Origin of the sequence: Bacillus sp. LNXM12-1, from assembly GCF_003004375.1 — a bacterium.
GTDB lineage: Bacteria > Bacillota > Bacilli > Bacillales > Bacillaceae > Bacillus.
Map to the genome: position 1 here is coordinate 1208658 of NZ_PVWX01000001.1, position 211323 is coordinate 1419980.

Annotated in this window: 211 protein-coding genes, 14 tRNA genes, 1 riboswitch and 4 other annotated features (1 of these 230 cut by a window edge); of the genes, 62 read left to right on the forward strand and 163 right to left on the reverse strand. The window is 42.1% G+C overall.

Going from position 1 to position 211323, the window contains the following annotated elements; translation table 11 throughout:
• The 7 genes from C6Y07_RS06375 to zapA form a co-directional block, all read right to left on the reverse strand.
• On the reverse strand, window positions 1-409 hold the 5' portion of the coding sequence (locus tag C6Y07_RS06375) for an AMP-binding protein (protein WP_060596963.1). It extends 1313 nt beyond the left edge of the window; 409 of the gene's 1722 nt are visible here — the first part of the coding sequence; it begins with the start codon at window positions 407-409; its stop codon lies off the left edge, out of view.
• A 101-nt stretch (window positions 410-510) separates the two neighbouring features.
• A complete protein-coding gene (locus tag C6Y07_RS06380) occupies window positions 511-966 on the reverse strand; it encodes an immunity 63 family protein (protein WP_106156434.1) in 456 nt (151 codons plus the stop codon).
• 162 nt (window positions 967-1128) lie between these two features.
• Complete coding sequence (locus C6Y07_RS06385) at window positions 1129-1533, reverse strand: DUF350 domain-containing protein (RefSeq protein ID WP_007501637.1); 405 nt, start codon at window positions 1531-1533, stop codon at window positions 1129-1131.
• Window positions 1534-1547: 14 nt separating this feature from the next.
• Window positions 1548-3905, reverse strand: coding sequence for an endonuclease MutS2 (locus C6Y07_RS06390; protein ID WP_106156491.1), 2358 nt, complete (start codon window positions 3903-3905; stop codon window positions 1548-1550).
• Window positions 3906-3926: 21 nt separating this feature from the next.
• A complete protein-coding gene (polX, locus tag C6Y07_RS06395) occupies window positions 3927-5639 on the reverse strand; it encodes a DNA polymerase/3'-5' exonuclease PolX (protein WP_066030574.1) in 1713 nt (570 codons plus the stop codon).
• A 114-nt stretch (window positions 5640-5753) separates the two neighbouring features.
• Entirely contained in the window at window positions 5754-6287 is a 534-nt protein-coding gene (locus C6Y07_RS06400; protein ID WP_034661786.1) for a CvpA family protein, read from the reverse strand.
• A gap of 7 nt (window positions 6288-6294) precedes the next feature.
• Window positions 6295-6552, reverse strand: coding sequence for a cell division protein ZapA (gene zapA / locus C6Y07_RS06405; protein WP_012010831.1), 258 nt, complete (start codon window positions 6550-6552; stop codon window positions 6295-6297).
• Window positions 6553-6731: 179 nt separating this feature from the next.
• On the opposite strand from zapA, the gene rnhC reads away from it, so the two are divergent.
• Window positions 6732-7610: a ribonuclease HIII gene (gene rnhC, locus C6Y07_RS06410; RefSeq protein WP_045210067.1), complete on the forward strand. Its 879-nt coding sequence runs from the start codon at window positions 6732-6734 to the stop codon at window positions 7608-7610.
• 40 nt (window positions 7611-7650) lie between these two features.
• On the opposite strand, the gene pheT is transcribed toward rnhC, so the two are convergent.
• The 3 genes from pheT to C6Y07_RS06425 form a co-directional block, all read right to left on the reverse strand.
• The gene (pheT, locus tag C6Y07_RS06415) at window positions 7651-10065 is read right to left on the reverse strand and encodes a phenylalanine--tRNA ligase subunit beta (RefSeq protein ID WP_066030573.1); all 2415 of its coding nucleotides are present in this window, start codon (window positions 10063-10065) and stop codon (window positions 7651-7653) included.
• Between the two features lie 15 nt (window positions 10066-10080).
• Window positions 10081-11115, reverse strand: a complete 1035-nt coding sequence (gene pheS, locus C6Y07_RS06420; protein WP_106031202.1) for a phenylalanine--tRNA ligase subunit alpha — start codon at window positions 11113-11115, stop codon at window positions 10081-10083.
• A gap of 375 nt (window positions 11116-11490) precedes the next feature.
• A complete protein-coding gene (locus C6Y07_RS06425) occupies window positions 11491-12234 on the reverse strand; it encodes a TrmH family RNA methyltransferase (protein ID WP_106156435.1) in 744 nt (247 codons plus the stop codon).
• Between the two features lie 113 nt (window positions 12235-12347).
• Here C6Y07_RS06425 and sspI point away from each other — a divergent pair, with 113 nt between their 5' ends.
• Window positions 12348-12569: a small acid-soluble spore protein SspI gene (gene sspI, locus C6Y07_RS06430; RefSeq protein WP_003216243.1), complete on the forward strand. Its 222-nt coding sequence runs from the start codon at window positions 12348-12350 to the stop codon at window positions 12567-12569.
• A 41-nt stretch (window positions 12570-12610) separates the two neighbouring features.
• On the opposite strand, the gene cstA is transcribed toward sspI, so the two are convergent.
• Both cstA and C6Y07_RS06440 read right to left on the reverse strand, forming a co-directional pair.
• The gene (cstA, locus tag C6Y07_RS06435) at window positions 12611-14407 is read right to left on the reverse strand and encodes a carbon starvation protein CstA (protein ID WP_060596967.1); all 1797 of its coding nucleotides are present in this window, start codon (window positions 14405-14407) and stop codon (window positions 12611-12613) included.
• Between the two features lie 350 nt (window positions 14408-14757).
• Window positions 14758-15846 (reverse strand): M42 family metallopeptidase, encoded by a 1089-nt coding sequence (locus C6Y07_RS06440; protein WP_060596968.1) that lies wholly within the window; start codon window positions 15844-15846, stop codon window positions 14758-14760.
• 179 nt (window positions 15847-16025) lie between these two features.
• Here C6Y07_RS06440 and C6Y07_RS06445 point away from each other — a divergent pair, with 179 nt between their 5' ends.
• Complete coding sequence (locus C6Y07_RS06445) at window positions 16026-16430, forward strand: hypothetical protein (protein WP_003216690.1); 405 nt, start codon at window positions 16026-16028, stop codon at window positions 16428-16430.
• A gap of 17 nt (window positions 16431-16447) precedes the next feature.
• On the opposite strand, the gene C6Y07_RS06450 is transcribed toward C6Y07_RS06445, so the two are convergent.
• The 8 genes from C6Y07_RS06450 to C6Y07_RS06485 form a co-directional block, all read right to left on the reverse strand.
• The gene (locus C6Y07_RS06450; RefSeq protein WP_106156437.1) at window positions 16448-16714 is read right to left on the reverse strand and encodes a DUF1294 domain-containing protein; all 267 of its coding nucleotides are present in this window, start codon (window positions 16712-16714) and stop codon (window positions 16448-16450) included.
• 63 nt (window positions 16715-16777) lie between these two features.
• Complete coding sequence (rplT, locus tag C6Y07_RS06455) at window positions 16778-17137, reverse strand: 50S ribosomal protein L20 (RefSeq protein WP_003216409.1); 360 nt, start codon at window positions 17135-17137, stop codon at window positions 16778-16780.
• A gap of 31 nt (window positions 17138-17168) precedes the next feature.
• A complete protein-coding gene (rpmI, locus tag C6Y07_RS06460) occupies window positions 17169-17369 on the reverse strand; it encodes a 50S ribosomal protein L35 (RefSeq protein ID WP_003216324.1) in 201 nt (66 codons plus the stop codon).
• A 24-nt stretch (window positions 17370-17393) separates the two neighbouring features.
• Window positions 17394-17909, reverse strand: a complete 516-nt coding sequence (infC, locus tag C6Y07_RS06465) for a translation initiation factor IF-3 (protein WP_024718649.1) — start codon at window positions 17907-17909, stop codon at window positions 17394-17396.
• Window positions 17910-17980: 71 nt separating this feature from the next.
• Window positions 17981-18112 (reverse strand) — a sequence feature (ribosomal protein L20 leader region).
• Window positions 18113-18241: 129 nt separating this feature from the next.
• Window positions 18242-18937, reverse strand: a complete 696-nt coding sequence (lrgB, locus tag C6Y07_RS06470) for an antiholin-like protein LrgB (RefSeq protein ID WP_170966027.1) — start codon at window positions 18935-18937, stop codon at window positions 18242-18244.
• Between the two features lie 14 nt (window positions 18938-18951).
• Entirely contained in the window at window positions 18952-19395 is a 444-nt protein-coding gene (gene lrgA, locus C6Y07_RS06475) for an antiholin-like murein hydrolase modulator LrgA (protein WP_106156439.1), read from the reverse strand.
• A 137-nt stretch (window positions 19396-19532) separates the two neighbouring features.
• On the reverse strand, window positions 19533-20270 hold the full coding sequence (locus C6Y07_RS06480; RefSeq protein ID WP_034661809.1) for a LytR/AlgR family response regulator transcription factor: 738 nt from the start codon (window positions 20268-20270) through the stop codon (window positions 19533-19535).
• Complete coding sequence (locus tag C6Y07_RS06485) at window positions 20267-22024, reverse strand: sensor histidine kinase (protein ID WP_060596970.1); 1758 nt, start codon at window positions 22022-22024, stop codon at window positions 20267-20269. The genes C6Y07_RS06480 and C6Y07_RS06485 overlap by 4 nt, the downstream gene beginning before the upstream one ends.
• A 175-nt stretch (window positions 22025-22199) precedes the next feature.
• On the opposite strand from C6Y07_RS06485, the gene C6Y07_RS06490 reads away from it, so the two are divergent.
• Complete coding sequence (locus tag C6Y07_RS06490; protein ID WP_060596971.1) at window positions 22200-22979, forward strand: HAD family hydrolase; 780 nt, start codon at window positions 22200-22202, stop codon at window positions 22977-22979.
• A gap of 54 nt (window positions 22980-23033) precedes the next feature.
• Here the strand turns inward: C6Y07_RS06490 and C6Y07_RS06495 are convergent, their stop codons facing one another.
• The 20 genes from C6Y07_RS06495 to C6Y07_RS06600 form a co-directional block, all read right to left on the reverse strand.
• Window positions 23034-23954, reverse strand: coding sequence for a methyl-accepting chemotaxis protein (locus C6Y07_RS06495; protein WP_060596972.1), 921 nt, complete (start codon window positions 23952-23954; stop codon window positions 23034-23036).
• Window positions 23955-24122: 168 nt separating this feature from the next.
• Entirely contained in the window at window positions 24123-26063 is a 1941-nt protein-coding gene (gene thrS / locus C6Y07_RS06500) for a threonine--tRNA ligase (RefSeq protein ID WP_034661816.1), read from the reverse strand.
• A gap of 45 nt (window positions 26064-26108) precedes the next feature.
• Window positions 26109-26356: a binding site (T-box leader), on the reverse strand.
• A gap of 43 nt (window positions 26357-26399) precedes the next feature.
• Window positions 26400-27269 carry a putative sporulation protein YtxC gene (gene ytxC, locus C6Y07_RS06510; RefSeq protein ID WP_034661819.1) on the reverse strand — a complete coding sequence of 290 codons (870 nt, stop codon included), beginning with the start codon at window positions 27267-27269 and terminating at the stop codon, window positions 26400-26402.
• 60 nt (window positions 27270-27329) lie between these two features.
• The gene (locus tag C6Y07_RS06515; RefSeq protein WP_060596974.1) at window positions 27330-27968 is read right to left on the reverse strand and encodes a TVP38/TMEM64 family protein; all 639 of its coding nucleotides are present in this window, start codon (window positions 27966-27968) and stop codon (window positions 27330-27332) included.
• Between the two features lie 33 nt (window positions 27969-28001).
• Entirely contained in the window at window positions 28002-28931 is a 930-nt protein-coding gene (gene dnaI, locus C6Y07_RS06520) for a primosomal protein DnaI (protein WP_034662053.1), read from the reverse strand.
• A gap of 17 nt (window positions 28932-28948) precedes the next feature.
• Window positions 28949-30370, reverse strand: a complete 1422-nt coding sequence (dnaB, locus tag C6Y07_RS06525) for a replicative helicase loading/DNA remodeling protein DnaB (RefSeq protein ID WP_106031196.1) — start codon at window positions 30368-30370, stop codon at window positions 28949-28951.
• Window positions 30371-30472: 102 nt separating this feature from the next.
• The gene (gene nrdR, locus C6Y07_RS06530) at window positions 30473-30931 is read right to left on the reverse strand and encodes a transcriptional regulator NrdR (RefSeq protein WP_003216720.1); all 459 of its coding nucleotides are present in this window, start codon (window positions 30929-30931) and stop codon (window positions 30473-30475) included.
• Window positions 30932-30935: 4 nt separating this feature from the next.
• Window positions 30936-31322, reverse strand: a complete 387-nt coding sequence (locus C6Y07_RS06535; protein WP_060596976.1) for a hypothetical protein — start codon at window positions 31320-31322, stop codon at window positions 30936-30938.
• A 185-nt stretch (window positions 31323-31507) separates the two neighbouring features.
• Window positions 31508-31888, reverse strand: coding sequence for an adenosylmethionine decarboxylase (gene speD / locus C6Y07_RS06540; RefSeq protein WP_003216492.1), 381 nt, complete (start codon window positions 31886-31888; stop codon window positions 31508-31510).
• Between the two features lie 234 nt (window positions 31889-32122).
• Window positions 32123-33145 (reverse strand): glyceraldehyde-3-phosphate dehydrogenase, encoded by a 1023-nt coding sequence (locus tag C6Y07_RS06545; RefSeq protein ID WP_060596977.1) that lies wholly within the window; start codon window positions 33143-33145, stop codon window positions 32123-32125.
• A gap of 172 nt (window positions 33146-33317) precedes the next feature.
• On the reverse strand, window positions 33318-33923 hold the full coding sequence (gene coaE / locus C6Y07_RS06550) for a dephospho-CoA kinase (RefSeq protein ID WP_106156440.1): 606 nt from the start codon (window positions 33921-33923) through the stop codon (window positions 33318-33320).
• Between the two features lie 14 nt (window positions 33924-33937).
• Window positions 33938-34570, reverse strand: a complete 633-nt coding sequence (ytaF, locus tag C6Y07_RS06555; protein ID WP_066030566.1) for a sporulation membrane protein YtaF — start codon at window positions 34568-34570, stop codon at window positions 33938-33940.
• A gap of 174 nt (window positions 34571-34744) precedes the next feature.
• Window positions 34745-35578, reverse strand: a complete 834-nt coding sequence (gene mutM, locus C6Y07_RS06560; protein WP_106031193.1) for a DNA-formamidopyrimidine glycosylase — start codon at window positions 35576-35578, stop codon at window positions 34745-34747.
• A gap of 28 nt (window positions 35579-35606) precedes the next feature.
• Window positions 35607-38246, reverse strand: a complete 2640-nt coding sequence (gene polA / locus C6Y07_RS06565; protein WP_106036953.1) for a DNA polymerase I — start codon at window positions 38244-38246, stop codon at window positions 35607-35609.
• Between the two features lie 255 nt (window positions 38247-38501).
• On the reverse strand, window positions 38502-40244 hold the full coding sequence (gene pnpS / locus C6Y07_RS06575) for a two-component system histidine kinase PnpS (RefSeq protein ID WP_106031192.1): 1743 nt from the start codon (window positions 40242-40244) through the stop codon (window positions 38502-38504).
• The gene (locus C6Y07_RS06580) at window positions 40237-40965 is read right to left on the reverse strand and encodes a response regulator transcription factor (RefSeq protein ID WP_066030564.1); all 729 of its coding nucleotides are present in this window, start codon (window positions 40963-40965) and stop codon (window positions 40237-40239) included. The genes pnpS and C6Y07_RS06580 overlap by 8 nt, the downstream gene beginning before the upstream one ends.
• A 186-nt stretch (window positions 40966-41151) precedes the next feature.
• Window positions 41152-42090 carry a malate dehydrogenase gene (mdh, locus tag C6Y07_RS06585; protein ID WP_034661844.1) on the reverse strand — a complete coding sequence of 313 codons (939 nt, stop codon included), beginning with the start codon at window positions 42088-42090 and terminating at the stop codon, window positions 41152-41154.
• Between the two features lie 34 nt (window positions 42091-42124).
• A complete protein-coding gene (gene icd, locus C6Y07_RS06590) occupies window positions 42125-43396 on the reverse strand; it encodes an NADP-dependent isocitrate dehydrogenase (protein ID WP_008346060.1) in 1272 nt (423 codons plus the stop codon).
• Between the two features lie 148 nt (window positions 43397-43544).
• Window positions 43545-44663: a citrate synthase gene (gene citZ / locus C6Y07_RS06595; protein ID WP_034661848.1), complete on the reverse strand. Its 1119-nt coding sequence runs from the start codon at window positions 44661-44663 to the stop codon at window positions 43545-43547.
• A 375-nt stretch (window positions 44664-45038) separates the two neighbouring features.
• Entirely contained in the window at window positions 45039-45503 is a 465-nt protein-coding gene (locus C6Y07_RS06600; RefSeq protein WP_007501699.1) for a DUF441 domain-containing protein, read from the reverse strand.
• Between the two features lie 100 nt (window positions 45504-45603).
• On the opposite strand from C6Y07_RS06600, the gene ytvI reads away from it, so the two are divergent.
• On the forward strand, window positions 45604-46722 hold the full coding sequence (ytvI, locus tag C6Y07_RS06605; RefSeq protein WP_060596982.1) for a sporulation integral membrane protein YtvI: 1119 nt from the start codon (window positions 45604-45606) through the stop codon (window positions 46720-46722).
• Window positions 46723-46747: 25 nt separating this feature from the next.
• Here ytvI and C6Y07_RS06610 read toward each other — a convergent pair whose 3' ends face one another.
• From C6Y07_RS06610 to dnaE, 7 genes are all read right to left on the reverse strand, one after another.
• On the reverse strand, window positions 46748-47137 hold the full coding sequence (locus C6Y07_RS06610; protein ID WP_060596983.1) for an FxsA family protein: 390 nt from the start codon (window positions 47135-47137) through the stop codon (window positions 46748-46750).
• A gap of 102 nt (window positions 47138-47239) precedes the next feature.
• Window positions 47240-49000, reverse strand: a complete 1761-nt coding sequence (gene pyk, locus C6Y07_RS06615) for a pyruvate kinase (RefSeq protein WP_066030563.1) — start codon at window positions 48998-49000, stop codon at window positions 47240-47242.
• Between the two features lie 27 nt (window positions 49001-49027).
• Complete coding sequence (gene pfkA / locus C6Y07_RS06620) at window positions 49028-49987, reverse strand: 6-phosphofructokinase (RefSeq protein ID WP_012010865.1); 960 nt, start codon at window positions 49985-49987, stop codon at window positions 49028-49030.
• A gap of 341 nt (window positions 49988-50328) precedes the next feature.
• Window positions 50329-51306, reverse strand: coding sequence for an acetyl-CoA carboxylase carboxyl transferase subunit alpha (gene accA, locus C6Y07_RS06625; protein ID WP_106036955.1), 978 nt, complete (start codon window positions 51304-51306; stop codon window positions 50329-50331).
• Window positions 51291-52166: an acetyl-CoA carboxylase, carboxyltransferase subunit beta gene (accD, locus tag C6Y07_RS06630; protein ID WP_060596984.1), complete on the reverse strand. Its 876-nt coding sequence runs from the start codon at window positions 52164-52166 to the stop codon at window positions 51291-51293. The genes accA and accD overlap by 16 nt, the downstream gene beginning before the upstream one ends.
• Window positions 52167-52470: 304 nt before the next feature.
• Window positions 52471-53703, reverse strand: a complete 1233-nt coding sequence (gene ystJ / locus C6Y07_RS06635; protein ID WP_106036956.1) for an NADP-dependent malic enzyme — start codon at window positions 53701-53703, stop codon at window positions 52471-52473.
• 141 nt (window positions 53704-53844) lie between these two features.
• The gene (dnaE, locus tag C6Y07_RS06640) at window positions 53845-57180 is read right to left on the reverse strand and encodes a DNA polymerase III subunit alpha (protein ID WP_106156442.1); all 3336 of its coding nucleotides are present in this window, start codon (window positions 57178-57180) and stop codon (window positions 53845-53847) included.
• 137 nt (window positions 57181-57317) lie between these two features.
• Between dnaE and ytrH the strand changes: the two genes are divergently transcribed.
• From ytrH to C6Y07_RS06655, 3 genes are all read left to right on the forward strand, one after another.
• Window positions 57318-57659: a sporulation membrane protein YtrH gene (ytrH, locus tag C6Y07_RS06645; RefSeq protein ID WP_034661856.1), complete on the forward strand. Its 342-nt coding sequence runs from the start codon at window positions 57318-57320 to the stop codon at window positions 57657-57659.
• The gene (gene ytrI / locus C6Y07_RS06650; RefSeq protein WP_060596986.1) at window positions 57656-58159 is read left to right on the forward strand and encodes a sporulation membrane protein YtrI; all 504 of its coding nucleotides are present in this window, start codon (window positions 57656-57658) and stop codon (window positions 58157-58159) included. The genes ytrH and ytrI overlap by 4 nt, the downstream gene beginning before the upstream one ends.
• Window positions 58160-58268: 109 nt before the next feature.
• Window positions 58269-58454 carry a YtzJ family protein gene (locus C6Y07_RS06655; RefSeq protein ID WP_003216400.1) on the forward strand — a complete coding sequence of 62 codons (186 nt, stop codon included), beginning with the start codon at window positions 58269-58271 and terminating at the stop codon, window positions 58452-58454.
• A 50-nt stretch (window positions 58455-58504) separates the two neighbouring features.
• Here the strand turns inward: C6Y07_RS06655 and C6Y07_RS06660 are convergent, their stop codons facing one another.
• The gene (locus C6Y07_RS06660) at window positions 58505-59446 is read right to left on the reverse strand and encodes a DHH family phosphoesterase (protein WP_003216520.1); all 942 of its coding nucleotides are present in this window, start codon (window positions 59444-59446) and stop codon (window positions 58505-58507) included.
• A gap of 147 nt (window positions 59447-59593) precedes the next feature.
• Between C6Y07_RS06660 and C6Y07_RS06665 the strand changes: the two genes are divergently transcribed.
• The gene (locus C6Y07_RS06665) at window positions 59594-59896 is read left to right on the forward strand and encodes a YtpI family protein (protein WP_003216665.1); all 303 of its coding nucleotides are present in this window, start codon (window positions 59594-59596) and stop codon (window positions 59894-59896) included.
• A gap of 67 nt (window positions 59897-59963) precedes the next feature.
• On the opposite strand, the gene C6Y07_RS06670 is transcribed toward C6Y07_RS06665, so the two are convergent.
• From C6Y07_RS06670 to sppA, 13 genes are all read right to left on the reverse strand, one after another.
• Window positions 59964-61286: a CBS domain-containing protein gene (locus C6Y07_RS06670; protein WP_106031188.1), complete on the reverse strand. Its 1323-nt coding sequence runs from the start codon at window positions 61284-61286 to the stop codon at window positions 59964-59966.
• Window positions 61287-61431: 145 nt separating this feature from the next.
• Window positions 61432-62115: a metal-dependent hydrolase gene (locus tag C6Y07_RS06675; RefSeq protein ID WP_060596988.1), complete on the reverse strand. Its 684-nt coding sequence runs from the start codon at window positions 62113-62115 to the stop codon at window positions 61432-61434.
• A 66-nt stretch (window positions 62116-62181) separates the two neighbouring features.
• Window positions 62182-62937 (reverse strand): SDR family oxidoreductase, encoded by a 756-nt coding sequence (locus tag C6Y07_RS06680; RefSeq protein ID WP_066030562.1) that lies wholly within the window; start codon window positions 62935-62937, stop codon window positions 62182-62184.
• Between the two features lie 177 nt (window positions 62938-63114).
• The gene (gene argH, locus C6Y07_RS06685) at window positions 63115-64488 is read right to left on the reverse strand and encodes an argininosuccinate lyase (RefSeq protein ID WP_106071764.1); all 1374 of its coding nucleotides are present in this window, start codon (window positions 64486-64488) and stop codon (window positions 63115-63117) included.
• Window positions 64485-65696, reverse strand: a complete 1212-nt coding sequence (locus C6Y07_RS06690; protein WP_106036958.1) for an argininosuccinate synthase — start codon at window positions 65694-65696, stop codon at window positions 64485-64487. Before C6Y07_RS06690 ends, argH begins: the two co-directional genes overlap by 4 nt.
• A 174-nt stretch (window positions 65697-65870) precedes the next feature.
• The gene (locus tag C6Y07_RS06695) at window positions 65871-66386 is read right to left on the reverse strand and encodes a MogA/MoaB family molybdenum cofactor biosynthesis protein (protein ID WP_060597087.1); all 516 of its coding nucleotides are present in this window, start codon (window positions 66384-66386) and stop codon (window positions 65871-65873) included.
• A 105-nt stretch (window positions 66387-66491) separates the two neighbouring features.
• The gene (locus tag C6Y07_RS06700) at window positions 66492-67676 is read right to left on the reverse strand and encodes an acetate kinase (protein ID WP_034661872.1); all 1185 of its coding nucleotides are present in this window, start codon (window positions 67674-67676) and stop codon (window positions 66492-66494) included.
• A 229-nt stretch (window positions 67677-67905) separates the two neighbouring features.
• Complete coding sequence (locus C6Y07_RS06705) at window positions 67906-68880, reverse strand: class I SAM-dependent methyltransferase (RefSeq protein WP_106156444.1); 975 nt, start codon at window positions 68878-68880, stop codon at window positions 67906-67908.
• Between the two features lie 88 nt (window positions 68881-68968).
• A complete protein-coding gene (gene tpx / locus C6Y07_RS06710) occupies window positions 68969-69469 on the reverse strand; it encodes a thiol peroxidase (protein ID WP_034321005.1) in 501 nt (166 codons plus the stop codon).
• Between the two features lie 112 nt (window positions 69470-69581).
• Window positions 69582-70034 carry a GerW family sporulation protein gene (gene ytfJ / locus C6Y07_RS06715; protein WP_003216488.1) on the reverse strand — a complete coding sequence of 151 codons (453 nt, stop codon included), beginning with the start codon at window positions 70032-70034 and terminating at the stop codon, window positions 69582-69584.
• Between the two features lie 14 nt (window positions 70035-70048).
• Window positions 70049-70738, reverse strand: a complete 690-nt coding sequence (locus C6Y07_RS06720; RefSeq protein WP_223249898.1) for a DUF2953 domain-containing protein — start codon at window positions 70736-70738, stop codon at window positions 70049-70051.
• Between the two features lie 115 nt (window positions 70739-70853).
• Window positions 70854-71375 carry an RDD family protein gene (locus C6Y07_RS06725; RefSeq protein WP_034661878.1) on the reverse strand — a complete coding sequence of 174 codons (522 nt, stop codon included), beginning with the start codon at window positions 71373-71375 and terminating at the stop codon, window positions 70854-70856.
• 14 nt (window positions 71376-71389) lie between these two features.
• Window positions 71390-72391 (reverse strand): signal peptide peptidase SppA, encoded by a 1002-nt coding sequence (sppA, locus tag C6Y07_RS06730; RefSeq protein WP_060596993.1) that lies wholly within the window; start codon window positions 72389-72391, stop codon window positions 71390-71392.
• Window positions 72392-72836: 445 nt separating this feature from the next.
• On the opposite strand from sppA, the gene C6Y07_RS06735 reads away from it, so the two are divergent.
• The 8 genes from C6Y07_RS06735 to C6Y07_RS06770 all read left to right on the forward strand — a co-directional run bounded on the left by C6Y07_RS06735 (window position 72837) and on the right by C6Y07_RS06770 (window position 81199).
• Complete coding sequence (locus tag C6Y07_RS06735; protein ID WP_003216672.1) at window positions 72837-73640, forward strand: NAD kinase; 804 nt, start codon at window positions 72837-72839, stop codon at window positions 73638-73640.
• Window positions 73641-73739: 99 nt separating this feature from the next.
• A complete protein-coding gene (locus C6Y07_RS06740) occupies window positions 73740-75182 on the forward strand; it encodes a DEAD/DEAH box helicase (RefSeq protein ID WP_060596994.1) in 1443 nt (480 codons plus the stop codon).
• A gap of 189 nt (window positions 75183-75371) precedes the next feature.
• Window positions 75372-76427: a Delta(5) desaturase DesA gene (gene desA, locus C6Y07_RS06745; RefSeq protein ID WP_060596995.1), complete on the forward strand. Its 1056-nt coding sequence runs from the start codon at window positions 75372-75374 to the stop codon at window positions 76425-76427.
• Between the two features lie 116 nt (window positions 76428-76543).
• Window positions 76544-77680, forward strand: a complete 1137-nt coding sequence (locus tag C6Y07_RS06750; RefSeq protein ID WP_060596996.1) for a sensor histidine kinase — start codon at window positions 76544-76546, stop codon at window positions 77678-77680.
• On the forward strand, window positions 77677-78276 hold the full coding sequence (locus tag C6Y07_RS06755; RefSeq protein WP_060596997.1) for a response regulator transcription factor: 600 nt from the start codon (window positions 77677-77679) through the stop codon (window positions 78274-78276). The genes C6Y07_RS06750 and C6Y07_RS06755 overlap by 4 nt, the downstream gene beginning before the upstream one ends.
• A 198-nt stretch (window positions 78277-78474) precedes the next feature.
• Window positions 78475-79395 carry an iron-hydroxamate ABC transporter substrate-binding protein gene (locus tag C6Y07_RS06760; RefSeq protein WP_066030557.1) on the forward strand — a complete coding sequence of 307 codons (921 nt, stop codon included), beginning with the start codon at window positions 78475-78477 and terminating at the stop codon, window positions 79393-79395.
• Window positions 79396-79505: 110 nt separating this feature from the next.
• Window positions 79506-80195 carry a response regulator transcription factor gene (locus C6Y07_RS06765; RefSeq protein WP_148660152.1) on the forward strand — a complete coding sequence of 230 codons (690 nt, stop codon included), beginning with the start codon at window positions 79506-79508 and terminating at the stop codon, window positions 80193-80195.
• On the forward strand, window positions 80195-81199 hold the full coding sequence (locus C6Y07_RS06770; RefSeq protein WP_060596999.1) for a sensor histidine kinase: 1005 nt from the start codon (window positions 80195-80197) through the stop codon (window positions 81197-81199). Before C6Y07_RS06765 ends, C6Y07_RS06770 begins: the two co-directional genes overlap by 1 nt.
• A 70-nt stretch (window positions 81200-81269) precedes the next feature.
• Here the strand turns inward: C6Y07_RS06770 and C6Y07_RS06775 are convergent, their stop codons facing one another.
• The gene (locus C6Y07_RS06775) at window positions 81270-82523 is read right to left on the reverse strand and encodes an FtsW/RodA/SpoVE family cell cycle protein (protein WP_106036961.1); all 1254 of its coding nucleotides are present in this window, start codon (window positions 82521-82523) and stop codon (window positions 81270-81272) included.
• Complete coding sequence (locus C6Y07_RS06780) at window positions 82514-82858, reverse strand: PadR family transcriptional regulator (protein ID WP_060597001.1); 345 nt, start codon at window positions 82856-82858, stop codon at window positions 82514-82516. The genes C6Y07_RS06775 and C6Y07_RS06780 overlap by 10 nt, the downstream gene beginning before the upstream one ends.
• 323 nt (window positions 82859-83181) lie before the next feature.
• Between C6Y07_RS06780 and C6Y07_RS06785 the strand changes: the two genes are divergently transcribed.
• Window positions 83182-83943 carry an ABC transporter ATP-binding protein gene (locus tag C6Y07_RS06785; protein ID WP_012010889.1) on the forward strand — a complete coding sequence of 254 codons (762 nt, stop codon included), beginning with the start codon at window positions 83182-83184 and terminating at the stop codon, window positions 83941-83943.
• Window positions 83933-85870 carry an ABC transporter permease gene (locus tag C6Y07_RS06790; protein WP_060597002.1) on the forward strand — a complete coding sequence of 646 codons (1938 nt, stop codon included), beginning with the start codon at window positions 83933-83935 and terminating at the stop codon, window positions 85868-85870. Before C6Y07_RS06785 ends, C6Y07_RS06790 begins: the two co-directional genes overlap by 11 nt.
• Before the next feature lie 40 nt (window positions 85871-85910).
• Here the strand turns inward: C6Y07_RS06790 and C6Y07_RS06795 are convergent, their stop codons facing one another.
• Window positions 85911-87263: an amidohydrolase family protein gene (locus tag C6Y07_RS06795; RefSeq protein WP_106072603.1), complete on the reverse strand. Its 1353-nt coding sequence runs from the start codon at window positions 87261-87263 to the stop codon at window positions 85911-85913.
• Between the two features lie 104 nt (window positions 87264-87367).
• On the reverse strand, window positions 87368-87955 hold the full coding sequence (locus tag C6Y07_RS06800) for an NAD(P)H-dependent oxidoreductase (RefSeq protein ID WP_060597004.1): 588 nt from the start codon (window positions 87953-87955) through the stop codon (window positions 87368-87370).
• Between the two features lie 117 nt (window positions 87956-88072).
• Between C6Y07_RS06800 and C6Y07_RS06805 the strand changes: the two genes are divergently transcribed.
• Window positions 88073-88519 carry a MarR family winged helix-turn-helix transcriptional regulator gene (locus C6Y07_RS06805; RefSeq protein ID WP_106036962.1) on the forward strand — a complete coding sequence of 149 codons (447 nt, stop codon included), beginning with the start codon at window positions 88073-88075 and terminating at the stop codon, window positions 88517-88519.
• 33 nt (window positions 88520-88552) lie between these two features.
• On the opposite strand, the gene C6Y07_RS18900 is transcribed toward C6Y07_RS06805, so the two are convergent.
• The 7 genes from C6Y07_RS18900 to C6Y07_RS06835 all read right to left on the reverse strand — a co-directional run bounded on the left by C6Y07_RS18900 (window position 88553) and on the right by C6Y07_RS06835 (window position 94956).
• On the reverse strand, window positions 88553-88729 hold the full coding sequence (locus C6Y07_RS18900; RefSeq protein WP_162839365.1) for a hypothetical protein: 177 nt from the start codon (window positions 88727-88729) through the stop codon (window positions 88553-88555).
• Between the two features lie 15 nt (window positions 88730-88744).
• Window positions 88745-89497: a hypothetical protein gene (locus tag C6Y07_RS06810; RefSeq protein WP_095285575.1), complete on the reverse strand. Its 753-nt coding sequence runs from the start codon at window positions 89495-89497 to the stop codon at window positions 88745-88747.
• 252 nt (window positions 89498-89749) lie between these two features.
• Window positions 89750-90364 (reverse strand): LysE/ArgO family amino acid transporter, encoded by a 615-nt coding sequence (locus C6Y07_RS06815; RefSeq protein ID WP_106036963.1) that lies wholly within the window; start codon window positions 90362-90364, stop codon window positions 89750-89752.
• Between the two features lie 131 nt (window positions 90365-90495).
• Window positions 90496-92076 carry an acyl-CoA synthetase MbcS gene (gene mbcS, locus C6Y07_RS06820; RefSeq protein ID WP_106039678.1) on the reverse strand — a complete coding sequence of 527 codons (1581 nt, stop codon included), beginning with the start codon at window positions 92074-92076 and terminating at the stop codon, window positions 90496-90498.
• 225 nt (window positions 92077-92301) lie between these two features.
• Complete coding sequence (locus C6Y07_RS06825) at window positions 92302-92514, reverse strand: alpha/beta-type small acid-soluble spore protein (protein WP_024424829.1); 213 nt, start codon at window positions 92512-92514, stop codon at window positions 92302-92304.
• A gap of 89 nt (window positions 92515-92603) precedes the next feature.
• A complete protein-coding gene (gene thiI / locus C6Y07_RS06830) occupies window positions 92604-93809 on the reverse strand; it encodes a tRNA uracil 4-sulfurtransferase ThiI (RefSeq protein WP_106039677.1) in 1206 nt (401 codons plus the stop codon).
• A 4-nt stretch (window positions 93810-93813) separates the two neighbouring features.
• Window positions 93814-94956, reverse strand: a complete 1143-nt coding sequence (locus C6Y07_RS06835; protein WP_106072602.1) for a cysteine desulfurase family protein — start codon at window positions 94954-94956, stop codon at window positions 93814-93816.
• A gap of 200 nt (window positions 94957-95156) precedes the next feature.
• Between C6Y07_RS06835 and brnQ (C6Y07_RS06840) the strand changes: the two genes are divergently transcribed.
• Both brnQ (C6Y07_RS06840) and brnQ (C6Y07_RS06845) read left to right on the forward strand, forming a co-directional pair.
• Window positions 95157-96500: a branched-chain amino acid transport system II carrier protein gene (gene brnQ, locus C6Y07_RS06840; protein WP_106072601.1), complete on the forward strand. Its 1344-nt coding sequence runs from the start codon at window positions 95157-95159 to the stop codon at window positions 96498-96500.
• Between the two features lie 210 nt (window positions 96501-96710).
• On the forward strand, window positions 96711-98054 hold the full coding sequence (gene brnQ, locus C6Y07_RS06845; protein WP_060597011.1) for a branched-chain amino acid transport system II carrier protein: 1344 nt from the start codon (window positions 96711-96713) through the stop codon (window positions 98052-98054).
• Between the two features lie 42 nt (window positions 98055-98096).
• Here the strand turns inward: brnQ (C6Y07_RS06845) and ezrA are convergent, their stop codons facing one another.
• On the reverse strand, window positions 98097-99800 hold the full coding sequence (gene ezrA, locus C6Y07_RS06850; protein ID WP_066030549.1) for a septation ring formation regulator EzrA: 1704 nt from the start codon (window positions 99798-99800) through the stop codon (window positions 98097-98099).
• Between the two features lie 340 nt (window positions 99801-100140).
• Here ezrA and hisJ point away from each other — a divergent pair, with 340 nt between their 5' ends.
• Window positions 100141-100956: a histidinol-phosphatase HisJ gene (gene hisJ, locus C6Y07_RS06855; RefSeq protein ID WP_106156446.1), complete on the forward strand. Its 816-nt coding sequence runs from the start codon at window positions 100141-100143 to the stop codon at window positions 100954-100956.
• Here the strand turns inward: hisJ and refZ are convergent.
• The gene (gene refZ / locus C6Y07_RS06860; RefSeq protein WP_060597014.1) at window positions 100926-101591 is read right to left on the reverse strand and encodes a forespore capture DNA-binding protein RefZ; all 666 of its coding nucleotides are present in this window, start codon (window positions 101589-101591) and stop codon (window positions 100926-100928) included. The two genes, hisJ and refZ, sit on opposite strands and share 31 nt — an antisense overlap.
• Window positions 101592-101717: 126 nt before the next feature.
• Between refZ and C6Y07_RS06865 the strand changes: the two genes are divergently transcribed.
• The gene (locus C6Y07_RS06865) at window positions 101718-102215 is read left to right on the forward strand and encodes a GAF domain-containing protein (RefSeq protein ID WP_095285580.1); all 498 of its coding nucleotides are present in this window, start codon (window positions 101718-101720) and stop codon (window positions 102213-102215) included.
• A 300-nt stretch (window positions 102216-102515) separates the two neighbouring features.
• Window positions 102516-103118, forward strand: coding sequence for a 30S ribosomal protein S4 (gene rpsD, locus C6Y07_RS06870; protein ID WP_034661940.1), 603 nt, complete (start codon window positions 102516-102518; stop codon window positions 103116-103118).
• Window positions 103119-103353: 235 nt separating this feature from the next.
• On the opposite strand, the gene C6Y07_RS06875 is transcribed toward rpsD, so the two are convergent.
• The 6 genes from C6Y07_RS06875 to acsA all read right to left on the reverse strand — a co-directional run bounded on the left by C6Y07_RS06875 (window position 103354) and on the right by acsA (window position 110526).
• Complete coding sequence (locus C6Y07_RS06875) at window positions 103354-105054, reverse strand: BclA C-terminal domain-containing protein (RefSeq protein ID WP_106156448.1); 1701 nt, start codon at window positions 105052-105054, stop codon at window positions 103354-103356.
• A 283-nt stretch (window positions 105055-105337) separates the two neighbouring features.
• Window positions 105338-105901, reverse strand: a complete 564-nt coding sequence (locus tag C6Y07_RS06885; RefSeq protein ID WP_106036971.1) for a cysteine hydrolase family protein — start codon at window positions 105899-105901, stop codon at window positions 105338-105340.
• A gap of 86 nt (window positions 105902-105987) precedes the next feature.
• Entirely contained in the window at window positions 105988-106182 is a 195-nt protein-coding gene (locus tag C6Y07_RS06890; RefSeq protein WP_066030545.1) for a hypothetical protein, read from the reverse strand.
• Window positions 106183-106282: 100 nt separating this feature from the next.
• On the reverse strand, window positions 106283-106861 hold the full coding sequence (locus C6Y07_RS06895; RefSeq protein ID WP_374955746.1) for an esterase/lipase family protein: 579 nt from the start codon (window positions 106859-106861) through the stop codon (window positions 106283-106285).
• 320 nt (window positions 106862-107181) lie between these two features.
• Window positions 107182-108450, reverse strand: a complete 1269-nt coding sequence (gene tyrS, locus C6Y07_RS06900) for a tyrosine--tRNA ligase (RefSeq protein ID WP_060597019.1) — start codon at window positions 108448-108450, stop codon at window positions 107182-107184.
• A 53-nt stretch (window positions 108451-108503) separates the two neighbouring features.
• Window positions 108504-108742, reverse strand: a binding site (T-box leader).
• Between the two features lie 59 nt (window positions 108743-108801).
• The gene (gene acsA, locus C6Y07_RS06905) at window positions 108802-110526 is read right to left on the reverse strand and encodes an acetate--CoA ligase (RefSeq protein WP_066030543.1); all 1725 of its coding nucleotides are present in this window, start codon (window positions 110524-110526) and stop codon (window positions 108802-108804) included.
• A gap of 155 nt (window positions 110527-110681) precedes the next feature.
• Here acsA and C6Y07_RS06910 point away from each other — a divergent pair, with 155 nt between their 5' ends.
• From C6Y07_RS06910 to C6Y07_RS06920, 3 genes are read left to right on the forward strand one after another with little or no spacing between them, the layout of a single operon-like run.
• Complete coding sequence (locus C6Y07_RS06910) at window positions 110682-111314, forward strand: GNAT family N-acetyltransferase (RefSeq protein WP_066030542.1); 633 nt, start codon at window positions 110682-110684, stop codon at window positions 111312-111314.
• A 39-nt stretch (window positions 111315-111353) separates the two neighbouring features.
• Window positions 111354-111995 carry a CBS and ACT domain-containing protein gene (locus C6Y07_RS06915; RefSeq protein ID WP_034665520.1) on the forward strand — a complete coding sequence of 214 codons (642 nt, stop codon included), beginning with the start codon at window positions 111354-111356 and terminating at the stop codon, window positions 111993-111995.
• A complete protein-coding gene (locus tag C6Y07_RS06920; protein WP_106156450.1) occupies window positions 111992-113152 on the forward strand; it encodes an acetoin utilization protein AcuC in 1161 nt (386 codons plus the stop codon). The genes C6Y07_RS06915 and C6Y07_RS06920 overlap by 4 nt, the downstream gene beginning before the upstream one ends.
• Before the next feature lie 42 nt (window positions 113153-113194).
• On the opposite strand, the gene ccpA is transcribed toward C6Y07_RS06920, so the two are convergent.
• The 11 genes from ccpA to C6Y07_RS06975 form a co-directional block, all read right to left on the reverse strand.
• Entirely contained in the window at window positions 113195-114196 is a 1002-nt protein-coding gene (gene ccpA / locus C6Y07_RS06925) for a catabolite control protein A (protein WP_034665514.1), read from the reverse strand.
• A 451-nt stretch (window positions 114197-114647) separates the two neighbouring features.
• Complete coding sequence (locus tag C6Y07_RS06930) at window positions 114648-115724, reverse strand: bifunctional 3-deoxy-7-phosphoheptulonate synthase/chorismate mutase (protein ID WP_106156452.1); 1077 nt, start codon at window positions 115722-115724, stop codon at window positions 114648-114650.
• Between the two features lie 217 nt (window positions 115725-115941).
• Window positions 115942-116265 (reverse strand): bacillithiol system redox-active protein YtxJ, encoded by a 324-nt coding sequence (ytxJ, locus tag C6Y07_RS06935; RefSeq protein ID WP_034665511.1) that lies wholly within the window; start codon window positions 116263-116265, stop codon window positions 115942-115944.
• A 33-nt stretch (window positions 116266-116298) separates the two neighbouring features.
• Window positions 116299-116769: a YtxH domain-containing protein gene (locus C6Y07_RS06940; protein ID WP_034665507.1), complete on the reverse strand. Its 471-nt coding sequence runs from the start codon at window positions 116767-116769 to the stop codon at window positions 116299-116301.
• 26 nt (window positions 116770-116795) lie between these two features.
• Window positions 116796-117215 (reverse strand): DUF948 domain-containing protein, encoded by a 420-nt coding sequence (locus tag C6Y07_RS06945; RefSeq protein ID WP_003217556.1) that lies wholly within the window; start codon window positions 117213-117215, stop codon window positions 116796-116798.
• Between the two features lie 225 nt (window positions 117216-117440).
• Complete coding sequence (gene murC, locus C6Y07_RS06950; protein WP_034665503.1) at window positions 117441-118739, reverse strand: UDP-N-acetylmuramate--L-alanine ligase; 1299 nt, start codon at window positions 118737-118739, stop codon at window positions 117441-117443.
• 303 nt (window positions 118740-119042) lie between these two features.
• A complete protein-coding gene (locus C6Y07_RS06955; RefSeq protein ID WP_106156454.1) occupies window positions 119043-121793 on the reverse strand; it encodes a DNA translocase FtsK in 2751 nt (916 codons plus the stop codon).
• Between the two features lie 196 nt (window positions 121794-121989).
• A complete protein-coding gene (gene ytpR, locus C6Y07_RS06960; RefSeq protein WP_060597024.1) occupies window positions 121990-122595 on the reverse strand; it encodes a YtpR family tRNA-binding protein in 606 nt (201 codons plus the stop codon).
• Window positions 122596-122611: 16 nt separating this feature from the next.
• Window positions 122612-123424, reverse strand: coding sequence for a DUF1444 domain-containing protein (locus C6Y07_RS06965; protein ID WP_106072597.1), 813 nt, complete (start codon window positions 123422-123424; stop codon window positions 122612-122614).
• 19 nt (window positions 123425-123443) lie between these two features.
• Window positions 123444-123764 (reverse strand): thioredoxin family protein, encoded by a 321-nt coding sequence (locus C6Y07_RS06970; protein ID WP_003217665.1) that lies wholly within the window; start codon window positions 123762-123764, stop codon window positions 123444-123446.
• Entirely contained in the window at window positions 123751-124779 is a 1029-nt protein-coding gene (locus tag C6Y07_RS06975; protein WP_060597026.1) for a PTS sugar transporter subunit IIC, read from the reverse strand. The genes C6Y07_RS06970 and C6Y07_RS06975 overlap by 14 nt, the downstream gene beginning before the upstream one ends.
• 199 nt (window positions 124780-124978) lie before the next feature.
• Here C6Y07_RS06975 and C6Y07_RS06980 point away from each other — a divergent pair, with 199 nt between their 5' ends.
• Window positions 124979-125425, forward strand: a complete 447-nt coding sequence (locus C6Y07_RS06980) for a YtoQ family protein (RefSeq protein WP_060597027.1) — start codon at window positions 124979-124981, stop codon at window positions 125423-125425.
• A gap of 129 nt (window positions 125426-125554) precedes the next feature.
• Here the strand turns inward: C6Y07_RS06980 and C6Y07_RS06985 are convergent, their stop codons facing one another.
• Window positions 125555-126628: a M42 family metallopeptidase gene (locus C6Y07_RS06985; RefSeq protein WP_060597028.1), complete on the reverse strand. Its 1074-nt coding sequence runs from the start codon at window positions 126626-126628 to the stop codon at window positions 125555-125557.
• Window positions 126629-126827: 199 nt separating this feature from the next.
• Here C6Y07_RS06985 and C6Y07_RS06990 point away from each other — a divergent pair, with 199 nt between their 5' ends.
• Window positions 126828-127142, forward strand: a complete 315-nt coding sequence (locus tag C6Y07_RS06990; protein WP_003217759.1) for a PepSY domain-containing protein — start codon at window positions 126828-126830, stop codon at window positions 127140-127142.
• Window positions 127143-127185: 43 nt separating this feature from the next.
• On the opposite strand, the gene C6Y07_RS06995 is transcribed toward C6Y07_RS06990, so the two are convergent.
• The 3 genes from C6Y07_RS06995 to trmB all read right to left on the reverse strand — a co-directional run bounded on the left by C6Y07_RS06995 (window position 127186) and on the right by trmB (window position 130563).
• Window positions 127186-128883 carry an NAD-dependent malic enzyme gene (locus tag C6Y07_RS06995; protein WP_106156456.1) on the reverse strand — a complete coding sequence of 566 codons (1698 nt, stop codon included), beginning with the start codon at window positions 128881-128883 and terminating at the stop codon, window positions 127186-127188.
• A gap of 73 nt (window positions 128884-128956) precedes the next feature.
• Window positions 128957-129805, reverse strand: a complete 849-nt coding sequence (locus C6Y07_RS07000; RefSeq protein ID WP_106031163.1) for a YtnP family quorum-quenching lactonase — start codon at window positions 129803-129805, stop codon at window positions 128957-128959.
• A 116-nt stretch (window positions 129806-129921) separates the two neighbouring features.
• A complete protein-coding gene (trmB, locus tag C6Y07_RS07005) occupies window positions 129922-130563 on the reverse strand; it encodes a tRNA (guanosine(46)-N7)-methyltransferase TrmB (protein ID WP_106071938.1) in 642 nt (213 codons plus the stop codon).
• Between the two features lie 189 nt (window positions 130564-130752).
• Here trmB and C6Y07_RS07010 point away from each other — a divergent pair, with 189 nt between their 5' ends.
• Window positions 130753-131028, forward strand: coding sequence for a YtzH-like family protein (locus tag C6Y07_RS07010; RefSeq protein WP_060597030.1), 276 nt, complete (start codon window positions 130753-130755; stop codon window positions 131026-131028).
• Here the strand turns inward: C6Y07_RS07010 and C6Y07_RS07015 are convergent.
• The 4 genes from C6Y07_RS07015 to thpR all read right to left on the reverse strand — a co-directional run bounded on the left by C6Y07_RS07015 (window position 131025) and on the right by thpR (window position 134602).
• The gene (locus C6Y07_RS07015) at window positions 131025-131825 is read right to left on the reverse strand and encodes a phosphotransferase family protein (protein ID WP_170938436.1); all 801 of its coding nucleotides are present in this window, start codon (window positions 131823-131825) and stop codon (window positions 131025-131027) included. The two genes, C6Y07_RS07010 and C6Y07_RS07015, sit on opposite strands and share 4 nt — an antisense overlap.
• Window positions 131826-132108: 283 nt before the next feature.
• Complete coding sequence (locus tag C6Y07_RS07020; RefSeq protein WP_106156458.1) at window positions 132109-133038, reverse strand: YegS/Rv2252/BmrU family lipid kinase; 930 nt, start codon at window positions 133036-133038, stop codon at window positions 132109-132111.
• A 48-nt stretch (window positions 133039-133086) separates the two neighbouring features.
• On the reverse strand, window positions 133087-134025 hold the full coding sequence (locus C6Y07_RS07025) for a hypothetical protein (RefSeq protein ID WP_106156460.1): 939 nt from the start codon (window positions 134023-134025) through the stop codon (window positions 133087-133089).
• Window positions 134026-134050: 25 nt separating this feature from the next.
• Window positions 134051-134602, reverse strand: coding sequence for an RNA 2',3'-cyclic phosphodiesterase (gene thpR / locus C6Y07_RS07030; RefSeq protein WP_060597034.1), 552 nt, complete (start codon window positions 134600-134602; stop codon window positions 134051-134053).
• A 94-nt stretch (window positions 134603-134696) separates the two neighbouring features.
• Here thpR and cysK point away from each other — a divergent pair, with 94 nt between their 5' ends.
• The gene (gene cysK / locus C6Y07_RS07035; RefSeq protein ID WP_060597035.1) at window positions 134697-135626 is read left to right on the forward strand and encodes a cysteine synthase A; all 930 of its coding nucleotides are present in this window, start codon (window positions 134697-134699) and stop codon (window positions 135624-135626) included.
• A 48-nt stretch (window positions 135627-135674) separates the two neighbouring features.
• Here the strand turns inward: cysK and C6Y07_RS07040 are convergent, their stop codons facing one another.
• A complete protein-coding gene (locus C6Y07_RS07040; protein ID WP_106156462.1) occupies window positions 135675-136301 on the reverse strand; it encodes a Type 1 glutamine amidotransferase-like domain-containing protein in 627 nt (208 codons plus the stop codon).
• A gap of 23 nt (window positions 136302-136324) precedes the next feature.
• Window positions 136325-137725 (reverse strand): dipeptidase PepV, encoded by a 1401-nt coding sequence (pepV, locus tag C6Y07_RS07045; RefSeq protein WP_106156464.1) that lies wholly within the window; start codon window positions 137723-137725, stop codon window positions 136325-136327.
• A 94-nt stretch (window positions 137726-137819) separates the two neighbouring features.
• Between pepV and C6Y07_RS07050 the strand changes: the two genes are divergently transcribed.
• Both C6Y07_RS07050 and C6Y07_RS07055 read left to right on the forward strand, forming a co-directional pair.
• Window positions 137820-139118, forward strand: a complete 1299-nt coding sequence (locus C6Y07_RS07050) for an NCS2 family permease (RefSeq protein WP_060597038.1) — start codon at window positions 137820-137822, stop codon at window positions 139116-139118.
• A gap of 371 nt (window positions 139119-139489) precedes the next feature.
• Window positions 139490-139711 carry a DeoR family transcriptional regulator gene (locus tag C6Y07_RS07055; RefSeq protein WP_008356419.1) on the forward strand — a complete coding sequence of 74 codons (222 nt, stop codon included), beginning with the start codon at window positions 139490-139492 and terminating at the stop codon, window positions 139709-139711.
• Between the two features lie 68 nt (window positions 139712-139779).
• Here the strand turns inward: C6Y07_RS07055 and C6Y07_RS07060 are convergent, their stop codons facing one another.
• Window positions 139780-140496 carry a pseudouridine synthase gene (locus C6Y07_RS07060; protein WP_034665452.1) on the reverse strand — a complete coding sequence of 239 codons (717 nt, stop codon included), beginning with the start codon at window positions 140494-140496 and terminating at the stop codon, window positions 139780-139782.
• 16 nt (window positions 140497-140512) lie between these two features.
• The gene (locus tag C6Y07_RS07065; RefSeq protein ID WP_034665449.1) at window positions 140513-142135 is read right to left on the reverse strand and encodes a putative polysaccharide biosynthesis protein; all 1623 of its coding nucleotides are present in this window, start codon (window positions 142133-142135) and stop codon (window positions 140513-140515) included.
• A gap of 175 nt (window positions 142136-142310) precedes the next feature.
• Between C6Y07_RS07065 and C6Y07_RS07070 the strand changes: the two genes are divergently transcribed.
• The 4 genes from C6Y07_RS07070 to C6Y07_RS07085 all read left to right on the forward strand — a co-directional run bounded on the left by C6Y07_RS07070 (window position 142311) and on the right by C6Y07_RS07085 (window position 146100).
• Window positions 142311-143582: a BaiN/RdsA family NAD(P)/FAD-dependent oxidoreductase gene (locus C6Y07_RS07070; protein ID WP_060597039.1), complete on the forward strand. Its 1272-nt coding sequence runs from the start codon at window positions 142311-142313 to the stop codon at window positions 143580-143582.
• Window positions 143579-143776, forward strand: a complete 198-nt coding sequence (locus tag C6Y07_RS07075) for a hypothetical protein (RefSeq protein ID WP_050943538.1) — start codon at window positions 143579-143581, stop codon at window positions 143774-143776. The genes C6Y07_RS07070 and C6Y07_RS07075 overlap by 4 nt, the downstream gene beginning before the upstream one ends.
• 140 nt (window positions 143777-143916) lie before the next feature.
• Entirely contained in the window at window positions 143917-145449 is a 1533-nt protein-coding gene (gene opuD, locus C6Y07_RS07080) for a glycine betaine transporter OpuD (RefSeq protein WP_060597040.1), read from the forward strand.
• A 126-nt stretch (window positions 145450-145575) separates the two neighbouring features.
• Window positions 145576-146100 (forward strand): CbrC family protein, encoded by a 525-nt coding sequence (locus C6Y07_RS07085; protein WP_106156466.1) that lies wholly within the window; start codon window positions 145576-145578, stop codon window positions 146098-146100.
• A 44-nt stretch (window positions 146101-146144) separates the two neighbouring features.
• On the opposite strand, the gene C6Y07_RS07090 is transcribed toward C6Y07_RS07085, so the two are convergent.
• The 7 genes from C6Y07_RS07090 to C6Y07_RS07120 all read right to left on the reverse strand — a co-directional run bounded on the left by C6Y07_RS07090 (window position 146145) and on the right by C6Y07_RS07120 (window position 151429).
• Window positions 146145-146327, reverse strand: coding sequence for a sporulation protein Cse60 (locus tag C6Y07_RS07090; RefSeq protein WP_034665546.1), 183 nt, complete (start codon window positions 146325-146327; stop codon window positions 146145-146147).
• A 103-nt stretch (window positions 146328-146430) separates the two neighbouring features.
• Window positions 146431-146742: a rhodanese-like domain-containing protein gene (locus C6Y07_RS07095; RefSeq protein WP_066030532.1), complete on the reverse strand. Its 312-nt coding sequence runs from the start codon at window positions 146740-146742 to the stop codon at window positions 146431-146433.
• Window positions 146743-146796: 54 nt separating this feature from the next.
• Window positions 146797-147480, reverse strand: a complete 684-nt coding sequence (locus C6Y07_RS07100; RefSeq protein WP_106036983.1) for a YesL family protein — start codon at window positions 147478-147480, stop codon at window positions 146797-146799.
• Window positions 147481-147504: 24 nt separating this feature from the next.
• Window positions 147505-148794: a Gfo/Idh/MocA family protein gene (locus C6Y07_RS07105; protein ID WP_060597044.1), complete on the reverse strand. Its 1290-nt coding sequence runs from the start codon at window positions 148792-148794 to the stop codon at window positions 147505-147507.
• Window positions 148795-148811: 17 nt separating this feature from the next.
• Window positions 148812-149336, reverse strand: coding sequence for a hypothetical protein (locus C6Y07_RS07110; protein WP_060597045.1), 525 nt, complete (start codon window positions 149334-149336; stop codon window positions 148812-148814).
• On the reverse strand, window positions 149333-150445 hold the full coding sequence (locus tag C6Y07_RS07115) for a glycoside hydrolase family 88/105 protein (protein WP_106048484.1): 1113 nt from the start codon (window positions 150443-150445) through the stop codon (window positions 149333-149335). The genes C6Y07_RS07110 and C6Y07_RS07115 overlap by 4 nt, the downstream gene beginning before the upstream one ends.
• Before the next feature lie 18 nt (window positions 150446-150463).
• Window positions 150464-151429, reverse strand: a complete 966-nt coding sequence (locus tag C6Y07_RS07120) for an ABC transporter permease (RefSeq protein ID WP_034665423.1) — start codon at window positions 151427-151429, stop codon at window positions 150464-150466.
• Window positions 151430-151660: 231 nt separating this feature from the next.
• Between C6Y07_RS07120 and C6Y07_RS07125 the strand changes: the two genes are divergently transcribed.
• On the forward strand, window positions 151661-153961 hold the full coding sequence (locus C6Y07_RS07125; RefSeq protein WP_106071944.1) for a helix-turn-helix domain-containing protein: 2301 nt from the start codon (window positions 151661-151663) through the stop codon (window positions 153959-153961).
• 37 nt (window positions 153962-153998) lie between these two features.
• Here the strand turns inward: C6Y07_RS07125 and C6Y07_RS07130 are convergent, their stop codons facing one another.
• Window positions 153999-154370 (reverse strand): winged helix-turn-helix transcriptional regulator, encoded by a 372-nt coding sequence (locus tag C6Y07_RS07130; protein ID WP_106061163.1) that lies wholly within the window; start codon window positions 154368-154370, stop codon window positions 153999-154001.
• Window positions 154371-154527: 157 nt separating this feature from the next.
• On the opposite strand from C6Y07_RS07130, the gene C6Y07_RS07135 reads away from it, so the two are divergent.
• Window positions 154528-155715, forward strand: a complete 1188-nt coding sequence (locus C6Y07_RS07135; protein WP_106061290.1) for an MFS transporter — start codon at window positions 154528-154530, stop codon at window positions 155713-155715.
• Between the two features lie 13 nt (window positions 155716-155728).
• Complete coding sequence (locus tag C6Y07_RS07140) at window positions 155729-156568, forward strand: aldo/keto reductase (protein WP_106156468.1); 840 nt, start codon at window positions 155729-155731, stop codon at window positions 156566-156568.
• Between the two features lie 45 nt (window positions 156569-156613).
• Here C6Y07_RS07140 and C6Y07_RS07145 read toward each other — a convergent pair whose 3' ends face one another.
• The 6 genes from C6Y07_RS07145 to C6Y07_RS07170 all read right to left on the reverse strand — a co-directional run bounded on the left by C6Y07_RS07145 (window position 156614) and on the right by C6Y07_RS07170 (window position 164217).
• Entirely contained in the window at window positions 156614-158113 is a 1500-nt protein-coding gene (locus C6Y07_RS07145; protein WP_106071946.1) for an extracellular solute-binding protein, read from the reverse strand.
• Between the two features lie 25 nt (window positions 158114-158138).
• Window positions 158139-158999, reverse strand: coding sequence for a carbohydrate ABC transporter permease (locus C6Y07_RS07150; RefSeq protein ID WP_087976618.1), 861 nt, complete (start codon window positions 158997-158999; stop codon window positions 158139-158141).
• Between the two features lie 219 nt (window positions 159000-159218).
• Entirely contained in the window at window positions 159219-159971 is a 753-nt protein-coding gene (locus C6Y07_RS07155) for an NAD-dependent epimerase/dehydratase family protein (RefSeq protein ID WP_060597049.1), read from the reverse strand.
• Between the two features lie 46 nt (window positions 159972-160017).
• A complete protein-coding gene (locus tag C6Y07_RS07160) occupies window positions 160018-160920 on the reverse strand; it encodes a dienelactone hydrolase family protein (protein WP_106048481.1) in 903 nt (300 codons plus the stop codon).
• 130 nt (window positions 160921-161050) lie between these two features.
• Window positions 161051-163465 (reverse strand): leucine--tRNA ligase, encoded by a 2415-nt coding sequence (gene leuS, locus C6Y07_RS07165; protein WP_034665405.1) that lies wholly within the window; start codon window positions 163463-163465, stop codon window positions 161051-161053.
• A 97-nt stretch (window positions 163466-163562) separates the two neighbouring features.
• Window positions 163563-163784: a binding site (T-box leader), on the reverse strand.
• 103 nt (window positions 163785-163887) lie between these two features.
• Complete coding sequence (locus C6Y07_RS07170) at window positions 163888-164217, reverse strand: DUF4257 domain-containing protein (protein WP_223249904.1); 330 nt, start codon at window positions 164215-164217, stop codon at window positions 163888-163890.
• 426 nt (window positions 164218-164643) lie between these two features.
• Between C6Y07_RS07170 and ytvA the strand changes: the two genes are divergently transcribed.
• The gene (ytvA, locus tag C6Y07_RS07175) at window positions 164644-165447 is read left to right on the forward strand and encodes a YtvA family blue-light photoreceptor (protein ID WP_060597051.1); all 804 of its coding nucleotides are present in this window, start codon (window positions 164644-164646) and stop codon (window positions 165445-165447) included.
• 84 nt (window positions 165448-165531) lie between these two features.
• The gene (locus tag C6Y07_RS07180) at window positions 165532-166233 is read left to right on the forward strand and encodes a coiled-coil domain-containing protein (RefSeq protein ID WP_106156470.1); all 702 of its coding nucleotides are present in this window, start codon (window positions 165532-165534) and stop codon (window positions 166231-166233) included.
• 62 nt (window positions 166234-166295) lie between these two features.
• Here C6Y07_RS07180 and C6Y07_RS07185 read toward each other — a convergent pair whose 3' ends face one another.
• From C6Y07_RS07185 to C6Y07_RS07215, 7 genes are all read right to left on the reverse strand, one after another.
• Complete coding sequence (locus C6Y07_RS07185) at window positions 166296-167606, reverse strand: ABC transporter permease (protein WP_060597052.1); 1311 nt, start codon at window positions 167604-167606, stop codon at window positions 166296-166298.
• Window positions 167596-168294 (reverse strand): ABC transporter ATP-binding protein, encoded by a 699-nt coding sequence (locus C6Y07_RS07190; RefSeq protein ID WP_106071948.1) that lies wholly within the window; start codon window positions 168292-168294, stop codon window positions 167596-167598. The genes C6Y07_RS07185 and C6Y07_RS07190 overlap by 11 nt, the downstream gene beginning before the upstream one ends.
• Before the next feature lie 20 nt (window positions 168295-168314).
• Window positions 168315-169301: an ABC transporter permease subunit gene (locus tag C6Y07_RS07195; protein ID WP_106036990.1), complete on the reverse strand. Its 987-nt coding sequence runs from the start codon at window positions 169299-169301 to the stop codon at window positions 168315-168317.
• Window positions 169295-170173: an ATP-binding cassette domain-containing protein gene (locus tag C6Y07_RS07200; RefSeq protein ID WP_060597055.1), complete on the reverse strand. Its 879-nt coding sequence runs from the start codon at window positions 170171-170173 to the stop codon at window positions 169295-169297. The genes C6Y07_RS07195 and C6Y07_RS07200 overlap by 7 nt, the downstream gene beginning before the upstream one ends.
• Complete coding sequence (locus C6Y07_RS07205; RefSeq protein ID WP_034665384.1) at window positions 170166-170558, reverse strand: GntR family transcriptional regulator; 393 nt, start codon at window positions 170556-170558, stop codon at window positions 170166-170168. Before C6Y07_RS07205 ends, C6Y07_RS07200 begins: the two co-directional genes overlap by 8 nt.
• Window positions 170559-170575: 17 nt before the next feature.
• The gene (locus C6Y07_RS07210) at window positions 170576-170755 is read right to left on the reverse strand and encodes a hypothetical protein (protein ID WP_034665379.1); all 180 of its coding nucleotides are present in this window, start codon (window positions 170753-170755) and stop codon (window positions 170576-170578) included.
• A 142-nt stretch (window positions 170756-170897) separates the two neighbouring features.
• A complete protein-coding gene (locus tag C6Y07_RS07215; protein WP_034665376.1) occupies window positions 170898-171173 on the reverse strand; it encodes a YtzC family protein in 276 nt (91 codons plus the stop codon).
• 152 nt (window positions 171174-171325) lie between these two features.
• Here C6Y07_RS07215 and mnmL point away from each other — a divergent pair, with 152 nt between their 5' ends.
• Together mnmL and mnmM are read left to right on the forward strand one after the other, a co-directional pair.
• Window positions 171326-172291: a tRNA modification radical SAM protein MnmL/YtqA gene (gene mnmL / locus C6Y07_RS07220; protein ID WP_003217704.1), complete on the forward strand. Its 966-nt coding sequence runs from the start codon at window positions 171326-171328 to the stop codon at window positions 172289-172291.
• Complete coding sequence (mnmM, locus tag C6Y07_RS07225; RefSeq protein WP_060597056.1) at window positions 172288-172863, forward strand: tRNA 5-(aminomethyl)-2-thiouridylate-methyltransferase MnmM; 576 nt, start codon at window positions 172288-172290, stop codon at window positions 172861-172863. Before mnmL ends, mnmM begins: the two co-directional genes overlap by 4 nt.
• Before the next feature lie 215 nt (window positions 172864-173078).
• Here the strand turns inward: mnmM and C6Y07_RS07230 are convergent, their stop codons facing one another.
• Both C6Y07_RS07230 and C6Y07_RS07235 read right to left on the reverse strand, forming a co-directional pair.
• The gene (locus C6Y07_RS07230) at window positions 173079-174158 is read right to left on the reverse strand and encodes a tetraprenyl-beta-curcumene synthase family protein (RefSeq protein ID WP_106048477.1); all 1080 of its coding nucleotides are present in this window, start codon (window positions 174156-174158) and stop codon (window positions 173079-173081) included.
• Between the two features lie 30 nt (window positions 174159-174188).
• Complete coding sequence (locus tag C6Y07_RS07235; protein ID WP_034665364.1) at window positions 174189-174968, reverse strand: alpha/beta hydrolase; 780 nt, start codon at window positions 174966-174968, stop codon at window positions 174189-174191.
• 45 nt (window positions 174969-175013) lie between these two features.
• Here C6Y07_RS07235 and C6Y07_RS07240 point away from each other — a divergent pair, with 45 nt between their 5' ends.
• Entirely contained in the window at window positions 175014-175529 is a 516-nt protein-coding gene (locus tag C6Y07_RS07240; RefSeq protein ID WP_106031925.1) for a gamma carbonic anhydrase, read from the forward strand.
• 142 nt (window positions 175530-175671) lie between these two features.
• Here the strand turns inward: C6Y07_RS07240 and asnB are convergent, their stop codons facing one another.
• Both asnB and metK read right to left on the reverse strand, forming a co-directional pair.
• Window positions 175672-177570: an asparagine synthase (glutamine-hydrolyzing) gene (gene asnB / locus C6Y07_RS07245; RefSeq protein ID WP_060597058.1), complete on the reverse strand. Its 1899-nt coding sequence runs from the start codon at window positions 177568-177570 to the stop codon at window positions 175672-175674.
• Window positions 177571-177718: 148 nt separating this feature from the next.
• Window positions 177719-178921 carry a methionine adenosyltransferase gene (gene metK / locus C6Y07_RS07250; protein ID WP_106156472.1) on the reverse strand — a complete coding sequence of 401 codons (1203 nt, stop codon included), beginning with the start codon at window positions 178919-178921 and terminating at the stop codon, window positions 177719-177721.
• Between the two features lie 195 nt (window positions 178922-179116).
• A riboswitch (SAM riboswitch) is annotated at window positions 179117-179251 on the reverse strand.
• A 227-nt stretch (window positions 179252-179478) separates the two neighbouring features.
• Between metK and pckA the strand changes: the two genes are divergently transcribed.
• Complete coding sequence (gene pckA, locus C6Y07_RS07255; protein ID WP_060597059.1) at window positions 179479-181065, forward strand: phosphoenolpyruvate carboxykinase (ATP); 1587 nt, start codon at window positions 179479-179481, stop codon at window positions 181063-181065.
• A gap of 45 nt (window positions 181066-181110) precedes the next feature.
• Here pckA and C6Y07_RS07260 read toward each other — a convergent pair whose 3' ends face one another.
• The 6 genes from C6Y07_RS07260 to C6Y07_RS07285 are packed head-to-tail and all read right to left on the reverse strand — an operon-like array spanning window position 181111 to window position 186249.
• A complete protein-coding gene (locus C6Y07_RS07260; RefSeq protein ID WP_003217584.1) occupies window positions 181111-181353 on the reverse strand; it encodes a DUF2584 domain-containing protein in 243 nt (80 codons plus the stop codon).
• Window positions 181354-181392: 39 nt separating this feature from the next.
• A complete protein-coding gene (locus C6Y07_RS07265) occupies window positions 181393-182187 on the reverse strand; it encodes an alpha/beta hydrolase family protein (protein ID WP_106156474.1) in 795 nt (264 codons plus the stop codon).
• 31 nt (window positions 182188-182218) lie between these two features.
• Entirely contained in the window at window positions 182219-183697 is a 1479-nt protein-coding gene (locus C6Y07_RS07270) for a phytoene desaturase family protein (RefSeq protein WP_106156476.1), read from the reverse strand.
• A complete protein-coding gene (locus C6Y07_RS07275; protein WP_106156478.1) occupies window positions 183694-184821 on the reverse strand; it encodes a glycosyltransferase family 2 protein in 1128 nt (375 codons plus the stop codon). The genes C6Y07_RS07270 and C6Y07_RS07275 overlap by 4 nt, the downstream gene beginning before the upstream one ends.
• Entirely contained in the window at window positions 184806-185552 is a 747-nt protein-coding gene (locus tag C6Y07_RS07280; protein ID WP_106156480.1) for a lysophospholipid acyltransferase family protein, read from the reverse strand. Before C6Y07_RS07280 ends, C6Y07_RS07275 begins: the two co-directional genes overlap by 16 nt.
• Complete coding sequence (locus C6Y07_RS07285) at window positions 185521-186249, reverse strand: carotenoid biosynthesis protein (protein WP_106031922.1); 729 nt, start codon at window positions 186247-186249, stop codon at window positions 185521-185523. The genes C6Y07_RS07280 and C6Y07_RS07285 overlap by 32 nt, the downstream gene beginning before the upstream one ends.
• Window positions 186250-186422: 173 nt before the next feature.
• Here C6Y07_RS07285 and C6Y07_RS07290 point away from each other — a divergent pair, with 173 nt between their 5' ends.
• Genes C6Y07_RS07290 through C6Y07_RS07300 form a run of 3 tightly spaced genes read left to right on the forward strand, consistent with a single transcriptional unit; the run spans window position 186423 to window position 188991 of the window.
• A complete protein-coding gene (locus C6Y07_RS07290) occupies window positions 186423-187424 on the forward strand; it encodes an ABC transporter substrate-binding protein (protein ID WP_060597065.1) in 1002 nt (333 codons plus the stop codon).
• Window positions 187425-187439: 15 nt separating this feature from the next.
• Complete coding sequence (locus tag C6Y07_RS07295) at window positions 187440-188210, forward strand: ABC transporter ATP-binding protein (protein WP_034665342.1); 771 nt, start codon at window positions 187440-187442, stop codon at window positions 188208-188210.
• Between the two features lie 34 nt (window positions 188211-188244).
• Entirely contained in the window at window positions 188245-188991 is a 747-nt protein-coding gene (locus tag C6Y07_RS07300) for an ABC transporter permease (RefSeq protein WP_370876318.1), read from the forward strand.
• Between the two features lie 33 nt (window positions 188992-189024).
• Here the strand turns inward: C6Y07_RS07300 and ytkD are convergent, their stop codons facing one another.
• Complete coding sequence (gene ytkD, locus C6Y07_RS07305) at window positions 189025-189501, reverse strand: RNA deprotection pyrophosphohydrolase (protein ID WP_034665337.1); 477 nt, start codon at window positions 189499-189501, stop codon at window positions 189025-189027.
• 249 nt (window positions 189502-189750) lie between these two features.
• Here ytkD and C6Y07_RS07310 point away from each other — a divergent pair, with 249 nt between their 5' ends.
• The gene (locus tag C6Y07_RS07310) at window positions 189751-190404 is read left to right on the forward strand and encodes a TerD family protein (RefSeq protein WP_106031920.1); all 654 of its coding nucleotides are present in this window, start codon (window positions 189751-189753) and stop codon (window positions 190402-190404) included.
• A gap of 22 nt (window positions 190405-190426) precedes the next feature.
• A complete protein-coding gene (locus C6Y07_RS07315) occupies window positions 190427-191218 on the forward strand; it encodes an AIM24 family protein (RefSeq protein ID WP_034665541.1) in 792 nt (263 codons plus the stop codon).
• Window positions 191219-191246: 28 nt separating this feature from the next.
• On the opposite strand, the gene C6Y07_RS07320 is transcribed toward C6Y07_RS07315, so the two are convergent.
• The 4 genes from C6Y07_RS07320 to C6Y07_RS07335 form a co-directional block, all read right to left on the reverse strand.
• On the reverse strand, window positions 191247-191555 hold the full coding sequence (locus tag C6Y07_RS07320) for a hypothetical protein (protein WP_034665329.1): 309 nt from the start codon (window positions 191553-191555) through the stop codon (window positions 191247-191249).
• A gap of 43 nt (window positions 191556-191598) precedes the next feature.
• Entirely contained in the window at window positions 191599-192003 is a 405-nt protein-coding gene (locus tag C6Y07_RS07325; protein ID WP_060597096.1) for a phage holin family protein, read from the reverse strand.
• A gap of 156 nt (window positions 192004-192159) precedes the next feature.
• Window positions 192160-192351 (reverse strand): hypothetical protein, encoded by a 192-nt coding sequence (locus tag C6Y07_RS07330; RefSeq protein WP_034665322.1) that lies wholly within the window; start codon window positions 192349-192351, stop codon window positions 192160-192162.
• A gap of 121 nt (window positions 192352-192472) precedes the next feature.
• The gene (locus C6Y07_RS07335; protein WP_003217576.1) at window positions 192473-192910 is read right to left on the reverse strand and encodes a Dps family protein; all 438 of its coding nucleotides are present in this window, start codon (window positions 192908-192910) and stop codon (window positions 192473-192475) included.
• A gap of 133 nt (window positions 192911-193043) precedes the next feature.
• On the opposite strand from C6Y07_RS07335, the gene ytzI reads away from it, so the two are divergent.
• Window positions 193044-193190: a YtzI protein gene (ytzI, locus tag C6Y07_RS07340; RefSeq protein ID WP_034665318.1), complete on the forward strand. Its 147-nt coding sequence runs from the start codon at window positions 193044-193046 to the stop codon at window positions 193188-193190.
• Between the two features lie 7 nt (window positions 193191-193197).
• Here ytzI and C6Y07_RS07345 read toward each other — a convergent pair whose 3' ends face one another.
• The gene (locus tag C6Y07_RS07345; RefSeq protein ID WP_060597098.1) at window positions 193198-193632 is read right to left on the reverse strand and encodes a FixH family protein; all 435 of its coding nucleotides are present in this window, start codon (window positions 193630-193632) and stop codon (window positions 193198-193200) included.
• Window positions 193633-193746: 114 nt separating this feature from the next.
• On the reverse strand, window positions 193747-194220 hold the full coding sequence (locus C6Y07_RS07350) for an S-ribosylhomocysteine lyase (protein WP_003217624.1): 474 nt from the start codon (window positions 194218-194220) through the stop codon (window positions 193747-193749).
• A 126-nt stretch (window positions 194221-194346) separates the two neighbouring features.
• On the opposite strand from C6Y07_RS07350, the gene yidD reads away from it, so the two are divergent.
• A complete protein-coding gene (gene yidD / locus C6Y07_RS07355; RefSeq protein ID WP_003217666.1) occupies window positions 194347-194571 on the forward strand; it encodes a membrane protein insertion efficiency factor YidD in 225 nt (74 codons plus the stop codon).
• 1 nt (window position 194572) lies between these two features.
• Here the strand turns inward: yidD and C6Y07_RS07360 are convergent, their stop codons facing one another.
• On the reverse strand, window positions 194573-195139 hold the full coding sequence (locus tag C6Y07_RS07360; protein ID WP_034665310.1) for a beta-class carbonic anhydrase: 567 nt from the start codon (window positions 195137-195139) through the stop codon (window positions 194573-194575).
• Between the two features lie 212 nt (window positions 195140-195351).
• Between C6Y07_RS07360 and C6Y07_RS07365 the strand changes: the two genes are divergently transcribed.
• Window positions 195352-196341 (forward strand): metal ABC transporter substrate-binding protein, encoded by a 990-nt coding sequence (locus tag C6Y07_RS07365; protein WP_106031916.1) that lies wholly within the window; start codon window positions 195352-195354, stop codon window positions 196339-196341.
• 72 nt (window positions 196342-196413) lie between these two features.
• Here the strand turns inward: C6Y07_RS07365 and C6Y07_RS07370 are convergent, their stop codons facing one another.
• The gene (locus C6Y07_RS07370; RefSeq protein WP_034665302.1) at window positions 196414-196656 is read right to left on the reverse strand and encodes a type B 50S ribosomal protein L31; all 243 of its coding nucleotides are present in this window, start codon (window positions 196654-196656) and stop codon (window positions 196414-196416) included.
• A gap of 175 nt (window positions 196657-196831) precedes the next feature.
• Between C6Y07_RS07370 and C6Y07_RS07380 the strand changes: the two genes are divergently transcribed.
• The 4 genes from C6Y07_RS07380 (at window position 196832) to C6Y07_RS07395 (ending at window position 199675) form a co-directional block, all read left to right on the forward strand.
• Complete coding sequence (locus tag C6Y07_RS07380) at window positions 196832-198163, forward strand: cytochrome ubiquinol oxidase subunit I (RefSeq protein ID WP_066030510.1); 1332 nt, start codon at window positions 196832-196834, stop codon at window positions 198161-198163.
• 21 nt (window positions 198164-198184) lie between these two features.
• A complete protein-coding gene (locus C6Y07_RS07385) occupies window positions 198185-199231 on the forward strand; it encodes a cytochrome d ubiquinol oxidase subunit II (protein WP_181185487.1) in 1047 nt (348 codons plus the stop codon).
• 68 nt (window positions 199232-199299) lie between these two features.
• A complete protein-coding gene (locus C6Y07_RS07390; RefSeq protein WP_008360682.1) occupies window positions 199300-199458 on the forward strand; it encodes a DUF1540 domain-containing protein in 159 nt (52 codons plus the stop codon).
• Window positions 199459-199483: 25 nt separating this feature from the next.
• The gene (locus C6Y07_RS07395) at window positions 199484-199675 is read left to right on the forward strand and encodes a hypothetical protein (RefSeq protein ID WP_034665287.1); all 192 of its coding nucleotides are present in this window, start codon (window positions 199484-199486) and stop codon (window positions 199673-199675) included.
• A 106-nt stretch (window positions 199676-199781) separates the two neighbouring features.
• On the opposite strand, the gene menC is transcribed toward C6Y07_RS07395, so the two are convergent.
• The 6 genes from menC to C6Y07_RS07425 all read right to left on the reverse strand — a co-directional run bounded on the left by menC (window position 199782) and on the right by C6Y07_RS07425 (window position 207221).
• On the reverse strand, window positions 199782-200906 hold the full coding sequence (gene menC, locus C6Y07_RS07400) for an o-succinylbenzoate synthase (protein WP_106036999.1): 1125 nt from the start codon (window positions 200904-200906) through the stop codon (window positions 199782-199784).
• Window positions 200903-202354 carry an o-succinylbenzoate--CoA ligase gene (locus C6Y07_RS07405; protein ID WP_223250512.1) on the reverse strand — a complete coding sequence of 484 codons (1452 nt, stop codon included), beginning with the start codon at window positions 202352-202354 and terminating at the stop codon, window positions 200903-200905. Before C6Y07_RS07405 ends, menC begins: the two co-directional genes overlap by 4 nt.
• Window positions 202355-202425: 71 nt before the next feature.
• On the reverse strand, window positions 202426-203244 hold the full coding sequence (gene menB, locus C6Y07_RS07410) for a 1,4-dihydroxy-2-naphthoyl-CoA synthase (RefSeq protein WP_034665273.1): 819 nt from the start codon (window positions 203242-203244) through the stop codon (window positions 202426-202428).
• A gap of 14 nt (window positions 203245-203258) precedes the next feature.
• Window positions 203259-204083 carry a 2-succinyl-6-hydroxy-2,4-cyclohexadiene-1-carboxylate synthase gene (gene menH / locus C6Y07_RS07415; protein ID WP_106156482.1) on the reverse strand — a complete coding sequence of 275 codons (825 nt, stop codon included), beginning with the start codon at window positions 204081-204083 and terminating at the stop codon, window positions 203259-203261.
• Window positions 204068-205810: a 2-succinyl-5-enolpyruvyl-6-hydroxy-3-cyclohexene-1-carboxylic-acid synthase gene (menD, locus tag C6Y07_RS07420; protein WP_060597111.1), complete on the reverse strand. Its 1743-nt coding sequence runs from the start codon at window positions 205808-205810 to the stop codon at window positions 204068-204070. Before menD ends, menH begins: the two co-directional genes overlap by 16 nt.
• On the reverse strand, window positions 205803-207221 hold the full coding sequence (locus C6Y07_RS07425; RefSeq protein WP_106031912.1) for an isochorismate synthase: 1419 nt from the start codon (window positions 207219-207221) through the stop codon (window positions 205803-205805). Before C6Y07_RS07425 ends, menD begins: the two co-directional genes overlap by 8 nt.
• Before the next feature lie 382 nt (window positions 207222-207603).
• Between C6Y07_RS07425 and C6Y07_RS07430 the strand changes: the two genes are divergently transcribed.
• The 3 genes from C6Y07_RS07430 to C6Y07_RS07440 all read left to right on the forward strand — a co-directional run bounded on the left by C6Y07_RS07430 (window position 207604) and on the right by C6Y07_RS07440 (window position 209957).
• Window positions 207604-208542, forward strand: a complete 939-nt coding sequence (locus tag C6Y07_RS07430) for a 1,4-dihydroxy-2-naphthoate polyprenyltransferase (protein WP_034665260.1) — start codon at window positions 207604-207606, stop codon at window positions 208540-208542.
• Window positions 208543-208659: 117 nt separating this feature from the next.
• On the forward strand, window positions 208660-209394 hold the full coding sequence (locus tag C6Y07_RS07435; RefSeq protein WP_034665257.1) for a TraR/DksA C4-type zinc finger protein: 735 nt from the start codon (window positions 208660-208662) through the stop codon (window positions 209392-209394).
• Between the two features lie 86 nt (window positions 209395-209480).
• Complete coding sequence (locus tag C6Y07_RS07440) at window positions 209481-209957, forward strand: TspO/MBR family protein (protein ID WP_034620862.1); 477 nt, start codon at window positions 209481-209483, stop codon at window positions 209955-209957.
• A 77-nt stretch (window positions 209958-210034) separates the two neighbouring features.
• Here C6Y07_RS07440 and C6Y07_RS07445 read toward each other — a convergent pair.
• The 14 genes from C6Y07_RS07445 to C6Y07_RS07510 all read right to left on the reverse strand — a co-directional run bounded on the left by C6Y07_RS07445 (window position 210035) and on the right by C6Y07_RS07510 (window position 211278).
• A tRNA-Glu gene (locus C6Y07_RS07445) sits at window positions 210035-210106 on the reverse strand.
• A 7-nt stretch (window positions 210107-210113) separates the two neighbouring features.
• A tRNA-Ser gene (locus C6Y07_RS07450) sits at window positions 210114-210204 on the reverse strand.
• A 3-nt stretch (window positions 210205-210207) separates the two neighbouring features.
• A tRNA-Asn gene (locus C6Y07_RS07455) sits at window positions 210208-210282 on the reverse strand.
• A 6-nt stretch (window positions 210283-210288) separates the two neighbouring features.
• Window positions 210289-210365: transfer RNA gene (locus C6Y07_RS07460), tRNA-Ile, on the reverse strand.
• Window positions 210366-210382: 17 nt separating this feature from the next.
• Window positions 210383-210456, reverse strand: a tRNA-Gly gene (locus C6Y07_RS07465).
• An 11-nt stretch (window positions 210457-210467) separates the two neighbouring features.
• Window positions 210468-210543 (reverse strand) — tRNA-His (locus tag C6Y07_RS07470).
• 27 nt (window positions 210544-210570) lie between these two features.
• Window positions 210571-210643, reverse strand: a tRNA-Phe gene (locus tag C6Y07_RS07475).
• Window positions 210644-210661: 18 nt separating this feature from the next.
• Window positions 210662-210738, reverse strand: a tRNA-Asp gene (locus tag C6Y07_RS07480).
• Window positions 210739-210742: 4 nt separating this feature from the next.
• Window positions 210743-210819, reverse strand: a tRNA-Met gene (locus tag C6Y07_RS07485).
• Window positions 210820-210841: 22 nt separating this feature from the next.
• Window positions 210842-210934: transfer RNA gene (locus C6Y07_RS07490), tRNA-Ser, on the reverse strand.
• A 7-nt stretch (window positions 210935-210941) separates the two neighbouring features.
• Window positions 210942-211018, reverse strand: a tRNA-Ile gene (locus C6Y07_RS07495).
• A gap of 4 nt (window positions 211019-211022) precedes the next feature.
• Window positions 211023-211096: transfer RNA gene (locus C6Y07_RS07500), tRNA-Met, on the reverse strand.
• Window positions 211097-211121: 25 nt separating this feature from the next.
• Window positions 211122-211194, reverse strand: a tRNA-Ala gene (locus tag C6Y07_RS07505).
• A 7-nt stretch (window positions 211195-211201) separates the two neighbouring features.
• Window positions 211202-211278, reverse strand: a tRNA-Pro gene (locus tag C6Y07_RS07510).
• Between the last annotated feature and the right edge of the window lie 45 nt (window positions 211279-211323).

Genomic DNA, 211323 nt, shown 5'->3' on the forward strand with positions numbered 1-211323 from the left:
TATAAGCCTTTGGATACAACAGATCTAGCGTGATCAGCACTTTGGCGCCGCTGTCCTCCATTTGATATTCCAGTTCTTTCTCCGTATAAAGCGGGTTTGTTTGAACAACGATGCCGCCTGCTATTAAAACAGCATAATAAGAAATGACCGATTGAGGGCAGTTCGGCAGCATGATCGCTACTCTGTCGCCTTTTTTTACGCCAATTTTCATCAGATGACTGGCTAGTTTCAATACGTCTTTTTGCAGCTGTTCATAGGTGATGTTCTTTCCTAGAAAATGAATGGCTGTATGCTCAGGTGCAGCCTCTGCGGAGCTGAATAAGTAAGATTGTAATGTTTCATTTGGGATGGTGAGTTCGTGGGGAATTTGATTCGGGTAATGCAGAAGCCAACGTTTATCTGACTGCATAAAAACCCTCCTTCCTGAACTTTCGTACTATTTTATTATAGCAAACTTTTCCTTAGGACAGTTTGCTTTTTTCTAATAGAGCTTGGTTCAATTGCACACTTTTACTTTTTCGCCGGTGTTTCTATAGAGGCTCTTTTTCCTTCATGATGCCACTGTTCATATAAACCGCCGATTGCACGAAATGACTCGTTGACTCTTTCCACGATCTGTTGATGGATACTAGGGTCATTCGGTAAATGCGTCTGGATGTTGTCGACTTGATGCTTCCTCATCATGTCAATGTAAACCGTGAGAAAAATGGTGTCTTCTAAAATCCAGTAAATAACTTCATCCGCCACTTTTGTTCTTTTATGCAGCATTTTCATCCCTCGTTCATATTGAATGAGGATATAACCACTCGAATCGATCTGAATATAGGGACTCAAATCATCAAAAAATCCTGACGTTTGAAATGGACGTGCAATATACGGTTCGTATATGTCTCTTGGAAGGGATGTCATTTGAAGACAAGTATCAATGCGCTTGATTAGTTCGCCTTTTTGCAGAATGTGCTTCATGTCATTCGCCGCCTTTGATGAGGTAAAAGCTGCCAAGGGGTTCCCTGACAGCTCTCTAACGTTGTTTTCTTCATTTCACAGGAACAGATAAACGGCACCAATGACCGCAAAAGTGCAGGCAACTACGATTAATACTTTTGCTAGCTTTTCCATGTCGTCTCCTTAAATGCCGGCTGCTACTACGTAAGACAGCCCAACTGAAATGATGAGTGAAATAAACCCGACCGCTCTATTATCATTTTCAATCTCTTTGTCTACTTTAAATCGCGGTGTTAAAAATTCAAAAATGAAATAGCTGACAAGCAGCATCACAAAGCCGTATACGCCCCATCCAACCATTTGAAGAAGGGAATTGTGCTGTGCGATGGAATGCTGAAACACATTCGCAATCCCAAAGATCTTCCCGCCTGTTGCCATAGCAACAGCTAAGTTCCCCCGCTGGATCTCTTCCCAGTTTTTATAGGAGGTGACGAGTTCAAAAATGGTTAGAAATAAGACGAGACATAGGACGGCCACGCTGTAATAGGCGGCAATTTCCACAAGTTCATTTTCCCAAAAGGCTTTCATGCGTTTTCTCCTTTTTACTTTAATTCGACGATGGTGACGCCTGATCCTCCCTCACCTTGTTCGCCAAAACGAGCATTTTTCACACTTCGGTGCTGTTTCAGTAATTCCTGAACCCCTTTTCTGAGGGCGCCAGTTCCTTTTCCGTGAATAATCGACACGCGCGGATAACCAGCTAATACAGCATCATCTAAATATTTTTCGACTCTGCTTAAGGCATTTTCATAACGCTCTCCTCTTAAATCGAGCTCAAGCGAGACATGATAGTCTTTCCCTTTGACTGCCGTGATGGCTTTTTCTTGCTTAAATTCAGGTGCTGATTTGATAAATTCCATGTCTTTTTCTTTTACTTTCATTTTCAGAATGCCCATTTGGACACTCCATTCTTTGTCACCTGTTTGTTCAAGCAGCGTTCCTTTTTGCCCGAAGGTGAGCACTTTGACTTCGTCGCCTGACTTCAGCTGTCTTACTGCTTTTTTCGCTGGCTCTGGCTTTTTCTTCCGGTCAAACTCAGGGACCGCTTCTTCAAGACGCTTTCTCGCATCGATGAGTTCATGCTCTTTGAAAGAGCGGTGCTCACTTTTTATCGAACGCAGCTCTTGAATGATATCTTCTGCTTCTTTTGATGCTTGTTCAATTTTCTCTTTCGCTTTTTGTTCAGCTTCTTCGAGCAGTTTGTCCTTTTGCTCATTCCATTCAAGAATTTGTCTTTGCAATTCTTTATGAAGCTTTTCTGCTTCTTTTCTATAGACTTCTGTCTCATGCAGTTCTTCTTCTGCTTGTTTCTTACTATCTTCTAATGACGCAATCATTTGGTCTACTTCATTATGCTCTGCATGCATATCTGCTTTTGCCCGGTCTATGAGGTGGTAAGGCAAACCAAGACGTTTGGAAATTTCAAATGCGTTACTTCGTCCAGGCACACCGATGAGCAGGCGGTACGTTGGTGATAAAGTTTCAATGTCAAACTCCACGCTTGCATTCGTGACGCCTTCCCGGTTATACCCATATGCCTTCAGCTCGGGATAATGAGTCGTTGCGATGACGCGTGCATTAGTTTGATGCACTTCATCTAAGATGCTCATCGCAAGTGCCGCACCTTCAGCTGGGTCTGTTCCTGCCCCTAATTCATCAAATAACACGAGTGAGTTAGATGTCAAATGCTTTAAGATATCTACAATATTGACCATATGAGATGAGAACGTACTCAAGCTTTGTTCAATGGACTGTTCGTCTCCAATATCAGCAAAGACTTGGTCGAACACAGCCACTTCAGAGCCTTCTTCAACTGGAATATGGAGGCCCGCCTGTGTCATCAGCGTCAGAAGACCCAGCGTTTTTAAAGTAACTGTCTTCCCCCCTGTATTTGGTCCAGTGATCACGATCGTTGAAAAATCTTTGCCGAGCTCAATATCATTTGCGACAACTTGATCCCGAGGCAATAGAGGATGTCTTGCTCGTTTTAAATAGATCTCTCCTTGATCATTCACAGCAGGCTTTGTGGCTTTTTCTGCCTTTGCATATTTAGCTTTAGCAAAAATAAAATCTAGCGTCTGCAGCTCCTTTACATTGTGAAGCAGTTCCCCAATGTGCTCTGACACGCTCTCTGTCAGCATTTGGAGGATCTTTTCAACCTCTTGCTTCTCTTTTAAACGGGTTTGCTGCAAGGTGTTATTTACATCCACGACCACTTGCGGCTCAATAAAAAGTGTTGCCCCAGATGATGATTGGTCATGAACAATTCCGCCGTAATTCGAGCGGTACTCTTGTTTCACCGGAATAACAAACCGATCATTACGAATGGTGACAATTGTGTCTGACAGCATTTTCGAAGCCGATTGTGAACGAATCATCGATTCTAATTTATCACGAACCTTTGATTCTAGTGAGCGTAATTGAATGCGCAATGAACGAAGTGCAGGGGTTGCATGATCAAGCACTTCTCCATTATCACCAATACAGCTTTCGATTTCTTTTCTGATTTCAGGCAGTAATATCAGCGTCTCAGCATATGTATGAAGGCGCGGTATGTCTACTCCATCTTCATACATGGACGTGAGAAAGTGCTTCATATTTTTCACCGCATATAATAGTCCTGCGATTTCCATCAGCTCAGATGGGCTTAATGTACTGCCGATTTCTGCCCGTTTCACTGCGCGTCTAATATCCGTTAACCCGCCAAATGGCGCAGACCCCTTTAAGCGAATCACATCTTGTGCTTCTGCTACCTCTTCCAGCAAATGCTGAATGGTTTCTATATCCGTCAGAGGTGTTAAATCCTGCGCTCTTTCTTTTCCTAATGTGGATGCGGTATAGGACATCACTTTTTCTTTTACTTTATGAAATTCTAATGATGCTAACACTTTTTGTTGCAGCATGGTCCAGCCTCCTAACGACTACCTGTCACGCGTTAAAAACTTTTTGATCTCGTTTAGAGTAAAAGTATTCACGACATTTGCTTTTGGTGTCCAGCCTTTTCTTGCAGCTGTTACACCGACTTCCATATGTTCCAGCATGGCGATGTTGTGCGCATCTGTATTGATCATGATGTTCACACCCGCTTCATTTGCTTTCATTAAATGCTCTGTTTTCAAATCAAGTCTTGACGGATTACTGTTGAGCTCAAGTGCAGTGCCCGTTTTCTTCGCAAGCTCTATGAGCTGATCTATATTTAGGGCATAGCCATCCCGTCTGCCGATCAAACGGCCTGTTGGATGTGCAATTAAATCGACATGCTGATTTCGCAAGGCATTTTCAAGGCGTTCCATAATGACTTCCTCCGGCTGAGAGAAGCTAGAATGAATAGACGCAATGACAAAATCCATGTCTTTTAAAAAGTCATCATCATAATCTAACGATCCATCCGGCAGGATATCCATTTCGACCCCTTTGAAAATGTGAAAATGCTCGAATTCCTGATTAAGCTTGTCAATTTCTTTAGCTTGCAGACGCAAACGTTCTTTTGTTAAACCGTTGGCTACTTTTAAATATTGCGAGTGGTCTGTAATGGCCATGTATTCATAGCCTTTTGCGATACATGCTTCCGCCATTTCACGAATAGAGAATGCTCCGTCACTCCATGTCGAGTGCATATGAAGGTCGCCTTTGATATCTTTCAGTTCTACAAACTGCATACTTTCTTTATACGTATCAATCTCCGCTCCGGTTTCACGAATTTCTGGCGGAATGAGCGGAAGTTGAAAATGCGCATAAAAAGCGCTCTCGTCTTCAAACGTTTTCACTTCTCCAGTTTCAATCGTTTCCACACCATATTCGCTAATGCGCTCTCCGCGTTCCTTCGCAAGCTGACGCATTCGAATATTGTGATCTTTTGATCCAGTGAAATGGTGCAGCGTAGTCGCGAATTGGTCTGATGTCACAAGCCGGAAGTCCACACTGATCTCAAAATCAAGGGCAAGAATGACAGATACCTTCGTATCACCGCTTGCGATGACATCTTTCACATCATCAAGTGCAACGAGCTGCTCTCTGACTTGCTCAGGATCATCTGTCGCAATGATATAATCTAAATCTTTCACGGTTTCACGTGCACGTCTTAAACTGCCAGCTCTTGAAAAACGGATGATACCTTTCGTCTCTTCAAGCGCATGATCAATCCGCTCTGCCACATCTAATGCAAAGCCAATTGGCAGTCGTTCCGGCTGCTTTCCCGCTTCCTCAAGAGCCGCGAGAATCTTTTCTTCTGTTTTTTTGCCAAAGCCAGCAAGTGCTTGTACCTTTTCCGCTTCGCATGCTTCTCTTAGCGACTGTGCATCGTGGACGCCAAGCTCTTGGTAAAGCTTAGCGATCTTCTTCCCGCCAAGTCCTGGTAATTTTAAGAGCGGGACAAGTCCTTCAGGCACTTCCTTTTTTAATTGTTCGAGTGTTTCTGATTGTCCTTTTTCAATATACTCAGTGATCACAGCGAAGGTTCCTTTTCCAATGCCGGGTAATGCTAATAGATCATCTATTTGAGAAAGGCTGCGGTCATCTTGTTCCAGTGCCGCTGCTGCTTTACGAAAGGCAGAAATCTTAAAAGGATTATCTCCTTTCAGCTCCATATATACTGCAATTGTTTCAAGAAGTTTGATAATATCTTTTTTATTCATCTCTCATCCTCCAGCCGCTTTGGCATCTTCCTTTATAAATATACAAACTTTTCCTTCATCCTACAACTTTCTGTCATGGAATGAGAAAAAACTTCTCCAAGAAAGGAGAAGTTTTTAAACTCCATACGTCGTCCATAAGTCTTTGACAAGACTGGACAGATAAGGGGTGTTGCCTACGATCACATCTGCTAATATGGATTTGCTCATCATTGTTTGCAGTGCATCGACTGGAAGTAATGCAGCGACAAACAAGAGAATAAACACAAATAGATAGGTTTCAAGAAATCCTAAAACACCGCCAAGCAGTTTGTTGACCTGCTTAATCACAGGTATACTTGCAATGGTTGTGAGCAATCCGCCAATGATGGCGAGCAGGATTTTGGTCAAGATAAACAGAATGATAAACGCAATGGTATTATAATAAGCTGTTTCTAGATTCCCACTAAAGAAAGCGAGCTGCGCTTGACCGCCGCTAAAATTAGGCGCTGGAATCCACGTAAGCTGTGGTGCAAGTGACTGATAAAACATGGAAGCCACTAAGATAGAAACAACAAAGCTGATCAATTTAATCAATTGAAGAATAAACCCACGTTTTAGACCGACAAGCGTTCCCATAAGAAGCAAAAACAAAATGATGATATCGATCACGGTAATTTCATTCCTTTTCTTTAAGCTGAATCTCTAGTTTTTCGTATTGCTCTTTTAATTTCAAGTAGTCGTGGACGACATTGACTGCTGTCAGTACAGCTAATTTGTTTATATCAAGGTATGGATTTTTTTCATTTATTTCTCTCATTTTATCATCAACAATTGAAGCAACGTGTCGCATATGCATCTTCGTTTCTTGACCGATGATCGTATAGGACTGTCCGTAAATCTCAACTGTTGTTTTCGTTTTACCGCCGTCAGACAACGTTTCTCCTCCATTCCACGAGAATCCTAGTCTCTATCATAACATGTTTAGACATTGAATGGAAAGACGAGCCCTTCCCTGTTATGGTACACTTTAGAAATCAATGATATCAAGGTAAAAAGGAGTTATCCACTGTGCCCCAATCCGTCTTAAAAGCAACATCAGAAGACCTTAAAAAGATGAAGAGCGCGTATGCGCACCACTTAACTGATACTTTACCACCAGGCGCCCTTTTTCAAGCAAAGGTTCCTGGCTGTACGATTACAGCCTATCGATCTGGAAAAGTGCTGTTTCAAGGACAAAAGGCAGAAGCTGAAGCCAGTCAATTCAGCCATTTAAAAGCAGCTGATACGAAAAGTCAAAAAGCACCTGCTGTCACAAAATACAGTCCGCCGTCAGGAATTGCTTCTATGTCCGTCATCGGTTCAGATGAAGTAGGAACAGGTGATTATTTTGGACCAATGACGGTCTGTGCCGCCTATGTTGATGCCAGCCAGCTTGCTCTCATGAAAGAGCTTGGCGTAAAAGACTCAAAAGGTCTAAAGGACCCGCAGATTATCAATATTGCCAAAGATCTCATCAAAACCATTCCGTTCAGCCTTCTCGTGCTCCGAAATGAAAAGTACAATGCGATGCAGGAAAAGGGCATGAGTCAAGGAAAAATGAAGGCGCTGCTTCATAACCAAGTCATTACCTCTGTGCTAGAAAAACTAGACGGGAAGCAGCCCGAAGCTATTTTGATTGACCAATTTGCAGAACCGGGCATTTATTTCAAGCATCTTGCAGGGAAAAAAATCATTCGGGAGCGGACGTACTTTAGCACAAAAGCAGAAGGCATTCATTTGTCAGTTGCTGCGGCTTCCATTATTGCAAGGTACGCCTTTTTAATTGAAATGGATAAGTTGTCAAAAGCAGCAGGCTTTGACATTCCAAAAGGAGCCGGTCCTCATGTGGACAAGGCGGCAGCGAAGCTCATCAAGCTGCACGGCGAAGATGCTTTACGTCAATTTACAAAGCTGCATTTTGCCAACACACAAAAAGCGAAAAAATGGTTATAAAAAAGAGCTAAGGCCCATAAGGCCATAGCTCTTTTTTTCTTTAACCGCGCAAGACGGCTTGATACGTATCTTCTAATGCTTTCAATACTTTTGTATGAACAGCCGTCACTTCTTCCTCTGTCAATGTTTGCTCCGGATTTAAATATTGGAGAGAGAATGCAACGGATTTTTTGCCTTCTTCCATATGTTCACCCTCATACACATCAAAGACGGATAGGTCTGTCAATAAATCCCCGCCTGCCTCATAGATGACCCGCTCCAGCTGTCCGCTTGAGATATGCTGATCTACAACGAGTGCAATATCTCTTGTCACAGCAGGGAATCTCGGAATCGCTGTATATTTCATATCCTTCGATTCAGACGTCATCACATCTGTTAAATCAAACTCGAAGACATATGTTTCTTTTAAATCTAATTCCTTTTCAATGACTGGATGGAGAGCAGCAACAAACCCAATGACTTTTCCATTTAAATGAACATCTGCTGTACGACCTGGATGAAGACCCTCACGCTCTGCTTGAACATATGTGATTTGGTCTGATACACCAAGCTTTTCAAATAGACCTTCTGCAATTCCTTTCGCTACATAAAAATCAACGGCTTTTTTCTCGCCCTGCCAAAGATTTTTGTGCCATAAGCCTGTCAGCGCTCCAGCGACATGCTCTTTTTCCACTGGTTTTTCTCCTTCAGCTTCTGCTAAGAACACAGAACCCGTTTCATAAAAGCCAAATGAATCAGCTTGTCTTGCCAAGTTATATGCAACAGAATCAAGTAAGTTTGGCAGAAGACTTTGTCTGAGCACACTTCGTTCTTCACTCATTGGCAGGGAAAGCCTCGTTTTATAAGCTGGATTCAGTGCAAAAGCTGTAGACTTATGCTGATTTGTCAATGAATACGTGATCGCTTGAGAAAGACCTGCGCCTTCTAAGAAACGTCTAACCTTCCTGCGCTTCACTTGATACGGCGTGAGACCGCCAACTGTACCAGCTGTCGCAGGCAGTGTAGACGGAATATTATCATAGCCGTATAATCTGGCAACTTCTTCAATGAGGTCTTCTTCAATCGTGATATCCATTCTACGAGAAGGAACCGTTACGACAAGAACGTCATTTGATTCGCCCACTGTAAAACCAAGTTTGTTGAAAATTTGCATCATATCTTTTTTTGAAATGCTCATGCCAAGCACCTTATTCACACGCTCAGTTGATACGTGGATGACATTCATACTTGCTTCAAGGTGGTTTTCCTCCACAGTCCCGCTTAGCACTTCACCACCTGCATAGAGACTGATCAATTGCGCTGCTCTTTCGGCTGCAGGTTTTGTACGCTGCGGGTCAAGTCCTTTTTCAAATCGTGTGCTTGATTCACTGCGAAGCCCTAAGTCTCTAGATGCTTGACGGACCGTTTGACCGTTGAAATATGCCGCTTCTAAAAGAATCGTTGTCGTCTCATCACGCACCTCAGATTCAAGACCGCCCATGACGCCTGCTACAGCGTGCGCTTTCGTCCCATTAGTGATCACTAGATGCTTTGATGACAATGTACGTTCTTGTTCATCCAGTGTTTGAATGATTTCGCTATCAGACGCTTTACGTACGACCACCTGCTTTGAACCAAAGCGGTCATAATCAAATGCATGAAGCGGCTGACCGTATTCAAGCAGTACAAAGTTTGTAATATCGACGACGTTGTTAATTGGTCGAATGCCTGCATTCATCAATCTTGTTTGAATCCAAAGCGGTGCTGGGCCAACCTTTACATTTTTAATGATCTTCGCTGCATAAAGTGGATTTGCTTCTTGATCCTCAATTTTCACAGAGATATAGTCTGCTGCTTTTTCTGAAGAGGTGTCATGTGCTGTATCAGGAAGTTTGATGTCTCTCCCTAAAATGGCTGCAACCTCATAAGCCACACCGAGCATATTCAGGGCATCCGCACGGTTTGGTGTTAAACCAAGCTCAAGTACCGCATCGTCTAATTGAAGTGCCTGAAGGGCATCATCTCCGGGTTTGACGTCATTTGGGAAAACAAAAATGCCTTCTGCATATTCCTTTGGTACGAGTTTGCTTTCTACGCCTAATTCTTGCAGAGAACAAATCATGCCATGAGACTCTTCGCCACGCAGCTTTGCTTTTTTAATTTTAAAGTTCCCTGGAAGGACTGCGCCAACCGTTGCGACGGCCACATATTGTCCTTTATCCACATTCGGAGCCCCGCAAATAATTTGCACTGGAGCGTCTTCGCCGATATCAACAAGACATTTGTTTAATTTATCCGCATTTGGGTGCTGTTCACGCTCAATGACATGTCCAACGACAACCCCTTTGATGCCTTCTCCTTTATATTCAACGGCTTCCACTTCAATTCCGCTTCTTGTGATCTTTTCTGCTAATTCATCCGGCTGAATGCCTTCTAAATCGACATAGTCTTCTAACCATTTATATGAAACAAACATGTTGATTTCCTCCTCTTAGTCCTGCTTGAATTGCTTTGTGAATCTAATATCATTTGTGTAGAAATGGCGAATATCATCAATGCCGTATTTTAGCATCGCAATACGTTCAACACCCATTCCAAAAGCAAAGCCTTGGTAAGTTTCTGGATCAAATCCGCTCATTTTCAGGACATTTGGATGAACCATCCCTGCTCCTAAAATCTCTATCCAGCCTGTTCCTTTACATACTGAACAGCCCTTTCCGCCGCATTTAAAGCAAGACACATCGACTTCGACAGATGGTTCTGTGAATGGGAAAAAGCTTGGACGGAGTCTAATTTCACGATCTTCACCAAACATTTTTCTTGCGACTGTCTCAAGCGTTCCTTTTAGATCACTCATGCTAATATTGTGATCGACAACAAGGCCTTCAATCTGCATGAATTGATGTGAATGAGTCGCGTCATCACTGTCTCGTCTATATACTTTCCCAGGGCAGATGATCTTCACAGGACCTTGTCCTTTATATTTTTCGAGTGTACGTGCTTGAACTGGTGACGTTTGTGTTCTCATCAGTGTATCCTCGGTAATATAGAAGCTGTCCTGCATATCACGTGCTGGATGCTCCTTTGGAAGATTCAGCGCTTCAAAGTTATAATAATCCGTTTCCACCTCAGGACCTTCCTCAACGGTATAGCCCATACCAATAAATAAATCTTCAATATCTTCGACAACTATTGTTAATGGATGTCTTGCCCCTATTTTGATTGGGCTTGCTGGCAATGTAACATCAATCGTTTGAGACGCAAGTTTCTTCTTCACTTCTTCTTTTTCCAGCTGTTCATTTTTTTCAGCAATGGCATTTGCAATCTGCTCTCTTACTTCGTTTGCGAGTGCGCCCATTTTCGGTCTTTCTTCTGCGGAGAGCTTGCCCATTCCGCGAAGCACCTCTGTGATTGGCCCTTTTTTCCCTAAATATTGAACACGAATGTCATTGACTTCTTTGAGCGAGCTAGCTGCTTCAACCTTCGCTATCGCCTCTGTTTCAAGCTGTTTTAACGTTTCTTGCATGAGTGTAATCCTCCTTTTGATATACAAAACCGTCTGGATAAACGGCTGTTTGATCGTTTGAAGACAATAAAAAACCCGTCCCTCTAAAAAAGAAGGGACGAGTTGTGGTCGCGGTACCACCCTTGTTAAGCACAAATGCATGTGCGAATAAGCTTCATTGACATAACGGAATCAAACGAATCCGGTTCACCTTTACGCAAAGCTTGCGGTCCCGGTGACAACTCCAGAGGTGAATTCCTGTTTCAGCATTCCTTAAATGCACTTTCAGTCTACGATGCATTCTCCCTATAAGGACGCTCCTTGAAACAATCTTCCTCTATCATGGTTTTTAAAATATTAGTTTCATTATAGTGAAAATAAGCGCATGTTGCAACACTATCCACGCAAATGATAGACGAGAACAGCTGCTGCAACAGCCACATTTAATGATTCTGCCTGACCATACATCGGCACATATAAATTCTGGTCTGTCATTTGCAGAATCTCTTGGTCAATCCCTGCTCCTTCATTGCCAACAATTAATGCAAAAGGACCTTCTGCCGTTACGCTTCTATACGCTTTCGCATTTTTCAAGGCGCTTCCGTATACAGGTATGCCTTGCTCCTTACATGCTTGTATTGCCTGCTGAAGGGTTTGCTTTAAAATTGGCAGGTGGAAATGCGATCCTTGTGCTGAACGGAGCGTTTTTCCGTTAAACGCATCGACTGTTCCATCACCTAAGATTACAGCATCAAGACCAGCGGCATCTGCTGTCCGAATGAGTGTGCCTAGATTTCCTGGGTCCTGCACTGCATCTAACAGAAGAAGTCGTTCATACTTCTTTTCTTCAAATACAGGAACTGTACAAACCGCCGCGATGTGCTGAGGCGTTTCCGTTTCGGTCATGGCAGAAAAGGCTTCTTCGCTCAGTTCATAAAGTTCAATGTCAGGATCGATATGAGAAGGAAGCTTATCAGGCGATGTGGCCATTAATTCTTTCACAGCTCCGCTCTTCAATGCTTCTTCGACTAAGTGTATTCCCTCAACGAGAAACAGCCCCGTTTTCGTACGTTCTTTTTTCGTATGGAGCTTTTTCCACTGTTTGATGTTTGTGTTTTTAGCTGATTCTATATATTTCAAGCGATTTTAACTCCTTTAAATATCATGAATTTATTATATCTCATGCACACTACATAATAAACCTGTCTTTGAGACAGAATAGGGCTATTACCATCAAAAAAGGAGTGTGGGCAATGGATTTTAATTTAAGAGGCGCAGTCATTCAAAATATCACTGGCCATAATCAAGAGCAGCTTGAACATACGATTTTAGATGCCATTCAAAGCGGCGAGGAAAAAATGCTGCCAGGCCTTGGCGTGTTGTTCGAGGTGCTATGGCAAGAAGCATCAGAAAACGAGAAGAACGAGATCCTCGAGACACTAGAGCAAGGCTTAAAGCCTCATCAGCAGCAATAAAAGAAGCCGGTTTGCTTATCACAGCAAACCGGCTTTTTCATTTAGCCAGTGATCGGTGTTTCCATCCGAAGTGCTGGATCACGCCAAATTTCGACCCATTTTTTAATTGCAAACACAATGATCACAAACCCTAAGATCAGCATGATAATTGACAGCACCGCATTCAGCACGCTGTAACCTGATGCCTCAGGATTAAGGTATACATTTGCTACCATCCAATAGCCCGCATAATTCACTGTCACATATAAGTAGGCAAGTGGAATTAAACAAGTCAGCATATATCGCCTTTTATCTGCAATTTTTAATACAACGGTTGCCCCGATGATTAATCCGACTGATGCCATTAACTGATTCGAAACCCCAAACAGCGCCCAAATGGACCCGATGTCTCCAGAGTAAAGCAAGTATCCCCACATAAAACACGCAAGCGCACTTGCAAATACCGACCCAGGTACCCAGTCATTTCGTTTAAGCGGTTTATATGCTTCGCCAAAGAAATCTTGAATCAAATAACGCGCCACACGCGTTCCAGCATCAATAGCGGTTAAAATAAAGACAGCTTCAAACATAATGACGAATTGGAAAAAATAAGACGCCAAATGACTAAAGAACGGAATTCCCGTAAAGATATACGCCATCCCTACAGCTAATGTCACAGCTCCACCCGTTCTTCCTTCTAAATCAAGGCCAATTTCCTTACTCAGCTGCGGAAGATTCTCAACACTCATCCCGAGCGTTCGGAACACTTCTGGCGTACTGTTAATCGCAAAATAATCTCCTGGATGAAGAGCCGTAGCGGCAATTAACGCCATAATGCCAACTAGGCATTCTACTAGCATTGCGCCAAACGCGACAGGCTTCATATCGCTCCAGCGGTCAAGCATCTTAGGCGTTGTCCCTGACCCAACAAATGCGTGGAAACCAGAAATGGCCCCGCAAGCAATGGTAATAGAAATAAAAGGCCAGACAGGACCAGCTAAAACCGGGCCTCCTCCATTCACAAACTCCGTAAAGGCTGGGAATTGAATCGTTGGATTGACGACAAAGATTCCGGCAATCAGTGCGATAAAAACACCTATTTTCATAAAGCTGCTTAAATAGTCCCTCGGTGCGAGCAGCAGCCAAACCGGCAATGCCGCAGCAAAAAAAGCATAGATCGGCAGGGCAAGAGCAAGCGTTTTTGTATCAAGTGTTAAAAGATCACCAAGTGCCGTTCCTTGAATATTCGGACCAAGGAATACACCAACCATCAGCAAAATAAATCCCGCAGTTGTGGCCAGTTTTAAATTGCCTGTCTTTTTATAATAAAGACCAACCCCCATCGCAATTGGAATCGTGATTCCGACTGCAAATGTCCCCCAAGGGTTACGTTCTAATGCATGAAGCACAACCATAGACAGTCCTGCCATTGTGATCGTAATGATAAACAGCATCGCAAGCCCTGTACAAAATCCTGCTACAGGTCCTAGCTCTTCCTTTGCTACCTCTGATAATGATTTCCCCTTTTTTCGCATCGACGCAAATAAGACGACAAGATCATGTACAGCTCCGCCAATCACTGCGCCAATTAACAGCCAAAGGAGACCCGGTAAATACCCAAATTGTGCGGCTAAAATCGGACCCACTAACGGACCGGCAGCTGCAATCGCAGCAAAGTGATGCCCAAATGTGACCCATTTATTGGTTGGCACATAATCTTTCCCGTCCTCTAATGTGTGAGCCGGTGTAGGATGATCGTCTGTCACCTTTAATACCTTGACCATCATAAATGTGCCATAAAGACGATAGGCAATCGCTAAAATACACATAGATCCTATGACAATTGTAACCGCATTCATTTAACCATCCCCTTCGCACAAACAATTTGTTACAAATATAACATAAATTGATTGATTTTTCTTTCTTTTAAAACCAAGTTGACTAATAAGAATAATATGTTTATTCTTAAGATAGCTTCACCTACTTCCATAAACTCTCTTTTGACAGGGCGTTCTTTAGGCTCTGTCCTTTTTATTGCTTTCATCTTACAAAAATAAAGGCCAGATCACATGTGCCTTATTCACTAGAATATTTTTTCTTCTTCTGTTAAAAACAGTTCTTTTGACGTAATCAAAAAACAACGTTCATTTCCTGGGAAATTCAATGGAATAAAAAAGCCTTTCCCCTATACTGAGGAAAGGCTTACCTATTAAGAACCGTACGTAATCTGCTCAACCGTTTTTTGATCAAGTCTTTTGATCACTTCTGTTAAAAGCTTCACTGCATTTTCATAATCATCCCGGTGAATCATCGCTGCATGGGTATGAATATATCTGCTTGGTATTCCGATAGATAGTGATGGCACGCCATGACCTGTTAAATGGATACCGCCAGCATCTGTCCCACCGCCAGGCATTGAGTCATATTGGTAAGGAATGTTCAATTCATCCGCTGTTTGGACAACAAAATCCCGAAGCCCTTTATGGGATACCATCGAAGCATCAAATACAACAATCGTTGGTCCTTTGCCAAGTTTGCTTGTTGCTTCTTTTTCAGTGATGCCTGGCGTGTCTCCTGCTACACCAACATCAATGGCAAATCCAATATCAGGCTGGATCGTAGCCGCTGCTGTTTTGGCACCACGCAGGCCAACCTCCTCTTGTACAGTTGCAACACTGTAAGCAATATTCTCATGCTGAGCATTGTGTAAGTTCTTCATGACATCAATCGCTACTGCACAGCCGATACGGTTGTCCCATGCCTTTGCAAGGAGCATTTTTTCATCATTCATCACTGTAAATTCAAAATAAGGAACGATTTGATCTCCAGGCAGAACGCCCCACTCCATTACCTGTTCTTTGCTTGATGCACCAATATCAATAAACATATCTGTAATCTCAATCGATTTTTTTCGAGCTTCAGGTGACAAGACGTGCGGCGGCTTTGAGCCAATCACACCTGTAATGTCTCCCTTTTTCGTCACAATGGTGACACGCTGCGCGAGCATGACCTGTGACCACCAGCCGCCGACTGTTTGGAAGCGAATGTAGCCTTTGTCATCAATTTTTGTCACCATGAATCCTACTTCATCTAAGTGACCAGCGAGCATAATTTTAGGTCCGTTTGCGTTTCCTTCCTTCTTAGCGATTAAGCTGCCAAGGCGGTCACTAGAGACTTCATCTGCATATGATTCTATGTATGTCTGCATGACTTTTTTGACATCACGTTCATTTCCTGGAATCCCTTTTGCATCCGTTAGGTCTTTCAGCATAGTTAATGTTTGATCTAGCTTTGTCATTCCATATATCCTCCTTTATCTTCATGGTGCATTCTTATTATACAAAACCTCTTTCGTTCAATACGATCTTTTTATGAATATTTTTTCGTTTTCCGAAATATTTTTTTAAAAAAAGTTGAAACCTTTTGGCCTTTTCATTCGTAGTACATCAGATAACGGTATTGGAGGTGCATCCTGTCATGTTTGTAATCCTCATTAGACTAGCTCTTGTTGCACTGCTTGTCTACATCTTCTACATGGCGGTAAAATTCTTCTCAAATCCGAGAAGAAAGCTGAAACAAGCACAATTAAAAGAAGGCTTTTATTTTATGGACGAACAGCAAAATGCACGTAAAAATTTTAATTTCGTCTATAAAGGAGTCTTGTTTGAAGGGGAGAAGCATGTTCCTTCTAAGGATCATCCTCTGTTTGTCCACTCCATTTACGTTTGGACGGAGTCACCCGAGAAGCTAAGTGAATTTACATTAGAAGACTTTGAAAAATTGGAGGAAAACATTATCGAACGTTATCCTCAAACAAAAATTGATTGGGATCAGCCCATTAAAAAAATCAAACAAAAAAAAGGAGCAGACACGCCGTCTTGATGGCGTCTGCTCCTTTTTCAGATGAACTGGATATATCCTAATATGATCAACTGCACCATGATTAACACAGGCATGCCCATTTGAAAGGCAGGATGCTTTGTTTTATGACGGAAATACTGCATCCCTAGATACGATCCAGCAGCCCCAAAAATTACGGCAGTACTCCATAAGTGCGCCTCTGAAATTCTCCATTTATGCGCTTTTGCCCGGCGCTTGTCCTCTCCCATGAGAAAAAAACCATAGCCATTTACCAAGATCAGCAGTAGAATCATCGCGATATTCATTCATTTCACCTCACATGATGAGCAAAAAAGATCACCCCTCGACGGAATGATCTTTTATATGACTTACTTGTCTAGTTGTGCTTTTGCAGCATCAGCAAGCTGATTGAATGCACTTAGGTCATTCACAGCAAGGTCAGCAAGCATTTTGCGGTTTACTTCGATACCAGAAAGCTTTAGGCCATGCATTAAACGGCTGTAAGAAAGACCGTTCATACGAGCTGCAGCATTGATACGAGTGATCCATAGTTTACGGAAGTCACGTTTTTTCTGACGACGGTCACGGAAAGCGTAGTTTCCAGATTTCATCACCTGTTGGTTTGCTACTTTGTATAATCTATGTTTTGAACCGAAATAACCTTTTGCTAATTTAAGAACCTTTTTACGACGCTGACGCGACACAGTTCCGCCTTTTACTCTTGGCATTGTAATTCCCTCCTATGATTCCTATTCCAAATTACTTGATGTTTGCAAGTTGTTGTTTGATACGTTTGAAATCTCCAGCACTTACGATTGCGCTCTTACGCAATTTACGTTTTTGCTTTGTAGATTTGTTAGCGAACAAGTGACTTGTGTACGCATGAGAACGTTTAAGTTTACCAGAACCTGTTTTTTTGAAACGTTTAGCAGATCCGCGGTGAGTTTTCATTTTTGGCATTGGATGTTTCCTCCCTCTGTTACTTTACTTTTCGACTTTTGGTGCAAGCATGAGGAACATGCTGCGTCCGTCCATCTTAGGTTTTGTTTCTACTGTTGCTACTTCAGCGCAAGCTTCAGAGAAACGGTCTAACACGCGCTGTCCGATTTCTTTATGCGTAATCGCACGGCCTTTAAAGCGGATAGAAGCTTTTACTTTATCGCCCTTTTCAAGGAATTTGATTGCATTACGGAGCTTCGTGTTAAAATCATGTTCATCGATTGTCGGGCTCAACCGAACTTCTTTTAAGCTAATGATTTTTTGATTCTTACGTGCCTCTTTTTCCTTCTTCTGCTGTTCGAATCGGAACTTACCGTAGTCCATGATTCGGCAAACAGGTGGTTTTGCATTTGCAGCAACTAACACAAGGTCAAGATTGGCTTTCGTAGCAATTTCCAGAGCTTCCTGGCGGGTTTTAATCCCCAGCTGATCGCCATTTTGTCCGATCAAACGAACTTCACGCGCACGAATACCTTCATTAACTAATTGATCTTTGCTAATAGTGAGCCACCTCCATGAGATTTTGAATTGAGTTCACAATTCATTTTGACCATTTCGTTGTATGTTTTACAGGCAAACAAAAAGTGTGGGCATATAAAACACCCACACTGCGAACATTTGCATGAAAAAATAAATGTACGGTCAACCTGTCAACTACAAACACGTGTCAATCAGGTGAGAAGCGGGTGCTTCTGCTTGTGATATCTATTCAATTCGTTAATTATTCTACACAATTTTCATTTGTCCGTCAAGTAACCGAACTCTTGAAACAACTTTTTCATTTTAGCATGATTAAACGAATTGGGCAAGGCTTTTTCAAAACAATGACACCATCAAAGAATGAATTGCATAAAGATTGGGATGACAATGACGGTCACAACTCCTACGACCACAACGGCGATACTTGCCATGGCTGCTTCCACTTCACCCATCTCAATCCCAACAGAGACGCCAAGTGCATGTCCTGATGTACCGAGTGCAAGCCCTTTTGCCACTGGATTTTTAATTCGAAACCATTTTAAGAAGAAAGCACCTAGTGCATACACGATGACTGCATTAAATATGACCGCAAAGGCTGTGATATCTGCAATTCCGCCAATATCCTTTGCAATCGGAAGAGCAATTGCTGTCGTCGCTGCCTGTGGGAGCATACTTTTCATTACAGCCGCATCAAGATGAATTCCTTTTGCTACGACATACACAATTGTAATGGAACAAAGTGATCCTACAAAAATAGCGGATAAAATCTGCCACCAATATTTTTTAAGTAATGCACGCTGTTTATAAAGCGGAATAGCGAAAGCAATGGTCGCAGGCTCTAAGAAAAACTTGATAATCTTGCCGCCCTCATTATAATCTGCATAGGAAAAACCGCCAATTTTTAAAAATAAAATGCCTAACACCATGGCCACAAAAAGTGGTGTGAATAAGAAGAAGCCTTTTGATTTTTTAAATAAGAATGTACCGATTCCAAAGGCGACTAATGAGACGACTATACCAAAATAAGGACTCATCGTACTTGTACCCATCTTGCTTTCCTCCTTTAATGCGTACTTGAAGCTGGTTTATTAGAATGAGAAGGAGTCGATTTGCTCTCCTTTGTCTCTTTATGTTTCTGTGGTTTTTCTGATAATTGCATGAGAAGCTGCGAGAATAGCCCTGTCGCTGCTAGTAACATAATCGTTGCAATGATAATGACACCGATGACTTGCACACCTACTTCTTGCATGACACCTAGTGATTGAATAACCGAGATACCAGAGGGAACAAATAGAAAGCTAATGAGCCCTGTCAATGATGTACCTAATTGCTCCACCTGCTCCAGTTTGACGATTTTCGTTGTCAGCAAAACAAATAATAGAACCAGACCAATCACAGATGCAGGCATCGGAATTGGTAAATACATTGAAATGAGATTAGAAACGAACATTACGGTTGCAAAGATAAATGCTTGAGATAGAAATCCATATACTTTAGTGGCACTCATGCCCCTTCACCTCTTTCTTCGACTGCCCTCAGTATACGGCATGAAATAAATGAATGAAGCGTTTACAACCAAACTCGCCGGATTCAATGAATGAAATGCAGAAAACGAGTATTGAAATACAAACAAAAAAAGCCGTCCTACTCTAGCAGGAGCGACTTCTTTAGTTCTTTGGCGTAAGTGCGGCTGACAGGAATGATCGACCCGTCTGTCATATGCAGATTATACGTCGAATTAAACCACGGCTGTACTTCTTTCATATGAGAGGTGTTCACGATATAGCTTCGATGAACCCTCATAAAGTAAGCCTCAGGCAGTTTCTTTTCAATGACCACAAGCGGTTCTGTGACCTCATACATGTGATCCTTTGTTTTCACGACCTTTTTCCCCTCACTGAGCCCTACATACATGATCTCTTCAACTTGCAGGATGACAATTGAGTCATCGACTGAGATGGCTAATTTTTGCTGATGGGGTATTTTCTCATCTGACAGCTGGTGCTCTTGCGTCTCAACAGATTTCCACTTTTTAAACTTTTGGATCGTTTGCAAAAGCCGCTCTTCATCAAATGGTTTCGTTAAGTAATCAAGCGCACTTACCTCAAACGCCTTCAGCGCGTATTGATCAAAGGCTGTCGCAAATACAATCGCTGGCGGATCAGACATCCGGTTGAGCCTTTTGGCAATATCAAATCCATTCTCACCAGATAAATCAATGTCTAAAAAGAGCAGGTCCGGCTTATGATCCACCATCCGGTCAAAAGCTGATTCTATATTTTCTGCTTCCTCTATTTGAACATCCTCTTTCGTTCTGCGTAATAAGTATTTTAATTCGTCTCTTGCTAACACTTCATCATCTACGATTAATACGTTTATCAACGAAAATCATCCTTTTTTACATAGTCCATTGGAATGCGAAATGAGATGTCAGTGCCTTGGCCGCTATGAATGGATAAAGCGGCTTGTCTGCCAAAAATCCCTCTTAACCGCTGATCTAAATTAAAAAGAGCCGTACCTGTTCCTTCTTTGGATTCAACAGGCGCTTTTAATAACTGAGCCATCTTGTCATTCTCGATTCCCTGTCCATTATCAGTCACTTTCATATAAACATGCCCATCTTTCATCAAAGCAGAAACGACGACTTCACAACTCGTTTGATGTTTAGGAAAAGCGTGTCTCACTGCGTTTTCAACAAGCACCTGAAGCACAAATGGAGGAATCATCACCTGCTCCAGCTCCTTTTCAATTTGAAAGGCCACATGGTATTTATTTGGAAACCTCGCTTGTTCAAGCGACAAATATGCCTCTACATGCTGAATTTCTTTATGCAGCGGAATCAGCAGCTGGCGGGCGCCTTGCAAATTAGACCGGAAATAAATACTCAGCTGCAGCAGCAGCTTCCTTGCCATCTCTACATTCGTTCTGCACAAAACAGAGATGGTATTAATGGCGTTAAATAAAAAGTGCGGATTCACTTGCGCTTGAAGCGCTTTGATCTCTGCATCTTTCAACAGGCGGCTTTGGGTTTCTGCCTCTCCAAGTTCAAGCTGTGTGGAGAACAGCATCGCCAAGCCTTCTGCAAGCTCCTCTTCCACCCTGCTTAATCCGACCGGAGAATTGAAATACATTTTTAATGTTCCGATCGTTTGACCATTGGAGGTGAGGGGCAGCACAATCGCTGCTTGAAGCGGGCAATGAGTGACTGAACAATTGATTTCGTCTTTCGAATGCGCCTTCATAATTTTGCCGCTCATCAATACTTGTTTCGACAGCCCTGTAATTAGGCTTTTCGATGGAATATGATGATCCGTCCCATCACCGACATGCGCTAAAATCTTTTCTGTATCGGTTAAGGAGACCGCATCTGTTTCTGTTAATCGATGAATGATCTCCGCCACACTTTTACATGACTGTTCATTTAACCCTTGGCGGAAAAAAGGCAGCGTTTGATCGGCGATCGAAAATACGCGGTGTGTCTGCATCGCCTTTGCCTGCTCTTCTTGCCGAATGACTGACTGTAAAATCGATAAAAAGATAAAGCTGCCAATTCCATTCACAAAAATCATCGGCAGGGCAATAATACTCACAAGCCCCCAAGCATCAGCAAATGGCTTTGCAAATAGAAGGATAATGATCATCTGCAAGGATTCCATTGCCACACCAAAAAGTGCGGCTTGGCGAGGTGTCACCATTCGATTCTTCCGTTTAAACCTGCTGCCGACATAGCCTGCAATCACACCGGCTAAAATCGAAGAAATCGCACAGCTGAGTGCCGTGCTCCCTCCTAATGAATAGCGATGAAGCCCAGCTAGAAGCCCTGCACCAATGCCAACAAACGGCCCTCCTATCAATCCGCCCATTTCGATCCCCATGATTCTCGTATTGGCGATCGAGCTTGATGAGCCAAGATGATAGGAAAACTCATGATTCATGACCATCTGCTGCTGGATTTCAATTCCTGTGTAATTGCTGATAATACTAAAAGAAGCAAAAATAAAGACAAGGACTGCCTTTTTTCGAAACCCTTCATTATGAAGCAATAGATTGCGAAAGCCCTTCACATGGGCAAGCACAAACCCTAAAATAACGATGATCCCCACACGCTCGATCATCATAATAATTAAATGAAGCAAACCGGCCACCTCAATTGATGTATGTTATATCTACTGTCTTTCTATTCTATCATGTGCGGTCAATGATCCAAGATCTCTCAAATCTTTTCTTTATTGCCCTCATCTTCTATTGTAAAATGAACATGAGCCGTCACTTGCAATTGAAGGTAACACATACATAACAAGGGAGAAGATCATGAAAGCCGTATTTTTCGATTTAGATGATACTTTGCTTTGGGATGAAAAAAGCATTCACACAACTTTTCAGGAAACATGCCGCGAAGCGGAAAAGAAATATGGACTGAATCCAGCAACATTTGAACAGATTGTACGTGAAGAAGCAAGAAAGCTGTACTCTTCCTATGAAACATATGATTATACTGTCATGATCGGAATTAATCCTTTCGAAGGACTGTGGTCAAATTTTAGTGAACCGATTAGCGAAGGCTTTCAAAAGCTGAATGCCCTTGCACCAGAATATCGCAAGAACGCTTGGACAAATGGCTTAAAAGAAGCAGGAATTGACGATGAGGCATTTGGACAATATTTGGCTGATTTCTTTGCAGCAGAGCGGAGAAAACGTCCATTTGTCTATGAAGAAACGTATCCTGTTTTAGACCGCCTGAAAGGCAGCTATGAATTGCTCCTTTTAACAAACGGAGATCCTAGTCTTCAAAAGGAAAAACTGGCAGGTGTTCCTGAGCTTGCACCTTATTTTAATGAAATTGTGATTTCAGGAGATTACGGGAAAGGCAAACCTGACCCTGGCATCTTTGAGCACTGCCTTCAGCTGTTAAATCTAACAAAAGACGATGTGATCATGGTTGGAGACAATCCAAAAACAGATATTCTTGGGGCATCTCGCGCTGGGATTCAAACCGTTTGGATCAATCGACATGGCAAGAAAAATGAAACAGATGTAACGCCAGATTATGAAATCAAAGACTTACATGAATTGTTTGATATATTAAAATAGAACACAAAAACCACCCTTCTCCTGACGAGATTGGGTGTTTTTTGTGTTCTCAAACTACACAATTGCCGCTAGACTTTGTGCTTGCCGGTCTAAGCCGCGGGCTGCTTCTCCTACATTCACAAATTCCTCGCTTGCCTGCTTCACAAGGTCATGGTTTGTAAACACGGTTGTCTTGGCCCGGCTCGTTCCGCTGCTGACCTTCTCTACTTCTGCATGAATCGCCTTTACATATTGATCTACTTTGACGATCGCTTCTTTTGAATCAGTTGCAAGCTTTCGAATTTCTGCCGCCACCACACTAAAGCCATTTCCATAGGAACCCGCATGGGCAGCTTCTATCGCCGCATTTAATGCAAGCAGCTGAGTTTGTGAGGAAATGCTGTTAATCGTTGCAGCAATGGAGCTGATGGACTCTACCTGCTCTGTTAATCCTTCTAGTAAGCTCATATTTTGATCTGTTTCGTTTGCTATATGATCAAAGGAGACTTTGACTCTTTGACTATGCTGGATGCCCACTTCTGCACGCTCCATTAATTTCGCAGACATCTCCTTTAAGTCGTCTACGACCTGTTTCATCGTGTTTTCTCTCTCTGTTATGTCTGTTGCGACTTTCACAACACCCACTACGTGCCCCTCTTCATTGCGGACAGGTGTATATGTCGCTTCAAGCCATAAGCTATCACCATTCTTCGTCGTCCGCTGCACCTTTTCCTGAAAGATTTGACCCTCTTTCAAACGCTTCCAGAACATGTGATAGCTTGCGTGTTCTGCAATATGCGGAGGACAGAACTGTCTATGTTTTAAACCGATCAACTCTTGCTTCGAATATCCCATGGCTTTTGCAAAAATATCATTGACCCATAGAACTTCACCTGTCACATCAAATTCAATCATCGCCAGTGAGTGTTCCAACGCACGAAGAACTGCTGACCGCTCCAATAGTTGTGATGATAAAGTGTTTGTTGTTTGCATCATCGCTTTCATTCCTCCAATTTGTCTCGAACCAACAGTACATATTTACCCATACTTTCGTACTATCTAAACGTATCATTCAAGGAACTGGATCACCAGTGGAGAATTTTTTTCAAAAAGAAAAAGCCAGTGATCTCAAGAGAAAGATCACTGACTGCTTCATTGGAAGTATTATTTTTTTGCTTCTGCTACTGCATGTTTCACAAAGGCTTCAAGATCCATTGTTTCTGAATCTTGCTCTCCGTATTTTCTTACATTGACAGCGCCATTTTCTGCTTCTTGATCTCCGACGACTAGCATGTACGGGATCTTTTGCATTTGCGCTTCTCTAATTTTGTATCCAATCTTTTCATCACGGCTGTCAAGCTCTACACGAAGGCCTTCAAGCTGCAAACGTTCTTGTACTTTTTTCGCATAGTCTAAATGGACAGACGGTGAAACCGGGATGACTTGGAATTGTACAGGTGCCAGCCATGTTGGAAGGGCTCCTTTGTATTCTTCAATTAAGAAGGCAACAAAGCGCTCCATTGTAGAGACAACACCTCTATGAATCACGACCGGACGATGATGCTTGCCATCTTCTCCGATATAGGTGAGATCGAAACGCTCTGGTAGTAAGAAGTCAAGCTGTACAGTAGACAATGTCTCTTCTTTTCCAAGAGCTGTCTTGACCTGTACATCAAGCTTCGGACCATAAAATGCCGCTTCTCCTTCTGCTTCATAATAATCATGACCAAGCTCGTCCATTGCATCCTTTAGCATCGATTGCGCTTTATTCCACATCGCATCATCGTCGAAATACTTCTCAGTATCTTCTGGATCACGGTAAGATAAGCGGAATGTGTAATCATTCAAGCCAAAGTCTTGATACACTTCTTCAATTAAGCGAACTGTACGAATGAACTCTTCTTTGATTTGATCTGGACGAACAAAGATATGTGCATCGTTTAATGTCATCCCGCGAACACGCTGAAGGCCGGATAAAGCACCTGACATTTCATAGCGGTGCATTGTACCAAGCTCTGCAATACGAATTGGCAATTCACGATAGCTATGCGGCTCGTTTTTGTAAATCATCATATGGTGCGGACAGTTCATAGGACGAAGAACAAGATCTTCGTTATCCATTTCCATCACTGGGAACATGTCTTCTTGATAATGCGCCCAGTGCCCTGAAGTTTTATACAATTCGACATTCGCAAGAACTGGTGTATACACATGCTCATAACCAAGACGTACTTCTTTATCGACAATGTAACGCTCAATAACACGGCGGATCGTTGCGCCTTTTGGCAGCCAAAGCGGTAGACCTTGACCTACCTTTTGAGAGTTCGCAAACAGTTTCAGCTCTTTTCCTAGTTTACGGTGATCGCGTTCTTTCGCTTCTTCAAGCAGGCGTAAGTGCTCATTTAAATCTTCTTTGCTGAAGAAAGCTGTACCGTAAATACGCTGAAGCATTTGATTGTTGCTGTCACCTCTCCAGTATGCACCCGCAAGGCTTAACAGCTTAAACTCTTTGATTTTCCCTGTTGATGGCAAGTGAATGCCGCGGCAGAGGTCAAAGAATTCACCCTGCTCATAAATCGTCACGGCTTCACCTTCTGGAATCGCCTCTAACAGCTCAAGCTTCAATTGATCACCAATCGCTTCAAAGCGTTTTTTCGCTTCTTCTCTTGTTACTTCAATTCGCTCAATTGGCAAATTGCTGTTAATGATTTTTTTCATTTCTTTTTCAATCTTAGGTAAGTCTTCAGGTGTGATGGCAACATCGATGTCGACATCATAGTAGAAACCATTTTCGATCACAGGACCTACGCCAAACTGGACATGATGCTCTTTTCCATAAAGACGTTTGATCGCCTGTGCTAGCAAATGTGCTGTGCTGTGGCGCATAATGTCGAGTGCTTCTTCACTTTTATCTGTGATGATCTCGATTGTTCCACTTTCTAATAGCGGCGTACGCAGATCTATTTCTTTGCCGTTCAATTTACCGGCAAGCGCTTTTTTCTTTAGGCCCGGGCTAATTGATGCCGCGATGTCTTCTGTTGTAGCTGTTTTGTCAAACTCCTTGACTGCTCCATCTGGAAATGTAAGTTGAATTTGTTCTGACATCTCTGGTCACTCCTTTTTTTGGCAATATAAAAACCCCGCCCCCTGGAAAGGGACGAGGTTGAATAAACGGAATCGTGGTTCCACCCTTTTTCCCGTATTTGCAGCTTACGTTTTCATAAGCAAACACGGCTTGTGGTTCGATAACGGGAATTCCCGTCAGCCATTACTAAAAAGTTCACAGCTGATGTTCAAAGGTGGTAAAGCAAATGGTCCTCTGCTAGGAAGCTTTCAGCCGCGGCTTCCCTCTCTTTAAGCGGGTGTTCATTTGTTCATGTCCTTATCAATACGGTCTCTATATGAAGTTACACCGTATTATAAAACGTTTTTTCGTGAAAATCAAGAAAGCTTTTCACTTTTCTGTTCCAAATGGTCATGTACAAATTGAACATTCTGTTCTTGAAATGAATGAGCCGGGAATACCTCGACCCTTTCTTGAAAAATATTTTGAATGGTCTGCACCATCGAGTGACCCGTATCATTTGTAAATAGGTCAATCTTTTGCGGCGCTATGGATACGAGTGGTGCAATCAGCTGCGAATCAATATACATTGGATGCTCTCTTACAAACTGTCTGTCTATGTATTGTTTTTGATCACGCTCAGAAGCGTACCGAAATTCCCAAATCATCAGGCGGTCCTGATGCACAACATGTACTTTTTCGAGCTTCGGTTCTCTTGCCATCACATAGTCTCGAAGGGATTGAATGAAGTTTTGATATTCTTGTTCCATTTTGTATTCTTCAATGGAGACTTCAACATAGTTCTTCAGCCTCCTGTCATACTCTGACAGTCTAAATGTCATAAATGAACCAATTGAAAAAATACCTTGCTGTAAAGAAATGGTCTCAAGCTCCTTTGTTAACAGGGCTTCTCTTGACGGTTCTTGATGAATGCCGGGAATATCATCTAAATCCCCGTTCATAATACTGTGGGCGATTGAAAGAATTTGGTGCTGCTCTTCAGGATCTTTAAATAAATAGGTGTTTTCAAGGATGCTGCGCATGCGCTCATTTTCTTTGCATTCCAAAAAAAAGTGAACCAGTAATGGCCGCACAATGGGCTCAAGTCCTTCTTCTGATTCCTTCGCCTCTATGAGAAGCCGGTCTTTCCCTTGTTGAATTGACATGTGATGCCGACTGTCCAAGTGTTCAGCAAGATGTAAAAAAGCGGCGGTATCATATTCATCTTCAAAGATTATTTCAAGCATGTTTGTCCCCCCTAACGACATCTGTTACATATATATGGGGGAAACATAAAAAATAGACGCCTAAAATAAATCAGGCATCTTTCTTTTTAAAATGAGCGGAACGGAGATAAAGATCAGATAAATCAAACAAACGATCACTAAGGCGGCATAATTGCCGCTGACAAAGCTAGAGCCAAGGACATTTAATGCAACTGTACCCGGTATTAAGCCTAAAAAAGTAGCTGCCGTGAATGCACGATAATTCGCACGTGAAACTGCTGCCGCATAGCTGACAAAGTCAAAATGGATCGGGGCAATACGCAATAACAAAATATAAAGAAACCCATGCTCCTGAATGCGGGATGTCACCGCTCTCAGCTTCCGGCTGCTTGATTCTCTGCCTTCCTTTTTTGCACGAAAGGTTGTGGCAAGCAGGAAGGAGCCTGTTGCTCCGGCGGTAGCACCAACGAGGGCATAAATCGTCCCAAGAACACTGCCGAATGCTAAACCTGCTGCCAGCGAAAAGACCGTAAGTGGGACGAGAACAAACGGGCGAAAAAGAGATAAGAACAGAAAAACAAAGGGAGCCAGCAGCCCAAATTGAAGCACCCAATTCTTCACATCTTTCGGCGCCAGCTGAAGGTGCTGTTTGTTCAGCCACCAAAGTAAAGCAGCGAGACCTGCAATCACGAGAAAAAGCAGCCATTTTCTTTTGTTCATTTCATTTGCTCCTCCTTCAGGTGATAGACGCTTTTATAAATGACGGCGGTTTTCTCCTTCGAGCAAGACTGCCTCTGCTAAATAAAGAATCCGTTCCATTAAACGAGCGGCTTTGACCTCTTCTTTTTCCCCGCGCTGTGAGTACGTAAAGTGATGTTTCAGTTCACTTGGTGAGAAATTAGAAGAGAAGAAAGTCGGCAGCTGCTCTGCCATACGGTATTGTAAGATCGTTCCGAGCAGTTCATCTCGAACCCAGCTTGTCATCGACTCTGCCCCAATATCATCAAGCATTAAAATAGGGGTGGATTTGACCATGTTCAGCTTTGCTTCCAGTGTATGATCGGCTAACGAATTTTTTAACTCTCTCACAAATTCAGGCACGTACACTAGGAGAGATGGGTATTCCTTCTCCGCTAGCTGCTGCGCAATGGCTGCCAGAATATACGTTTTTCCTACTCCAAACTTTCCGTGTAAATATAAGCCCTTCCCTTTGCCCGTCTCATCATAGCTTTGCAGGAATTGACCTACTTTTTGAATGACTTCCTGTCTTCCCACAACGTTCAGATCAGTGAACGTCGCTTGAAGAACATTTTGCGGAATGTACATGCTTTTCATAAGCTCTTGCTGTTTTTTCTGTCTATCGAGCCGCAGCTTGACTGGGCAGGGGGAATATTCAATATCAATACTCTGACCTTTGATCACAAGCTTCGGGTGATACCCGTCTAAAATCGCATTGACGTTCTCTTCATCTAAGCAATATGAACAACCCTTCGACTGCTGCACATATTCAAAAAGCCGGTTCAAGCTACGATTGATCATGTCTTCGTGTATTTCTTCTTGATGCTCCTGTAAAAAGGCCCTTACATCTTCATCAGATAACACACTCTCTTTAATCTGGTTGTATCTCACACGAAAATCTACTCGTCCTTTTAACTGTTCAAATGAACGACCGATCGGTTTCATCCTCATCTCACCTCACCTTAATGTGCATTGTACTTTTTCATATTTTTAAACTGATCTAACAGTTTTTCTTTTTCTCGTTCGAGGTCTTCTGTCGACAGACTGTCTGTTTGTTCTTTTGCCGGCTGTTCTTTCGTTTCAGTTTCTTTCATCCAGTCAGGAAGCTTCTCTTCTCGGACAACTTTCCCTGATCCATATGTGCTGCGCTGTTTTTTCTGCTGCGCCCACTCTGTCATTTGCTTGTTCTCTTCTTTGGCAATTTTCATGGCTGCCGCTACGGTTTTAATTTTCTTTCTCACCCAATGAGCGGCGATTTTTTGCATATATGTTTTCGACAGCTTCATATCTGTTTTCAGTAATGTATAGTAGATCAAAACGTTCATGACACCTGGCTCTAGCTGCTGCTCGAGCATAATATCTTCGACAATTCTTAAGTCGGCATACGTTGGCTCAATGCCGTCTGCCATATCTTTTAGCAGCTCCCGAGGCGAAATATGATCGAGCTTTTCAATCAATTTCGCATCTGGCGTATCTGCTAGCGCTTTTGAAGCATCTTGACGCAGGTGTCTAGGCTGTTTTTGATCAATGAGTTTTGGCTGCTCGCCTCTGTATTCGATTTGGTACCAGTCTCTTGCGGCTTTTCTCAGCTCTTCTGTTGAGATCATTTGATCCGAACCGCAGGCGCCTGCTACAATATTTTGCATTTGAAGCGGAGTGATGCCGTATACAACGGCTAACTTCTTAATGGTTTCTTTCACCTGCTTTGTCAAAGCCTTTCTTGGAATCATCATATCAGACATGCCCGCTAACAATAGATCGAAATCAAAGGATTCGTCTGAAAGCGGAGCCGGCTGACTCGATCCAACGGTCACATATTCATAGCCCTGATCAAGTGATGACGCCCGATTGATTTCTTCTGTCATCCTGCGTTCACCTGGCTGCAATACGTGAAAGACTTCTTCAAACGACCGCGAGATGTTCTTTGCCTCTGCAGGAACACCTGGATAAGAAAAATAATCACGAAGCTGCATATATTTTGCTTTCTCTACACGATGGTACAGCAGGACATTCAGCATACCATCCTGGAAAAACTCATCTGGTCTTAGCGGCGGCACAAGCTCATATGTAAACAGTCTGCCTTCTTCCGTTTCCTGTTCATATGTGCGAAGTAAACCGATCGCTTCAAGCTTTAAACGTTCCTCAAAAATATCATTTAAATTCGTTTGCAGCATGACCATGAGCTGCCGATGAGGTGCGGGTTTCCCCCACATACGATTTTGTTCCAGCTCTCCCCACAGCGTCATGTATAAGCTGAAAGCGGACATGCCAATAAGCGGCTGATATAAAAGAGTGATGAGCTGTCTATCGATGTCACCGAGCAATGAAGCGCTTTTGACGACATACGGATCGACGGCTAGCACTTCCTTCCAATGCTCTGTCATATGCTGATCCTCCCCATGAATTGCAATTGTTTCTATTGTACACCCTTTTTGCGTTTTACGCTTTACGCAGGAAAAAGAGCGTGAAGAATCTTCAGCTCTTTTTTAGCGTTCTTTCTTTAATAAATCTTTTAATTCATCAATAAAGACGTTGATATCTTTAAACTGCCGGTAAACTGAGGCAAACCTGACGTAAGACACTTCATCAATTTTTGCCAGCTCGTCCATCACCATTTCACCTACAAGCTCACTTTTCACTTCTGACATGCCTTGATTACGCAGTTCTTTTTCGATGTTAAAGCAGACATCCTCCAGCTGCTTTAAAGCAACAGGACGCTTTTCACACGCTTTAATGAGTCCTCTCAGCATCTTTTCGCGGCTGAATTCTTCTCGAATCCCTTCTTTTTTCACCACAATCAGCGGTAATTCTTCTAATTTCTCAAACGTCGTAAAGCGATACTGGCAGCTTTCGCACTCTCTTCTACGACGGATGGATTTCCCTTCATCTACTGGTCTTGAATCAAGCACCCTTGTGCCAAGGTGCTGACATGTGGGACATTTCATTTCATCAGCTCCGATCTATTCTTGGAAGTTGTTTGTCTAGTTCATCATAAAGGGACAAAACGGCCTTCTGACTATAACCAAAATCTGTTGGCAGGACCGTTTCTGTTGTCACATTAAAATCGACAGCTGTTTCAAAAGGACGAATTGAAATGACAGTCGCTACGAGAAAGGCTTTTTTCGGCATTCTGATGTTTGCGCTGATTTCACCTCGTTCTGCTGAAACAGATGTCACTTGATAGGAATCGTTTCGGGAAAGCATGGCTTCCACCGCTTGAAAAACTTGTGCATTCGTCATTTTGTAGTAATGGCTTTTCAGTTCTGACACTGGATGCTCGTCAGATGTTTCTGTATGGTTTGACATGAACCGTTTGAACTTTTGTCCTAAAGTCATATACGTATCCCCTTTGCCATAATGCCTCTTCTTTATTTTATAAAAAAAACCTTTGTTTTCCTAGAACAAAAGTATAGACAAGTTGGGGAATGTTGGATTTTGTATATCAAAGAAATATAAAAAGGAGCATAACACAAAGGCATTTCAATGCTTTTGGCCAGCTCCCATTGCAATCTTTTTTATGTTTACAGTGCTTTGGCTTGTGCCTGTTTCACTTGTACAGGTCCCATGCCTCGAGGAATTTCGATGTTTTCTCTTGTTTCGGCACCTAATTCATCTCCGATATGATCTGCTGCGATATTCGGATCTAGGTCGCCGCAAGTATAAACATCTATGCTCGCATAACCATGTTCAGGAAAGCTGTGAATTGTCAGATGAGATTCAGAAATAATGACAACTCCACTTACTCCTTGAGGTGCAAATTTGTGAAAAGCAACCTCTCTTACTTCAGCTCCTGATTTCAAAGCTGCATTTACAAACGTTTTTTCAATAAAATCCATGTCGTTCAGTTTATCACAGTCGCATCCCCATAGCTCGGAGATAACGTGACGTCCGATTGTTTCCATCATGGACCCCCCTTAAACAAGAATGAAAGAGTGAAGTTCTAAGCAGCCGGACCGGACATATACCACGGGGGAAAGTTAGTCCAAAGAGGTCCTAACCCTTTAAGTATACCCGAATGAGTCTGCGAACAAGAAGTTCACGAAAAATAGTATACTTTGTTTAGACCCATTTTGCAAGCTGTGTTTTCAATGGGATTTTCTCTCATTTCTTGAAAAGGGACGTTCGTCTTCTTCATTTCAAACAGCAGAAAGCTCTTTCATCTGCGAACCGACAAACTTCACAAGATCCACCACTCTGCATGAATAACCCCATTCATTGTCATACCATGCAAGAACTTTTACTTTTCTATCCTCCATCACCATCGTTGTCAGTCCATCCACGACAGCTGAATAAGGATTCGTGTTAAAGTCTGTAGAAACAAGCGGCTCATCCGTGTAGTCTAAAATACCGGATAGAGAAGTTTTTGATGCATTTGAGAAGGCTGCATTTACTTCTTCTGCTGTGACATCTTTTTTCAAGTCGACGACAAGATCAACCATCGATACATTGGAAACTGGCACGCGCAGTGCAAGTCCATGCAATTTCCCTTTCATGTGCGGCAGCACTAAAGAAAGCGCTTTAGCGGCACCCGTCGTAGTTGGAATGATGGACTGGGCACACGCTCTAGCCCGGCGCAAATCCTTATGCGGGTTGTCGATATTTTTTTGATCATTTGTATACGCATGAACCGTTGTCATTAAGCCGTTGTCGATGCCGAATTCATCATCTAACAATTTAACAACTGGTGCTAAACAGTTTGTTGTACAAGATGCGTTTGAAATAATGACGTGCTTTTCAGGATCAAGATCATCTTCATTGACACCCATCACAATTGTAATGTCTTCATTTTTACCTGGAGCTGTGAGTACGACCTTTTTCGCTCCGGCATCTATATGGCCCATCGCTTGTTCTTTTGAATTAAATTTCCCTGTTGCTTCTATGACGATATCAATCCCAAGCTCTCCCCATGGAAGCTGCTTTGGGTCTCTGTCATTGAGCAAAAGCACTCTTTTCCCATTTACAATCAGTGCGTCATCTTCTGCTGTCACATCGCATTCGTAACGTCCATGATTTGTGTCATATTTAATTAAATGTGCTAGCGTTTCGGCAGGATAGCTTGCGTTCACCGCTACAATTTGAATTTGATCATCAAGCATTGCTTTTCTGAAGACCATGCGTCCAATTCTGCCAAACCCATTGATCGCTGCTTTTACCTTCATGAACAGGTCACTCCTCTATTATGTGTTATACTCAATAAATTTATTTATGAAATTAGTATATCACATTAGAATGTAATTGCCAGTATATAAACGTATATTTTCTAAAAAGGGCTGTTCTTTTCAAAGGAAATAAGAATAAAGCATAAAAAAAGAAGAGTACGTGTATGTACTCTTACTTATCTGTATGTTCCCATTCATTTAATATGTTCTGCAATTGCTTTCTGATAAAAGCGAGATCTTGTGTGTTTTCTATCACGCGGTCTGCTTTTTTACATTTCTCTTCAAGGGGCTGCTGAGAGTGAATCCGATTCAGCGCTTCTTCCTCACTGAGGTCGTTTCGATTCATGAGTCGTGATAGCTGTAATTCTGGTGTTGTATACACCACAATGATCCGGTCGACAAGACTTTCCAGCTGACTTTCAAATAAAAGCGGGATATCAAGGACAACGAATGTTTCTTGGCTGTTGATCCCTTCATCTCGCTGCCTGAGCATTTCCTTTCGCACTTCTGGATGAACGATCGCATTCAGCTGCTTTCGTTTCTCTTCATTAGAAAAAATAATGGCTCCCAGCTCCTGCCGGTTCAGCTCTCCATTTGGCAGGAGGACACCCTCACCATAGGTTTGAACGATATGATGAAGGGCGGATGTTCCTTTGGAGACCGCTTCTTTTGCAATCACATCTGCGTCCACAACCCGAATGCCCTGCTCTTTTATCATCTGCGAGACTGTGCTTTTTCCGCTAGCAATCCCGCCTGTTAATCCAATGACAAGCGTCAATTGATTTCCTCCTTTTACAGCTTCCAAACCCCAATTAATATGAGCAGAAGCCCTGGTAAGCATGCGAGTTTATTGATCCAGCGCCAATTTGCCAAGTAATGACCGGCACGCAGCCCGATACACACAAAAAGTGAGCTCATCACTGCCACCGTGATACTCATAACAATTGGAGAAAAGCCAAGAATCGCTGCGCCAATCCCTGCGCCAAATGCATCAATGGATAAAGCAATTCCAAGAAGTACCGCTTCCATTCCATTAATCGTCCCAGATCGGTCAATATCTGCACTTGTCGGCTTTCTTAAAATGTGAATGACAAGCCCAAGCGATTGTACTTCCACATTGAGCAATGTCTTTTCATGAAGAAGCAAATCACGCTCTTTCGCTGGTTTGTAAAATTGATACAGGACCCAAAGGCCAATGGCAATTAAAATGCCTCCCCCCAGTTTATCGGTCACTGAGACAGGGAGAAATGCCGTCAGCAGGCTGCCAATCAGCATAGAAATGAGCAGCACAATCCCTGAGCAGCATGCAATAATGACGATGGCTTTAAATGGGATCCTCATTTTGCGAAGCCCATACGTAAAGCCTACAGAAAAGCTGTCGATGCTGACTGCAATAGCTAAAAACAGGAGCGAAATCGAAATCATACCTGAACTCTTCCTTTCTGTTCATGCAACGATGATCAAGAGTCTCTAGGCGTCCTTAGACTCTTCTTCACTATATGAAGAGCAGGTGGGCTGTGTGTCAGTCTACACCTTGCTGAAAAATGAATGTTTTTTATCGTATGCATAGCAAAAAGGAAGCATGCTCATGGCTAAACTTTATTGAGGACGTTTTTGGCAGGTCACACAAAAGTGCGTGCCGCGCCCTCCGACCACTGTTTTCTCGATGATACTTCCGCATGTTTGGCAAGGCTCTCCCCGCCGGTCATATACAAGAAGCTGCAGCTGAAATGTTCCAATATCTCCTTGTGAGTTGATATAAGAACGAATCGTGCTTCCTCCCGCATCTACCGCTACTTGAAGCGTATCGATGATCTGTTTGTGAAGCACTTTGCAGGATTCCTGGCTGAGCTGATTCGCTTTCGTTTCTGGATGAATACCTGATTTAAACAAGACCTCATCTACGTAAATGTTACCAAGTCCTACGACAATCTTTTGATCAAGCAGTGCTGTTTTAACCACGCGGGTTGTTTTTTTCAATTGCTCCCATAAATACTCAGGAGTGAACTGTTCATCAAATGGTTCATATCCCAGCTGAGAAAGCGGGAGTTCCTTTTCCTCTTCACCCGGCTGAAATAAATGCATCGTGCCAAATTTACGCACATCATGGTACCGAAGCTCAGTACCATCTGTAAACGTAAAGACGACGTGTACGTGTTTATCATAAGGCTCATGCGCTTCATGTACACGGTATTTCCCTTCCATCCTTAAATGGGAGACCATCACATAATGGTCTAAATGAAAGAGGAGGAACTTCCCTCTTCTTTCAATGGTTTGTATGGTTTCTCCTACCATTCTTCTTGCGAACTCTTCCGGCTCCCCAGGACGTTTGATGATGTTTGGCCATTTGATATCGACCGTTTCAATCGTCTTTCCTTCGACTAACCGCTTGAGAGTGCGCCGGACGGTTTCAACTTCTGGTAATTCCGGCATGCTCCTCGCTCCTTTTTCTCTCTATTATTTATTTCGCATCGTACCAAGATGGACCTGAAGCAAAATCAACTTTTAGCGGCACATCAAGCTGAAGTGCGTTTTCCATGACTTCAGGAACAATCTTTTCAAGGATGGCGATTTCTTCTTTCGGCGCTTCGAAGATCAATTCATCGTGCACCTGTAATAAAAGATTTGCCTGCAGGTTTTCTTCTTTGAGCCTTCGCGCCATATCAATCATCGCTTTTTTAATAATATCGGCTGCACTGCCTTGGATCGGTGTGTTCATGGCTGTTCGTTCTGCAAAGCTTTTGATATTAAAATTACGGCTTGTGATATCCGGGATATACCGTCTGCGTTTGAGAAGCGTCGTGACGTAGCCTTTTTGTTTCGCTTCCTGGACGATTTCTTCCATATAGGTTTTCACGCCTTTAAAGCTTGTTAAATAGCGCTCGATAAATGCGGCTGCTTCTTTTCTTGTGATCCCAAGGTTTTGAGAAAGTCCATAATCGCTGATTCCATATACAATACCGAAGTTTACAGCCTTGGCTTGTCTTCTCATAGCGGAAGTCACTTCTTCTTCTGAGACATGGAACACGTCCATCGCTGTTTTCGTGTGAATGTCCATGTCTTGCGTAAATGCTTCGATCAAATTCTCATCTTGTGAAATATGAGCGAGTACACGCAGCTCGATTTGTGAATAGTCAGCTGCAAACATGAGCCAGCCTTCTTTTGAAGGAACGAATGCTTGACGAATCTTCCGTCCTTCTTCTAAACGAATCGGGATGTTTTGAAGATTCGGATCTGTTGAGCTTAATCTTCCTGTTTGGGTGAGTGCTTGATTAAATCTTGTATGCACTTTATGAGTATCCTTACGCGTTACTTTCATTAAGCCTTCCACATAGGTCGATTGCAGCTTTCCAATTTGCCTGTAATGCAGAATGGATCGAATGATTTCATGCTTATCTTCAAGCTTTTCAAGCACATCCGCAGACGTCGAGTAGCCTGTTTTTGTCTTCTTAATAATCGGCAGACCTAATTTTTCAAAAAGGATGACGCCAAGCTGTTTAGGAGAATTGATGTTAAACGTTTCTCCTGCTAAGCGGTGAATGGTTTCTTCATATTCTTTGAGCTTTTTCGTTAATTCTTCACCCATTTTCTCTAGGCGTTTTATATCTACCTTTACTCCAAGAGATTCCATTTCACCTAAGATGAGAGCAAGTGGCAGCTCTAAATCTTCATACAGTTCGTGCTGATCATTTTTTTCTAATGCTTCAAGTGTTAAATCATGCAAGGCTGAGATCGCCGCTGCTTTTCGTCCAAGATGTTCTTTCAGTTCATCTTCAGGTGGAATCGCCTGCTTTGCTCCTTTTCCGTATACTTTTTCATCAGAAAGAGCGATATTCAGACCATATTCCTTCGCTACACTCGCGACGTCCTCATATGATTTCTGCGGGTTGACGACATAGGAAGCGAGCAGAACATCATTATCGACACCTTTTAGATCGACATCATGCCATCTGAGGGCGACAACTGCTCTTTTTGAATCAAAGACCCATTTTTTCTTCGTTTCATCCTGTACCCATTCTTTAAATGCTTCTGATTGAAGCGCATCTTCTTTCGTGATAAAAAACGCACCATTTTCATTATGGATCGCAAAACCGATCAAATCCGCTTCGTGATAATTATCTCCAAGCTGTTCTACCACAAGGGCTGCATGATCTGTCAGCATGTCGTCCGTTACAGCTGTCATTTTTTTCACTTCTAATGCATCTACTTCGACCTGTTCATCTGTTTCTGGTGCTTCTCCTAGACGCTCTAGCAGCGTTTGAAAGCCCAGTTCTTTATAAAGAGAGATCACTTGATCCATGTGAGGGCCTTCGTATGCGAGATCTTTGCTTGACACATCAATAGGTGCTTCTACAAGAATCGTCGCCAGCTCTTTACTCATGACTGCTTGTTCTTTATATTCTTCAAGTTTTTCTTTTAGCTTTTTCCCGCTCACTTCATCAATATGTTCAAGCAGGTTCTCAACTGTTTCAAACTGCTTTAACAATTTAATCGCTGTTTTTTCGCCTACACCTGGGACGCCTGGGATATTATCTGAGGAATCTCCCATCAGCCCTTTCATATCAATGATTTGATCTGGTCGCAGGCCATATTTTTCTTCAATATGAGCAGGTGTGTAATATTCTACTTCTGTGATGCCTTTTTTCGTAATAGCCACTGTCGTATGATCTGTTGAGAGCTGTGTTAAGTCCTTATCTCCTGAGAAGATTTTGACTTCAAAGCCGTCTTTTTCTGCCTCGACAGCCAATGTACCGATAATATCATCTGCTTCATATTGAGGAAGCTCGTACCTTTTCACCTGATAGGCATCTAATAGTTCACGGATGAACGGCATTTGTTCTGATAGCTCTGGCGGAGTTTTTTGTCTTCCACCTTTATATTCTTTAAATGTCTCGTGGCGGAATGTTGTTTTTCCCGCATCAAATGCGACGAGCATATGGGTAGGCTTCTCGTCCTCCAGCATCTTCATTAAGATCATCGCAAAGCCATAAATAGCATTTGTATGTACGCCTTTATCATTTGATAATAGCGGCAAAGCAAAGAAGGCTCGATATGCGAGGCTGTTTCCATCCACTAACACTAATTTCTTTTTGTCTGTCATGTTTTAATCCTCCATCGGCTGAGCCATCTCAGCCGTCTCTTTCACACATTGTATCTTCATTTTATCAAAGTTTATTTTGAAAAGAAAATAGTCGAGCCTGCACAAAAAAGGGACGAAAACAACAAGTGTTTTCGTCCTTCCAAAATTGGCTCCTTGGATGAAGGGGTTCCTATTCATCCTATCAATGAATGTTTAACAAAACATGAATTCATTGTAAAGATCATGTAAATTTTAACGTGACTTTCCTTTTTTTCTCTAAGTCGATTTCAGGCTCACTGTAAAAGTCGTTCCTTTGCCTTGTTTGCTGTGGACAGAAATCGTTCCTTCATGCGCTTCCACAAGGTGTTTGACAATGGCAAGACCAAGACCTGTACCGCCTGAATTCCTGCTTCTATCTTTATCAATTCGATAAAATCTCTCAAATATTCTTGGAATCTCGCTTTTCTTCATGCCGATTCCTGTATCTGCTACATCAAATTCATAGGCACCTTTCCGCGGTCTTGCTGAGATGGTAACACTTCCTCCCTCTGGTGTATAGGTCAGGGCATTATTGACGAGATTGAGGAAGATTTGCTTTAACCTTAGCGGGTCTGCCATAACATAGACCGGTTCTTTCGGGACACGCACTTGTAATTGAATACCTTTTTCTGCTGCCTTTTGTTTTAACAGCACTTCAATCTCTTGAATGATTTCTGTCGCATTGGCTTCTTGAATATTCAGCTTGAAGTGCTGCTGTTCAATTTTAGAAAGATCAAGTAAGTCTTGAATCAGCGTTTCTAGACGGACACTCTCTTTTAAAATGATAGAAAGGAATTCTGTCAGTGCTTCTTTGTCATCAATCGCACCATCAAGAAGGGTTTCAGAAAATCCTTTAATCGACGTAATCGGTGTTTTTAATTCGTGAGACACATTGGCGACAAAGTCTTTTCGCATCTGCTCCAGCTGCTTTGTTTCTGTCACGTCATGAAACACAAGGACAATACCTTTCCATTCATCGTCTGTACTTAAAATTGGTACACCATCCACTTGGAAGTAGCGGCGTTCAATGTCAACGGCTAAACGCAAAAACTTCCGCACCTTCGTTTCTGTCATGAAAATTTCGTCAATTAATTCGATAATCTCTTCATGTGTAAACGCTTCGTGATACAGCTTGTGCATGTAAATATGCTTTTGGACTTTAAACTGCTTGCGGAAGGTTCGATTGACTAGGTGGATATAACCCATCTTATCAATCAAAATAATCCCCGCTCCAATATTTTCAATGACCGTTTGCAGCCGGTCTCTCTGCATTTCACCGGCACTTGTCATTTCTTGAAGACTTCCTGCCAAACGCTTCATGGAAGTATTCAGTTCACTTGTTTCAATCATCAACTCTTCATAGTTATTCGTATCATAGTTCCCGCGTTCCAGCTGTTTGGCTACCTTTGTAGCATAATCAATTGGTTTCACATATTTCATCGACATGCGGTACCCAAAGAAAACGATGATGATAATCGCCGAGCCAAGACAAAAGGCTAATGCAAGCCAGAGCTGGCCGTCAATTTCATTTAAAGGCTCGTATGACGCATGGAGAAATAAATAACCCGCTGGTTCGTTTTGTTTCAGGATCGGGACAGCATAATGAAACAGCGCATCCTTCTCATCGTCAATGACGACCCCTTTTGTTTGGAAACGTTCATTGTTCAGCGTGTTTCGAATGATGGCCCTTTGTTCTGCTTGACCCGTTGTATGTATGATATTCCCCTTCAGGTCCACAATCGACGCATTCATATCAAAATGCTGCTTTGCCTGATGGAGGACCTCCTTGTTTTGCTTCGCCTTCAGATCGTCACCATTCATGGAAGACAGGAGGAAGCTCGATTCCTTTTCCATTCGTTCCGTTAATTTGGTTTCATAGAAAACATGGAACATGTGGTCCAAGAAAAGACCAAGTGCCACAAACACAATAAAAAGGAGAAAAATGAGTCCCGAAAACAGACGGGTTCTAATTTTACTCATTTGACTTTGGCTCCTCCAATTTGTAGCCTAAGCCGCGAATCGTTTTAATGTATGTTGGTTTTTTCGTGTTCTTTTCAATTTTGTCCCGCAAGTGGCTAATATGGACATCCACAATACGAGTGTCACCTGCAAAGTCATAATTCCAAACGGCACTTAACAATAAATCACGCGTGAGGACACGTCCTTTATGCTTCGCCAAATAAAGCAGCAGTTCAAACTCTTTTGGTGTGAGCTCTAGACGTTCTTCCTGGAAATAGACTTCGTAGTGTTCTGGTAAAATGCGCAGTTCACCAATTTTGATTTGGTCTGCAATGATCTCTTCCTTCTCCTCTTGCGTGGGGGCAGGCTGAGATTGCTGTGCTCTTCTCAAGATGGCTTTTACCCGAGCACCCACTTCTCTAGGACTGAATGGCTTTGTCATGTAATCATCGGCTCCAAGCTCAAGGCCTAGCACCTTATCAAATTCATCGTCCTTTGCTGTCAGCATTAAAATAGGGAACATCATTTTTTGAATTCTCAGTTGTTTGCACACTTCAATGCCGTCCATCTTCGGAAGCATTAAATCTAATACAATGAGATCAGGCTGTTCACTTGCTGCTTTTTCAAGCGCTTCTTCCCCGTCTCTTGCTGTGACGACATCATAGCCCGCTCTTTCAAGGTTATAGCTTAGAAGTGTTACAATCGATTCTTCATCATCCACAACTAATATTTTTTTATTCATGTTGTGCCTCCAATTAGTGATTTCCCCTGCATCCGTTTTTTGTATCTTATGTGAAAAGCGAGAAGTCATGCTTTCTCTTTCATTTTAACGAAAGCTTAACAAGAGGACAATTTAAAATTTCGACAAGATTTGTTTTGTAAACAAAAAGAAGACTCCTCATGAGAGAAGCCTTCTTTTTTATTCATATTAAGACAATACTTTCATGACATTCTTAACAGATTCAACAGAACGGTCAAGCTGACTTCTTTCTTCTTCTGTCAGCTCAAGCTCGATGATCTTCTCAAGACCGTTGCCACCTACGATTGTTGGTACACCTAGGTAAATGCCTTCGTAGCCATATTCACCTTCAAGGTAAGCAATCGTCGGCATGACGCGGCGCTGATCTTTAAGGATCGCCTCAACCATTTCGACTAGTGAAGCAGCAGGAGCATAATATGCACTACCGTTACCTAATAGGTTCACGATTTCGCCGCCGCCTTTTCTTGTTCTTTCAACAATTGCATCAATTCGATCTTTTGGAATCAATGTTTCAAGCGGGATACCGCCTGCATAAGAGTAACGAACAAGAGGAACCATGTCATCGCCATGTCCACCAAGTACAAAGCCCGTCACATCTTTAACAGATAGGTTTAATTCTTGAGCAACAAACGTACGGAAACGTGCTGTATCAAGAATGCCCGATTGTCCAATGACTTTTTCTTTTGGTAATCCTGATTCTTTATAAACTGCATACGTCATTGCATCAACAGGGTTTGTTAACACAACAATGATGGCTTCTGGAGAATATTTAACGATTTCGCGTGTCACACTGCGCATGATTTTTTCATTTGTTGACACGAGATCGTCACGGCTCATTCCCGGCTTTCTTGCAATTCCCGCCGTAATGACCACGACATCAGAACCGGCTGTATCTTCGTAGTTAGAAGTTCCTGTAATGTTTGCATCGAAGCCTTGAACAGGACTTGCTTCCAGCATATCAAGTGCTTTCCCTTTTGTTGGGTTCTCAAGCTGCGGGATATCGACTAATACGACGTCCGCTAATTCTTTTTGAGCCGTTAGAAATGCTGTAGTTGCTCCAGTAAAGCCTGCTCCGATGACAGATACTTTTTTACGCTTGTTTGCCATTTCCTTTTTCCCCTTTAACTTTAAAGTTTAAGAATCAAGACAAGTTTTTGATGAGCTCGTCAGCAAACTCAGAACATTTCACTTCTGTTGCGCCATCCATTAATCTAGCAAAATCGTAAGTGACGACTTTTGATGCAATTGTTTTTTCAACAGATTGAATCACTAGATCAGCTGCTTCCTGCCAGCCAAGGTGCTCAAGTAAAAGCACGCCTGATAGAAGAACAGAAGATGGATTCACTTTATCAAGACCAGCATATTTAGGTGCTGTTCCGTGAGTCGCTTCAAAAATAGCGTGTCCTGTTTCGTAGTTGATGTTCGCACCTGGTGCGATACCAATTCCACCAACTTGTGCTGCAAGAGCATCAGAGATGTAATCTCCGTTTAAGTTCATTGTTGCCACAACATCGAACTCAGCTGGACGAGTTAGGATTTGTTGAAGGAAAATATCTGCAATGCTGTCTTTGACAATAATTTTGCCAGCAGCTTCTGCTTCACTTTGCGCTTTGTTTGCCGCATCTTTTCCATCTTGTTCTACAATACGATCATATTGTGCCCATGTAAAGACCTTGTCTCCAAACTCTTTTTCAGCCACTTCGTAGCCCCAGTTTTTGAAGGCACCTTCTGTAAATTTCATGATGTTTCCTTTGTGAACAAGCGTCACAGACTTACGGCCTTGGTCGATTGCATATTGGATAGCCGCTCTGACAAGGCGAGAAGTTCCTTCTTCAGAAACTGGCTTGATTCCGATACCTGACGTTTCTGGGAAACGGATTTTGTTTACACCTAATTCGTTTTTCAAGAAGTCAATTAACTTCTTCACTTCGTCTGATCCTTTTGCATACTCGATACCAGCATAGATATCTTCTGTGTTCTCACGGAAGATGACCATATCTGTGTCTTCTGGACGTTTCACAGGAGACGGTACGCCTTGGAACCAGCGAACTGGACGTAAGCATGTGAATAGATCAAGCTCTTGTCTAAGTGCCACGTTTAATGAACGGATTCCTCCGCCGATTGGTGTTGTCAGTGGTCCTTTGATCGCGATTAAGTATTCACGAATGTCTTCAAGTGTTTGCTCAGGAAGCCATTCTCCAGTTTTATTGTAAGCTTTCTCACCTGCATATACTTCTTTCCAAGTGATTTGCTTTTCACCTTTATATGCTTTTTCTACAGCTGCTTCAAGTACTCTTGATGCTGCTTTCCAAATGTCAGGACCGATTCCGTCCCCTTCGATAAACGGGATAATTGGATTATTTGGTACATTCAATACGCCGCCAGTAACTGTAATTTTTTCGCCTTGTGACAATGATATTACCTCCCAGGTTATGTAGTGAATATTTGAAACTTCTTGGCTTGATGTCTGCAAGCGAAGAAGTTTTTCACGTGATTCGTTTTTTGTTGATATAGAGGCTGATTGGCCTTCCTGAGGATCAGCCCCCGCTATTCTATAAACATTAGTCTCTTTCACTGATCGGAACAAAGGTTTGAAGATCAGGTCCAATGTAGTCAGCTCTTGGACGGATGAGACGGTTGTTGTCATACTGCTCTAGAATGTGAGCAATCCATCCAGAGAATCGGCTGATCACGAAAATTGGTGTAAACAAGTCATGATCAATCCCAAGACTGTGATATACAGATGCAGAATAAAAATCAACATTTGGTGGAAGATTTTTCTCTGATGTCACGATTTCCTCTGCGCGAACAGACATTTCATACCATTTCGGCTCGCCAGTGAGGTTTGTTAAACGCTGGCTCATTTCTTTTAGATGCTTTGCACGCGGGTCACCTTGACGGTATACGCGGTGGCCAAAGCCCATAATTTTTTCTTTCTTCTCTAGCTTACCATGAATATAGGAATCTACGTTTTCAACTTCGCCAATTTCTGAAAGCATCTTCATCACGCCTTCGTTGGCTCCGCCATGAAGTGGTCCTTTCAGCGCACCGATAGCCGCTGTTACACCAGAGTAGATATCTGATAGTGTAGCAACACATACACGTGCTGTAAATGTCGATGCGTTTAATTCATGATCTGCATGTAGAATGAGTGCCTTATCAATTGCCTCAATTTCTACTGGTGACGGCTCTTCGCCATTTAGCATATACAAGAAGTTCGCAGCATAGCTGTATTCTTCTTTTGGCTGTACAGGCTCAAGTCCCTTTCGAATGCGTGAAAACGTAGCGACTAGTCCAGAAATTTTCGCCTGTAAACGAATGGCTTTTCTGTAATTCGCTTCTTTGTCCATAATCTCTGATTCGTCATCGAGTAAACCTAGTAAGGATACCGCTGTACGAATCGCAGACATTGGATGAACCCCGTCCAGCGAATACGATTTAAAGTGCTCAATGATTTCTTGCGGAATGTGAGCATTTTCATTGAGCTGCTGTTTTAACTCACTCAGCTCTTGCTCATTCGGCAGCTTTAAGTGCCATAACAGGTAGACAATTTCTTCGAATGTAGCTTTTTCAGTTAAATCATCGATATTGTACCCTACATAAGTAAGAGTATCATCAATAATTGAGCTTACGGATGAAGTTGTTGCCACAATACCTTCAAGACCTCTTGTTGCTGTCATGTTCAATCTCCCCTTTTTAAAAAGATTCCCCTTCGTTGCAGAATTCTCGCTTTTTGAAAGCGCTATCCAATCCGAATAAGACGGCAGGTTCAGAAAAGAAAATGCTTACATTTACCTATACGGTTAGAGCGCTTTTAGCCTCATATCTCTTGTGTGATCAATGAGTTCAAAATTAAGCCTATTCCCATTATAAACAATAATCAGACATTTGTTAAATGTTTAACTATAATTTTTTTTGATATTTTTTTTTCCAGTCTTCCATATAAGGCATGGAATAAAGGGATTTTGCTTCTTTTATTATATTTAATTATGTTTTTTTGCAAAAGCTCACGCAAGAAAAAAATAAAAAAGAAAGTGGCATGAACCACTCTCTTTTCAACCGCTGAAAAATTTCACAGCCTGCATCGCCAAATAAGCAATTCCTGCTCCGATCAGCGGACCGACAGCTACACCTTTAAATAAGCTGACTGCCAAAATTGTCCCGAACACAAGCGCTGCCGTGATATGCGGATCATTTTCGAGTAGCACAATACCGTTTTTTGCGATTAATGCTACTAATATACCCGCTCCAAGTGCAATCCAAGCATAAGAAGATTTCATGGCTTCTCCAAGCTGCTTAAATCCAATGTCACCTGTTGCAATAGGAACAAGCACAGCAATTGTAATGACGGTGACACCCCAATTGATGCCTTTTGATTGGAGAACCGGGAAAATTTTTTGATCCAAACCAATCAGCTTAATCGCAATCAGCACAGAAACCGCTAAAATTAATGAATTGTTCTTTGCAATAAGTGCAATAACGAGTAAAAGAACCAAAAATAAATTTGCTTGAGTAAACATACGCCGCCCCTTCCTTTCTTTTTATTGCGACCTTTTCATATTACTAATCTTTTTGAATAAAATGAAGTATCGGACATGCTTGTTTTTTGGAGGGGATTGTGTGAATCACGCCTATATGGCCATTTTTCTGCGAAGTTTGATGATGATCAGCATTGCTGTAATTGCGGTTGTCTTTTTATATCAGTCTTTTCCGTTTTTATATCCTTTTTGGATTGCACTTATTGTATCCTGCCTGATTCATCCTGCCGTATGCAAAATAGAAGAGATCACCGGAATGCCGAGAGGAATTGTAGTAGTCATTGTACTACTGCTCTTTTTAGTGGCAGCAGCCGGTTTCATCACACTCTTAGTAGCAGAAATTATTTCAGGAAGTGCTTATTTAGCAAAGGTTCTGCCTGGACACCTTGATCAAATGATTGGTATTGTCGAACGGTTTTTTACAGATAAGATTCTGCCTTTGTACCATGATGTCACCGCCCAATTTAATACGCTTCAAGCAGGTCAAAAGGAATCGATTTTAGGACAAATCCAAGCGCTAGGCGATGAAGCTGCCGCAAAAATAGGGACTTTTCTTTCAAAAACGCTCGAGCTTATCCCGGCTTTTTTAGGTCTTTTGCCTGATGCAGCCGCAACCCTTTTGTTTTCTGCACTGGCGACTTTTTTTATCACGAAAGATTGGTTTACGTTAAAAAAATATGGCTCTCGTATCTTTCCCGCAAAATGGATGCAGCATACACGCGCCATTTTATCTGAAATCAAAAAAGCCATTACCGGTTTTATGAAGGCGCAGCTTCTGCTTGTTGCTATGACCATCGGCCTCGTCGTCATTGGTCTGATCATCTTAAAAGTCGAGCATGCCTTTGTCATTGCTTTATGTATTGGGTTTGTCGATTTACTTCCTTATATCGGGAGCGGTACTGTTTTTCTGCCTTGGATCATTTACTCCGTTATGACAGGAAATCTTTCACTCGCTATCGGGCTCGGCATTTTGTATATTGTCGTGCTCATTCAAAGACAAATTTCAGAGCCAAAAGTCTTAAGCAAGTCCATTGGGCTTAATCCTTTAGCAACGCTTGTGGCATTATTTGTCGGGTTAAAATGCTTTGGTTTTCTTGGACTTGTCATTGGTCCTGCTTCCCTTGTCGTGTGGCAGGCATTTCGTAATGCAGGTGTTTTTAGAGATATCTATCAATACATTCGGTACGGCATGCAAAAGTAAAAGAGACCTTGAGCTCAAGGTCTCTTTAGCGAATAATCGTATAGCGATTGCGATTAGACATGTTTCTAAGCCAGCGTTCAAAGAGCGGCTTGATTTGCTTTCTCGTCATCGGAATGAGTAGCAGCGCACCAATGATATCCGATAAGAAGCCGGGAATGAGCAGCAGCAGACCGCCAATCAGAATGCAAAAACCATCGACAATCGCTATGCCTGGCATTTTACCATACTGTAAATCTCTCTGCACTTTTTGAAAAGCTTCGATTCCTTGCTTTCTTGCAAAATAAGCACCTAGTGCACTCGTGAGCACGATCATCAGCATCGTGGGCAAAATGCCAATGATTTTACTTGATATTAAAAATAAACTGATTTCCACTGCAGGGAACAGAATCAATAATAGTAGCAAATATTTTTTCAACCATATCACCTCATGGGGTATCTTTCATCGAAAGCTGTTTTACTTTTTTTAGTGTAACATAAAAAAAGAGAGGAGTCAGATAACTCCCCTCGTGTGTATGATTTAAAGGACGCTTGCTCGGCCTTTGTAGATCGCTCCGCGTGCCGGATCTACTGTGATCTCTTCGCCTTCTTTTAGCAGTGTTGTTGCGCTGTCAAGACCCACAATCACTGGAATACCAAGGCTGAGTCCAACGACTGCTGCATGGCTTGTTAAGCCGCCTTCTTCAGTGATTAAGGCAGATGCTTTCTCTAAAGCACCCATCATATCACGGTCTGTACAGTTTGCGACAAGAATCGCACCATCGTACATTTTTTCGTCTGCTTCTTTTCCGCTTTGTGCAATGACAACCGGTCCAAATGCAGATTTACGGCCAATTCCTTGACCTTTCGCAATGATGTCACCAACAACATATACTTTCATTAAGTTCGTTGTACCTGTTTCACCAACTGGCACACCAGCTGTAATGACGATTAAATCGCCATGTCTCACATAGCCCGTTTCGATCGACTTCTCGACTGCATTCTCAAGCATTTCATCAGTAGACGTCGTTTTTGATCCGCTCTTTGCAAATACACCGAATACGAGAGACAGCTTTCTTGCTACTGATTCGTTTGCTGTGACCGCTACGATTGGTGCTTTTGGTCTATATTTTGAAATCATTCTCGCTGTATGACCGCTTTCCGTAGGTGTCACAATCGCTGCCACGTCAAGCTTCATCGCTGTATGTGCAACAGATTGACCGATGGCATCTGTAATGCTGACTTCTACTTCTTCGCTTCTGCGAGAAAGAATTGCTTTATAGTTGAGTGCATCTTCTGAACGTGATGCAATGTTATGCATCGTTTGTACAGCTTCCACTGGATATGTTCCTGCTGCTGTTTCACCAGAAAGCATAATCGCATCTGTGCCATCAAAAATGGCATTTGCCACGTCACTTGCTTCCGCACGAGTTGGACGAGGATTACGCTGCATGCTATCAAGCATTTGGGTAGCTGTGATGACAGGTTTGCCTAAACGATTGCATTTTTTGATCAGCATTTTTTGAACAAGCGGTACTTCTTCTGCCGGGATCTCTACACCAAGATCTCCACGCGCAACCATCAAACCATCTGATACCTCAAGGATTTCATCGATGTTATCAACACCCTCTTGGTTTTCAATCTTAGGAATGATTTGAATGTCAGCCGCATTATTCTTTTCAAGAAGCTCACGAATTTCAAGCACATCAGAAGCTCGTCTAACAAAAGAAGCAGCGATGAAATCGACGCCTTGTTCAATTCCGAACAGAATATCATTGGCATCCTTTTCTGTAATACCTGGCAAGTTCACACTTACACCTGGTACGTTTACACCTTTTTTGTTTTTGAGCGTGCCTGTATTCATGACTTTTGTGACGATTTCTTTGCGGTCCATGTTAATTTCTTTCACTTCTAAACCAATAAGACCATCATCTAATAGAATCGTTGAGCCCACTTCTACATCATGAATTAAATCTTCATACGTCACACTAATTTTTTCCGTATTTCCAACAATGTCTTCCATACTCACGATAAGATCTGCACCAGCGACTAGCTCAATTGAGCCGTTTTCAACTGTACGTGTACGGATCTCTGGACCTTTTGTATCAAGAAGGATCGCAATGTCCTTGCCTAATGTTTTACCTGCTTTACGAATGTTTTCAATGCGTGCACCATGCTCTTCAAAATCTCCATGAGAGAAGTTTAGTCTGGCTACATTCATTCCTGCTTCAATCAATTCAGTCAGCTTTTCAATGGTTTCACTTGCTGGACCGATTGTACAAACGATTTTTGTCTTTCTCATTACTGTTCCTCCTAAGGTCTTCTCGTTTTATATAGAGAGCTCTTGTGAAAGTCGGTACATATTTTGGTCGACTGTATGTTTTTTATCTAAGATATCTAAAATATCGTGGTGAACGAGTTCGTTGCTTTGAATGCCCACACAGCGTCCGCCTTTTCCTTCAAGAAGAAGTTCTACTGCGTATGCTCCTAAACGGCTTGCCAGTACTCGGTCAAATGCGCTTGGAGAACCTCCGCGCTGAATATGTCCTAAGACAGATACACGGGTTTCAAGGCTTGTCTCCTCTTCAATCCGCTTACCAAATTCAACACCGCTGCCTACGCCTTCTGCGACGATAATGATACTGTGCTTCTTGCCGCGCTCGTGCCCTCTTCTTAACCTCGCAATAATTTCATCCATGTCATAGTCTGCTTCAGGAATCAAAATAGATTCGGCTCCGCCTGCAAGACCTGACCAAAGAGCAATATCACCAGCATGTCTTCCCATTACTTCCACTACGTATGTACGTTCATGAGATGTGGCTGTATCACGAATTTTATCAATGGCGTCAATGACTGTATTCAGTGCTGTATCAAAGCCAATAGTGAAATCAGTACCTGGGATATCGTTGTCGATTGTACCCGGGACACCTACACATGGAAAACCAAGCTCAGTTAATTTCTTCGCTCCCATGAATGAACCGTCTCCGCCGATCACAACAAGTCCTTCAATACCGAATTTTTTTAAGTTCTCAATGCCTTTTTCACGACCTTCAACTGTCTTGAATTCAGGGCATCTTGCCGTGTAAAGTTTTGTTCCTCCACGATGAATGATATCGCCAACTGAACCTATTTCAAGTTTCTCAATTTTACCGTTAATTAGACCTGAATATCCATTATAAATACCGTAAACTTCAACATTATGGTAAATCGCTTTCCTTACAACTGCGCGCACAGCTGCATTCATTCCTGGGGAATCCCCACCGCTCGTTAAAACTCCTATACGCTTCATCTTTTTCACCTCAGAGACCATATATGAATTAAACATACCATTTCCACTGCTTGAAAACAATCATGAGCAAAACCGGATGTTTTCAATACGTATTTCTAAAACCGTACTTATTATACAATTAAATAAACCGTTTTTAAACAAAAGTTAAGAAAGTCATGAAAGCAATTCTTTCAAAAACGAGGAAGATCGATCCTTCTAAAGCTTATCATATCAAGGTTTTCAGACGTTTCAAATTTTATGAAAACAAAAGAAAATTATTTTCAAATAGCGCTTACATGAGGGCGGTTTTCATGAAAAAGGGTAAACTAAATAAACGCCAGCCAAAAAGGCTGTACGTTTATTTAGTTTACCCCAATATATTGATTTTCAACCGATACTTTCCCGATTGCTTTGTATTTTTGATATCTTTGTTCGACTAGTTCTTCAGGTGTTAGTTTGAGCAAAGATGTAAGTGACTGTTTTAATGTTTTTTTAATGTAGGCTGCTTGTTGTTTCACGTCTCGATGTGCTCCACCTTGCACTTCTTTAATAACATCATCTATAATATCTAATTCTTTTAGGTCTGGAGCGGTAATTTTCATTGTCTCTGCAGCTTTTTTCGCAAGTGATGAGTCCTTCCAGAGCAGTGCTGCTGCACCTTCAGGTGAAATCACTGAATACGTTGAATTCTCTAGCATGTATAGGTGGTTTCCTACGCCTAAGCCTAGTGCGCCGCCACTTCCGCCTTCTCCGATGACAATACAGACAACCGGTACACGAAGTCCTGCCATTTCGAATAGGTTTTTCGCAATTGCTTCACTTTGTCCGCGTTCTTCAGCTGCTTTCCCAGGATAAGCTCCTTTTGTATCAATAAAGCAAATGATCGGGCGATTAAATTTATCTGCTTGTTTCATCAAGCGCAGCGCTTTACGGTAGCCTTCTGGATGAGGCATTCCGAAATTACGGCGCAAGTTTTCTTTTGTGTCTTTTCCGCGCTGATGGCCAATGACTGTGACAGGAAACCCTTTAAACGTGGCGATTCCTCCAACAATGGCTTCATCATCACCATAGAAACGGTCACCATGACATTCGAAAAAGTTGTCAAACAGCTCTTGAATGTAATCGAGAGTTGTTGGACGCATCGCATGACGAGCAATTTGCACTCTGTCCCACGGCTTTAAATTTGTATAAATGTCTGCTTCAAGCTTGCTCAGACGTGTTTCAAGGCGCTCAATTTCTGCACTTAAATCCATTTCTGAGTTTTGTGTGAACTTTTTCAGTTCATCAATTTTCGCTCGAAGTTCAATGACAGGTTTTTCAAATTCTAGTTCTCCAGCCACTCTCGTTCACCTCCTGTGCTGTGTAATGCTAAGATTCGGCCTAGTGTTTCTTTCATCTCTGCACGATGAATGACAGCATCCAGCTGTCCATGCTTCAACAAAAATTCAGCCGTTTGGAAGTCCTCTGGCAGGTCTTCACGGATTGTTTGTTCAATGATTCTACGGCCTGCAAACCCAATTAAAGCACCAGGTTCTGCAAAGTTGTAATCACCAAGAGAGGCGAAACTAGCTGATACACCGCCAGTTGTTGGGTTCGTCATCACAGAGATAATCAAACCTTGATCCTCGCTGAACAGTTTTAATGCTGAGCTTGTTTTTGCCATCTGCATGAGACTGAGGATCCCCTCTTGCATTCTCGCTCCGCCTGATGCAGTAAAGATGATAAATGGCACCTTGTCCGCTTTTGCTTTCTCGATCGCAAGTGTGATCTTTTCACCAACAACCGAGCCCATGCTGCCCATACGGAATGTGGCATCCATGACAGCGATCACAGCACGCTGGCCTTCAATTTCACCTTGACCTGTGACAATGGCTTCATTCAAAGACGTTTTTTCTCTGTCTTTCTCAAGCTTTTCTTCGTAGCCTGGGAATCCGAGCGGGTTTTCTGAGATCAGGTGCCCGTTAAATTCTTCAAATGTGCCTTCGTCTACAAGGCTATCAATACGCTGCTTTGCATTCATTTGCAAATGTCTGCCGCAATTCATGCAAACACGTAAATTTTTATCTAATTCTTTGGTGAGCATTATTTTTTTACATTGCGGACATTTGGTCATGATGCCTTCAGGCACATCTTGGCTTGCCTGTTCAGAGGGTACAGATGCATATTTTTTCTTTTTACTGAAAATATTTTTGATTGACAAATGACTACCTCCCTTTTTGAAGGGTTTTTTCTTTACACGCACATCCACTATTATAGGACATGTCATAACTGTACCGAAACTATTGTACTTTTTTTGTCAAACGCTGTCATCCTTCATTCAATTTTTTCAATGGGGAATTGATGAGAAATGAGTATGTGTTTGGGGCGCTGAGCAGTTGATATATGTGAATTGTGAACGTCTACAAAAAAATATCATTCCGGATGAAAAAATTTTCGCGTAAGAGAGGAAATGGTGCACGTCTTTCCTCCAATTTCAGAAAGAACGTGCACACTTTTCCAATTGATTATTCGCCGATAATCGTTAATTTTCTTGTTTTTTCAGCGACTGCTTCTGGATCGACTTTGATTCTTGCAACGCCAGTTTCCATTGCTGCTTTTGCTACCGCTTTTGCTACCGCTGGTGCTACACGTGCATCAAATGGTTCAGGGATGACGTATTCAGCTGACAATTTCTCATCTGCAACAAGAGAAGCAATCGCTTCAACGGCTGCAATTTTCATTTCTTCGTTAATGTGAGTTGCACGTACATCTAATGCTCCGCGGAAAATTCCTGGGAATGCCAGTACGTTGTTCACTTGGTTCGGGAAGTCAGAACGGCCAGTTCCTACAACACTTGCACCTGCTGCATGTGCATCTTCTGGCATGATCTCTGGATTTGGATTCGCCATAGCGAAGATGACAGGATCTTTTGCCATTTTTCCAACCATTTCTTTTGTTAAAGCGCCTGCTACTGAAACCCCGATGAAGACGTCTGCGCCTTCAATGACTTCTTCTAATGAACCTTCTTTACGGTCTTGGTTCGTGAATTTAGCGACTTCATTTTTCACTGTATTCATACCGTTCGGGCGGCCTTCGTAAATTGCGCCTTTTGTATCACACATGATGATATCACGTACACCGAAATGATATAGAAGCTTGATAATCGCAATTCCCGCTGCTCCAGCGCCGTTTGCCACCACTTTGATGGAGGACATTGATTTTCCAGACAGTTTCAAGGCATTTACAAGTCCTGCTACTGTGACAATCGCTGTTCCGTGCTGATCATCGTGGAACACTGGAATGTTTGTCTCTTTTTTCAAGCGCTCTTCGATAATGAAGCAGTTTGGAGCTGCAATATCTTCAAGGTTGACACCGCCAAACGTTGGCTCAAGAAGCTTTACTGTTTCAACGATTTTGTCTACATCGTTTGTCGCAAGCGCGATCGGGAAGGCATCAACGCCCGCGAAGCTTTTGAATAATACAGCTTTTCCTTCCATTACTGGAAGAGATGCTTCTGCACCAATATTACCAAGCCCTAAAACAGCGCTTCCGTCTGTGACAACAGCGACCATATTGCCTTTCATTGTATAATCATACACTTTGCTTGTGTCGTCATAAATATCTTTACATGGTTCTGCAACACCAGGTGAGTAAGCCAAGCTCAAGTCTTTTGCATTTTTCACTTGTACTTTTGATTTTGATTCGAGTTTGCCTTGATTCTCTTTGTGCATATGTAATGCTTCTTCTCTTAATGACATGTGTAGAACACTCCTTCAAGTGGAAAATGATTTAATGAATTGCTAAGTTGATAAGCACATACTGGCAGTTTTAAATACACAGAATCTTTAAAATGATAACACAATAGGTGAATTTGTAAAACATATTCAGGTGATTTGTCATCATTTAATCACAACGTTTTGTTCACCGAGCAGCTCTTTTAACTGGAAAATCACAGCATGATCTGCATGAACCTTGTATGCATCTGGAAGTCTCACTGTCTTTTTTTGCTTCTCATAATACAAATAGACATCTGCTTCTCCGCTGTGCATCGAGATCACCCGCTTTACTTGCTCTAGCAGTTCCTGCGTATGGTTTTCTTCTTTCACCCGAATGTAGACAGACTCTTTTCTTTGTGTGCCCATCTCTTCAAGCAGAACGGCTTCTTGCACGATGATTTGGCTGCTGTCATTTCTGACATCTATTCTGCCTTCAACATAAAGCATGGCGCCCTCCTCAAGTAAGGGGGACAGCTTTCTAAATTGCTCTGGAAAGACGACGCCTTCCATTTCTCCCGTTTCATCCCCAAATGTGACAAATGCCATCGATTGTCCATTTTTTGTCCGAATCGATTTCACTTTTGTCAAAAGACCACCCATTGAGATCTTTCGCTTTATATAGGAAGAAAGTCTGATGATTTCCACTGCACCATTCTCTCTTAAGCGATCTCGGTACGTTTGTACAGGATGATTTGATAAATATAACCCAAGTGCCTCTTTTTCAAATTGCAGGAGATCGACAAGCGGCAGTTCTTCTATCTCCGCATATTTTGGCTTAATGGAGAAGGTTGTATCCCCCAGAAAGTCCAGTTGATCATCTGGATTTAAAAATGACACGTGGTCTAATGCAATATCTATTGATGCCAATAACGAAGCACGATTTGGATAAAGCTCATCCATCGCCCCTGAAAAAATGAGCGCTTCAATCGTTTTTCGGTTGACACTCTTTGCTGATACTCTTGCGCAAAAATCAAATAAATCTTCAAACGGCTTTTCCTGTCTTGCCCTGTATATATCCTTTACAGCTGACACTCCGACATTTTTGATCGCTCTTAAGCTGTAGCGGATCTCCCCTTTTTCAACCGTAAATGGAAATTCACTCTTATTAATAGAAGGCTTCAACACAGATATCCCTTTTTCCTTTGCCTCATAGAAATATTGAGCGACTTTGTCTTCATTTCCAATCACACTCGTTAAAAGTCCGCACATAAAATATAACGGATAATGCGCTTTTAAGTAAGCAAGCTGAAAGCCAATCATGCTATATGCAACAGCATGGCTTCTATTAAAACCATAGTTTGCAAATTTGACGATTAAGTCATAAACGTCATTTGCAATGTTAACAGGATACTCCTTTTTTAGGCATCCTTCAACAAAATGGCTTCGCTCTTCATCAAGGACCTTTTTATCCTTCTTCGAAACTGCTCTTCTTAATAGATCTGCCTCGCCCAGCTGAAAGCCTGCCATCTTCGCCGCAATCAGCATGATTTGCTCCTGATAGACGATGACCCCATATGTGTCCTTTAAAATGTCATACAAATCAGGATGCGGATAAGAGACCTTGACTCTGCCGTGCTTTCGGTCGATAAAGAGCGGGATATTCTCCATTGGACCTGGACGGTAGAGGGCATTGACCGCCACGATGTCTTCTAAACTAGAGGGCTTCAGGCGTCTCAGCACCTGACGCATTCCTTGTGATTCAAGCTGGAAAATCCCAGTTGTATCTCCCGCTGATAACAATTCAAATGCTTTCTGATCTTCATATGAAATGTCACTAAAGTTAATGTGGACGTTTTCCTGTCTTTCAATCTGGTTTTTAATGGATTCAATTAAGGTTAAGTTTCTTAGTCCTAAGAAATCCATCTTTAAAAGTCCGAGATCTTCTAAATAATTCATCGCATACTGCGTTAAATACACACCATCATGGCCGTCTTGAATTGGAACGACCTCTGTCAGCGGCTCCTCGCTTAGCACAACGCCGGCTGCATGTGTGGAGGTATGTCTTGGCAAGCCTTCAACCTTTAAAGCGGTTTGAAAGACCTTTCGAAGCTCCTCGGATTGCTGGAGCATCGTTTTTAATTCAGGGGATGCAGCCACCGCTTCTTTCAGCGTCGTTCCTGGCTTTGACGGAATCAGCTTTGCAAGACGGTCCGCTGCCTTTGAATCAATCCCCATCACACGTCCGACATCTCTTAAGGCTGCCTTTGCTGCAAGTGTTCCAAACGTGACAATTTGTGCCACATGCATGTCTCCGTATTTGTCTTTTACATAAGAAATGATTTCATCTCTTCTCGTATCGGGGAAATCAATATCAATATCTGGCATACTGATTCGCTCAGGATTTAAGAAACGCTCAAACAACAGACCGTGACGGAGCGGATCAACATCTGTAATAAACAATACATACGCAACAAGTGACCCTGCTGCCGATCCACGTCCTGGCCCTGTGACAATGCCTTGATCATGGGCATACTTCATAAAATCCCACACGATGAGAAAATAATCACTGAAATTCATTTTTTGGATAATGCTCAGTTCGTACTCAAGTCTTTTCACATACGTATCATTTGAAGCAATCTTTCTTTGCTTCATCCCTTCTGCGCACACTTTGCGTAAAAACTGATCTGCTGTTGATTGATCAGGAGTCGGATAGGAAGGGAGTTTTGTCTGCCCAAGATTTAAATCGACTTCACAGCGGTCTGCGATCTCCACCGTTCTTGTCAGCAGCTCCTCATCTTGCGCATACCATTCCTTCATTTCCTCAAGGGTTCTGAAATGCTTTTCTCCTCGGTCTTCCTCAATCTCTGACAGCTGCTGCCCTGCTTTAATGGCTTTTAAACACGTATAGGCGGTTTTGTCTTCTCGATTGATATAGTGGACATCTCCCGTCGCAACAAGAGGAATCTCCGCACTTTTTGAGACGTCCCTGAGTTTACCGGCAAGCGATTCGTTTTGCTGAAATGGCTGAAGTGCGATGTACACATGTCCCTCACCGAAAATATCTTTCAATTGTTTCGCCGCATCATGCGCTTCTTCTATCTGATCATGCTGAAGCAGCGTTTCAATGTAGCCAGAAGCGCCTGGCGTAATGGCAATGAGCCCGCGGTGATAGCTTTTCAGCCATTTTTCTTTCAGTCCAGCTTTTGATTTTGATTTCAGCACACTGCTGATTTTGATCAAGTTTTGATAGCCTTCATTGTTTTTGGCAAGGAGTACCAAGGGATAAGCCTCTGTCTCTTGTTCATCTATGAAGACAGAAGCTGTTAAACCGATGACCGGCTTGATGCCATGTTTTTTACATTCCTTATAAAATTCAACCGTTCCATACATCACATGGTCATCGGTAAGAGCGAGCGCCTTGCAGCCAAGTTCTTTCGCTTTCAGCACGAGCTCCTTTACTTTTGCCGCACTGCTTAATAAGCTGTATCCACTGTGGACCTGAAGATGAACATAAGACATGCTTAATCCACTCCTTTCGTCTAAAGTCATTCTTTCATTATAAAACGCGATGCGGTGAGAAACAAATGTTCTTTCTTTTCTGTCCGTTCATACTTGTCCTGCACACACCATATATTGAATAGAGTGAGGTGGACACAATGGATGTGAAGGAAGCTTTTATTCCGAATTTTATTAGCTGTTATTTTATTGCTCTTGGGGTCATTTTGGGCGGTGCCATCATAGGTGGTGTTGGTGCTTATTTATCTGGTCAGCCGCCTTTATCCATTATTACGAGTCTTGCCAACCGTTTAAAGATTTGGGCGCTTGTCGCAGCTATCGGTGGAACTTTTGATGCCGTTTATAGCTTTGAAAGAGGCATTTTCGAAGGGAACACGCGTGATATTTTCAAGCAGATTTTATTAATTGTCTCTGCCATGGGCGGTGCGCAAACAGGTTATCTCATTATTACGTGGCTCACACAGGAGCATGTGTCATCATGAGGGTGCCGGAGCTGTACAAACGTCCAGGCTGGCAGCGTTTTTTTGCAGGGATGATGTTTGGCGCGATTGTGAGCTGGCTCATTTTCCTCTTTACATACGGAACCTTTCAGGAAAAGCAGGTGACACAGCTTAGAAGCCAGCAGCACCATATGGACAGTCTGAAAGAACAAATCACACTCTATCGGGAAGATTTGCATAAGTTAAATGAGGATAATAAGAAACGGCTGCTGATCCAAAGCGTAGATGTCCATCTCGTCAATCGTGAGCAATATAAAATCCCAGAGCCAGATACGCTGAAATTTGAAGATCAGGTCAAAGAGGATATCTCAGAGGTCATTACAAAGGATATTGAAAGTGTCTATAAAACAAAGGAATTATTAAAACGGACGGTGGAAAACAAAGAATATACCATTCGGGAAAAGGCATACCGCGCCAAAGTGACAGAGCTGACGATTTATACGAAGCTTTCACTTGAAGTGCGCATTTCATTTGCTGAATAAATGATCATGTGGAATTTTTATGAATTTCTGCCCTCAATGATCGCTTTTCCCTCATTATTTTTATACACTAAAAGTAGAACGAGATCTAAAACAGAAAGAGGTGAGGACAATGGAGGTTTACAGCTATCGTCAAATGGCACGAGACAAAGCAAGCCGGATCAAGGACGGTATGTGCGCTTATGCTGAGACAGAAATGATGGCTCATTTAATTAAAAAAGAATTAAAGCATCAAAATCTCCAAGCCTATGAAGATTCAACTGACATCGGCTGCTGGTTTATCCCTGTATGCAAGTAACCCTTTTCTCCATGACAAAAAAAGAGAGAGGGGACTTGAAGCCCCCTCTCTCATGATGATGATTTACATACTTCTTCTAAATCACGCAAAATCTCATCTGCCACGGCCCAATCATAAATAGACGCACCAGCTGCAAGCGGGTGGCCGCCGCCATGATATTTTTTCGCAATGGTATTAATGACGACGCCTTTCGAGCGGAATCTAACACGAATCTGATCGTTTTCTTCCACAAAAAAGACCCATGCCTTAATCCCTGCAATATTTCCAAGTGTCCCAACAAGCTGTGAGGCTTGCTGCGCTGTTGTTTGGAACGATTCCAAAATATCCTGCTTAATGAAAACAGAGGCGACCCCATTCTCTGACAAAGAAATATGTTGAAAAATATAGCCATTTAATTTCACGACATTCAGATCCGTCTCATACAATTGATTGAAAAGGTCTGAAGATGAAAATGGATATTCAATAAGTTCTCCAGCATATTTGAGCGTCTTTTTCGTCGTGTTTGGGAAAAGGAAGCGGCCTGTGTCTCCTACAATGCCGGCATAAATGAGTTCAGCCGCCTTTGTATTCAGCTGATATCCTTCTTCTTTCCCCTCTAAATACAATTCATAAATCATTTCGCTCACAGAGCTTGCCTCTGTATCCACCCAAAGCAAATCACCATACGGATCTTCATTTGGATGATGGTCAATTTTCATCAGCTTATCGCCCATTGAATAGCGCTGATCGTCAATTCTTGCTTGATTGGCTGTATCACAGACAATGACAAGGGCATCTTTGTACACGTCATCCGGCACCTCATCAAGTTCATACAAAAATGAAAGGGATGGCTCCGGGGTTCCTGTCGCATAAATATTTTTTTCTGGATAGGTGGCACGCAAGATTTCCGTAAGGCCGCACTGCGATCCATACGCATCAGGATCTGGTCTTACATGTCTATGAATGATGATGGTGTCATATAATGATATGGTTCTAATCAGTTCTTTTTTCATAAAAACTCCTTCTTATCCGATACTCTTTTTATTATTAAATCATAATCTATCCTGACGGAAAAGTGAGAAATAGACAATTTATTCTAGTAAGCAAGCCTATTTACGTTTAAAATAGGGTTGTAACCACTTACAATGGAGGCTTGGCACATGCTTGTTTTGATTGTGTTTATTATTTGTTCTGCCATGTTTTATTTATACTACAAAGCAAAGAATGTCCGTACGAACCGTCCAGTCGAAAAGAAATTCTGGTCGGCGAAATCCAGTATGGCACTTGGCTGCTTTGTCCTGCTCTTCGGTGTGAATCAATTATTTTTAAACCGCTCGTCACTCGCATTTGTCATTGGATTTATTTTTGTTGCTGTCGGTATCGGCAGTACGTGGGCTGGATATAAAGCCTACAAGCATTACCTTCCGCTCTTTTTAAAGGAAGGCGAAAAAGATCACGCATAATAAGAGAGAAGGGCTAAAATGATGTTTATTTTAGCCCTTTGTCATTTTTGTCATCGCCCTTTTACGATTATCCTCTCTCCATCAGCTGCACCATCAGCATCGCTTTCCCGACGATATTCGATTGATGATAAACCTCCACTTCCAGCTTTCCAAACTTGCGTCCTACTTCTAAAATATTTGGCTTGATCTGTATCGTGGATTCCATTTGAACCGGTTTTAAGAAGTAGACAGAGAGACTTTCGACAATCAGCTCCCCTTTTTTATGAGACTTTAAGAAGCGGTTGGCGGATTCAATTAAAATTTGCGTGAACACTCCATATGAAATGTTTCCAAGCTGGTTTGTCATTTGGGGTGTGACCTCATATTGATACACAGCATCTGCCTTTGGCTTATCTGTATCGGTATCTTTAAAGCCTCTTGAGACAACATCATCCAGTTTTTCGCCGACCTGCGGCTGCTTTTGAATCATTTGAAGCGCCTTCAGCACATCCTGACGACTGATCATCCCAATTAGTTTCGCATAATCATCTACGACTGGCAGCACCTCAATGCCTTCCCATACCATCATTTGAGCAGCAGAGGCGACAGAGGTTTTTCCAATGACTGTCAGCGGATTTTTCGTCATCACCTTTTCAATCGGTGTAGAGCGGTCATGCCCCGCGATATCCTTTGAGGTGAGGATTCCGTGAATTTTCATTTGGTCGTCTGCGACCGGAAAACGGCCATGGCCAGTTTCATAATTCTTTTCATACCATTTTTCAAGCTTATCCTCTGGTGATAAATACACCGTTCGTTCGATCGGCGTTAAAATATCTTCCACAAGCACAATCTCTTTTTTTATTAGTTGGTCATAAATGGCTCGGTTTATGAGAGCTGCTACGGTAAATGTATCGTAGCTTGTCGATAAGATCGGCAGCTCAAGCTCATCTGCGAGCTGAATGATTTCATCATCTGTTGAGAAGCCGCCCGTGACCAGCACAGCTGCTCCTGCCTCTAATGCTTGTCTGTGTGCATTGATCCGGTTTCCGACAATCAGCAGGTTTCCAGCTGCCGTGTAGCGCATCATCGCATCAAGCTCCATCGCACCGATGACAAATTTGTTTAATGTTTTATGTAAGCCCGTTCGTCCTCCAAGCACCTGTCCATCAATAACATTGACCACTTCTGCATATGTCAGCTTTTCAATATTTTCTTTTTTCTTCTGTTCAATCCGAATGGTACCAACTCGTTCAATGGTACTGACGAATCCTTTATTTTCAGCATCCTTGATGGCCCGGTAAGCGGTCCCTTCACTCACTTTCATTTCTTTCGCAATACGCCGGACAGAAATTTTCTCTCCAACATCTAATGAATCAATATACGATAAAATTTGTTCATGCTTTGTCGCCAATCCCGTTCACCCTTTTTGTTTTCAGCGTTTTCATCTATGTTTCATTATAAGGGCAGGAGGCTTTTAATAGCAATTTGTCTTTTTCAGCACGATACACGTAAACAAAAAAAGCCGGCATTGGAATGCCGGCTTTTTGCTATGTTGATTAAATCTCAATCGATTCTCCGCTGTTTAACACATGACCAACGCCGCCATGCAGGCTGTCTGCAAATGCATGCGGGTCCTGTTCAATCGGCGGGAATGTGCTGTAGTGAATCGGCACGACCTGCTTCGCCCGAAGCCATTCGGCTGCGATTCTTGCATCGTCCGGCCCCATCGTGAAATTATCACCGATCGGAAGGAATGCAAGCTCAATATGATTCAGCTCACCGATCAGCTTCATATCTGAAAAGAGCGCAGTGTCTCCAGCATGATAAATCGTTTTGCCCTCTGCAGTAAATAAAATACCTGATGGCATGCCTGTATACGTAATCGTTTTTGCATCTTCATCAATGACAGCTGAACCATGGAACGCTTGCGTGAGCTTGACTTTACCAAATTCAAACTCACGTCCGCCGCCGATATGAAGCGGGTGCGTTTTCACCCCTTGCCAGCTTAAATAAACGGCAAGTTCGTTTGGCGCGACAACGAGCGCGTCATTGTTTTTAGCGATTTCAATGGTGTCACCGAGGTGATCTCCATGCCCATGTGTCAGTAAAATGACATCCGCTTTGACATCTTGCGGCTTGATATCTGTGTGTTTATTTCCTTTTAAAAATGGATCAATCCAAATATGGTATCCGTTTGTTTCAATGTGTACGACTGAATGTCCGTGATATGTAGCTTTCATGTGAGTATATCCACCTTTCGAATTTGATCTCATTTCATCTATTCCCTGTATAAAAAGCTGAAAAACTTAATGTCTGTGAATGACGTTAAGACCACCTGTTGCTTCAATAACGGTCCCTGTAATCAGGTCAGAGCGGTCATCGCATAAAAATGAAATGATGCGCCCGATATCTTCTCCAGTACCAGACCTGCCAATCGGCGTTTCATCGTCTTTGATCTGGCGTGCTTCTTCTATTGTGGATTCTTTCATGTCTCCAACGATTTTGCCTGGGCAAACCATATTGGCTGTGATGCCGTTTTCGGCTTCTTCAATCGCAATGGTTTTCGTCAATGACGCCAGCCCCACTTTTGCCGCTCCGAAGGCTGATCTGTGCATCCAGCCTGGTGCATGGTCTGCTCCTTGGAAGCCATACGTGATAATGCGGCCAAAGCCTTGTTTTCTCATCATGGGGATGACCATTCGGAACAAATGAAACACAGCGGATAAGTTGCCTTCCATCATTTGATACCATTCATCTTCAGAGTAATCCGCTAGTTTCTTACGTTCAAAAATATAAGGTCCGGCATTGTTAATCAAGGCATCGATCCGCCCAAATCGCTCTGCTGCCAGCTCTACCATGTTTTTTAAATCTTCTTTGTTTGTCACATCACCTTGGACAAATTGAAGCTTTTCTTCATATTCATGCAATTCTTCTTTCATCTGCCGCACAGCTTCATCATCACTTCGATAATTCACTGTCACAGAATACCCCATATTCAGTAAAGACTCGGTGACTTTCCTGCCAAGTCCTTTAGAACCCGCTGTTATTAATGCGTGTCGCACACAATCTCCTCCTAAAGCAAAGGTTGCAAGTTCACATGTTTCTTATCTTTACTTTACTATAAACCAGCATCTGGCGCACTTATGAACCCTTTCTGCTATCATGTTCTCCAAGGAAGAGGATTCTCCTTTCTGACAGCAAAAAAACCATCCGCATCATACGAATGGTTTTTTGACGTGTTACGCTAGGCAGGCTTTTGCTTTTTCTAAAGCGAGCTGAATTTGTTTAAATCCAGTTCCACCTGCACTTGTTCTTTTTTCAACAGCAACATACGGATCAAGAACGGTGTAAATGTCTTCTTCAAAAAGATCGCTCGCTTCTGTGAATGTTTCAAACGGAAGATCACTTAAGTAGATGCTTTTTTGAATGCATGTATACACGAGCTTGCCAACGATTTCGTGTGCTTCACGGAATGGCATGCCTTTTTTCGCAAGGTAGTCTGCCACTTCGGTCGCATTTGAGAAATCTTCTTTTGTTGCTTTTTTCATGACATCTTCGTTCACTGTCATTGTTTGAATCATGCCTGTGAAGATTTGCAGGCTGCCAGCGATGGTTTTCACTGTATCAAACATGCCTTCCTTATCTTCTTGTAAGTCTTTGTTATACGTAAGCGGCAAGCCTTTCATAATGGTGAGAAGCCCCATCAGGTTGCCATATACACGGCCTGTTTTCCCGCGGATCAATTCAGCCATATCCGGGTTTTTCTTTTGCGGCATCATGCTGCTTCCTGTTGCATATGTGTCATCAAGTTCAATGAATTTGAATTCTTGAGAGCACCATAAAATGATTTCCTCACAAAGACGTGAGAGATGCATCATCACAAGGCTGCTATTAGACAAAAACTCTAAAATGAAATCCCGATCACTCACGCCATCAAGGCTGTTTTCGTAAATATGATCAAAGCCAAGCAGCTCTGCTGTATATTCACGATCAATCGGAAATGTCGTTCCTGCTAACGCTCCGCATCCAAGTGGAGACACGTTAATTCGCTTCAAAGAATCTTGAAAACGCGCTTTGTCACGTTCAAGCATCCAGAAATAAGCGAGCATATGATGAGCAAAGGAAATAGGCTGTGCACGCTGCAAGTGCGTATATCCTGGAAAAATCGTTTCAACATGCTGTTCTGCTTTTTCCACAAGCACTGTTTGAAAGGACGAGATCAGTTCAATGATATGCTCTACTTGGTTATTCAAATATAAATGCATATCGGTTGCAACCTGATCATTCCGACTTCTCGCTGTGTGCAATTTGCCGCCAAGCGGACCAATCTCATCAATGAGCATTTTTTCAAGGTTTAAATGGATGTCCTCATAATCGACTGAGAATTCCAATTCATCTGCCTCTGCCTTTTTCATGAGCGTATTCAGTCCATCTTTGATGGCAGCGGCCTCGTTATCGCCCAGGATACCGCATGTATTCAGCATACTTGCATGAGCAAGGGAGCCGGTCAGATCTTCTTTGACTAATTGTTTGTCGAAATGAATGGACGCGCCAAACTCATCGACCCATTTTTCTGGTGTTTTTTGAAATCGGCCTCCCCAAAGCTTTTTCATGCTTTAACCTGCTCCTTTTTATTCACGATGCTGTTTACTTTTGTTGGTAAGCCCCAAAGATTAATAAATCCTACCGCAGCATCATGATCGAATTCATCTGCTTTTGTGTATGTTGCTAGATTTTCATCATAAAGTGAATATGGTGATTTACGTCCTTCTACAATGGCATGGCCTTTAAATAGTTTCACACGTACAACACCTGTTACGTTCTGTTGTGTTTCTTGTAAGAAAGCATCTAATGCTTCTTTAAGCGGTGAGAACCATAATCCGTTGTATATTAATTCAGCCATTTTTTGTTCAATGATTGGCTTAAAGTGTGCGACTTCTTTCACTAGTGTTAAATCTTCAAGCTCTTTATGCGCTTTTAGAAGTGTGACAGCACCTGGGCACTCGTACACTTCACGAGATTTGATGCCCACAAGACGGTTTTCAACGTGATCGATTCTGCCAACCCCATGCTGACCAGCGACTTCATTTAAATGAAGGATGAGATCAGATAATGAATACTGAATACCGTCAATGGCTGTTGGTTTTCCTTTTTCAAACGTGATTTCGATGATCTCAGGTGTGTCAGGTGTTTTTTCAAGTGGAGTCGTTAGATCATATGCTCCTTCTGGCGGTGCAGCCCAAGGATCTTCTAAAATGCCGCACTCGTTACTTCTGCCCCAAAGGTTTTGGTCGATTGAATATGGGCTGTCTAAGTTAATCGGAATTGGAATACCGTGCTTTTGAGCATAATCGATTTCTTCATCACGAGACCATTTCCACTCACGCACTGGTGCAAGAACTTCTAGGTCTGGATTCAATGCTTTAATAGATACTTCAAAACGGACTTGGTCGTTTCCTTTACCAGTACATCCGTGTGCAACCGCTACTGCATTTTCTTTTTCTGCGACTTCCACTAGTTTTTTTGCAATAAGTGGACGAGATAATGCAGATACAAGCGGATATTTCCCTTCATACATCGTGTGTGCTTGTAATGCAGTCAGTGCAAATTCTTCAGCAAACTCTTCTTTTGCGTCAATCATGTAAGACTGAACCGCTCCGACTTGAAGTGCTTTTTGTTGAACGAATGCTAAGTCTTTTCCTTCACCGACGTCCAGGCAGCAAGCAACGACTTCGTATCCTTGCTCTTGTAACCATTTAACTGCAACAGAGGTATCAAGACCTCCGGAATATGCTAATACGACTTTTTTATTTTGTGACATGATTGAAAAGCTCCTCTCGCTTGTTTTGATTCTGTGAATGTTTTTTTGCATAAAAATAAGTTTTAATTTATAAACATGCATTTAGTATGTATACACTGTAACAAGGAAAAATTGTTTTTTCAACCCCTTTATGAAAAAAACTCCGCCAAATTTTCTTGGCCGAGTCATTTTGGGCTATTTTTGATCCTTTTCAAGCTCTCGTAAGACGTGAGGAAGCTCTGGAATGATGAGTTTTGTCATGGCTAAACGAACAGCTCCAGTAGAGCCTGGTGTGGCAAAAACCGCTTTTTGATTGACGACCCCAGCCGCTGCCCGGGACAAGATAGCGGCTGAACCAATGTCTTCTGTATAGCTCAGCATGCGGAAGATTTCGCCAAAGCCTGGCAGCTCCTTGGAGAAAAGCGGGGTGATCGCTTCAATGGTGACATCCCTTGCTGCAATTCCTGTGCCCCCGTTTAACAAGACGGCATCTATTTTCGGTTCGCTTGTTCCCTCTAACACAGCGTCTTGGATCGCTCCAATGTCATCTTTTACAATATCGTATGCAAGAATGAGATGTCCCTGTTCTTTAAGCAAATCAATCATCAGGCGGCCGCTTTTATCTGTTTCTTTCGTTCTTGTATCACTGACCGTAATAACTTTTAAATAAAGCCTCTCTTTCGCCTCACGTTTATGTTCTGTCACGCTCATTTTCTCACCGCTCCCTTTTGCTTCGTATTGGACAACATTATAGCATGCTGCTTTTAACAGAAAAAAGCTCTTTTCCTTATTGGAAAAGAGCTTTTTCATTTTTGATTATGCTAAGCGCATAACGTCTCTTGCAATCATTACTTCTTCGTTCGTTGGAATGACGATCACTTTTACAGGAGAGTGCGGGTAGCTGATGAATGCTTCTTCGCCTCTCATGTTGTTAAGAGAAGGATCCCAGTAAACGCCCATGAATTCTAGACCACGAAGTACACGAGCTCTTACTTCTGAACTGTTTTCACCGATTCCAGCTGTGAAGATGATCGCATCTACACCATTCATTCTCGCTGCATAAGAACCGATGTATTTATGAATACGGCTTGCAAAAATATCAAGAGCTACTTCTGCACGGTCGTTTCCTTCTTCTGTTGCTTCTTCGATATCACGAAGATCACTTGATAGACCAGACACACCTAAAAGACCACTCTTCTTATTCAAAGTAGAAAGTACTTCTTCAGCTGTATGTCCTGTTTTCTCCATAATAAATGGAATAAGGGCAGGGTCAATGTTACCTGAACGTGTACCCATTGCAACACCCGCAAGCGGTGTGAAGCCCATTGAAGTATCGATTGATTTTCCGCCTTCAACTGCTGCGATACTCGCACCATTTCCAAGGTGGCAAGAGATCAAACGAAGCTCTTCAAGAGGACGGCCTAATAGCTCTGCTGCACGCTCTGTTACGAACTTATGGCTTGTCCCGTGGAATCCGTATTTACGAATACCAAAGTTTTTGTAGTAGTCGTATGGAAGGCTGTATAGGTAAGACTGCTCTGGCATTGTTTGGTGGAAGGCTGTATCGAACACAGCAATCGCTGGTACGTCAGGCAGAATTTGTTTGAATGCTTTGATTCCTACAACGTTTGCAGGGTTGTGTAGTGGTGCTAGCTCTGAAAGCTGATCAATGTCATTGATGACTTCATCTGTTAAAAGAACAGAGTCGCTGAATTTCTCTCCGCCGTGAACGACGCGGTGTCCTACGCCATCAATTTCATTAAAGTCTTTGATGATGTTAAATTCAATTAGTTTTTCAAGCAGCATTTTGACCGCTACTGCATGATCTGGAATATCTGTGATTTCTGTTTTCTTTTCTCCATCTACAGAAATCGTGAAGATACTGTTGTCCATTCCGATTCTTTCAACAAGGCCTTTGGTTAAAACGGTTTCTTCTGGCATGTCGAACAATTGGAATTTAAGAGATGAGCTTCCTGCGTTGATTGCAATAATTTTAGACATTCCTGTCGCTCCTTTTACTCAGTTGTTATATAAGGTTTCACGTTTTTTCCGGTGCTATATTCAACCTGTTTGACGGGTCTTTTATAGTTTAACGATAAGTCCGAAAAATATCTGACTTTTTCATTTAAACATTGAAAACTTTGCATTTCAAGTGCACCTTCAAACTGTTACCGCTTACATCGATAAGTCGTTATTTTCTGAATAATAAAATAGCCAGACATCACTCTGGCTATTCTTTCGTTTCTTTTTCTTCTATAAACCACTGGTCTAATTTTCTCATCACATCCACCATGGCTTCCTTTTGTGAGAAAGACGGCAGATTGGCAAAGAGCATCCGTTTTGGTGCTTCCAAGCCTTCCTTTTTCTTTTGCATCACAAACAAGCTTTTGGCGTGCTTTTTGTCCTTGAACATAGAGACCGGCAGCTGAATTAACGCATTCATATATGCATGATCTTTGATAAAATCCTTTAATTGCACGCTTTCTTTTCCTTCAAACAAATCGTTTGGAATGATGAAGAATAAGAAGCCGCCTTCTTTCGTATAACGAAGGCTTTGTTCAATGAATAAATAATGGGCAAAGGCATGTCCTTCTTTTGCCTTCAAATCATAGTCTGCTGCACGCTCATCATTTGGGTAATAACCGACTGGCAGACTGCATACAGTGACATCTACTGGTGAGATCAAAAGCGGCTCAAGGCTGTCTTGATGGAAAAGCTCGACTTCCTTCTCTTCCAAGTTTGCCTGTGCCCATGCAATTTTAATGAGTACATCATCAATTTCAGACGCAAAGCCGCGCTTTGTTTCTGCAGTGAGATTGTTTAAGACAGCAAGCAGTAAGTTCCCTGTTCCCGCTGCTGGATCAAAGACAACAAGCTCTTTTTGTCCTTCTAAAAATTTATTCACCAAATAGCTGACAAACAGCCCGATCGTATCTGGGGTCATCTGACGATTTGGATGGGAAATATCCTTTTGTCCTTTCAATACGGCGAGCTGAAACGCTTTACGAATCTGCTCATGATCATAAGAGGCAAAATCTGCTTTCTCTATTAAACCCTTTAGTAAACCGTCTCGATCATTTGCTTGGAAAAAGGCTTCTCCTGCTTCAGCCAATGCTTCAATATAGGAAATGCTTTGGTCCTTTTTTAATCGAATAGAAGCTGTATCGAGCAGCTCAAAAATCGTACTTACTTGATCTTTCTGCAATGCTTTTCTCTCCTCGCTTTGTTAAAAGCTATATCTCCTCATTGAAAAGAGCCCCAGGATGAAGCCGGAGCTCTTGTCGATGCTGCTTTTATAACAGTGATTTTGCAGCTTCAATGGCTTTTTCATAATTTGGGTGATTCGTTGCTTCGCTTACGTATTCAGTGTAAACCACTTTTCCGCTCGGGTCTAATACGAAGACTGCGCGCGCCAATAAACGCAATTCTTTCATATATACTCCGAATGCTTCACCAAATGACATATCTCTGTGATCAGATAATGTTTCGACATTTTCAATTCCGTTTGCTCCGCACCAGCGTGCTTGTGCAAATGGAAGGTCTGCACTAATTGTATAGATATTGACCGGACCTAAACCGGCTGCCTCTTCATTGAAACGTCTTGTTTGTGCGTCACACACACCTGTATCAATAGAAGGAATCACTGAGATGATCGTCACTTTTCCTGTTAAATCTGAAAGTGAAACTTCCCCTAGTGAGTTCGTTAATACCGTGAAATCTGGAGCCTGCTCGCCTACTTTCACTTCATTTCCTACAAGCGTGACAGAACTCCCTTTAAATGTGATCGATGCCAAAACAATTCCTCCCTTATCAAATGTATGGTTCTATCATAGTAGAGAAAGCAAAAAACTGCAAAGCCTAATCGTCACTTTTGAAAAAAAAGTTAACTGCAGCGCAGCTAACTTTTTAAAGGTCTATGTCATCTAGTTTTCGTTCTTTATGACGGTTCTCCCGTTCATCCTTCTTAAACATGTGCTGAAGACGTTCAATTGCTTGAGGAGCAGAATCCAATATTTTATCAAGCAGATGTGTATGTTCATCCAAATGAAGCATTCGAACGCCATTTGTTCCGACAATTAAGAAGGCGATTGGTGTAATAGACACACCTCCGCCGCTTCCTCCGCCAAATGGGAGTCTCGGTTCTTTTCGTTCTTGATCATCAGAACGTTTTTCTTTCTTTTGGTTCCCGTTAAATTCACTGCCTCCAGCTGCAAATCCAAAACCAACCTTCGACACAGTAAGAATGACACTGCCGTCAGGGGTTTCGACTGGATCGCCAATGATCGTATTCACGTCTATCATTTCTTTTAAGTTTTCCATCGCTGTCTTCATAAGACCTTGGATTGGATGATCTGCCATTTTCGGGTTCCTCCTTAAACAGATGATTCATTCTTCGTTGCTTGAAGAGAGGCATTTTTTCTCGCCTTTCTTCCTTTTAACCAATGGACAAGTAAACGAATGGCTGCAAGCATAGCATGTCCAATACGAAAATAAGCTATACATGTAAACTGGGTTTGAGACACATTATGCTGAAAGGCAGGAATGACTTCATATACCGGTTTATGCTTAAAGGTGAGATGCTCCTGCATAAAGGCAAGCAGTGCTCCTTTGACTGACCACACACCGCCGGCTGCTACACCTGTTAAAGCGGCGTCATGAAAGCCGATCCATGTTGACCAGTGAAACGATACAATTCTGATGTGAATGAAGAATTTACGCATGATCCGGTTTAAATCGACGATCTCTTTTGTGATGCGCTCCATTTGATGAAGGATTTGCTTCATATCACGTTTTCCCACTTTTTGATGTATGGATTCTTTTTCGTGACTAGGGGTTTTGGCGCTCGCCATTTTCTTTTCACGTATATCAATCGTTTGATCTTCTGGATTGACCCTCACCATCGGAATGTCTTTTTTGAGTCTGATGATTCCATATAAGGTGATGATCTTCAGTGCAAGGTGGTCATTGTCATTTGCATGTGAATAATCCAGTGAAATGGTTACTTTCATGAAGATCAATAAGATCCCAAGGAACAAAAAAGCTGCGATCCAAACGTAAAGCACTGTGCTCACTTCCTCCATAACAAATGATGCTTCTCTACGATTATGGCTCTCATTCTGGATTTTATACCCAATCATGAAAAAAGAGTTTGACCGGTACCCGGCCAAACTCCTCTGATTATACGTTTGCTTCTGTTTTTTCATATAAATGTTCATGGACGACCACCGTATCGGCAAAGTAATCATGAACCCCTTGCTTTTTCGGTGAGAACCCAACGACAGCATAGAGAACAAAGAGCGTATTAATGTAGCGACCTACAATCTCTCTAAAGAAAATGACATCCCATGCCAGCTTCTTCTCAGGCTGAAGCGAGACCACTTTGATCCCAAACACCATTTTGCCGAGTGTTTGTTGAAAGATTTTCGTCATGATGGCGAAATAAAGCAGGAATACAATCGTCGTTGTGACGGAGAATGGAGAAAACCATCCTCCTCCTTTGGACCAGCCAAACAGACTAAAGATTGGAGAAACCGTCAAATGGTTGACACCCCAGACGACGAGCCAATCAAGAATAAACGCCCAAAACCTAATCCAAAAGCCTGCAAACGCCTGTGCTTCAATCACTGCACGTTTCGCAAGAGCCGGATTCGATTCTTCTTGGCTGCGGCTTTCGGTTACTTCATCGAATGTAGAATCCATCTATGATCCCTCCTTTATTTTGAATAGAGATACATCGGTTTAGACCCGTTTGAGCCAGCCAGTGTTTCTTTTAGATTGAGAAAATCAATTTCACTTTTAAAGAGTTTGCTTGCGCTCATATTGAAGAGAGAGTTCCAGCCAAAGCTTTGAGAATAGCTGATCACTGTCGCTCCTTTTAACCCTTTTTCATTTTTCTTCATTGCTTTGATTGCATCTTCATAATATCCTAGCTCATCGACTAATCCGTTCGATTTCGCCTGTGTTCCGTCATAGACCCGGCCGTCAGCAATTTTCTTGACGTCCTGTTTTGACATGCCGCGTCCTTCAGAGATGACTTTGACAAACCCTTCATACGAGTTATCAACCATGCTTTGCATGATGTCGCGCTCATCTTTTGTCATATCACGATTTGGTGACATGATGTCTTTAAATTTTCCGCTCTTAATTGTTTCGTATTTAATACCTAAATTATCCGCCAGCTTTGAATAGTTCAAGCTTTGCATGATCACACCTAACGATCCTGTTAATGTTTCAGGTGAAGCAAAGATTTTCTTGGCTGGAGTTGATACGTAGTAACCGCCAGAAGCTGCCATTGAGCCCATGGAGACGTAAATCGGCTTCTTCGCTTTTTTCACTTCTTCTAATTTTTTATGTATTTCCGCACTTTCATAGACACCGCCGCCAGGAGAGTTGACGCGCAGCAGTACACCTTTTACTGAAGCATCATCTTTCGCTTTTTCTAGTTCCTTGAGGAATGCACGATGATCATATCCTTCTCCGCCTAACAGACTTGATGCGCCGCCATTATCTTGAATGGTTCCATTAATCTCAAGAACCGCAATTTTCCCAGCACCGCTTCCATCCTCTAGTACCTTTTCTTCTATTTCATCCCCAAATTGATAGCTCATTTTATTGTCATTGAAGTTTTCGAACAAGGCCATCGTGACACTTATCACAATTGAAAATCCGAAAACACCTAGTGCAATGATTAACGCTACCCATCTTTTCGCATTCATCTTTTTCTCCTCCTTTTTGTCTCTCTTCATTGATACGAATATTCACATGAAATGTTTCACAGGAATTGTGGTTTTTTTACATTTCATTTCATCATATGATAGCACCTCTTTTCATTCACGATCAACTTTACATCGTCTCCTTTGAGATGCGCATGACGAAAAATTGGCTTTTTTATCCTCCCTCTGCACCTAATAGGCTAGTTCTACACCACAACGAAACACCTAAACCACTCTTTCATGAGAAAGAAGCTATTCAATTATGCTCAAATCCTGCCCTTTTCGAATCCCTTACATTGACTCATTTCTAAAAACGAATGCCTTCATCATGCAGGTTTTTCTAATGTTTTTACTTTCATATGAAAAAAGTGTAAAATGTGAGCAAGGGTTCACATGTAAGCCCTTTATTATTGGAAAACTATTTTTGACAACAAAGGGGAGAACGTCAATGACAGACAATCGTCGCAATGTATTTTTCTTTTACAAAAAAGATCATGAATTGGATGGACACATTTCTTCTCTGGAGAAGCTCGCTACCGATCAAGGCTTTCAAGTCGTCAAGCGTGCAGAGGATGCCCATATTATTGCTTCAATTGGCGGGGATGGCACATTTCTTCAAGCAGTCCGCAAAACGAATTTCCGGGATGACTGCTTGTATGTAGGGGTATCAAAAACAGAGAATTCGCATCTATACTGCGATTTTTCATTAGAGCATTTTGATAAAATGATTGATGCCATGAACACTGAACAGATTGAAGTGAGAAAATATCCGATCATCGATGTAAGCGTTGACAGTACCAATCAGTTCCATTGCTTAAATGAACTGTCGATCCGCTCAAGCATTATTAAAACATTTGTGATCGATGTGTATATAGATGATTTCCACTTTGAAACATTTAGAGGAGACGGAATGATTATTTCTACTCCGACCGGCTCAACAGCCTACAATAAATCGGTAAACGGCGCCGTGGTTGATCCGATGCTCCCTTGTATGCAAGTCACAGAGCTTGCATCGCTAAACAACAACTCGTACCGTACACTGGGTGCTCCTTTCATCTTAAGCAGTGACCGCAAGCTAACGCTGAAGGTTGTGCAGGACGGAAACGACCATCCAATTATCGGGCTTGATAACGAAGCGCTTGGCACGAAACACGTCAAACAAATTGACATCGGCCTTTCAGGAAAAGTCATTAAAACAGTGAAATTAAAAGACAACTCCTACTGGGAAAAAGTAAAACGCAGATTCCTTTAATCAAAAGCTCCTTTATGGGGCTTTTTTTCATGTCTTTTCATTCACGGTCATGGTTATGGTATGATGTCACAAGTATGAATGTACGAAAAGGAGAACACGATGACATTACAACAATTTGATCAATATCCATTAAGCAATGAATTAAAACAAGCGCTAAAAGCACTTCACTTCCATACACCTACACCTGTTCAGCACGAGACATTATCCGTTGCTTTTTCAAAGCAGGATCTGATCGTCAAATCTCAAACTGGCAGCGGCAAGACCGCAGCCTATGGTTTGCCGATTTGTGAAATGGTCGATTGGGCTGAAAATAAACCTCAAGCCCTCATCCTCGTTCCAACACGAGAACTCGCCATGCAGGTCAAACAGGATCTCACAAGCCTTGGACGATTGAAACGAATCAAAGCCGCAGCCATTTATGGAAAAGCCCCTTTTCAAGCCCAAAAAGTAGAGCTTGCACAGAAAAACCACATTGTGTGCGGAACACCAGGCAGAATTTTGGATCACCTTGAGAAAGGTACTCTTTCATTAGAAAACCTCAAATTTTTCGTGTTAGATGAAGCGGATGAAATGCTGAACATGGGATTTATTGATCAAGTCTCTTCTATTATTCAGTATCTGCCGCCAAAGCGCATGTCAATGCTGTTTTCAGCGACCATGTCTGATGAGATGAAGAAATTGAGCGAACAGTTTTTACAATCACCAAAAGTGATTGAAATCGCACGCGCGGAAACGTCTGTACAACAAATCACCCACACCGTGATTGAAACGGAAGAAGAAGCAAAATTCTCCCTTCTTCAGCGTACGATCGTCATTGAAAATCCAGATAGCTGCATTATTTTCTGTAATACACAGGACAGAGTGAATGAACTCACAATGAAGCTGGACGAATGGGATGTGCCTTGTGACAAAATTCATGGAGGCATGAGACAGGAAGACCGCTTCGCTGTCATGGATGAATTCAAAAACGGTGAGTTCCGTTATTTGATCGCAACCGATATAGCAGCCCGGGGCATTGATGTCAGTGATATGACACATGTGATTCATTACGATCTGCCCTATGAAAAAGAGCGCTATATTCACCGAACAGGAAGAACTGGCAGAGCGGGGAAAAGCGGGAAAACCATTGCGTTTATGACCAAAAACGCAATGCCTCTGATTGATGAATTAAAGCAGGAAGCAGGTATTGATTTCCAGACGCAGCCTTATCCAACAAAGGAAGAAGCAGAGCAGTATGTAGAAAGCTTTGAAGAAAAGATTGAAACACCGATTCAAAAGGAAAATAAACAGGCAGGCGTTGAGAAGGATATTATGAAGCTTTATTTTAACGGCGGAAAGAAAAAGAAGCTGCGGGCCGTTGATTTCGTTGGGACCATTGCCAAAATAGAAGGCGTTGCCTTCGATGACATTGGGATTATTACCATTCAAGACACGAAAACATATGTCGATATTTTAAACGGCAAAGGCCCTCTTGTGCTGAATGCCATGCGCCATACAACCATTAAAGGCAAGCAGTTAAAAGTTCATGAAGCACGTTCATAAAAAGTGAAGGCTAAGCGCCTTTACTTTTTTATTTAAAATAAAATAAGCTTACAAACCTTGATACCGTCAGCCTTTCCGGCGTCCAACATGACAAATGTCATATCGAATACATGATGGGTGCTACTATGAGCATGACACCTTTCCTTCTATACTTTGAAGTAGAAAGAAACGGAAAGGACTTGAACGTTCATGACGACTTCAACAAACACACAGCAGCAAGCCACTTTAAGAAAACAAGTTGGCCAATTCTCTGGTGCTAATTCGAAAAAAAGTATCATTCAACTCTTTAATACATTTATTCCATTTTTGGGGCTTTGGTTTCTTGCCTATTATAGCCTGAACATCTCCTACCTTTTAACCCTCTTCTTTGCGGTTATAGCAGCTGGTTTTTTAGTACGTGTCTTTATTATTTTTCATGACTGCTGCCATCAATCCTTTTTTAAACAGAAACCGCTCAATCACCTGTTCGGTTTCTTAACAGGTGTACTCACCCTTTTCCCTTATCTTCAATGGCAAAGAGATCATTCGATTCACCATGCCACAAGCAGTAATCTAGACAAACGAGGTACTGGTGACATTTGGCTCCTGACAGTCAAAGAATATCAAGAAGCATCAGTATGGACGAAATTTCGCTACAGATTTTATCGTAATCCTTTTGTGATGTTTATTTTGGGACCGATCTTTGTTTTCCTGTTTAAAAACCGTTTCAACGTCAAAAATGCTCGTAAAAAAGAGCGCTGGAACACCTATTTCACAAACGTATCGATTGTTTTGTTGGCAGGAGCGACCTATCTCCTTTTTGGCTGGGAAGGTTTGTTACTTGTCCAAGGTCCAATCTTTCTGATTTCTGGATCAATCGGTGTATGGCTGTTTTATGTGCAGCATACGTTTGAGGATTCTTACTTTGAAGCAGATGAACATTGGAATTATGTGCAGGCAGCTGTAGAAGGCAGTTCTTTTTACAAATTGCCAAAACTTCTTCAGTGGTTAACAGGCAATATCGGTTATCACCATGTCCATCATTTAAGTCCGAGGGTACCGAATTATCATTTGGAGCATGCTCATGAGCATAGTGAGCCGCTTCAAAATGTTCCAACCATCACTTTAAAAACAAGTATTGAGTCAATGAAATTTAGACTTTGGGATGAAGAAACGAAAGCATTCGTTACCTTTAAAGAAGCACGGCAATCTAAGAAGATGACCGTCCCTGTCATTAAAGGAGACATTCTGAAGAAAAATGCATAATTGGTGCAAGCTCTTTCTTACACTAGAAGGAGCTTGTTGTCATTTACAGGATGCAACCATAAGTTGAATTTGATAAAGTAAGGAAAAAGAACGAAAACGGAAAAGGTGGCACACGGATGAAAAAACAGTTTAAAATTCAAAAATTGCATGGGATTTCTCCCTATATATGGGCCATTTTTTTCATCCTGCCCTTCTATTTTATCTTTAAGACCCCATCGACTTTAAGCATTGTGATCGGTATCATTTTAAACGTCGTCTTTTTTGCCGTCTATCGTTTTGCCTTTGTCTCAAAAGGCTGGGCTTTATATGTATTCGGTCTTCTATTGATTGCGATTTCTACTGGCTATGTGATGCTCTACAGCTACATTTATTTCGCTTTTTGCATCGCCTATTTCAATGGGCATATTAAAAGAAAAGTACCCTTTTATATCTTATACTATATTCATCTAGGGAGCGCTGCCATTGCGGTGAACTTTAGCTTGATTTTAAAAAAGGGATGGTTTCTCACACAAATTCCTTTTGTTGTGATCACACTCATTAGTGCCATTCTCCTCCCTCTCAGCATTCGAAGCAGGAAAGAACGTGAACGGCTTGAAGAGAAATTAGAAAATGCCAATGAACGGATCGCTGACCTTGTAAAAATTGAAGAAAGGCAGCGCATTGCACGTGACTTGCATGATACCCTTGGACAAAAGCTTTCTCTTATCGGTTTAAAAAGTGATCTTGCCCGAAAACTCATCTATAAAGATCCTGAACAGGCTCGTGCCGAGCTCAAAAGCGTCCAGCAGACAGCCAGAACGTCTCTGAATGAAGTGCGGAAGATTGTTTCCTCCATGAAGGGCATACGAATCAAAGATGAACTGTCGAACATACAGCAAATTCTCGAAGCAGCCGGAATTGAATTGATCTATGATGAAAAGGAAGCGCCAAAACACATCTCTCTTCTTAACGAAAACATTGTGAGCATGTGCATCAAAGAGGCAGTGACAAATGTCGTCAAACATAGTAATGCGACCATCTGTAAAATCACCATTCATCAAAAATCAAAGGAAGCCATCATCACCGTCGAGGATGATGGGACATTTAAAGGCGATTATCCTCCCTCTCAAACGAAGGGTCATGGCCTTTTAGGAATTAGAGAAAGATTGGAATTTGCAAATGGGCGCCTGCGTATTGAGACAAAGGACGGAACAAAGCTGATCATGAGTATTCCAAATGATTCAGCAGCAAAAGAAAAGGAGGGGATGAAATGATCAACATCTTTATCGCAGAGGATCAGCAAATGCTGCTTGGTGCGCTCGGTTCACTTCTTGATTTAGAAGACGATATGAAGGTAGTTGGGAAAGGATCGAATGGCCAGGATGCCATCGATTTTGCCAAAAAACACCCTGTTGATATTTGCTTAATGGATATTGAAATGCCAGGAAAATCCGGACTTGATGCAGCGGAAGAGCTCAAAGGAACAGATGTGAAAATCATCATTTTAACGACCTTTGCCCGCTCTGGTTATTTCCAAAGGGCGCTCAAAGCTGGCGTCAGCGGCTATATGCTGAAAGACAGTCCAAGTGAAGATCTGGCAAGTGCCATTCGCAGTGTGATGAAAGGGAAAAAGGTGTACGCCCCTGAATTAATGGAAGACTTATATAGTGACGAAAATCCTTTAACAGAACGAGAGAAATCGGTCCTAGAACTCGTCGCAGACGGCAAAAACACAAAAGAAATTGCTAAGGAACTCAGCATTAAAAGCGGCACTGTCCGGAACTACATTTCCATTATTTTAGATAAGCTAGAAGTGAAAAACCGCATTGAAGCCATTACACGCTCAAAAGAAAAAGGCTGGTTTAAATAAGAAAAAAGATCAGGACACATGTGCCTTGATCTTTTTTTCTACCAAAAATCCCCCTCTATTTTTTATCACCAACTATCAAAATGCAATTGACAACAGACCGCACTCCTATGATATGATATCCAAGTGATAATAATTATCATTATCACTCGTGCAATCAAATACCCGGCTTATGTGCCGATTTCAAAGGAGTCTACATTCATGAAGAAAATATTGTTCCCTCTGATGCTCATCCTTGTACTTGCGTTGAGCGCATGTGGCAATAGCAGCAGCTCTTCCTCAAATAAAGGAAATCAATCAACATCATCAGACAAGATTACATATCAATCTGAAAATGGCCCTGTGAAGCTGCCAGCGCATCCAAAACGTGTCGTTGTACTCGGTTCTTACACGGGTAATGTCATGTCACTAGGTGTGAACCTAGTCGGCGTCGACTCTTGGTCAAAAAAGAACCCTCGCTTCCAAAAGGAATTGAAAGATGTGGAAGAAGTGTCGGATGCCAATGTGGAAAAAATCATGAAACTAAAGCCTGATGTCATCATTGGCTTAAGCAATACAAAAAATGTAGAAAAACTAAAAAAAATCGCGCCAACAGTTTTGTTTACGTATAACAAAGTCGATTACCTTCAGCAGCATATTGAAATTGGAAAAGTATTAAACAAAGAAAAAGAAGCCAAAGCATGGGTAAAAGATTTTAAAGAACGCGCAGCTGAAGCTGGAAAAGAAATCAAAGCGAAAATCGGTGAGGATGCGACGGTTTCTGTGTTTGAAAGCGGCACAAAAGATCTTTACGTGTTTGGAGATGCATGGGGCCGCGGCACAGAAATCCTCTACCAAGAAATGAAACTAAAAATGCCTGAAAAAGTGAAAGAAAAAGCATTAAAGGCTGGCTACTATGCGGTTTCACAAGAGGTCATTCCTGAGTTTGCTGGAGACTATATGATCATAAGTAAAAACAGCGAAATGGACAATTCCTATCAAAACAGTGAAATCTACAAGTCCATCCCAGCTGTGAAAAAACATCATGTGTATGAGGCAAATGCAGAAGAATTCTATTTTAATGATCCGCTCACACTCGACTATCAACTATCATTCTTTAAAAAGCACTTTTTAGGTAAATAAATTGAAGCAAGGGAGCCCTTCCCTTGCTTTTTTCTTGTCTGCTTCTAGCGGCAGCGCTTTTTTTCCGCTACAATTACATACAAGCGAATACAAAAAGTGTGGTGCTGGTTTTGTTTAAAATTTTACTGATTGAGGACGATACAACCCTCTTCCAAGAAATCAAAGAACGTCTAGTAAACTGGTCCTATGATGTTTATGGGATTCATGATTTTCAACAGGTGATGCAGGAATTCACTTCTGTTCAGCCTGATCTCGTCATTATTGATATACAGCTGCCAAAATACGATGGTTTTCACTGGTGCCGAATGATTCGGCATCATTCAAATGTACCGATCATCTTCCTCTCCTCTCGTGACCATCCTGCTGATATGGTCATGTCAATGCAGCTCGGTGCCGATGATTTTGTACAAAAGCCCTTTCACTTTGACGTGCTCATTGCCAAAGTCAGTGCCGTTCTTCGCAGGGTACATGATTACAATGCAGAACCTGCAAGCTTAAAGGTATGGTGCGGCGCTACGATCGACCTAGAAAAAAACACCGTCACAAATGATCACGGTGAAGTGGAATTAACGAAAAATGAACTGTTTATTCTCAAGGAATTGATTCAGCATAAAAATCATATTGTCAGCAGGGAATCACTCATTCAAGCACTGTGGGAGGATGAACGGTTTGTCAGTGACAATACACTCACTGTGAACGTCAATCGCCTTAGAAAAAAACTAGATGAGATCTCCCTTGGCACCTACATTGAGACAAAAGTGGGCCAAGGCTATCTTGCAAAAGAAAAGGATGATCAATGATGCTGCAAGCATTTTTAAAAGAACGAAGAAGCTGGATCCTGTTCTTTCTTAGTTTGCAGCTCCTCATTCTGTTTGTTGCTTATCTGGATACGACCATTCCACTGGCGTCTCTTTTTTATATTGTGTTATTATCTACGTTTTTCATGATCGTCTTTCTCTTTTTCCGATATCGTAAAGAAACGGCGTATTATGAGCGGCTGAAAGAATGGGATGATCATATTGATCATCAAATGCGGCTCACTCCATCTTCCCCATTTGAACAGCTTGTACATGATGCGACGTCAGAGCAAATTGCCCGCTACCGGAAAATGGCAGCAGAACAGCAAATCGCCCTTGAAGAAGAGAAGGATGAATTGCTCTCATGGATACATGAAGTGAAAACACCTCTCACAGCGATGCACTTAATGATTGACCGCTTAACAGAGCAGCCGCTGAAATCGAATATGACGTATGAATGGCTCAGAATTCATTTATTACTCGATGCCCAGCTGCACCAAAGCAGAATACGTCATATCGAAAATGATTTATTTATTGAACAGCTGGACCTGCAAAGCATCTTAGCGAAGGAAATCAAAGCGCTCCAATCATGGTGCATGCAAAAAGGAATCGGCTTTGAACTCACGCTAGAAGAACGTCACGTATTAAGTGATACAAAATGGTTATCCTTTATGATCAGACAGGTGCTCACAAATGCAGTTAAGTACAGTCATTCGTCCGATATTGCCATTGAAAGCAAGCGAATGAATGACCAAGTGATGCTGACGATCTCAGATCAAGGCAGAGGGATAGATCCAAGAGACCTGTCTCGTATTTTTGAAAAAGGCTTTACCTCAACGAGACATCACAATGACACCGCCTCAACAGGAATGGGGCTTTATTTAACGAAAAAAGGAGCAGACGCTCTTCATATCAAGATCGAGGTCAACTCCACGATAGACCAAGGCACAACCTTCACCTTTATCTTTCCGAAAAAGAATGATTTTGTGCATATTGCGAGCATGTGACAAAACAGACGAATCAAAATCTCTTCGCATCTGGCTCACAAGCTAGTGCGAAGAGATTTAAGTATTTTATTTAAGAAATACTCCCCGCTTCTTGAGGAAAAATATCTCCCATCTGTCTACGTCTATAAATACTTAAAATCAGTCCAACAGCCATTAATTCTAGCAGAATATGAGAACCACCATAGCTCATGAAAGGCATGGCCAATCCCGGAAAAGGCAACAAGCCAAAATTTGTGAAAATACTTAAGGTAAATTTGGTTGCAAACACAGCTGCTAAACATGTCATTACCATTTTTCCATAAGTCAATTTCACTCCTTTTGCTGTATGAAATACTCTGTAAATAAATATAACAAACAACATGAGAGCCACCACTCCTGCCAACCACCCAAACGAATAAATGATATATGTAAACATCCAATCAGTATGAACCTCGGACATTGCAGAAGGAATGATTTGAAGCCCGTTTGAGCTGAATTCATGAACTGTATAAAAGTAAAGGCGGCTATCTCCTTGAAAAAGAGAAAATAATTCAACCACCAGATATAAACCACCTGCTGCTGCGAGCGGAATGATTTGCCTTAAACGTGCACTAGACACACACATCATCGTTAAGCACATGACAAAACAGATGATGGTCGCAGGAAGAAAACCAATTGCACTGATTAAAATAACTGGTAAAGCCATAATCCCCACTCCAAGCCAAGCTTTGAAATCATTCTCCCAATTCCAAGAGTGAAAAATACCTGCTAAAGAAACAGTCACAAGAAATGGTACAATCTCCGTCAGATTGATTGAGATATCGCTTAATCTTAAAAAAAGAATACCGTTTACTCTTATGCCAAAAACCATCGTCAGAAGCACCATTCCGAGCGTCCCGATGTACAAATGCCAAGAGTATTTCAATAAGCGCCGATAATCGAAAGAAAACAAAGCAAACATAAGCACTAGTCCAACTAAATAAAAGGCGAGACTTTTATAAAAAATATTCATGTCTTGTAGATTTGTAAACTCCGAATGAAACTGTAAAAAGTACATGACAAGCAGTCCGAAAGAACAAGCGGCTAACACAAGAAGAATCATTTTAAGATCCATTTGGGTTTTATGTGTTTCATGAAGCTGCGCTCCGAGAATGGCCGCATCCCCAATTTGTTCTATCGCTTGATCCACCGCCTCTTCTTCAGACATCCCAGCATTCATCGCTTCCTCTTTTAGCGTGTATAGATGATCCATAAGCTCAAGCTTTATATCCGTATGGACATCTTTATTTTTGATTCGTTTACAAACATTTTTGATATACTTCTCGAACTTTTTTTCTAATCCCATGCGATTTTCCCTCCGTTCAACACGCCATCGACTGCATTTTTGAAAACATCCCATTCTTCTTTCTTTTCCTTCATAAATGCTTTTCCTTGTTCATTTATTTTGTAATATTTTCTTTTCCGATTGCCATTCCCTTCGCCCCAGTAAGAGATAATGAATTCTTTCCCCTCCAAGTTGTGCAAAATAGGATAGATTGTTCCTTCTTTAAAGCTGAAAATCCCTTCAGACTTCTCCTCCAATGCTTTGATCATTTCATATCCATACATTGGCTTTTCATTTAACAAGCTTAAAATCAAGGTAGCTGTACTTCCCTTTAAAAGCTCTTTACTTACTTTCATTCCTGGTCACCCCTAATACATAGATTTACTATGCATACATTTGATATGCATAGCATACATGAATAAAATGACCATGTAAAGCTCCAAAACGTCATAATGCCAAGAAAAATCCAAGAAGATTGATACATAAGAATGAAAAACAGATAAAATGAATGTGTGATTAGCAGAAACGGAATTAAACAAAACTTGAGTACCGTTTAAAACAACAAGCATGTGACAACAATGTCACATGCTCGTCTGTTTTGTTCGCCAAATCGAAGGAAGTGCGGCGGGCTTCTTTTTATACTAGAGGTATCAATTAAATAGAAAAAGGGGATCGACAAATGAACATTTTAGAAGCTCGCAAAATATATAAAAGCTATGGAAATAAATTCAACAAACAAGAGGTGCTGAGCGGCATTGATTTGACCATTGAAGCCGGAGAATTTGTCAGCATTATGGGGCCATCAGGCTCGGGGAAAACTACCCTTCTAAACGTATTGTCCTCTATCGATCATGTATCCAGTGGATCGATTCGTATCGCAGATGCTGAGATGACACAAATGAAGGATCAGCAGCTCGCAGAATTCAGGAAAAAGCAGCTTGGCTTTGTCTTTCAGGATTATAACTTACTTGATACACTCACGGTCAAAGAGAACATCCTCTTGCCATTATCCATCTCCAAAACGCCGAAAAAAGAAGCTTTTGAACGTTTTCAACAGCTCGCGGAGGACATGGGCATCTATGAACTAAGAGACAAATATCCGAATGAACTCTCTGGTGGGCAAAAGCAGCGGACATCAGCGGTTCGTGCCTTCATTCATGAGCCGAGTCTGATTTTCGCGGATGAACCTACCGGAGCGCTTGATTCCAAATCTGCATCTGATTTACTCAATAAGCTGCAAGATTTCAATCGCAAACGAAAAGCGACTATTGTCATGGTGACACATGATCCTGTCGCAGCCAGCTATTCAAGACGCGTCATTTTTATCAAGGACGGACAAATCTATACTCAGTTGAATAAAGGTGCTTTAGAGAGAAAGATGTTTTTCGAGGATATTATGAAAACGCAAGGTGTCTTAGGCGGTGTGAAGCATGAACATTAATCAGCTCATCTTCCGTAACCTGAAGAAAAATTTAAAGAATTACTATTTATATGTGTTTGCTCTCGTGTTTAGTGTGGCGCTCTACTTTTCTTTTGTCACCTTGCAGTACTCACCAGCACTTGATGATGTAAAAGGGTCCATTAAAGGCGGTGCGTCGATTAAAGCCGCTTCGGTACTGCTCATTGCCATTGTTGGGATCTTCCTGTTATATGCGAACAGCATTTTTATTAAACGACGAGGGAAAGAAATAGGTCTCCTGCAGCTCATTGGCATGACGAAACAAAAAATTGCCAAACTGCTCAATGCAGAAAATTTCATCCTATATGTGTTCTCAATGGCTGTTGGCATCATAGCTGGATTTATCGGTTCAAAGCTCATGCTGATGGTGCTATTTAAAGTAACCGGCGTTAATGCCATCGCGCATCTGCATTTTTCAGGCATGGCCCTTCTGCAAACGCTCATTGTCTTTTTCATCATCTATGGATTAATTATGCTAAGAAATAGACGGTTTATTAGTAAACAGACAATTTTATCTTTGTTTAGAACCACGTCTTCTACAGAGCAGCGTGTGAAAAAGATCTCTGTGTTTGAAATCATCATTGGGGTTTTCGGTATTGTCTTGATCAGCTCAGGCTATTATATTTCTTCTCAGCTTTTTAGCGGCTCATATACGTCCATGCTTGAGTTATTTTCAGCAATGATTTATATTCTAGCCTCTGTCATTATCGGTACCTTTCTTTTTTATAAAGGCTCTGTTTCTTTCATTGCCAATATTGTACGGAAAAGAAAAAATGGCTATCTCGCCATTCATGAAGTCCTGTCTTTGTCATCTATTATGTTCCGATTAAAATCAAATGCACTGCTTTTAACGATTATTACAACCGTATCTGCACTTGCCATCGGGTTGTTATCTTTAAGCTACATTTCCTATTACTCAGCAGAAAAAGCGGCTGAACAACAGATTCCATCACATTTTGTCATGGGCTCAGAGAAAGAAGCCGATACCTTCACTCGTGCACTTTCTGACAAACATATTGCGTATGAAAAAAAGCAGTTCAAGGTCATTCAAGCGGATTTTGATGCACATAAGATCATGGATTCGGAATTACAAAGTTTGAATAAGAATCCAAGAGTCTTGACACTGCCTGTGATCAGTGAGAAAAATGCACCTAATATTCATGTAGAAAACAACGAAGTCATCTTAAGCGGCTACAGTGATTTATTGAAGAAATTCATGCCGATTCAAAGTTCAGGTGATGTGAAACTTCTCATCAAGAAGCCGCTTGATTTAAAAGTCATTGATATGAAGAAAGATTACATCATCTCTTACAAATTCACTTTTGGCGGTCTGCCTGTTGCCGTCGTCAGTCAAAATGTCTTTGAGAAGCTTGACCAGCAGAAAGATCCTAAACTGCAGCTTGAGAATAGTCAATATCATGCGGTCAATATAAAAGATGATAAAAATCTTGAACAAGCCAATGATGTGTTTACATCTTTAAAACTAGGTGACGACAGCATGTCTCAATTAGCTTCAGCTCAGCAGCAAAAGCAAACAATGGGACTGATGATGTTTGTGGTTGGATTTTTAGGTCTAAGCTTCCTTGTGACATCAGGCTGTATTTTATACTTCAAACAGATGAATGAAAGTGAAGAAGAACAAAGCTCGTACACGATCTTACGTAAGCTTGGCTTTACAGAGAAAGATCTATTAAAAGGCATTCGGCTCAAACAGCTATTTAACTTTGGGATTCCGCTCATCATCGGATTGCTGCACAGCTACTTTGCAGTACAGTCTGGCTGGTTTTTATTCGGCGGTGAACTGTGGACACCAATGCTCATCGTCATGTCGATTTATACGGTTTTATATTCTGTCTTCGGATTCCTATCTGTCCAGTATTACAAAAAGGTCATTAAAGAATCCTTGTAATCTATTCCCCATAGGCCGCTGTCTATGGGGATATGTTTGTTTATGATGGAGTTGATTCAAACTTGTGCGATAGAATATGATCTCTTGCCGCATAAGCTTTGCGTTTGACCTCTTCTAGGTTCACACCAACAAGCTTTCCGCTTCGTTTCACTGCTTTTCCAGCCACATAGACAGAATCAACATTTGAAGGATGTGCCGTTTGGACAACCGCTCCAGCCGGATCTGTCATCGGCAGAAGATTCATGCTTGTCCGGTCGATCAGGATGAAATCAGCTTCTTTTCCAGGTGTGAGTGAGCCAATTTTATGATCAAGCTGTAATGCACGAGCCCCATTGATCGTTGCAGCTTCAAGCATTTGATGAGCAGAAATCCCAAGTTCAGGTCCTGGCATGATTCCCTCCATCAGCAATGATTGATTTTGAAGCGCGCGCTCTGCCTGAAGTCCGAATTTCATTTGAGCAAACAAATCTCCGCCTGTCGCTGTTACCACATCTACACCGAGCGTTGGAAGAACACCTTGTTCAATCGCAAGTCCTGTTACAGGATAACCGTGACCCATCATCATCTCAATTTCAGGTGTAATAGATATGGAGCTTCCGCTGTCTGCCAGCATCTTCATTTGATCCGCATCGATTGCATTGATATGCACCATGTTGAGGTCAGGTCCGAGTAACCCTGCTTTGTGAAGCCGCTCAATCGAACGATCCTCCGCTCCCCAGTTCCCAAAGCCAATGTGCATACTGCATAGAGCATCTAGAGACCGGGCTGTTTCGATTTCAAATACTGAAGTCTCCCAAGAGGAAAACTCTGGTCCACGAATCGCAAGCCCCATCGTCAAGAGCTGATCTGATGATTGAAAATGCGCTTTTTTCACGCGTGCTGCGTCCTCCATATTGGTGAGCGTGCTCTCCCTATCCCAATACTCAGCATCTCCAGAAGAGCCAAAAGCAAAAACAGCTCGAATGCCCGCATCTTTTAATCCTCCGATCAGCTCTTCTGTATGATCCATTGAATTGATCATCGCCCAGTCTAAACATGTGGTCACTCCTGCATCTAACGCCTCTAATGCCCCTAAATAATTTGCGATTCGATCCTCGGATGGGCGTCTCATCGCACCATAGTTACCATAATAGATTTTGCTCAAATATGTCTGCAAAGACCAATCTGTGCCTATGCCTCTGATGACAGACTGCCACACATGACGATGTGTATCCACAAGCCCTGGCATGATCACCATATCGGACGCATCGACAATGTCAGCATCATTTGCTTCAATGAAAGGTCCGACCTCTAAAATGTGTGTCCCTTCAATTAATAAATCTCCTTTTTCTAAAAAACCTAAAGTTGGATCAAGTGTTAAAATCGCTGCATCTTTAAACAATGTTTTCTTCATCCATATCCCCCTTTTCAAATGACGAGGAAGAGTTCCCCCACCCTCACTGTCATTTTAAAACATAAAAGGATCAAATTAGAAGAAAAGTGACTTCACCAACTGTTTTATGAGCTGATTTTTTTGAAATAGTTGTAGATACGTTTTAATTTGGCCTCATGTTTCCCTTTTGGGCTTTCCATCATGCCGAACTCAAAAAACTTCACAGGTTTGATTCCGACATATTGTAAGAGGGCTCTTTTCATTAACATCTTGTGTGCATTTTGCAAAAAGAATAAAGGGTAGTTGGTTGGCCCTTGCATTGTCGATACACAAACAGCACTTTTTCCTTTTAACAGTCCTTCTGGAAGCAGCCCGCCTGTTTGACGATAAGCAAAATTCGCAGCAAACATGCGGTCAATAAAGCCAATCAGCATGGCTGGCGGCCGCCCCCACCAAATGGGATAAACGAACACGATTTTATCTGCCCATTTGATCTTTTCCTGATACACCCGAATGTCAGGGTCCTTATGCATATCACGCCTTTTTTTCTCTTCATTAAAAATCAGCACAGGATCAAATTCTTCTTTGTATAAATCGATGATTTTCACTTCATGAACAAGTGGATTTTCTTCACTGCCTTTCATAATTTCTTTTAAAAAAGCACCATTTAAACTATTGTGATGAGGGTGAGTATAAATAATGAGTAGATTCATGTGTTGTCTCCTTTTGTTATCATTTGATAACTAAATGATATACCCCTCTTAATTAGTTGTCAAATGATAATTGTTTTTTGATAATAATTTTGGTATGTTACATAGGAGGTGATAAACATGAAGCATCCCCATTTCTTCAAGGAATTCGTAGCATTTGCTTCTACTTTTTCAGAGCTAAAACATGCCCTGATGAGCAAAGTCAAACCGGCTGACCTAACGACCTTACAATACTTAATTCTAGAGCAGCTAGCTGTCAGCGAACCGCTTACGCCTAGTGAAATTGCCGACTGTCAGCACATGTCTCTTCCAAATGTCAGCAGAGAACTAAAAAAACTGCACGAGAAACAATTCATTGCTAGAGAAGAAGACCGTGATGACAAACGAAAACATGTCATTAAGCTGTCTGACAAAGGCCGTGCTTGTATGAACGAAGTCTTCCAGCATATCGAAGGGATGCTATTAGACAGCCTATCTTCCTCGGATATAGAACAAATGGATGATATCGTACAAGCTCTCCGCCTATTAAATCAAACGATTTTCAAAAAAGGACCTAAAAAAGCATGAGCGTATCGCTCATGCAAAGGATTTTTTATTTTATTAATCAAGAGATGCTAAAAAATATGTAATGAGACCGACAATGGGAATGATCGGGATCATGAATTTCAATGTGGTACTGGTATTCTTATATAAATTCCATAGCAACACTGGTATACCAAATGTCAACGTATCAAAAACAGCAAGAACTATTCCCTTGCGCTGTTCTTTATGAGCCATTCTAAAAACCCCCATTTACCAAACTTTTTTCACACAATAACCGGCTAATCCTGCAGATATTCCTCCATTAATCACTGCGCATGCTATACAGCTAGCAGGTCCCGTTAAACAAATATAATAACACGCTCCTAAAACCATTGAACGTAGCGGAAGAGATTCATTCGGGCCGCTTTGCTTTTTTAAGCAGTTCCAAAACTTGTTCCAACTAAAACTCGTTTGAATTTCTGAATCATCTGCCTGGAAAATTTTTTTATTTAATTCCATCATATCTTGCTTTGCACCATTTTCACCATAGGTAAAAGATCCTTTTAAAAACTCCCCTTTTTGGTTGATATGGAACTTATTTTTCAATTTTCCATTTTGGAAGAAATATGAGTGCAAATTTCCTTTCTCATCGTATTCTGCAAGTTGAATATAGTAAGCTTTTATTTGGCTCAATGAAACTGAAATGAAGGAAACATTGTCTAACAGCTGATTATCTGACTTCTTCTTTTTAAGATAAAAGTAAACAACATCCGTTTCAGCAGCGTTCAGATGAACCGCTGCACTTTCTCCATTTAATAGATAACCTTTCTTTTGGGCTAATTCTTTTGCCTTTAAAAATTGAGAGCTTTTTTTTGCCTTTTTTATGAGTTTTTCTTCTGTTTTAACATTTTGTATCTTTTTAAAAGGCTCCTCCTCCTTTATGGTAATAGCTTTTCCTACAGGAAATTGTCCGAATAAAAGTGCTATAAACAATAGCACACAAAACATTTTTCTTAACTTCATCATATATCCTCCTTTAGCAAATTTCATAAAATTATAACCTCTAAAGGAAAATAATGTAATAGACCTTTTTGCCAATAAAACCCACTAGTGGTAATGTATCATATATCCTATTTCTTATCATTTCCTATAGGCAATTGAATGTGATCTTCCTCTTGCGATGATAGTGACACTGGCTGAGGAGCCTTTCCAATACACAAAAAAAGCGCCGGACCTTACCTTCCAAGCGCTTCTTTGCTTTATCCTCTATGTATTTTATAAAATCAATTGATACGCAATGTATAACGCGACAAGCCAGATCATGACCGCTGAAGCTTTATTGATACGGTTCATCCACTTGCCGTTTGTATCTAACTTCCCTAGCATCTTCCCTAAAAAAGCGAGCCCAATAAACCATAACCAGGACACGATGATACAGGCGAGTGTAAATGCCAGTTTTTCTGCCCCGCTATATTGAAGCGAATTTGTTCCAATCACACCAATTGTATCAAGAATGGCGTGGGGATTTAAAAGTGAAACTGAACAGGCAAAGACAATTTGCTTTCTCGCAGGCATAAATTCCTGCTTCTCTTTAGCATCTGTTGATGAGCTTGTGTTCCACACGGACCATCCCATATAAACTAAAAAACAAAATCCAATGATATAAAGACCGATTTGCAGTACAGGAATGGTGAACACCACAACAGAAACCCCAATGACAGCTAATGCAATTAATAGTGTGTCACAAAGAGCAGCAGTGATAACGACAGGTAAGGCCTGATATAATCGCGGCTGAAGCGCTCCTTGCTGAAACACAAATACATTTTGTGCGCCCAATGGTAAAATGAGACCAAAGGCAAGCACAATTCCATGAATGATGGCAATGAACATCTTCTAACATTCTCCTTTTCCAGCAATTCTTACACATTTTATCATAGAACATCATGACCGCTTCCAGCGGATTTGATTTTCCGTAAAAAAAAGCGCTGGATGCTTCCATCCAAACGCTTTTCGTTTATTCATCATGATCCTTTTCGTGCAAGCTCTCTTTCTCTCAGCTCGACACGGCGGATTTTCGCTGACGGTGTTTTTGGCAGTTCGTCAATGAATTCAATTTCTCTTGGGTATTTGTAAGGTGCTGTTGTGTTTTTCACATGTGTCTGCAGCTCTTTGATCAGCTCATCACTTTGTGCTGATCCATCACGCAGGACGACATATGCCTTCACAATTGATCCTCTGATTTCATCTGGACTAGCCACAACCGCACATTCTTTGACTGCTGGGTGTTTGATCAGTGCATCTTCTACTTCAAACGGCCCAATGGTATAGCCTGAGCTGACGATGATATCATCTCTGCGGCTTTCAAACCAGAAGTACCCATCTTCGTCTTTTTTCGCGCGGTCACCGGTAATAAAGTAATTTCCGCGGCGCTGCGCTTTTGTACGCTCTTCATCTTTGTAGTATTCCTTAAATAACGCCGGCGTTTCGAGATGGACCGCAATGTCACCAACTTCTCCAGGAGCGCATACGCTACCGTCCTCATCAATGATCTCGACTTCGTTGCCAGGTGTTGGTTTTCCCATACTGCCTGGCTTGATGTCCATTCCTTTTAGCACCCCTACGAGCAGTGTGCTTTCTGTTTGGCCATAGCCATCTCGTACTTCTATATCAAAATGCTTTTTGAATGTATCAATGACTTCACGGTTCAACGGCTCTCCCGCAGAAACGGCACTATGCAGCTTTGGCAGCTCGTACTGACTCAAGTCATCTACTTTCGCCATAAAACGATATTCTGTCGGCGTACAGCATAGGACATTGATTTCATTTTTTTGAAGCAGCTCTAAGTACGTATTTGGATTGAATTTCCCTCCGTATACAAAGCCTTCTGCGCCACTTCCTAACACAGATAAGAGAGGGCTCCACACCCATTTTTGCCAGCCTGGCCCTGCTGTCGCCCATACTTTATCTCCCTCATTAATAGAGAGCCATGCTTTGGCAGCTGTGCGTAAATGTGCATACGCCCATCCGTGTGTATGAACAACCCCTTTTGGATGACCTGTCGTACCAGATGTATAGGATAAGAACGCCATGTCTGTACGTGTTGTTGGAGCCATTTGCAGCTCACTTGATTGTTGATCCTTTTGCGCTAGAATATTTGTCCAGCCATGATCGTTTTCACCGATTGAGAATGTTTTAAAATCGTTTGGCTGATTGGTTCCGTCGAACGATTGAATGAATGAAGAGTAAACAATCGCTCCCTTTGCTTCTGCATGTTCAATTCGGTAATCTAAATCTTTTGCACGCAGCATTTCTGAACAAGGAATGACGACCATTCCTGTTTTCAAAATTGCTAAATAAATGCTGTATGCCTCTAGCATGCGCGGCACCATCACAATGATTTTATCGCCTTTTTTAAAGCCTGCATTTAATAATACATGACCAATTTTATTTGCTTCTTCCACTAAAGCTGCATACGTCACATGCGCTTCGTGGCCATTTCCATCCTGCCAGTGCAGGGCTATTTTCTCCTTGTCATGACTGAACGCTTCAATCTCACTGACTAAGTTATATTGTTCTGGTGCAATTAAGTCTTCTCTTTTCATGGTACCGCTCCTTTTAGCCTCTTTCTATGAAACGAAACATGTTTCAATTTACCTATTCTAACACTCATAACTGAAAAATGCTTGAATTAGGACCTACTCCTAGTATTATGCCATAATTTTTTTCATTCGTCTTCTTTTTTAGAAATATTCAAACTATTTTTATGTACAAAAAGAAAAGAGCGGGAATGATCCCGCTCCTAAGCCATAACTTTTTAATTGTGTGTCTTAGAAAGATCCGCCACCCATATGTTGTTGAGCGTAAGATACAAGACGCTTAGTGATTTCTCCACCAACTGATCCGTTAGCGCGAGATGTTGTTTCTGCACCAAGGTTTACACCGAATTCAGAAGCGATTTCGTACTTCATTTGGTCGATTGCTTGTGCAGCGCCTGGTACTAGTAATTGGTTAGAACTGCTTTGTCTGTTTTGTTGAGCCATGTGTTCTCACCTCCTTGTGAATATAGAATGTGTAGAAACACATGACTTCATGCGATTGATTTTATGGTAATTATTATGAAATTTTTATTTTAGAATAAATCAGCGAATTCGTCTGCCGCTTTCTTCTCATTTGTGACGATGATCGTTTCCATTTGATCCACTGCCTCGTCGAGCATCGGCTCGAAATCAGCAAAGCTTTCGTAGCGTTCTACTTTCTCAAGCTTTGGTTTTGTTTTAGGAGATGGCGGCGTAAAGATCGTGCAGCAATCCTCGAAAGGCTGAATACTTGTCTCGTAAGTGCCAATTCGTCTCGCTTCATCAATAATGTCATTTTTATCAACAGCAATGAGCGGTCGAATGATTGGTGTATTGGTCACATGGTTAATCGCATACATGCTTTCCAGTGTCTGACTTGCGACTTGTCCAAGGCTTTCACCCGTAATAATCGCAAGAGCATCACGCTTCGCTCTTATTTTATCAGCTATTTTCAGCATCATTCTTCTTGTTGATGTCATCGTATAGTTTTCAGGTACTTGTTTGTGAATCAGCTCTTGAATTTTTGTAAAAGGAACGATGTGAAGCTTCACTTCGCCTCCATATGCTGCTAAGCATTCTGTAAGATCAATGACCTTTTGCTTGGCACGTTCACTTGTATATGGGGGGCTAAAGAAATGTACAGCCTCAATTTGAATCCCGCGTTTCATCGCTTGATAGCCGGCAACTGGGCTGTCAAAGCCGCCTGAAAGCATGAGCATCGCTCTTCCGCTTGAACCAACCGGCAGGCCGCCAGCACCCTTGACATCTTTAAATGTAATATACGTCGCATGTTCTCTTATTTCAATGCGCAAATGTACATCCGGCTGTTTGACATTGACCGTTAAGTTTTCCGTATTCTTCAGCACATGTCCGCCAATTTCGCGGTTCATTTCATTTGAATCAAGTTCAAATTGTTTATAAGAGCGTTTCGTTGAGACCTTAAATGTATTTCCTTGTTCATATACTTCCTGTACCGCTGTGAGTGACGCTTCTTTGATGGCATCGAGATTTGTCTCACATTTCACCGCAAGACTAAAGCTTTGAATGCCAAATACACTTTTGAGCTGTTCTGAAATCGGTTCAGGATCTTCTCCGTTCAGCATGATCGTGATGCGGTCTCTGTCAGATGCATACTTTAATGCTTCAAAGTCTTTCAATACAAACCGGATATGCTGCCTTAGTTTTTCAATAAATTTCTTTCTATTCTTCCCTTTTGTTGAAATCTCACCAAAACGGACTAAAATATGATCATATTTCATGCTGTTATCTCATTCCTTTTAGTTTTTTTACACTTTGTGCGATCGATGTGATGATTTGCGGCGCTAGCTCTGGTCCTTGTCCAAATGTCAAACTGATTCTCATACTGCTTTTGGCCACTTCTTCTGCTTTCCCCATCGCTAGCAGCACACGGCTTGGCTCTTTTTTCTTGGCTGAGCAGGCAGAGGTTGTCGAGACATACATGCCTTCTTTTTCAAGCATATGGAGAAGAACCTCGATTTGAATACCTGGCACTGAAAAATTCACAATGTGCGGCGCACTTTGCGTCAGCGGTGTGTTGATGACAATACCTTCTATTTCTCCAAGCTGTTTTTGCAGCTGCGTTTTTAAGTTAAGCATTTCATCATGATAATTTTTCAGCCGTTCGAATGATTGTTTCATGGCTTTTGCTAAGCTGACAGCACCAGCAGGGTTTTCAGTACCTGACCGTAGTCCTAATTCCTGCTCCCCTCCTGTGATGAAAGGGGCAAGCACAACATCTTTTTTTAAAAAGAGCGCTCCTGTCCCTTTTAAGCCATGAATTTTGTGGCCAGATATCGTCAAAAGATCCACATCCAGCTGTTTATTAAGTGCTACTCTGCACATTCCCTGGACCCCGTCGACATGAAAAAGGGCATTTTCGGCATGCTCACGAATGATGCCAGCAGCTTCTTCAATCGGCTGGATGGCACCCGTTTCGTTATTGACATGCATCATGCTGACCAGTACTGTATCAGGGCGTAGCACTTCTTTTAAATGATTCATATCAGCATGGCCATGCTCATTTACTTGAATATAGGAGATATCAAAACCAAATAAAGCCTTCAGCTGTTCAAACGATTCGATGACAGAGGGGTGTTCAATTGCTGTTGTCACAATATGTTTCCCCCGGTTCATTTTGGCTAGAGCTGCTCCTTTAATGGCAATGTTATTTGCTTCTGTTGCGCCAGAAGTGAAAATAATCTCATATTGTTTCAATCCTGTATAGTGAAGCATTTGTTTTCTCGTTTCACTTAGCAGCCGGCTGGCATCAATTCCGAGCTGATGAAGCGAAGACGGATTACCAAAAAAACGCTCACTCACTTGCTGATATACTTGTAAAACCTCTAGATAAGGCTTGGTTGTTGCACTATTATCAAGATAGATCATATTGTAACTCCTTACAAAAAGCTTAAAAAATAAATGCATTTATATGTTACCATAATGAAGTCAGACAGAGAATTTTCTGAAAATGGCAGTTGACAACTTTTCATTTTCACTATATCATCCATAGTGCAATTGTCACACGATCATCCAAATTGTCAGAATATTTTAATTTGACACACTACACTGATTAAGGAGGAACTATTTTGAAAAATAGTTTAAGTATAAAAGAGACGCTAGCCATTGGTCTAATGCTTTTTGCATTATTCTTTGGCGCAGGAAATATGATTTTCCCACCTGTTCTTGGACAATATGCGGGTGAGAATGTATGGCTTGCCATCGGTGGATTTTTACTCACAGGAGTAGGTCTTCCGCTTCTAGGGGTGATTGCAGTCGCCCTTACAGGTACCGGTGCAAAAGGCCTTGCGGATAAAGCGCACCCAAAATTCGGGACCATCTTCACCGTTATTCTGTATTTATCCATCGGACCATTTTTCGCTATTCCGCGAACTGGTACGGTTTCATACGAGATAGGATTAGCTCCATTTCTGTCAGGGGCACAGTCCACTTCATGGGTACCACTATTCATCTTTACCGTTGTGTTTTTCACTATTTCATACCTGCTTGCTTTAAATCCTTCAAAGCTGGTTGATCGAATTGGTAAAATTTTGACACCGATCTTATTAACTGTTATTGCCATTATTGTCATTAAAGCCATTGCTACGCCAATGGGAATGATCGGTGCTCCTGATGCAACATATGAAGCAAACCCGATCTTCACTGGATTTTTAGAAGGCTATAAAACAATGGATGCTCTTGCTTCTATCGTATTTGGGATCGTCGTGGTGACGGCTGTTAAGGAAAGAGGCATCACGGAGCGTAAATCTCTTGCAGCGGCTTGTATTAAAGCAGGACTCGTGGCAGCTGTTGGGCTGGCATTGGTGTACATTTCACTTGCTTATGTGGGTGCTTCAAGTCCCGATGCGACGGGAATGGTTGGAGCAAATGACGGCGGCAAACTGCTTTCACTTTCTGCCAACTTTTTATTCGGTTCTGCTGGAAACATTGTACTTGGCGCAGCCATTTTATTCGCTTGTTTAACGACTAGTGTTGGACTTATTTCATCCTGTGGGGAATATTTTTCAAAGCTCATCCCTAGCCTTTCTTATCGCACAGTCGTTCTAATTGTTTCTTTATTTAGTACACTGGTTGCAAACCTTGGTTTGGCACAAATTATCTCTCTATCTGTTCCAGTTCTTGTGACAATCTATCCACTGGCAATTGTCATTATTTTATTGTCATTCCTTGATCGCTGGATTAACGGAAGAAGACTCATTTATATCGTATCTCTTATCTTTACTGGTTTCTTTGCCATCATTGATGGATTATTAGCTGCCAAAGTGAACCTCGGTGACTTGCCTGACATCTTAGATTCAATCGTACCGTTTTACGATTTAGGCATTGGCTGGATCTTACCAGCTATTATCGGTGCTGTGGTTGGTTTACTTATTTCGATGTTTACCAGCCCGCCCAAACAGCTCGCCTCATAGTCATAAACCGAAACATCCCCTTCTTCATTGGAAGGGGATGTTTTTTATTGTTCTCCATATACTAAAATAGAAAAATTCATGACTTTTGTACGAAAACACATGTTGACATCAGGCGTACATCCTTTATAATTAGTGAATGTTAATGATGAACGGTTACTTAGCAACTAATTAACAGAATATTTCAACATAATAATGGAGGCTTTAAATGCAATGAAGGCAACTTTGTCGACGAAAGATACAGTTATTATCGGTTTTATGTTATTTGCTCTATTCTTCGGCGCCGGAAATATGATTTATCCACCAGAGCTTGGGCAATATGCTGGGCAAAATGTGTGGAAAGCAATGGGCGGATTTTTATTAACAGGTGTCGGTTTACCTCTTCTAGGGATTATTGCGATCGCTTTAACAGGTCGAGATGCGAAAGGATTAGCTGATAAAGCTCACCCAGCTTTTGGAACAGCGTTTACCGTCATTTTATATTTATCTATTGGGCCGCTTTTCGCTATTCCTCGTACAGGAACGGTTTCATATGAAATTGGTGCATTACCCTTTTTAGCAGGTGTACCAGCTTGGCTCTCACTTCTTTTATTCACACTTGTCTTTTTTGGTATTACATATTATCTTGCTCTAAATCCAACGAAGATTGTGGATCGTGTAGGGAAAGTGTTAACACCAATTAAATTTACGATTATTTTTATTATTATTGTCAAAGCCATTTTAACGCCGATGGGCGCCGTTGGCACACCTGATGTATCCTATAGCAGCGGATCATTTTTCAAAGGATTTCTAGAGGGCTATAAAACAATGGATGCTCTTGCTTCTATTGTGTTTGGGGTTGTTGTCATCAACGCCATTAAAGGACGCGGTGTGACAAGTAAAAAGGCACTGACTTCTGCTTGTATCAAAGCGGGTCTGATTGCAGCTTGCGGATTAACATTTGTTTATCTATCTCTTGCTTATTTAGGCGCTTCAAGTACACACGCCATTGGTTTTGTTGGAGATGGCAGTAAAATCTTGGCTCAGTCTTCTCAATTCCTATTTGGCAGTTTAGGAAATATTGTGTTGGGTGCCGCGATTACGGTTGCTTGTTTAACAACAAGTATCGGTCTCGTTACATCATGCGGAGAGTATTTCTCAAATTTATTACCTAAACTTTCTTATAAAATGGTCGTAACACTAGTGACATTATTTAGTTTTATCATTTCAAATTTTGGACTTGCTCACATTATCGCTTTCTCTGTACCGGTTTTAACTGCGATTTATCCGCTAGCGATTGTCATCATTGTGTTATCGCTGGCAGATAAATGGCTTGGTCAAAGAAGACCTGTTTATGTCCTTACTTTGATTTTAACTGGCTGCGTCAGTTTGTTTGACGGCTTAGTAGCAGCGAAACTCCCGATTGGACCAGTGGAGGATCTCTTTCAAACGATATTACCTTTATATGACCTTGGTATTGGCTGGGTTGTTCCTGCTATTTTCGGAGTGGTCATTGGGTTCGTTCTTTCTCTTTTCACTTCTTCTGCTTCCCAAAAGCGGGAGAAACAAGCATCTTAACAGAAAAAAGCTGAAGTCCTGTAAATGGACTTCAGCTTTTTTTTATTGGTGCTGATACTCTTTTTCTTGCTGAGCTAACAGCTTCTGAACGGCTCCGGGTGATGCTTTTTCAACAGCCGCTGCTGCTACATCAAATGATCCGTTGTAATCGTAGGCATAGAATCTTCGTTCTGCCTCTTTTAGTTGTTCTGAAAGAATATGGTTTTGGCTTCTAAAACGATTGCCGTATTGAATGATTCGTTCAATTTGGTCCACTTTACTGAGCATTTCTTCTGTCTCATCCGCAACATTTCTGACTGTGTCAGAGGCTTCTTTTAATTGTTGATTCACTGCCGGCATGTTGAGCGGCAGGTTTTCCAGCTGCTCATGCACTTGCTGGATCATCTCCTGCGCTTTTTCAGCCCGCTCTTTCATCTCAGCAGGTACACCTGGGATATTGCTTTTATGCAGCTGGCGGACTGTATCTGTCAGCATGGTTTTGAGCTCAGCCAGTGTTTCTCTCGCTTGTAATTCTTCTTTTCTTAATGATTGTAGATGACCTTTAAATGTGTCATGCAATGCTTTTGCATCATCGATAAAGGTCTCCAGCTGATTGATTTCATCCATTAATAATGAATATGCCACGTGGTCACGATCAAGCTTCTCGCGGATTTGTTTCATCAGCTTTTCAATTTCTTCTAAACGTTTTTCGAATGCTTTCTGTTGATCGAGCTCTCCTGCTGTCAGCTTGTAGCTTTCTTTCACAAGAGCCGTTTCTGCCTTTGTTTGTGTGTGATCTTGTTCAAGCTTCTCGAATGCTTCTGTGAGCTCAGGCATTTTGCTTTTGATTTCCTGACCTGCTTCTACTTCCGCCTCCAGCTGATCATACAGCGTCTCAATCGCATCATTGATCATTTGCAGAATGCTTGATGCCTCTTCTAAATTGAGTTCATCAATGAGCAATTTTTCCGCTCTCGCAAGCTGTTTGTTTAAAGTCTCCAGCTCTTTCGTGATCTGGATGTGCTCCAGCTTGTAGCCTTTTTCTGTCATTTCTTGATATCCGTCTTTCAGCTTCGTCAGCTGACCTGGTACGGTTTGTTTGCAGTCTGCAATAAGCTTTGGTACATCATTGATATATAGTTGAAGCTGGTCGAGTCTGCGGTCTTGCTCAAGCAAAATCTTTCTTGCCTTCATGTAGTTTCCGTTTTCTGTTTCTTCCTCGTACTGCTTGATCCCTTCCCAGGCCTCATCTAAGTCCTGCTCCATTTTGTCATAAAGGGTGCCATATAAATGGCTGTACGCAAGCAGATTTTTTCGAACTGTTTGATATTGCTCTTTGACCTTTTCAATGTCCTTGCGATTTTGCTCCTCGCTTGTGACAAGGTCTGCAATTTCTTTTAAAATGTCTTCAATGTTCGAATCAGCAGCACTCAGCAAGTCCTCAATGTGCGTAAGAACCTGCTTGGCTTTGGAGAATCGATATTTATCAGAATACTCTTCTGCATCATATAATAGCTCCTCTACCTTTGGAAGATGGGCTGTGACGATATCGTCCCACTCTGCACGCCATCTTTCAAAAAATTGCTCTGTTTCTCCGGTCATTTTTAAATGTTTGATTTTTGAAATTTCTTCTACAATTGATCTGTTTAAAATTTCAATTTTCCATGCTTCCAATCGGTCAATCTCTTTATATATATTTTTTCGCAGGAAATAACCGACTGAAAACAAAGCAAGCAAAATGACAATTAAACCGATGATAAACTCCATAATGAGCCCCCTTGTTGTGATCTAAGTGATGTCAGGGTAAAAGTGTCCCGAGTAGACCTGAGAACCCTTTCGTGTCCGCTTTGCATTTGTCTTTTTATAAACAGGATCGTATGTTTTCCAATACCATCCATTCACGGTTTTATGTATGTTTTTCAAGAAAGTATTTGAGCGCTTTCTATCATTTGATCACACGTATCCATGTGACCTGCTTTTATGTATGCGGAAGCTGTCGTTTTCATTGTTATTATGATACCATGTAACCAGCATTTTTGGTCATGATTTTTCATTATTTTCGCTGATAAACATCACGTTTTTCAAAATATCGACAAGAGGTGACGACATGCTGAAGCAGGATGCACATCTACATACACCGTTTTGCCCGCACGGCTCGCTTGATTCATTTCATTCTTATATTGAAAAAGCCATCAAAAAGGGATTTGATTCCATAACCTTTACCGAGCATGCCCCTCTGCCTCCATCGTTTCGAGATCCAACACCAGAGCAGGATAGTGCCATGAAGCTCCAAGAAATTGACTCGTATATAACGAAATTGGATCAGCTGAAACAGGAATACAAAGGCCAATTAATAGTAAAAACTGGGCTTGAGGTTGACTATATCAAAGAGTATGAAGAGGAAACAAGTGCCTTTTTAGACTGCTATGGTCCAGAACTAGACGATAGCATTTTATCTGTTCACTTTCTTCCTGCTGGCGATGATTATATTTGCCTTGATTTTGACGAGCATGCCTTCAAGCAGCTAATAAGCGCCTATGGCAGCATCGAACAGGTCTATCAAAGCTACTATGACCAAATTCATTCTTCTATTCTATCATCTTTAGGTCGCTATAAGCCAAAGAGAATCGGTCATATCACCCTTGTGCAGAAATTCAAACAGCTTTTCCCATTTGAGATGCCGCCTGAACTTTGTCAAAAGGTCACCCTTTGTCTTGAAGAAACGGCAAAAAAAGGCATGTCCTTAGATTTTAATACATCAGGTCTTCGTAAAACATATGCCAGAAGTATCTATTTAGATCAATGGATGATTGATCTTGCAAAACAGAAAAAAATTCCGCTCATATTCGGGTCTGATGCCCATCAAGCGGAAGATCTCGGATATGCTTATGATCAATTCGAAGACATCATGAGTTTTAAGTGAGAATCTAATGCCGGCTTTTTTGGTTCTAGTAAATGATGAAGCGAGCGGCTTAGTTCTTTAAAATACATTTGATAGAAATAAGGCTCATTTGGATTCAAATAAAGCACCTCCGTTAAATATTGCGGCTGTAAATAGGGCATCATGAGTAGTGATTTCAGTTGAATCATAAACGATGAGAGTGAGAGCTGCTCACAAATCACATGGGTGCTTTTTCCTTTTTCAATAATGAGCTGAAACAAATATTTTTCTTTTGTTAAATAGGTCGACATAATTTCTCTAATGAGCGTCGAATCAATCGTCACCTCTCGATAAACGAAACGGGTTAATTGACGGTGCTTGTGCTGATAAGATAAAATATCAAAAACCACATGAAGTAAACATTCTTTTGCGTGACGAGTTTCCATGTGATGGATATGTGATTCAATCATGTGAATATAGCCTTCATAAAAATCGGATACAAGCTGCTCAAGCAGCCCTCCTTTTCCTTGAAAGTAATAAGATATGTGGGCAACGTTGACGTTTGCTTCCTTCGCAATCTCACGGACAGAGGTTCCAGAAAATCCTTTTTGGTTAAAAAGTCTGATGGAAGCTTCAATAATACGGTCTTTTGTTTGCACGGTTGTTGATGTTTTCATCCGCTCACCCCTCTTCATGTGTACATACTTCAAGATGAAGGCGGAAGTTCCTTTTACAATTGCTCGACAAATCCCACATGCGAGACGCAAGTTATGTATTTTTGAGATAGAAAGTAGGAGATTTTCATGTTTCATGTCGAAAAACAGTCTGGCGATCCATCAAAAGACTATCAATTGCTTGTTAAACAGGTAGAAGCCATTACAGATGGTGAGCCTGATCTGATTGCCAATTTGGCAAATGCTGCGGCGCTATTGTATCATTCACTCCCAGAGGTCAATTGGGCTGGATTTTATTTGGCTAAAGGGGGCGAGCTTGTGCTCGGACCGTTTAACGGACTGCCTGCATGTGTGCGCATCCCGTCTGGAAAAGGCGTTTGCGGTACTGCGTTTGCAACAGGTGAAGTCCAGCGTATCGCTGATGTGCATGCATTCCCTGGACATATCGCATGTGATGCAGCATCGCAATCTGAAATTGTCGTTCCGCTCAAGGTAAATGGACAGATCATTGGGGTACTCGACATTGACAGCCCCGTGAAAGACCGTTTCAGTGAAATAGATGAAACCTACTTAATTCAATTTACCGAGGTGCTCCAAAAGGCGTTATCCATCTCTACAGATGCGTAATCTTGCAAAAAAGCAGGCACATTGTCTGCTTTTTTATTTTTCTTCGCATAACGTGAAGCGTCACGTCTGCCTCTAAATAGGTTGACTTCTCCTATCCAGCGTCATATAATAGAATTTGTGTGAAATATGGCAGCCTTTTTGTTCGGCTTTTTTGTATCATTTTGTTCCTTCTATTTGAAGGTGCATCTTGTAACTCCCTGCTGCTGGAGCGAGGATGCATGAAAACATAATGACGGAAAAGACAAAGAACAGACGGTTTTTATTTTTCACAAATAAAAACAAATAAGGAGGAGTCACATTATGGCTCGCTATACAGGTCCAAGTTGGAAGATTTCCCGCCGTTTAGGCATTTCATTAAGCGGAACAGGTAAGGAACTTGAAAAACGCCCTTACGCTCCAGGCCCACATGGTCCAGGACAACGCAAAAAACTATCTGAATACGGTTTACAATTACAAGAGAAGCAAAAGCTTCGTCACATGTACGGTGTCAACGAACGTCAATTCCGTACACTATTTGACAAAGCTGCTAAACTTCCTGGTAAACAAGGTGAAAACTTCATGATTCTTCTTGAAACTCGCCTTGACAACCTAGTATACCGTCTTGGCCTTGCTCGTACTCGCCGCCAAGCTCGTCAGCTAGTCAACCATGGTCACATCCTTGTTGATGGAAGCCGTGTAGACATCCCATCTTTCTCTGTGAAACCAGGTCAAACGATTGCTCTTCGTGAGAAATCTCAAAACCTTGCAGTTGTGAAAGAATCAGTTGAAGTAAACAACTTCGTTCCTGAATATCTTTCTTTCGATGCTGAAAAGCTTGAAGGAACTTTCACTCGTCTTCCAGAGCGTTCTGAATTAGCGCCTGAAATCAGCGAACAACTAATCGTTGAGTTCTACTCTCGTTAATTTCATTACTCTCTTAAAGAGAGATCAAACAAACCCTAGAGACCTTGATTGTTCAAGGTGGTCTAGGGTTTTTTGTTTGTATTCTCGTATGAACAAATGAATTTAAAACATATAATGGGAAACAGACTATGCACAAGACGAGCACCGGGCAAGACTTCCAAGAAACGGCTGAAAAAAGATATTCAAATGAAAAGGTCCTTTTGATTGCTTCTAAAAGCACCTCTAAACATTTAAGTTAGTCTAATTTTTTAATAATAATAGAAGCGTTCACATTTGTTTGGGTCCCTCCTGCTAGAGTTTGAAGAGTAACTGCTGCTGCAGAAGTATGGTTTACAAGAGTAAGCGTGTCACCCGCTGCTAGAGCGAGGATGGCCTGACCGTTATTCTGTTGAGTACCAGCTCCTGAACCATAAACTGTGTTCGTCACAGGAGCTCCATTTACAAATAGAGTGAATTGATTTGGCTCTACGCCAGAAACTGAAAAAGTAACCTCATAGTTTCCTGGATTGGTCACTATAATTTGAGAAGTTCCAGGGGCATGTGTAATACCAGGAGTAGTAATTCCAGTTGAGTCAAAAATCACCGGGGCTTCTAAAGCTACTGTTTGAGCACTTAGATTGTATACATATGCAAATTCAGCTAGCCCTGCACCTGTGACTCCCGTGGCTCCTGTTGGACCGGTCGCTCCGGTATCTCCTGTAGCCCCTGTCGGACCAGTGGCTCCGATATCTCCCGTGGCACCCGTTGGACCAGTGGCTCCGATATCTCCCGTGGCTCCTGTTGGACCGATCGCTCCCGTCGCTCCGGTATCTCCTGCGGCACCTGTGACCCCCGTTGGACCGGTTGCTCCGGTATCTCCTGCGGCACCTGTGACCCCCGTTGGACCGGTCGCTCCGGTATCTCCCGTGGCTCCTGTTACTCCCGTTGGACCGGTCGCTCCGGTATCTCCTGCGGCACCGGTTACTCCCGTCGGACCGGTCGCTCCGGTATCTCCTGCGGAACCTGTGACCCCCGTTGGACCGGTTGCTCCGGTATCTCCCGTGGCTCCTGTTACTCCCGTTGGACCGGTCGCTCCGGTATCTCCTGCGGCACCTGTGACCCCCGTTGGACCGGTTGCTCCGGTATCTCCTGCGGCACCTGTTACTCCCGTCGGACCGGTCGCTCCGGTATCTCCCGTGGCTCCTGTTACTCCCGTTGGACCGGTCGCTCCGGTATCTCCTGCGGCACCTGTGACCCCCGTTGGACCGGTCGCTCCGGTATCTCCTGCGGCTCCTGTTACTCCCGTTGGACCGGTCGCTCCGGTATCTCCCGTGGCTCCTGTTACTCCCGTTGGACCGGTCGCTCCGGTATCTCCTGCGGCTCCTGTTACTCCCGTTGGACCGGTTGCTCCGGTATCTCCTGCGGCACCTGTGACCCCCGTTGGACCGGTTGCTCCTGCGGCTCCCGCTGGACCGGTCGCTCCGGTACCTCCTGTTACTCCCGTTGGACCGGTTGCTCCTACGGCTCCCGCTGGACCGGTCGCTCCGGTATCTCCCGTGGCTCCTGTTACTCCCGCTGGACCAGTCGCTCCGATATCTCCTGCGGCACCTGTTACTCCCGTTGGACCAGTCGCTCCGGTATCTCCCGTGGCTCCTGTTACTCCCGTTGGACCAGTCGCTCCGATATCTCCTGCGGCACCTGTTACTCCCGTTGGACCGGTTGCTCCTGCGGCTCCCGCTGGACCGGTCGCTCCGGTATCTCCTGTTACTCCCGTTGGACCGATGGCTCCTGCAGCTCCTTGAACCCCTCGTAATCCCCGTGGCCCTCGTCGCCCTACAATTAATTTTGTATGACAAATGATGCAACAGTTTGATTTTGATAGTTTATGTTTACAATAAGGGCATTTTTTATACTTATCACAACCCATCAGTTGTTCATCTCCTTTATCATTATTCATATGTTACATCCGTAAATAGGTGCAGATAAGTAAAACGTACAAAGAATAAAAAGATAATCGTAGAATAAACATAATTTGCTAGAGTCTTCCAAAAGTCTTTTGGTTGTGAAAATTTGATTGTATTTTGCGCTAAATTTGTCTATGGTTTTTTCATGATGACTAGCCAGTCTCAAGAAGCTATTCAAAACCATATAATCTATCATGAAAAAAATCCCCTAGAATTCCAGAGGATTTTTTTGTTCCATGGTTCTCTCAAGTATTATTAAGCGTATAACGATATCTTTTATTTTACCATCCAATTACTAATCAATTGATCTGTTGTCATGACAGTAGCAAATTCATCATGCAGTGTTGCAAGTGATAGCCGATGAATCATTTCGGGATCATAATATGTACCGTTTTGATCTGTTAGTCCAAAGGCGGCAACTGCATCTGAGATAAGGTACGTATCAAAGCCTAGATTGCCGCTCATTCTTGTTGTCGTTGACACGCAGTGAGGGGTTGTCAATCCTGTGATCACGACCGTGTTAATATGGTTTGACCTTAACTGTTCCTCCAAGTTTGTGCCAATAAAGCTGCTGTTGACTTTCTTTCGTATCACCGTTTCTTCCTCTAGCGGTTTGGCGATATCTTTGAAGAGATGCCCTTCATTTGCCGGATGAAATAAGGAGTCCGGCTTGTCAGATGTATGCTGCATATGAATCACTGTCCAGCCTTTTTCTCTCCAAAACGTCAATAAACGACTGATATTTTTCTCTGCATCTAGATTATTTCGTTCTCCCCATTTTTCATGCTCGAACGCCTTCTGTACATCCACAATGATCAAAGCCTTTTGATTCTTTTGCACAAACGCCCACCTCCGTAGATTCTCATTTACTACATGTAGTGTAAGGAATGGTGATCCATTTGTACATGCTTTTAATGATGTTTTGCCTATTTTTGCATCAAAAAAACAAACCACACACTGGCAACGATGTAATAGATACCAATGATCGATGTACAGTTGGACATCACCTCGCCTATTTGAACTGATTTAACAAACTTCATCCAGATGAAATAGATGAGGAGAAATGAGCACGGATAATAAGGGAAATATCCTAAAAAATATTGCTTGAGTTTTTGTGTCATCATTTTACCTCCATTATAACCTTCTTTCATCATCTAGCAGCTGTCATATGTCCGATGACATCAAAAAAAGACAGCACAAGTCGCTGTCTTCTTTCATTTTTTAATTCGTATTCTGTCCCCCGCCATTCAGTCCTTCTTTGATATAGCCTTTGACTTGGCTTGAAGCTAATAGACCGATGTGACCAACCCCGTGAATGAGGACGTTTCTTGCGCCAATTAAACGCGAAAGGCTGTTGACAACAATCAGATCGGCTGAGCTATAGACAGATGTATAGAGAATTTTTTGATTTGGATCGGTGCCTGGTAATGCTCTGAGTGAAACGAGTCCATTCGCTCCACCAAGTGTGACGACGTTTTCTATTTTATCGCCGCCGTCTAGATTCTTAATATAGTATAACGTGTTCGCCCCGCCCATACTATGCGCCACAATATCTACTTTTTTGGCACCCGTTTTGTCTAGCACATCTTTGACGAATCTGGATAAACGCGGACCATTGTTGCGGTTATTACCTGTTTTGTCTATGAAATCGATAGCAAATAATTGGTTTCGATCCCATCCTTGTGATACCAAGTAACTTTTAATCGAAGCAAAGTTATAAGACGCACCGCCCATGCCATGTACCATCACAACCGGATTATGCTCAGCCGCTTTGATCTCTTTTGGCTGGATGAAGGCCATTGAACCTATCACTAATGCAAGTGCAACAAGAATTTGCAAACTCTTTTTCTTAAAACGAATCACTTTCATTCCCCCTTATTCATCTTATTCGAACTCTATTTTATATAAGAAAAATATGTCAGAAAAGTGAACAAGGCACTGTTTGTTCAATCAATTTATAGAAAATAAATAATGAAAAAGCACCTTTGACTTTCTCAACGCCAATGCCAAAAGACTAGACAAAGTCTCTTTGAACAGTCTATTAGACTCTTCAAAGAGCACTCATCTCTCATTTTGCATAAAAAAAGCAGCCGGTTATCGCGGCCGGCTGCCCATCGTTCTTATTTGTAATTCACAAGGAAGTATTTCTTTTTCCCTCTTCTTAAGACAGTAAATTGGTTTTCAATTCGGTCTTCAGCTGAAAGGACGTAGTCTTTATCGGTTTGTCTCTCTCCGTTGATGGAAACTGCACCATTTGTGATGTCTTCACGTGCTTGACGTTTTGATGGAGACAGCTTTGATTCAACAAGGACATCGACAAGTGTTAATTCTTCTGTGCTGCTTTTCTCCATTGATGGAACATCTTTAAAGCCTACTTTGACTTCTTCGGCTGAAAGAGATTTGATCTCGCCTTTGAATAGCGCATTTGAGATGTTGACAGCCTGTTCTAGTGATTCACGGCCATGTACAAGTGTCGTGACTTCCTCTGCTAGACGGCGCTGTGCTTCACGCTTTTCAGGTGCTGTTTGCACTTTTTCTTCGTACGATGCGATCTCTTCTTTCGATAAGAACGTAAAGTATTTTAAGTATTTCACGACGTCACGGTCATCTGTGTTGATCCAGAATTGGTAGAACTCATAAGGAGACGTCTTTTCTTTATCTAACCAGATGGCGCCGCCTTCTGTTTTACCAAACTTCGTGCCATCTGCTTTAGTGACAAGCGGCATCGTTAGACCGAATGCTTTTGCCCCTTCTGCTTCAGACTTACGGATCAGCTCAAGTCCAGATGTGATATTTCCCCACTGGTCGCTTCCACCGATTTGCAGCTTACAGTTTTCATTTCTGTAAAGGTTTACGAAATCTAAAGATTGCAGGATGACATAGCTGAACTCTGTGTACGAAATCCCTGTCTCAATCCGTGAGCTGACGATATCTTTTGCCAGCATGAAGTTCACACCGAAGTTCTTTCCAATATCACGAAGGAACGTGATGACATTCATTTGGCTGATCCAGTCGTAGTTATTCACGATAACGGCTGGGTTCTCGGCTGCTTCAAAATCAAGAAATTGTGACAGCTGTCCTTTAATTTTCTCTGTCCATTGTTCTACGATTTCTGCAGGGTTTAGTGAACGCTCTGCTTTTTTGAAGCTAGGATCGCCGATTAGTCCAGTCGCGCCGCCAACAAGGGCAATCGGGTGATGGCCCGCTTCCTGGAATCTGCGTAATGTTAAAATTGGCAATAGATGACCAATGTGCAAGCTGTCAGCTGTCGGATCAAAGCCGGAGTAAAGCTTGATTTTTTCTTCTGCTAATAATTTTGTTAAACCTTCTTCATCTGTTTGCTGCTGAATTAATCCTCTGAACGATAACTCTTCCATCAATTGACTCATATCCAATTCTCCTTTTTTTACAATTCAACATAAAAAACGCCCCTTCGAATGAACGAAGGGACGATATATATCGCGGTACCACCCTGCTTAAAAGACAACAAATCACGTCTTTTCACTTACACTGATAACGGACAGATCCGTTCTTTCACTAATCAGGGCAGCATGCATGCTCCTTTTCGTAAAAGCGGTTCGTGAGGGTAATTCGAATACCTCTTTGTACTGACTCGCACCAGCCGTCAGCTCTCTTGGACAGGGAAAGATAATTCTACTGAATCTCAGTCAAAACCTTTACATATTCAACTAATGTCATTTTAAACATACTTTTGGTATCAAGTCAACTGATGAAAAAAATTAATCTTCCATTGTCGATAGGTCGCCAGCCGGTAAATTCAGTTCCCACGCCTTTAGCACACGTCTCATAATTTTTCCGCTTCGCGTTTTAGGTAGTTTGTCTTTAAACTCGATTTCTCTCGGTGCCGCATGTGCAGCGAGTCCTTTTTTCACAAACGTACGAATCTCTTCTTTCAGCTCATCTGTCGGCTCATATCCACTTCTGAGCGCAATGAATGCTTTAATAATTTCACCGCGGACTGGATCTGGTTTTCCAATGACACCAGCCTCTGCAATGGCCGGATGTTCGACCAGCTTGCTTTCCACCTCAAAAGGACCAACCCGTTCTCCTGATGTCATGATCACATCATCGACACGTCCCTGGAACCAAAAGTATCCGTCTTCGTCCATATAAGCTGAATCTCCTGAAACATACCAATCTCCCGGCATAAAGTAAGATTCATATTTTTCAGGATTGTTCCAGATCGTATGCATCATAGACGGCCAGCCTTTTTTGATGGCGAGGTTGCCCATCCGGTATGGCGGAAGTTCATTTCCGGCATTATCGACAATCGCCGCTTCTACGCCTGGAATCGGTTTCCCCATTGAACCTGGTTTGATGTCCATGCATGGATAATTACAAATCAGCTGTGCACCGGTTTCAGTCATCCACCAAGTGTCATGAATTCGTTTGCCAAATACAGCGTCTCCCCATCGGATGACTTCTGGATTTAGAGGCTCACCTACACTTAACACATGACGGAGCGAGCTGAGATCATATTTTTGAATGAGGTCATCTCCTGCTCCCATCAGCATTCTAAAGGCAGTCGGAGCACTGTACCAAACGGTCACACCTAGTGATTCAATGGTTTCATACCACGTATCAGGGTTAAACCTGCCGCCTAAAATGACATTCGTCGCCCCATTTAACCATGGTGAAAAAATGCCGTACACTGTGCCTGTTACCCAGCCTGGGTCAGCTGTACACCAGTAGACATCGTCTTCTTTCAGATCAAGCACCCACTTACCGGTCTGGTCTTGCTGCACCATTGCGCCATGGACATGCAGCACACCTTTTGGCGTACCTGTGGACCCTGATGTGTAATGAAGCAGAAAGCCGTCTTTTTCATCCATCCATTCAATCTCAAGGTTCTTTGCTGCCTGCTCAAACGCCTCTTCGTAATGGATTGTCCGAACGCCATCGACGTCTTCCTTTTCACCGCCGACAATGATGACGGATTCAAGCTTCGGAAGCTCTGCAAACGGAATTCGTTCAAGCAGATCCGGCGTTGTCACAATGACCTTCGCCTCACTATTTTCTAAACGGTCTTTGACCGCTCCTTCCATAAATGCCTCAAATAACGGACCAACGATCGCACCAATTTTGACTGCGCCAAGCAGAAGAAAATAGAGCTCAGGTGATCTTGGCATAAAAATAAATACGCGATCCCCTTTTTGCACATGCGCCTTTTCTCTGAATAGATTTCCCGCTTTATTTGTGTTGATTTTCATATCCCTGAACGTATACTTTTCATCACGCTGTGAATCTTTGTAGTGAAGCGCCACCTTGTTCTTACGAAACGAGTCCGCATGTCTGTCAATCGCTTCATAGGCTGCATTTATGTTTCCTGTTTCATACCACGAGAAGTTTTTTCTTGCTTCCTCCCATGAAAATTCTTTGTATGCCTGCTCATAATCATTTAAATGATAGTCCCCTTTTACTGATGGCAGCGTTTCCAATTTCATCAACCAGTCCCCCTTTGCATACGTTTACAATGACCATTATAGTATAGATGACTTTTTTTCTCAATTTTTAAAAAACTTATGGTGAAACCGTTTTAATTCTTGCAAGTTTTAAGATAAAATAGAGACGACTCACTAGAATTTGAGGCGGTGGATACGTGGAGCATCCTAAAACTTATTATTCAAAAACCATTGAGCAAGAAACAGGTTCCATCCTTATTGAAGGTCCGGTACCTGCACCAGAGCTTGCGAACTATACCTTTCATGAAGGACTGACGGCATTTCGCACGCCTGAGGAACAGAAACAAGCACTTGTTGAAATAGCAGACCTTCCAGAAGGACGTATTATCATTGCAAGAATGGATGAGCTTGTCGTAGGCTATGTCACGTATTTGTATCCTGATCCGCTTGAGCGCTGGTCAGAGGGTAACATGGACAATTTAATCGAGCTTGGCGCGATTGAGGTCGCTCCTCCATTTAGAGGCTGCTCACTTGGCAAGCATTTACTTGATGTGAGCATGATGGATGAGCAAATGGAGAATTATATCATCATTACAACTGAATATTACTGGCATTGGGATTTAAAGGGGACAAAGAAAAACGTGTGGGAGTACCGCAAAATGATGGAGAAAATGATGAACGCAGGCGGTCTTGTCTGGTTTGCAACAGACGAGCCAGAGATTAGCTCACATCCAGCCAATTGTTTAATGGCCAGAATCGGGAAAAATGTGAGTCCTGATTCGATTGAGCGTTTCGATCGTCTTCGCTTCCATCAACGCTTTATGTATTAACGTTCAATTCGTTTTTTTGGCAAAGGGGATTGGTAAACAATGATGATTGAACAAATTATGGAGCGTGATGTGATCACGCTGCGAAAAACCGATACGATTGAAGAAGCCATTCAAAAAATGAGTGCACATCACATTCGGCATATTCCGATCGTATCTGATCAAGGTTCTGTCATTGGAATGGTGACAGATCGGGATATTAAAAATGCCAGTCCAAGTATATTTGAAACAGAAAAAAGACAGCTCTTTATTCAGCGTCCTGTTGAAGAGATCATGGTATTAGAGACGATCACTGCTCATCCGCTTGATTTCGTTGAAGAGATTTCAAGTGTCTTTTTTGAACACGGAATTGGCTGCCTTCCAGTGGTGAGACGAGGCAAGCTCGTAGGCATTATCACAAAGACTGATTTGCTTCGTACGTTTGTCAGACTGACAGGTGCAGATCAGCCTGGGTCACACTTAGAGGTTGAAGTGGACCAGATGACAGAAGGCCTCGCAGACATTACGGCCATTTTAAAGGAGCAGCATATTCAAATGCTGAGTGTGCTCGTGTATCCGCATGCAAATGAAGCTTCTAAAGTGCTCGTATTCCGCCTTCAAACCATTCATGCAGATCATGTGACGAAGCTGATTCGTGCAAAAGGCTATAAGGTGCTGTGGCCAATGGAGCAGACGATCAAATGAAGGAAGCGACCTTTGTTTTTTCACCCTCTTTTCAAACGTACCAATTTCACCAAGACCATCCCTTCAATCAGCTTCGTGTCTACTTAACATATGATCTTCTTCAAAAAATGAAGGCGTTAACAGATGATGAGATCGTCGCACCGCGTATGGCGACACTGGAGGAATTAAAGCTCGTCCATACAGCCGATTATATTCAAGCTGTGCAGCGGGCTAGTGAAGGAAAGCTCTCTACAGCAGAGGGTGAACGCTACGGCCTTGGCACGGAGGATACACCGATGTTTGCAGGTATGCATGAGGCAGCTTCTCTCCTTGTTGGCGGGACATTAACAGCCGTTGACCAAGTAATGATGGGACACTCGCAGCATGCACTCAATCTTGGCGGCGGACTTCACCACGGGTTTAAAGGACGTGCATCTGGCTTTTGTATATATAATGACAGCTCCGTGGCAATTCAATATATTCAAAAGACATATGGTGCAAGAATTTTATATATTGATACAGATGCCCATCATGGAGATGGTGTACAATTCAGCTTCTATGACGACCCAGAGGTCTGTACGGTCTCTATTCATGAAACGGGGCGCTACTTGTTCCCTGGAACTGGACAAGTACAGGAAAGAGGTCACGATAAAGGCTATGGCTACGCTTATAATATTCCGCTTGATGCATTTACAGAAGACGAATCGTTCCTCGAAGCATACCGAACAGCAGTGACTGAAATTGCTGCTTTTTTTAAACCAGATGTGATTTTGACGCAAAACGGCGCGGATGCACACTACTATGATCCGTTAACCCATTTATCTGCCACCATAAAAATATATGAGGAAATTCCTAGACTTGCCCATGAGTTAGCGCATCAATATTGTGATGGCAAATGGATTGCTGTTGGCGGAGGGGGATATGATATTTGGCGTGTCGTTCCAAGGGCATGGAGCCGGATTTGGCTTGAGATGAAAGGCATCACACCGCCGGCTGAACTGCCTCAGGACTGGGTTCAGGCTTGGCATAAACAATCGCCTGTCAGCCTGCCATCGACATGGGGAGACCCTGACGATTTATATCCACCGATCCCAAGAAAAGCAGAAATCACAGAAAAGAATGCTCAAACTGTAGAAAAAGCACTTATGCCTGTAAGAAGAGAAAAGAAAAATGCATAAGAAAAGCAGGCATTCACTAATGTGTAAGCCTGCTTTTTCGTTTTATTTTGTTGATTGTCTTTCTTCAATTCTGTGCGGAAGCTCAACAATTTGATCGTCCACTTGTTCTTTGTTCATCAGCTTTGTCAGCAGTCTCATTGCGACAGCGCCAATATCATAGGTCGGCTGAACAACTGTTGTCAGCTGAGGACGCACCATGAGAGAAAGTCTCGTGTTATCAAAGCCAATCACTTCTAAATCCTCAGGAATCGATACGCCTCTATCTTGTGCTCCGTGAATGACACCTAGCGCCATTTCATCGGTAGCCGCAATAACAGCTGTCGGCTTGTCAGACTGCTCAAGTAAATGAGCAAGTGATTCAATTCCAGAATCATAGGAGTAATCGCCTTCAGCGACGAGCGCATCGTCAAATGCGATGCCCGCTTCTTCAAGCGCACGCTTATAACCTGCAAGCTTTCTCATAGAGTTAATCGGTTCTGACATTGGGCCAGATACGAAGGCAATTCGCTTATGTCCTTTCTCAACTAAAAGCTGGACTGAATCATAAATCGCTTGCTCGTAGTTGATATTGACAGATGGTGTTTGAGCCTGCTCTTCAACAGATGCTGCAAGAACAATTGGCACAGGAGAGCGCTTAAATTCTTCAACAAGCACATCTGTGATGTTTCCGCCCATAAAGACAATCCCATCTACTTGTTTACCTAGCATTGTATTTAATAGATGAAGCTCTTTATCGGTATTTTGATCTGAGTTGCTTAAAATGATGTTGTACTTATACATCGTGGCGATATCTTCAATTCCGCGAGCAAGCTCCGAATAGAAGATACTAGAAATATCAGGGATGATCACCCCAACTGTTGTAGTTTTTTTACTTGCAAGGCCTCGTGCCACAGCATTCGGACGGTAGCCAAGACGATCAATCGCTTCAAGTACCTTTTTTCTTGTTGTTGGTTTTACATTCGGATTACCATTCACTACGCGTGATACCGTTGCCATACTTACATTTGCTTCTCTTGCTACATCATATATTGTAACATTATTCACATAAATCACTCCTTCAAATACACTTCATATCTATAGCATTCACCAATTGGATAGAGACATGTCAGATACGAGGAAAATAATATCCTATTTGTCATTAAAACGATGAAAAGAGACACATAATTTTTCAATCTACATCAAAATGACATTCTTTTATGAAATTATACACGTTTTTTCACCATATGAAAACGTTCCCTTTCTTTTTATAACTAAATTAAACAAACTTTAATGAGCTTGTTACCTGTAAATTGAATCATATTTCATGAAAAATCGCCGAGAACGTCAGCTATGACAATGATCTTAGCAGATTCTATCGAATTTTAAAAATGAAAACATTGTGAACAAGCACTTTTGAGGCTTGTAATGTGCTCTTTTCCTTTCATTCCCAATCTCCATCATATTTTATCCATAGAAAAACCGCCGGGCAGTTATCCGGCGGCTTTTCTATCTATGATTACGCGTGAATGTTGACAAGTGGTCTTAACGCATCTAACCATTTTTCGAATTGAGGAATGTCCATTTGCTGCGCTGAGTCAGATAGAGCAACAGATGGATCTGGATGCACTTCTGCCATGACACCGTCTGCTCCAATCGCAAGAGCTGCTTTCGCTGTTGGAAGGAGAAGATCTCTACGTCCAGTTGAGTGCGTCACATCAACGAATACTGGTAAATGTGTCTCTTGTTTCAAGATTGGCACTGCAGAGATATCAAGTGTATTTCTTGTCGCTGTTTCGTATGTGCGGATACCGCGCTCGCAAAGGATGATTTGGTCATTTCCTTGGGCGATGATGTATTCAGCTGCATTGATGAATTCTGAAATAGTCGCTGCAAGACCACGCTTTAAAAGAACTGGTTTCTTCACAGATCCGGCTGCTTTTAATAGCTCGAAGTTTTGCATGTTCCGTGCACCAATTTGGATGACATCGATCTGCTCAATCGCTTCTTCAATATGAGCAGGATTGACGATTTCACTAATGACAGCAAGACCGTATTCATCCGCTACACGCTTTAGAATTTTTAGACCGTCTACACCAAGTCCTTGGAAATCGTATGGACTTGTGCGAGGTTTAAATGCACCTCCGCGAAGTAGTTTTAGTCCTTGCTGTTTCGCTGCTGCCGCAACTTCTGCGACTTGCTCGTAGCTTTCAACAGCACATGGTCCAACGATGAAGCGCTGTTTCCCATCACCGATCGCTTCTCCATTGATGTTCACGATTGTATTTTCCGATTTTTTCTTACGAGAAACAAGAAGTGCTTTGCTGTGGTCATCTTCTTGAAGCTCTAGACCTGCTTTGAAAATCTCTTTGAAAATATGCTGAATCGTTGAGTTTTCGAATGGTCCATCATTTGCTTCAAGAATTTGGTTCAGCATTGTGCGCTCTCTGACAGGATCATAACGGTTGACACCTTGCGCTTCTTTCGCCTTTCCAATTTCTTTTACAATGCTTCCTCTTTCATTGATCAGTTTTAAGATTTGAAGATTTAGTTCATCTGCCTGCTGTCTCAATTGTTCTAGTTCATTGTTGCTCATTTTTGTCATCCTTTCCTCTGCCTGTTCTCGCTTTTTATTTTTTCATTCTCTCATGATAGGGTTTATTATAAACAAAGATTTCGGAATTGTCACGAAAATTTTCTTTATTACCCAAACGCTTTTAAGCGATAAAGTATTATGTGTAAGATTATAGCATACTTTTGGTTGAAGTAAACCTTTTTTTATAAAAAAACGTCAGCAATTGCTGACGTTTCTTCTACAGATTATGTTCAAGCGCTTCTTTTGTAATGCTTGAGTGAGATGCATGCCACTTCACTTTTCCACCGCTAAAGACGAGTGCCTGGGGACTTTCATGCTTTACCCCCGACTTTTCAGTCACATAGGATGAAAGCTCTCTTGTGTTTTGGATTTGCAAGAAATAAGTAGGCACGTCTTCATGTGCAGACGCAAATGCTTCAAACTCTTGAAAAGCCGCTTGGCTGATCGGACATGTCAAACTGTGCTTAAAAAAGACAAACGTCCCATCTTGATTCGTTAGTTGATCAAACTGTTCTTCTGTTTCAATGAGTTGTTTTGACATGATGTTCTCCTTCTTCACTCCGAGCAGTGAGAGTTAGCCTTTAGTCGATTGTTCTACTTTTTCTTTGACATCTTTGATGCCATCTTCAATTTCTGATTTCGCTTCTTGTGCTCGTACTTTTGCTTCGTCTGCTACATCTGAAGCTTCATTTGCTAGGTCAGCTGCTGCATCTTCTGCTTCACTTTTTACATGATTAGCTTTTCCAGCTGCACGCTCTTTTATGTCTTTCACTTTGTCTAAAATCTGGTTTGACTGTTCTGCTACCAGTTGGGACAATTCAGACGTTTTATCTTTCGCAATCGTCACATATTCAGTGCCTCTTTCTTTTGCATCTGTTGTGAGGCGATCTGTTTTTTCTTTTAAAACATTCGCTTGGGTGTTCAAATCATCGCGAAGCTCTTTCCCTGACTTCGGTGCTAAAAATAAGGCTGTTGTTGCACCAACAATTCCACCAATAAGTGTTCCGATCAAAAAGTCTTTGCTATTGATTCCGTCTTTGCTCATGATTATTCCTCCTATGCGAAAATGGTTTATTTTTGGTGTTTTCGTTGTTTCCATTTTTTATAAATTTCAAGTGCTGCGTTACTCCAGCTTACCACATCCGTGACTTTTTCTTGATTTCGTTCAACGGATGAAGAAACTGCACCAGCTGCCTGCTTTATGCTTGTATTAAATTGGTTGATCGAGCCGCCAATTCCCTGCACCGCATCCACAACTGTGTTGAGTTTTGCCGATTTGTCTTGAATATCTTCAGCAAGCTGATTCGTCTTATGTAGCAACTGTGTCGTCTCTGTGGTGATCCCTTGCATCTGACCTTCAAGACCTTCTAAAGTTGATGCAACATTCTTTAATGTCAGCTGTAAGGATTTTAATGTTTTGGACAAATAGATGACAAGAATGAGGAAAGCAATTGCGATCAGTGCAACGCTTAGATATAGAATAATAATCATCTGATACCTCCTTTGCTGCGGGCATATGCAATTCATTACCCTCTCGTTGTATCATTCAAACATCGCCTAGAATGACCGATTGAATAATAATTCTACACTTATTCGCTGATTCCTGTCCACAGCGAACGAAAAAAAGCGGCAGATGTTGACACATTTAGCCCCTTTGTCACATTTTATTCAAAATAAAAAAAGTGCCGATCAAAACGGCACTTTTCCTTTAAGCATTTATACAGCGACTTTCTCATAAGCACGCAGATATTTTTGAATGTCTCCTGCTCCCATAAAGATCAGAATCCCATCTTCGTGCGCTTTCAGCACAGATGTATCTTCTTCCGCAATCAATTGGGCCTGCGGGATTTTTTCTCGTAAATCTTCGATACTCAGCTTCCCAATGTTTTCACGGGCTGAACCGAAAATATCGCATAGGTATACATAGTCCGCTTTTTTCAGACTGTCAGCAAATTCACTTAAGAATTGCTGTGTACGTGTGAAGGTATGCGGCTGGAAGACAGCGACAATATCACGGTCTGGATATTTTTGACGTGCTGCTTCAATGGTGACTTCAATCTCCGTTGGGTGATGGGCATAGTCGTCAATTAAGACCTGCTCACCGACCACTTTTTCATTAAAGCGGCGTTTCACCCCGCCAAATGTCATTAGTGCCCCTTTGATGAGCTCTACATCAATGGCTTCATAGTGACATAATGCAATCACAGCTAATGAATTGAGGACATTATGATTTCCGTAGGCAGGAATGTAGAAGGTATCATAAAACGTATTGCGTACAAATACATCAAATGTAGTGCCTTCCGTGTTTTTCACAACATTGCGTGCTTGGAAATCATTTTCTTCATTGAAACCGTAGTACACAACAGGTACCTTCGCTTGAATCTTGGGCAGATGCTCATCATCACCGCAAGCGATAATGGCTTTTTTCACTTGAAGCGCCATGTTTTGAAACGCATCAAACACGTCGTCAATGTCCGAGAAATAATCAGGATGATCAAAATCAATATTGGTCATGATCGCATAGTCTGGATGATAGCTGAGGAAGTGTCTGCGGTATTCGCATGCTTCAAATACAAAATACTCGCTGTTTTCTTTCCCCATACCAGATCCATCACCGATTAAGTATGAAGTTGGTTTCGCTGATTGCATCACATGGGCAAGCAGTCCTGTTGTCGACGTTTTACCATGAGCACCAGTAATCGCAACGTTTGTGAATGAATCCATGTATTCTCCAAGGAATTTATGGTAACGAATGACAGGAATCCCTTCAGAAAGGGCACGTTCAATCTCAGGGTGTGTATCAGGAAATGCATTACCTGCAATCACGGTCATCCCTGGCTGAATATTATCTGGGTCAAATGGAAGAATTTTAATATTTCGTTCTTCTAATGCTTTTTGTGTAAAGATATGTTTTTCGATATCCGATCCTTGGACAGTATACCCAGTATCATGAAGAATTTGGGCCAGTGGACTCATACCTGTCCCTTTTATTCCAACAAAATGATAAACAGTCATAATTGTACCTCCAACAAACGTCTATCTGACTTACAGTATATGACGCTCATTTCAATTTGCAACTTGTGATTTTCGCCTCTAGCGGCTCACAGATCGCAGCTCCAAATAAAGATTTTTTTCCGATCTTCCTATTCTAATCAATATTAACTATGATTAGTATCCGACAACTTTCCTATTTCTAACACCTGCTTTCGCTCATTTTATATAAAAAAGCGTTCTGACAGGCATACGAAAAGCGTCCAATTACAAAATTGCACCTATGTGCTATCATACCATGTTTATAAAAAAAATGAAGTGGTTTGTTTAGATCAGCTGTTCTAAGTCACTCAGTGTCATAAGGACTTCCCTTGGCTTACTGCCTTTTGCACCAGAGATCATGCCCTCGCGTTCCATCATGTCGATCAATCTGGCTGCACGATTGTAGCCAATTCTAAATCTTCGCTGCAAACTCGATGTACTAGCGCTATTCTGCTCAATCGCAAAACGGCAGGCATCCATAAACAATTCGTCTTCATCTGTAATCGCAGAGCCTTGGAGCATTAATTCCTCCTGTTCGAAAAGGAACACTGGCTTACGCTGTTTTCTTACATGTGCCACTACTTGATCAATCTCACGGTCTGATACAAAGTTCCCTTGCAGCCTCGTCGGCTTGCCGGAGCCATTTTCTAAGAAAAGCATGTCTCCTTTTCCGAGAAGCTTTTCTGCACCTGCCATGTCAATGATCGTTCTAGAATCTACCTGACTTGAGACAGAGAAAGCAATTCTTGTTGGGATATTGGCTTTAATGAGACCTGTGATGACATCGACAGAAGGTCTTTGTGTCGCAATCAATAAATGAATGCCGCATGCTCTTGCTTTTTGTGCGATTCGGCAAATGCTTTCTTCGACTTCATTTGGTGCGACCATCATTAAATCAGCGAGCTCATCGATCACAACGACAAGATAAGGTAGTTTTTCACCCATTTGTTTTTCTTTGACAAGCTCATTGAATCGTTTAATTTCTCTCACGCCAGAGTGTGCAAACAGTTCGTAGCGCCTTTCCATTTCATCCACTACCCATTTCAGAGCGGCTGTCGCTGTCTTGGCATCGGTGATGACAGGACTCACGAGATGCGGAATGTGATTATATGGCGCTAATTCAACCATTTTAGGGTCGATTAAGAGCATTTTTACTTCATCTGGTGACGCTTTAAACATTAAGCTCACTAAAATGGTATTGATACAGACACTTTTTCCTGACCCTGTTGCTCCAGCAATTAAGCCATGCGGCATTTTTTGCAGATCAACCACAACAGGCTGGCCGGATATATCTAATCCGAGTGCTGCTGTTAAGGGTGATGGATTGTCTCTAAATGCACTGCTTCTGATCATCTCTCGTAAGAAAACCATTTTACTGTGAAGGTTCGGCACTTCGATCCCGATCGTGTTCTTTCCTGGAATCGGTGCTTCGATTCGAATATCTTTTGCGGACAAACTGAGTTTAATATCATCTGATAGGTTCGTGATTTTGTTCACTTTGACACCTGGTTCTGGATGTACTTCAAACCTTGTCACAGAAGGGCCTTGCGTGACATGAACCACACTTGCTCTGACATTGAAATTTTTCAGCGTGGCATTGAGCAGCTCTGCCCGCTCTTTCACCCATGTCCCGTCCTCTTCTTTTTGAGCTGGAGGTACGTCTAAAAGGGCGAGACTTGGGAAAACATACCCTTGTGCATCTGCTGCTTTCTTTTGCCCTTGCACACGCTGATCACTTTTTAACATCATGACGTTAAAAGGAACCGTTGAGGTTTGTCCGCTTGTACGTTGCGTCTGCGGAGCTGCTTGTTTCGGTCTTTCTTCCTTGACTTCATGCACTTGTTCTTGCTTTTCTTGCTGCTCTATGACAGGTTCTGCTGGTTCAGTAGCGGTCTCATCGTCTGCTACTTGTTCTATTGGCATCATTTGATCTTCTACTATTTCAGCTTCTTCCAACAATTGGTCTTCTTGCAGATCATGCTTGGCGACTGGCTCAGCTTCTTCAAATGCTGCCGCTGGCACTTCTTCTTGATGATCTTCTATGGAATCAGCTTCTATTTCCGCGACCGGTTCTGCTGGGATGTCTTCTGTTACCTCAACTTCTTCTGCCGGCATGTCTACTTCCATTTCAATTGCGGGATGTGTGTCTTCTGCTGTTTCGAATGTCAACGGTTCTATTTCCTCCGTATGATCTACAAACTGATGTACCGGCTCGCCTTTTATTTCTTCGTCATCGCTTGAGACATCCTGTTCCGGCTCAGCCTCTACCGGCTGTTCTTGATAAGCTTCGGCCTCCTGATTATGTAAGTCAGCTTCAATATGGTCTTGAGGCTCAGAAAAGGCTTGCTCTTTTTCCTCTGTTTGAATGAAAGGCTCGTCATTTAAACGCTCCATCGTCGATTGAACGTGATCCTGATAAGCGAGTTCCTCTTGCAAAGTAAGCGGGGTCACGTCTGTTTGCATGTCCACTCTTTCTTCTGCTGGGGCTGAAACCGTTTCTTCCATACGATTTTCTTTCCGTATTGACGGAATGTTCATTTGCTGTCTGACATTTCGTACACGCTCTGCCTCTTCTGATAACAGGGTGACACGCTGCGCTGTTTCTGCTGCTTTCATTTGAACAGGAGATGATTCTTCTTTCGCTTCTGTTCGTTTTGGACGCATATCCTGATGATAGCCATAGATCGGTGATGGAATTTGCTCTGTTTTGAATGGCTTTTTATTGATGTCAGGCTGCACCGTTTGTTTTGGCTCATAGGTCTTCTGCTTAGCCTTTGGCTTGCTTGGCTTTGCGCGTCTTCTTTCCTGCTTCACTCCGTCACGCAGAGGTTCATCTGGAACGAGCGGAAAGCGGAAGTTGCCTTTCGGATATTCATAATAGACTTTTGTATCTTCAATTTTTTTATATTCTTTATGCTGTTCAAAAACTGGCTGCGTTCGTGCAGCTGGACCTTCATTAGGTCTCACAGCTTTTTCTTCTTTCTTTTCTTCTTCTCCTAAAAATACACTAAAAAATTTATCTAACCAACTCATCATTTATCACTCACTTTAACTCCCCTTACGTTTTCTTGGGCGATTTTTAGTATACCATTGCTTTTTCATGCAGAAAAGCGAGAAAAGTGCTGCTCTTTGCTATTTGTGCTGTCTGTAGATGAAAAAAAGTCACTAAGTACGTACTTAGTGACTTTTGGTATAACACATTCTTCGCTCCTATGTGCCCGTTTATGGGAGGTTACGCTTTAAAGGGTTCGCCAGCTTGGTGGCTTCCCTCTAGAACAAGAATCCCTTTTTCAGCAGGCGCGTCTGGAAGATCTAGTTCTTTTGCTGAACAAATCATTCCGCTTGATGGAACACCTCTTAGCTCAGCATCTTTGATGACCAAACCGCTTGGCATCACCGCACCAACCTTCGCAACCACGACATATTGCCCTTGATCAACGTTTGGCGCACCGCACACGATTTGTAATGTTTCATCGCCAACATCTACTTGGCAAATGTTTAATTTATCTGCATTCGGATGCTTTTCTTTTTCCTTTACATAACCGACAACAAATTTTGGTGATAGATCCACGGTCAACGTTTCACTTACACCGTTGCGGTTTAAAATTTCGTTGATATCTTGAACAAGTGTTTCAGATAGCGGTACAGATCCGTTTTCTTCAATTTTCATGTAAGTGGATGCGTTGAAGATATTAAAACCTGTTGTTTCTTTTGTTTCTTGATTGAAGATTCTTACGACATCTCCAAACCTCTCATGACCTACTTCTTCTCTCGTCACATCTTTCAATGAAATAAGGAGTGTGTCGCCTACACCTTCTGCATTATAAAAAACGTTCATTCTTCAAAATTCCCTTCTACTGCTGTTTTGGTCTGCTTTTAGCAAGAATAAAGATCGGTTCAAGCTTGCCCTCATCATATAAAAATGACAATGCGGTAATCGGAACCGTGCCGCTGGCGAAGAAGCTCATCGACATCTGTCCTAAAATATCATAGCCTGATTCATTGCGAACATCTGCAATGATGAATACATCTTGATGGGGAACAGAAATGGCCATATGTCCTTCTATTTTTTGCGCGTATTCTTGTAAAATCGATTCATTTAAAAGTCTGCTGGCATCATATCCGTCATTCGCACGGAAGAAATAAAACCGATTGCCTGCAACTTCATCCATTTTCACCACAGTTTCAAGTGAGCGGACATTGAAGCTTGCAGTTTCCCTAATTCGCTCTTTTGTCCAGTTTTCCTTTTGAAGCATTTTCTCATCAATTAATCTGTAGGTGCTTCCAAGGTCAAGTGCGTAGAAGATTCTCGTTTCAGCTGTATGCTCATCAAAAACTAGGGGAATGCCATCACTTGATGCCTCAGGAAAGGAAGTGGAACGAATGACAGGATAGATCTGCTTTTCTTTTCCTGAGATGTGCTGCGCTTCGCCTTTCATGGCACTTAGCGCCTCTTTCACATAGTAAACGATCTCATCTAATGTTTCATCAGGCTTTACTTCCCACTTTGCAATGATTGGCGGGAGCTCTAGTGTAATACCTTTACTTGTTTGTTTATCTTCAATACGAAGCGTATCCTTTTCTCGGTCAAACTGATGTGACCAGCTGTCATTTGTCAGACGGCTTTTGAGTTCGTTCGCAAGCTGTCTTGATGTCATTTTTGCCATGATTTAGACCCTCCTTTCATTATTTAGAAAGAGAATCTGTTAAAAATGCTTCAATCTCTTCCTTCGTCTTACGATCTTTGCTGACAAAGCGGTTAATTTCTTGTCCATTTTTAAAAACTAAAAAGCTTGGAATGCCGTAAATTTCCCACTCTGCGCAAGTGTCAATGAACTGATCTCTATCCACATAGAAGTACTCAAATTCTGGGTAGTTTGCTTCAAGCTCTGGCAAGAATGGTTCGATAAAGGTGCAGTCCGGGCACCAGTCAGCTGAAAATAGCAATACTGTTAAGTCTTCTTGAATCACTTTTTGTAATTCTTCGTTTGATTCAATTTTTTTCATGTTTCATTCCTCCAGTTTGTATGGTTAAATCTCCGAATTGTATATAGCCTTTCTTTCTCATCCATTCTGATACTACCAAACTAATCACTGCCGGGCCAACGATATGCAAAAGAGCGATCGCCAGAAAAACGGATGGATGAAATCCCATAACGGTCAGTGTCATGAGCTGTCCAACGAGGCCGCTCGTTCCCATACCTGCCCCTGCCGCATTATTGACCATCCCAAAGCCAATAATACCAATTGGCGCGAGAATGAGGCCCGCAATCGTCGGCGGAATAAGGATAAGGGGATTTTTCACAATGTTCGGCAGCTGCAATTTTGACGTGCCAATGCCGACAGCAGCAAGACCGCCAAAACGATTTTCTCTAAAGCCTGCAGCGGCAAAGCCGACCATTTGAGCGCAGCAGCCAATCGTTGCAGCACCAGCCGCTGTTCCGCTTAAGTCAAGCATGAGCGCAAGCGCCGCACTTGAAATCGGTGAGCTGAGGGCAAGTCCAACAATGGTCGCTACTAGCATGCCCATGATCAGCGGACTTTGGTCAGTCCCCCACATGATGAGTCTGCCAAGCCCTGTCATCATGGCTTCAATCCCAGGACCGATCAAAGCGGCGGTGAAAAAGCCAGTAATAATGGTGACAAGCGGCGTTAAAATAATATCAATTCTTGTCTCACCACTGACCAGCTTGCCGAGTTCCACACCAATTAATGCTGCGACAAAGCTTCCAGCAGGTCCACCAAGCTCTGCTCCTGCAGCACCTGAGACAACACTTGCAAAAATGATCAAAGGAGATGCATGTAAGCGATACGCAACGGCTACACCGATTGCTGGTCCCATGAGCCCCATCGCAAGTGTTCCCATTTTGATGATGAGCGGAAGTGATAACAGACCGCCTGCTGTTTTTAAAATCAGCCCTACCACTAAGGTAGCAAATAGACCTAAAGCCATATAAGAGAGTGCATCAATGAAATACACTTTTGGCGAAAGGGAGATCCCTTTTCTTTTCAAATAAGTCATCAACGTCGTCTTCCTGCTTTCTCATAGGAAAGACGAAGAGCCTGTCCTTCCCATTATATGTAGTATTCTTACGATGAAAAATAGTCTCTACCATGAATATCATAATCATATTTTTTTTGCTTTATCAAGCACTTCTTGTGTAACATGAAAAGAAACAGGGCAAACCTTTACTAAGTTTGTACAAAAGGAGGAGATCGTTATGCAATTAACCGTCTATTTAGCAGGAGAAATTCATAGCCAGTGGCGTGATGAAATCAAGGAGAAAAGCCAATCGTTGAAACTGCCGGTGACGTTTGTTGGTCCAATGGAGAATCATGACCGCTCAGATCACATTGGTGAGGACATTTTAGGTGAGCAGCCGAATGCCATTTTCAAAGATGATGCGGCTTCTGATTTGAACAATTTCCGTACTGAGATCTTATTAAACAAGGCAGACGTCGTCATTGCCCGCTTTGGTGAGAAATATAAACAGTGGAACACGGCAATGGATGCATCTGCTGCCATCACAAAAGGAAAACCTCTCATTTTGATCCGCCCAAAAGAACTGCACCATCCGTTAAAGGAACTATCAAACAAAGCGAATATCACTGTAGAAACCGTGAACCAAGCGATCAAGGCGTTATCTTACGTGTTTGAACAGCAATAAAAAAGGTGAAACTGCAACCTTTTTTCCTCTTTTCGAAACCTTTGCAGACCTGGCAATGAATGCGAGGTTTTGTCTACATATACACACTAAAGGCTGCTCTCATGAAAGAGGCAGCCTTTTCTATTACATTTACACCTGTTGATAAATAGAATCCACTGTACTTTGATCACAGTTTTTCACCAGGCGGACAATTAATTCTTTTGCCGCTGCGTAATCATCCACATGCAATACTGAATGACTTGTATGAATGTAGCGAGCGCACACCCCAATGACAGCAGAAGGCACACCTTGGTTGGAAATATGCACACGTCCAGCGTCCGTACCACCCGGTGATACGAAGTATTGGTATGGAATGCTGTTTGACTCAGCAGTATCGAGCACAAAGTCTCTCATCCCGCGATGCGTAATCATGGTTCGATCAAAAATACGCAGAAGTGCTCCTTTACCAAGCTGGCCGAATTGGGTTTTGTCACCTGTCACATCGTTTGCAGGGCTTGCATCTAAAGCAAAGAACAGATCTGGCTGAATCATATTCGCAGCTACTTCTGCCCCTCTAAGCCCTACTTCTTCTTGAACCGTTGCACCTGAATACAGATGACATGAAAGAGGTTCGTCTTTTATTTCTTTTAATAATTCAATCGCAAGTCCACAGCCATAGCGGTTATCCCAAGCCTTCGCTAAAATCTTTTTAGGATTCGCCATAGGGGTAAAGACTGTTGCAGGCACGATTTGCTGTCCTGGGCGAATGCCAAGTTCTTTTGCCTCTTCTTCACTGTCTGCCCCAATATCAATGAGCATGTCTGATGGTTTCACAGGTTTGCTTTTTTGTTCTGGTGTTAGAAGATGAGGCGGTGTACTAGAGACGACACCAGGAATTGGTCCGTGAACGGTATGAACGTCGACACGCTGTGCCAGCATGACTTGACTCCACCAGCCGCCGAGTGTTTGGAAGCGTATCATCCCGTTCTTCGTAATGGATGAAACCATGAATCCCACTTCATCCATATGACCAGCCACCATGATTTTAGGTGCGTTCTCTGGTCCCTTGCGTACCCCAAACACACCGCCAAGACGATCCTGAATGAGTTCGTCAGAATATTTCTCAAGTTCCTTTTTCATAAAAGCACGCACATGGTGCTCATTACCTGGAGTTCCCTGTAATTCTGTTAAATTTCGGAAAAGCGACAATGTTTCTTCATTCATTCTACGGTTTACCTCGTTTCTATGTAATGACCATATATATTCCTATAAAAATAACACTCACTTTATACTATAAGAATTCTTTCGGTTTTCCAAGTATCTCTCCAGAAATTTTGAATATGCTTTCAAGTATTCGGATTCCTTAACATCAATGGACAAGTTTTGTATAATGGAAAAAACAGCAATACGGAGGTGCAGCACGTTGAAGTTAAAACATGTTCTGATTGGTGCGAGTATTGGCGTAGCCGCTGCAATTGTTGCAAAGAAAGTATTTTTCCCTACGTATATCTCGTCTGAAAAAGCATTAAAAATTGTGAAATCTGCTTTTAAACAGCGCGGCCCGATTGATGGCTCTTGGATTTATACTGTACCAGAACCGTATACCGTAAATGGTGAAACGATTGATGTGTACAAATCTGGCATTACTCGCTCAGCCTTTGGCGAGCTTGAACAGTACGAAGTCATGATTGATGCCAAAACAGGCATGATCGTTGATGTCATTGATTCTGTGGCTTGATAAAGAAAGCTTCGCAAAGGCGTGTCCTTGCGAAGCTTCTTTTTTATATGGCTTTGATTTTTTTGTACACAGGATGCCACATGGCGTCCTGTACAGCCTGAATGAGATCCTCAGGCGTTTCCTCTGCAATACCTTCATCGATCGCTGCTTGCGCCACACGGACAGCCACTGTCGCTGAAACAGTTCGAAGCTGATCCACACTTGGCAGCATCGCTGCACCCGGCTTTCCGGCATTGACCATGCTGGCAATCGCTTCAGCACTCGCAACAAACATGCTGTCTGTTATAAGGCGGGCTTTAGACACAATCGTTCCAAGACCAAGCCCTGGGAACACAAGGGCATTATTCGCCTGACCAATTTCATATGTCACGCCGCCATATTCGACAGGATCAAATGGGCTTCCCGTTGTCACAAGGGCGCGTCCTTCTGTCCACTCGATGAGATCTTCAGGCTTTGCTTCTGAAAGGGGTGTTGGGTTCGACATCGGTAAAATGGCTGGGCGCTCCACGTGTGACGCCATTTCTTTCACAATTTCCTCTGTAAATGCTCCTCCTACCGTCGAGGTGCCAATTAAGATGGTTGGTTTCGCCTGTTTGACGACCTCTAATAAATCAATGGAATGCTTAGGACCGTTACGGGCATAATCCTTTACTTCGTCAGAACGTCTTGCATATGGCTTTTGAAATGGATGAATGTCAGGCGAATCATCTGTAAGCAATCCTGTTTTATCAATACACCAGAAATGATCATATGATTCCTCTTCTTTGACACCTTCTCTTACGAGAGCATCACGGATCTGCTCCGCTATGCCAATCCCTGCCGTACCCGCTCCGAAAATGACGATTCGGTGATCTTTCAGCGGAACCTTCGAAGCTTTTGCACATGCCAGAACCGCAGCAAGTGAAACAGCTCCAGTACCTTGAATGTCATCATTAAATGTACAAATACGTTCCTTATATTTTTCCAATATGGCTCGGGCATTTTTTGTCCCAAAGTCTTCCCAGTGAAGGAGTGCATTTGGAAAGGTTGCGCGGGCAAGCTCTACATATTGATCAATGAACCGATCATAACGTTCTCCTCGAACGCGAGAATGCTGATTTCCAACATAAAGCGGATCATTCAAGAGACTTTCCTGGTTCGTCCCGGCATCAAGCACAACGGCCAGCACGCGGCTAGGATCAATGCCTGCTGCGGCTGTATAAACAGCAAGTTTCCCGACTGAAATGGCAATACCGCCAACACCCCAGTCTCCAATACCTAAAATGCCTTCTGCATCTGTCGCAACGATTAAGTCAATTGATTCATCAACACCGTAAGAGGCAAAAATCTCTTCCATGCCTTCCAAATCATCAATCGATAAATAAAGCCCCCTTGGCTTTCGATACTCGTGGCTATAACGCTGAATGGCTGTTCCAACAGTCGGCGTGTAGACAATCGGCAGCATCTCCGCCAAGTGCTCATTTAGTAATTTGTAAAAAAGCACTTCGTTTCTGTCATGAAGTGATGTTAAATACACATTTTTCCCCAGTTCATCCGGCTGTGCCTTGAACTGCTCATATGCACGCTTTGCCTGATCCTCTAATGTTAAAACCTTAGGCGGTAGAAATCCCTTTAAACCAAGCTCTTCCCGCTCTTCCTTAGTAAATGCAACCCCTTTGTTTAAATAAGGGACGGACATGACTTCCATCCCTCTTAATGGTGTTTCAATGACATCACCATGTACACGATAAAATTGGTTCACCTGCACTCTTCCTTTCACAAGTTCATTTTGTCGTTATTTTGTGTGAAAGGCGAAAAAACATGCAGATGATCTTTTATCTTCCTGTTTCTCTTTTAACTTCATGTGTGATTTGCCCGTCTTTATCCCACTTTACAGCGCGGTAAATCGCATCATGATAAAACAAGTACCACGCATTTTTTTCTTCTGCAAATGCCTGCCATTTTTGCTTAGCTGGAATCGAAGTCATTGGGTAATCATCATAAGCCAAGACCCATAATGGATTTTTATGAGCGTGTGTTGGCATGATATCAGCCAAATGAATCGCTGTTTCGCCCTGACTTGTGAGCGTTAAGATGCTATGGCCATTGCTATGACCGCCTGTATGATGCAGCCCAATGCCTTTTGTTACTTCGATGCTTTCTTCAAATGGCACCACTTGATCTGCTATAGGCTCCCAGTTTTCTTTCCAATATGTATTTTTTGAGCGGATGTTAGGCGCCCTCATTTCATCCCATTCGATTTTGGATGTGATGATTTTTGCCTGCGGAAAAACAGACACGAGCTCTTCTCCCTCACGTTTTGTCAGCCCGCTTGCATGATCGAAGTGAAGGTGTGTCATTAAAACGTAATCAATATCAGCTGGTTGCAGGCCGAGTGCCGCTAGCGATTGTTCCAATTTCGTCTCTTCTGTTACGCCGTAATTGCGTTTTTGTTTATCTGTCAGCTTCCCTGATCCGATGCCGGAATCCACTAATAAATGAAGACCATTCCACCGAATGAGGATCGGATCACACCGCAGTTCAATTTGATTGCGATCGTTCACCGGATATTTTTTTGACCATAACGGCTTTGGCACTACACCGAACATCGCACCGCCGTCCATGTGTGTATCTCCCCCATTTAACCAGAACAGTTCCATGTCACCTATTTTCATTGTCTCCATTGCTGTCATCCCTCCTTTTTCTATCGTAGCAAATACAGCTGAAAATCGCATGCATCAATCTTTTCATGAAAAAAGCTGACTGCAATTTTTCTTTGCAGCCAGCTTGATGTCACTTGTTAATCTGGAAATTTTACTTCTGATCGATAGATGGGTTGTCCCATAGACGAGAATTTTTCTTCGTATTCAGTCATCACATTTCCTTCTAATCCGTCCTTATGTAAATCTAAGCTTACATACGTTAAAAGAAGGCCATATGCAGAAAAACTCTTTAAGGAATATTCAAATAATCCGCGGTTATCTGTTTTGAAATGCAATTCACCACCTGGACGGAGAATATGTTCATATCGCTCTAAAAAGGCCTTAAACGTTAATCTGCGCTTTTCATGCCTTGCTTTTGGCCACGGATCAGAGAAATTCAAATACACCCGGGCAATTTCATTTTCCGCAAACACATCTGTCAGCGTTTCAGCATTGATGTTCAAAAGCTTTACATTTTCAACATCTGTCTCTTTGATTTTATCTACTGCTGTCACAATGACACTTTTAAATAATTCAATGCCAATATAGTTGATATCAGGATGAAGCTTGCCCATTCCAGCGATAAAGCTCCCTTTTCCTGTCCCAACTTCGATATGGATTGGATGATCATTTCCAAACAGCTCATGCCATTTCCCTTTATATTGCTCGGGGCTAGCTAAGGCAATATGAGCATTTTCAGCTAAGTAATCATCCGCCCATGGTTTATGTCGCATTCTCAATTTGATACACCTCTATTTTCTTTACATTTTATCAAGATACCATGAAACATAAAGACCCGCAAGACAGCATCTTTATGCACATATGAAAAAGACCAGCCCTTCGCTCTGAGCTGGTCTGCCGCATGTATAAATTGGGCGCTGAATGCACAGTTTAACCACATAAATGACACGCAGAAAAGGAGCATACGTATGGGATTAAACCGTCAACATCAGCTTCAATTAATCAAAGATATTTTAACCGATCACCAGTTGGATTGCTGCGGGACTGTTGCAGAATATGAACAGGTGGGACGTGTGATTCAATTAATGCTGGCAAAAGAAGACCTTGATGCCGACATTCGTCAATTATTAACAGATATTTATGATTACAGCCAAAAGGGCACTTCTGTCAGTTCAATTAATGCACATATCGAGGAGCATCAATCGCATTTGTCAGAGTGGGTCGAGAATATTCCTATGTCTTAATGGATGTTTAACCGCTTTAAGAGTGCGCTCAGCTCCGCTTGCACTTCTTGCTGCGCTTTTTCATTTCCTTTTCTTTTATGCCACACGACAAACGATACGGTTTCAGCGAGGACGTACCAATCCATGCGTTTTCGCAAATTGTCCGTCAGCGGAGCACCGTACATCGAGAGCCAGCTTTCCCAGTTCTCTTCTTCAACATAATGGTATAAAAGTGGTCCAAGATCAATGGCTGGGTCAGCAATCATCGCCCCATCCCAATCGATCAAGTAAAGCTGATTTTCATCTGTCAGCAGCCAATTATTATGATTGAGGTCACAATGACACACAACCTTGTCCTCAAATTGGACTGCCTCCACATGCTTCTCTAAGTACTGGATGGCACGTGTAATGTCTTGTGAATCGATTTGCTCTTTTAATATGGACTGTTTTAAATGCTTCAAAATGGATTCTGGGTGTAGAGCATGCTTCTCTAATCTTTTCAGCATATCAAGCAATTCTTTAGATGTATGAATTTTTCTTAGCTGCTCTGCTACAGGACGGTCATTCATGTCCTTTGGCTTCAGCTCTCTGCCGCTCAGCCAGTGCTGCGCAGTGATGACATCCCCATTTTCCATCCGTTTTGTCCAGACAAGCTTCGGCACAATGCCTTCAGCTGACAAAACCGCAAGAAACGGTGACGTATTGCGTTTTAAAAATAGCTTTTGGTCATTGTGTGTTGCGAAGTACGCATCTCCCGTAGCGCCTCCAGCAGGAGAGATGTGCCATTCGCTACCTAATATTTGTCCCAACCAGTTCATATCAATTTTCAACCCATCATTTCTTAAAATATTTTAAATCTTGCTTTTTTAGTCGACAAAATTCAGCCGATTGAAGATCAATTGGCTGTTTCTTTTTTATTTATATGATCATAAAAACAAAAAGGACAGCTATTGAGAATGAGATGCTAAACAATAGCCGTCCTATAGATTTTATCGTTACCTTCTTATACTCGTCAAGCAAAACTAGAAAATCAGGACAAGAACCTTATGAAAAGGAAGGCTTTTTTCATGGTTTTTGACTAGGGCATTCACGAGAAGCCATTTAAGCACGTAATTTTAAGGAGCGCTCACTCGCCTTCACAAAGACAGGTGTTGCGCCGATCACTTCTCCATCTGCATGAAATAAGATTTTTGCATCTGCCTCCAAGTACGCTTCCTCGTGCTGATACAGGGTAACGCCCTTCATTCCAAGATGCTTTCGAAACACCATCGCACTTAAAAACAAGAGCACTTTGAATGGATTCAAATCTGTGACAACGATCGTTTGAAAGCCTGGCTGCCTCGCGCTCACTTCCGGCGCTGCTTCCAGCCCGCCTCCGTAATAGGGGTGATTGCATACAATCACAAACCACACTTGGCGAAAGACCTTCTTCTCATTTTCAATAAACAGCGCAAGGTCAAACGGCTTAAAGGACCATAAAGAATGGAGAAATGACAGCGGGTAGATAATAAACCCAAGCCCCAGCCGTTTCAGCCACTTTTTTCCTCTGAAATGCACTGTTTTCCTTAGCACATGCGCATCAAACCCAGCACCGATATGATTGAGAAAGAGAACGGATTGCGGGCTTTCTGCATGATCTTGAAAGGAGCCGAGAGAAAATGTTTTGGTGAGCATTCTCTTTTGCTTTCTCACTTCTTTTAGGACATCTTGACGATGGATGCCGAGGCCCTTCGCCGCATCATTCCAATGACCGGCGGGAACAAAGCTTAACTGCACATGATCCATTTCCTTTAAGCCATTCAGGACTTCATGAATGGTGCCGTCACCGCCAATGACAATCAGGCGCTTCAGCCTGTCATCTTGCATGGCGCTAATTTGTCTTGCCAATACTTCTGCATGACCTTCATGCTGGGTGAGAAACGATCGATAAGAGATCTCCATCTTTTGTAATTCTTTCTCTATGCTCCTCCATGTACGAAGTCCTTTTCCATGTCCTGCTGCTGGATTAACGATAAAGTACCATTCATTCATATATTAGCTCCACTCAGGTCTCATTTTTCGTGACCTTCCATTATGCCTTTAATCGAGCCATTCCTGCCTTCTTTTGCTGTCTGATTCACCATAAGCAAGCAATGCCTTTGTCGCCTTAAATTGCTGATGCTTTGTCGGCGCGGTATTTTTCCGCTGCTTTTCAAACCAATCTTCCGCCTTCTTCTTATCGACAACCTCCATCCCGTATGGAACTTCCGGTAAGTCAATATAAGAGGTTCTGCTGATCAGGATTTTTTTCACAGGAAGATCGACACCGCTTTGCTGTAAGATCTTTGACACGACGGTGCCAGAGCGCAGAAGGCTTGCGCAAGGATTCAAAACGGACTGAACAGCTTTCCCATTCGCCCGCTTTTCCCAAAAACGTTCCTTCGTTCCGATATATACGCTGTCAGGCTCTGCCTCTAAGAAGGATAAACAAATCACTTCCAGCGGCGTAATAAGTACTGAACATAATTCCATCTCTGCTTTTTGAATGAGCAGCACCGGCTTATACATCACAAAATATGAATCCGGAAGCTGCCTAGCAAGCATACGCAGCTTTTCATCATACCGAATATGATGGGAGACGGTTGAAATGTGGGAAATCGTCGAGCTCGCCCATTTTAATTGAACATCGTATAGATGATCCTTAAAAAAATGAATGAGCTTCGTTTCATCGGTAGGAACGTTTGTAAAGACACCTTGCTCTATATCTGTCGGCTCGTTAAAAAGACTCAGGTCCCGTTCCTTTTTCATATCGGCTTCTTTTTGCTTTCTTTTTAAGGAGAATTTCTTTCTCTTTTCTTCCTCTTGTTCAGGCACTTGTTCAGAGATTTGGTCAAATGAATGCTGCGCCTCCTCCTGTTTTGAAGCCTTTTTTAACTCGTCCCACCTTTGCTTTTTCAATCGAATGAATTGATTGATGTAGTGATGCGGGTCTTGTTCATATCGTGATATATAATCTTGAATTTTGATAATTTGCGCCATCTGCTGCTCACTCCAACTTTTAGAATCATTTATGTAGTGCAAATTGTTTGATTGCGTGATAACGCGGGGTTTCTTTCGGACGTATTTCAAATAGAGTCATACAAGAAACCTCTATCACGTATGGCTCTTTGCGTAAAGGCGCTTGTTCTGCAAAAGAGTGATCCGCGTTCCATTTTCGCGCAATCGTCATATGCGGATGAAACGGTCTCTTTTCAACAGGATGTCCTGCTGACAATACGGCTTCTTTCACCTTTTCTCTTAATTGCATGAGCGGTTCACTTTCATTAGGTTTTGCAAAAAAGACTCTCGGGCGCTCCTTCATGCCAAACTGTCCTAACTCATTCAGCTCTAGTGAAAATGCAGCGGCTTCATTTGAAAGGATATCAAGCAGCTCGATGATCTTTTTTAAACGCTCATCTGGAATGGCACCTAAAAAGATCAGGGTCACATGATAATCATCTGGTGCTGTCCACTTTTGAAAGGATAGTTCACTCCTTAGATCCATGTCTTTTTTGATTTGATGCGCAAGTTGTTCAGGGATGTGAATCCCTATAAAATAATGACGGTTTTCTGCCACAATATCACCTGTCCTTTTTTAACAAACTTTACGAATCCCCATTGATGATAGTATAACTAAAGAAATGCAGAATGAGAAGAAAGGGTGTCACATGATGAAGGTTGCACAAAATATAGCTGAGCTGATTGGCGATACACCACTTGTTAAATTACAGCGGCTTCAGCCAGACAATGCGGCAGCTGTTTATTTAAAGCTGGAATCATTTAATCCTAGCGGCAGTGTGAAGGACCGCGCTGCTTACAATATGATCGTCGAGGCTGAAAGGCAAGGAAAGCTTACAAAAGGAGCGACCATTATTGAACCAACGAGTGGGAATACAGGGATTGGTTTAGCCATGAACGCAGCAGCAAGAGGCTATAAAGCCATCCTTGTCATGCCAGATACGATGACAAAGGAAAGAATCAATATTTTGAAGGCTTATGGGGCGCAGGTCGTTTTAACCCCAGGAGAAGAAAAAATGCCAGGCTGTATTCGCAAGGCAGAGGAACTGGCGTCTCAAATTCCTCATAGCTTTATCCCGATGCAATTTGATAATGGGGCGAACCCAGATGCACATAGAGGCACAACGGCTGTTGAAATCATGGAAGCTGTAAAACAACTTGGAAAGCCAATTGGAGCCTTTGTCGCAACAGCAGGAACTGGCGGAACCATTACAGGCACCGGAGAGGAATTAAAGAAGGCATTCCCTCATTTGACCATACGTGTGGCAGAGCCGAAGGGATCTCCAGTCTTATCTGGCGGGAAACCTGGCAAACATAAACTTGTTGGCACAAGCCCAGGATTTATTCCCCATATTTTAAACGAGCATGTCTATGATGAGATCGTGCAAGTAAGCGATGAGGATGCGTACACCATCACACGTCAGCTTGCCCGGCTTGAAGGAATTTTAGTTGGTCCATCATCTGGTGCAGCCTGCTATGCTGCGATTGAAACAGCCAAGCAACTGCCGGCAGAACAAATCGTGATCTGTATGACAGCAGATACAGGCGAACGATACTTATCAAGTGATGTTTTTCAAGATTAGAAAAGGAACAGGGTCATGAATCCCTGTTCCTTTTTCTTCGTTTCAAGGTTAGGACGATTTGTCGGACTTCACCTCAGCCTGCTCCCCTGTGATGAGTAAAACCTGCTCATCAGTAAGCGGGCATAAATCGAGCGTCTGCTCAAACTGTTCCATGATTTGCTGCGCAGCCTCGCCTAAATAGGTATTGTACATATGCGGTACCGGATAGTAGCTTATCTCATTGAATCCTTGACATGATGAAAGTTCTGCTGCCTTCTGCCGATCATCCATCACGGAGATATATTCAATGCTTGGTGCCATGATGATACTCCCTGCGGACTCTCCGATGTACAGCTTGCCTTTATTGATTTCTTCTTTCAGCACGTCATCAAGACGATGCTTTCTTAATTCCTGCAGCAAATAGAAGGTGTTGCCTCCTGATACGTACATCACATCATTTTGTTCCATCATCTTTGTGATTTCTTCAGTAGACTGCTCAGCTATCTGAACGGTCTCTAGATGCATACCTAGTTGATGAAAGGCTTCTTTCGCTGCCTCCACATAGTGCGTGACTTCTTCCACAGCACTGGCTGTTGGAAAAAATGTCACGCGTTTTCCTTTTAATGATTCACCCGCAAAGTCAGATAAGAGAGAATGGCTATCTTTGAATGAAGAGCATAAGAACATTTTTTTCACTGTGAATCCCCTCTTCTCTTTTTCTATTTTGCCAATTCATACATGGCTTGTGCATATAGAGCGGTTGCTCTTAGTAGATCATCGATTTCGATATATTCATCCTTCTGGTGTGCGCAATCTGGTCTGCCAGGGAATAGAGGACCAAAGGCAACGCCCGCTTCTAAAGATCTCGCATACGTTCCTCCACCAATGGCAATCAGATTAGCTGGATCTCCCGTTTGTTCCTCATATACCCGCTGCAATGTTTTCACAAGCGGATGATCTTTTGAGACGTGATGCGGAGTGCTGTCGTCAAATTTCAGAAGGGCGGCCCCTTTGATGCCTTCGATCCCTTTTTTAACGTCCTTGCCGTCTGCTGTCACTGGATAGCGGACATTTAATCCTAGCTTCGCTTCCTCGTTTTGTGTATAGCGGATCGTTCCAACATTTAAAGTCAAATCTCCGCTAATCTCATCTTTACAAGCAATCCCCAGCTTTTTCCCTCTTGTATCCTGATCAAATAAAGCGTTGATTTGGGAGGTAAAAGCAAGCCCGTCTTCATCTAACTCTTGTCCACATAGGAAATTCGCCATATGAATGCCCGCATTGATGCCATGCGCCGGCTCCATGGCATGAACTGATTCACCTTTTAATGTGAGATGCAGTCCGTCCGCTGCATTCTTTACCTCACCTGATAAATGATTGTGAGCAAGATAAGCTTCAAAAGCTGTTTTTAATGATTCAGCATCGTGATCTTGTGCAGCTGTCACAGTGGCAGCTGCCTCATCCGGCACCATATTCAGCCGCATACCCGATGTGAATTGCTTGAGCGTAAAGCGCTGATGATTTTCTGTAAGTTGATATGTAAATGACACGATGGCATCAATAATCCCTTTTTCAGCATGAATAATCGGAAAATCGGCATCTGGCGCAAATCCAATTTGCGGCATCGCCTCATGCTTGAAATAATGGTCCACACAGCGCCAATCACTTTCTTCATCCGTTCCAATGATCATTCGAATCTTTTTTGACAGCTTCATCCCTGTATCTTTTATCATCTTTAGCGCGTAGAAAGCCGCCATGGTTGGACCTTTATCATCAATGGCTCCTCGTGCAAACATTTTATTTTCTCTTATGTCCGCTGAAAATGGCGGGGTTGTCCAGCCATCACCAGCAGGCACAACGTCCACATGGCATAGCACACCTACAATGTCTTCGCCTTCTCCATATTCAATATGACCTGCATAGCCATCCACATTCTTGACTGTGAATCCTTCGTCTTCCCCTTTTTTCAACATATACTGAAGGGCCTGATCGACTTTTTCACCAAATGGCTTTCCTTCTTTTCCACCTTCTTCATCAAGGACACTTTCAATTTGCAAAAAAGATTGTGTGTCCTTAATTAAGTCGTCTTTTTTTCGTATCACTTCAGCTTCCCAATTCATTTTTCCATTCCTCCTTGAAAAAAGGTTGCAATCCACCCTTAAAACGAATATTATATTAATTGTTTTGTAATAATGTTCGTAAATGGAGGATTTTATGTTTCAGTTAAAAGAAAACCAAACCAACATAAAGAAAGAATTAATTGCTGGTATGACGACATTCTTTACCATGGTATATATTGTTGCCGTTAACCCAGGAATTCTTTCAAAAGCAGGCATTCCTTTTGACCAAGTCTTTACTGCAACAATTATCGCTGCTGTCGTCGGTACGCTCTGGATGGCACTATTTGCAAACTATCCGATTGCTATTGCACCAGGCATGGGGCTGAATGTCTATTTCACCTTTACAGTTGTCGGTGGCGGCGGCATCAGCTATCAAACAGCGTTCAGTGCGGTATTTGTTGCTGGTATACTCTTTATTATTTTATCGTTAACATCCCTTAGAAAACAACTGATTCAAGCCATTCCAGATAATTTAAAGTACGGCATTACAGCAGGAATCGGGCTTTTCATTGCATTTATCGGCCTCCGTCAGTCTGGGATTATCGCAGCTGACCCAGAAAATCTAGTGAAGCTTGGCAACTTAAGCTCGCCTGTTGTCATTTTAACGCTTGTCGGCTTAATGATCTCTGTTATTTTAATGGTTCTTCAAATAAATGGCGCTCTGTTTATCGGCATGTTAGCGACGACACTGATTGCGCTCGTAACAGGCCAGCTTCATTTCCCTAAAATGCTGATGGACATCCCTGCACTACCCGAAGGCATGCTGATTACAAATCCATTCGCTGCTTTTGGCGATGTATTCTCTCATCATTTATATGCTGTCGTCTTCTCCTTCTTACTAGTGACGATTTTTGATACAACGGGCACAATGATCGGAGTGGCTGAACAAGCAGGACTCATGAAAAAAGGCCAGCTGCCAAAGGTACGCAGAGCCCTACTCGCTGACTCTGCTGCAACGACGATAGGTTCTATGTTTGGGACAAGCCCAACAACAGCTTATATTGAATCATCATCTGGGGTTGCTGCTGGCGGAAGAACTGGACTAACGTCTTTAACGGTCGCTGCACTGTTTATTGTGGCATTGTTTTTCGGCCCGCTCGTTCAAGCCATTTCTTCTTTACCATCCATCACATCACCTGTTCTCATCATTGTCGGGTGCTTGATGATGAACTCAGTGTCACGCATTCGCTGGAACGAGCTAGACGAAGCATTCCCTGCTTTTCTTGTGATCCTTTCCATGCCGCTGACATCTAGTATTTCTACAGGAATTTCACTTGGATTTATCTCATATCCCCTTGTGAAACTGGCAAAAGGGAAATGGAGAGAAGTACATGTACTTGTTCTCATCTTTGCCATTTTATTTTTCATTCAGCTCTTTTTCTTAGAAGGATAACAGAAACAAAAAAGGCACATTCTAACAAGGGATGTGTCTTTTTGAGATGAGTGAATTTTTTATTTTGTAAATTTTCTGTGTTTATTTTTTGGATGTTTGAATGTGACGGTATTCTCCATACCCCTTACGCCTATTGGGTTGTAACCGAATTCAAAACATGGTATATACCATGTTTCGATTCATGAAGACAAGTTAAAAAACACGTAAAGTTGACTTTTTGGTGGAACTAGATGCATAATAACGTGTATAATAGAATAAAACATTAAGAAACACGAACATTTACCATTGTTGCATGTCCTTATTTCGCAGTTTTAGTGTAGTAAGTTGTGGTTAGTCAAGTCCATCCGATCTTATTGATAGGGAGTGGTTTTTTGAAACCTTCAACAAACCGTATGATGACTCGAATTAAATCAGTTTATATGTTCATTCAAGAGAAAGGTCTTGTGACGACACAAGAGCTGGTTGATGAATTCGGGATCACACCTAGAACCATTCAAAGAGACTTAAACGTGCTTGCCTATAACGATCTTGTTCATAGTCCAAGCAGAGGCAAATGGGAAACAACGAGAAAAAAAGTGAAAATATCATCTTAAGCGTATAATGAACTGTCCATATAACAAAAAGAACCGGCGATATGCCGGTTCTTTTCTTTTATTTACATTTATGGTCGATTGATTAAGCTGTCCAACTCTTCATCCGTCAATTCACGGTACTCCCCAGGCGCTAGATCTTCATCTAAAGAGACAGCCCCCATCGAGAGTCTTTTTAAAAAAATGACTTCATTTCCCACTGCTTGCGCCATCAGCTTCACTTGATGGTACTTTCCTTCAGTAATCGTTAAACGGATGCGTGTATCTTCGTTTTCATTCGCATCTACTTCAACCTTCGCCGGCTTCGTGCGGTAATCATCTAAAATGACAACGCCCTCTTCAAGACGCTTGATGTCTTGATCTCCTAATGGGTATTTCAAATGAACTTCGTATGTTTTTGGCACATGCTTTTTTGGAGAAAGTAATTGATGAGCAAGCTGTCCATCATTTGTGAGGAGGAGGAGACCGACTGTGTCCTTATCCAGTCTCCCCACAGGAAATGGCTCCCTTGCGATATCCTCCGGCTCTAGTAAATCGACGACCGTTTCATCCCGCAGATCTTCAGTTGCTGAGATGACCCCGTCCGGTTTGTTCATCATTAAGTAAATGAATTCTTTATACTCTACACGCTCTCCGTGTACGAGCACTTCATCATTCGAGGGATCAACATGATCTTTCACCTGCTTCGCCACTTCTCCATTCACTGTGACCGCCCGTGCCTTGACCAGCTTCTTCACATCTTTTCTTGAACCAAAGCCGCTGCTAGCAAGCAATTTATCAAGCCTCATGAATATCCACCTCTTCTTAACTCTTTTTTCTTAAAAATTTCGGCATACGGCTGCCGAGTACACGCTCAAGTAATCCTACCTTATAAGACAAGAACAGATACACACCGCCGCCAGTGATCATTGAAATCAAAATGACGATACCCGCTTGTACAATTCCACCCTCATACGAAATCACTTGGCTCACAAGCTGACATGTCACATACGCCACAACAGCCATAATCGCCGTTAAAATACCAATGAGAATAAATCGTTTGAAAATCCTGCGGAACGAGTAGCCGGCATGGCGCTTAATCATGATAAACATATACAAGATGGACGCGCTATAGCCTAACGCAGTCGCAAGCACAGAACCATTTCCTTGCAGCCAGCTGATTAGCGGAATGTTCAGAACCGTTTTAATAATGATCCCTAACAACAGACTGACAATGGCGAATTTTTGTTTGTTAATTCCCTGCAAAATTGCTGCATTAATGGTGAATAAGGAAAACAATAACGCAACAGGTGCATACCAGAACAAAATAGACATCCCAATCTCAGGATGAACAGACGGATAGAAAAACCAATAAACCGGTCCAGCCAATGCCGAGATACCAAATGAAGCAGGCAGTACGAAAAATAAAATGACCTGCATCGTCTGATCAATTTGTCTATTGAGAAGCTTGTAGTTACGAGCTGTAAATGATTCCGTAATCGTCGGGATTAAGGTTAAGCCAAACGCTGTTGCAAGCGACACAGGAATCATCACGAGCTTCGGTAAATATAACGTCACGATAGACAATACCGCTGTACTAATATCCTGATGTCCTGATGCAATCATAGCTCTGTTAATGGTGTTTGTATCAATATAAGAATAAATTGGAATCGCAAGTCCAACAAACACATACGGTGCCGCATAGCTAAACAGCTCTGTAAACATTTGTTTATAAGATAAGTCAGAGGAAGCACCTGTATTCGGCTGCATGGATAAGAGCCGGTCCTTGCGCTTCAGCCAATATAAATAAAGCGTGAATAAACCCCCAAATGCGCCGATAAGTGCTGCAAATGTGGCATATCCGACAGCGATGACAAGCCCGCCGTCAAGCACTTTTAAAATAATAAACGTTGCAGTTAATAGGAAGATGATTCTGACAAGCTGCTCAATCACTTGGGAAACAGCTGTCGGTCCCATCATGGAGTGTCCTTGGAAGAACCCCCGCACAAGACTCATAATAGGTACAACCAAAAGACCTAAACTGACCATCCGAATCACATATACCACTTGATCGACAGTCAAACCGCCTGTTTCATTCGATCCGCCAAGCTGAATCTTGGCAAAAATCGGTGCGGTCAAATATAAAATAGAAAAGGCGATAATCCCGGTGACAAGCATGACCGACATACCCGCCCTGAACATTTTCCTTGTTGTCTCATAATCGCCGATTGCATTATATTTAGAAACAAATTTTGATACCGCTGTTGGAAAACCAAGCGTAGCAATACTTAAAAAGATCGTATACTGATTGTATCCATATTGAAATAGCGCTCCACCAGTAGCTCCAACCATTGCGCTAAATGGAATTAAGTAAATCATACCAAGAATACGAGAGAGATAAGTCCCTATCGTTAAAACCAACGTACCACGAAGCAGTTTATTAGACATGCGCTTAACCACCATTTTTCTAATGAATATTCAACTTAACTATTTTACCACATCATTTCGACGCACAGGTAACAAATCCAATACAGAAGGCACAAAACCAATCAATTCATATTTCAGCCTTCCCCAATTTTCGTTATAATAGAGGAATGACTGAAAGTAGAAAGAGGAATGTAACATGAAACATTATGATGTCATTGTCATTGGCGGTGGACCTTCTGGACTGATGGCCGCGATTGCATCAGCAGAGCACGGAGCGACTGTTCTGTTAATTGACAAAGGAAACAAACTTGGCAGGAAGCTCGCCATTTCTGGCGGTGGACGCTGTAACGTCACCAACCGCCTTCCAGTAGAAGAAATCATCAAGCATATTCCCGGAAACGGCCGTTTTTTATATAGTGCATTTTCTGAGTTCAATAACGAGGATATTATTTCGTTTTTTGAAAACCTCGGCATTGAACTTAAAGAAGAAGACCATGGACGTATGTTCCCTGTCTCAAACAAAGCACAATCTGTTGTGGATGCCCTTTTAGACAGGCTCCGCAACCTCAATGTCACCATTCGAACGAATGAAAAGATTAAAACAGTTCTGTATCAAGACGGACAAGCAGCTGGAATTGTTACAAATAATGATGAAAAAATTTCAAGTAACGCCGTTGTCATTGCTGTTGGCGGAAAAAGTGTGCCGCATACTGGTTCTACTGGTGACGGCTATGCATGGGCAGAAGCTGCTGGTCATACGATTACAGAGCTCTTCCCAACAGAAGTACCGGTCACATCAGATGAGCGCTTTATTAAAGAAAAAGTGCTACAAGGTCTTTCATTAAGAAGTGTGGCTGTCAGTGTTTTAAATAAAAAGGGGAAACCCGTCGTCACACATGTCATGGATATGATTTTTACTCACTTTGGCTTATCCGGCCCAGCTGTTCTTAGATGCAGCGGATTTGTTGTGAAAGAATTGAAAAAACAGCCGACTGTTCGTCTGCAAATAGACTTATATCCGAAGCTTAATGACGAAGATCTGTTCCAAAAGCTTCATCAAGACCTAAAAGATGAACCAAAAAAAGCCATTAAAAATGTCCTAAAGTCTTGGATGCAAGAACGCTATTTATTGTTTCTGTTAGAACGGAACGGCATAGATCCGCAAGACACATTTTCTGGTCTTGCTAAGGACAAACTGCGCGCATTCGCCCATGATTGCAAACATTTTATCGTTCATGCGAATGGCACTCTTTCCTTGGACAAAGCGTTTGTCACAGGAGGCGGCGTTTCTGTAAAAGAAATTGAACCGAAGAAAATGGCGTCTAAAAAAATGCCCGGTCTTTATTTCTGCGGAGAAATTCTAGACATTCATGGTTATACAGGCGGATACAATATCACGTCAGCACTTGTGACTGGCAGACTTGCCGGTATGAATGCTGCACTCGAAGCAAAGGAGAGATTTTCATGATAAGACGTGCACTTCCGATTATCCTAGCAGTTGTGATTAGTTTGACAGCCGCTGTATTCTTAAAGCTGTCCATTACCCCTTTAAAAGTCGCCATTGTGTTGGCGTTTACCATCTTCGCTGTTTGTTTAAAAGAATACGTCTACCGTCTTCGTAAACGCATTGAAGAAAAATCATCTTCACATATCGATAGTTGATTAATGGAAGCAAAACATGTTACGGTAAAGTAGAGGTCGAGTGAGAAGCTCGACTCTTTTTGTTTGAAAATAGTTGAGATAGGGGATATTAAACAAAATCCTCTGCTTAAACGTGTAGAACAACAGGAGAGTGAGATGGTGTGAAAAACGTATCAAGTGTATTTTGGATTGTGATTGCGATCACATTTGTTGCCGTTATGTGGGGAGCTTTTTCTCCACAAACATTACAAAATGTCACAGATCAGATTCAAACATACATTACAAACGACTTTGGCTGGTATTATTTGATAGTGATTTCACTACTTGTCGGCTTTTGTCTATTCTTTATTTTTAGTCCAATCGGAAAAATTACGTTAGGAAAACCAGGTGAAGAGCCTGAATTTGGCCTTTTTTCTTGGTTTGCGATGCTATTTAGTGCCGGTATGGGAATTGGTCTTGTCTTTTATGGGGCCGCTGAACCAATCAGTCACTATGCAATTCAATCACCAACAGGTGAGACTGAAACTGCACAAGCCTTCCGCGATTCCCTTCGTTATACATTTTTCCACTGGGGACTTCATGCATGGGCCATTTATGCGATTGTCGCGTTATGCATCGCATACTTTAAATTTAGAAAAGATGCGCCTGGATTAATTAGTTCCACCTTATACCCAGTATTCGGAAACAGGATTCATGGATGGATTGGAAAAACGATCGATTGTATCGCAGTGTTTGCAACAGTAGTTGGCGTAGCCACAAGTTTAGGGCTAGGTGCCGCACAAATTAATGGTGGATTAACCTATTTATTCGGCATTCCAAATAACTTTTTGACTCAGCTCATTATTATTGCGATCGTGACTGTTCTGTTCTTGATCTCTGCTTGGAGCGGAATTGGTAAAGGTATTAAATATTTAAGTAATTCAAATATGATATTTGCTGCTATACTCATGATCTTTTTACTCTTTGCTGGACCAACTGTTTTTATTTTAAATTCATTTACAGATTCGATCGGACAATACTTATCGAATATTGTACAAATGAGTTTTAGATTATCACCAAATGATCCAGAAAAGAGAGAATGGATTAATGGCTGGACGATCTTTTATTGGGCATGGTGGATCTCTTGGTCTCCATTCGTCGGCATTTTTATTGCAAGAGTTTCGCGCGGAAGAACCATTCGAGAATTTTTAATTGGTGTCTTAGTGGCTCCTTCAATCCTCGTGTTCCTATGGTTCTCTATCTTCGGAGTATCAGCTATGGATTTACAACAAAAAAATATTATAGATGTAGCTGGTATGCCGACTGAAACGATGCTGTTTGGTGTTTTAAATCAATACCCGCTTGCCATGATTACGTCGATTTTGGCACTTATTTTAATTGCTGTATTCTTTATCACATCAGCAGATTCAGCCACATTTGTTCTAGGAATGCAGACAACCTATGGCTCATTAAATCCTGCGAATAGTGTAAAGATCAGCTGGGGCATCATCCAATCAGCTGTTGCGGCAGTGCTATTATTTTCAGGCGGACTTCAAGCCTTGCAAAATACAGCAAAACTCGCCGCCTTGCCGTTCTCCGTTGTCATTATATTGATGGTTGTGTCACTGTATAAATCATTAAATGATGAACGAAGAGCAATCAAACAGGCCAACAAAGTCAATAAACCAAGAAGTCCAAGAGTAAAAAAAGCATAAACGCTGTTTGAAAAAGCCGTTCCTCATGTGAACGGCTTTTTTCTATACAAACAATTTAAGATTGTCATGCTCTTCCACATTCCTATAAAATAATAGAATGATGTGATTCACAACATGGAGGTTTTTATGACGTTACCTACATTCAAGTACAACCCAGATCCAGTTTCGTTAAACGTGATCAAAAAAGAGCATACGACATGTCCTGTTTGTGAGAAAGAAAGAGATTACGTGTATCATGGTCCATTTTATACTGTTGAAGATGTGGAAGGAATTTGCCCTTGGTGTATTAAAGATGGATCAGCCGCTAAAAAATACGATGGCATCTTTCAAGACGATGCAAGTTGTGATGACGTCGATCAAGAGGAATATGTAGATGAACTGATCTTCAGAACGCCAGGTTATCGCGGCTGGCAGCAGGAATATTGGTTAAGCCATTGCGGAGATTTTTGCGCAATCGTCCAGTATGTCGGATGGAAAGAGATAGAACATTTAGAGGAAGAACTCACAGAAGATATCGAAGTCATTTGCAGCGGCGGGGGATTAACGAAAGAGAACCTAAAACAATGGCTCGTCAACGGAGGAGACTTGCAGGGCTACCTCTTTCAATGTGTTCACTGCAAAAAGCATCGTTTATATATTGACGCTAGCTAATCAAACAAAAAGGGCCCTTCAAACAGGTCCTTTTTTGATGCCGTCTATTTTTTATATAAAATGAGTGCAGAAAAACAGTAGAGCTGTTCTCCTCCCTGCTCACAGATCACCGCTACATCGTACTTGATATCAATAATTTGGTCGTCATCCATTCCTTTTAAAAAAAGATTGATTTCGCTCTGCAAATCTTTTTCGTGTTCTTCATCAAATACAGCTACCTTTAGCACATATGCCACTCTCCCTTCTCTCGCTACTCTATCTTTATGCATATAAGGGCGGGCATATGAACAAAAAAGCCTTTCATCTCAAAGATGAAAGGTCGGACTTCTTTTACAGCTTCGGTTTTGTTTCTCCTGTCCAAGCAAGCATCCCGCCAATAACATTGGTCGCTTGATAGCCTTGGTCTTCTAGGAAATAGCAGACATTTTCACTACGTTTTCCGGAGCGGCAAATAATATAATATTCCTGCGTTTGATCGAATGCATCCAGCTTCTCAGGGATATCTCCCATTCGGATGTGGACAGCTTCTGGAATCATTCCTTCTGCTACTTCCTCGTCCTCACGCACATCAACAAGCTGAATGGCTTCTTCTTGCTCTAGCTTTTGTTTTAATTCTTCTATTGAGATTTCTTTTACTGACACGACGCTCATCTCTCCTTTTAATCACGGTGACACCATTATAGCAAATGATTCACATCACTGTGTATTCACCCGCTTCGATTGAAGGAAAGACGGCAGACGTTTCTTCACTTCGGCTGTCTGCTGATCACTTTCAAACTCTACCTTTTTGAATACTTGATAGGCCAGCCACATGTGGCCATAGGCGAGTATACTCACACTAAAGAACGGCACGATTCCCGGCAAATAAGCAAAGAGAACAAACAGCAGAGCCGAGAAAACGAGCATACAGAGTGTATATTGCAAATATGAGATACCAAGCAAAAGAGAGAATTTCAGATAGAGACGTTTTTTCCAATCATAATGAGCCAGCAGCGGAAAAATATAAAACAAGCTCACAACAAAGAGAAAACCAAAGATATAAATGGCAAAACGAAGCACATGCAAAAACCAGCTCGTTGGATAAATAAACGCAAGGTCTACATATATAATCGTCCCTATGATCAGCAGCGCCACTCCAATTAAGTTAGAGCGTACAAACTCCTCACGATACACCTTCCAAAAAGTCCGGAAAACGCTGACTTGCTCATGCCCTTGTATCCACTTTCTCATCACTGAAAATAGCGCAGTGGTCGCAGGCATCAATCCAAAGATCCCAAGCCCCAGCATGGTGAACAGCAGCCATAGCAAATTCGTATAGGCAAGTCTCATCACCCACTCACACATTCGAAGCATTCTGCTCATTGAACCATCATGATCCATCTCTTTCCCCTCCTCTCTTTCTCATTACACCGTCTCTTTTTGAAACAATTCTTCTATTTCAATTGGGCGCTTCTCTGCAACAGACCGCCACATGCCTTCCCCAAGCGCAATCGAATAAGCACCAGCCTCTGCTCCTGCTGATATGTCATAGTGAATTAAAGGATCTTTTCCTATAAATAAATCGGCCAGAAGCAGAGGGTCTCCGCCGCCATGTCCCCCTGGCTGTTTCACGACTTCAATTGTCTCTTTTGCCCCAAACATCGGATAATAAGAAATCGTCTGTTCTGGGAATTGAAAAGGAATTCTTGATGGCACATGAAACTCATTTGTTTCAATACGCCCCTTCGTCCCATTAATGGCAAGCCGGTATCCTTCATATGGCGCTGAGAATTGAATTGAATAGCTGAGCAGAGCTCCTTGGTCATATGCCACTGATGCCACATATGTATCCTCAATGTCAATTTCCTGATCAAAAATACAGGCGTCTGGGCGATAATTTGAGTACTGCTGCGTTTGCTCCTTACCGGATTCAATATGGTCGTCCTCTACCTTTGAGCGTTCTACCCGCGGATTCCACCTTGCTTCATAATGACAGGTATCCTTCACATGACATGTTCCGCAATACCTGTTTTCTCCCCCCTGCAAGGGATTCCAAGGACTTTCATTTCCGTAATAGTTCAGCGCCCCATAGGCAAATACTTGCTTCGGCTTTTGATTGATCCACCAATTGACCAAATCAAAATGATGCGTCGATTTATGAATGGATAGTCCGCCAGAGAATTGCCTCGTTCGGTTCCACCTTTTGAAGTAACTAGCGCCATGATACGTATCAATGAGCCAGCTCAGTTCAACAGATGTGACCCTTCCAATCTTTCCTTCTAAAATGAGTTCTTTGATCTTTCGATGAAATGGATTGTAGCGATAATTAAAAGTGACTGTGACCTTTCCTTTACTTTCCTTTTCTTTTTCCATCACTTTTTTGGCGTCTTTTGCTGTTGTGACCATTGGCTTTTCAGTGATGACATCGAGATCATGGTCAAGTGCCTGCAAAATATACGTGACATGTGTGTCATCCCGGCCTGCCACAATGACGATATCTGGCTTTGCTTCCTTCACCATTTGATCAAATGCACCTGCATGAAAGAACGAGATGCCCCGCAGTGATGGAAAACGCTCCTGACAAAGTGTATACCGATGATGATCTATATCTAGGAGCCCTGTAATCTTGTAATGCTCATTGAAATCCTCTGTGAGCGGTTTAATAAACATATTGAACGCACGATGACTGAGTCCGCAAACAACGACCCGTTTCACAGTCCCCACCTCTTTTTCTATCGATTTTCACGAAGCTGTTTCATGAGAGACAGCGCCTCATTGGACTTGTAAGCATACACAGGAATAAAAGCGACCATATCTCGGTGTAATTGAAAGGTATAGCCGTTTAGCTTTTTTGTGCCTTTATTGACTTGAACCGCATAATCGACCGTTTTCCCTGTCTTTTGGTCCTCGACCGTATATGGTCCTGCCGCTTGATCATCTACGCCCATTTCTTCAAGCAGCTGAAAGCTTTCAGGATCATCATATGTTCTAAACATTTCTTCTGGGACAAGCATGATGTCCCCCTCTTTTGCGGTAATTTCAACAAGAAGCTTTTCAGGAATCGCCGGAAAGATGTGGACGCTATAAGACTCTTGTTCTGTCTGAAAAGCCTTCTCGACTAATTGATCCTTCATCCCCTTTGACATGTCAGAAAAAATCAGAACATCAATACCGTTTGTTTTCCCTTGGCAGGCTGACAAACAAAGGGCAGCGATGAAGCTGAGGAGCCATACCGCACCCCTTTTTCGCCTCTTCATGCCTTCTGAAAAACAGAAAGCTTCTCTAGCTCAGTTAACGCCATAATAAAAGCGCCTGCCCCGTGCAAGTCATTTGTGCTTCGCTCTCTTTCAACGTAGTAATCATAAAATCCAGCAGATGTTCCGATACAAATATCATTGATGGTAAAATCACCGTTTTCTGTCTCAGCCGTCTTATGATGAATTAAGCCTTGGTATGCTTTCACCACATGATCGACATAACGAAGGCTGACATACCCTTCATTCATGGCTTTTGCCATGGCGTACATGAATAAACACGATCCTGAGCTTTCAAGCCAATTGTCGCTATGAGTACCTTTATCAATGATTTGATGCCAGAGACCTGTGTCTTGATCCTGGTACTTGGATACACTTTCCAGCATGTCTGTCAGCGTTTCCTTCCAAACCTTTCGTCCCTCATGCTCTTCTGGCAGATCCTCGATCATATCTGCTAATGCAAGGACATACCAGCCAAACGATCTTGCCCAAAACTCAGGAGAACAGCCAGTCTTTTGATCAGCCCATGGCATCACTTTTCGTTCGTCCCACGCGTGATAGTACAGACCTGTTTTTTCATCTTTTGTATGCTTTCTCATGAGATACTCTTGATGGATCACCATATCCACCAGTTCCTCTTCACCTCTCAGCTTTGCATACTTTAAGGCAAAAGGTCCTCCCATGTAGAGACCATCCAACCACATTTGATAGGCATAATTGTCTTTATGCCAAAACCCGCCCTCAGATGTGCGATTCAATGTGCGGTAAAGCCCCCGAAGCTTCTCCGCTGCCAGCACATACCGCTTCTCTCCCGTCCGTTCGTAAAGAGGGAATAAAATGAGCCCTGCTTGGATCGCATCAAGCTCATCTCTGCGAAATAACAGGTTTCCATACTCATCAATGAGCGAATCTGCGTAGCTTTTCACATAATTGAAATACGTCTCGTTCTTCGTTGCCTCATATAGCTTCATCACACCGCAAAGAAAAACGCCTTGATGATAATGCCATCTTCCAGCTGGAGGCAGCTCAATTGGTGTATGCGCTTTCATAATTGTTTGTGCTAATTTCTCTGCATGCTCAAGTGGTGATCTCTTTTCAGTCGATAATGTCATTCTTCTTCATCTCCCTTTTTAGTAAATACCTTCTTCCCCGAATTTCTTCGCTAAACGGTTCGCCAACATGACCAAAATGAGTCCAACGGCTGCTTTAAATAGACCAACAGCGGTACTATAGCTGAATTGTCCTTGCTTAAGACCAGCTGTATAGACGTACGTATCAAAGATTTCTGCTACTTCCCGGTTCGTTGCATTGAGTAATAAGTAGACATGCTCAAAGCCAAGCTCTAATGTGTCACCAATTTTCAAAATAAGCAGAACGACAATCACACTTTTAATGGCAGGAAGAGTGATGTGCCACATTTGTCTCAGTCTGCCGGCTCCATCCATTTTTGCTGCTTCATATAGCTGCGGATCTACCGCTGTAATCGCCGCAAGATAAATGATCGTCGACCAGCCTGCTTCCCGCCAGATCACCTGTAAAATGTACATGGGTCTGAACCATTCCTGACTAAGGAGGAAGTTAATCTTTTCCCCTCCAAAGAAAGCAATCAATTCATTGATTAACCCGCCATCTACTGTTAACAAAACAAAAGATAAGGACACGACAATCACCCATGACATGAAGTGAGGAATGTATATCATGGTCTGGACAAATTTCTTAAACAATGCCAATCTGACCTCGTTTAAAAGCAGGGCCAATAAGATCGGAATCGGAAAGAAAATCACGACATTCATGGCAAATAAAATCAGTGTATTTTTTAATAAGATGAAAAATGTTGGTTCTGTAAACAATCGAATAAAGTGTTTGAAGCCAACCCACTCACTCCCAAGAATACCGAGAAACGGCTGGTAATCTTGAAAGGCAATGATAAGCCCCCACATCGGCACATATTTAAAGACAAGAAAATAAATGAGCCCTGGCAAAATCATTACATACAAAAACTTTTGACTAAGCAATTGATTAAGTAAGCGCTTTCTCTTTTCTTTTTTCAAAGCTGCCGCAGGCATACCCTTGGCAGTGACATCCTCTGTTTTCATAGATAAAGCCTCCCCTCATGCTGATGCATGTGTTAACTGTATCTTAAGGATGAAAAATCCGTCTACAATCATATCATCAGATCATATTTACTTAGGGGAAGCTACTCAAAACGTTACATAAAACATAAGAAAATGATCCTAATCTCAGAAAATGATTATTGACAAACCTACCAAATTTTTGGATTAATAAATTAAGGGGAAAAGATTGTTCTGTTTGAAATGGGGGGTTTTATGAAAAGAAGGCAGTATAAATTTTATTACAAGCTTGTGACGTTTTTTTTCGTGCTTAGTACGATTCCTGTCATCATTGTCGGTATTTTTTCTTATCAGCATTCGCAAAAAACCGCACTCGAAAATATCTCAAATGAAAAGCTGGACAGCGTCAAACAAACGCAATCCAATATTGAGCATATTTTAAAAACAGTGGATCATTCTCTCACTCACTATGTCAGTTCGCCGCCTCTCCTTCAAACACTGGCAGAACCTTTAAATCCAGACCAATTCCAGCTTTATAATCAAGTACAGCAGGAACTAAACTACCTGCAAACCTTTGACACCGATCTTTCCAATATTACACTCGTGAGTAAAATGGAAGACTGGTACATGAACAATTCGGGACTTTATCATGTCACAAGCGGAGACCAAGAGAAAGCGCTCACCTCTTACCTCAATATACCGAGTCATTCCAGCTGGGCACTTGAAGAGAATAATCCACTTGTTGCGACAAAAGAAGGAAAGGCCTCCTTTTGCAAATACAATGTGAACTTAATCAAACAACTCCCTATGAACAGTGTCCAGAAAAAAGGGATCGCTGTCGCCAGCATTCCGAGCTGCACGATTGCTGACAATATGCCTGACTTCTCTCAATCTGACAGTATGTTTGTCATTGATACAAACGGAAAAGTGCTGCTACATAACCGCAAAGAACAAATTGGTGAATCCTTGAAGAATCAAGAGCTCGTCAAGCATGTCCTATCACGTGAAGAACGATCAGGTCAATTTAACATGAAGATCGAGGAACTAGCCTATCAAATTACGTTTCAAAAATCAGACTATAACGAATGGACGTACCTATCCTTTGTTTCCATTCCAGAACTCAAGGCACAAACGAAATCAATTGGGTGGATCACCTTTATTATCTGCTTTATTTTGTTAGCGCTTTCATTACTATTTTCATGGTTTGGGTCCAGACATTTTTATAAACCAATCCGCTTGTTATATGAGTCCTTTGCACGCAATGAATCCTTTTTGCAAAAACAGCCTTTTCAAAATGAATTTGAGTTGATTGAGTCGAGTATTAAACAAATGAAGGATCAAAACAATGATTTAGAGGAACGTATTGAGCAGCAAGTCACGCACCTTCAGCAATACTTTATGGTGCGGCTATTGCTCGGAAAGCTGACAGAAGAAGAAATTAACAACCGGTTCCAAAGTTTGGGATTCCCTCAGGGCTGGTCTCATTTATCCATGCTTGTGACCCAAATCGATACGTTAAAAGGAACACCTTATGAAAAAAAGGATGCTGACTTGCTGTTATTTGCCATCAATGGACTGATCGAGCAGATGATTCCGCAAGATGAGCACCTTCAGCCAACGGTTGTCAATCAGCATCAAACGACGATTATCTTGAATCACTCAAAGTCAGATGAAGAGTTTACTGAATATTTAAACCAATTAGCGGAAACTATTCAGCAGCGCATCGAGGAAGAGCTTGGTTTATCGATCAGCATCGGGATCAGCCGCCAGTTTAAGGAGCTCACGATGGCGAAACAGGCTTACATTGAAGGAAAAGAAGCCTTAAAATACAGGCTCAAAGCAGAGAAAAAATCCATTATCTTATATGAACATATTCAGCAAGGAAAAACGTTTAAAACCCATTTTCCAAAACAGCTGCAGCATGATTTATTCGATGCGATGAAAGCAGGTGATCAAGGCAAGGCGGATCATTATTTACATGTGCTTCTGCAATCCATTTTCTCTAAAAATGCTGGACCGCATGAATACCATATCGCTCTCGCCCGTTTTTTAAACAATTTGATTGAGCTGATGCATTTGCTTGGCATTGAATTATTTGAGGTCGAAGACAACAAAATGCTGTATGATACGATTTTTGAATTTAAAACCTTTGAAGATACCGAAGCATGGCTGAAACATGAGATCATTCGGCCGATTATTGACCAGCTAGGTGCACGTGAGGACTCACAATACAAAAACATCTCAGAGAAAATCATTCATATCATTCATCAAGAATTCGACTCAGATCTTACATTGGATGAAATCGCCACACGCCTGCATTACAACCCCAATTATTTAAGCAGTATTTTTAGAAAGGAAATGGATATCTCCTTTAGTGAATATCTCTCGTCCTACAGACACCATGTCGCCAAAAACTGGCTCGTGGAAACCGATATGTCCGTCAAAGAAATTTCGGAAAAACTGAAATATAAAAATCCGCAAAACTTCATCCGTTCCTTCAAAAAACTAGAAGGCACGACCCCTGGCAAATACCGCGACCACAAAAAAGGCACATAAGACAAAAAGTCCCGCTCGCACAGGAAGCGGGACTTTTTTATTTAAATTGTTCATTTAAAATGCTGTCTTCCAGCACTGAAAGCGGCTCTCCGTACACACGTTCAATATGAGCTGCTCCCCAATCACAAAGCGCATTCAGAATTCTTTCGAGCGACTGTCCGTATTCACTTAATTCATATTCCACTTTAGGCGGTACTTGCTCATACACAATTCGGTTAATCACCCCATCACTTTCAAGCTCTCTCAGCTGTTGTGTAAGCATTTTTTGTGTGATGTTTGGCATGAGCCGCTTCAATTCATTCGTGCGTTTTTTTCCATGTGTTAAATGACATAAAATCACGCACTTCCACTTCCCGCCAATGACCTCAAGGGTCGCTTCCACTGAGATATTATATTTTTTCTTTTCGATCAAATCCTCACTCCTCTTTGTGCGAACAGGCACTTTTTAGTACCTATATTACAAAAAAGTACGTACTTTTTTTTTCGTCATCTATGTTAGATAATAACTCTTGCCGATCGGCTTCGTCTATCAAAATGTCATCATAGAAGGATGTGAACACTTATTCATGAAGAAAAAGCAAAACCACTTTGCCCTTCTCGCACTAGCCATTAGTGCTTTTGCTATAGGAACCACTGAGTTCATTAGTGTCGGTCTTTTGCCGATGATTTCAGATGACTTTGGAGTGAGCGTCAGCCAGGCGGGCTGGACCGTCTCTTTATATGCACTTGGTGTGACATTCGGCGCGCCTATTTTGACTTCTCTGACTTCAACGATGAAAAGAAAGACATTGCTATTGCTCATTATGCTCGTCTTTTTGATTGGAAATACACTAGCCACGATTGCTCCGACTTTTTCAGTGCTATTAATCGGACGGGTCATTTCAGCCTTATCCCATGGAATCTTTATGTCCATCGGCTCTACGATTGCTGCAAGCCTTGTAGTGAAAGAAAAACGGGCAAGTGCGATTGCCTTTATGTTCACTGGATTAACAGTTGCTACTGTGACGGGCGTGCCATTTGGGACATTTCTTGGCCATGAGCTCGGCTGGCGGACGTCATTTGGTGTGATTGTCATCATTGGTCTGATCGCACTGATATCAAACTATTTTCTTGTTCCATCTCAATTAAAGCAAGGCGTGAAAACATCATTTAAGGATCAAGCTGTCTTATTAAAAACAAAAAGAATCTTGCTTCTATTTGTCATTACAGCAACAGGATACGGAGGAACCTTTGTCGTCTTTACGTATTTATCCCCTCTCTTACAGCATGTGACAGGTCTTGCGCCTGAGGCGGTGGCCTTGATCCTGCTTTTATACGGGATCACGATCGCAGCCGGAAATGTCATTGGCGGAAAGGCTGCTAATGAGCAGCCAATGAAAGCACTGATTTACATGTTTATCATCCAAAGCATCATTATGTTTACCCTTAGCTTGACTGCTGGATTCACGGTGCTAGGCATTGGAACCGTCATGCTGATGGGACTGTTTGCTTTCATGAATGTGCCTGGATTGCAAGTAGTTGTCGTTGACTTTGCAGAAAGATACACACCAGGAGCAGTCGACGTCGCTTCCGCTATGAATATCGCTGCCTTTAATGCCGGTATCGCCATCGGCTCATTTTTAGGCGGCATCGTGACAGATACTCTTGGGCTTGTGCATACAGGCTGGGTCGGCGGCATCATGGTCCTTATCGCAGCAATTCTCACGATGATTAGTTTTCGAATGGAACAACAAGAACAAAATCAAACCATCTAAAGGAGTTTTCAATATGAACCATTTACAAAGTACAAAAACATTAAACAATGGGATCCACATGCCAGGATTTGGTCTTGGTGTATTCAAGGTTGAAGATGGCGCAGAATTAATAGACGCCGTCAAAACAGCCATTCAATTAGGCTATCGCAGTATTGATACAGCGGCTATTTACGGAAATGAAGAAGGTGTTGGACGAGGCATACAGCTTGGTTTAGCAGAAACAGGACTGCGCCGCGAGGACCTCTTTGTGACATCAAAAGTGTGGAATGCCGATTTAGGATATGAATCTACCCTAAACGCATACGAAGAAAGCTTGAAAAAGCTTCAGCTTGATTACCTTGATCTGTATTTAATCCATTGGCCGGTTGAAGGAAAATATAAAGACGCTTGGCGTGCACTGGAAACCTTGTATCGTGAAGGAAAAGTCAGGGCCATCGGAGTGAGCAACTTCCAGCCGCATCACCTAGACGAACTATTAAAAGGTGCAGACATCATACCAGCTATCAATCAAGTGGAGTTTCACCCAAAACTGACGCAGGAAACACTCTTTACGTATTTGAACACACATGGCATTCAAATGGAAGCTTGGTCACCGCTAATGCAGGGGGAACTGCTTCATCATCCGGTGATCAAAGAGCTCTCGGACACATACGGCAAAACACCTGCTCAAATTATTTTGCGCTGGGATGTGCAAAAAGGCGTCATCACCATTCCAAAATCAACGAAAGCCCATCGTTTAAAAGAAAATGCAGACATATTTGATTTTGCCTTATCTGATGAGGATATGAAGCGCCTTTCTGACTTAAATGAAAACAAACGTATCGGTCCAGACCCAGACAACTTTGACTTTTAATAAAAACACCCCCGCTTTTTAACTGTGCGGGGGTGTTTATGTTGATCATTTTGATTTTTTAAAGGAAGCTTCATATTCTTCTATGATTTTATGACCACCGTTTGATTTCCACTTCTCTACATCTTTCTTAAATTGATCTTCACTGATGTCTCCAAGAATGAACTTATAAGTCGCATCATCGATGATTTTTTTCAACTCGTTTCCTCGCTCTGAGGCTGTTTCTGAATACAGGCTTTCAGCAGGATTGGCGACGATGATGTTTTGATTGTCTTCTTCTAGCTCTTCATATTTTGTACGAACCGCATCTCCTTTATTTTTCAAGTAACGTTTATCAATTCCTACTAGACTGACAAGCGGCTGTACGTCTGTCTGCCAGCTTTTCACTTGGCTTTCTTCTCTGACAAATGTATTCCCTTCTTCTTTCTTATAATGCTCGCCATCAATACCGTACGTCATGAGACCATATACATCTTCTTCTGCAATGCGGTCAAAGAAGGCCAAAATCCGTTTTAATTCTGCCTCTGATTTCACGCTTGTTTTAGGGAATGCAAAGATGCCATTATGACCACCTGATGCCCACACACGTTCTTTGCCATCTGGGCCTTTGATTCGGTTGATGATATCTATTTCCATGTTTTTATCTGTCGCGTCATCTCTCAAGTTCACTGCGTCTACCATATTCCCAACATAGATCCCTGCTTTTCCTTGTGAGAATAATTCCTGCTGCTGTGTTTTGCTTGTAACAGGGAAGTCTTTGTTGATATAGCCATTGTCACGCAGTTTCTTCATGTATTTCATTGTATTCATGTACTCATCTGTCATGAAGTCTGGCGTGAATTTGCCGTTTTCTTCTTTCCAGTCTGTCGGCATTCCCTCATATGAACCGAGTGTTTTAAATGCCCCATAAATCAAATCGTTCCGATCCGTAAAGCCAATTGTATCCGCTTTTCCGTTTTGATTCGGATCTTTTTCAGTAAAAGCTTTAGCTACCTCATAAAGATCATCCAATGTTTTTGGTGTATCCAAATTTAAATTTTCAAGCCAATCCTTTCGAATGACAATTCCTTGTCTTGAAAGTGGTCTCTCTCTATAAATGCCATAAAGCTTACCGTCTATAGAGGCGTTTTTATTAATCAGTTCGTTCATCTTACTTAAATTTGGATAATCCTTTAAATACGGACCGACTTCCCAGAACATGCCTGATCTGAACGCATTAATAGCAGACGAATTCTTAATGTCTTGAATCGTGACAATCTGCGGCAGATTCCCTGCGGCAAGTGCGGAATTTAAACGGTCTTCCTTCACGGCATCAGGCACCCATGTAATATCAAGCTCTGTATTTGTGAGCTTCTCAATCTCTTTTATGACGGAATCCTTCGGTGGCTGCTGATGATACAAAATAGCCATCCAGGTCAGCTTTACCTTTTTATCTAAATCAACCTTTTCATCTGATGAACTTGTTCCTTTGCTTGAACATGCGGATAGAATACCGCTTGCTGTAAATAACAGGACAAACGCAATCAACCATAATTTCTTTCTCCCCATAAGATCCCTCCGTTGTTCCATCTTTTTAACCTTTTACAGAACCTAGTAATGCCCCTTTGTTAAAATGCTTTTGAATAAATGGATAGACAAGCAGAACTGGAATGGTCGCTACCACAATGACAGCCATTTTAATCGTTTGGTCTGGCGGTGGTGTGGATGATCCCATATCCGACATATCTCCCTGCATTCCGCTTGAGACAATGACAATCTGCCTTAGCAGCACCTGAATCGGCCATTTCACTGAATCATTTAAATACAGGATGGCGGTCATGTACGTATTCCAATACGTCACGGCATAAAAAAGTGAAATGGTCGCAATAGCTGGCAAAGAAAGTGGCAGCACAATTTTAAAGAAAATCCCTAAATCGTTACAGCCATCCATCTTCGCTGATTCCTCAAGGCTTGCCGGGATGTTTTGAAAGAAGTTTTTCAAAATGATCAAATTGAATGCATTGATCGCAACCGGTAGAATAAGTGACCAATAGGTATCAAGCAGACCAAGTGTTTTCACCACAATAAACGTCGGAATCATACCTCCACTAAACAACATCGTGAAGACAACGAGAAACATCAATGTTCTCCGGCCTTTTAGCTCCTGACGAGACAGCCCATATGCCATGAGTGAGGACAAAAACATGCTGACAGCTGTTCCAACGAGCGTCACAAGAATGGACACAATGAGGCTACGATACACAATATCCGTAGAGAAAATATATCGATAGGCCTCTAAAGAAAACGTGGTCGGGAACAAGATAAACTTCTTCGTGATGACCTCTTCTACTGTAGCAAAAGAGGCTGCAATGACATGGATGAACGGAAGCACACATATTAATGCGAACATGAGTAGAAAAGAGTAATTAAATAAGTTGAACAATCGGCCTTTAATAGAACGATCTATGTTCATCACGCCCTTTCTTTGAAAGCGTTATCATTTCGTCCGAAAATAAGCTGCAGCCTGTGACGATATCGTGATTAAAATGTAACAAACGGGGGAAGAAAGCGTCTATAATCATCTTGACAGACCAACTGGATGGATCCTGTCAATCGTGCTTTTATGCTCATGAAACAAAAGAATAAGATCATCAGCTAATGACATGATTATGCCCTATGCCTGATCATTTTCTTCTAGGATTTCCGTCGTATTCACATCAGGTCTGTAGCCTAACTCCTGCTTTATTTTTTCCGTAGTCCAGGGCTTTTCTTCGTTTTCTGATACGGCATAATATGTCCCAAAGGGGACGGTCGTTTCAATCGCTGCCTTTGTCATCCCTATAAGATCTTCATGTGACAGAAGTGTTCGTTTCGTTCTTCGTTTCTTGTGTAATGCCTCCATCTCATCCGTCACAACCGTTCCAATCCGTAAATTAATAACAGACATCCCCGTTTGATCGTGGAACAAACGGCCTAGCTGTTCTGAAGCAAATTTTAAAATACCATAGACATTTTTAGTCGCTGGCACATCGTCTGTTGTAATATTTCGCCCTAGTAAGGAGCGGCCATCCTCTTCATAACGATCGGTCACATGATTGCTGCTTGCAAAAATGACTTTTCGTATGCCGAGACGTGCAGCTGATCGAAACATATAATAGGAGCTCCTCCAAAAAATATCATTCATTTTTTCAAACTCCTCAAGATTCATCACATCATGCGTCATATCCATGTTTAAAAGGTGCATGATGACATCTGTATCTCTCGGAATCGCCTCATATAATTCCTGTTCATTCGCTGCATCTGCTAAAATGGCTCCTTTTACACAACTCGTTTGATCAATGATGGTGATCTCGTACTCAGAAGAGAGCGCTTTTGTTAATATACGGCCTATCACACCGCATCCGCCAATGATCGTGATCTTTTTCATCTGTTTCCTCCTTTCTATTGACGTAGTATGTCCAAGCCTTTATGGGTTACAGCCATTTTTTCAAAAATCGAGTGGCCTCGTGACGCATAGCGGCTGTTTCAAAATGACCTGCATGAAGACCAACAAGCTGATACCGTTCTTTCAATGAAGCAGTTTGATAGGTTTGACTCAATCCCTTTTGAATGCGTCCGACGCCTTCAGCAGGCGTGAGCGGATCAAGTTTTCCAACTAGGCTTAAATGCGGCCTTGGAAAAATCATTTCCTGAATATCAGCTGCTGTAAAGTACTTTGCTAAGCTTGGTACATAGTAATAAAAGCCATGCCTGTCTAAATTGTTCGTTTCAATTAATGTGTGATGATCGACCTGTGCGCAAAGATCAATACACACACTGACCCTCTCATCAAGCGCAGCAGTCCACCAGGAAAGAAGCCCTCCCATTGACATTCCAAAAACAGCTAACCGGTCCGGCAGCACATCAGATCGAGACAGCACATAATCAATCGCACACATGCTTTCATACAGCATCATGCCCCACATCACTTTTCCTGTTAAAAGCATCTCCTTAAAAATTTCACTTTCTGTTCTTCCTCTTCTCTCACCAAACCCTGCATGATCGATAGCCAGGACACTATAGCCTTTTGATGTGAACTCTTTCGCATATGAAGGCGCTTGCAAATAATGAGCACCTTTGATCAGCTCTTCCTTCCCATCCACGTAGTTCCCGCCATGAGAGTGCTGGAACAGCACAACAGGTCTTTTTTTCACCGTATCCTTTGGCTTTACAAAATAAGCAGGCACTTCCTCTACACCATGAATCGAAAGAATGAGTGTTTCGACTACATACGATTCACGTTCCTCGATCTTTAACGTATATGCCTCCACGCGATGGCGTTCTGGCATTTCTCCTAACAGACTGAGCAGTTGTTCACGTTTGCTTTCCTTTTCCATTGACGTCACTCCTCATTTTCTTGATCACCTGTTAAAATACGAGGTCGATGAAGTAATCACCTTGTTTTCGACAAAATTATGTCCCGGGAAATAAAGAACACCCACCGGTTCATACCGATGGGTGTCATCATTAGTTCGCAACAATATTGACAAGCTTCCCAGGAACCGCAATCACTTTGCGAATGGTTTTCCCTTCAAGCTGTTCTTTTACGCGTGCATCATTTTTCGCAAGCTCTTCTAACTGTTCTTTTGTTGCATCAGCAGGAACGGTTAATTTTGCTTTCACTTTTCCATTCAACTGTACGACAATTTCTACTTCATCGTCGACAAGCTTTGACTCGTCATATTGCGGCCATGCTTCATAAGAAATAGACCCTTCATGACCAAGTTTATTCCAAAGCTCTTCTGCTAAGTGCGGTGCAATTGGAGAAAGAAGTTTCACAAAGCCTTCTGCATATTCTTTCGGCAGTGTATCAGCCTTGTAGGCATCATTGATAAACACCATTAATTGTGAGATCCCTGTATTGAAGCGCAGGCCTTCATAATGGTCCGTTACCTTCATCACGGTTTCATGATAGCTGCGTTCTAATGCGCCTCCAGTTTGCTCCGTCACTTTATCACTGATTGTGCCATCTTCATTTGTGAATAGACGCCATACACGATCAAGGAAACGGCGAGCACCATCAAGTCCTGTTTCAGACCAAGCGATTGATGCATCTAAAGGTCCCATGAACATTTCATAAAGTCGTAATGTATCCGCACCATGAGATTCTACGATATCATCTGGATTGACAACGTTCCCTTTTGATTTACTCATTTTTTCATTATTTTCTCCAAGAATCATTCCTTGGTTGAACAATTTCATGAAAGGTTCTTTTGTAGGAACAACACCGATATCATACAAGAACTTATGCCAGAAGCGCGCATATAGAAGATGCAGTACAGCATGTTCTGCTCCGCCAATATATACATCAACAGGAAGCCATTTCTTTAGCTTCTCAGGAGATGCAAGCTTTTCTGAGTTATGCGGGTCAATATAACGTAAGAAATACCAGCAGCTGCCTGCCCATTGCGGCATTGTATTGGTTTCACGGCGTCCTTTTTTACCTGTTACAGGATCTACAACCTCAACCCACTCTTTGATATTGGCTAAAGGTGATTCACCTGTACCACTTGGCTTAATCTCAGTGGTTTTAGGCAAAATCAGTGGAAGCTCTTCCTCTGAAACGGCTGAAGAAGTTCCGTCCTCCCAATGAATAATTGGAATTGGCTCACCCCAGTAACGCTGGCGGCTAAATAGCCAGTCTCTTAAACGATATGTGACTTTCTTTTCGCCTTTTTGATGTTCTTCAAGCCATGCAATGGCTTTTTCAATCGCTTCTTCTTTTCCTAATCCATTGAGGAAATCAGAGTTAATGTGTTTTCCATCACCTGTGTAAGCTTCTTTTTCAATGTCTCCGCCTTCTACAACTTCCTTGATTGGAAGATCAAATGTTTTGGCGAATTCATAGTCACGCTCATCATGGGCAGGTACCGCCATAATCGCGCCTGTTCCATAAGTAGCCAGCACGTAATCTGCAATCCAGATCGGCATCTTTTCACCATTTAATGGATTGATGGCATAAGCGCCTGTGAAAATACCCGTCTTCGTTTTTGCAAGATCTGTCCGCTCTAAGTCGCTCTTTGATTGAATTTCTTTGATATATGCTTCGACTGCTTCTTTTTGAGCAGCTGTTGTAATTTTTTCAACAAGTGCATGTTCTGGTGCAAGTACCGCATATGTTGCACCAAATAATGTATCCGGACGCGTTGTGAAAACAGTAAACTGTTCGTCATGTCCTTCTACTTCGAAATGAACGTGTGCACCTTCTGAACGTCCGATCCAGTTACGCTGCATATCTTTGATGCTTTCAGGCCAATCAATGTCTTCTAAATCTTCTAACAGCCTGTCCGCATATGCCGTAATCTTCAGCATCCATTGCTTCATCGGACGTCTTTCAACTGGATGCCCTCCGCGTTCACTTTTTCCATCAATGACTTCTTCATTTGCAAGAACTGTACCAAGCGCCGGGCACCAGTTCACTGGTACTTCATCGATATACGCCAATCCCTTTTCGTACAATTTCAAGAAAATCCATTGTGTCCATTTATAATAATTCGGATCAGTCGTGTTGATTTCTCGATCCCAATCATATGAGAATCCTAGTGATTGAATTTGGCGGCGGAAGTTATTGATGTTCTCTTCTGTAAAGACCGCTGGATCATTCCCTGTATCTAGTGCATACTGTTCTGCTGGAAGACCAAATGCGTCCCATCCCATTGGATGAAGAACATCATATCCCTGCATACGTTTCATGCGTGATAAAATATCCGTTGCTGTGTAGCCCTCAGGGTGCCCGACATGAAGCCCTGCTCCTGATGGGTATGGAAACATATCAAGCGCATAGAACTTTGGTTTATCTTCCGAGTCAGATGTGGCGAATGTTTTATGTGTCAGCCAATAATCCTGCCACTTCTTTTCAATTTCCCGATGCTGAAAACTCAATGTGAAAACCTCCTTTAATATGTACGGCTGTATCTGCTCAGATGACCACTGCAAGAATTCAGATTTTTCTAAAATCAACAAAAAACCCTCATCCCTGGAAAGGGACGAGAGATTTTTTGGTTCCCGCGGTACCACCCTTGTTAGCGTCACTTTCTGTTTGTACGCTCACTTAATATCTTTAACGCAGACATGCGACAGAAGCTTTAACGCAACTGCAACTCTGAGGCGAGTTCAGAAGCAGATTTGATTGACTTTCACCAGCCGTCAATTCTCTAAAGACAAATACTGCTTTCCTACTACTCCTCTTCACTGTTCTTATCGTAACCGTCATCTAAGTAGTATTTTATAGAATTATGATCATAAGTGCAAGCAGGTTTGTATACAATGGGAATGTACCCTAGATCAGGGTAAAGTAGAGGATATTATTCGTGTGGAGATCGGTTATGACGGTTGGAGTCTGCATCCTGTGAACGCTGTTCTCTTACAAAATCAAAGCTTCGCAGAACTGCTTCTCCTCCGTAACCTGAAATAATTGATAAGATGACCAAGTGCAGACTAGAATCGGGATTTGAGGATAAGACAAGCAGTGTAGCGGCAATCATCCCAACGAGCCAATCTTCAATAAACCCTAAATAAATAAACTTTTTTGTCATTCTGGGCTTCTCTAGCCTGCCTTTTTTCTTTACGTGACCGAGAATGCCCATGACCCCTCCAATGGCGCAAGCAATAATGACTTGTTGCAGCATTTTCATCACCTTCCTAAAGCCCTTAGAATAGTAAAGCGACTTCAGGCTGTCCAGCCCCCTGTAATGCCATTCTGCTGTTCCGTCATAATCCATGTAAAAGGTCTATTCTCTCTAACGAAGAAAAAAAGCTTGTTTCTTCCATTATATGTGAATGACCCAAAAACAATCTTGATGCATTGGAATCATTTTTACCTAATCCATATTAACTATTTTTGTCATTTTATGAATTATGAGCAATTGATTCCTTCTTTTTCTAAAGAAAAGTCTCCTTACTTACTATATTCTAATGGAGGACAAACTATGATGACAAATTTAACAAAGCCATTGCAATCATTGAAACAGAACATATGTTATGTTACGTTATTAAGGAATACTTTTGGTTGAAAAGACAGCCATTTGATATGTCTGCTAGTAGCAGCAAAGGAGGGTAATATGGTCAGCTCGAACATCTTCGGCTTGCAAAAACAGCTTGAACTCATAAAAAAAGCGCTAGATCATGCGCGGATCGGTGTTGTCATTACAGACCCTTCTTTAGAGGATAACCCTATCGTTTATGTGAACCATGGCTTTACACACATGACTGGATACAAACCAGATGAGATTCTTGGGCGTAATTGTCGATTCCTTCAAGGAAAAGACACAGATCAAGAGCAGCTTGATTTAATACGTCATGGAATACAGAATAAAATACCTATTACCACACAGCTAAAAAATTATAAAAAAGACGGTACTTTTTTTTGGAATGAACTCAATATAGATCCTCTATACATTGAACAAGATGATAAAACATTTTTCATTGGCTTTCAAAAGGATATTACGAAACAGAAAGAATATGAACAACTCCTAGAAGATTCCTTACAGGAAGTCACCTCTCTTTCGACGCCAATCGTCCCAATCAAAAATGGTGTATCTGCTCTACCACTCATTGGAAAACTATCTGAAGAACGCTTTGATGCCATTGTTGCGAAGTTAACTTGTATATTAGATGATTCAAAGGATGATTATTTAATTGTCGATCTTTCTGGCTTAATCGATGTCGATGATTCCGTTGCAGGACGCATTTTCAAGCTGCATCATCTTCTCAGTTTAACTGGAACCGAACTGATCATCACAGGGATCAAACCGCAGCTTGCGATGAAAATGAAAGACTTGGATACAGATTTCCAGGATGCGATCACATATTTGACGGTTAAGGAAGCAATCAAAGGATTACCATTAGCTGAAAACCCTGTGTAAACAGGGCTTTTTTAGTTAAACCGCCCCTAAAAATGGAAAAATGAGGTATGATAGGAGTAAATAGAGATTTAGGGGGGCTTCTAGATGATGATGTTACTCATCATAGGTCTTTTATGTGTTTGTTTCGCCATAGGATATGCCGTCAATTTCTTATTACTCAAACACCAGAACGAGCATATCTTTTCAAAGAAACTATTTTATCCTTTTTTGATCTTGGGTCTCGTCTTTTCCATTATGTCATTATCGTTTGCTGCCACAGATGCACCGAAGGCACAAGCAGATCCATCTTCAGAACAGCTGTTAAAGGATCAAAAGCAGCTCACATCTGACATATCGCGCTTAAAAGCTGATAAAGAGGAGCTTACTGCCTCTTTAGAGGACGCAACAAAGGATAAAGAAAAACTAGCTAAAAAGCTAGAAACCATCACCTCAGAAAAAGAAACAGTCAAAAAGCAAGAAAAGACCATTCAAGCGCTTGAAGAGAAAATAGACAAGCTTGCCTCAAGCAATGAAACACTCAAAAAAGAGAACAAGAAAAGCAGCAGCGATACGAACTCTTCCACTGTTCAGCGCTCCGCTCCTAAAGATGAAGGAAAAAGTACAGGCGGTCATGAATCGCAGAAGGAAACAAAAAAAGAATCAGCAGCCTGTAACATCAAAGGAAGTGTCAATGGCATTTATCACACACCGAGCAGCAGATACTACTCTAGAACAAAAAATGTAACCAAAATGTTCTGCTCCGTAGAAGAGGCAGAACGTGCAGGGTACCGGGCACCTAAGCAATAGCCATGTGTCACAAAAAAAGAACCTCCTGTCAGCCCAATCGGGTGTCTTAGGAGGTTCTTTTTTTAGATTTCTCTTCTTAATGCTGCTAATACATTCGTTTTTGTTGCTTTACGTGCTGGGTTAAGCCCTGAAAGGATCGCTACCCCTGCGCTAATCACTGTTGCTGTGATCACAAGGCTGAGCGGAATATAGGAGAAGGTGATCGAGAATTGATCGCTTGACCCTCCCTCTGACATGGACGACAAAATGGCTGGAATGATTAAATTGACGGCGAAACTAATGATATATGAGATGATAATACCGATGATCGACCCAATCACCCCAATATAAGCACTTTCCATGAGGAACATTCGCTTGATAATCGATGGATTCGCACCAATGGCTTTCATAATCCCAATCTCTTGTGTTCGCTCTGTTACTGCCATTGTCATCGTATTAAAAATACCAATTGCAGAAATAATGACTGCGATACAGCCGACAAAAATGAGTCCAATTTTGAAGACAGTAAAGAACATATCCATACCTTCGAGCTGATTCGTCACAGAGATGACTTGGTAGCCCTCATCTGTCAGCTTATTCGTGAGTGCACCGACATTGTCGAATTTATCTGCATAGACAGAGGTCATTTTCTCGACATTTCCTGCTTCAGGAGATAGATCAAGTATTTGACCAAATTCCTTTTCATACGCATTCGGAATGAGAATTTTATGATCCTGCTGCCACTCCAAATTTGGCTTTTTCATGACTCCTACTACACGGAAATCAAATGTTTTTTCTTTGACGACTTCATTTTCTTCGTTGAGTTTTGGTACCTTGATTTGAATCACTTTATTTAAAATATCTTTCGTGTAGCCTTTTGGCTCTTTTGGTTCTTCTTCACCGTTTGACGTTTGATTTAATTCTTTTTCATAGGCTTTGCGCTCTTTATCCGTCCAGAGAAGTTCAGCCATATGATACCCAACCACAATTTCGTTTGCTGATGTTGGGACTTTCCCTCTGTCTAGTTCAAGCCCTGCTTCTTTTTCCTCTTTCATATCGGTCAGAGCAGCCTGCGTTTCACTTGAGCGGTCATCGAGCTCGACGTTTACCGATGGAACGAGAGACGTTCTTGAGACGACAGATTTCACATGGTCATATTTCTTTAAATCATCTACCTTGACGGCACCTTTTTCCTTGCCTAACACTTTCACTTCAGTGATGATTTGCTGTTTCATGATTTCATCTTGCGCCGATTTTTGCAAACCAAAACCGACAGATGCTAGAACGATTAAGAAAGAGCATGCCATTGTCGTCGCAAGAATGGTCATAAACACACGCAATCTATTTTTCTTCATGTTTCTTCTAATGAATTTGACCTGATCTCTAAATTTCAATGGTCTGTTCCCCTTTCTTTAATACACCATCATGAAGCTGGAACGTTGTATCTGCAATTGAAGCGACTTCATCGTCATGTGTAATGATGACAAACGTGATTCCTTTTTCACGATTGAGCTGCTGGATAAAGGCTAGAATTTCTGCTTCGGTTTCTGAATCTAGACTGCCTGTTGGTTCATCCGCTAATATAATAGATGGATTTAAAATCAAGGCTCTTGCAATACTCACACGCTGTTGCTGCCCGCCGGACAACTCATTCGGGTAATGCCCTGTATGATGTTCGAGGCCTACTCGTTTCAGCATTTCTTTTACTTTCGTCTTTCGTTCAGACGGCTTCACACCTTTTAAAGTGAGCGGAAGTTCAACATTTTCATACGTCGTTAAGCTCCCGATCAATTGAAAGCTTTGAAAGATAAAGCCAAAGTGATCTAAGCGGAAGTCCGCCCATTCTTTTTCATTAAAGCCGGTCACATCGGTACCATCAATGACAATTTGTCCGCTCGTTGGCGTAATATATCCTGAAATTAAGTTCAAAAGGGTAGATTTCCCCGAACCACTTCGTCCCACAATACAAGCAATGTCGCCTCTTTTGATGGATAGGTCAATCCCTTTCAGCACAGGAATTTCATTCTCTCTGCCCTTTTTACCAATTTTAAACACATGATCTAACGCTTGAACCTGAATCATCTCTACTCCCTACTCTCTGTTTATCTTTTTCGATATATTAAGAAATAACTTGTTAGTGCACCTACAACGCCGCCTATTAACATGCCAGTGATATAACCAAACATGGAATTATCAGAAGAAAATCCAACCCATCCAAATCCTAGAACACCGAAGACAATGACCATAATCTGAATAGGTCTATCCATTTTTGAGTAAAGGAAGAACCGGCCATTTCGTTCAATCGGATGCTTCATAAAGCTAAGCAAACCAATGAGATAAAATACAATCATCATCACAATGGGTACGATGAATTCTTCACCAGTGAACCAAAGTGGATATTCATGTTGAAAACGTTCAGTGGTGATATAAGTAATTGGAGAAATAGGCGAGATCAAATAATTGAAGATCCGATCCATCCACATTCCACTTGTTTTCATGATAAAATCTAAATGAACGATCGGTAGTCCAATCACTAAAAAGGGTAAAATAGCTGTGCTAAATGCAACGATTGCCTGGGAAATAGCACTTCCTGTTAAAGTACCAGCTGCAAAAAACAAGCTATACATCATCCAAGAGGACAGCAGCGAAAAGAAATAACCGCTGTTAAAGCCAGGTACCTCTAATGGATTAAGGCCTAATATAAGTAAATAAGTGAGAACATATGAGACGGCATGAATAATCGCAATGATTCCAGCGCCTAAGAAGAACTTAGTGTGATAAATCGTACTTCTGCTAAATGGCAAGGATAAGGTAAAATCCATCTGCCCTTTATTTCTCTCAAATCCAAGCTGAATCACAGCAAAGAAAATTCCCATTAACCATGAAAGGGAGAGAAAAGCATCCGTCTTAAAGATATAAGAAAAACGTGGTGAATCCGTAATACAAACTGTATCGTTTATGCACGTTTGAAAAGACGAATATTCCATTAAGAATGCAAAGGGCGTCGCAAGCGCCGCAACCAGCATCACTAAAATAAATGTCAGCTCTGATTGCTTCCACTCCTTATATAATAATTGCCGCTTTACCATCTCCGTTTCCCTCCAAACTTTGCAATGAATACTTCTTCTAAATTCACAGGCAGTTCATGCCATACTTTTGGCTGCAGCGACTTCAAGTACTCTTTAGCCTCTACATCGGTTTTAAGAACAAGCGCTGTATAAAAAATGCCCGCTTGATCTAATATAGCAACGCCATTTTTTCGTATACTCAAGTTCATATCTTCTTCAAAAGCCATCTGAATTTTGACATAATCATTCTTTAATTCATCTAGATCCATGACACTTGTGAGTTCATTTCCTTCTAAAAACCCGATTCGGTTACACATACGCTCAATATCCTCTAATCGGTGCGATGTAATGAGAATCGATGTTTCACGTTCCGCTACCTCGTCGATCATGAGCTGAAGAACATCATTTCTTGTGACGGCATCAATTCCATCTGTCGGTTCATCTAACAAAATCACCGCTGGCTTGATCGCAAAGCTTAAAATTAATGACAGCTGTTTTTTTAACCCTGTCGATAGTTCACGATATTTCACTTTTTCCGGAATTTCATAGCGGTTCACAAGCTCATTGGCATATGTCACGTCAAACTTCGGATAAATATGCTTTAACAGCTGGACAAGCTGTCCGTAATTGTATCTGTCAAAGTAGGGATTGACGACTGGCATATACACAATATTTTGCTTCACTAAAGGATGGTCTTTCACAAGCACGTCTTTAAAATAAATCTCTCCTTCATCTGGAAGAAGAATTTGCTGAATCAAGCGGAGAAGTGTTGTTTTTCCTGAGCCATTCCTGCCTAGCAGACCGAAGATCTCACCTTCGCCTATTTTGAAGGAAACGTTACTGAGTACTTCACGTCCATTTAATGTCTTTGATACATTTCTAACCTCAATCAACTTGTTTTCCTCCCTCAAGACTTGAGCCGATCTCTTCTATCCATTCCTTCAGTTGTTGAATATCAATACCGGCATAATGAGCTTCTATGATGAGTTGTTTTAATTGCTCCTTCATCTCCAACACCTTCCCTTCATTCAGCTTTAACTGAGCCCCTTCTGTTACATACGTACCGCGGCCTCTTAGTGTTTCAATAATCCCTTCCCGCTCAAGCTCTTTATATGCTTTACTGACGGTGTTTGGGTTGGCGATGATAATGGTGGCGAGCTCTCTGACAGAGGGCAGTTTGTCACCAGGTTTCATTACACCTTTTAGACATAAAATTTTCAACTGCTCAATGATTTGTTCATATAATGGCGCAGCGCTTCGTGGATCTATTTGAATCATGATGGCTCCCTCTTTCCTCATTCATGCTTTTGCAGTCCTATCGCTTGTTCATGCCCTTGCATTAAAGGGATTGAATTAGGTATCAAATCTTTTTGAACTTCAAAACCAATGAAAACGAGAACGAAAAAAAATGTACATGCTAACGCAACAGCCAGCACCATCCACTTCAAATTGATTGGTTTTTTTTCTTTTTTCATGGTTGAACACCTTTCTTCACTTTTTAAGTGTCTTTAGTGTATTAGTTGTTGTAGTACACTTAACACAATAAAGACACTCAGCCAAAAAGTCAATAGCCTTTTAAAAAATAAAAAACAGACCCTTAAAAAAAGGATCTGTTCATCATTCGTTGTCGTAAGAAATACCTAAAATCATTTGATTTTGCAAGCTTTGAATTTGAACACGCGCCCTGTCTAATCGCTCTCTTTGCTGATCATTGGCGACATCTTTTAATTTTTCTAATTCGTTCACCGCATCTTCAAGCATAAGCTGCGCCTTAGAAAATTCGTCCTCATTATAATGCTCTTGGCGTAAGTTCAAATCAAATTGCTCATTTGCAAACTCAAGGGTTTCAGTACTTTTTTGGATAAATTCATCGATCGACTGCCTTGTTGCCATCTTGCATTCCCTCCATTTCATCATTGCTCCCGCCTATTTTGCCCACGTAAAGCTTTTTCACTAAAGAAAATGTTGGACAGATTCAATTGTCCTCCTTCATGATTTTTGTTAAACTTTAAGGATGCCTATTATTACGCAAGGAGGTTACTGACTTGGATCAGCATAACCCTTTTTTATATTCAAACAGCGAAAAACGCTATCACACATGGAACTATCATTTGCGAGAGCACTTTGGTCATAAAGTATTTAAAGTGGCCTTAGACGGCGGCTTTGACTGCCCAAACCGTGATGGTACTGTAGCCCACGGAGGCTGTACATTTTGCAGTGCAGCTGGGTCTGGTGATTTTGCAGGAAACCGGGCTGATGATCTCATCACTCAATTTAACGAAATCAAAGACCGGATGCACACAAAATGGAAAGACGGAAAATATATGGCGTATTTTCAAGCGTATACAAACACACACGCCCCGCTTCCTGTTCTAAAAGAAAAATTTGAAACCGTCATGAATCTGGATGGAGTGGTTGGTTTATCTATTGCGACAAGACCTGACTGCCTGCCAGATGACGTGGTGGAGTATTTAGCCGAATTAAATGAGCGCACTTATCTCTGGGTAGAGCTTGGTCTTCAAACGGTTCATGAACGTACAGCGATGCTCATTAACCGTGCCCATGATTATGAATGCTACGTAGAAGGTGTAGAAAAACTGCGAAAACACGGAATTCGTGTCTGCTCGCATATCATCAACGGACTGCCTCTAGAAAACCGGGACATGATGATGGAAACAGCAAAAGCTGTCGCAGATTTAGATGTGCAAGGAATTAAAATTCATTTACTTCACCTTTTAAAAGGAACCCCAATGGTCAAGCAATACGAAAAAGGCAAATTGGAGTTTCTAAGCCAGGAAGAATATGTTCAGCTTGTTTGTGATCAACTGGAGATCCTGCCGCCAGAAATGATTATTCACCGCATTACAGGGGATGGCCCAATTGAATTAATGGTTGGTCCGATGTGGAGTGTAAACAAGTGGGAAGTACTAAATGCCATTAATGCTGAGCTCGAAAGACGTAACAGCTACCAAGGCAAACGTTTCGTCAGATTGGAAGAAGCAGCCAAATGATTTTGAAACGCATGCTCCCTTTTAGTAAAGAGCTGTTAGAACGGGCTTGTCAAAAAGGCGACATCGTCATTGATGCAACGATGGGAAATGGCCACGATACACGCTATTTAGCTGATCTTGTAGGAAATGATGGACAAGTTTTCGCATTCGACGTACAAGAGGAAGCCCTACAGCAGACGAGAAAAAGGCTTGGCGAGGGATATCCTTACGTTCATCTGATTCACGATGGGCATGAAAAACTGGCTCATCACCTGCCAAAGGATGTTTATGGACATATTTCTGGTGCGGTGTTTAACCTTGGGTACCTGCCCGGAGGCGATAAAGCCGTCACCACTCAGGCTCATACAACCATCGAAGCCATCGAGCAGCTCCTCGACTGGCTTAAACCCGGCGGTCTGATCGTCCTTGTGATTTACCATGGACACTCCGAAGGAAAAAGAGAAAAAGAAGTACTTCTTGACTATTGCAGATCACTTCCTCATGAAGAGGCACAAGTTTTATCATATCAATACATGAATATTCAAAACGACCCGCCTTTTGTGGTCGCCATTGAAAAAAAGCTCAAATCCTAATGATCTGAGCTCAGATTATTGACAAAGGGCCAAAATGATTTTTATTTTAGCCCTTTGTCTTCTTTCAGCGTGATAGAAAACCTTTGCAGTCTAGGAAGAACGAGCACCGGAACGGAGCGAATTTGACATTCGTGAGTACCGGCGCACAGGACTGACAAAGAATGCGAGGGTTTGTCTGCGCGCTGAAGCTCAAATCCTAATGGATTTGAGCTTTTTTATGAGGATTTCATCCAAGGCATTTTCTGATAGGTCCGGTAAGCTCTTCCGTTGATATAGAAAAAGAATGATGTTTTCCCGCTTGATTTGATCAGCCGTTTTGCCAGCTTATTCATCTCTTTTTGGGCTGTCACTTTTTCATCGGACAAATAGACTGCCAGTAACCCTCTGTTAATCAATTTGTGAAAGTTTTCGTGCGGAATGCCTTTCAGCTGCTCATCCGCTTTTTCAATAAAATGCTGAAGTCTATCCATCATCTCATGATGAGAGGCATAGTAGGAGCAAAAGTTCAGATCTCCCCCAAGCCGGTCTTCTTCTTGGTCAATTAAATAATCAAGTAAAATGTGCAGACCTTGGATATAAGGGAAATAGCTTTCGTAAATTTGCTTCGCCTGCTTTTCTGTAAAATCCGGCTGCAGCGCATACGCCACAAGACAGAAAATCCCTAACGTTGACCCTGCACAAGCTGAAAATTCATACCATTCCATCTTAGGCAAATCCTTTTCATACTGGCGAAACCACGATTCTAGACGCGGGACCCGTTCATGAGGAACGACGTGTTTATGTACTTGCAAATCACTGTAGTAATCACACAGCGTGTGTAAATATGGCTGAATGATTGGATAATGCTCAAGGCGCGTAAGCACGTCTTGACATGTGCGGACAAGCGCATGTAAATACCCATGATCCTCTTGATCATCACGGAATTGATAGTAAGGCTTGAGCTCAGCATGAATATCAAGCGCATCTCTCATCGCTTGATGCAGCATATGAAAATCTTTTGGATCCAGCGACGTGCTGCGGTCACATAGGTTATCTAAGTAATCACTGATGGTTTGATACGCCACAATGAATTCAATACACGTTTCTTTCGCCTCACCTGCTAGAAGAGATAAAATGCCTCCGCCTTCACAGTGAAAGGTTTTACTGGATATGCTCGCTAGTGCCTGCGTTCGCAGTTCTTCATTTTCAATCATTTCTGCATGAGCCCGCCACTTTTTCAGCTGCTGATGAACAAGCGGAAAAATATCTTTATACACCTTTGTCATCAGTGCAAAAGGACGCTCTGGTACTGACAAATCAATCCACCCCCAACTTAAAGCTCACCATCAAATATATTGATCTGTAAAGGCTCTTGCTGCCTTAAACACATCTTCTCTTTCCGGTTCATTAAAAATTTCGTGATACAGTTCTTCCCATTCACGGTATGATTTATTGGTTGATTCAATGCCATTGAACCATTTGATCACCCTCGTTTTATCCACGATCTTATCATCGCCCGCCTGCATTAAAAGGAGCGGAATCGATTTAAAGACATTCGTTGGCTGCATGGCCGCATCAATATTTTTGATCAGCTCTCGGTACCAGCGAACCGACACCTTTGTTACGTAAAGAGAATCATTTGAGTCTGCCTCAATCACAGCCTGATTCCGTGTGGCTAGTTCAATCGACAGCCCTGACTCGACTTTAAAGGACGGTGCCAGCACATTTAGACCTTTTGATGCAAAATCCATTAGCTTCTTCGGTTTAAATTGCAGACCTAAACAAGGTGATGATAAAATAAGGCCATCAATCTTCGTATGGGTATACTGCTTGATCCACTCAATTGAAATGAGTCCACCCATACTGTGTCCAAGTAAAAAAGTAGGAAGCCTGAATGATTTCGCATGTTCGATCCATTCATCTATTGTATCAATGTATTCCTGAAACGAGCGAATGTGGCCGCGCGCACGTGTCGATGTCCCTTGCCCAGGGAGGTCACCCATAACGACGTGATAGCCTGCATTTCGCCACATTTCGATCAGCCATTTATATCGGCCGTGATATTCACTCGCACCATGTACAATTACAATTGTACCAACTGGTCTTTCAGCATGCCAAGTCCACAAAGTAAACACCTCACAAATGTTGTATTAAGAAAGGAAGTCGAAAAAGTGATTTATCCATATCATCAGTTTACACCTGAGATTCATGAATCGGTCTTTGTCGCAGATAACGTCACCATTACTGGTGATGTCACGATTGGAGAATATTCGAGCGTGTGGTTTCAAACCGTCATCAGAGGCGATGTCGCTCCTGTGAGAATTGGAAAAAACGTCAATATTCAAGATTTATCCTGTCTGCATCAAAGTCCTGGAAAAACACTTCTTATAGAAGATGGTGCTACCATTGGACACCAAGTCACATTACATAGCTCAATCATTCGAAAAAATGCCCTCATTGGTATGGGGTCCATCATTCTCGATGGTGCAGAAATTGGCGAAGGTGCCTTTATCGGTGCAGGTAGTCTTGTCCCTCAAGGAAAGGTTATTCCAAAAGGATCACTCGCTTTTGGCCGTCCAGCCAAGGTCGTCCGTCAGTTAACAGATGAAGATATCCAAGACATGGACAGAATCCGTAGAGAATATGTAGAAAAAGGACAATACTATCGTTCCCTTTTATCCCGTTAACATCATACGTGTATCTTCACTTTATCATGTTTTTTTCAGGATATTAAGCAATAACTATGAACCGCTTGTTATTTTACCCTTTTCCACTGCTTTCTATCATGACAAAAAAGGTTTTCAGCACAAAGCTGAAAACCTTTTTTCATTAACTAAAGATGACTTCTTTCGGTTGATGATTCAACTGCTCTGGATCAATGCTGCGCTCCACATAAATGCTGTGCCAAATCATAAAGATGAGGACGGTCCAAATCTTACGGCTATGATCTGCTTTGCCAGCACAATGCTCATTTAATAAATCAAGCACATATTGCTTGTTAATGTATTCATCTGTTTGACTGTTTTTGATGATGTCTTTCGCCCAAGCATTCATCTCATTTTTCAGCCAATGACGAATTGGCACAGGGAAACCAAGCTTTTTACGGTTTAACACATGGTCAGGCACAATGCCCTCTGCTGCTTTACGCAATAAATATTTCGTTGTGCCATCTTTTGTTTTCAGCTCTTCTGGAATTTTAGAAGCCGCTTCAAAAACGACCTTATCAAGGAATGGAACACGAAGCTCAAGAGAATTCGCCATCGTCATCTTGTCTGCTTTCAGTAAGATGTCTCCGCGCATCCACGTATGAATATCAACATATTGCATTTTGTTAATATCACTGTAGCCTGCGCTTTCCTCGAAGTATGTCTTCGTTACGTCACGATACGTGATGCTTGGATCATAATGTTTTAAGAGATTTTTCTTCACTGGCTCTTCAAAGATTTTCGCATTACCGATATAACGTTCCTCTAATGGCGTACAGCCGCGAACGATAAAGCTCTTCCCTTTCATTCCTTCTGGCATTAATCGCGCCAGACGAAGAAGAAGCTTTTTCAGCATAGATGGTACAGATTCAAATGGTTTAAGAGAAAGAGGCTCACGGTAAATATTATATCCGCCGAACAGCTCGTCCGCTCCCTCACCTGAAAGAACAACCGTCACTTGTTTCTTCGCTTCTTTTGCCACAAAATACAATGGAATCGCCGCCGGATCAGCTAAAGGATCGTCTAAATGCCAGACAATCTTCGGAAGCTCGTTCATATATTCCTCTGGAGAAATGACGGCACTGAAGTTTTGTAGGCCTAGCTTATCAGCTGTTTCCTTCGCGACATCGACTTCACTAAAGCCATCCTGCTGGAAGCCAACAGAGAATGTCTTCAGCTCAGGGTGTAATTCCTTTGCGACAGACACGATGAAGGAAGAATCAATACCACCTGATAGGAATGAACCAACAGGTACATCACTTCTCATGTGAACTTTCACAGAATCATAGATTGCATCTCGTACTTCTTCTATTAATTTCTCTTCTTGTGTTTGTTCAGGCTTGAATTGAACCTTCCAGTATGTCTTAAATTCGATCTCCTGTCCTGGGCGTAAAATAAACTGATGACCAGGCTCAACTTTGTGCACCTTTTGATCAAGTGTATTTGGCTCAGGAACGAACTGGAACGACATGTACTGCTGCAATGAAGTCTCATCAAATAAGATGTTCTCGTTCACAGCCATCAAGCTTTTGCGTTCAGACGCAAAGTACACTTGCTCATCCATTTGTGTAAAATAAAGCGGTTTGATGCCAAAAGGATCTCTCGCGCCATATAATTGCTGCGCTTCTTTATCCCAAATTAAAAATGCAAACATGCCGCGAAGTTTAGAAGCCGCCTCTTCTTTATAATGACGGTATGTGGCAAGCAGTACTTCCGTATCAGAATCTGTGCTGAACGTATAGCCCTTTTTCACAAGCTCTTCCTTCAGCTCCACATAGTTATAAATTTCTCCGTTGAAAATAATCCAATACTTTTCATCTTCATAAGAAAGCGGCTGCTTTCCGTGCTCAACATCTATAATACTTAAACGTCTAAATCCAAATCCTACATGCTCGTCATGAAAGTAACCCTCATCATCGGGACCACGGTGAACGATGAGACGATTCATTTGTTTAATTAACTCTTCCTGCTCAGTAGTTTCGGACAATGGACGGTGATTAAATACACCAACAAACCCACACATATTATTGCCTCCACGTTATGTTATTTCTTAAAAGTAGACCTATAATTAGACAGTATTTTGTCCGATTTTGTTTCACATTTTTTCACTTTTTGTAGAATTTTTTTTAATCAAAAGGAAAACCGCTTAAAATAAGCGGTTTTCTATGTTGTTATTGTCCTAATGCTTCTTTACGAAGTGTATCGGCTTTATCCGTTTTTTCCCACGGAAGATCTAAATCATGACGGCCGAAATGTCCGTATGCAGCTGTTTGTTTATAGATCGGACGACGCAGGTCAAGCATTTTAATAATGCCAGCTGGACGAAGATCAAAGTTCGCACGAACCACTTCAATTAATTTTTCTTCAGAAGCTTTTCCTGTTCTGAATGTATCAATTGAAATCGATACAGGCTGTGCAACACCAATTGCATAAGCAAGTTGTACTTCACAAGAATCTGCAAGACCGGCAGCTACGATGTTTTTCGCTACGTAACGAGCAGCGTATGCCGCAGAACGGTCAACCTTTGTTGCGTCCTTCCCAGAGAAAGCACCGCCGCCATGACGAGCGTACCCGCCATACGTATCAACGATGATTTTACGTCCAGTTAAACCAGCATCTCCTTGAGGTCCACCGATGACGAAACGGCCTGTTGGGTTAATAAAATATTTTGTCTCTTCGTCAATGAGTTCGCTTGGAACCACAGGGCGGATGACATGCTCTTTTAAGTCGCTTTGAATTTGTTCAAGCGTCACTTCTGGTGCATGCTGCGTAGAAATAACCACTGTGTCAATACGAACAGGTTTATTTTGCTCATCATATTCTACTGTTACTTGTGTTTTTCCGTCTGGACGAAGATAGGCAAGTGTTTGATCCTTGCGCACTTCTGTTAAACGCAGAGATAATTTATGCGCTAGTGAAATCGGCAGCGGCATGAGCTCTTCGGTTTCGTTGTTGGCAAAACCAAACATCAATCCTTGGTCACCTGCACCGATCGCATCAATTTCTTCTTCAGTCATTGTTCCTTCACGTGCTTCAAGCGCTTTGTCTACACCTTGCGCAATATCAGCAGACTGTTCATCAATGGATGTGAGCACTGCACATGTTTCCGCATCAAAACCATATTTCGCACGTGTGTAGCCAATTTCCTTAATCGTGTCACGCACCGTCTTTGGAATATCGACATAAGTAGACGTTGTAATTTCACCGCTTACTAATACGAGACCCGTTGTAACAGAAGTTTCACAGGCAACACGTGCATTTGGATCTTTCTTTAAAATTTCATCCAAAATGCTGTCTGAAATTTGATCACAGATTTTATCCGGATGTCCTTCTGTTACTGATTCTGAAGTAAATAAACGACGATTTTGACTCATAATGGCTATTTCCTCCTGTACAAGACCACATCATCCCAAGATGAGGCCTCCAATATGATACGGAACTCGTTCCCTCTTATATTTGAAAACGTTTCTATTAGAGATGTTATTGGCAATTTGTTCATATGATATCCCAAAAATAAAAAAACCATTTCCTTCATTGCGAGGAAAGGGTCTGAGATCGCATGCCTTTCACTCTTATCGCTCAAGGTGTTCTTGTACCTTGCATCAGGTTAGCACCTTGGTTTCTCAGCATATTCATGCCTTTTTCACAAGAAACCGGTTGCTGGGCTTCATCGGGCCTGTCCCTCCACCAACTCGGGATAAGAGTATCCGTTCAATAAGATATCTTATCTCAAACCCTTGCATCATGTCAATGCTTCATCAGAATTATCTCCCCTCTTTTTTTACCTCACCCTTAGCATCACCAAAAAGCATATTTTCATAGCAGAAATGAAAAAACACACACAAAAATATTTAAATAGTATAGACTATTATTATCAATGTGTTATACTAATCGAAACAAACAAATTCAACGGTAAAGGAAGGGTTTTTTTATGAACTCAGTGGATTTAAAAGAAGATTTGCAGTCATTGTTCTCATTAGAAAATACGCACCAAAATTTATCTGTTCCGAAACTTGTTGAAAAGATTTTGGCACGTGATGAAGGCGTCTTAACATCAACAGGAGCTGTCCGCGCTACAACTGGTGCCTACACAGGACGTTCGCCTAAAGATAAATTTATCGTCAAAGAAGAAAGCTCTGAACATAAAATTGATTGGGGTCAAGTCAACCAGCCGATCTCTAAAGAAGCATTTGACCGTTTATATACAAAGGTTGTGTCATACTTAAAAGAACGTGATGAACTATTCGTCTTTGAAGGATTTGCCGGCGCTGATGAAAGATACCGTATGCCAATTACAGTGGTAAACGAATTTGCATGGCACAATCTCTTTGCAAAGCAGCTGTTCATCAGACCTGACGGATCCACACCTTCTTCAAACGAAAAACCGTTCACCATCTTATCTGCACCGCACTTTAAAGCAGATCCTGAAACAGATGGCACAAACTCTGAAACGTTTATTATCGTTTCTTTTGAAAAACGCACCATTCTGATCGGTGGTACAGAATATGCAGGAGAGATGAAAAAGTCCATTTTCTCTGTCATGAATTACCTGCTTCCTGAGCAAGATATTTTATCCATGCACTGCTCAGCAAACGTCGGTCAAGAAGGCGATGTCGCATTATTCTTCGGCCTTTCAGGTACTGGGAAAACGACGCTTTCTGCAAGTGCAAGCCGCAAGCTGATCGGTGACGATGAACACGGCTGGTCTGGCTCAGGAGTCTTCAATATTGAGGGCGGATGCTATGCGAAATGTGTGAACTTAAGCGAAGAAAAAGAACCGCAAATCTACAAAGCCATCAGCTTCGGATCAGTTCTTGAAAATGTTGTGCTTGATGAAGAAACACGTGAAGCGGATTATGATGACACATTCTTCACTGAAAACACACGCGCTGCTTACCCAATCGAAATGATTGATAACATCGTGAAGCCAAGTATCGCAGGACATCCTTCTGCCATTGTCTTCTTAACAGCTGATGCATTTGGCGTTTTACCTCCAATCAGCCGTTTAACAAAAGAACAGGCAATGTACCATTTCTTGAGCGGTTACACAAGTAAATTAGCAGGAACTGAGCGTGGTGTCACATCACCAGAAACGACATTCTCTACTTGCTTCGGTTCACCGTTCTTGCCGCTTCCAGCTCACGTCTATGCTGAAATGCTTGGCAAAAAAATTGATGAGCACGGCGCAAAAGTATTCCTTGTGAATACAGGCTGGACTGGCGGAGGCTATGGTACAGGCAAACGCATGAATCTAGCGCATACAAGAGCAATGGTGCAGGCAGCGATCGAAGGTGACCTCGACAACGCCGAAATGATCACTGATGACATCTTTGGATTACACATCCCGCTTCATATTCCTGGCGTACCAGATGAAGTGCTTCAACCTTCTAAAACATGGGATGACCAAGAGGCTTATCAAGAAAAAGCACACTTCCTTGCCAATGAATTTAAAAAGAACTTCCAAAAATTCAGCCACGCAGCAAGTGACATTGAAGCCAAAGGCGGACCACGCGTATAATCAAATGGCAAAAGCTGAGGGGAATCATTCCCTCAGCTTTTTTTGTTAGTTCGTTGAATGTAATGACACGAGACGGTAAGTAACCTTTGTCACATTGTCTGTCAGCTCCAGCTTTTCAACGTGTGCTGTCCCTGTTTTTTCTCCGTCTTTCGTTTTACGCACCTCAAGCGGAATATTTAATGGATAAATGCGGTACCCTTCCTTCATGAGCTCAAATACATTTTCTTCAATTCTTGTCTCTTTTCCCTTCGTGACAATCATTGTATTAAATTCAACAGGCATTCCCATATTGAAAATCCCCCTACTTTCTAAATTTCGTTATACTGCTTATTTTACCACATTTCCGCTTTTCCGGCTGTGCATCCATGTCGTCAGCCTTCTGACAATTTCCCGATTATGCTGCGGTGGGAAATAATGGTTGTATCCATGAAAATACCAAGTCTCCACTGACTTTCCGTGCTGGCGCAGCGCATCTTCTAATAAATACGCATGCTCAATCGATACATTCTGATCCTCTTCTCCGTGGATGATGAGAACAGGCGCTTCAATTTTGTCCACATCATTTAAAGGCGTTCTGTCCTCATAGGCCTCTGGCACCTTGTGCGGGGGACCGCCAATCACACGCTTCATCATTCTTCTCATATCCACACGCTCTTCGTAGGTGAGCTTCATATCACTGACGCCTCCCCATGTCACAAAGGAAGCCGCCTCTTGTTTCATTTCAACAGCGGTCCAAATGCCCATTATCCCTCCGCGCGAAAAACCAAAGATATGAATACGATCCTGCTTCACCTTTTTGTGGTGCTTTAACAATTGAAAGGCAGCAAAAGCATCTTTCCGGTCCTCACCGGCAAAATCTTCGTTCCCTTCGCCTCCCTGATTTCCTCGGTAAAAGGGAGCAAATACGACAAAGCCCTGCGCTGCAAATTGCACAATCCGGCCTGGTCTCACCATCCCCACATTTTTAATGCCGCCTCGTAAATACAAAAAGCCGTCATAGAAACCTTCTCCGGCCGGTTCAGCGAGCAGCCCTTTGATCCGAAGCCCATCTGCCTCATAGGTCACTGTAAATAAGTGAATATGCGGATGGGGGGACGGATACCTTCTTTTTTCCACAATCACTTGATTTCTCTCCTTTTCATCTGTTCTTACGTCAAGTGCTTAAAATGATCGCTTCTGCGACGAGCTGGCCTGATTTTGTCACCATCGGCGTGCCGCCGCCTGGATGAGTTGTTCCTCCAACAAACCAAAGCCCTTCAATGTCCTTTGACTGATTATTGATTCGGAAGAACGCCTGCTTGAACGAGTTGGAAGACATGCCATAAATGGCGCCATGATATGCTCCTGTTTTCTGCTGCAGATCAAGCGGAGTTTGAACCGCTTCATATTCGGCAACCTCATCCATATCAAAGAGACCCTTTTCCTTTAATTTTGTTTTCAAATGCTGCGGGTATGTCTCCTTTAGCATGCCCCAATCTTGCTCTTTTGTCACATAAGGCGCATTCGTCAGTACAAAAAGGTTGCTTCTTCCCTGTCCTCCGCTTAAAGCTGGTTCTGAATGACCTGAATAACATATGTAAAGCGTTGGATCCTGAGGCAGTTGTTTTTTCTGAAAAATATCTTTGAATTCTTGCTCATAATTCTCTGGGAAAAACACATTGTGATGGGACAGCTGTTCATAGACTTTAGGTACACCTAATAAGAGAACAAAGCCAGATAATGACGGTTCAATATTAGCCAGCTTTTGATTTAAAAAGCTTGGGCGGTCTTTTTCATCAATCAGATGGCGGTAAACAGTCAGCGCGTCCGCCCCTGCAATGACTTGATCTGCTTCATACATCTGCTGAGCCGTCTCTACTCCTTTGATTCGCCGGTCCTTCACATGAATCTTGTTGACTTGTTCATTGAGGTGAATCTGTACGCCTAATTCCTTTGCCAAAGTCTCAAATGCTTCAACTAAACGATATGTACCGCCCTTTATTCCATAAATCCCTTTCTCCCCTTCTAAATACGCCATCATATTAAAAATAGCCGGTGCCTCATAGGGAGAAGAGCCGATGTATGTAGCATACCGTCCAAACATCGCCAATGTATGCGGATGACGGAAATATTGACGCAGCAGGCGTTGAACGGTTGTAAACGGTTTGACAGAGAGAAGTGCTTTCATGAGCTTTACATCCGCCTTATCCTTCCACGTCAATAACAAACGATTTAAAAACTGCTCCTCAGCCTTTTGAAAAAGCATCTTTGATTCCTGTAAAAATGCACGGTATTGCTTCGCATCTTCAGGACTGAATGCTGCAATTTGAGATTCCATTTGCTCAAAATTGGGCGTAAATTCGACCGTATGTCCATCTAAAAAAACGTTTTTGGTCAGAGGAGAAATCGGATAAAATGTGACATAATCCTCCATCCGTCTATGACAGGAAGCAAACACTTCCTCAAAGTATGACTTCATTGTAATGGTACTCGGTCCTAGATCAAAAGAGTAGCCAGCTCCCTGATGGCGCTGCAATTTCCCGCCTAAAGCCGCTTCTTTTTCTAATATGGTGACCTGAACCCCGCGTGACTGTAAGCGGATCGCTGCTGATAATCCGCCAAGCCCGCCTCCAATGATGATCACTTTTTTCATTCGTACCTTCTCCCTTTCCATTCATACCCTTCTTTTTTCAGCGCGATTTTCATAGAAGCAAGGCCAATGGCGATCAAACTTAAAATGCTGACCGGCAATAAAAAGGCCATTGCAGATGTTCTCCCGTTCTCGATATCAATTGCCGCTTTGATCGACACACCCATCCCATAGCAAAGAATGGCTATGCATATACTGAGCACATCAAGCTGCAGCAATGCCATCATCAAACAAATGACAGGAGCCAAATAAAGCAGGGTGTATAAACAAAAGACACTGCTTAATAAAGCAATGCTTCGATTGACTCCTGGGAACAAATTTTTCCGGTAGCCTTCCCAAACCTCTTGTCCACTCTCATACATTCTCATATACACAAATGGATGAATGCTTGCAAGTGTGAACGGAAAGCCTTTTTCCTTCACTCGTCTAGCCAAGGCCATATCATCCACTAGCGAATTCTTAATCGCTTCATGCCCGCCGATGTCGTGATAGCAATTCTTTTCGATGGCAATAAAGCCTCCATGTGCTGCGGCAAAAGCGGGGTTCCTTGAATTCCTTACCCACTTCACTGGCAGATGACAGCCTATGGTAAACATCATCATGGGAACCACAAGATGCTCAAAGAATGTACCTGTTTTTTGTTCTGGGAAGCCTGACAGCATGCCCGTATTTTGCGTGCATACCTGCTGATACACTGCTTCAATTGCCCCTCTTTTTAACCGGACATCCGCATCTAAAAATAGCAGCCAATCAGAAGCTGCTGCCTCAGCGAGCTGAGAACAGGCAAATGATTTACCTAGCCAGCCTTGCTTTAACGCTTGGCCTGACTGGACACGAATCCACGGATACGCTTCTGCAAAGCGCTCCACAATCGCTCTTGTCTGATCTGTCGAATGATCATCAAGAACAATGAGCTCTTTCGGATAAAGACGTTGATCAACGATCGACTGAAGACAGGCTTCTATCCGCTTCTCCTCATTTCTAGCCGGAATCAGTATCGATAACGAAATGGGTTCATCTGGCGAAAAAGAAGCGGACTTTATCACGGGAAACTGCTTCATATTCCATATGGTGAACATAAACTGACAAAGCAGCAGCACACTGATCACGGTTAAGAAGAGCGCCATGTTTTCACCCACTTTTTAAAAGAATCAAACGCATCACTTGTTGACTGACTTGTCCTTGTCATCTGTTTAAATTCTTCGTTTAATGAAAGATCAGGATCAGCGATGACCCGCGCTTGATGTCGGTTTAACTGCGTTTCAAGCAGATCTCCAAGCATACGCGTCACGTCCTTGCTTCGTAGTGCCCCGCCAGATACTAAGGCATCTTCGCCGAACACAACAGAAACTGTCGGCTTTTGAAATTGATTAAATGTATACTGCAAGGTCACAGGCTTCACCACGACCTGCTCAAATTGCTTCACTAAAAAAGAAGCCCCTCCTTCCAGTTCAAGCGGCCGCATATCCTGATGCATAATTTTCCCCTGTGGAAAAAGCCATACAGCCCCGCCAGCCTGCATGTTCTCTCTTGCTGTCATCAATGCTTGTTTGACACTTTTCAGGTTCTCTTTATGAACCGGAAACGCTCCAAGCTTACGGAAAAAAGCATATTGCTTCAGCTGCTTCTCTTCCATCATCATGTAGTGATCAAGTTCAGACGCTTTTTCTGTTAAAAGAAAAATGATCAGTCCATCCCACCATGAGCTATGATTGGCGAGATAAAGAACAGGCAGCTTCTCCTTCGGGTCCACCGAGCCTTTCATCATCACACAGCGGAAATGCTTATGGAGTAAATAACGCTCAAGATAAAGTGAAAATATACGTCTAAACGATCGGCTTTTGTCGCTTTCTTTCAAATCGAACCCTTCCTTCACACAAAATGACAATGATCAGTGCTAAATAAAAAATGACATCGAGTCCGCCCTTTAATGCCAAAAGACCAAAAAAGAACACCATCGCCTGATAAATACGGCTCGTCCAGCTGAATGCCTTTTGATCAATTGAAACAAGCGGGAAAAGAAATGAAAGTCCTGCTCCAATCATACCCCAGCTCATAAAATTCTCAAAAGGAATACCATAAAACCCACCGCCGTCATACCACACCCAAAACTTCCGCTCAGCTGCTACTGGATCTAATATGAGGTCAAGCAAGACAATCCATATCCCCGTTTCGACGGCTCGTCTCCACTTTGACTGCTGACTGGATAAAAAAAGGCTGTTTAAAAACACGCCAACCCATGCAAACGCAATGGTTAAGGGCACCCCTGCCACTAGAAAACCTAATGTCGGATAATAGTCATAGGCCCCGAATGGAAACCCCGTTGTGATACCTACCCACTCAACCGTAAATGTAAGCACCCCAACAATGGCTGCCCTTTTGATCACAAGCCCCCATGAGCCATAAATATGTCGCCCAATCTCTATGACGCAGCAGGCATACAGTACAAGAAAGATTCCGTTTGCAAACTGAAGCCATGCTGGCACTTCAAAAAAGACCATTAAGATAAGACCTACTAAATACCATCCAACAAATACCCAACTCACTTTATACACGAAACCGCTCCTTTATTTCTGCCAAATTCAAGAAAGCATTCATTCCCCTAGTATAGAAAAAAAGACGCGTTCTATAAATAAACAATGCTCTTCTTATTTTCATCTAGGCACTCACCAAAAATCCCTTTTCACATACTTTAATAGTGATCTAGAACAAAGGAGGCGAATTACTCTTGAATCGTTCCATCAAAGTCAGACTGGCATTCATCGTCGTGGTCCTGCTCTTTATTCCATTTGTCGCCTGTAAAAAAGAACAAGAGCAGACCGTACAAGTAGCCGAGGTGACCCATTCGGTCTTTTATGCTCCGCTATATGTCGCCTTATCAGAGGATTTCTTCAAAGAAGAAGGCTTGGAGGTTGAACTGAAAACCACTTGGGGCGGTGATAAAACGATGACAGCTCTCTTATCAGGCGGTGCTGATATCGCCCTGACCGGGTCTGAATCCTCTATCTATGTAGAGGCTCAAGACACAAAGGACTCTGTCATGAACTTTGCACAGCTGACACAAACAGACGGCACATTTCTTGTTTCAAGGGAGGAAATAAACCAATTCTCTTGGGATCAATTAAAAGGGAAAGACTTCTTAGGACAGCGGAAAGGCGGCATGCCGCAAATGGTCGGTGAATATGTCTTGAAAAAGGAAGGCATTGATTTAAAAAAGGATCTTCGCATGATTCAAAATATTGATTTTGCCAATATTTCAGGTGCGTTCTCCTCTGGAACTGGCGATTTTGTGCAGTTATTCGAACCGACCGCTTCCTTACTTGAAAAAGAAGGTAAAGGGTACATTACCGCCTCCTTTGGAGAAGCTTCTGGCAAAGTGCCATATACTACCTTCATGGCAAAGAAGAGTTACTTAGAGGAAAACAAAGAGACAGCTGAAGCCTTCACCCGAGCCATTTACAAAGCGCAGAAATGGGTAGAAGCCAAGCAGCCTGAGGAGATCGCAAAGGCCATTCAATCTCATTTTCCTGATACAGATCTTGATGTCTTATCAACTGCCATCAAACGCTACAAACAGCAAGATTCCTATGCAACAGATCCCCTTCTGAATGAAGAGGAATGGAACAAATTGCAGGAAATCATGAAGGAGAGCGGTGAATTGCCGGAATTTATCCCGTACAAACAACTTGTCGATTCATCCATTGCAAAGAAGGTCACAGATCACAAATAGAATAGGAGGTAGCACATGTCTTTCCTTCAAATTGACCATGTGACCCACACGTACTTCTCTTTAAAAGAAAAAACAACGGCTATACAGCACATCAATATGGAGATAGACCAAGGTGAATTCATCTCATTTATTGGTCCCAGCGGCTGCGGAAAAACCACCTTGCTGTCTATCATCGCAGGCATTACGCCGCCCTCTGAAGGTCGAATTTTAATCGAAGGAAAAGAACCAAATCAAAAGGAGCATCAAATCGGCTATATGCTCCAGCAAGATTATTTGTTTCCTTGGAAAACCATCAAGGAAAATGTGATTCTCGGGTTAAAAATTGCGAAACAAGATTCACATGAGGCCACCTCAGCTGCCCTTGATTTACTGCCAAAGTTTGGACTGCATGAAGTAGAGGAAAAATATCCGAAGGAGCTGTCTGGCGGAATGAGGCAGCGTGCGGCTCTCGCCCGAACGCTTGCAGTTGATCCCGGTCTGCTTTTACTAGATGAGCCATTTTCAGCGCTAGACTACCAAACCAAACTGACATTAGAAGATCTCGTCTTTCACACATTAAAAAACTATCAAAAAACAGCAGTCCTTGTGACACATGACATCGGCGAAGCCATTGCGATGAGTGACCGCATTTTCTTATTCTCAAAGCATCCAGGCTCTATCCAGCGAATCTTTACCGTACCAGACGATATAAGGGCTCTCTCTCCTTTCGAAGCGAGACAGACCCCGCGTTTCCAAGAGCTCTTTCAAACGATTTGGAAGGAGCTGAAAACAGTTGAAACACAGTGACCTTTTACATGAAGCCTATCGCAAAAAATACCGAATGGAAAAACGTATCACACGTATCTATCAGTTCATCATATTCGCCAGCTTCTTTTCGCTTTGGGAGCTTGCCAGTCATTTCAGGCTCATCGATCCGCTGATTTTCAGTTCACCATCTGCGGTCTGCCAATTATTTGTGCAAAAAATATCAGATGGTTCTTTAGTAAATCATATGAGTATTACGTTATTTGAAACGGTGCTCGGTTTTCTACTTGGTACCTTTTGCGGCATTTTGCTCGCTGCCGCCTTATGGTGGTCCACCCGATTAGCAAACGTTCTTGATCCTTATTTAGTCATTTTAAATGCCATGCCGAAAGTTGCCCTCGCCCCCATTTTAATTGTTGCCCTTGGTCCTGGCATGATCAGCATCGTCGCGATGGGTGCGATCATTAGTGTGATTATTACAACGATCGTCATTTACACTGCCTTTCAAGAGGTCGATGAGAATTATTTAAAGGTGATGAAAACCTTTGGCGCGAAAAAAGGCGTCGTCTTTCGTGAGGTCATGTTGCCAGCCAGTATTCCAACGATGATTTCTGCCATTAAAGTCAATGTCGGTCTTTCTTGGGTTGGGGTCATTGTAGGGGAATTTCTTGTATCCTCAAAAGGGCTCGGCTACATGATTATTTACGGCTTTCAAGTCTTCAACTTTACACTCGTGTTCTTAAGTCTTTTCATTATTGCTGTGTTTGCTACCATCATGTACCAGCTTGTGGAATGGCTCGAACGCCGTTTTCTCCAAAAATAAAAAAAGCACAGGGATGGTCTCCCTGCGCTTTTTTTAACGAATCAAACCGTTCTTTTCTAAATAAGCAAGACTTTGTCTTAGCACATCATCTTTCATAATAAAACTGAAATTCTTATTTTTTGCGATAGATCTTGGCAAGTCTGCGAAAAGAACAGGTCCTTTCGTTTCAAAATACGTGTCCTGCTTCACTAGCCTTTCAATATCAGCGAAATAAATATTCTTTACGATGACCTTTTCTCTGCCTAGCACCTGATATTGGCCAATATACGTTAATTCACGAACAACAGCACCCGTCTCTTCTTGAATCTCACGTATAGCGGCTTGGTCTGCTTCTTCATTTGGCTCAACTTTCCCTCCTGGAAACTCATAGCCCCGATCCTCATGTTCAGTGAGCAGCCATTTTCCCTGGTAGCGGCAGATGGCCCAAACATGCTTTGGATGACTTGAAAAAGGCTTCTCTTCAAAGGAGAGCTTGACCGTATTATGATAATAGTCTTTAAATACATGCATGTGAAATCCCTCATATCCTGTCCTTGCTTCTTGTAAAACATCATACCACAGATCACATTTCTCTGAAGAATTTTTATCAAAAGTGAAACAAACGAGTGGTTTCATCTCGTCTGTATTTAAAATGAGGTTATTGTTGCTAAAACCTTTTTATCATCTCCAACTTCATCCAATTTTAATCATGAAACCTTTTATCCCTTGATGACGTAAATCAATAAGGGTTTGTCCTATCACGACGAGGAGGAAAACAGCATGAGTATAACAAATGGGTCAAAACAAAAGAAAGATCAAGCGCTTCCGCTCAGGAAAAATGAGAAAGAAGACGCACCTCATGAGGTGATCAAGAAACACCTCATCAAAGGACAAAAGCTAGATTTAACAAAAGACAATCCAAATATTGACCAAATTCATATCGGGCTTGGCTGGGATCTGGCTGGCCAGCCAATTGATTTAGATACGCAAGTGTTTCTCTTAAATGAAGAGGACAAGCTGTTGTCTCCAAGCCATCTGATCTATTATCATCAGCAGCAAAGCTTAGACGGGGCTGTTCGTCATCTTGGTGATCATCAATTTGGCGGCGGGTATCGAGACAATGAAATGATCATTATGCAATTAAGCAGAGTCTCACCTGATATTCATAAAATCGTCGTAACAGCCACAATACATGATGCACACGAGCGCAAGCATCATTTTGGACAAGTGACCAACGCCTACGTGCATCTTACTGATCAAATCTCGCAACAAGAGATTTGTACCTTTCAATTAACAGAAGATTATTCGTATTGTACCTCCATCATTTGCGCTGAACTCATAAGAGATGAGGACGAATGGGAAATTATCGCGACTGGGCAAGGAACTACGTTAGATTTAAATGACTTATGCCGCATCTACGGATTCACATCTTGACGCAGGAAAGGAGCCGGCACCAATGGGATTTCATTTCAACACGATAGAAGAACTCACTTTACAAGCAGAAGGCAGCGGAATCTTTTTTGCGAAAAAAGGCGCAATGATTGCCGATCAAGGAACGTTTCAATACCGCAAACGACTACTCGGGACAAATAAAGGAAATATGGTCAGTCAAGTATTTAACCACATCAGCAGAAAATTGACAGGTGAAAACCTTGAGGTGATGGAAGTGAGTGGACAAGGTACTTGTTATTTAGCTGATTCCAGCGAGCACGTGACAGTGATTAATCTTGAGCCGAGCGGTCCTTGGCAGCATGTAAGTGTAGAAAGTGAAGATCTACTTGCCTTTACTGAGGAGTGTCATTACGGCGTGACACCAGTAGGCGTTGGTATTTTATCACAGAAAGGACTGTTTACATCAAAGCTCTCCTATCAAGGCCACGGAGCGCAGGTCGCCATTAAAACGAATGGAAACCCGCTCATTTTAAAAGCCCCCTGCCGTGTAGATCCTGACGCCATTGTCGCTTGGACAGGCAAAGCACCGAAGGTCAAATTAGATGTGAACTGGAAAACCTTCATTGGACAAACATCTGGTGAATCCTACTTATTTGAGTTTCAAGAACAAGACCAAATTGTCATTATCCAGCCATCTGAGCGCACATCTGGCTTACGGGTTGGTTTAGATGATAACCGCTACAAGCCTCAAAGCCAGAGCTCTTCTCATGATTTCACTAATTCACAGACATCACAGCAAGAGAATAAAGGCGGGCTTAGTGACCTGATCGGAGGCATCTTACAACCGCGAAAATAAAGCATGTAGAAAATCTCTACATGCTTTTTCAATTCATTAATCCATTTGTTTCAATAAAGTTCTTTGTCTCTTCATTCCCGAGCTCATAAATCATTGAGTAAATCTCTTGTCTTTTTCGATCCATTTCATCATTCGGACTGTCATAATGATATTCTAGAAACGGAACATGCGCTCGAAAGAAGCCTTTCCAATCTGTCATATACTGTTCATCGAAATAGTCTCTCAGCTGCAAAATTTGATCATCATCTGCTTCTATTTGAAATTGCCAAGCCGCCGCATCTCTATGCTGCGATATCGACCCATCCTGTACAGATACATAATATGTGTGTCTCGCCATCTGATTCATCCTTTTTCCTTTAGTATGACCAGATATGAAGAAATTACGGCTTTTTGCGCAATTTATTTTTCAACATGTCCAACACATCAATAAACAACTGTGGAATGGGAATTCCGAGGGCATTGGCTGTCGAGACGATTTGGTAAGATTCATAAATAATATAAAAGATGATCGCTAAATCCTTAATCATCCCATTTGTCTTCAGCATGACATCGAAGAAATGCGCCATCGATATTAAGGAGACCGTCACAATCTTTCGAACAAGCCGTGTAAAAAAACGTTTCATTGTGAGCTGCCCAGTCAAAGATTCTCTTAGGCTTGAACAAATTAATTCGATGGCCATCAGTGTCACTAATATCATCAGTAAATATCCTGCTCCACCAAACAGAAAGCCCATCGCTGACAAACTGACTGTAAACAACGAAAAGATGCCTAAATCCTTGCTCACATGGCATCAACATCCTTTCAAAGTGGAACTCCTTACCTCAATAGTATATGCCGGATCCTCGCAATAGCTTGGACGACAAAAAATAAAGGCGTCGTCTTTTAAATCAGACAGAGTGATGACAAGAAAAAAAGCCGCCTTGTGCGGCGGCTTCCATTCTTAGACTCTGACATCAATAAAGCGAGCGTCTGAATCCTTTGGCTGAACAGCTTGAGGCTGCTGCTGAACTTGATCCAGCATGACCATGGCTTGTGCTGTATTCGTAGCAAGCTGTGAATTCAACAAACTAATATTGAGTGTTCTTTGAATGCTCGCGACTTGCTGACTCATCATTCCTGCAATGGAAGACATCTTCTCCCCTCCCTTCTCTTTTCTCTTCGGCTGAAAGCCCTATGATTTCAATGGGCTGTCTGTCACAAATCCATCAAAAAAGAATGCCGATCTTATGATCGACATTCCTTTCACATTCGTATTATCCTAAAAATGCTTTAAGCATCCAGTTGTGTTTCTCAATAGATTGATGTATCGCAAGCAGCATATCACCTGTTGTTTCATCGCCAACTTCTCCAGCCAGCTCCATTCCTTGCTTTAATTCCTCTGCGATATTGGAGAAATCATCATATAGATTTTTCACCATTTGCTCCGCTGATTCATTGCCTTCAGCTTCTTGAATGCTAGAAATTTCTAAGCATTCTTTCATTGTCGCAACAGGCTGTCCATTTAACGCAAGCATACGCTCAGCCAAATCATCAATGTATGTCGCTGTTTCTGTATAAAGTTCCTCAAATTTCTCATGGAGTGTAAAGAAGTCTTTTCCCTTTACGTACCAATGATAGTTATGTAATTTCACGTAAAGCACAGTCCAATCAGCTACTTGTTTATTGACGACGTTTAATAATTTTTCAGACATGTTCATTCCTCCTTATGTAATTGCGTTTATAGTATGAGAATACCCTTTTCCTATTATACTGAAACCTGCCATGAATTTCTTCTATTTTGACTGCATGAAATATATGTTAATATGGAAATAAGGAGGGAGTTAGATGCTGTTACTTGGGATTATCAGCTTTATCATTATCTCAATCGTTGTCTTTTTATCACTGTGGACAACATCGAAGGCTTATGAATATAAGCATAAAATCGATTCACCACAGGATGCTGAACCAAACCAACGTCCTAACCCTAAATAAATCGCACTTAATGATGTGAGGTTTCTGCTTCAGTAGATGAACTCTCTTTTTTCACATCACCTACGTGGATGTTCGTCTTCGGCATATTATGCTGCTGTTTAGCTGTCACATGGACTTGTATGATATAAAGGCCATCTTTTTTAAAGGCTGTATGCAATTCATATACACCTTTGTTCTCTTTCTTTGGCTGAATCATCTTGCTGTTATCTTTGTCACCATCTTTCCACACTTCAAATTGAACATCGTCTGCATCATCAACAGGGGTATCACCATATGTGACAGCTGCTTTTACTATAACGCTTTCATTTTTTTCCACTTGCTCAGGTCCTGTAATCTTCACTTCTAATAGCTCAGGCACCTCCCCTTTGCCGCTATTTGCTGCAGAGTTCCCACATGCACTTAGTAACATGAGCATCAAAATCATTCCCAACATTTTTCGCATCCCGAGTTTCCCCCTTCTTTTACTGACATGTCCATTTTAACAAATATCCCCTATTTTGACATCTCATGATCGAATTCAAAAAACCGGACATCAACATGTCCGGTTTATGATCTATTAACCAAATACTTTTAGGAGCTCTTCTTGATCTTGAGAAAGCCAGAAACGCATCAAACGTTTTGCCCCTTCAAGGTCATGAAGCTTCGCTTGGCCGCATTGCTCTTCGTTTGCAGCAGGAATCTCTGTTACCTCAACTGCATCCTTGAATGTTGCATCAAGAAGTTCAACGATCTCTTTTGGAGTAGGTGCACCACTGACCACTAAATAGTAGCCTGTCTGGCAGCCCATTGGAGAAATATCAATGATATCAAAATGATCGTATTTCTCTGAGTGTGTTCTAATGTTAAACGCAAGTAAATGCTCTAATGTATGAATCGTATCAGGTTTCATCGCCTGCTTGTTAGGCTGACAAAAACGAATATCAAATTTATTTACTTCCCCATCTGATCCCACTTTATGAACGCCGCAATGACGAACGTATGGCGCTTTTACAGCATTATGATCAAGTTCAAAGCTTTCAACTGAAGGCATAATCACCACTCCTATAATTGCAATTTCCTATATTATAACATATTTCTCCGACCAGCTTAGTTTATAAAACTTTCCTTCCTTGTCCTTTTTTCTTATACTGTGAAAGACAGACAAGGAGGAACCTCTATGAAACAAATTTTTATCGGCATCATACGCTTTTATCAAAAATGTATTTCCCCTCTTACACCGCCTAGCTGCCGGTTTTACCCAACATGCTCAAACTATGGGCTAGAGGCGATCAAAACGCATGGCGCTTTAAAAGGCGGCTGGCTCACCATCAAACGGATTTTAAAATGTCATCCGCTCCACCCTGGCGGCATCGATCCTGTCCCGCCGAAAAAGGAAAAATAACTTATTTTTCTTCATATCCGTTGACGACTAAGTCAAGCTTGCCTGTTCCAGGATCAATGACAAGACCGTGCACAGGCACATCTGATGGAAGAAGCGGGTGATTTTTTACAACGGACACACTGTCCTTCACGCTCTCTTCAACAGAACTAAAGCTTTTGAGCCACTGTTTAAAGTCGATTCCTGAGTATTCCAGTACTTCAATACGCTTTTCTGGAATACCACGCTCAATGGCTTTGTTTAAAAGTGTTTGACTGTCTATTTTGCTCATACCACAATCATGATGCCCAATGACATAAACCTCGTCAGCATTTAATTCGTAAACAGCCACTAAAATGCTTCGCATGATACTTCCAAATGGATGAGAAACAAGAGCACCAGCACTTTTAACGATCTTGATATCTCCATTTTTCATGTTCATTGCACGCGGAAGCAGCTCGACAAGTCTTGTATCCATACATGACAGAATGACAGCTTTTTTCTGTGGAAACTTCGTTGTTGTAAATTCTTCGTATTTCTTTTCTTCAATAAACTGTTGATTATATTCGATGATTTCATCTAAAAGTTTCATACGTTTGCCCATTCCTTTATCTTTTTTAAAAATAAATATAGCACAATGTGAGAAATTTCGTCACGTTTTGCAGCGCATTTTTTTAAAGGAAACATCTGCTGATGAAATTTTTTTATTTTCCTCTTTTCAAATCGTAATTATTACGATACAATAACTCAGGACATTAAATCGTAATCATTTCTATCTAATAGATTGAGAGGAGACATTTCTACATGAAAAAAATCTTTTATATTTTAACAGCTGCTTTATTTGCGATCGGTCTTGCCGCTTGCTCAAGCAGTACGGGGACAAATGCTTCAAAAGGAAAGGCAGACGGGAAACTAACCATTTACACCACGATCTTCCCGATCCAAGATTTCACTGAAAAAATTGGCGGTTCTCACGTTCATGCACAAAGTGTGTACCCTGCCAATGCAGATGCACACAGCTTTGAACCAAGTTCAAAAACGATGGTTGAAATGGCTGAAGGTGACGCCTTCATCTACAGCGGTACAGGAGCTGAAGCATTCGCTGATAAAACCGCTTCTACGTTAAAAGACCAAGGCGTGAAAACAGTCAAAGCAGCCGAAGGCATCAAATTGTTATCGACAAAAGAAGAGCATTCACATGAAGAAGGCGAAGACCATGATCACGACCATGAAAGTGAAGCTCATGACCATGATGAACACGACCATGGAGATAAAGATCCTCACGCATGGTTAGACCCAGTTTATGCACAGCAAATGGCGAAAAACATTAAGGACACTCTCGTTTCATTAGATCCAGATCATAAAGACGAATACACAAAAAACTATGAAAAACTAAAAAAGGATTTGCAATCGCTAGATCAAGAGTTCAACACAACGTTATCTAAAGCAAAACATAAAGAAATCCTTGTTTCTCACGCAGCTTACGGTTATTGGGAAAAGCGCTATGGCATTGAGCAAATCAGTGTATTAGGATTATCCGCTTCTGAAGAGCCTTCACAAAAGCAGCTCGAAAGCATTGTACAAAAAGCTGAAAAGCATCACATTCAATATGTGATTTTTGAAAACAACGTCAGCAGCAAAGTATCAGATACAATCCGCAGTGAAATTGGGGCAAAAAGCCTCACACTTAAAAATCTAGAATCTATTACTGAAGATGATGCCAAAAATGGCGAAAGCTACATCAGCTTAATGAAACAAAATCTAAAGACCTTAAAAACCGCTTTAAATGATTAATTACTAGAACCTCGGGTGATCATCCGGGGTTTTTTGCTGCAAAAAAGCACACCATTGTAGGTGTGCTTTTTATTACATTTGATATTTTTTCTTAAACAACTCGGCTCTTCCGCCTTTTTCTCCGAATTTTTGTCGTCCTGTATAAAAAGGATGCGTATCAGAGCTTGTTTCTACTTTAATCACAGGATACGTTTTCCCATCTTCCCATTCTACTGTCTCATTGGATGTCTTTGTCGATTTACTCAAGAAGCGGTAACCGCTGTTTACGTCCATAAATACAACTTCATGTGAGGTTGGATGAATATCTCTTTTCAATGTCAAAACTCCTTTCGTTATCAAAACGTAATGATTACGCTTTATATTTATATTTTACTCCCTCTTTTACAACTTGTCAAAAATCAAGCTTTCTTAGTCAGGAAGAATAATCTAAAAATGGTGGAGAATAATAACATCATGAAAAAGAGAAGCGATAAGAAAGGCGGAGAAAAAATTGACTGATCTCGTTTTAGCTAGAAGCCTGTTCGGCACAACCATGGGCTTTCATATTATTTATGCCTCGCTTGGCGTCGGCATCCCGCTAATGATTTTGTTAGCTGAACTCATCTTCCAAAAAACGAAGGATCCTCACTATGCTGTCATGGCCAAACGGTGGACGAAAGCGCAGGCTGTCTTGTTAGGTGTCGCCATTCCAACAGGCACGATTGCTGGTACCCAGCTCGCTCTTCTATGGCCAGGTTTTATGGAGGTCATCGGAAAGGTCATGTCACTGCCATTTCAGATTGAAATTTATGCGTTCTTTATTGAAGCATTATTTATGTCTATTTATGTGTACGCAGCGGATCGCCTATCACCTGCTATGCGCATCATTACCGTTATTTTTGTCGTGATTGGCGCAGCCGCTTCAGCGATTCTGATCACAAACGTACATGCGTTTGAAGGAACACCTGCTGGCTTTCAAATGGTCAATGGAGAGATTACAAATATCGAGCCTTGGAAGGCCTTTTTCAATCCAAGCTTTGTGGTGACTGCGACACATGTCGTGCTGTCTGCTTTTACAACAGGTGCTTTTGTGATTGCTTCGGTGGCCGCTTTTAAAATGCTCAAAACAAGAAAGAATGAGAAACTCTATACTTTTCATCGAAAAGCCCTTTTTCTTGGACTTATTGTAGGAGGCCTTTTCTCATTTCTTACGGCCTTAAATGGTCATGAGTCTGCTCAGCTTCTGTATAAATATCAGCCTGAAAAGTTAGCCGGTGCTGAAGGTTTATTTGAAACACAATCACATGCGCCTCTTGCAATAGGTGGTTTTACTGATGCCGATTCACAGGAAATTAAAGGAGCAATTGAAATCCCTTGGGCGCTTAGTTTTCTGGCAGGAAATAGCTTTGATACGGTGGTCAAAGGCTTAAATGATTTCCCTCGTGACGAGTGGCCGCCTTTATTTATTCACACATTATTTAACGGCATGGTTATCATTGGCTCAGTCCTCATTTTGTTTGCAGTGTTAGCACTGCTTTACCGTAAAATTTTAAAACGCGAACATTATCCGAAGTGGCTCCTTTTTCTTTACTTATTCGGCGGGCCCCTTAGTCTTTTGGCCATTGAGTTCGGCTGGATCTTTGCATGTACAGGCCGTCAGCCATGGGTCATTTATCGAATGCTCAAAACCTCAGAGGTCGTCACATCATCCGGTTCAATCGGTACGCTCTTTATCCTTTTTGCCATTGTCTATCTCATCTTAGGCATAGCAACCGTTATTGTACTGACGTACTACTTTAGAAAACATTCGATTGAAGAAGACCTACGGTTAACAGAATCTTAAAAAGGAGCGATCTAGATGCAAATGGATGTTACAACTGATGCGCTCATTGCAATCACCATCTTATGGGGATTCGTTTTTATCTATGCAGTGATGGCATCAATGGATTTCGGCGCAGGATTTTGGTCGATGATTTATATGAATAGAGAACAAACAAAGGCCGCTAATATTGCAAATAAATATCTTTCTCCAACATGGGAAGTGACAAACGTCTTCATTGTGGCGATTGTTGTCGCATTGTTTAGCTTGTTTCCAGGTGCGACCTTTGTACTTGGTACCGTTTTATTAATACCCGGCAGCATCATATTGTTACTTCTTGCACTGCGAAGCGGGTTTCTCGTGTTTTCTCATTCACTCCCTAAAAAATACCGAAAAGCGGTTACTTACATTTCAGGGATAAGCGGCTTTATCATTCCGTCCATCCTGATCATGGTTCTTCCGATTACTCATGGTGGATTTATCTTTCAGGAGAACAACGTCTACTCATTAGATCTTGGACTGGTCTTTACGAGTGCAAATGTCTATTCTTTTGTCGGCTTTGCCATTTTCAGCACCCTTTTTCTTTCGTCTTTGCTTTTAGCTGATTTCTCTAATGTGGCTGATGAAGATGAAGCTTACAGCATTTATAGAAGAGGGGCTCTCATTACGGGTCCGCTTTCACTCTTGATGGCCTTTTTTATCATGCTGACATTAAGAAGCGAGGCCAATTGGCTGTTCACAAAAATGATGCAGAACATTCCTATTCTTCTTGTATCACTCCTGATGTTTTTGCTAGCAGGACTGGCTCTATTTTTACCAAACAGCCGGTTTAAGCAGCGGAAAGGCCGGCCCCGTTTAGCTGTCATTGCGATTACCATTCAATATTTTTTAGCAAGCTACGTGTACGGACGTGCCCATTTGCCTTATATGGCCTATCCAGATATTACAATCATGTCTGGATTTACAGACCCTGTCACATTTAGAGCATTGTTTATCACCTATATTGTAGGTTTTATCATCTTATTCCCTGGGTTCTATTTCTTCTGGAAATTGTTTATGAAGGATAAGCGCTATATTCGTCAGGAAGATTAACATGAATGGACGAGGTTCATTTCGGTTACATTATAGAAGAAAGACATACTCAAAAGGAGGTCATCTGTATGAGTCAAAAAATCCTTTGTGAAGTCAATAACTGTTCCTATTGGAATGCTGGAAACCGCTGTGGGGCAGATGCAATATATGTCGTCAGCCACACAGGAAATACGGCTGAAAAAAGTGAAGAAACGGATTGTAAAACGTTTAAACCACAAGATCTTTAAGTCTCATTAAAGGAGGCGCTTCACATTGAAACACGATCGGCTGCTTCAAACGTTTTTTGACGAAATTCATGACGCGGACGAAGCCGCATTTTATCAGGCTGCTCACTCCTTTTTAAACCTTTGGGATTATGAATATGGCCATGCAGCAGACATGCCCAATGAAATGAATCACTATATCGGACAGCTTGCTTACGACAGCGAGCTTGTAGAAGAGTAAGAAAGAGCGGATCACCGCTCTTTCTTTCTTGATGAGACAGGAAGGAAAAACTTTCTCTCACTATACATAGATTTTATTGGATGTGCAAAAGGTGATTCACTCGTTTTCACATCACAAAATCATGTTTTGTAAACACGTCAATTTTATCTGAAAAAGAACGAAGCGCTTGATAATCCACTTCTACGCCCATTCCTGGGGAACGAGGTACCTCAATAAAACCATTCTCAACCTTGATTTCAGGAAAAATGATATCTTGCTCCCAATATTTTGATGAAGCTGAAATATCACCTGGGATTGTAAATTGAGGAAGGGAAGCAAGTGCCACGTTCTGCGCGCGGGAAATGCCTGTTTCAATCATCCCTCCGCACCATAATGGAATTTGATGCTCCTTACTGAATGTATGGATTTTAAGGGCTTCTGTCAGCCCCCCAACTCGTGAAGGCTTCACATTAATAATTTGACAGCTGCCAAGCTCTACAGCTTTTCTAGCATCATCTAAAGAACAAATACTTTCATCCAAACATATCGGTGTTTTTAAATGCTTTTGCAAATGGCGATGATCCACGATATCATCTGCAGCTAATGGTTGTTCAATCATTAATAAACGAAAGTCATCGAGCTGCTTGAGCTTGCTAATATCCTTTAATTCATAAGCAGAGTTTGCATCCGCCATTAATGGAAGGTTAGGGAAAGACTCTCTAATTTTTTTAAGAAGTCCAATATCCTGTCCCGGCTTAATTTTCACCTTCACACGCTGATAGCCTTGGTCAACATATTGCTGAATTTGCTTCAGCATGTCGTCAATGGGTCCTAACCCCGCCACAACACCAGAAGGTATTCTCTCTTTGGTGCCGCCTAATACATCGCGTAACGACTTATTCTCACGCTTCGCATAAATATCCCAAACAGCCGCTTCGATTCCCGCTTTCGCCATCCTATTACCTTTAAATTGGTACAGGCTGTCTGGTATTTCTGAAGGGTGTGTAAAGGTGCGTGTCAGTACATTCGGTATAAAGAAAGCTCTCAGCATATGATAGCAAGTCTCAATGGTTTCTTCTGTATACCATGGAGAAGAAAAGGCTGACACCTCTCCCCATCCAGTCAATCCTGTTTGATCTTTTACCTCGACAATAATAAACTCACGCTCTGAGATGGTTCCAAGACTTGTTGTAAATGGTTGCTTGAGCTTCATCGTGACATGATATAAAATCACTCGTTCAATTTGAATCATCTAAAAACCCCTTTGATCCTGAGTCTGTGCCTCTGCAATTTATTCGACGCATTTCTTGGCAGCTCGTCCACAAAGTGAAAAGCGGCGGGCCATTTATATTTTGCTAAATGCGACTCACATAAAGCATAGAGCTCATTCTCCGGTATCTTATGGTCTGTGACAAGAAAGGCAGCCGGTACCTCTCCCCATCTATCATCATACATACCCGTTACTCCGGCTTCTTTTACATGCGGATGTGTTAACAGAACCGCTTCAATTTCAGCAGGATAAATATTCTCACCGCCAGAAATAATTAAATCTGAACGGCGGTCAAGCACAAATAAGAACCCTTCCTCATCCACATAGCCAATATCACCCGTTTTCAGCCAGCCTTGATCAAAGGCAGCTGTGGTTGCTTCTTCACGGTAAAGGTACCCTTTCATGACATTTGCCCCTTTCACCATAATTTCGCCATGCTCAAAAGGACGACAAGTGCGTGTACCATCTTGAATTTTCAGCTCACACCCAAAAAGGGGTTTTCCCGCTGATCCAAGCTTCTCTACACTAAATTCAGGCGCAAGGGTCACAATTTGTGAACAGGTTTCCGTCATACCGTACGATTGAAACACAGGGAAGCCTTTCTCTTTGCTTTCTTGAAGCATCGCAAAAGGCGCAGGTCCTCCGCCTAATAAAAGACAGCGCAAAGAAGACGGGCATTCTTCCAGTCTGCTTAATAAACGGGATAACATCGTTTGAACAACAGATATCATCGTCACACGATGCTGTTCAATAGAATCCTTTACTTCATCGACATCAAACTTCTCATGAAGTACGACAGTCATCCCATAGATCACAGACTTAAATAAAGCGGATAACCCGCTAATATGAAAAAGAGGCAGTGCAATAAGCCAGCGGTCATCCTCTCTGATGCCCATATTGAGTGCAGAGGAAACGGCACTATGAAAATGATTGCCAAACGTTTGCTCCACGCCTTTTGGGCGTCCTGTTGTGCCAGATGTATACATGATGGTCGCTGTTTCATTCAAATCAAATTCGCTCTCGATTTTCTTTTCATTATCTTGACCTGCTTCAGGTAAAGTCTCCATTGTATAAACGGGGAGATCACCTTTATGATCACTGGCATAAACAGGTTCAGTTAATAAAGCGGCTGCTTTTGCATCTTCAAGCTGATAGCGCCTCTCAGCTTTTGTTAACTTATTGTTCAATAGCACGATTTTTAATCCTAATGAAAAACAAGCATGAACAAGCATCACCATTTGAGGCTGATTGTTCATCAAAAGCCCAACCGTTTCCCCTTTTTTCAATGATGCATCTGCAAGTCTATTAGAAAGCTCATTTACTTCATCAGCTAAATCGCGAAATGTCCACTTTTTATCCTGATAAATGAGCGCGACTCTTTCTGGCGTTAAATAAGCACGGTACAGCAGCCAATTAGGTTGCTTCATCATGACACCTCCTCTTCTTAAAAGAAAACAGCTTAGTCTGATGCACTAAGCTGTTTTTCATCGATATGATTGAATCAAGGGAAACGCGGGAACTGACCGAAGTCAGGCTTGCGTTTTTCCTTAAAGGAATCGCGTCCTTCTTTTGCTTCATCTGTTGTGTAATAAAGAAGTGTCGCATCTCCTGCAAATTGTTGAATTCCAGCTAATCCATCCGTATCTGCATTAAATGCAGCCTTCAAGAATCGTAAAGCAGTCGGGCTCTTTTCTAGCATCTCCTCACACCACTTCACAGTTTCTTCTTCAAGCTGCTCTAATGGTACAACTGTATTGACAAGTCCCATATCAAGCGCTTCTTGTGCATTGTATTGACGGCATAAGTACCAGATTTCTCTCGCTTTCTTATGACCAACAATACGTGCAAGGTAGCCTGAACCATAACCAGCATCAAAGCTGCCTACTTTTGGACCAGTTTGTCCAAAAATCGCATTATCTGCTGCAATTGTCAGGTCACATACAACGTGAAGAACGTGCCCGCCGCCGATTGCATAACCAGCAACCATTGCAATCACCGGTTTTGGAATCACACGAATCAAACGCTGTAAGTCTAATACATTTAGACGCGGAATTTGATCGTCTCCTACATAGCCGCCATGGCCGCGTACTTTTTGATCTCCACCAGAACAGAATGCTTTGCCGCCAGCTCCTGCAAGTACGATTACACCAACATTTGAATTATCACGAGCACGTGAAAATGCATCAATTAATTCACTCACAGTCTTTGGTGTAAACGCGTTATGTACATGTGGACGATTAATCGTGATCTTTGCGATCCCATTGTACGTTTCATATAAAATTTCGTCATACTGACGCTCAGTTTGCCATTCAATAGCCATCAATAGTTCCTCCTCTAATCTTGCGTAATAAACTCACTTACTATTTTACCAAAAAAATGTGGTTGTTCCACATGAACTGTATGCCCAGCCTGCTCAGCCAATATGAATTGACTGCCTTCAAGCTCCTGCTGCATACGTTTGGCGATATTGCAGAACTTTTCATCAAGCGCTCCGCAAATCAACAAAACAGGTAAATTCATATGCTTTAAAGCCTTCCAAACAGAGGGCTGCGAACCTGTTCCTAGGCCTTCTAAGCTGCGAGCCAGTCCAAGTGGATTGGCTTTCAGCCTTCCCTCTCTCAGTTGAGCCTGCGTTTCAGCTGATAAAGTTTTCTGCGAAGCAAACAGTGGAATACTCTCCCAAAAATCCACAAACTTCACTAAACCTTCATGTCTAAGTTTCTGAGCGAGCTGATGATCGTGTTTGAGTCTTGCCATCCGCTCTTTAAACGTGCGAAGCCCTGGAGAGGTACTCTCAAGGATCAATTTGTTGACTTGATCTGGATAACGAGAGGCAAATGATAAAGCAATACGTCCTCCCATAGAATATCCGAGAATATTCACTTTGTGAAGCTTTAATTGGTTTAAAATCTCTGCAAGATCTGCCAGCTGATGCGACATCGCATATCTTCTCATACTTTCTGGTGAGTCCGTGCGGCCATGTCCAAGCAAGCTGACTTGAATCAATCTTGTATTCACCATATAACCATTCAAGAACGTCCAAGAAGCCGCGCTTCCAGTGAAGCCATGTAAGCATAGCGTGGCATTCTCAGCCAATGGATTCTGATCCACCACCTCGTACGCCACACCATCACGCATCCGTATTATGAAAGAAGACATTCTTTTTTCACTTCTTCCAATATGTCATCCATCATTTGACGATGCTTGCCTACACGGGAATGCCGATCAGTTTCAATTTCAATTAAATGAAGTCCAGGCTCTTCTATATGCGCCATGTAGACATCATGTAATTCTTGTTTCGTTGACGGTTTCGAATAGGTTCCCCCATACAGCTTCGAAGCATACTCAAAATTCAGTCCAGTCGGCGTTCCGAAGAGTTTTTCATAATACGGTTCATCAGACGCCTGTGGAAGGAAAGAAAAGATGCCTCCCCCATCATTGTTTAACAACACAACCGTCAGCGGAATGTCCAGCAGCTTAGCTGCAAGCAAACCGTTCATATCATGATAAAATGATAAATCTCCAATCACTAAGGTGACTGGCTGTTTCAAAGCCGCATACGTGCCAAGTGCTGTAGACACAACGCCATCAATGCCATTGGCTCCTCGATTCGCCATCATCCGAAAAGGCTTCGATTGCGTTTCAAAAAATGTATCCACATCACGAATCGGCATACTGTTTCCGATAAAAAGGACACTCTCCTTCGGCAAGAGATGCTGAAGCTGACGGTACACATTCCCCTCAAATGACAGATTCTCATCAGAATAATGGGATGCATGCGTTCTGAATGAAGAATTAACATTCTGCCAGCGTTTTAGAAAACTTGTATCCTCACGTTGATCCGCTCTCTTGAATACTTCATCTACAAAAGTTGCCACATCACTTTCAATGACGTATGAAGCACTCAATCCAGGATCTCGAAAACCTCCGGCAGCATCAACGACAATCTGATTCACTTCCACATGTTTTTCCAGCCACTTGAATAAAGGTTTGGACACAGGCATCGGTCCAAAACGAATGACCATATCCGGCAATAGATGCTGCTGCAATGCTTCATCTTTCAATAATGAATCATACGCATCAATAATAAGATCTGCATGTTCATGACCATTTCGCAAATGAGAAAGCGGGTCCGCTAAAATCGGAATATGCAAGGCTTTCGAAAGACGTAACACTGCCTCTTTCTCTTCCTGCGTATGAAGTTCACCACACACAATCAGTCCCTTTTTGGAATGGTTCATGACCGTCACGATTTCAGACATCACATCATCATTTGGGAAAGCCTGTCCTGCAGCTATGACCTTTTTTCGGCCTGTTTCTTCTCGCTCAAAAGGATCAATAGACAAATCAGGAAGCAATGGTTCTCTCAGAGGGACATTGATCTGAACAGGTCCCTTCGGCTCTTGCATTGACATATGATTTGCTCTTGCCGCAGCCGTCTGAACATAGCGTAACATCGTCTGACTTTCTTCCGGCAATGCTAAGTCTGTGAACCATTTAACAAACTTACCGAATAAGAATTGCTGATCAATCGCTTGAGGTGCCCCAACTTCCCTCAATTCGTGCGGCCGATCAGCAGTTAAAACAATAAGTGGTACACGGGAATAATGTGCCTCTACAATGGCTGGGTAAAAGTTAGCAGCTGCCGTACCTGATGTACAAATAAGCAGCACCGGTGCTTGACTTGCTTTTGCAAGACCAAGCGCATAAAAAGCAGCAGACCGTTCATCCACTAATACATGAACATTGATGTCTTGATGGGCAAGAGCCAGCATCGCAAGCGGGGTTGAACGGGAACCAGGACAGACAACCGCTTCCTTCACACCACCTTGTACAAATTCATCCATCAATCTGCCAATATATGTTGTCATGATTTGATTATTCAATCGGACGACCTCCAAGAGCAGATAGCATTGGTCTTAATTTCACTTGCGTTTCCTCGTACTCCTGCTTTGCAAGGGAATCCTCTACAATGCCGCAGCCAGCGAATAAACGAACATGGTCTTCCTCAATAAGACCTGACCGAATGGCGACAGCAAATTCTCCATTATCCTGAGAGTCAATCCAGCCCACCGGCGCCGCGTACCAGCCACGCTTCAACGGTTCGATTTCACGAATGACCTCAACCGCTTTTTCCTTCGGATATCCGCCTAATGCTGGCGTCGGATGGAGCTGTTCAATTAATGAAAAGAGGGAACAGCTGCTTTTAATTTCTCCCACAATCGGTGTAAACAAATGCTGAATGTTTTTTGTTTTATAAAGACTAGGTTGATTTGGTTTGTGCACGTGAAGGCAATTGGCCTCAAATGCTTGCTGAATCATATTGACGACAATTTGATGTTCAATCAAATTCTTCTCATCATGCAGCAGTTCCTCGCCTAATGCTCGATCTTCCGCTTCATCTTTTCCTCGAACAATCGAACCTGCTAAACAAGATGAAAAGACCTCTCCGCCGCTTTTTTTTACTAAACGTTCCGGCGTAGCTCCAACAAATGCTTGTCTTCCTTGTTCAACCGCAAATACATAACTCGTTGTTTGATGCTTTAATAATTCTGCTAACAGTGGAGCAAGTTCAATTTGATTTTTATAGTGAAGCAAGACTTCTCTTGCTAAAACAACCTTTTCATATTCGTTTGCACGAATGCGGTCTGTCGCTTCTTGGATCGCCTTCATCCATTCCTTCACATCTAGTTCTTCCATATGAACAAGTTCAGCTTGTCCATCATGTCTGAGCGGTAATGTTTCGAAATGAGAGGCTTTTTGTTCTAATTCTTGAATGAGCTGATGAACATTCCCGTCCACCTGCTTCCATTCATTGATCGTAAGAAACGTGCCTTCTTTCGAGACAGTGAGCATCATCGATGGCACAAAAAAATGAGCCTCGCCAAAAGCTTCCCAGTGACGCGCCTTCTCTTCATACGGATCAAATGAGAATCCTCCAAATAAAAGCGGACCAACAGCCGCTTGCCTTAAATCCTTCTCATCATGAAAATGGAACATGTGCTGCTTCAGCTGTTCCCATTCTTGATGGACTATATCAAATCGTTCCTTGCCTTGCTCAGTTGATTTAATGACGGCCGCTCTGCCAAGTCCAGAAAATATCATTTGGCTTTCTGGATCAGACCAAAAAAACCGCTCGCCTAAAAAATCCGCTTCGCCGCTTTGGAAAAAGGCAAGAGGATCCAGATCGTCAACTCTTCTGGAGTAGCTTATCAAAACAGCATGGTTGACGTTATTCGCTTCTTCTAATGTCGCAAGCGCTTCCTGCCGGAAAGTACTTTGCACTGTTGTCACCATGATACATTCCTCCAAAATCCATGAAATAACATAAAAAAATAAAACCATAATGAAAAAATACATGAACATTCGAGTATGTCGAATGGCCTGCTTTTCTATTATAAACCTTAACAGATGAACTTAGTAAAGAAAACAGCTTTTAAAACCTCGAATCCTTATTATATCACGCTTTCTAGATTTTTTCGCTCCTGCTTCTTGAAACGAGAGCATCTAAAGGAAAAATGGCAAGTCCTGTTCTAAGATCAAGCTTTCTCTCGATATGGCAACGATTAGCAAACATCTTTTTCCGGTTTCATCGCATCAATATATTGACACCTTTTTGAACTTTGCTAAACTGGAATTTGGACGTGTACGTATTTTTTTATTTAAAGGAGTATATTTTATGCAGCATCAATCGATATCAGATCAGCTTTCACCGATTAAGCCTGATAAGAACTGGCGGATTTGGTGGAATTTACTACGACCGCATACATTAACAGCGGCATTTATTCCCGTTACTTTAGGAACTGTTCTAGCACTTCCAAGTGGTCAAATACATGTTGGGCTATTTTTAGCTATGCTGTTGGCATCTATGTTTATCCAAATCGCAACGAACATGTTTAATGAGTACTTTGATTATGTTCGCGGATTGGACAACGAGAAATCTGTTGGCATCGGTGGAGCCATTGTAAGAAACGGTGTGAAGCCAAAAACAGTCCTCGGCCTCGCTTATGCACTATTTGCGCTTTCTTTACTACTAGGGGTGTATATTTGCATGATGTCTAGCTGGTGGATTGCACTGATAGGACTCATTTGTATGGCAGCAGGCTATTTCTATACCGGCGGCCCTGTACCCATTGCATATACGCCGTTTGGAGAACTTGTGTCAGGTGCTTTTATGGGACTAGGAATCATCTTGATTAGTTTCTATATCCAAACAGGCACACTGACATCTAAAGCTTTTCTCGTTTCACTACCAATTTCTATTTTAGTTGGTGCCATCTTACTATCGAACAATATCCGCGATTTAGACGGCGATAAAGAAAATGGACGAAAAACACTTGCAATCCTTGCTGGGCGAAAAGCTGCAGTGAACATTTTACTTTCCATGTTTTTGGTCTCATACGTACTTATTTTTGTTTATATCTTCACAGATATTGTCGGCCTTTGGAGTCTTCTTGTTTTACTCAGTGTGCCAAAAGCATATACAGCTATCAAAGAATTTAAGCAAAAAGAAAAACCAATTGAATTAATGAATGCCATGAAATCTACAGCTCAAACCAATACATTTTTCGGTTTCCTGCTGACAATCGCTTTGATCTTACAATACTATATTGCGTAACAAAGAACGCCTGCAGCCGCAGGCGTTTTTTCATGAGGAATTGCTTCAAATTGGAACTAGTCTTGCAGACAAAATTGCTCATACTAACATTATGTTTGATATGAAAGGATGATCGCTTTGTTGTCTAAAGACGAATTACATCATTTGAAGCAGCGACTTCTCGATGAAAAGCAAGAACTCGAAGCTAAAAGCCATGACGATGAACAAAAAGTATCATTTCCTTATGATTCGCTCGGAGAACTGTCAGCCTATGATAACCACCCAGGTGATCAAGGGACAGAGCTATTCGAACGCGGGAAAGATATTGCGTTAAACAGTTTGGAACATGAACATCTGTTAGACATCAATGAAGCACTTCAAGCCATCACAGACGGCTCTTATGGTCTGTGCAAGGTCTGTAAGGCCCCTATTCCAAAGGAACGCTTAGAAGCCTTGCCTAGTGCCGTCACATGCACAGAGCATTCAAAAGAACAAACCGTTTCACAAAACCGTCCGATTGAAGAGGATTTATTAAGTCCGCCATCAGGTCAATTTGAAAATGAAGAAAGCGCAGCCTACGATGGAGAGGATGCATATCAAGACGTAGAACGCTATGGAAACTCTGATACCCCGTCCGATATGGAATTCCCTCCATTGACATACGATGATGTGTATACGCAATCAGAAGATGAAGATTATGTGGAGGACTATGAAGGATTCGCAGCAGCTGATATTGAGGGCAAAGCAAGCAAGGTATATCCAAATAAAGCCCACGAAGCCTATGAAGAGGCATTAGACGAAGAAGGTGTCATGACGGTATTTGGTGACTTGAAGCCGTACGAAGAAGAACCTTATACAGAAGAAAATCATTAGTCCCCTCATATTGGGGGCTTTATGTTTATATCATGTAATGATTGGGAAATCACTTTAAGAGTGAATTTGATTGGAGGAGATTCTTAATGGCAAGAAAAAGTATCATTTGGGCAGTGGTTGTCTTCTTTATTACATACGCATTATTCTCTATTGCCGGATTCTTGTTTCCGATTGACAGAGAGTGGTATGATGCACTGAATAAACCAGAATGGACACCAAGTGGTGGTGTAATTGGTGCTGTGTGGGCTGTCTTATTTGCTCTGATCTCGTTGTCTGCAGCGATCATTTATGGAAAGTACGGATTTCAAAAAATCACTTTACCATTTTGGATTCTTTTTCTTTTAAATTACGTATTTAATCAAGCCTTTAGCTTTTTTCAATTTACACAAAAAGATTTATTTGCCGCTACGATCGACTGCCTGCTTGTAGCACTGACAGCACTTGCACTTGTCATCGTCTCGCGTAAACTAAGCAAAGTCGTTCCAATTTTACTGATCCCTTATGTCTTATGGGGCTTCTTTGCGACATACTTGTCTTATACGATCTATTCCATGAATATGTAAAAAAAGACCGCTATGATGGCGGTCTTTCCTTTTGAAGAAAATAAAAAAGAGATCTTTGACAAGACCTCTTTTAAACATGACCCGTACGGGATTCGAACCCGTGTTACCGCCGTGAAAGGGCGGTGTCTTAACCGCTTGACCAACGGGCCAGATAAATGGCGGAGAAGGAGGGATTTGAACCCTCGCGCCGCTTGCGCGACCTACACCCTTAGCAGGGGCGCCTCTTCAGCCACTTGAGTACTTCTCCATTTGGCTCCGCAGGTAGGACTCGAACCTACGACCGATCGGTTAACAGCCGATAGCTCTACCACTGAGCTACTGCGGAATATCATGGTGGGCCTGAGTGGACTCGAACCACCGACCTCACGCTTATCAGGCGTGCGCTCTAACCAGCTGAGCTACAGGCCCATGAACGGATATACAAATGGAGCGGGTGATGGGAATCGAACCCACGACATCAGCTTGGAAGGCTGAGGTTTTACCACTAAACTACACCCGCAAAAATATGTATGGGGCGATTGATGGGAATCGAACCCACGAGTGCCAGAGCCACAATCTGGTGCGTTAACCACTTCGCCACAACCGCCATACTGTCAATATTTTTTTATAAAAGTGGCTCGGGACGGAATCGAACCGCCGACACACGGATTTTCAGTCCGTTGCTCTACCAACTGAGCTACCGAGCCAAGTATTCTTTTTAAAAATGGCGGTCCGGACGGGACTCGAACCCGCGACCTCCTGCGTGACAGGCAGGCATTCTAACCAACTGAACTACCGGACCATTTTGGTTGCGGGGGCAGGATTTGAACCTGCGACCTTCGGGTTATGAGCCCGACGAGCTACCGAACTGCTCCACCCCGCGATGATATGGGTATTAAAAAATATGGCGGAGGAAGAGGGATTCGAACCCCCGCGGGCTTTGACACCCCTGTCGGTTTTCAAGACCGATCCCTTCAGCCGGACTTGGGTATTCCTCCGTATAGATGGTGGACCTTGTAGGACTCGAACCTACGACCGGACGGTTATGAGCCGTCTGCTCTAACCAACTGAGCTAAAGGTCCTTTATAGCGGCGGAGGGGATCGAACCCCCGACCTCACGGGTATGAACCGTACGCTCTAGCCAGCTGAGCTACACCGCCATGATCAAAATAATCTTTTAAAAAGTGGAGCCTAGCGGGATCGAACCGCTGACCTCCTGCGTGCAAGGCAGGCGCTCTCCCAGCTGAGCTAAGGCCCCATAAAGATGGTCGGGAAGACAGGATTCGAACCTGCGACCCCTTGGTCCCAAACCAAGTGCTCTACCAAGCTGAGCTACTTCCCGATCTTAATGGCGCGCCCGAGAGGAGTCGAACCCCTAACCTTTTGA

What these genes read in the sequence shown, in the direction of transcription:
- C6Y07_RS07180 (WP_106156470.1), top strand. Translation starts at nt 165,532, where the DNA reads ATGATGATGTTACTCATCATAGGTCTTTTATGTGTTTGTTTCGCCATA.
- brnQ (WP_060597011.1), top strand. Translation starts at nt 96,711, where the DNA reads ATGAAGGCAACTTTGTCGACGAAAGATACAGTTATTATCGGTTTTATG.
- C6Y07_RS06725 (WP_034661878.1), bottom strand. Translation starts at nt 71,375, where the DNA reads ATGGATTCTACATTCGATGAAGTAACCGAAAGCCGCAGCCAAGAAGAA.
- C6Y07_RS06790 (WP_060597002.1), top strand. Translation starts at nt 83,933, where the DNA reads ATGAACATTAATCAGCTCATCTTCCGTAACCTGAAGAAAAATTTAAAG.
- C6Y07_RS07190 (WP_106071948.1), bottom strand. Translation starts at nt 168,294, where the DNA reads ATGATTCAGGTTCAAGCGTTAGATCATGTGTTTAAAATTGGTAAAAAG.
- nrdR (WP_003216720.1), bottom strand. Translation starts at nt 30,931, where the DNA reads ATGAAATGTCCCACATGTCAGCACCTTGGCACAAGGGTGCTTGATTCA.
- C6Y07_RS07345 (WP_060597098.1), bottom strand. Translation starts at nt 193,632, where the DNA reads ATGCGAAAAATGTTGGGAATGATTTTGATGCTCATGTTACTAAGTGCA.
- C6Y07_RS07110 (WP_060597045.1), bottom strand. Translation starts at nt 149,336, where the DNA reads ATGAAGAGGCGAAAAAGGGGTGCGGTATGGCTCCTCAGCTTCATCGCT.
- menC (WP_106036999.1), bottom strand. Translation starts at nt 200,906, where the DNA reads ATGATTCAAATTGAACGAGTGATTTTATATCATGTCACGATGAAGCTC.
- C6Y07_RS06495 (WP_060596972.1), bottom strand. Translation starts at nt 23,954, where the DNA reads ATGATGCAAACAACAAACACTTTATCATCACAACTATTGGAGCGGTCA.
- thiI (WP_106039677.1), bottom strand. Translation starts at nt 93,809, where the DNA reads ATGAAATATGATCATATTTTAGTCCGTTTTGGTGAGATTTCAACAAAA.
- tyrS (WP_060597019.1), bottom strand. Translation starts at nt 108,450, where the DNA reads ATGAGTCAATTGATGGAAGAGTTATCGTTCAGAGGATTAATTCAGCAG.
- C6Y07_RS06755 (WP_060596997.1), top strand. Translation starts at nt 77,677, where the DNA reads ATGATCAACATCTTTATCGCAGAGGATCAGCAAATGCTGCTTGGTGCG.
- C6Y07_RS07320 (WP_034665329.1), bottom strand. Translation starts at nt 191,555, where the DNA reads ATGGCGAGACACACATATTATGTATCTGTACAGGATGGGTCGATATCG.
- C6Y07_RS07155 (WP_060597049.1), bottom strand. Translation starts at nt 159,971, where the DNA reads ATGAAAAAGATCACGATCATTGGCGGATGCGGTGTGATAGGCCGTATA.
- rpsD (WP_034661940.1), top strand. Translation starts at nt 102,516, where the DNA reads ATGGCTCGCTATACAGGTCCAAGTTGGAAGATTTCCCGCCGTTTAGGC.
- rplT (WP_003216409.1), bottom strand. Translation starts at nt 17,137, where the DNA reads ATGCCAAGAGTAAAAGGCGGAACTGTGTCGCGTCAGCGTCGTAAAAAG.
- C6Y07_RS07385 (WP_181185487.1), top strand. Translation starts at nt 198,185, where the DNA reads ATGGATGTTACAACTGATGCGCTCATTGCAATCACCATCTTATGGGGA.
- pnpS (WP_106031192.1), bottom strand. Translation starts at nt 40,244, where the DNA reads ATGAGTAAAATTAGAACCCGTCTGTTTTCGGGACTCATTTTTCTCCTT.
- C6Y07_RS07310 (WP_106031920.1), top strand. Translation starts at nt 189,751, where the DNA reads ATGAGTATAACAAATGGGTCAAAACAAAAGAAAGATCAAGCGCTTCCG.
- ytzI (WP_034665318.1), top strand. Translation starts at nt 193,044, where the DNA reads ATGCTGTTACTTGGGATTATCAGCTTTATCATTATCTCAATCGTTGTC.
- C6Y07_RS07020 (WP_106156458.1), bottom strand. Translation starts at nt 133,038, where the DNA reads ATGAATGAATGGTACTTTATCGTTAATCCAGCAGCAGGACATGGAAAA.
- hisJ (WP_106156446.1), top strand. Translation starts at nt 100,141, where the DNA reads ATGCTGAAGCAGGATGCACATCTACATACACCGTTTTGCCCGCACGGC.
- speD (WP_003216492.1), bottom strand. Translation starts at nt 31,888, where the DNA reads ATGGAAACAATCGGACGTCACGTTATCTCCGAGCTATGGGGATGCGAC.
- C6Y07_RS07160 (WP_106048481.1), bottom strand. Translation starts at nt 160,920, where the DNA reads ATGGAAAAGGAAAGCAAACGTGAACAACTGCTCAGTCTGTTAGGAGAA.
- C6Y07_RS06975 (WP_060597026.1), bottom strand. Translation starts at nt 124,779, where the DNA reads ATGACTTATTTGAAAAGAAAAGGGATCTCCCTTTCGCCAAAAGTGTAT.
- C6Y07_RS06835 (WP_106072602.1), bottom strand. Translation starts at nt 94,956, where the DNA reads ATGATCTATCTTGATAATAGTGCAACAACCAAGCCTTATCTAGAGGTT.
- C6Y07_RS06490 (WP_060596971.1), top strand. Translation starts at nt 22,200, where the DNA reads ATGAAAGCCGTATTTTTCGATTTAGATGATACTTTGCTTTGGGATGAA.
- argH (WP_106071764.1), bottom strand. Translation starts at nt 64,488, where the DNA reads ATGAAAAAGCTTTGGGGAGGCCGATTTCAAAAAACACCAGAAAAATGG.
- C6Y07_RS18900 (WP_162839365.1), bottom strand. Translation starts at nt 88,729, where the DNA reads ATGGCTCATAAAGAACAGCGCAAGGGAATAGTTCTTGCTGTTTTTGAT.
- cstA (WP_060596967.1), bottom strand. Translation starts at nt 14,407, where the DNA reads ATGAATGCGGTTACAATTGTCATAGGATCTATGTGTATTTTAGCGATT.
- C6Y07_RS06445 (WP_003216690.1), top strand. Translation starts at nt 16,026, where the DNA reads ATGTTTGTAATCCTCATTAGACTAGCTCTTGTTGCACTGCTTGTCTAC.
- C6Y07_RS06450 (WP_106156437.1), bottom strand. Translation starts at nt 16,714, where the DNA reads ATGAATATCGCGATGATTCTACTGCTGATCTTGGTAAATGGCTATGGT.
- ytpR (WP_060597024.1), bottom strand. Translation starts at nt 122,595, where the DNA reads ATGAACGTTTTTTATAATGCAGAAGGTGTAGGCGACACACTCCTTATT.
- C6Y07_RS06385 (WP_007501637.1), bottom strand. Translation starts at nt 1,533, where the DNA reads ATGAAAGCCTTTTGGGAAAATGAACTTGTGGAAATTGCCGCCTATTAC.
- C6Y07_RS06945 (WP_003217556.1), bottom strand. Translation starts at nt 117,215, where the DNA reads ATGATTATTATTCTATATCTAAGCGTTGCACTGATCGCAATTGCTTTC.
- C6Y07_RS06690 (WP_106036958.1), bottom strand. Translation starts at nt 65,696, where the DNA reads ATGTCACAAAATAAAAAAGTCGTATTAGCATATTCCGGAGGTCTTGAT.
- mutM (WP_106031193.1), bottom strand. Translation starts at nt 35,578, where the DNA reads ATGCCGGAATTACCAGAAGTTGAAACCGTCCGGCGCACTCTCAAGCGG.
- C6Y07_RS07100 (WP_106036983.1), bottom strand. Translation starts at nt 147,480, where the DNA reads ATGGATCATGATGGTTCAATGAGCAGAATGCTTCGAATGTGTGAGTGG.
- C6Y07_RS06890 (WP_066030545.1), bottom strand. Translation starts at nt 106,182, where the DNA reads ATGACACAAAAACTCAAGCAATATTTTTTAGGATATTTCCCTTATTAT.
- metK (WP_106156472.1), bottom strand. Translation starts at nt 178,921, where the DNA reads ATGAGTCAAAATCGTCGTTTATTTACTTCAGAATCAGTAACAGAAGGA.
- ytfJ (WP_003216488.1), bottom strand. Translation starts at nt 70,034, where the DNA reads ATGGCAGATCATCCAATCCAAGGTCTTATGAAGACAGCGATGGAAAAC.
- C6Y07_RS06930 (WP_106156452.1), bottom strand. Translation starts at nt 115,724, where the DNA reads ATGAGCAACAATGAACTAGAACAATTGAGACAGCAGGCAGATGAACTA.
- C6Y07_RS06380 (WP_106156434.1), bottom strand. Translation starts at nt 966, where the DNA reads ATGAAGCACATTCTGCAAAAAGGCGAACTAATCAAGCGCATTGATACT.
- pyk (WP_066030563.1), bottom strand. Translation starts at nt 49,000, where the DNA reads ATGAGAAAGACAAAAATCGTTTGTACAATCGGTCCAGCAAGTGAAACC.
- C6Y07_RS06775 (WP_106036961.1), bottom strand. Translation starts at nt 82,523, where the DNA reads ATGGGATTAGAAAAAAAGTTCGAGAAGTATATCAAAAATGTTTGTAAA.
- dnaE (WP_106156442.1), bottom strand. Translation starts at nt 57,180, where the DNA reads ATGTCTTATGTTCATCTTCAGGTCCACAGTGGATACAGCTTATTAAGC.
- C6Y07_RS07260 (WP_003217584.1), bottom strand. Translation starts at nt 181,353, where the DNA reads ATGGGAATGCCTGTTGAATTTAATACAATGATTGTCACGAAGGGAAAA.
- C6Y07_RS07425 (WP_106031912.1), bottom strand. Translation starts at nt 207,221, where the DNA reads ATGGTGACAACAGTGCAAAGTACTTTCCGGCAGGAAGCGCTTGCGACA.
- C6Y07_RS06805 (WP_106036962.1), top strand. Translation starts at nt 88,073, where the DNA reads ATGAAGCATCCCCATTTCTTCAAGGAATTCGTAGCATTTGCTTCTACT.
- C6Y07_RS07140 (WP_106156468.1), top strand. Translation starts at nt 155,729, where the DNA reads ATGAACCATTTACAAAGTACAAAAACATTAAACAATGGGATCCACATG.
- C6Y07_RS07365 (WP_106031916.1), top strand. Translation starts at nt 195,352, where the DNA reads ATGAAAAAAATCTTTTATATTTTAACAGCTGCTTTATTTGCGATCGGT.
- C6Y07_RS06545 (WP_060596977.1), bottom strand. Translation starts at nt 33,145, where the DNA reads ATGAAGGTAAAAGCAGCGATCAATGGGTTTGGCAGAATTGGACGCATG.
- ytxJ (WP_034665511.1), bottom strand. Translation starts at nt 116,265, where the DNA reads ATGTCAAAACAACTCATTGAAACAGAAGAACAGTTTGATCAACTAACG.
- mnmM (WP_060597056.1), top strand. Translation starts at nt 172,288, where the DNA reads ATGATTTTGAAACGCATGCTCCCTTTTAGTAAAGAGCTGTTAGAACGG.
- C6Y07_RS06970 (WP_003217665.1), bottom strand. Translation starts at nt 123,764, where the DNA reads ATGAAAAAAATTGAATCAAACGAAGAATTACAAAAAGTGATTCAAGAA.
- dnaB (WP_106031196.1), bottom strand. Translation starts at nt 30,370, where the DNA reads ATGACAGAGCATTGGAAGGAAGTGCTAGCCGTCGATCCGTATGTCGTC.
- C6Y07_RS06700 (WP_034661872.1), bottom strand. Translation starts at nt 67,676, where the DNA reads ATGTCTAAAATTATTGCAATCAACGCAGGAAGCTCATCTCTTAAATTC.
- C6Y07_RS07275 (WP_106156478.1), bottom strand. Translation starts at nt 184,821, where the DNA reads ATGGCGCTCTTCTTAACCGTGATCAGTGTGCTGCTGCTTTGTCAGTTT.
- pfkA (WP_012010865.1), bottom strand. Translation starts at nt 49,987, where the DNA reads ATGAAGCGTATAGGAGTTTTAACGAGCGGTGGGGATTCCCCAGGAATG.
- C6Y07_RS07050 (WP_060597038.1), top strand. Translation starts at nt 137,820, where the DNA reads ATGTTTCAGTTAAAAGAAAACCAAACCAACATAAAGAAAGAATTAATT.
- C6Y07_RS07215 (WP_034665376.1), bottom strand. Translation starts at nt 171,173, where the DNA reads ATGGCAACAAGGCAGTCGATCGATGAATTTATCCAAAAAAGTACTGAA.
- C6Y07_RS07295 (WP_034665342.1), top strand. Translation starts at nt 187,440, where the DNA reads ATGTCTTTCCTTCAAATTGACCATGTGACCCACACGTACTTCTCTTTA.
- C6Y07_RS07115 (WP_106048484.1), bottom strand. Translation starts at nt 150,445, where the DNA reads ATGACATTATCGACTGAAAAGAGATCACCACTTGAGCATGCAGAGAAA.
- C6Y07_RS06895 (WP_374955746.1), bottom strand. Translation starts at nt 106,861, where the DNA reads ATGGCCTTCATCCAGCCAAAAGAGATCAAAGCGGCTGAGCATAATCCG.
- C6Y07_RS07120 (WP_034665423.1), bottom strand. Translation starts at nt 151,429, where the DNA reads ATGAAAACAGAGGATGTCACTGCCAAGGGTATGCCTGCGGCAGCTTTG.
- C6Y07_RS06600 (WP_007501699.1), bottom strand. Translation starts at nt 45,503, where the DNA reads ATGTTTACTCAAGCAAATTTATTTTTGGTTCTTTTACTCGTTATTGCA.
- C6Y07_RS07440 (WP_034620862.1), top strand. Translation starts at nt 209,481, where the DNA reads ATGGCAAGAAAAAGTATCATTTGGGCAGTGGTTGTCTTCTTTATTACA.
- C6Y07_RS07000 (WP_106031163.1), bottom strand. Translation starts at nt 129,805, where the DNA reads ATGGAGACAATGAAAATAGGTGACATGGAACTGTTCTGGTTAAATGGG.
- C6Y07_RS06655 (WP_003216400.1), top strand. Translation starts at nt 58,269, where the DNA reads ATGGAGGTTTACAGCTATCGTCAAATGGCACGAGACAAAGCAAGCCGG.
- C6Y07_RS06865 (WP_095285580.1), top strand. Translation starts at nt 101,718, where the DNA reads ATGTTTCATGTCGAAAAACAGTCTGGCGATCCATCAAAAGACTATCAA.
- menH (WP_106156482.1), bottom strand. Translation starts at nt 204,083, where the DNA reads ATGTCTTCTTTCATAATACGGATGCGTGATGGTGTGGCGTACGAGGTG.
- C6Y07_RS06920 (WP_106156450.1), top strand. Translation starts at nt 111,992, where the DNA reads ATGAAGGAAGCGACCTTTGTTTTTTCACCCTCTTTTCAAACGTACCAA.
- C6Y07_RS07210 (WP_034665379.1), bottom strand. Translation starts at nt 170,755, where the DNA reads ATGAAAAAAGAAAAAAAACCAATCAATTTGAAGTGGATGGTGCTGGCT.
- C6Y07_RS07300 (WP_370876318.1), top strand. Translation starts at nt 188,245, where the DNA reads ATGGAAAAACGTATCACACGTATCTATCAGTTCATCATATTCGCCAGC.
- sppA (WP_060596993.1), bottom strand. Translation starts at nt 72,391, where the DNA reads ATGAATGCGAAAAGATGGGTAGCGTTAATCATTGCACTAGGTGTTTTC.
- ytrH (WP_034661856.1), top strand. Translation starts at nt 57,318, where the DNA reads ATGGATGTGAAGGAAGCTTTTATTCCGAATTTTATTAGCTGTTATTTT.
- ytvA (WP_060597051.1), top strand. Translation starts at nt 164,644, where the DNA reads ATGGTCAGCTCGAACATCTTCGGCTTGCAAAAACAGCTTGAACTCATA.
- C6Y07_RS07060 (WP_034665452.1), bottom strand. Translation starts at nt 140,496, where the DNA reads ATGAGGCTTGATAAATTGCTTGCTAGCAGCGGCTTTGGTTCAAGAAAA.
- C6Y07_RS06440 (WP_060596968.1), bottom strand. Translation starts at nt 15,846, where the DNA reads ATGACAAAGCTAGATCAAACATTAACTATGCTGAAAGACCTAACGGAT.
- C6Y07_RS06795 (WP_106072603.1), bottom strand. Translation starts at nt 87,263, where the DNA reads ATGAAGAAAACATTGTTTAAAGATGCAGCGATTTTAACACTTGATCCA.
- ystJ (WP_106036956.1), bottom strand. Translation starts at nt 53,703, where the DNA reads ATGTCATTAAGAGAAGAAGCATTACATATGCACAAAGAGAATCAAGGC.
- C6Y07_RS07315 (WP_034665541.1), top strand. Translation starts at nt 190,427, where the DNA reads ATGGGATTTCATTTCAACACGATAGAAGAACTCACTTTACAAGCAGAA.
- C6Y07_RS07125 (WP_106071944.1), top strand. Translation starts at nt 151,661, where the DNA reads ATGAAAAGAAGGCAGTATAAATTTTATTACAAGCTTGTGACGTTTTTT.
- menB (WP_034665273.1), bottom strand. Translation starts at nt 203,244, where the DNA reads ATGGCTATTGAATGGCAAACTGAGCGTCAGTATGACGAAATTTTATAT.
- C6Y07_RS06535 (WP_060596976.1), bottom strand. Translation starts at nt 31,322, where the DNA reads ATGACTTTAGGACAAAAGTTCAAACGGTTCATGTCAAACCATACAGAA.
- pheS (WP_106031202.1), bottom strand. Translation starts at nt 11,115, where the DNA reads ATGCAAGAAACGTTAAAACAGCTTGAAACAGAGGCGATAGCGAAGGTT.
- lrgA (WP_106156439.1), bottom strand. Translation starts at nt 19,395, where the DNA reads ATGAGTGCCACTAAAGTATATGGATTTCTATCTCAAGCATTTATCTTT.
- C6Y07_RS07330 (WP_034665322.1), bottom strand. Translation starts at nt 192,351, where the DNA reads ATGTCTTCCATTGCAGGAATGATGAGTCAGCAAGTCGCGAGCATTCAA.
- C6Y07_RS07195 (WP_106036990.1), bottom strand. Translation starts at nt 169,301, where the DNA reads ATGGTAAAGCGGCAATTATTATATAAGGAGTGGAAGCAATCAGAGCTG.
- cysK (WP_060597035.1), top strand. Translation starts at nt 134,697, where the DNA reads ATGAAGGTTGCACAAAATATAGCTGAGCTGATTGGCGATACACCACTT.
- thrS (WP_034661816.1), bottom strand. Translation starts at nt 26,063, where the DNA reads ATGTCAGAACAAATTCAACTTACATTTCCAGATGGAGCAGTCAAGGAG.
- C6Y07_RS06875 (WP_106156448.1), bottom strand. Translation starts at nt 105,054, where the DNA reads ATGAATAATGATAAAGGAGATGAACAACTGATGGGTTGTGATAAGTAT.
- C6Y07_RS07010 (WP_060597030.1), top strand. Translation starts at nt 130,753, where the DNA reads ATGGGATTAAACCGTCAACATCAGCTTCAATTAATCAAAGATATTTTA.
- C6Y07_RS07025 (WP_106156460.1), bottom strand. Translation starts at nt 134,025, where the DNA reads ATGGCGCAAATTATCAAAATTCAAGATTATATATCACGATATGAACAA.
- asnB (WP_060597058.1), bottom strand. Translation starts at nt 177,570, where the DNA reads ATGTGTGGGTTTGTTGGTGTATTTAATCACCGTCCATTGTCCGAAACT.
- C6Y07_RS07360 (WP_034665310.1), bottom strand. Translation starts at nt 195,139, where the DNA reads ATGAAACTTTTAGATGAAATCATCGAATATAATCAACAGTTTATTGAA.
- C6Y07_RS07170 (WP_223249904.1), bottom strand. Translation starts at nt 164,217, where the DNA reads ATGAAAATGCTGCAACAAGTCATTATTGCTTGCGCCATTGGAGGGGTC.
- C6Y07_RS07430 (WP_034665260.1), top strand. Translation starts at nt 207,604, where the DNA reads ATGCAGCATCAATCGATATCAGATCAGCTTTCACCGATTAAGCCTGAT.
- C6Y07_RS07085 (WP_106156466.1), top strand. Translation starts at nt 145,576, where the DNA reads ATGACGTTACCTACATTCAAGTACAACCCAGATCCAGTTTCGTTAAAC.
- dnaI (WP_034662053.1), bottom strand. Translation starts at nt 28,931, where the DNA reads ATGAAACCGATCGGTCGTTCATTTGAACAGTTAAAAGGACGAGTAGAT.
- C6Y07_RS06985 (WP_060597028.1), bottom strand. Translation starts at nt 126,628, where the DNA reads ATGAATGAAGAAACATTGTCGCTTTTCCGAAATTTAACAGAATTACAG.
- C6Y07_RS06695 (WP_060597087.1), bottom strand. Translation starts at nt 66,386, where the DNA reads ATGAGCGTGACAGAACATAAACGTGAGGCGAAAGAGAGGCTTTATTTA.
- C6Y07_RS07405 (WP_223250512.1), bottom strand. Translation starts at nt 202,354, where the DNA reads ATGATGAAGCAACCTAATTGGCTGCTGTACCGTGCTTATTTAACGCCA.
- refZ (WP_060597014.1), bottom strand. Translation starts at nt 101,591, where the DNA reads ATGAAAACATCAACAACCGTGCAAACAAAAGACCGTATTATTGAAGCT.
- ytkD (WP_034665337.1), bottom strand. Translation starts at nt 189,501, where the DNA reads ATGCATGTATTTAAAGACTATTATCATAATACGGTCAAGCTCTCCTTT.
- ezrA (WP_066030549.1), bottom strand. Translation starts at nt 99,800, where the DNA reads ATGGAGTTTATCATCGGTTTAATTGTCATTTTGCTTGCTTTGTTTTCA.
- ytrI (WP_060596986.1), top strand. Translation starts at nt 57,656, where the DNA reads ATGAGGGTGCCGGAGCTGTACAAACGTCCAGGCTGGCAGCGTTTTTTT.
- C6Y07_RS06940 (WP_034665507.1), bottom strand. Translation starts at nt 116,769, where the DNA reads ATGAGCAAAGACGGAATCAATAGCAAAGACTTTTTGATCGGAACACTT.
- C6Y07_RS07135 (WP_106061290.1), top strand. Translation starts at nt 154,528, where the DNA reads ATGAAGAAAAAGCAAAACCACTTTGCCCTTCTCGCACTAGCCATTAGT.
- C6Y07_RS06810 (WP_095285575.1), bottom strand. Translation starts at nt 89,497, where the DNA reads ATGAAGTTAAGAAAAATGTTTTGTGTGCTATTGTTTATAGCACTTTTA.
- rpmI (WP_003216324.1), bottom strand. Translation starts at nt 17,369, where the DNA reads ATGCCAAAAATGAAAACTCACCGCGGATCTGCTAAACGTTTCAAAAAA.
- yidD (WP_003217666.1), top strand. Translation starts at nt 194,347, where the DNA reads ATGAAACAAATTTTTATCGGCATCATACGCTTTTATCAAAAATGTATT.
- C6Y07_RS06750 (WP_060596996.1), top strand. Translation starts at nt 76,544, where the DNA reads ATGAAAAAACAGTTTAAAATTCAAAAATTGCATGGGATTTCTCCCTAT.
- C6Y07_RS06740 (WP_060596994.1), top strand. Translation starts at nt 73,740, where the DNA reads ATGACATTACAACAATTTGATCAATATCCATTAAGCAATGAATTAAAA.
- C6Y07_RS06815 (WP_106036963.1), bottom strand. Translation starts at nt 90,364, where the DNA reads ATGTTCATTGCCATCATTCATGGAATTGTGCTTGCCTTTGGTCTCATT.
- ytaF (WP_066030566.1), bottom strand. Translation starts at nt 34,570, where the DNA reads ATGATTTCGATTTCGCTCCTGTTTTTAGCTATTGCAGTCAGCATCGAC.
- C6Y07_RS06825 (WP_024424829.1), bottom strand. Translation starts at nt 92,514, where the DNA reads ATGGCTCAACAAAACAGACAAAGCAGTTCTAACCAATTACTAGTACCA.
- polX (WP_066030574.1), bottom strand. Translation starts at nt 5,639, where the DNA reads ATGAATAAAAAAGATATTATCAAACTTCTTGAAACAATTGCAGTATAT.
- C6Y07_RS07075 (WP_050943538.1), top strand. Translation starts at nt 143,579, where the DNA reads ATGATAAGACGTGCACTTCCGATTATCCTAGCAGTTGTGATTAGTTTG.
- C6Y07_RS07335 (WP_003217576.1), bottom strand. Translation starts at nt 192,910, where the DNA reads ATGTCTGAAAAATTATTAAACGTCGTCAATAAACAAGTAGCTGATTGG.
- desA (WP_060596995.1), top strand. Translation starts at nt 75,372, where the DNA reads ATGACGACTTCAACAAACACACAGCAGCAAGCCACTTTAAGAAAACAA.
- C6Y07_RS07350 (WP_003217624.1), bottom strand. Translation starts at nt 194,220, where the DNA reads ATGCCTTCAGTTGAAAGCTTTGAACTTGATCATAATGCTGTAAAAGCG.
- pepV (WP_106156464.1), bottom strand. Translation starts at nt 137,725, where the DNA reads ATGAATTGGGAAGCTGAAGTGATACGAAAAAAAGACGACTTAATTAAG.
- C6Y07_RS06675 (WP_060596988.1), bottom strand. Translation starts at nt 62,115, where the DNA reads ATGAAAGCTACATATCACGGACATTCAGTCGTACACATTGAAACAAAC.
- polA (WP_106036953.1), bottom strand. Translation starts at nt 38,246, where the DNA reads ATGACAGACAAAAAGAAATTAGTGTTAGTGGATGGAAACAGCCTCGCA.
- pckA (WP_060597059.1), top strand. Translation starts at nt 179,479, where the DNA reads ATGAACTCAGTGGATTTAAAAGAAGATTTGCAGTCATTGTTCTCATTA.
- murC (WP_034665503.1), bottom strand. Translation starts at nt 118,739, where the DNA reads ATGACTGTTTATCATTTTGTTGGAATAAAAGGGACAGGTATGAGTCCA.
- acsA (WP_066030543.1), bottom strand. Translation starts at nt 110,526, where the DNA reads ATGAAATTGGAAACGCTGCCATCAGTAAAAGGGGACTATCATTTAAAT.
- sspI (WP_003216243.1), top strand. Translation starts at nt 12,348, where the DNA reads ATGGATTTTAATTTAAGAGGCGCAGTCATTCAAAATATCACTGGCCAT.
- ytxC (WP_034661819.1), bottom strand. Translation starts at nt 27,269, where the DNA reads ATGCTTGAAATAATCTTTGAAGATGAATATGATACCGCCGCTTTTTTA.
- C6Y07_RS07070 (WP_060597039.1), top strand. Translation starts at nt 142,311, where the DNA reads ATGAAACATTATGATGTCATTGTCATTGGCGGTGGACCTTCTGGACTG.
- rnhC (WP_045210067.1), top strand. Translation starts at nt 6,732, where the DNA reads ATGAAGAGCGCGTATGCGCACCACTTAACTGATACTTTACCACCAGGC.
- C6Y07_RS06915 (WP_034665520.1), top strand. Translation starts at nt 111,354, where the DNA reads ATGATGATTGAACAAATTATGGAGCGTGATGTGATCACGCTGCGAAAA.
- C6Y07_RS06770 (WP_060596999.1), top strand. Translation starts at nt 80,195, where the DNA reads ATGCTGCAAGCATTTTTAAAAGAACGAAGAAGCTGGATCCTGTTCTTT.
- C6Y07_RS06965 (WP_106072597.1), bottom strand. Translation starts at nt 123,424, where the DNA reads ATGGCAAAAATGACATCAAGACAGCTTGCGAACGAACTCAAAAGCCGT.
- citZ (WP_034661848.1), bottom strand. Translation starts at nt 44,663, where the DNA reads ATGACAGCAACAAGAGGTCTTGAAGGTATTGTGGCAACAACTTCATCC.
- C6Y07_RS06980 (WP_060597027.1), top strand. Translation starts at nt 124,979, where the DNA reads ATGCAATTAACCGTCTATTTAGCAGGAGAAATTCATAGCCAGTGGCGT.
- C6Y07_RS07065 (WP_034665449.1), bottom strand. Translation starts at nt 142,135, where the DNA reads ATGTCTAATAAACTGCTTCGTGGTACGTTGGTTTTAACGATAGGGACT.
- C6Y07_RS07205 (WP_034665384.1), bottom strand. Translation starts at nt 170,558, where the DNA reads ATGATTCAAATAGATCCACGAAGCGCTGCGCCATTATATGAACAAATC.
- C6Y07_RS07270 (WP_106156476.1), bottom strand. Translation starts at nt 183,697, where the DNA reads ATGAAAAAAGTGATCATCATTGGAGGCGGGCTTGGCGGATTATCAGCA.
- C6Y07_RS06660 (WP_003216520.1), bottom strand. Translation starts at nt 59,446, where the DNA reads ATGAAAAAAGAACTGATTAGAACCATATCATTATATGACACCATCATC.
- C6Y07_RS06735 (WP_003216672.1), top strand. Translation starts at nt 72,837, where the DNA reads ATGACAGACAATCGTCGCAATGTATTTTTCTTTTACAAAAAAGATCAT.
- C6Y07_RS06780 (WP_060597001.1), bottom strand. Translation starts at nt 82,858, where the DNA reads ATGAAAGTAAGTAAAGAGCTTTTAAAGGGAAGTACAGCTACCTTGATT.
- C6Y07_RS06800 (WP_060597004.1), bottom strand. Translation starts at nt 87,955, where the DNA reads ATGAATCTACTCATTATTTATACTCACCCTCATCACAATAGTTTAAAT.
- C6Y07_RS06580 (WP_066030564.1), bottom strand. Translation starts at nt 40,965, where the DNA reads ATGAATAAAAAAATATTAGTTGTGGATGATGAAGAATCGATTGTAACA.
- C6Y07_RS06665 (WP_003216665.1), top strand. Translation starts at nt 59,594, where the DNA reads ATGCTTGTTTTGATTGTGTTTATTATTTGTTCTGCCATGTTTTATTTA.
- pheT (WP_066030573.1), bottom strand. Translation starts at nt 10,065, where the DNA reads ATGTTTGTTTCATATAAATGGTTAGAAGACTATGTCGATTTAGAAGGC.
- C6Y07_RS07390 (WP_008360682.1), top strand. Translation starts at nt 199,300, where the DNA reads ATGAGTCAAAAAATCCTTTGTGAAGTCAATAACTGTTCCTATTGGAAT.
- mbcS (WP_106039678.1), bottom strand. Translation starts at nt 92,076, where the DNA reads ATGAAAAGAGAAGACTTAATTGCACCAGAACAATATAACTTAGTCAGT.
- C6Y07_RS06785 (WP_012010889.1), top strand. Translation starts at nt 83,182, where the DNA reads ATGAACATTTTAGAAGCTCGCAAAATATATAAAAGCTATGGAAATAAA.
- C6Y07_RS07145 (WP_106071946.1), bottom strand. Translation starts at nt 158,113, where the DNA reads ATGGGGAGAAAGAAATTATGGTTGATTGCGTTTGTCCTGTTATTTACA.
- mdh (WP_034661844.1), bottom strand. Translation starts at nt 42,090, where the DNA reads ATGGCAAACAAGCGTAAAAAAGTATCTGTCATCGGAGCAGGCTTTACT.
- C6Y07_RS06515 (WP_060596974.1), bottom strand. Translation starts at nt 27,968, where the DNA reads ATGAACAAAAGAAAATGGCTGCTTTTTCTCGTGATTGCAGGTCTCGCT.
- C6Y07_RS07015 (WP_170938436.1), bottom strand. Translation starts at nt 131,825, where the DNA reads ATGAACTGGTTGGGACAAATATTAGGTAGCGAATGGCACATCTCTCCT.
- lrgB (WP_170966027.1), bottom strand. Translation starts at nt 18,937, where the DNA reads ATGGGTACAAGTACGATGAGTCCTTATTTTGGTATAGTCGTCTCATTA.
- C6Y07_RS06760 (WP_066030557.1), top strand. Translation starts at nt 78,475, where the DNA reads ATGAAGAAAATATTGTTCCCTCTGATGCTCATCCTTGTACTTGCGTTG.
- C6Y07_RS06955 (WP_106156454.1), bottom strand. Translation starts at nt 121,793, where the DNA reads ATGATGAGTTGGTTAGATAAATTTTTTAGTGTATTTTTAGGAGAAGAA.